This is a genomic window from Sorangium sp. So ce385 (genome assembly GCF_051474135.1).
Taxonomy (GTDB): domain Bacteria; phylum Myxococcota_A; class Polyangia; order Polyangiales; family Polyangiaceae; genus Sorangium; species Sorangium cellulosum_D.
Genome location: NZ_CP150337.1, coordinates 8,479,022 through 8,709,707 on the forward strand (window position 1 = coordinate 8,479,022; position 230,686 = coordinate 8,709,707).

At 72.8% G+C, this 230,686-nt stretch carries 166 protein-coding genes and 3 pseudogenes (2 of these 169 cut by a window edge); 69 read left to right on the forward strand and 100 right to left on the reverse strand.

The annotated features are described in order from the left end of the window. On the forward strand, nt 1-392 hold the 3' end of the coding sequence (locus WME83_RS30815; RefSeq protein ID WP_437313282.1) for a hypothetical protein. The gene continues 1,699 nt to the left of window position 1, outside the view; 392 of the gene's 2,091 nt are visible here — the last part of the coding sequence; its start codon lies off the left edge, out of view; it ends in the stop codon at nt 390-392. A 74-nt stretch (nt 393-466) separates the two neighbouring features. Then, the gene (locus tag WME83_RS30820; protein WP_437313283.1) at nt 467-1,279 is read left to right on the forward strand and encodes a hypothetical protein; all 813 of its coding nucleotides are present in this window, start codon (nt 467-469) and stop codon (nt 1,277-1,279) included. A gap of 75 nt (nt 1,280-1,354) precedes the next feature. On the opposite strand, the gene WME83_RS30825 is transcribed toward WME83_RS30820, so the two are convergent. The 9 genes from WME83_RS30825 to WME83_RS30865 form a co-directional block, all read right to left on the reverse strand. Further along, nucleotides 1,355-1,930, reverse strand: a complete 576-nt coding sequence (locus WME83_RS30825; protein ID WP_437313284.1) for a hypothetical protein — start codon at nt 1,928-1,930, stop codon at nt 1,355-1,357. Nucleotide 1,931: 1 nt separating this feature from the next. Then, nucleotides 1,932-2,813 (reverse strand): AHH domain-containing protein, encoded by an 882-nt coding sequence (locus tag WME83_RS30830; RefSeq protein WP_437313285.1) that lies wholly within the window; start codon nt 2,811-2,813, stop codon nt 1,932-1,934. Between the two features lie 3 nt (nt 2,814-2,816). Next, entirely contained in the window at nt 2,817-3,200 is a 384-nt protein-coding gene (locus tag WME83_RS30835) for a DUF4150 domain-containing protein (RefSeq protein WP_437313286.1), read from the reverse strand. 21 nt (nt 3,201-3,221) lie between these two features. Beyond that, entirely contained in the window at nt 3,222-4,283 is a 1,062-nt protein-coding gene (locus tag WME83_RS30840; RefSeq protein ID WP_437313287.1) for a beta-ketoacyl synthase N-terminal-like domain-containing protein, read from the reverse strand. Further along, a complete protein-coding gene (locus WME83_RS30845) occupies nt 4,280-5,314 on the reverse strand; it encodes a DUF2169 family type VI secretion system accessory protein (RefSeq protein WP_437313288.1) in 1,035 nt (344 codons plus the stop codon). Before WME83_RS30845 ends, WME83_RS30840 begins: the two co-directional genes overlap by 4 nt. Nucleotides 5,315-5,361: 47 nt before the next feature. Next, nucleotides 5,362-6,615 (reverse strand): TIGR02270 family protein, encoded by a 1,254-nt coding sequence (locus WME83_RS30850; protein WP_437313289.1) that lies wholly within the window; start codon nt 6,613-6,615, stop codon nt 5,362-5,364. Continuing rightward, nucleotides 6,612-7,088, reverse strand: coding sequence for a DUF6484 domain-containing protein (locus tag WME83_RS30855; protein WP_437322067.1), 477 nt, complete (start codon nt 7,086-7,088; stop codon nt 6,612-6,614). Before WME83_RS30855 ends, WME83_RS30850 begins: the two co-directional genes overlap by 4 nt. Before the next feature lie 214 nt (nt 7,089-7,302). Then, a complete protein-coding gene (locus WME83_RS30860) occupies nt 7,303-9,441 on the reverse strand; it encodes a type VI secretion system Vgr family protein (protein ID WP_437313290.1) in 2,139 nt (712 codons plus the stop codon). 219 nt (nt 9,442-9,660) lie between these two features. Next, on the reverse strand, nt 9,661-11,400 hold the full coding sequence (locus tag WME83_RS30865; protein WP_437313291.1) for a DUF2169 domain-containing protein: 1,740 nt from the start codon (nt 11,398-11,400) through the stop codon (nt 9,661-9,663). A 464-nt stretch (nt 11,401-11,864) separates the two neighbouring features. Here WME83_RS30865 and WME83_RS30870 point away from each other — a divergent pair, with 464 nt between their 5' ends. Next, on the forward strand, nt 11,865-13,712 hold the full coding sequence (locus tag WME83_RS30870; RefSeq protein ID WP_437313292.1) for a glycoside hydrolase family 43 protein: 1,848 nt from the start codon (nt 11,865-11,867) through the stop codon (nt 13,710-13,712). A gap of 97 nt (nt 13,713-13,809) precedes the next feature. Next, nucleotides 13,810-15,861 carry a B12-binding domain-containing radical SAM protein gene (locus tag WME83_RS30875; protein ID WP_437313293.1) on the forward strand — a complete coding sequence of 684 codons (2,052 nt, stop codon included), beginning with the start codon at nt 13,810-13,812 and terminating at the stop codon, nt 15,859-15,861. A 15-nt stretch (nt 15,862-15,876) separates the two neighbouring features. Here WME83_RS30875 and WME83_RS30880 read toward each other — a convergent pair whose 3' ends face one another. The 3 genes from WME83_RS30880 to WME83_RS30890 all read right to left on the reverse strand — a co-directional run bounded on the left by WME83_RS30880 (nt 15,877) and on the right by WME83_RS30890 (nt 18,345). Continuing rightward, nucleotides 15,877-16,239: a VOC family protein gene (locus WME83_RS30880; protein ID WP_437313294.1), complete on the reverse strand. Its 363-nt coding sequence runs from the start codon at nt 16,237-16,239 to the stop codon at nt 15,877-15,879. Nucleotides 16,240-16,607: 368 nt separating this feature from the next. Then, nucleotides 16,608-16,874 (reverse strand): hypothetical protein, encoded by a 267-nt coding sequence (locus tag WME83_RS30885; protein WP_437313295.1) that lies wholly within the window; start codon nt 16,872-16,874, stop codon nt 16,608-16,610. 163 nt (nt 16,875-17,037) lie between these two features. Beyond that, complete coding sequence (locus WME83_RS30890) at nt 17,038-18,345, reverse strand: DUF362 domain-containing protein (protein WP_437313296.1); 1,308 nt, start codon at nt 18,343-18,345, stop codon at nt 17,038-17,040. Nucleotides 18,346-18,718: 373 nt separating this feature from the next. On the opposite strand from WME83_RS30890, the gene WME83_RS30895 reads away from it, so the two are divergent. The 3 genes from WME83_RS30895 (at nt 18,719) to WME83_RS30905 (ending at nt 24,329) form a co-directional block, all read left to right on the forward strand. Further along, nucleotides 18,719-18,883: a DUF1328 family protein gene (locus tag WME83_RS30895; protein ID WP_044988936.1), complete on the forward strand. Its 165-nt coding sequence runs from the start codon at nt 18,719-18,721 to the stop codon at nt 18,881-18,883. Nucleotides 18,884-18,922: 39 nt separating this feature from the next. Further along, nucleotides 18,923-19,189, forward strand: coding sequence for a hypothetical protein (locus WME83_RS30900; protein WP_437313297.1), 267 nt, complete (start codon nt 18,923-18,925; stop codon nt 19,187-19,189). Between the two features lie 205 nt (nt 19,190-19,394). Beyond that, nucleotides 19,395-24,329: a translocation/assembly module TamB domain-containing protein gene (locus tag WME83_RS30905; RefSeq protein ID WP_437313298.1), complete on the forward strand. Its 4,935-nt coding sequence runs from the start codon at nt 19,395-19,397 to the stop codon at nt 24,327-24,329. 58 nt (nt 24,330-24,387) lie between these two features. Here WME83_RS30905 and WME83_RS30910 read toward each other — a convergent pair whose 3' ends face one another. Next, complete coding sequence (locus WME83_RS30910) at nt 24,388-25,152, reverse strand: hypothetical protein (protein WP_437313299.1); 765 nt, start codon at nt 25,150-25,152, stop codon at nt 24,388-24,390. A 449-nt stretch (nt 25,153-25,601) separates the two neighbouring features. Beyond that, entirely contained in the window at nt 25,602-27,380 is a 1,779-nt protein-coding gene (locus WME83_RS30915; protein ID WP_437313300.1) for a hypothetical protein, read from the reverse strand. Here WME83_RS30915 and WME83_RS30920 point away from each other — a divergent pair. Continuing rightward, nucleotides 27,355-27,528, forward strand: a complete 174-nt coding sequence (locus WME83_RS30920; RefSeq protein ID WP_437313301.1) for a hypothetical protein — start codon at nt 27,355-27,357, stop codon at nt 27,526-27,528. The two genes, WME83_RS30915 and WME83_RS30920, sit on opposite strands and share 26 nt — an antisense overlap. Before the next feature lie 504 nt (nt 27,529-28,032). Here WME83_RS30920 and WME83_RS30925 read toward each other — a convergent pair. From WME83_RS30925 to WME83_RS30935, 3 genes are read right to left on the reverse strand one after another with little or no spacing between them, the layout of a single operon-like run. After that, on the reverse strand, nt 28,033-29,244 hold the full coding sequence (locus WME83_RS30925) for a hypothetical protein (protein ID WP_437313302.1): 1,212 nt from the start codon (nt 29,242-29,244) through the stop codon (nt 28,033-28,035). Between the two features lie 8 nt (nt 29,245-29,252). Beyond that, nucleotides 29,253-29,936, reverse strand: coding sequence for an RNA polymerase sigma factor (locus tag WME83_RS30930; RefSeq protein WP_437313303.1), 684 nt, complete (start codon nt 29,934-29,936; stop codon nt 29,253-29,255). Nucleotides 29,937-29,995: 59 nt separating this feature from the next. After that, a complete protein-coding gene (locus WME83_RS30935; RefSeq protein ID WP_437313304.1) occupies nt 29,996-31,315 on the reverse strand; it encodes a hypothetical protein in 1,320 nt (439 codons plus the stop codon). Nucleotides 31,316-31,630: 315 nt separating this feature from the next. Between WME83_RS30935 and WME83_RS30940 the strand changes: the two genes are divergently transcribed. The 3 genes from WME83_RS30940 to WME83_RS30950 all read left to right on the forward strand — a co-directional run bounded on the left by WME83_RS30940 (nt 31,631) and on the right by WME83_RS30950 (nt 33,230). Next, nucleotides 31,631-32,008, forward strand: a complete 378-nt coding sequence (locus WME83_RS30940; protein ID WP_437313305.1) for a hypothetical protein — start codon at nt 31,631-31,633, stop codon at nt 32,006-32,008. Nucleotides 32,009-32,088: 80 nt separating this feature from the next. Continuing rightward, on the forward strand, nt 32,089-32,697 hold the full coding sequence (locus WME83_RS30945; RefSeq protein WP_437313306.1) for a DUF4166 domain-containing protein: 609 nt from the start codon (nt 32,089-32,091) through the stop codon (nt 32,695-32,697). Continuing rightward, nucleotides 32,694-33,230, forward strand: a complete 537-nt coding sequence (locus tag WME83_RS30950; RefSeq protein ID WP_437313307.1) for a hypothetical protein — start codon at nt 32,694-32,696, stop codon at nt 33,228-33,230. Before WME83_RS30945 ends, WME83_RS30950 begins: the two co-directional genes overlap by 4 nt. Nucleotides 33,231-33,263: 33 nt before the next feature. Here WME83_RS30950 and WME83_RS30955 read toward each other — a convergent pair whose 3' ends face one another. The 3 genes from WME83_RS30955 to WME83_RS30965 all read right to left on the reverse strand — a co-directional run bounded on the left by WME83_RS30955 (nt 33,264) and on the right by WME83_RS30965 (nt 36,608). Continuing rightward, a complete protein-coding gene (locus WME83_RS30955) occupies nt 33,264-34,151 on the reverse strand; it encodes a carbohydrate ABC transporter permease (protein WP_437313308.1) in 888 nt (295 codons plus the stop codon). A 1-nt stretch (nt 34,152) separates the two neighbouring features. Beyond that, entirely contained in the window at nt 34,153-35,085 is a 933-nt protein-coding gene (locus WME83_RS30960) for a carbohydrate ABC transporter permease (protein WP_437313309.1), read from the reverse strand. A gap of 110 nt (nt 35,086-35,195) precedes the next feature. Then, nucleotides 35,196-36,608: an ABC transporter substrate-binding protein gene (locus tag WME83_RS30965; protein ID WP_437313310.1), complete on the reverse strand. Its 1,413-nt coding sequence runs from the start codon at nt 36,606-36,608 to the stop codon at nt 35,196-35,198. Nucleotides 36,609-37,151: 543 nt separating this feature from the next. On the opposite strand from WME83_RS30965, the gene WME83_RS30970 reads away from it, so the two are divergent. From WME83_RS30970 to WME83_RS30980, 3 genes are all read left to right on the forward strand, one after another. Next, the gene (locus WME83_RS30970; RefSeq protein ID WP_437313311.1) at nt 37,152-38,432 is read left to right on the forward strand and encodes an isochorismate synthase; all 1,281 of its coding nucleotides are present in this window, start codon (nt 37,152-37,154) and stop codon (nt 38,430-38,432) included. Nucleotides 38,433-38,529: 97 nt separating this feature from the next. Continuing rightward, a complete protein-coding gene (gene pabB / locus WME83_RS30975) occupies nt 38,530-40,695 on the forward strand; it encodes an aminodeoxychorismate synthase component I (RefSeq protein ID WP_437313312.1) in 2,166 nt (721 codons plus the stop codon). 85 nt (nt 40,696-40,780) lie between these two features. After that, complete coding sequence (locus tag WME83_RS30980; RefSeq protein ID WP_437313313.1) at nt 40,781-42,955, forward strand: anthranilate synthase component I; 2,175 nt, start codon at nt 40,781-40,783, stop codon at nt 42,953-42,955. A gap of 327 nt (nt 42,956-43,282) precedes the next feature. Here WME83_RS30980 and WME83_RS30985 read toward each other — a convergent pair whose 3' ends face one another. Next, the gene (locus WME83_RS30985) at nt 43,283-44,110 is read right to left on the reverse strand and encodes a GNAT family N-acetyltransferase (protein WP_437313314.1); all 828 of its coding nucleotides are present in this window, start codon (nt 44,108-44,110) and stop codon (nt 43,283-43,285) included. Nucleotides 44,111-44,275: 165 nt separating this feature from the next. Between WME83_RS30985 and argG the strand changes: the two genes are divergently transcribed. Continuing rightward, nucleotides 44,276-45,628, forward strand: coding sequence for an argininosuccinate synthase (gene argG / locus WME83_RS30990; RefSeq protein ID WP_437313315.1), 1,353 nt, complete (start codon nt 44,276-44,278; stop codon nt 45,626-45,628). A gap of 133 nt (nt 45,629-45,761) precedes the next feature. Here argG and WME83_RS30995 read toward each other — a convergent pair whose 3' ends face one another. Continuing rightward, entirely contained in the window at nt 45,762-45,896 is a 135-nt protein-coding gene (locus tag WME83_RS30995) for a hypothetical protein (protein WP_437313316.1), read from the reverse strand. Between WME83_RS30995 and WME83_RS31000 the strand changes: the two genes are divergently transcribed. Beyond that, nucleotides 45,895-46,254 carry a phage holin family protein gene (locus WME83_RS31000; RefSeq protein WP_437313317.1) on the forward strand — a complete coding sequence of 120 codons (360 nt, stop codon included), beginning with the start codon at nt 45,895-45,897 and terminating at the stop codon, nt 46,252-46,254. The genes WME83_RS30995 and WME83_RS31000 overlap by 2 nt on opposite strands. Before the next feature lie 88 nt (nt 46,255-46,342). Here the strand turns inward: WME83_RS31000 and WME83_RS31005 are convergent, their stop codons facing one another. Further along, complete coding sequence (locus WME83_RS31005; RefSeq protein ID WP_437313318.1) at nt 46,343-47,326, reverse strand: aldo/keto reductase; 984 nt, start codon at nt 47,324-47,326, stop codon at nt 46,343-46,345. A 65-nt stretch (nt 47,327-47,391) separates the two neighbouring features. Then, complete coding sequence (locus tag WME83_RS31010; protein WP_437313319.1) at nt 47,392-49,176, reverse strand: MutS-related protein; 1,785 nt, start codon at nt 49,174-49,176, stop codon at nt 47,392-47,394. Between the two features lie 100 nt (nt 49,177-49,276). Between WME83_RS31010 and WME83_RS31015 the strand changes: the two genes are divergently transcribed. Beyond that, the gene (locus tag WME83_RS31015; protein WP_437313320.1) at nt 49,277-50,188 is read left to right on the forward strand and encodes a BON domain-containing protein; all 912 of its coding nucleotides are present in this window, start codon (nt 49,277-49,279) and stop codon (nt 50,186-50,188) included. A 223-nt stretch (nt 50,189-50,411) separates the two neighbouring features. On the opposite strand, the gene WME83_RS31020 is transcribed toward WME83_RS31015, so the two are convergent. From WME83_RS31020 to WME83_RS31045, 6 genes are all read right to left on the reverse strand, one after another. Next, the gene (locus WME83_RS31020) at nt 50,412-52,115 is read right to left on the reverse strand and encodes a protein kinase domain-containing protein (RefSeq protein ID WP_437313321.1); all 1,704 of its coding nucleotides are present in this window, start codon (nt 52,113-52,115) and stop codon (nt 50,412-50,414) included. A 542-nt stretch (nt 52,116-52,657) separates the two neighbouring features. Further along, complete coding sequence (locus WME83_RS31025) at nt 52,658-53,467, reverse strand: class I SAM-dependent methyltransferase (protein ID WP_437313322.1); 810 nt, start codon at nt 53,465-53,467, stop codon at nt 52,658-52,660. Between the two features lie 170 nt (nt 53,468-53,637). Continuing rightward, nucleotides 53,638-54,690 carry a 3-oxoacyl-ACP synthase III family protein gene (locus WME83_RS31030; protein WP_061626547.1) on the reverse strand — a complete coding sequence of 351 codons (1,053 nt, stop codon included), beginning with the start codon at nt 54,688-54,690 and terminating at the stop codon, nt 53,638-53,640. A 272-nt stretch (nt 54,691-54,962) separates the two neighbouring features. Next, the gene (locus WME83_RS31035; protein ID WP_437313323.1) at nt 54,963-55,589 is read right to left on the reverse strand and encodes an endonuclease III domain-containing protein; all 627 of its coding nucleotides are present in this window, start codon (nt 55,587-55,589) and stop codon (nt 54,963-54,965) included. Nucleotides 55,590-55,597: 8 nt separating this feature from the next. After that, nucleotides 55,598-56,344, reverse strand: a complete 747-nt coding sequence (locus tag WME83_RS31040) for a c-type cytochrome (protein ID WP_437313324.1) — start codon at nt 56,342-56,344, stop codon at nt 55,598-55,600. Further along, nucleotides 56,341-57,576: a YncE family protein gene (locus WME83_RS31045; protein ID WP_437313325.1), complete on the reverse strand. Its 1,236-nt coding sequence runs from the start codon at nt 57,574-57,576 to the stop codon at nt 56,341-56,343. Before WME83_RS31045 ends, WME83_RS31040 begins: the two co-directional genes overlap by 4 nt. 268 nt (nt 57,577-57,844) lie before the next feature. On the opposite strand from WME83_RS31045, the gene WME83_RS31050 reads away from it, so the two are divergent. Further along, on the forward strand, nt 57,845-59,440 hold the full coding sequence (locus WME83_RS31050) for a metallophosphoesterase (RefSeq protein ID WP_437313326.1): 1,596 nt from the start codon (nt 57,845-57,847) through the stop codon (nt 59,438-59,440). 30 nt (nt 59,441-59,470) lie between these two features. On the opposite strand, the gene WME83_RS31055 is transcribed toward WME83_RS31050, so the two are convergent. Beyond that, a complete protein-coding gene (locus tag WME83_RS31055; protein WP_437313327.1) occupies nt 59,471-60,208 on the reverse strand; it encodes a 4'-phosphopantetheinyl transferase family protein in 738 nt (245 codons plus the stop codon). Continuing rightward, complete coding sequence (locus WME83_RS31060; RefSeq protein WP_437313328.1) at nt 60,209-61,054, reverse strand: metallophosphoesterase family protein; 846 nt, start codon at nt 61,052-61,054, stop codon at nt 60,209-60,211. Between the two features lie 231 nt (nt 61,055-61,285). Here WME83_RS31060 and gltB point away from each other — a divergent pair, with 231 nt between their 5' ends. The 4 genes from gltB (at nt 61,286) to WME83_RS31080 (ending at nt 69,335) form a co-directional block, all read left to right on the forward strand. Next, entirely contained in the window at nt 61,286-65,893 is a 4,608-nt protein-coding gene (gene gltB / locus WME83_RS31065; protein WP_437313329.1) for a glutamate synthase large subunit, read from the forward strand. Next, the gene (locus WME83_RS31070) at nt 65,886-67,325 is read left to right on the forward strand and encodes a glutamate synthase subunit beta (protein ID WP_437313330.1); all 1,440 of its coding nucleotides are present in this window, start codon (nt 65,886-65,888) and stop codon (nt 67,323-67,325) included. The genes gltB and WME83_RS31070 overlap by 8 nt, the downstream gene beginning before the upstream one ends. Nucleotides 67,326-67,334: 9 nt before the next feature. Then, nucleotides 67,335-68,333, forward strand: coding sequence for an MDR/zinc-dependent alcohol dehydrogenase-like family protein (locus tag WME83_RS31075; protein WP_437313331.1), 999 nt, complete (start codon nt 67,335-67,337; stop codon nt 68,331-68,333). 585 nt (nt 68,334-68,918) lie between these two features. Continuing rightward, complete coding sequence (locus WME83_RS31080; RefSeq protein WP_437313332.1) at nt 68,919-69,335, forward strand: hypothetical protein; 417 nt, start codon at nt 68,919-68,921, stop codon at nt 69,333-69,335. A gap of 45 nt (nt 69,336-69,380) precedes the next feature. Here the strand turns inward: WME83_RS31080 and WME83_RS31085 are convergent, their stop codons facing one another. After that, nucleotides 69,381-70,697 (reverse strand): GRAS family protein, encoded by a 1,317-nt coding sequence (locus WME83_RS31085; protein ID WP_437313333.1) that lies wholly within the window; start codon nt 70,695-70,697, stop codon nt 69,381-69,383. A 1,004-nt stretch (nt 70,698-71,701) separates the two neighbouring features. Further along, nucleotides 71,702-73,096 (reverse strand): sigma 54-interacting transcriptional regulator, encoded by a 1,395-nt coding sequence (locus WME83_RS31090; protein WP_437313334.1) that lies wholly within the window; start codon nt 73,094-73,096, stop codon nt 71,702-71,704. Between the two features lie 206 nt (nt 73,097-73,302). On the opposite strand from WME83_RS31090, the gene WME83_RS31095 reads away from it, so the two are divergent. Further along, on the forward strand, nt 73,303-73,950 hold the full coding sequence (locus WME83_RS31095) for a hypothetical protein (RefSeq protein ID WP_437313335.1): 648 nt from the start codon (nt 73,303-73,305) through the stop codon (nt 73,948-73,950). Nucleotides 73,951-74,078: 128 nt separating this feature from the next. On the opposite strand, the gene WME83_RS31100 is transcribed toward WME83_RS31095, so the two are convergent. The 7 genes from WME83_RS31100 to WME83_RS31130 all read right to left on the reverse strand — a co-directional run bounded on the left by WME83_RS31100 (nt 74,079) and on the right by WME83_RS31130 (nt 82,015). Continuing rightward, complete coding sequence (locus tag WME83_RS31100; protein WP_437313336.1) at nt 74,079-75,506, reverse strand: hypothetical protein; 1,428 nt, start codon at nt 75,504-75,506, stop codon at nt 74,079-74,081. Nucleotides 75,507-75,588: 82 nt separating this feature from the next. After that, nucleotides 75,589-78,501 carry a TonB-dependent receptor domain-containing protein gene (locus WME83_RS31105; RefSeq protein ID WP_437313337.1) on the reverse strand — a complete coding sequence of 971 codons (2,913 nt, stop codon included), beginning with the start codon at nt 78,499-78,501 and terminating at the stop codon, nt 75,589-75,591. 235 nt (nt 78,502-78,736) lie between these two features. Then, nucleotides 78,737-79,168 carry an ExbD/TolR family protein gene (locus WME83_RS31110; protein WP_437313338.1) on the reverse strand — a complete coding sequence of 144 codons (432 nt, stop codon included), beginning with the start codon at nt 79,166-79,168 and terminating at the stop codon, nt 78,737-78,739. Between the two features lie 10 nt (nt 79,169-79,178). Continuing rightward, the gene (locus WME83_RS31115) at nt 79,179-79,637 is read right to left on the reverse strand and encodes an ExbD/TolR family protein (protein WP_437313339.1); all 459 of its coding nucleotides are present in this window, start codon (nt 79,635-79,637) and stop codon (nt 79,179-79,181) included. Next, entirely contained in the window at nt 79,591-80,298 is a 708-nt protein-coding gene (locus tag WME83_RS31120; protein ID WP_129577651.1) for a MotA/TolQ/ExbB proton channel family protein, read from the reverse strand. The genes WME83_RS31115 and WME83_RS31120 overlap by 47 nt, the downstream gene beginning before the upstream one ends. 57 nt (nt 80,299-80,355) lie before the next feature. Beyond that, nucleotides 80,356-81,132 (reverse strand): energy transducer TonB, encoded by a 777-nt coding sequence (locus WME83_RS31125; protein WP_437313340.1) that lies wholly within the window; start codon nt 81,130-81,132, stop codon nt 80,356-80,358. Between the two features lie 175 nt (nt 81,133-81,307). Continuing rightward, entirely contained in the window at nt 81,308-82,015 is a 708-nt protein-coding gene (locus WME83_RS31130; RefSeq protein WP_437313341.1) for a response regulator, read from the reverse strand. Between the two features lie 193 nt (nt 82,016-82,208). Here WME83_RS31130 and WME83_RS31135 point away from each other — a divergent pair, with 193 nt between their 5' ends. Further along, nucleotides 82,209-82,778, forward strand: a complete 570-nt coding sequence (locus WME83_RS31135) for a serine O-acetyltransferase (RefSeq protein ID WP_080682371.1) — start codon at nt 82,209-82,211, stop codon at nt 82,776-82,778. Nucleotides 82,779-82,997: 219 nt separating this feature from the next. Here WME83_RS31135 and WME83_RS31140 read toward each other — a convergent pair whose 3' ends face one another. From WME83_RS31140 to WME83_RS31180, 9 genes are all read right to left on the reverse strand, one after another. Beyond that, nucleotides 82,998-84,647: a PrsW family glutamic-type intramembrane protease gene (locus tag WME83_RS31140; protein WP_437313342.1), complete on the reverse strand. Its 1,650-nt coding sequence runs from the start codon at nt 84,645-84,647 to the stop codon at nt 82,998-83,000. A gap of 325 nt (nt 84,648-84,972) precedes the next feature. Further along, nucleotides 84,973-85,662, reverse strand: coding sequence for a LolA family protein (locus tag WME83_RS31145; RefSeq protein WP_437313343.1), 690 nt, complete (start codon nt 85,660-85,662; stop codon nt 84,973-84,975). A gap of 256 nt (nt 85,663-85,918) precedes the next feature. Further along, nucleotides 85,919-86,458: a crossover junction endodeoxyribonuclease RuvC gene (gene ruvC, locus WME83_RS31150; protein WP_020738074.1), complete on the reverse strand. Its 540-nt coding sequence runs from the start codon at nt 86,456-86,458 to the stop codon at nt 85,919-85,921. Between the two features lie 4 nt (nt 86,459-86,462). After that, complete coding sequence (locus tag WME83_RS31155; protein ID WP_437313344.1) at nt 86,463-87,971, reverse strand: FAD-binding oxidoreductase; 1,509 nt, start codon at nt 87,969-87,971, stop codon at nt 86,463-86,465. A gap of 155 nt (nt 87,972-88,126) precedes the next feature. Then, nucleotides 88,127-90,280 carry a hypothetical protein gene (locus tag WME83_RS31160; protein ID WP_437313345.1) on the reverse strand — a complete coding sequence of 718 codons (2,154 nt, stop codon included), beginning with the start codon at nt 90,278-90,280 and terminating at the stop codon, nt 88,127-88,129. Between the two features lie 41 nt (nt 90,281-90,321). After that, nucleotides 90,322-90,522 carry a hypothetical protein gene (locus WME83_RS31165; RefSeq protein ID WP_437313346.1) on the reverse strand — a complete coding sequence of 67 codons (201 nt, stop codon included), beginning with the start codon at nt 90,520-90,522 and terminating at the stop codon, nt 90,322-90,324. Nucleotides 90,523-90,773: 251 nt separating this feature from the next. Further along, a complete protein-coding gene (locus WME83_RS31170; RefSeq protein WP_437313347.1) occupies nt 90,774-92,240 on the reverse strand; it encodes a PQQ-dependent sugar dehydrogenase in 1,467 nt (488 codons plus the stop codon). Nucleotides 92,241-92,774: 534 nt separating this feature from the next. Continuing rightward, on the reverse strand, nt 92,775-93,932 hold the full coding sequence (locus tag WME83_RS31175) for a hypothetical protein (protein ID WP_437313348.1): 1,158 nt from the start codon (nt 93,930-93,932) through the stop codon (nt 92,775-92,777). A gap of 29 nt (nt 93,933-93,961) precedes the next feature. Then, the gene (locus WME83_RS31180; RefSeq protein WP_437313349.1) at nt 93,962-95,503 is read right to left on the reverse strand and encodes a serine/threonine-protein kinase; all 1,542 of its coding nucleotides are present in this window, start codon (nt 95,501-95,503) and stop codon (nt 93,962-93,964) included. 233 nt (nt 95,504-95,736) lie between these two features. On the opposite strand from WME83_RS31180, the gene pdxH reads away from it, so the two are divergent. Continuing rightward, on the forward strand, nt 95,737-96,354 hold the full coding sequence (gene pdxH, locus WME83_RS31185; protein ID WP_437322068.1) for a pyridoxamine 5'-phosphate oxidase: 618 nt from the start codon (nt 95,737-95,739) through the stop codon (nt 96,352-96,354). Nucleotides 96,355-96,400: 46 nt separating this feature from the next. Here pdxH and WME83_RS31190 read toward each other — a convergent pair whose 3' ends face one another. Continuing rightward, the gene (locus tag WME83_RS31190) at nt 96,401-96,754 is read right to left on the reverse strand and encodes an HNH endonuclease (RefSeq protein WP_437313350.1); all 354 of its coding nucleotides are present in this window, start codon (nt 96,752-96,754) and stop codon (nt 96,401-96,403) included. Between the two features lie 179 nt (nt 96,755-96,933). Between WME83_RS31190 and WME83_RS31195 the strand changes: the two genes are divergently transcribed. Next, nucleotides 96,934-97,347, forward strand: a complete 414-nt coding sequence (locus WME83_RS31195; protein ID WP_437313351.1) for a secondary thiamine-phosphate synthase enzyme YjbQ — start codon at nt 96,934-96,936, stop codon at nt 97,345-97,347. A gap of 13 nt (nt 97,348-97,360) precedes the next feature. Here WME83_RS31195 and WME83_RS31200 read toward each other — a convergent pair whose 3' ends face one another. Beyond that, complete coding sequence (locus tag WME83_RS31200) at nt 97,361-97,819, reverse strand: globin domain-containing protein (RefSeq protein ID WP_437313352.1); 459 nt, start codon at nt 97,817-97,819, stop codon at nt 97,361-97,363. A gap of 309 nt (nt 97,820-98,128) precedes the next feature. Here WME83_RS31200 and norR point away from each other — a divergent pair, with 309 nt between their 5' ends. Then, entirely contained in the window at nt 98,129-99,745 is a 1,617-nt protein-coding gene (norR, locus tag WME83_RS31205; RefSeq protein WP_437313353.1) for a nitric oxide reductase transcriptional regulator NorR, read from the forward strand. Nucleotides 99,746-99,779: 34 nt separating this feature from the next. Here norR and thpR read toward each other — a convergent pair whose 3' ends face one another. Beyond that, on the reverse strand, nt 99,780-100,367 hold the full coding sequence (gene thpR / locus WME83_RS31210) for an RNA 2',3'-cyclic phosphodiesterase (RefSeq protein ID WP_437313354.1): 588 nt from the start codon (nt 100,365-100,367) through the stop codon (nt 99,780-99,782). 17 nt (nt 100,368-100,384) lie between these two features. Further along, nucleotides 100,385-102,316, reverse strand: coding sequence for a M2 family metallopeptidase (locus WME83_RS31215; protein WP_437322069.1), 1,932 nt, complete (start codon nt 102,314-102,316; stop codon nt 100,385-100,387). Nucleotides 102,317-102,519: 203 nt separating this feature from the next. Here WME83_RS31215 and WME83_RS31220 point away from each other — a divergent pair, with 203 nt between their 5' ends. Together WME83_RS31220 and WME83_RS31225 are read left to right on the forward strand one after the other, a co-directional pair. Continuing rightward, nucleotides 102,520-102,768 (forward strand): hypothetical protein, encoded by a 249-nt coding sequence (locus WME83_RS31220; protein WP_437313355.1) that lies wholly within the window; start codon nt 102,520-102,522, stop codon nt 102,766-102,768. Further along, on the forward strand, nt 102,761-103,801 hold the full coding sequence (locus WME83_RS31225; protein ID WP_437313356.1) for a phosphatase domain-containing protein: 1,041 nt from the start codon (nt 102,761-102,763) through the stop codon (nt 103,799-103,801). Before WME83_RS31220 ends, WME83_RS31225 begins: the two co-directional genes overlap by 8 nt. A 31-nt stretch (nt 103,802-103,832) precedes the next feature. Here WME83_RS31225 and WME83_RS31230 read toward each other — a convergent pair whose 3' ends face one another. From WME83_RS31230 to WME83_RS31260, 7 genes are all read right to left on the reverse strand, one after another. Beyond that, the gene (locus WME83_RS31230) at nt 103,833-104,663 is read right to left on the reverse strand and encodes a glutathione S-transferase family protein (RefSeq protein WP_437313357.1); all 831 of its coding nucleotides are present in this window, start codon (nt 104,661-104,663) and stop codon (nt 103,833-103,835) included. Nucleotides 104,664-104,696: 33 nt separating this feature from the next. Continuing rightward, entirely contained in the window at nt 104,697-106,166 is a 1,470-nt protein-coding gene (locus WME83_RS31235) for an alpha-amylase family glycosyl hydrolase (protein ID WP_437313358.1), read from the reverse strand. A gap of 274 nt (nt 106,167-106,440) precedes the next feature. Next, the gene (locus WME83_RS31240; RefSeq protein ID WP_437313359.1) at nt 106,441-107,388 is read right to left on the reverse strand and encodes a hypothetical protein; all 948 of its coding nucleotides are present in this window, start codon (nt 107,386-107,388) and stop codon (nt 106,441-106,443) included. 143 nt (nt 107,389-107,531) lie between these two features. After that, entirely contained in the window at nt 107,532-108,137 is a 606-nt protein-coding gene (locus WME83_RS31245) for a hypothetical protein (protein ID WP_437313360.1), read from the reverse strand. 56 nt (nt 108,138-108,193) lie between these two features. Beyond that, nucleotides 108,194-111,415, reverse strand: a complete 3,222-nt coding sequence (locus tag WME83_RS31250; RefSeq protein ID WP_437313361.1) for a hypothetical protein — start codon at nt 111,413-111,415, stop codon at nt 108,194-108,196. A 153-nt stretch (nt 111,416-111,568) separates the two neighbouring features. Next, nucleotides 111,569-114,649, reverse strand: coding sequence for a hypothetical protein (locus WME83_RS31255; protein ID WP_437313362.1), 3,081 nt, complete (start codon nt 114,647-114,649; stop codon nt 111,569-111,571). Then, on the reverse strand, nt 114,646-117,897 hold the full coding sequence (locus WME83_RS31260) for a hypothetical protein (protein WP_437313363.1): 3,252 nt from the start codon (nt 117,895-117,897) through the stop codon (nt 114,646-114,648). Before WME83_RS31260 ends, WME83_RS31255 begins: the two co-directional genes overlap by 4 nt. A gap of 192 nt (nt 117,898-118,089) precedes the next feature. Between WME83_RS31260 and mug the strand changes: the two genes are divergently transcribed. Then, nucleotides 118,090-118,602 (forward strand): G/U mismatch-specific DNA glycosylase, encoded by a 513-nt coding sequence (mug, locus tag WME83_RS31265; protein ID WP_437322070.1) that lies wholly within the window; start codon nt 118,090-118,092, stop codon nt 118,600-118,602. A 172-nt stretch (nt 118,603-118,774) separates the two neighbouring features. Here mug and WME83_RS31270 read toward each other — a convergent pair whose 3' ends face one another. Next, on the reverse strand, nt 118,775-119,287 hold the full coding sequence (locus tag WME83_RS31270) for a hypothetical protein (RefSeq protein ID WP_437313364.1): 513 nt from the start codon (nt 119,285-119,287) through the stop codon (nt 118,775-118,777). 329 nt (nt 119,288-119,616) lie between these two features. Here WME83_RS31270 and WME83_RS31275 point away from each other — a divergent pair, with 329 nt between their 5' ends. The 4 genes from WME83_RS31275 (at nt 119,617) to WME83_RS31290 (ending at nt 124,524) form a co-directional block, all read left to right on the forward strand. Further along, nucleotides 119,617-122,127: a PAS domain S-box protein gene (locus tag WME83_RS31275; protein WP_437313365.1), complete on the forward strand. Its 2,511-nt coding sequence runs from the start codon at nt 119,617-119,619 to the stop codon at nt 122,125-122,127. 233 nt (nt 122,128-122,360) lie between these two features. Next, nucleotides 122,361-122,933 carry an OmpA family protein gene (locus WME83_RS31280; protein WP_437313366.1) on the forward strand — a complete coding sequence of 191 codons (573 nt, stop codon included), beginning with the start codon at nt 122,361-122,363 and terminating at the stop codon, nt 122,931-122,933. 540 nt (nt 122,934-123,473) lie between these two features. After that, on the forward strand, nt 123,474-123,965 hold the full coding sequence (locus tag WME83_RS31285; RefSeq protein WP_044986310.1) for a YtxH domain-containing protein: 492 nt from the start codon (nt 123,474-123,476) through the stop codon (nt 123,963-123,965). 10 nt (nt 123,966-123,975) lie between these two features. After that, nucleotides 123,976-124,524: a hypothetical protein gene (locus tag WME83_RS31290; protein WP_129577679.1), complete on the forward strand. Its 549-nt coding sequence runs from the start codon at nt 123,976-123,978 to the stop codon at nt 124,522-124,524. Nucleotides 124,525-124,889: 365 nt separating this feature from the next. Here the strand turns inward: WME83_RS31290 and WME83_RS31295 are convergent, their stop codons facing one another. Together WME83_RS31295 and WME83_RS31300 are read right to left on the reverse strand one after the other, a co-directional pair. Next, complete coding sequence (locus WME83_RS31295) at nt 124,890-126,011, reverse strand: CBS domain-containing protein (RefSeq protein ID WP_437313367.1); 1,122 nt, start codon at nt 126,009-126,011, stop codon at nt 124,890-124,892. Nucleotides 126,012-126,415: 404 nt separating this feature from the next. Then, entirely contained in the window at nt 126,416-127,597 is a 1,182-nt protein-coding gene (locus WME83_RS31300) for a mechanosensitive ion channel family protein (protein ID WP_437313368.1), read from the reverse strand. A 400-nt stretch (nt 127,598-127,997) separates the two neighbouring features. Between WME83_RS31300 and WME83_RS31305 the strand changes: the two genes are divergently transcribed. The 4 genes from WME83_RS31305 (at nt 127,998) to WME83_RS31320 (ending at nt 138,111) form a co-directional block, all read left to right on the forward strand. Continuing rightward, entirely contained in the window at nt 127,998-128,696 is a 699-nt protein-coding gene (locus tag WME83_RS31305; protein ID WP_437313369.1) for a hypothetical protein, read from the forward strand. A 714-nt stretch (nt 128,697-129,410) separates the two neighbouring features. Next, on the forward strand, nt 129,411-135,272 hold the full coding sequence (locus tag WME83_RS31310) for a HAMP domain-containing protein (protein WP_437313370.1): 5,862 nt from the start codon (nt 129,411-129,413) through the stop codon (nt 135,270-135,272). A gap of 326 nt (nt 135,273-135,598) precedes the next feature. Continuing rightward, on the forward strand, nt 135,599-136,039 hold the full coding sequence (locus tag WME83_RS31315; protein ID WP_437313371.1) for a hypothetical protein: 441 nt from the start codon (nt 135,599-135,601) through the stop codon (nt 136,037-136,039). A 212-nt stretch (nt 136,040-136,251) separates the two neighbouring features. Continuing rightward, nucleotides 136,252-138,111: a protein kinase domain-containing protein gene (locus tag WME83_RS31320; protein ID WP_437313372.1), complete on the forward strand. Its 1,860-nt coding sequence runs from the start codon at nt 136,252-136,254 to the stop codon at nt 138,109-138,111. A 427-nt stretch (nt 138,112-138,538) separates the two neighbouring features. Here the strand turns inward: WME83_RS31320 and WME83_RS31325 are convergent. Both WME83_RS31325 and WME83_RS31330 read right to left on the reverse strand, forming a co-directional pair. After that, a pseudogene (locus tag WME83_RS31325) lies at nt 138,539-138,616 on the reverse strand (hypothetical protein); the annotation flags it as partial. A 50-nt stretch (nt 138,617-138,666) separates the two neighbouring features. Further along, nucleotides 138,667-139,896, reverse strand: a complete 1,230-nt coding sequence (locus tag WME83_RS31330; RefSeq protein ID WP_437313373.1) for a phospholipase D-like domain-containing protein — start codon at nt 139,894-139,896, stop codon at nt 138,667-138,669. Between the two features lie 282 nt (nt 139,897-140,178). On the opposite strand from WME83_RS31330, the gene WME83_RS31335 reads away from it, so the two are divergent. Both WME83_RS31335 and WME83_RS31340 read left to right on the forward strand, forming a co-directional pair. After that, entirely contained in the window at nt 140,179-140,739 is a 561-nt protein-coding gene (locus WME83_RS31335; protein WP_437313374.1) for a hypothetical protein, read from the forward strand. A 5-nt stretch (nt 140,740-140,744) separates the two neighbouring features. After that, nucleotides 140,745-141,230 carry a DUF421 domain-containing protein gene (locus WME83_RS31340; protein ID WP_437313375.1) on the forward strand — a complete coding sequence of 162 codons (486 nt, stop codon included), beginning with the start codon at nt 140,745-140,747 and terminating at the stop codon, nt 141,228-141,230. Nucleotides 141,231-141,238: 8 nt separating this feature from the next. Here the strand turns inward: WME83_RS31340 and WME83_RS31345 are convergent, their stop codons facing one another. The 5 genes from WME83_RS31345 to WME83_RS31365 form a co-directional block, all read right to left on the reverse strand. Next, complete coding sequence (locus WME83_RS31345) at nt 141,239-142,723, reverse strand: DUF2330 domain-containing protein (protein WP_437313376.1); 1,485 nt, start codon at nt 142,721-142,723, stop codon at nt 141,239-141,241. Between the two features lie 271 nt (nt 142,724-142,994). Beyond that, nucleotides 142,995-144,431, reverse strand: a complete 1,437-nt coding sequence (gene trmFO, locus WME83_RS31350; RefSeq protein ID WP_437313377.1) for a methylenetetrahydrofolate--tRNA-(uracil(54)-C(5))-methyltransferase (FADH(2)-oxidizing) TrmFO — start codon at nt 144,429-144,431, stop codon at nt 142,995-142,997. Between the two features lie 36 nt (nt 144,432-144,467). Beyond that, nucleotides 144,468-147,062 (reverse strand): type I DNA topoisomerase, encoded by a 2,595-nt coding sequence (topA, locus tag WME83_RS31355; RefSeq protein WP_437313378.1) that lies wholly within the window; start codon nt 147,060-147,062, stop codon nt 144,468-144,470. Between the two features lie 131 nt (nt 147,063-147,193). Beyond that, a complete protein-coding gene (locus tag WME83_RS31360; RefSeq protein ID WP_437313379.1) occupies nt 147,194-148,165 on the reverse strand; it encodes a DNA-processing protein DprA in 972 nt (323 codons plus the stop codon). A 77-nt stretch (nt 148,166-148,242) separates the two neighbouring features. Next, nucleotides 148,243-149,055: a hypothetical protein gene (locus tag WME83_RS31365; protein WP_437313380.1), complete on the reverse strand. Its 813-nt coding sequence runs from the start codon at nt 149,053-149,055 to the stop codon at nt 148,243-148,245. A gap of 133 nt (nt 149,056-149,188) precedes the next feature. On the opposite strand from WME83_RS31365, the gene WME83_RS31370 reads away from it, so the two are divergent. Both WME83_RS31370 and WME83_RS31375 read left to right on the forward strand, forming a co-directional pair. Next, nucleotides 149,189-150,193 carry a hypothetical protein gene (locus WME83_RS31370; protein WP_437313381.1) on the forward strand — a complete coding sequence of 335 codons (1,005 nt, stop codon included), beginning with the start codon at nt 149,189-149,191 and terminating at the stop codon, nt 150,191-150,193. After that, on the forward strand, nt 150,190-150,993 hold the full coding sequence (locus WME83_RS31375; protein ID WP_437313382.1) for a glycerophosphodiester phosphodiesterase: 804 nt from the start codon (nt 150,190-150,192) through the stop codon (nt 150,991-150,993). Before WME83_RS31370 ends, WME83_RS31375 begins: the two co-directional genes overlap by 4 nt. Nucleotides 150,994-151,117: 124 nt before the next feature. On the opposite strand, the gene WME83_RS31380 is transcribed toward WME83_RS31375, so the two are convergent. From WME83_RS31380 to WME83_RS31390, 3 genes are all read right to left on the reverse strand, one after another. Further along, entirely contained in the window at nt 151,118-152,617 is a 1,500-nt protein-coding gene (locus WME83_RS31380; RefSeq protein ID WP_437313383.1) for a serine/threonine-protein kinase, read from the reverse strand. A 162-nt stretch (nt 152,618-152,779) separates the two neighbouring features. Next, nucleotides 152,780-153,667 (reverse strand): LolA family protein, encoded by an 888-nt coding sequence (locus WME83_RS31385; protein ID WP_437313384.1) that lies wholly within the window; start codon nt 153,665-153,667, stop codon nt 152,780-152,782. A gap of 142 nt (nt 153,668-153,809) precedes the next feature. Beyond that, complete coding sequence (locus tag WME83_RS31390; RefSeq protein WP_437313385.1) at nt 153,810-155,681, reverse strand: HTH domain-containing protein; 1,872 nt, start codon at nt 155,679-155,681, stop codon at nt 153,810-153,812. Between the two features lie 809 nt (nt 155,682-156,490). Between WME83_RS31390 and WME83_RS31395 the strand changes: the two genes are divergently transcribed. After that, nucleotides 156,491-156,883, forward strand: coding sequence for a hypothetical protein (locus tag WME83_RS31395; protein ID WP_437313386.1), 393 nt, complete (start codon nt 156,491-156,493; stop codon nt 156,881-156,883). Between the two features lie 93 nt (nt 156,884-156,976). On the opposite strand, the gene alaS is transcribed toward WME83_RS31395, so the two are convergent. The 3 genes from alaS to WME83_RS31410 all read right to left on the reverse strand — a co-directional run bounded on the left by alaS (nt 156,977) and on the right by WME83_RS31410 (nt 163,350). After that, complete coding sequence (gene alaS, locus WME83_RS31400) at nt 156,977-159,727, reverse strand: alanine--tRNA ligase (RefSeq protein WP_437322071.1); 2,751 nt, start codon at nt 159,725-159,727, stop codon at nt 156,977-156,979. 205 nt (nt 159,728-159,932) lie between these two features. Continuing rightward, on the reverse strand, nt 159,933-160,730 hold the full coding sequence (locus tag WME83_RS31405) for a HEAT repeat domain-containing protein (RefSeq protein WP_437313387.1): 798 nt from the start codon (nt 160,728-160,730) through the stop codon (nt 159,933-159,935). 328 nt (nt 160,731-161,058) lie between these two features. Beyond that, on the reverse strand, nt 161,059-163,350 hold the full coding sequence (locus WME83_RS31410; RefSeq protein WP_437313388.1) for a TIGR04551 family protein: 2,292 nt from the start codon (nt 163,348-163,350) through the stop codon (nt 161,059-161,061). 485 nt (nt 163,351-163,835) lie between these two features. On the opposite strand from WME83_RS31410, the gene WME83_RS31415 reads away from it, so the two are divergent. The 4 genes from WME83_RS31415 (at nt 163,836) to WME83_RS31430 (ending at nt 169,194) form a co-directional block, all read left to right on the forward strand. Further along, a complete protein-coding gene (locus WME83_RS31415; protein WP_437313389.1) occupies nt 163,836-165,932 on the forward strand; it encodes an OmpA family protein in 2,097 nt (698 codons plus the stop codon). A 168-nt stretch (nt 165,933-166,100) separates the two neighbouring features. Next, the gene (locus tag WME83_RS31420) at nt 166,101-166,862 is read left to right on the forward strand and encodes an OmpA family protein (RefSeq protein WP_437313390.1); all 762 of its coding nucleotides are present in this window, start codon (nt 166,101-166,103) and stop codon (nt 166,860-166,862) included. Nucleotides 166,863-166,942: 80 nt separating this feature from the next. Next, entirely contained in the window at nt 166,943-168,493 is a 1,551-nt protein-coding gene (locus WME83_RS31425) for an ATP-binding protein (protein WP_437313391.1), read from the forward strand. A gap of 89 nt (nt 168,494-168,582) precedes the next feature. Next, nucleotides 168,583-169,194, forward strand: a complete 612-nt coding sequence (locus WME83_RS31430; RefSeq protein WP_437313392.1) for a methyltransferase family protein — start codon at nt 168,583-168,585, stop codon at nt 169,192-169,194. A 99-nt stretch (nt 169,195-169,293) separates the two neighbouring features. On the opposite strand, the gene WME83_RS31435 is transcribed toward WME83_RS31430, so the two are convergent. Together WME83_RS31435 and WME83_RS31440 are read right to left on the reverse strand one after the other, a co-directional pair. Next, entirely contained in the window at nt 169,294-173,181 is a 3,888-nt protein-coding gene (locus WME83_RS31435) for a protein kinase domain-containing protein (protein WP_437313393.1), read from the reverse strand. A gap of 168 nt (nt 173,182-173,349) precedes the next feature. Further along, nucleotides 173,350-177,225, reverse strand: a complete 3,876-nt coding sequence (locus WME83_RS31440; protein WP_437313394.1) for a protein kinase domain-containing protein — start codon at nt 177,223-177,225, stop codon at nt 173,350-173,352. Between the two features lie 446 nt (nt 177,226-177,671). Between WME83_RS31440 and WME83_RS31445 the strand changes: the two are divergent. Continuing rightward, nucleotides 177,672-178,477: pseudogene (locus WME83_RS31445) on the forward strand (ATP-binding protein). 342 nt (nt 178,478-178,819) lie between these two features. Here WME83_RS31445 and valS read toward each other — a convergent pair. The 3 genes from valS to WME83_RS31460 all read right to left on the reverse strand — a co-directional run bounded on the left by valS (nt 178,820) and on the right by WME83_RS31460 (nt 182,845). Beyond that, nucleotides 178,820-181,519: a valine--tRNA ligase gene (valS, locus tag WME83_RS31450; protein ID WP_437313395.1), complete on the reverse strand. Its 2,700-nt coding sequence runs from the start codon at nt 181,517-181,519 to the stop codon at nt 178,820-178,822. A gap of 173 nt (nt 181,520-181,692) precedes the next feature. After that, a complete protein-coding gene (locus WME83_RS31455; RefSeq protein WP_437313396.1) occupies nt 181,693-182,430 on the reverse strand; it encodes a ferredoxin--NADP reductase in 738 nt (245 codons plus the stop codon). A 211-nt stretch (nt 182,431-182,641) separates the two neighbouring features. Next, the gene (locus WME83_RS31460) at nt 182,642-182,845 is read right to left on the reverse strand and encodes a hypothetical protein (protein ID WP_437313397.1); all 204 of its coding nucleotides are present in this window, start codon (nt 182,843-182,845) and stop codon (nt 182,642-182,644) included. Nucleotides 182,846-183,678: 833 nt separating this feature from the next. On the opposite strand from WME83_RS31460, the pseudogene WME83_RS31465 reads away from it, so the two are divergent. Beyond that, nucleotides 183,679-183,810, forward strand: a pseudogene (locus tag WME83_RS31465) (DSD1 family PLP-dependent enzyme); the annotation flags it as partial. Nucleotides 183,811-183,823: 13 nt separating this feature from the next. Here the strand turns inward: WME83_RS31465 and WME83_RS31470 are convergent. Then, complete coding sequence (locus WME83_RS31470; RefSeq protein WP_437313398.1) at nt 183,824-184,657, reverse strand: hypothetical protein; 834 nt, start codon at nt 184,655-184,657, stop codon at nt 183,824-183,826. Between the two features lie 113 nt (nt 184,658-184,770). Continuing rightward, entirely contained in the window at nt 184,771-186,090 is a 1,320-nt protein-coding gene (locus WME83_RS31475; protein WP_437313399.1) for a flavohemoglobin expression-modulating QEGLA motif protein, read from the reverse strand. A gap of 250 nt (nt 186,091-186,340) precedes the next feature. Between WME83_RS31475 and WME83_RS31480 the strand changes: the two genes are divergently transcribed. The 4 genes from WME83_RS31480 (at nt 186,341) to WME83_RS31495 (ending at nt 189,283) form a co-directional block, all read left to right on the forward strand. After that, on the forward strand, nt 186,341-187,291 hold the full coding sequence (locus tag WME83_RS31480; protein WP_437313400.1) for a sigma-70 family RNA polymerase sigma factor: 951 nt from the start codon (nt 186,341-186,343) through the stop codon (nt 187,289-187,291). A gap of 245 nt (nt 187,292-187,536) precedes the next feature. Further along, nucleotides 187,537-188,028 (forward strand): DoxX family protein, encoded by a 492-nt coding sequence (locus WME83_RS31485; protein WP_437313401.1) that lies wholly within the window; start codon nt 187,537-187,539, stop codon nt 188,026-188,028. A 46-nt stretch (nt 188,029-188,074) separates the two neighbouring features. Next, nucleotides 188,075-188,491 carry a VOC family protein gene (locus WME83_RS31490; RefSeq protein ID WP_437313402.1) on the forward strand — a complete coding sequence of 139 codons (417 nt, stop codon included), beginning with the start codon at nt 188,075-188,077 and terminating at the stop codon, nt 188,489-188,491. A 159-nt stretch (nt 188,492-188,650) separates the two neighbouring features. Then, nucleotides 188,651-189,283, forward strand: a complete 633-nt coding sequence (locus WME83_RS31495; protein ID WP_437313403.1) for a glutathione S-transferase family protein — start codon at nt 188,651-188,653, stop codon at nt 189,281-189,283. A gap of 191 nt (nt 189,284-189,474) precedes the next feature. On the opposite strand, the gene WME83_RS31500 is transcribed toward WME83_RS31495, so the two are convergent. Then, nucleotides 189,475-190,287: a serine protease gene (locus WME83_RS31500; protein ID WP_437313404.1), complete on the reverse strand. Its 813-nt coding sequence runs from the start codon at nt 190,285-190,287 to the stop codon at nt 189,475-189,477. 411 nt (nt 190,288-190,698) lie between these two features. Between WME83_RS31500 and WME83_RS31505 the strand changes: the two genes are divergently transcribed. Beyond that, nucleotides 190,699-192,981 (forward strand): erythromycin esterase family protein, encoded by a 2,283-nt coding sequence (locus tag WME83_RS31505; RefSeq protein WP_437313405.1) that lies wholly within the window; start codon nt 190,699-190,701, stop codon nt 192,979-192,981. A 639-nt stretch (nt 192,982-193,620) separates the two neighbouring features. On the opposite strand, the gene WME83_RS31510 is transcribed toward WME83_RS31505, so the two are convergent. Together WME83_RS31510 and WME83_RS31515 are read right to left on the reverse strand one after the other, a co-directional pair. Then, entirely contained in the window at nt 193,621-193,806 is a 186-nt protein-coding gene (locus WME83_RS31510; RefSeq protein WP_437313406.1) for a hypothetical protein, read from the reverse strand. A gap of 502 nt (nt 193,807-194,308) precedes the next feature. Next, on the reverse strand, nt 194,309-194,704 hold the full coding sequence (locus WME83_RS31515) for a RidA family protein (RefSeq protein ID WP_437313407.1): 396 nt from the start codon (nt 194,702-194,704) through the stop codon (nt 194,309-194,311). Between the two features lie 83 nt (nt 194,705-194,787). On the opposite strand from WME83_RS31515, the gene WME83_RS31520 reads away from it, so the two are divergent. After that, the gene (locus tag WME83_RS31520) at nt 194,788-195,711 is read left to right on the forward strand and encodes a LysR family transcriptional regulator (protein ID WP_437313408.1); all 924 of its coding nucleotides are present in this window, start codon (nt 194,788-194,790) and stop codon (nt 195,709-195,711) included. Nucleotides 195,712-195,905: 194 nt separating this feature from the next. Here WME83_RS31520 and WME83_RS31525 read toward each other — a convergent pair whose 3' ends face one another. From WME83_RS31525 to WME83_RS31545, 5 genes are all read right to left on the reverse strand, one after another. Next, nucleotides 195,906-196,343, reverse strand: a complete 438-nt coding sequence (locus WME83_RS31525; RefSeq protein ID WP_437313409.1) for a hypothetical protein — start codon at nt 196,341-196,343, stop codon at nt 195,906-195,908. A 301-nt stretch (nt 196,344-196,644) separates the two neighbouring features. Further along, nucleotides 196,645-197,262: a hypothetical protein gene (locus WME83_RS31530; RefSeq protein ID WP_437313410.1), complete on the reverse strand. Its 618-nt coding sequence runs from the start codon at nt 197,260-197,262 to the stop codon at nt 196,645-196,647. 505 nt (nt 197,263-197,767) lie between these two features. Continuing rightward, on the reverse strand, nt 197,768-198,124 hold the full coding sequence (locus WME83_RS31535; RefSeq protein ID WP_437313411.1) for an ArsR/SmtB family transcription factor: 357 nt from the start codon (nt 198,122-198,124) through the stop codon (nt 197,768-197,770). A gap of 124 nt (nt 198,125-198,248) precedes the next feature. Then, nucleotides 198,249-202,247: an ATP-binding protein gene (locus WME83_RS31540; protein ID WP_437313412.1), complete on the reverse strand. Its 3,999-nt coding sequence runs from the start codon at nt 202,245-202,247 to the stop codon at nt 198,249-198,251. Between the two features lie 223 nt (nt 202,248-202,470). Next, on the reverse strand, nt 202,471-203,448 hold the full coding sequence (locus WME83_RS31545) for a LysR family transcriptional regulator (RefSeq protein ID WP_437313413.1): 978 nt from the start codon (nt 203,446-203,448) through the stop codon (nt 202,471-202,473). 46 nt (nt 203,449-203,494) lie between these two features. On the opposite strand from WME83_RS31545, the gene WME83_RS31550 reads away from it, so the two are divergent. Beyond that, entirely contained in the window at nt 203,495-203,878 is a 384-nt protein-coding gene (locus tag WME83_RS31550; protein WP_437313414.1) for a YybH family protein, read from the forward strand. Between the two features lie 40 nt (nt 203,879-203,918). Here WME83_RS31550 and WME83_RS31555 read toward each other — a convergent pair whose 3' ends face one another. Then, on the reverse strand, nt 203,919-205,394 hold the full coding sequence (locus WME83_RS31555) for a sigma-54-dependent transcriptional regulator (protein ID WP_437313415.1): 1,476 nt from the start codon (nt 205,392-205,394) through the stop codon (nt 203,919-203,921). Further along, nucleotides 205,391-206,941, reverse strand: coding sequence for an ATP-binding protein (locus tag WME83_RS31560; RefSeq protein WP_437313416.1), 1,551 nt, complete (start codon nt 206,939-206,941; stop codon nt 205,391-205,393). Before WME83_RS31560 ends, WME83_RS31555 begins: the two co-directional genes overlap by 4 nt. A gap of 319 nt (nt 206,942-207,260) precedes the next feature. Here WME83_RS31560 and WME83_RS31565 point away from each other — a divergent pair, with 319 nt between their 5' ends. From WME83_RS31565 to WME83_RS31590, 6 genes are all read left to right on the forward strand, one after another. Beyond that, nucleotides 207,261-208,934, forward strand: coding sequence for a SulP family inorganic anion transporter (locus tag WME83_RS31565; RefSeq protein ID WP_437322072.1), 1,674 nt, complete (start codon nt 207,261-207,263; stop codon nt 208,932-208,934). A 115-nt stretch (nt 208,935-209,049) separates the two neighbouring features. After that, nucleotides 209,050-209,574, forward strand: a complete 525-nt coding sequence (locus tag WME83_RS31570; RefSeq protein WP_437313417.1) for a hypothetical protein — start codon at nt 209,050-209,052, stop codon at nt 209,572-209,574. 276 nt (nt 209,575-209,850) lie between these two features. Further along, on the forward strand, nt 209,851-210,354 hold the full coding sequence (locus tag WME83_RS31575; RefSeq protein ID WP_020738171.1) for an SRPBCC family protein: 504 nt from the start codon (nt 209,851-209,853) through the stop codon (nt 210,352-210,354). 118 nt (nt 210,355-210,472) lie between these two features. Further along, on the forward strand, nt 210,473-210,766 hold the full coding sequence (locus WME83_RS31580; protein WP_437313418.1) for a hypothetical protein: 294 nt from the start codon (nt 210,473-210,475) through the stop codon (nt 210,764-210,766). Continuing rightward, nucleotides 210,763-212,172 carry an AAA family ATPase gene (locus tag WME83_RS31585; protein ID WP_437313419.1) on the forward strand — a complete coding sequence of 470 codons (1,410 nt, stop codon included), beginning with the start codon at nt 210,763-210,765 and terminating at the stop codon, nt 212,170-212,172. The genes WME83_RS31580 and WME83_RS31585 overlap by 4 nt, the downstream gene beginning before the upstream one ends. A 121-nt stretch (nt 212,173-212,293) precedes the next feature. Beyond that, nucleotides 212,294-213,040 (forward strand): hypothetical protein, encoded by a 747-nt coding sequence (locus WME83_RS31590; protein ID WP_437313420.1) that lies wholly within the window; start codon nt 212,294-212,296, stop codon nt 213,038-213,040. 28 nt (nt 213,041-213,068) lie between these two features. Here the strand turns inward: WME83_RS31590 and WME83_RS31595 are convergent, their stop codons facing one another. Both WME83_RS31595 and WME83_RS31600 read right to left on the reverse strand, forming a co-directional pair. Continuing rightward, nucleotides 213,069-214,040 carry a hypothetical protein gene (locus tag WME83_RS31595; RefSeq protein WP_437313421.1) on the reverse strand — a complete coding sequence of 324 codons (972 nt, stop codon included), beginning with the start codon at nt 214,038-214,040 and terminating at the stop codon, nt 213,069-213,071. Nucleotides 214,041-214,324: 284 nt separating this feature from the next. Next, a complete protein-coding gene (locus WME83_RS31600) occupies nt 214,325-214,696 on the reverse strand; it encodes a DUF4180 domain-containing protein (RefSeq protein ID WP_437313422.1) in 372 nt (123 codons plus the stop codon). A gap of 466 nt (nt 214,697-215,162) precedes the next feature. Here WME83_RS31600 and WME83_RS31605 point away from each other — a divergent pair, with 466 nt between their 5' ends. Together WME83_RS31605 and WME83_RS31610 are read left to right on the forward strand one after the other, a co-directional pair. Beyond that, a complete protein-coding gene (locus WME83_RS31605) occupies nt 215,163-216,098 on the forward strand; it encodes an RNA polymerase sigma factor (RefSeq protein ID WP_437313423.1) in 936 nt (311 codons plus the stop codon). Further along, the gene (locus WME83_RS31610) at nt 216,095-216,970 is read left to right on the forward strand and encodes a haloalkane dehalogenase (RefSeq protein ID WP_437313424.1); all 876 of its coding nucleotides are present in this window, start codon (nt 216,095-216,097) and stop codon (nt 216,968-216,970) included. Before WME83_RS31605 ends, WME83_RS31610 begins: the two co-directional genes overlap by 4 nt. A 131-nt stretch (nt 216,971-217,101) precedes the next feature. Here the strand turns inward: WME83_RS31610 and WME83_RS31615 are convergent, their stop codons facing one another. Both WME83_RS31615 and WME83_RS31620 read right to left on the reverse strand, forming a co-directional pair. Continuing rightward, entirely contained in the window at nt 217,102-217,956 is an 855-nt protein-coding gene (locus tag WME83_RS31615) for a M55 family metallopeptidase (RefSeq protein ID WP_437313425.1), read from the reverse strand. Between the two features lie 231 nt (nt 217,957-218,187). Further along, nucleotides 218,188-219,120, reverse strand: a complete 933-nt coding sequence (locus tag WME83_RS31620) for a DUF2935 domain-containing protein (protein ID WP_437313426.1) — start codon at nt 219,118-219,120, stop codon at nt 218,188-218,190. A 622-nt stretch (nt 219,121-219,742) separates the two neighbouring features. Between WME83_RS31620 and WME83_RS31625 the strand changes: the two genes are divergently transcribed. From WME83_RS31625 to WME83_RS31635, 3 genes are all read left to right on the forward strand, one after another. Beyond that, nucleotides 219,743-220,141, forward strand: coding sequence for a YciI family protein (locus tag WME83_RS31625; protein ID WP_061625379.1), 399 nt, complete (start codon nt 219,743-219,745; stop codon nt 220,139-220,141). Further along, complete coding sequence (locus tag WME83_RS31630) at nt 220,138-221,415, forward strand: RNA polymerase sigma factor (protein WP_437313427.1); 1,278 nt, start codon at nt 220,138-220,140, stop codon at nt 221,413-221,415. The genes WME83_RS31625 and WME83_RS31630 overlap by 4 nt, the downstream gene beginning before the upstream one ends. A gap of 412 nt (nt 221,416-221,827) precedes the next feature. Next, nucleotides 221,828-223,336 carry a trypsin-like peptidase domain-containing protein gene (locus WME83_RS31635; protein ID WP_437313428.1) on the forward strand — a complete coding sequence of 503 codons (1,509 nt, stop codon included), beginning with the start codon at nt 221,828-221,830 and terminating at the stop codon, nt 223,334-223,336. Between the two features lie 309 nt (nt 223,337-223,645). Here the strand turns inward: WME83_RS31635 and WME83_RS31640 are convergent, their stop codons facing one another. Then, complete coding sequence (locus WME83_RS31640; protein WP_437313429.1) at nt 223,646-224,641, reverse strand: quinone oxidoreductase family protein; 996 nt, start codon at nt 224,639-224,641, stop codon at nt 223,646-223,648. Nucleotides 224,642-224,721: 80 nt separating this feature from the next. Between WME83_RS31640 and WME83_RS31645 the strand changes: the two genes are divergently transcribed. Together WME83_RS31645 and WME83_RS31650 are read left to right on the forward strand one after the other, a co-directional pair. After that, nucleotides 224,722-225,585, forward strand: coding sequence for a helix-turn-helix domain-containing protein (locus tag WME83_RS31645; RefSeq protein ID WP_437313430.1), 864 nt, complete (start codon nt 224,722-224,724; stop codon nt 225,583-225,585). Nucleotides 225,586-225,952: 367 nt separating this feature from the next. Next, nucleotides 225,953-226,672, forward strand: a complete 720-nt coding sequence (locus tag WME83_RS31650; RefSeq protein ID WP_437313431.1) for a YbhB/YbcL family Raf kinase inhibitor-like protein — start codon at nt 225,953-225,955, stop codon at nt 226,670-226,672. A 377-nt stretch (nt 226,673-227,049) separates the two neighbouring features. Here the strand turns inward: WME83_RS31650 and WME83_RS31655 are convergent, their stop codons facing one another. Further along, a protein-coding gene (locus WME83_RS31655) for an AAA family ATPase (RefSeq protein WP_437313432.1) crosses the window boundary here: on the reverse strand, nt 227,050-230,686 show its 3' portion. It continues 1,274 nt past the right edge of the window; 3,637 of the gene's 4,911 nt are visible here — the last part of the coding sequence; its start codon lies beyond the right edge, outside the window — the gene reads right to left on this strand; the stop codon is at nt 227,050-227,052.

The window sequence follows — 230,686 nt, forward strand, 5'->3', positions numbered from 1 at the left end:
GGCCCAGCCCGAAGGAGTACAAGCCGCCGTTCATGAGCCGCGACGCGATCAAGGCGGCGCTGGCGAAGGTGCTCTCGAACAGCTGGGATATCCGGGTCTTCACGCCGTCCGGGAGCGCGTTCGTCGCGGACAAGGCGTGGACCGTCGACGAGGTCGCCGGGGCGCTCGCGGCGCGCATCGAGCGCGACCGCGCGTTCCACCGCACGCCCGAGATGGTCGACGCGCTCGCGAACGCCGTCCGCCAGGATCTCGACGCGCTCGGCGACCGCTGGGGGCGCGACTGGATCGAGGCGGATCGGTTCAAGGCGTACGTCGATGGCACGATCGACGGCCGCGGCCTCCAGAAGCACCTGGACGACGGCGCGAGCCCGCTCCGGAAGCTCACCGGCTGAGCCCGCCGGGGCGCGGGGCGACAGGGCGCGACGCGGTGGAGGCCCGTTCGAACGATAAGTTATCCTAACTAACGATGAGCTTTCCCATCTACCACCTCGAGACGAAGGCGGAGCGGTGCCGGGTGCGCGTGCGGCTGAACGACGTGCCCGTCGTGGAGCTCTCGGCCGAAGGCGAGCAGCCCGAGTGGTTCGCTCCGCCGATCAACCTGGTCCTCGTCGCGGGCGCGAACCGGCTCGACGTGGAGGTCTCTCCGCTGCCGCGCGACGACGGCTCCCCCGGCGACCTCCGGGGCGTGGAGCTCGAGGGCGCGGTGCGCGTCTACGGCAAGGGCGACGCGGTGGCGCCGGGCGAGGGGCCAGTGGTGCTGGAGCTCGCCGTGATGCGCGAGCTCGCCCGGCGGATGCAGGTTGCGGACGAGCGCGGCGAGGAGCTTCCGATTCCGCAGGCGTTTCGCTTCGCGTTCGACGCCGCGGGGCCAGATTTCACGGCCGAGCTGGCCGGGGGCGAGCCGCTCCCGGGCGAGGAGGCGCTGCGCGACTACGCGATCCGGCTGCGCGACCTCGCGCGCGCGGCCGACGTGGAGGGGCTCGTGGCCGAGATGGAGCCGAAGGTGCAGGCGTACGCGGCGGCTTACGACGACGACGCGGGCGCCATCCGGGCGAGCCTGCGCGGCGTCCTGCAGGCCGAGTACGCGCCGCGGGGGTTCGTGACGGACTTCGAGCGCGAGGACGTGGAGCTCGCGCCGTGCGCGGGCGGGAGGCTCTGCGAGCTGCGGCGGCCCGGAGGAGAGCCGCTGCTAGAGACGCCGCCGGACGCGGACGAGAGCACGATGCAGATACCGATCGTTGTCGGCAGCCGCGGCGGGGCGCTGCGGGTGGTGCGGTGAGGCGAGCGGCGGGGGCCGCCCCTCGACGGAGCGACGGGCGCGGACCGGATGCCTTCGCGCCTGCTCTCGCGACCGTCACCCGATCCATTCCTGGGGCGGCACGAACGTCAGCCCGAAGCCGCCCCTCGCCTCCAGGGCCTCCTTGACTCGCCGGTGAACGACCACGCCGGACACGCACTCTGCGAGCCGGAACATCAGGAGCCCCGAGGCCCGCGCCGGGTCGATCACCAGGGAGTCAAAATCCGAGTCGACGAGCGGCGGGTCGCTGTGCGCCCGATAGACGGACTTGCCGAGATCGGCGGCGGCTACGAGGCCGACGACGTTGACCGCCAGGTAATCCCTGCAGATCTCCCCGCTTCGAGGGTCGACGATGGACGTGCGGTAGGTCTGCAGGTTGTCGACGCCGGCGTCGTTCAACGCCGCGCAAAGCGCGCGGTGGTAGAGCGGGATGCCCGCGTCGTAGAGGTACTTTCGCGAGCCCCGGGTGTCAGGGTCCCAGGACAGCTCGATGGGCTCGCGGACCTTGACGCCGAAGGGCCTCCCCGAAATCCAGCTCTCGACGCCCTCGATGCTGGGCGGGGGCCCGTCGACGCTGGTGTACTCCCACTGTTCGGGGGACGCGTAGCACTCCAGCATGTAGTAGTCCGACATGTTACTTTCGCCTCTGCAACCAGGCGCGCTCCAGCTCTGCCAGGCTCGCCGCGAAGCGCGACGTATAAAGAGGCGGCTTCCAGGTCTGCGGGGGACCTACCAGAAACTGATAGAGGCGGGCAGAGACGCTGTTCAGCCGCGCCACGAGCCCATGCGGAGGAGGGAGCTTGCCCCCCTGCCTCTTCGCCTCGTCGCATTGGCTGCACGCCGAGCTCTGATTGACGAGGTTCACCTGGATCTTGTCGAGGACCTTGATCACGAACGCGCTGTAGTCAGGGTGGGCGTCGTGGAACTGTCGCCTGGCTCGTTCCATGATGGCGGAGGTGAACCGCTCCTGAAAGGTCGCGACGACCTGGTTCTCCTCGTTCCGCTGCTTCACGCGCCGGGTGAGCTCCGAGTACTTGAGGGCACGGTCCTCTCCCGGCAGGACGAGCCCCTCCTTCATCTCCGCCGAGAGCGCATGGTGGGTGGGCAACCAGATGCCGTTCTCGCCGCCATTGACGTCGTAACCGATGTCTCCCCAGATCTTGCTCCCCTTGGAGATGAACTTGATCAGCGCGCTCTTCGGCAGCGACGCCTCGCCGGGGATCAGGTGGTGCGCCGAGGAGGAGTAGGGGTACTCTTGACCATCCACGATAGCCGGCGGCTCCGGGCAGTCGTCACGCCGCGCGGCGATCAGCTTCTGCTTCGTCTTCGGGACGATCCGGGCCCCGTCGTCGGCCCACAGCTGCGTGCTGTAGCCTTCGGCGAGGCGCGAGCCTAGGGCGGCGGAGTCACTCCCCAGGGAGTTGTCGACCTGCCCCGGCTTCGTGTGCTCGAAGGGGCACTTGAACTCATCCTGGTCGATCTCCCCCACGCTGACCGACTCACCGAGCTGGGTCATACGTCACCCCATGATGTTCTTCTTGTTGTGAAACAGCGGGTCCCCGAGCCGGCAAACGTTCTTTCCCTCGAACTTCACATCGAACGAGTACATCATGAACTCCGCCGCGCCCTTCGTGGAGTTGCTCACGACGCCCCCTCCCGCCGTCCCCGCCTCGTCGCCGCTGGTCATGCTGTACTGGGCGCCCTTCACCATCGGCATCTGCCCGTCACACGTCACCTTCTTGGGCCCCTTCGACGTGTCGGACGCCTTCCCGACGTTCGGGTACGGGATCGGCACCGGCCCGCCGGGGGACGGCGTCTTGCAGACGTCGGGAAAGACCGTGCTGAGCCCGCCGCTGCTCTGGTGGACCACGCCGCGCCCGTTCGCAAACACCGTCTGTGCCATCCCTCACCTCGCCTCTTTCCCCTAAGCGCCCGAGACCATCGCAGCGCCCCGCCCCGCGCAGTCCGACGAGCACCACACAAGGCACGGCGCTCGTCGATACCCTCTCTGGATCCCCACAGCCGCGAGCCCCACCAGCATCGGGCCGAGCGCCGCGCCCGTGTCCCCCAGGCAGTCCACCGGGTGCTCCATCATGAACCGCTCGGCGAACCGCTCCCGATGCCGGATGTACGCGACGCCCCACTCCTTGGCGTTGAAGCTCTCTCCGTTGAGCCCTGCAACCACCGTCTGGACGGTGCCGGTCGTCGAGGCGAAGAGGCGGCGGAACGCGAGGTCGAGCCCGTCGCCTCGATACACCTCCTCGCTGTACCGGTGTCCGGGCTCCTCGGCGGACGCCGCGCCGTCGATGCGAGCGGTCGGCGAACGCCCGACGCGCTCCCCCCTGCCGGCCGACGAGAGGAGCAGGAACGCAGCGCCCTCGCCCGGGATGAACCCGTCGAAGACGCGCTCGGCGCGGATGCGATCCTCGCTGTCGAGCGCGGCGAGCAGGTACAGGTCGAGATGGCTGTCGATCCCGCCCACGACGACGTACCCGTCGCTCCCGGAGGCGAGGCGCTCGATCGCCTCCTCCAGCGCGGCGAAGCCGGCGGCTCGCCCTTGCGGGAAGACCCGGCTCCGCTCGAGGTGGAACGGGACCTCGGCCTGCGCGGCGAGCTGCTGGAGGAAGCCGGGACCCACGACGGGCGGTCGCCCCGGGTGCGGCTCTGGGACCGCCAGGAGCACCGGGATGCGCGCGACGCGATCCACGCCGGCCACGCTCTCCCGCAGCGCCGCTCCGCCGAGGCGCAGCATGCGCAGCTGGCGCGCCGTCAGGCCGGGCGTCGCGTCGAGCGCGGGGGTGAGCGCCGGCAGATCGGCTTCCGGCACCGTGGCCATCACGATCGGCTTGAAGCGCCGATCGAGGACCGAGGTCTCCCTTCTGAGCGATACGCCCGCCCTGACCGCCGCGGCCGTCGTGGGCGCCGTCAGCCCCACGGCGGTGGTCATGCCGAGGCCGAGGATCTCGACTGCGCGCTGCGGCGTCATCCCGACCTCGCCCCGAGATCCAGCGCGTTCAGCCCGATACGGACCTTGTCGATCTTCAACGAGCGCTTGTCGCAGCGGACCGCGCCACGCCAGAGGAGCCCGATCGCGCCGTCGTTCGGCTCGAGGACGGCGGTCTCCAGGCGGAGCGCGGGGCGCTCGATCGCCGCGGCGATCCGCACCTCGGCGCCGAGATGACAGCGCGGCAGGCGAAAACGCAAGATGCCCGTCGGCGAGGCGTTGACGATCTCCACCGGCTCTCCGCCTTCGAGGTAACGCCGGCAGACCAGGTCCGGGTGCGCGACATTGAAAAAGCGAGGATTGAAGTCCGTCGGCAGATACGGCGCTCGCGTCTTCCGCCAGGCCTCGTCGTACGTGCCAGCGAACGAGCGGCGCGGCTCCCACGACGGCGCGATGTAACCGAACCCCGCTGGAGGCGGCGTGTCGGCGGGGTGCGCGATGAGGTGGGCCGGATCCTCAATGTTGGGGAGCTGACGGGCCGCGGGCTCCCCCTGCTTGCCCCGGCGCGCGAAGCCGACGCCCGCCGGATTCCGCGGATCGATCGTGGCCCGCTTCGTCTCGGGATCCAGCTCGAGGACGCCGCCGAACGCTCGCTCGTAGACGAGCGGCATCCGCGTGAACGGCGCCGGAGAGGAGACCTTTTCCCCCAGGGCGCCCTTCCACTCGCGATCACCGAAGACGCGGACGACCTTCCGCACCTCGCCGACCCGGAGCATCACGTCACACTCGGAGGCTGGCCGCGCCTGCGGTGCCCAGGCGTCGCCGAGGAGCACCACGTCTGTCGACGGCTTTTGCAGGTGCATCTCGCCGGCGTGCGCCAGGCTGGAGCGAGCCGGGTCGCCGCTGTACTCGTCCACCAGCCGAATGGGGCGTTGCTTCTCCGCGATCTTCAGCGCCGAGCCGACGAGCGCGAACGTCGCTCGGACCACGACGTAGAGCGTCTCGACGCCGTCCGTATCCGGGAAGAGCCCGATCGTCGCCGCGAATGGAGTCTCATTCTGGAGCTGCAGCATCCGTCTGAAGGGGCGCAGGATCGCCGAGTTTCACCGGTCGCGCAATGTCAGCTTCCCGTGCGCGCCCTCTCCTGCGCCCATGCCGGCCCCCGCACCTCCACCACCCCCCGCCGCGCCCCCCGCAGCGCCAGCTCCACCGCCGCCGCCGCCCTCGCCGGCTGGCTCCCCCGCTGCAGCGCCTCCTCGAGCCACGCCACCTCCATGGGCCTCCCCAGGAGGTACCGCGTCCCCCGCTTCAGCTCCTTCCCCCGGCTCCCCCACCACGCCGCGATCTTCTCCCGATCCGGCCACGGCAAGCTCTCGTCCGGATCCATCGCGACGTCCTCGTCCTCCGGATCGTCGCTCGGCCCGCTCTGGAACCCCGCCGGCCGCGCCCCCCGCAGCTTCGCCTCCTCGAGCCCCACCCCGGTGATCATCGTGAACGCCCCGCCCGCGATCCGCGCGAGCTCCGGCGTCCCCATGCACTCGAGGATCCACGGCATCAGCGCCGGATCCCCGAGCGCCGCCGCCCCCGCGAGCGCCGCGCGCGCCCCCCGCGGCGCCCCGGCGATCGCGCGCAGCCACGTCGATGCCAGCGCCGGCTCCATCCGCCGCATCGCCATCGCGCACGCCCGCTCCGCGAACGGCCCGCCATGATCCGCGATGGCCCCGAGCACCCGCAGCGCCGCCGCGTCGCCGAGCACCGCCGCAGACCACGCCGCCGCGAAGCGGCACGCCTCGTCCTCGCTGCCCAGCGCGCCCCGCACCTCGTCCAGGAGATCCGCCCGCCCGAGCTCGCCCACGGCGCGCAACGCCCTGGCCCTGAGGCGCAGATCGCTCGACGTCACCGCGTATCCCAGCGCCGCCCCCGGATCCTGCCGCTGCACCGCGCACGCCGCGATCCCGATCGCAACCAGCTCCGGCCCGACCCGGTGCGACAAAAGCCCCGGAAGGATCGACCGCGCCTTCGAGAACGACACCCAGCCCAGCGCCGACACCAGCGCCCGCGCGAGCGCCGGCACGGCCCCGCCCACGTCGAGCACCTCGGCGATGCCCTTGAGATCCCGCCGCTCGACCGCGAGCACCATGGGCGCAAACAGGCTCCCCGGCTCCTCGTCGTCGATGGCCGCCCTGCAGACCTCCCACCCCGCGTCGCCGGCGAGCCGGAGGCCGTCGACGTGCGCCTCCAGCCGCTCGTCGAGCTCACCCAGGCTCTCGAGATCATACACCGGGTCCAGCACCGCCGCGTCCCGGTACGACCACAGGAACGCCGCCTCGGAGGCGTGCTGCTCGAAGACTTCGGCTTCTATCGTCGAGATCAATTGATCTGCACCGAGCCGCCCTGGATCCGGTTCACCCCGGAGGACCGCGTGAGCAAATACGCGCCGCGAATCAGGATCTTGCCAGCCCGCGTCAGCGTGATGCTGGCCTTGCCGCACTGGAGCACGATCTCCTTCTCCGCGGTGAACACCAGCCGCTCGCCGTCCGCCGTCGCCGTCGCGCCGTCGCGCCTCGCCGCGCTCGCGCCATCCCCGGCCACGTGCATCCGCCCCATCACCACCGGCCTGTCGCGCCGCCCCCCCTCGAACAGCAGCGCGACCTCCCGCCCCTCGTCCTCCGGCCCGAGCGCCGTCATCGACCGCGCGGGGACGCCGCCGCCGCCTCCCAGGACAGCCGCCTCGACGAGCGGATCGCCGTTCTGCCCGAACCCCACGATCCGCCCCACCACGACGCCGTCGATCGGCCCGGCCTGCGCGGCCTCCGCCGCGACGCGCTCCTCGTGCGCCGCGACCACGAGCTCGAGCAGCCCCTCCGCGCCCTCGAGCGCGTCCGCCTCGCCCGCCGCCTCGTCCACCCCCGCCTCGCCAGAGGCCGCCGCCTCGCCGCCCTCCTCCTCCATCAGGATCACCTCGCCGCCCTGCTCCGCCGCCGGCGCCCGCCCATCGTCGCTCATCGCCCTGCTCCTCCGCTCCCGCTCGCCTCGGAGCGCCCGCGCTCCACCGCCCGCCTCAGTTCATCCCGACGTTGCTCCCCTTGATCTTCACGTTGCCCGAGGCCTCGACGTTCACCGCCCCCTCGCTCTTCACGTCGAGCTTCTTCCCCTCGACCCGGACCGGACCCTCGCCCTTCACCGTGATCTTCTTCCCCTGCACGGTGACGTTGCCGTTCTTCTCGATCGTGATCGTGGCGTCCCCGCACTGGATCGCGAGCTTCTCGCCGATGATCATCGTCTTCTTCTCCTTCACCTCCTCCTTCGCGCTCTTCCCGATGGTCACCGTCATGTCCTTGCCCACCGTCAAGGTGTAGCCCTCATCCACGTTCGTCGACTTGCCCTTGGAGACGCTCTCCGAGCTCGATCCCCCCACGGACTCGCTCTTGTTCTCGCCGATCGACGCGCTCTGGCTCTTGCCCACGTCGATCGACTGGCTCCCCGAGACCGACTCCGTGTGATCCCCGCCCACGCTGACGTCCCTGTCGCCCCCGACCGAGAGGCTCTCGTCCTCGCCGATCGTCTCGGTGTGGGTCTTCGCGACGTCGATGCGCTTGTGGCCGCCGATCTCCTCGCTCTGATCGTTCCCCACGACCTTGCTCCGGTCGTGGGCGACCTCGAGCATCTCGTCGTTCCCGATCCACTGCTTCTTGTCGTGCTCGATCGCGATGTTCCAGTCCTTCTGGCCGTGCAGGAAGATCTCCTCCGAGCCCTTCTTGTCCTCGAACCGGAGCTCGTTGAACCCGCCGCCCCCCGTCGAGCTGTTCGACTTGATGGTGCTCTTCGTCTTCTCCGCAGGGAGCGCGTACGGCGGCACGTTGGTGCCGTGATAGACGCTCCCCACCACGAGCGGCCGGTCCGGATCACCCTCGAGGAAATCGACCACCACCTCGTGGCCGATCCGCGGCAGAAACACCGCGCCCCACGCGGCGCCGGCCCAGATCTGGCTCACGCGGATCCAGCACGAGCTCTGGGCGTCCTTCTTGCCCTCCCGGTCCCAGTGGAACTGGACCTTGATGCGGCCGTGCTCGTCCGTATAGACCTCCTCGCCAGGAGGACCGACCACGATCGCCGTCTGGATCCCCTTGATCGTCGGCCACGGCGTCACCGACGGCGGGCGATAGGGGACGTCGGAGGGGATGACCTGAAACCGGTTCCCGTAAGCCGGGACGTCGCTGTCGGTGACGGCGTCCACCACCGGCTCGTGGCCGTGATGGTGCACGGAGACGAGCAGATACTCGCGGTTGAAGGCGTCGCGGCCGTGCTCCGCGAGCGTGAAGGTCTGGCCAGGGACGAAGCGCGGGCAGGCGCTCTCGCCGCTGCCCGTCCTGCGCGAGGTCTGGAGCTGCTCGAGCCGGATCTTGGCGAGGCCCGAGCCCGCGCCGGGCGCGTCGTAGTCGCCCGGATAATCGTAGACCTCGAGATCGTCGTCCGCGTCCGCCTGGGCGTTGCTCTCGAGCGACAGGCCGGGCTTCTTGAAGTTGTAGTCGCGCAGCGTCACCTTCCCCGACCGCACCCGCTCGACGTACCGGAAACGGGAGACGTGCTCGCCCTGAAACAGCGCGCCGAGCTGCGGCCGGAACACGACGGTACCCTCCCCCGCGATCGGCCCGTGCGCAGAGGGGCTGTCGGCGAACACGAGTACGTGGCCGCCCTCGCCGTGCTCGAAGTAGTAACAGATGCCCTCCTCCTCGAGCAGCCGCGACACGAAGGCGAAGTCGCTCTCCCGGTACTGCACGCAATACTCCCGCGCGCGGTAAACCCCGCTCAGCAAGAAGCGGTAGCCCTCGCTCGGGATCCCGGCGGCGCGCAGCACCTTCTCGATGATCTCCGGGGTGGTGAGCGCCTGGAAGATCCGGCTGTTCCGGCGGTGCTTGAGGCGCGCGACGTCGGGCACGATCGTGGCGTGATAGGCCGTGAGCCGCTTGCCCTCCTCCCCCTGCTCGAAGCTCGCGACCACGCCGTGGACGAGCCGGGGCTGCTCGCCGATCTGAACGGTGAGCAGCGCCGGCTTGCCGACGACGTCCGTGAACGCGATGTCCTTCTCCGGCGAGGCGACGAGGACATCGAAGTGAAAGAGCTCGGAGATGCCCTCGCGCCCCTCGAACCGCGTCACACGGAGCTCGTGCTCCAGTCCGTCGACCTGAAACAAGTGCATGGACTCTCCCTTGAACCGACGTGAGCCGAGCGGATGCGCGGACGGACCGCGGGCAGCATTCAGCCGGATGCCATCCTACGTGCGGCGCCCGCTCGACCGCAATGGATGACGGCCCTCGAATCCGGTACGACCCCGGGACGGTCGCGGGCGCGCCGGTCGAGCCGCGCGCCGGTCGAGCCGCGCGCCGGGACGACGCCGCCCGCCACGACCGGTCCCGCGCTAGATGGAAGCCAGATCGGCGTCGGCCATCGCCGCGAGGAACTGCGCGCCAAGCCCCTCCGGTCGACCGCGCGCATCGCCGAGGCCGGGTGGCTGCACGAAGGGCGGCGCCGCCTGGGCGTGCGCCACGGCGGGAGGCGCCGGCGCGAGAGGCGCGGGCGGGGCCGGCGGCGCGCTCGACGAGGCGGGGCGACGCGCGGTCTCGGCAGCGGCGGCGGCCGGCGCTCGCCGGGCGTCGAACGGGGTCGCCGCGAAGGCGACAACCCTGGCCGCATCCTCGGCGGTGAGGGCGCTCGTCTCCCCGAGCAGCTCGCGGGCGCCGTGCCGCGCGGGCGAGGGCGCCGCCGCGCGCGGGGCGGCGGCCGGCAGCGACGCCGCCGGCGCGGCGGGGCGAGGCGCAGCCGCGCGCGCGGGCTCGGAGGGCGCGCGGCGCGCCCCGAACGGCGTCGCCGCAGCGGCGGCCGCCCTGGCCGCATCCTCGAGGCTGAGCTGGCTGGTCCCCGCAAGCACGGCGGCCTCGCCGGGCGGCGCGGTCTCGCCATGCGGCGCAATCTCACCGCGCGGCGCGGCCTCCCCGCGCGGAGCCGCCTCCGCGGCCGGGCCGGTCTCCACGGGCGCATCGCTCTCGCGGGCGCGCGGCGCGGGCCCTTCGGAGCGATGTGCAGCGACAGCGGCAGCAGGCGCAGCCGGCGGCGGGGCGCTCGAGCGCGCCGCGCGGGCCGGAGCGCGCCACGGATCGAACGGCGTCACGGGCGCCGCGACCACCCTGGCCGCCTCCTCGAGGCTCAGGTGGCTCGTGCCCTCCAGCGCGCCGCCCCTGTCGCCTCGCTGCGACGCCGCCTCGGGCGGCGCGGCGCCTATGGCGGAAGCGCCGCCAGCGCCGAACGGATCGGCCCACGCCACCGGCTGCCCCGGGAGCTCCACGCCCGCGAGCACGCGCAGCGACGCGAGCTCCGCGGCCTCCACGGGCAGATGGCCACGCCACACCACGGAGCAGCAGCGCCGATCCACGTCGACGTGCACGGTGTCGGCGCGGAGCGCGATCGGCTCTCCAGCCCGCGGCGCCGCGCCCTGCCTCCGGTAGAGCCGCGCGGCGCCGCGGGCCTCGGGCAGCTGCGTCCGGAGCTTCGGCCGCTGCGCGATCATGCCGCCGAGCACGATCCACTCGTCGCCGCGCAGCGCGCCGAGGCGCTGATCTGCCGGCGCCGCCTGGAAGTAGCTCGCGTCGAGCCCCTCGGGGATGTCGAGCCCGAGGCCCGCGAGGCGGCGCGCGTCGACGCCGCCGAGCAGCCGGCTGCGCGGCGGCGACGAGCGGGAGAGCGGCCCCATGCCTTCGATGCGAACATGCGATCGACGCGCGCCGACGCGCGCGGAGCCGTCGAGCTGCGCCAGCTTGTCGATGCGGACCTGGCCGCCCTGCACCACCGTGAGCCGGACCATGACCTCCGGCGACGAGAACGCCGGCGGCAGCTCCGCGTGGCCGGTCACCACGACGTCGCACTGCGCGCGGTACGGCGCGAGGTCGCCCGCGGTGCGGAGCCCCCGGCCCGACGGATCCGGCTGCTCGTCCGGCGCGATGGGCTCCGGCTTCACGAGGGCCATGCGCCCCTCCGGGACGAGCGCGAACGTCGCCTTCACGACGACGGTGACATGGAGCTGGCCGCGCAGGAGCCAGGTGACCGTCGCAGCCTCGGCAGGACCGACGGGGGAGATCGCGACGTGCTGCGTGGATGGGCTCATCGAAGCTCGACGCAGCATGCCTCACGACGCCCCCGGGCATCCAGTGACGAGTCGCGCCCCGGCCCGGGTCGTTCACGAGGCCATCGGCCGGCTGCTCGAGCCGCCAGGTGACCCGACCCTGGCTCAAACGTATTCGTAAGTTTTCCTCATGCGGAGGCTTCAGTACTCTCCGGGCGACCTTTGGTCGTTGGTGGCGAGTCCCGAGGCTTGCCGAGGTTCTTGACGTGGTCGGGTCCAGCCTGACCAGCGAGGTGTTCTTCATGAAGAGCTTGTCCGCGATCGGTGCCCCTCCTGGAAGCGAATGGAGGCGCGGGGACGCGCTGGGGGGTCGTGAGAGCGAGCCGAGTCAGGCCCGGTCGTCCGGGGTTTCTGGCAAGCTCGTGTCTGTCGATGGAGGCCGACGGCTGGCGGGGCGCTCCCATCGGCGCGTTGCGCGCGTCGCCTTCGTTCTGCTGGCGCTCCTCGTGAGCGCGTGCACCAGCGAGGATGCACCCCCGGGTACGAGCGGCGATCAAGGCCCCGGCTCGGGCACCGGCGGCACCGGCGGCGACGGCGGCACCGGCCCCGCCTCCGGCACCGGCGGCGACGGCGGCACTGGCGGCGACGGCGGCGACGGCGGCGACGGCGGCGACGGCGGCACCGGCGGCGACGGCGGCAGCGACCCGGATACCTCGATGCCCCCCAGCAAGAACCCGCAGTTCAGCTGGTTCGAGTACGAGGGCAAGGACCCGGTCTATCAGGAGTTCACGGCCGGGGAAGGCGAGTACTCGAACCCGATCCTCGCAGGGTTCTACCCTGATCCCAGCCTCTGCCGGGTCGGGGAGGACTACTACCTCGTCAACTCGTCGTTCTCCTACTTCCCCGGCGTCCCGATCTTCCACAGCCGCGATCTCGTCCACTGGACGCAGCTCGGGCACGTGCTCGACCGCCCCTCGCAGCTCGACCTCGAGAGCCAGGCGATCTCCGAGGGCATCTTCGCGCCGTCGATCAGGCACCACGACGGCGTGTTCTACATGGTCACCACGCTCGTCGGCGGCGGCGGCAACTTCTTCGTGACCGCCACCGACCCGGCGGGGCCATGGTCGGACCCCACCTGGCTCAACAGCGTCGACGGGATCGACCCCTCCTTCTTCTTCGACGACGACGGCAAGGCCTATGTCGTCAACAACGGCCCGCCGGCTGGCGCGTCGCTCTACGACGGCCACCGAGCGCTCTGGATCCAGGAGTTCGACGTGGCGACGCAGAAGATGGTCGGCCCGCGCTCGGTGATCGTCGACGGCGGCGTCGACATCTCGAAGAAGCCGATCTGGATCGAGGGCCCCCACATCTTCAAGGTGGATGGAGCCTACTACCTGATCGCCGCCGAGGGCGGCACGGGCGATCAGCACTCCGAGGTGGTGTTCCGCAGCGCGTCGCCGACCGGCCCGTATGAGCCCTACGCGGGCAATCCGATCCTCACGCAGCGCCACCTCGATCGCAACCGGCCTTTCCCGGTGACCTCCACCGGCCACGCCGACTTCGTTCAGCTGCCGAACGGCGACTGGTGGTCCGTCTTTCTGGGCACCCGGCCCTACGAGGGCGACCTCTACAACACGGGCCGCGAGACGTTCCTGATGCCCGTCCGGTGGGTCGACGGCTGGCCGGTCATCACGGCAGGCACGGAGACGGTGCCTTACGTGCACGACGCCCCAGCCCTGCCGCCGCAGCCGGCGCCGGCCACCCCGACGAGCGGCAACTTCACGTACCGGGATGACTTCGACGGCGACGAGCTCGCCCCGGCCTGGAACTTCATCCGCACGCCCGTCGAGCGATGGCACGATCTCACCGCGTCGCCCGGGTGGCTGACCTTGAAGGCGCGCTCTGCTCACCTCGGGCGGCGCGAGCGACCGTCGTTCGTCGGCCGGCGGCAGCAGCACGGCTGGGCCACCGCCTCCACGGCCATGAAGTACCTGCCGTCAGCGCCCGGAGACGCGGCGGGGCTCGTCGCGTTCCAGAACGACGACTTCTATTACTTCCTGGGCGTCACGCTGGCGGACGGCAAGCCGGTCATCCAGCTGGAGAAGAAGGCCGGGAGCAGCGCGAACGGCGAACCCCAGGTGATCGCCTCGGCGCCGCTCGATCTCTCCGCAGGCGCGCCCATCCACCTCAAGATCGAGGCGCAGGGCCCCGCCTACAGCTTCTCCTACGCGCGTGAGCCCGGGGCGTGGGTCAGCCTCCTGGAAGAGGTCGACGGCAAGATCCTGAGCACGCAGCAGGCCGGCGGCTTCGTCGGGACCTACATCGGCCTGTATGCCTACACGGAGCAGCCGTGAGCAGCTCGGCGCGAGCTCTGTCCTCGAACCGATTGAACGGATGACGCGGTCGACCGGCCCGGACGCTCCTCCGGGCCTGTGCTAGACCGCCGCCCGCATGCGCATCGCGCTCGTCTATCCGCCGACCTGCGACCCCACGGCGCCGTACCTCGCGGTGCCGATGCTGACCGGCTTCCTCCGCGCGAACGGCGTGGAGGTGCTGCCCGTCGACGCGAACGTCGAGGCGTTCGACGCGCTCCTCACGCAGGACCGCATGGCGGGGCTCCTCGACCGGCTCGAGGGGCGCCTCGTCGAGCTCGACCGGCGCGCCGCGCTCCCGCACGCCGAGCAGCTCGAGTACCTGGCCCTCGCCCGCGCGCGCGGCGACGCGCACGCCGTCCCGGGCGCGGTCGAGGGCGCCAAGGCCACGCTCCGCTCCGAAGGCGCCTTTTACGACCCGGACGCCTACGCCCGCGCGGTCGCGACGATCGAGGCGGCGCTCGGCGTCGTGTCCGCCACGCACCACCCGCTCAAGCTCGACTTCACGGCGTACCGGACGCCGTTCGGCCTGATGTCGATGGACGAGATCGCCCGGTCGAGCCTCCCGGAGCACGATCCGTTCGACGCCTGGGTGCAGCAGGTCCTCGTGCCCCGGCTCCGCGACGCGCGCGCCGACATCGTCGGCCTCTCCGTGTGCTTCCCGGGCCAGCTCCAGCCCGCGTACGCGTTCGCGCGCAAGATCAAGGAGGCGCTGCCGGGCGCGCACGTCACGTGCGGCGGCCCCGGCGTCACGCAGCTGCTCCTCCGGCTCTCGGGCGAGCGGCTCGCGCGCGCCCTCGGCCCGTTCGACTCGGCGTGCCTCTTCGAGGGCGAGCACACCCTGCTCGCGCTCGCGCGCGCGCTCGACGAGGGCCGGCCGCTGCGCGACGTGCCGAACGTCGTGGCGCGCGACCGGCTGATGGGCGCGCGCTGGATGCCCGGCCACGGCATGGAGGACCTGAAGGCGCTCCCGGCGCCCGACTTCGACGGGCTCCCGGTCGGCGCGTACCTCGCGCCGACGCTGGTGCTCCCGTACGACCCGACGCGGGGCTGCTACTGGGGCAAGTGCACGTTCTGCCATTACGGGCTCGCGGAGGTCGGCACCGCGGCGTACCGCGAGCGCGCCGTCGAGACGATCGTGGCGCACCTCGGGGCGCTCGCCGCGCGGCACGGCACCCGCCACTTCTACCTGTCGCAGGACTCGGTCGCGCCGAAGACGCTCGTGAAGATGTCGCAGGCGATCCTCGACGCCGGCCTCGACGTGCGGTGGGCGACCGACCTCAAGCCGGAGAAGTACCTCACGCGGGAGCGCGCGGACGTGCTGCGCCGCGCGGGCGCCGTCGCCTGCGCGCTCGGCGTCGAGTCCGCGTCGCCGCGGGTCCTCGGCCTCATCGACAAGGGCGCGCCGGTCGAGGTCGTCTCCGACGTCATCGATCACCTCGCGTCCGCGGGCGTGGCCGCCGAGGCGATGTGCTTCACGGACTTCCCCACCGAGACGCACGCCGAGGCGGTCGCGACGCTCGATTTCCTGCGCGAGCGGCGGGAGGCGCTCGCGGTGTACATCGTCGGCGAGTTCGGGCTGACGCACGGCTCGCTGGTCGCGCAGGCGCCGGAGCGGTTCGGCATCGACGAGGTGTTCGAGCTGGAGGGCGACGAGCTCGGGCTCGGCCTGTTCTTCGTCCCGCGGGAGCCGTGGAAGACCGACGCCGAGCGCGCCGACGTCGACGAGCGGCTCGCCGACCTCTCGCGCGGCTGGACGCTGCGCAGCTATCCGTGGGCCGGCGCGGTGTCGACGGCGCACACGATCCTCCAGTACGACCGCTTCGGGCCGGGCGTCTTCCGGGAGCGCGCGGCGCGGCGCGCCGAGGGCGGCGTGCCCGGCGCGACGGCCATCGAGCGCGGGCTGCGCTTCGATCCGCGCGCGGCCGAGCAGGCGGAGGCGCGCGAGGCGGAGATCTGGGCGACGCTCGTCCACGAGGAGCGGCGCGTGGGGCGCGACGCCTACGAGCGGCTCGCGCGCTCGCTGCCGCCGCTCCGGCCGAGGCCGGTGCGCGTCAGGTTCGTCGCGGGCGCCGCGCCGGCCGTGACGTCGGGGCGGCGGCCGTCGCACGCGGCCAGCGCGGCGCGCTGAGCGCCGCGCGGGCCGTCAGCGGCGGTGGCTCACCTCGACGAGCACGCCGCCCGGCGCCCGCGTGTAGAACGCCGGCCCGCCGCGGACGTCCCGCAGCGGCGACACGTTCTCCGCGTTCGCCTCCCTCATCCGGTCATACGCCTCCTGGACCGCCGCCTCGCTCTCGAGCAGGAAGCCCACGTGGAACTGGGCCGGATAGCTGGTCGGGTCCCCGGCGCGCAGCCGGCTGATCACGAGCGTGAAGCCGGCCTCGTCCCGCAGGATGGCGAGGGCGTCGCGCCCCTTCTCCCGCTGGCATCGGAAGCCGAAGAACCGCTCGAAGAACTCGCTGGTCTCTCGGACGTCGGGTACGCACAGATCAAGGTGGTTGAGATGCATGTCGGGTCCTTTCAGGGGGTTGAAAGGTCGGGACCCACCATGCGCGGCCCGTCCGGCGCCGTCGCGTGCCGGCGCGCGTTCCCGCAGGATGCTGGTGATGGATGTGTTCGCCCATGGATGCCCCGACCAGGCGCAGCGCAGACTGCGTCCTGCTCGTCGTGGGTCCTGGCGCGCTGTGCGTCGGACAGAGCTCCCTTGCGGAAGCGACCGGGCTCACCGAACCGGTCCGCCTTTTTCGACACCCCTATGAAAGCGCAGGGTGGCAGATGCGTCAAGCAGGGTTAAACGGCCATGGAAGCCGATTTACGAGCGCGCGCGCCACGACAGCCGGGCTCTTGGCCGTGGTGATCTCGGACAGGATATCCGTGTCAAGGAGCGCCTTTCTCACCCGCTCCCTCCACGTCGCGCAACCTGGAGGAGCGACGATTCTCCCGGACGACCTCCATCATGGCGTCAACCGCCTCGGGGTCGTCGGCGAAGAGCCCGATCAGGAACGGCGCTGCCTCTGCCTCGCGTGTTAGCTCCTCGCTTGCAGAGCCGTCCGCGAGCTCATGGACCACGCGTTCGATGAGCCGGAGCCGCTCCTGGACCGGCAGACCTTGGAGTTCTTGAAAAATTCGCTCCACATCGGTCATCGGTCGGCCTCCTGCTCAAGCCCACCGAGGCCCAGCGTAGCGCGACCCCGGTACGCACAGGCCGGTCCAGTGGTGCGCAGAGAGGCCCGCCTGGTGGTCGGCGAGCGGGCGCCCGTCAGCGCCCGCTGCCACTCCCGGTGCGTGGAGGTGCCCCCCGCCTCCCCTACACCGCCGCCGCCCCGCCCCCGCCGGCCGCCTGCGCGCGCGCCCGCTTGCGGACCTGGATCTCCGGCGACTCCGCCACCGCCATCCCCACGAGGCGCATGCCCTCGAGGAAGTGCCGCACCCCGGTGCGGACCAGATCCGGGCTCGCCGACCCGACGTCGGGGTAGCCTCGCCCCTCCGCGTCGGGCTGCACCTTGCCCCAGTTCGCGAACAGCCGCCCCCACGGGCTCTCCAGCACGGGCGCCATCTTCTCCTTCGCGTACCGCGGGTACCAGAACATGTCGTGGTACGTGACCGACGCCACGTAGGCCCACGGCGCGAGCCAGGTCTTGAGCGACCACTCCACCGGCTTCTTCAGCGGCCCCCAGTAGATGCGGTGCTGGTTGCGCGAGGCGAACGTCATCTCCTTGAACGGCCCGTCGAAGTTCCAGTTCTCGTTCGCCGCGTCCAGGTCGCCCACGAGCTCGATGTCGCGCACGTCGCCCGTCCCGAGGCCGAGATCGTGCGCGAGGCGCACGAACTTGCAGTCGCGCATCGGGTCGAACCCCATCAGCTTCGCCGCCACCGCGTCGATCGCCACCTGGTCCGCCGACGCGAGCAGCACGTTCTTCACGTGCGGCACCATACAGCGCGGCCCGGGGCCGTCGCCCGCGAAGGTGCCGTCCATCACCGCGAAGACCCCGCGGTGGATCTTCTTCTGGATCATCAGGAGGTCCACGAGCGTCTCGTGGATCACCGGGTGCGTCCAGTGCCGGTGCTCGTTCAGCAGGCCGCCGAACGCGTTCTTCATCGCGCCCGTGGTCGTCGTGAAGATGTGCGTCTTCACCGTGGGCAGGTGGATGATGTTCTCCCCGATGAAGCGCTTCGGGATCGAGAACCCCTTCGGGTACACCTCGTTCAGACAGAGGAACTTCTTCCGGAGATCCCCGACCGCGTCCCCGATCGGGATCCACTCCTCCCCCTCGTAGAGGTGGACGTTGCGCAGGCCTTGCGCCTGCACCACGTCGATCTGCTTGTTCTCGCGCTCGCCGAGGTGGGCGTCGATCACGACCGTGCGGTTGTGGCACGCGTGGATCAGGTCCTTCGAGTACCCGTCCTTCGTCATCGCCCGGATGACGCCCTCCAGCTGCCAGGGCGTCGTGGATGAGCTCGGGTAGAAGAAGTGCCAGGAGATGTTCACCTTAAGCGCCGTGTCGGCGTCCTTGGCGATCACATCCTGGTAACCGGCCAGGTTCATCAGCCGGTGGTAGTCCGAGAGCACCGTCGCAGGGGACGTGCGGATCACAGCAACCTTCGATTTCGGCATGGCCGGGTCGTTATAGCTCGTCCCGAGTCGCCCGATCCGGGAAGTTGCGGGGGATCCCTGTGGAGGCTCCGTGCAGCGCGGCCGGCGCGGAGCAGCGCGGCGCGGCGCGCGCCCCGGATCTGCGCCCGCACAGGTGTCACGGTCGGGGCATCATGCCCCACGGCAGAGGCAGCCGCGCGGGCCCCAGGACGGAAGCGGCGGCGCCGAGCTCGGCGCCGCGCCGCCGCGTCCGCGTAGAACCCCGGGAAAGACGCCTCGGACCGGCCGCTGCCGCCCATCGGCACGGGGGCTGCAATCAGCTCCAAACAGAATCACGTTGAGGTCGTCCCCACGAACACAACGGGTCGACCCCTGAGACCCCTTGGAGGACATCATGCTCGGCTGGACTGTCACCTTCTTCATCATCGCGATCATCGCTGCCATCTTCGGGTTCGGCGGTATCGCCGCGAGCGCCGCGTCCATCGCGAAGATCCTGTTCGTCGCGTTCCTGGTGCTCGCCGTCATCTCGCTCGCGCTGGGGCGCCGCGTCCCGTCGTGATCCGCCGCGTCCCGGCGTGATCCAAGGAAAGGTGGAGCCATGAAGAACGCTTCGCAGCAATCTAGCGGTGAGCCCGTCCGGCCCGGCGCGCCGCAGGTGAGCCCTCCCGGCGAGAAGCCGGAGAACCCAGGATCGCCTGGCCGCACCTCGCCGGACCGCGAGATCCAGCTCCCCGGGACGGAGCGGCCCGGCGGGGATCCGGCGCCGAGGACGCACCAGCCCGAGGTGCCGGCGCCCACGCACACGCCCGAGGTCCCCGACCCGTCCCCCTACGAGGTCCCGCGCCACGACTTCCCGCGCGCGTAGGGCGGGCCTCAGCAAGCCGCGAGCGCCCGCCGTCCAGCCGACGGCGGGCGCGCGCGCATGGCGGATGACGCGCCTCGCGCGCCGCCGGCTGGACGGCCGTCGCCCCCTCGGGGAGATCTGCATGAGGCCGTCGGGTCTCCCCGGATTTGTCGGTTCGTCGGCCTCCCAGAGCTGCGGTCCCGCGGTCCATCCCTAGCAGATCCCTATGCCCGACCCGCCCACCCATCCTCCCGTGCCCAGCGCAGCCGTCCCGCACCGGCAGGGCCGCTTCCGCCGGGCGCTCGCCCGCGCGGCCTCCGTGACGGCCAGCGTGATCGGCCTGGGGGGCGTCTTCGTCGCTGCCGTCGGGGTCGGCGCGGTCGTCCACCTGAACACCGCCGCGACCCGCAACCTGACACGGCAGCTCGTCAACGACGTCCTGCGCTCGAGCCTGGAAGGGCAGATCGAGATCGCGCGGATCGACCACCTCAGCATCTTCGCGACCGATGTCGCCACGGTGACGGTGCGCCACCCCAGCGGCACGGAGCTCCTGCGCGTGAGCGGCGTCCACGCCGAGTTCAACGCGCTCTCGATCGTGAGAGAGCTCCTGCTCGGCGACGGCGACCTCGCCATCACGATCCCGCTCGTCCGGGTCGCCGACGCGGACGTCCTGCTCGAGCAGGACGAGCAGGGCGCGCTCACCCTCGCCGAGGCGTTCACGCCGAAGCCGTCCGAGGAGCCGCCCGCCGAGGAGGGGCGCCCGCTCCGCCTCGAGCTCTCGCGCGTCGTCCTCGATCGCGCCGCGGTCCACGGCACGGTCGCCCCCGAGAGCCCGATCGACGCGACGATCGAGGACCTCGCCGGCGGCATCGTCGTCGCGGACCGGAGCCGGTACGCGCTCGAGCGCGTGCGCATCGCCGAGCGGCGGCTCCTGCCGGTCCCCATCGAGGTGACCCGCGTCTCCGGGGACGTGGACGTCCCCACGGACGCGCCCATGGCGCTCACCGCGAAGCTCGAGGGGAGCGTCGGCGCGATCCCGCTCACGGCCGAGGGGGCGCTGAAGGACGAGCGCCTCTCGGCGCGGGTCGCGTCGCCGCGCGTGACCCCCGAGGCGGTCCTCGCGATCGACCCGAGCGCGCCGCTCGCGCGGCCGATCTCGGTCCTGGTCACGGCGGACGGACCGCTCTCGGACCTCGCCGTGACCGCGCGCGTCGCGGTCCTCGATCCGCTCGTCACCGACGACGCGGTGACCGGCGAGATCACCGCCCGCGCCCGGCTGGACGCGCTCGATCCGAAGCGCATCACGGCCGAGATCCGGATCGCCGAGCTCGACCCGCGCGCCTTCGCCGGGGCGGCCCCGGCCGCGCGGGTGAGCGCGGAGGCCCGCGGGGAGATCCACCTCGACGACGAGGGCGGCCCGCGCGTGGTCGCCGAGGCGAAGACGGAGCCGTTCCTCGTCGTGGGGCAGCGCGTGCCGGCGACCGAGGCGCGCGCCACCTTCGAGCGCGGCGCGCTGCGCGCCGCCGCGACGATCCACGAGCCCGGCGCGCCCATTGAGGCCAGCGTCGCCCTCTCCAAGGAAGGGGAGATCCAGTTCGAGGCGCAGAGCGAGATCCCGTCCCTCGGCGCCGTGCAGCACGTCCCGAGCGGCATCCACGGCAGCGCCGCGCTGCACGTCGAGGGCGCGCTCAAGAACGACGAGCTCGACGCCAAGGCGACCGTGCGCGTCGCCGGGCTCCGCGTCGGGTCGGATCTGCGGCTCGGGCGCGGCGAGGTCCGGGCCAAGGCCAGAGGTCCCCTCGACAAGCTCACGATCGAGGGCACGTTCCGCGGCGCGGATCTCCGCGCGCAGCAGTACGCGTTCAGCAGCGTCGCGGCGAGCGTCGCGGGGCCCGTCACGGCGCCGCGCGTGCGCGCGTCGCTGGCCAGCGCGGAGCGCCGGATCTCCGCCTCGGCCGATCTCGACATCGAGCGGAGCGAGGCGCGGCGGATCCGCGTGGAGGTGGCGCGCGGCGAGGACGAGATGACCGCGCAGGCGGCGCGCGTCGCGTGGGACCGCGGGATCGCCCTCCGCGGGCTCGAGCTGCGCGGCGACGGCGTGGGCGAGCTCGAGGGGAACCTGTCGCTCGTCGGCAACGAGATCGAGGGCGACCTCCGCGGCACCGCGATCCACCTCGAGCGCATCGCCGAGATCGCCGGGGTGCCGCTCGGGGTCGGGGGCCTCGCCAACATCGACGTGTCGATGCACGGCCGGGGCAAGCGCCGCGCGGGGCACGCGCTCATCGAGCTCGAGGACGGCTCCATCCAGGGCGTGGCGCCGCGGCTGTCGATGAACATGACCGCGCGCGTCGAGGGCGAGGCGCTGAAGGCCGACGGCCTGGTCCGGCTGATCGCGCCGCCCGAGCCCCCTCAGGCCCGCTCGCGGGAGGCCCTGCGCCAGGGCGCGACGCCGGGCGAGCCGTCGGCCACGGTCGGCGACCTGGCGCGGCGGCCGAAGACGCCGCCGCCCCCGGTGTGCCAGGGCGCGATCGCGCGGGTGCTGATCGACGGGGACGCGAAGGCGCTGCGCGGGCCGCTGCTCTCGGGGCGCACCTGGGAGACGGTCACCGGCTCGGCGCGCATGGACGCCGACGCGTGGCAGCTCGGGTGCCTGGCCCAGGCATCGCCGGTCCAGCTCGCCCTGAGCGAGCTCGCGGGCCGGCTCACCGCGCGCCTCGCGGTGGCGCGCGAGGCGGGAGAGCGGCTCCCGTCGGTGCGGAGCCTCTTGATCCGCACCGAGGGCCTGCGCGCGGCGGGCCCCATCGACGAGACGACGGGCGCGCCGGCGTGGGTGTCGAGGAAGCTCGACGCGCGGATCGCCGGCGATCTCGACGCGAAGACGGGCGACGCGCACGTCACGCTGTCGGTGTTCGATCGCCAGCTCGTGGCGGAGCTCTCGGCCGCGTTCGACGCCGATCTCCCGGCGCTCATGGCGGATCCCGTCGCGGCGCTCCCGCGGATGCCGGTCGCGGCGCACCTCAGCGTGCCGCGCCGCCGGCTCAACGATCTCGCCGAGCTGGCCGCCCTCGGGAAGAGGACCCCGGTGCTCTCCGGCTCCGCGGGCCTCGACGTGTACTTCGCGGGGACGATGGCCGATCCCCGGCTCGTGGCCCGCGCGACCGCGACGAACGTGGGCGGCAACGGGGGCCGCTCGCCGCTCGGCAAGCTCCGGCTCGACACCCTGCTCGTCTACGACGGGCGCGACGCCGCGCTCGACGCGTTCGCGTTCCGCGGCTCGCGCACGTACATGACGGCGAAGGCGAAGGTCGGCGCGAACGCCGCCGCCTTCCTGGGCGGCGCGGGGGGCGGTCCGCTCCTCAGCAAGGGCAGCCTCGAGGCGAAGATCGCGGACCTGCCGCTCTCAGAGATCCCCGTCCTCGCCGACATGCAGATCGGCGGTCAGGCGCGCGGCGAGGTCGCCGTGCGGGGCCTGTTCGAGGCCGCCCCCGAGGTCGAGGCGCGCCTCCAGTTCCCGGGTCTCGCGCTCGGCCCCGACGTGCGGTACGAGACCGCCGAGGTGTCGCTCGACATCGCGCCGCCGGGCGACGCCGGGCGCACCGCGGCGGTGGCGAACGTGCGCCTCGTGGGGCGCGACGGCGGCCGGCTCGAGGCCAAGGCAGAGGCGCCGATGAGGTGGGAGGCGAACGCGATCCCGACCCTCACGGACGACGAGAACGCCAAGGTGTCGCTCGCGGTCGATCGCTTCCGCCTCGCGGCGCTGGAGCCGTTCGTCCAGGGCTCGGTGAACCGGCTCGACGGCACGCTCGACGGCGAGGTGCGGCTCGGGCTCGGCGCGCAGGCGGGCTTCTCCGGCCAGATGCGGCTCACCGACGGCCTGGTCCACGTGGCCACGCTCGGCCAGCCGTTCGAGAACGCCTCGTTCCGCGTCACGGCGAGCCCCTCCGGCGAGCTGCGCATCGACGACATCCGCGCCGAGGCCGGCAGCGGCCAGGTCCGCGGCAAGGCGACGCTCCAGATGGAGGGGTTCGCGTTCCGGAGCGCCCGCGCCGAGCTCGAGATCCCGGAGGACCGAGATCTCCCGATCGCGCTGGAGGGCGTCCCCATGGGCGATGTGCGCGGCCGGGTGGTGCTCGCGGCGGAGAACCGGGACGAGCAGATCGCCGTCCGCGTCGACGTGCCCACGCTCAACCTGACGCTGCCGCCCACGATCGGGCGGAGCGTGCAGCCGCTCGACGAGAACGAGGACATCGTCACGTCGGCGCCGCTCAGCCGGGAAGAGTACGAGGCGCGGCGGGCGCCGGCCGAGCCGACCGAGGAGGCGAAGAAGCGCGAGGGTGGCACGCCGCTGCTCATGGATGTGCGCCTCGGCAGGATCGGCGTCGAGGGCGACATGGTGCAGGCCTCGCTGTCCGGGGATCCGGAGCACCCGATCCGGATCAAGGTCGCGGGGGAGACCCAGATCGAGGGCAACGTGAAGATCCTCTCGGGCAAGCTCGAGGTGATCGGCAAGGAGTTCGAGATCGAGCCGGGCGTCGTCGCGCTGCAGGGGGATCCCTCGAACCCGTACCTGAACGTGACGGCGTTCCACGACACGCCGGAGGGGACCCGCATCTACATCGACTACGAGGGGAAGCTCAACCCGATCACCGAGGAGAAGGTCACCTTCCGCTCGGAGCCCCCGCGCCCGGAGAACGAGGTGATCGCGGAGCTCCTGCTCGGCAAGGAGTACGCGGAAGGGACGCTGGCGGGCGGCACGTCCACCGAGGAGCCCGGCTCGGGCGGCGGCAGCAACGCGGCCGGCGGGGTCGCGGCCGGCGTGGGCACGGGGCTCGCGTCGGCGCAGATCAACATGGTCCTGCAGAGCATCGGCCCGCTCCGGAATTTCGAGACGCAGCTGGACACGACGGATGAGGGCGCGCTGAAGACCACGGTGGGCTACCAGCTCGGGCAGCGGGTGACCGCGAGCGCGAGCTACGAGGCGGGGCCCACGGGGGGAGAGGGTCAGGGGGCCGGTTCCCCGAGCAGCCCCGCCGCCGCCCAGGCCCGCACCGAGGTGAGCCTCGAGTGGCGGTTCCGCCGGGACTGGTCGTTGCGGGCCGGGATGGCGACGGGCGAGAGCCCGGCGACGACGCTCGACCTGCTCTGGAAGCACCGGTACTGAGCGCGATCCGGCGCGGGGCGCGCGCCTCGTGACGACGGCGCGCCCCGCGCGGGCCGGCTCACCGCTTCACGCAGATGCCGCCGCAATCCGCGCCGATCGCCGGATCGCAGTCGTCGCCCGGGTCGTCGATGCACACCAGCCCCTCGGGGCACGGGCGCGCCGCGATGCCGCCGCACGCCACCGGCGTGGGCTCGGGCGTCACGCAGATGCCGCCGCAGTCCGCCCCGCCGTGCTCCGGGTCGCAGCCGTCCGACGGGTCGTCGATGCACAGCTGCCCGTCGGGGCAGTCGAGCCCCGCGAAGCCCCCGCACGCCGGCCCGGGCTTCGGCTCCACGCAGATGCCGCCGCAGTCCGCCCCGCCGTGCTCCGGGTCGCAGTCGTCGCTCGGGTCGTCGATGCACACGAGCCCGTCGGGGCACTCCAGACCCGCGAAGCCCCCGCACGCCGGCGCCGGCTTCGGCTCCACGCAGATGCCGCCGCAGTCCGCCCCGCCGTGCTCCGGGTCGCAGTCGTCGCTCGGGTCGTCGATGCACACGAGCCCGTCGGGACACGGTAGCCCCGCGAAGCCGCCGCACGCCGGCGCCGGCGGCTTCGGCTCGACGCACACGCCAGGGCAGTCCGCCCCGCCGTGCTCCGGGTCGCAGTCGTCGGCCGGATCATCGACGCACTCGAGCCCATCGGGACAGCCCGTCCCGAGGAACCCGCCGCACGCCTGAGGGCCCGGCGGGTCCGTCGTTCCTCCGGTGTCGCCGCCGCCTCCCCCCGGGTCGCAGCCCACGAGCCCGATCACGATCAGCAAGAGCCCTAGTCCTTTGTGGCGCATCAGAACCTCCGCGTTGTGCTTGTCCGAAATCCGGCGCGGCCACCAGCGCATCGGCCGCGCCGCGAGCCTCTCGCGCGGGCGCTGCCGACGATGACGCCCCCGGTGTGATCGTCCGGGCCACCTGTAGCGCTGCTGCGGTCTGCGTTCTCGAGCAGCGCGTCGTTCGAGGGGCCGCGTCCCACCATGCGCCCGCCCTGAGGCAGCATCGGTGCCACTGGAAATCGCTGAATTCCGCGCGGAGCTCTCGGCGTCGAGCGCGCTCACCGCGACCGGGATGTCTTGCTGTGTCGCAGTTGTGCCAACGGCTTGACGGGAGGATCTCGGGGCCTCCAGGGCGGAGGCCCTTGCCTTGGGGGGCATGGGTGGCGCGCCCGGGCGGCGCGCGCAGGAGGCGCGGCGCCCGGGCGCGGGTCACGAGACGCGGTCGCGCGGCGCGGTCGCGGTCGCGATCAGAGCGACGCGTCGAGCCGCTCGAGCACCGCCCGGATGACCGGCGTGTAGCCGAAGTCGCCCAGCTCGCTGTCGGGATCGTTCGTCTGTGCCGGGCAGATCGAGCCCGCGATCGCCTGGTCCCCGAGGCTCTTGAGCACCCGCAGCTCGCGGATGCCGGGATAGGCCTTGGCCTTGACCTGCGTCGTCGTCCGCGGGCTGGGATCCGCCGGTGCGTTCCCCTCCTGCGGCTCGCACAGCGGGTTGTCGTTGGCCTGGCCTTGGATATTCCTGCAGTCGCAGCTCTGGGCGTTTCCTTCGCAGCTGCGCTCCTCGACGTCGAAGATGCAAGCGTACTGGAGGTCGCCGGTGCTCCCCGCCGGGATCGTGTACTCGCGGCCGTTGATCGCGTTCCACCCCGTGGCGTTCGGCGGGACGATCGCGTCGCCGGTGATCGGGTTCGCGCCCGAGCGCGGCGCCGTCGACTCGATCATGAACGGGTCCGCGGGCGCGACGTTGTTCGCCGGATCGCCGACGACGAGGTCCCAGACGTTGTAGGAGCTGCCGGGCAACGTGGAGCCGAGCTCGGCGGCGCTCTTGAGCCCGCCGACTGGATTGCCTTGCTCGTCGAGGCCCGCGTCGAGGTCGGGGACCCCGAGGGCGTTCTGGCGCGCGAGGTCCTGCCACGGCACCCCGACGATGCCGGTGAAGATGACGTGCTGCGGCCCGCGCGTCAGGGTGTTGCCGTCGTCGGGGTGGGTGAAGATCGGGTTCGGCACGAGGTCTCCGGCCCGCGTGGGCACGTACGGCGACGAGAGCGCGTTGGTGTACCGCTCGAGCGGGTAGAGGAAGTCGAACCCGAAGCGGCGCTTCTGGTCCCAGCACCGCGAGTTCACCGGGTCCTCGGCCGCGGAGAGCCTGGCGGGGAAGCCGTCGGCGCCCACGCACGTCGGGTCCGGGGGGCACCCATTCTGGTTCTGGCTGCAGGACCTGCAGCACGCGTCGTTCGGGTCGATGGCGCACTCGCTCCGCGGCCGCCAGAGCCTGAAGCCGTTTCTGGTCTCGGCGACGAGGTAGTTCCTGCCTTCGTCCCTGATCGAGCAGTCGTTCTCGTCGGAGAGCATCACGATGAGCAGGAGCGAGTCCGGCCGGAGGAAGTCCCGCCGTTGGGTCATGAGCGTCTCATCGACGCCTACCGGCGTGGCGATGTCGCCCTGGATCTCGATCCGCTCGTACGGCTCGGGATCGACGAGGAAGCGGTACATGCTCTCCAGCGGCGCCTCAAAGCCGCACCCCGCCTGCCCGACCCCGGCCACGATGGCGCTGAGCTTGCTGTGGAGCGTCGTGACATCGGAGTCCCCTGCCGGATCGTGGGCTCCGGCCGGATCCCACACGAGGAAGCCCTTGTCCTGGTAGGTCGGCAGATCGTTCGAGCTCGACTCGTTGGAGCGCGCGAGGAGGTGGGCCATATCGACGTTCGAGGGCGACGTCGTCGCGGGGCAGGCGCCCGACCCGTGGCCGCCGAGGCTGCTGCTGATGACGCCGATGTGCATGTCGTGCACCGGGTTGCGCACGCGCGCGGTGCCCGCCGGGCAAGCGTCGAACCCGGTCGCGGGCTGCTCGGCGTCGCTCACCGGCTCGCCGCTCGGGTCCACGCAGATCGGGTTGACGATGTTGGACACGAGGTCGGCGGTCGCCAGGCGCAAGATCTGCTGCTTGTCCGCCATCGAGCCGGAGTTGTCGATCACGAAGAGGACGTCGACCTTGTCCGGCGTGAACTCCGGCCAATCCACGTTCACCAACCCCGAGGCGCTGCTGGTGACGACGCTGCTGGAGCTGACGGTGACGTCGACCCCGCCTCCGCCTCCGCCGCCTCCGCCGCTGCCGCCGACTCCCGAGCTCGACGACGAGCTGGTGTTCGCCCCTCCGAGCGAGATCTCCACTTGACATGCGGCGAGCGACACGGCGCTCACGACGACAAAGGGCGATACGGTCCTCAAAAGCCTCGATGACATGGCTCCTCCATGAGCGGCCCCGAGAGCCGCCGCCGAAAGCCTGCTGTGACAGAGCGTGAAGGGGCGCTCCCCCCGCTCCCCATTTCAAAAAAGCATCTCCCGCACAACAAACATCCCACGCCCTCCCCCTCCCTCCACCTGCGCCCCAGACGTCGCCCCGCCCGCAAAAACCGAGCCCCATGATCCAAGGATTCAAATCGCGCAGACACTAAGCACGCAGCCCCCCGCGCTCTCCATGCCTCCGCGCATTGCTCCCGCCATCTCTCTGCCGCGCATCGCGCGCCCCTCCCCTCCTTCCAACCAGCGCATCCAGAGGGGGGCGATTCCGCACAGGAGACGGGCCCATATCGGCGTTTTCGGCGCGCAGGCGTACTCCAGTACGCCGAGCACCGAAAACGTCGAGATGGGCCCGTATCCGAAGCGGAATCGCCCCCCTCTAGTGGGTGAAGGAGTGGAGGCGGGAGACGTGGGGGCTGGACGGGTAGGCGCGGAGGAACGCCGAGGCGCGCTGCGCCGCGGCCGCGCGCTGGCCGCTGTGCCAGAGCGCTTCGATGGTGAGCGCCTCTCGCTCTTGGGCCAGCGCGCCGCCCGGGAAGCGGAGCCGCGCCTGCTCGGCGATCAGCAGCGCGCCGGCGGCGTCGCCGCGCCGGAGCGCCGCGCGCGCGTCGGCGAGCAGCGTCAGCTCCTCGCGCAGCCGGCTCTCTCGCGAGGCCGCCGGGCTGGCGGCGCCGTCCGCGAGGGCGGCGCCTGCGGCTTCCGGCGCGGGCGTCCCTTCCGCCTCCGCGGGTGCTGCCTCGGCGACCTCGGCCCCGTCCGCGGGCGGCGCGCTCGCGGCGCGCTCCCGCCGCGGTGCGTCCGGCCTCGCGGGGGCCGCGGCCGTGCGGGGCCTGGCCGGCGCGAGCGGCCGGTCCGCCATCGGCTGCGCCGCCTCGGCCGGCGTGGGCGCTTCGGCCGGCCGCGCCGCCTCGACCGGCGCGGGCGCTTCGGCCGGCTGCGCCGCCTCGGCCGGCTGCACCGCCTCGGCGTACGTCGCCGGCTCTTGCGCCAGCTGCGCCGCCGCGGGCGCGACGGCCGGCGCGACCTCCACGATCTGAGCCGGCGGCGCCGCGCTCGGCGGGGCCACGACGGCATAGCCGGCGAGGAACAGGCCCCCGCAGGCGGCGCCGAGGAGCATCGACTTCACGATGCCCGCAGCGCCCGCCGCGCCCGCGGCGGCGACCGCTGCCGCCGCGCCTGCGGTGCCGGCAGCGCCGACGCCGCCCGCAGCGCCCACCGCGCCGGCAGCGCCGACCCCTGCGGCCGACGCCACCTTGCCCGCGGATGCGGCCGCGATCTTGCCCGCGGACGCGGCGGCGACCTTGCCCGCCGACGTGGCGACGGCGACCTTGCCCGCGCCGCTCGCGGCAGCGCTCGCCGCGCCCCCCGCGTTCGCGGCAGCGCTCGCCGCGCCCCCCGCGTTCGCGGAGAGCGCCCCTCCTCCGGCGCCCTGGATCCCGCCGAGCGAGGCGGCTCCGGCGAGGCCGAGCTGCGCGGCCATCGCGGCCCACACCCGCTCCTGCGCGCCGTCGGGCGGGTCCACGGGTGGAGCTGCACGGAGGAGATCGCGCTCCGTGTCGAGCGCGCTCACCTCGGCATCGAGCCAGCGCACCGGATCGCTCATCGCTCCCCTCCCGCGCGCTTCCAGAGGGATCGCCGCTCGACCCCCGGCAGGGGCAGGACGATCGAGGAAGACCCCGGCGGCGCCGGGCCCCGCTCGAGGGCCGGGAGCCCGGCGTCGACGGCGGCCGCCTTCAGCACCGGCTGCGATTTCGTCGGCGTGGCCCCACCCACGCGGAACTGATCGCGCGCGTTCAGGCGCACGACCGCGCGGCGGAACGCGTCGCGCGCGAGGCGGAGGCGCGAGTAGACGGTCCCCAGCGGGACGTCGAGCAGCTCGGCGACCTCTTCGCCGCCCATACCGTCGAGCTCGAAGAGCGTGAACACGGCGCGTTGCTCGAGGGGCAGCTCGTCGAGGATGGCCTCCAGGAGCTCGATCGCCTGGCGCCGCTCCGCCTCCGCGCCCACGTCGGCCCGGTCGTCCGCGCAGTCGAGCAGCGGCTCGTCATCGTGAGCACGCCGCCTCATGTGCGCCAGCTTGCGCCGGTCGCGGGCGACGTGGAAGCAAATACTATAAAGCCAAGTTGTAATTTTTGAGCGGTTCTCGAATTCGGGCAACCGCCGATGGACGACGAGGAAGACGTCCTGAACCGCGTCGGCGGCGTCGCTCTCGGGCACGCCGAGGCGTCGCAGCGAGCGCCAGACGAACCGAAAATGCTGCGCATAGACCTCTCCGAAGGTCATTCTGTCCTGCCGCTCTTCGCCATGCTCACCCCGTCTGTGGAGGGTCTCCTGCCTCGCCATCAGAAAATCGACACGCGGGCGCTCAGGCCGACGAGCAGCCCCACCGGCGATGGGTCGAGCGCGGGGTCCTCGGTCACGGCGGCGCCCGCCTCGGCGCCGGCGCGGCGCTCGATCGTGACGCGCGCCCGCACGACCGGCGCGAGGAGCGTGGCGCGCGCGGCCCACCCGAACGCGCGCGTGCCGAAGAGGGGCCCTTCCGCGAGGGCCGAGGCGCCGAGGGCGAACCAGGGTGCGGCGGCCTCGCGGTCCGGGTCGAACCCCTTGCCTGCGCCGTGGACGGCGCCGAGCAGCGACACGGCGCAGGCGGAGAGCCGGAAGCCGTCGAGCTCGCCGAGGAGCGTCGCGCAGCCGCGCGCGGTCGCGGCGACGAGCCCGACGGAGACGGCGCCCGGGGCGATCTCGATGTCCTGACGCGGCAGCCACACCGCGCCGAGCCCGGCGGACCAGGCGCTGCGCCGCAGGGAGACGTCGGCGACCGCGGCCGGTCGGAACAGATCGAGCATGCCCATGGTCCCCGCGGCGCCGAGCTCCAGCGCGACGTCCCCGCGCGGCGCCTGGGGCGCAGGGCGCGGCGGCGGGACGGCGACGGGGGCCGGCGGGGGGGCGGGCGCGGCCGGGGGCGGTGCGGGAGGAGGTGCCGGCTGGCTGTCGAGCAGGATGGCGACGGTCAGCGCCACCGCCTCGACGAGCTCGTCGCAGGTCGCGCCCGCCTCGGACGAGAGCTGCCGGGCTCGGCCTCCCGCCTGGAGGACGGCGGTGTAGGTGGCATCGGTGCGGAGAAAGTGCACCTCGAACTCGGGTGCAACGCCGGCGATCGCCGGCGCGGCGGCGGCGCCGGCGCCGCTGGGCACGCCGGCGCCCGCGGGGGCGCTGCCGGCGGCTGCGGGCGCTTCACCCGGACCCGCCGGCGCGCCGCCAGGGCTTGCCGGGGCGCTGCCTGCGCCGGAGGGCGCGCTACCTGCGCCGGCCGGAACGCCGCCCGGGCCTGCCGGCGCTTCACCCGGGCCCACCGGCGCGCCGCCAGCGCCGGCCTGAACGCCGCCCGGACCTGCGGCGTCGTCGGCCCCCGCGGAGGCGCCGCCTGGGTCCACCGGGCCGCTCGCGCTCGCGGGCTCGACGGCGCGCCGGTTCATCACGCGCTCGACCGCGGCGGCGAGCGACGCCGCATCGGGGCAGTCGGCCGCCGAGGGCGCCCGGTGGACGGCGAGCCGAGGGAGCGGCGGGGCGCCCAGGGCGACGCGCGGCGAGCCGACGGAGACGGCGCACAGGGCCAGGACGGCGCACAGCGCACCCCGGCGCGAGGGATGAGGGCAGGTCACGGGGCCTCCCATTACCGCAAGGAACGGCGTAAGCGGAATTAGGACGCGCCGGCCGCGATCGCCTTGGGCCGACGCGTCGCGATCTCGAACGGCCAAGGCCGCCCGATCCGCCCCGGCCAGGCTGGCGTGACGAAGCAAGAATGCAGCGGCGCTCGCGGCGCCGCGCGCGTCCGAGGAGGGCGTCGTCGCCGCTCCCGCGCTCGACGACACGCTGCGCGATCGAGGGGACCGGCGACGCGGCCGCGAGCGCCGCGCGCGCAGGATCGGAGCGGGCCGCGAGCACCGCGCGCGCAGGATCGGATAGAGTGGCGCCCCATGAACTCCTACGATCTGGTTACGTGCACGAGCTGCTACGGCGAAGGCGAGATCAACACCGACGCCGGCCCCTTTCTGTGCAAGGACTGTCACGGGAACGGCCGCATCTTTCCGACCGGCGAGCAGATCGAGGAGCGCATCCGCGAGATCGAGGTCAACCTGGAGCGCCACCCGCTGGAGGCGCGGCCGGAGACACGGTGGCTCGTGTTCGAGCTGCGGCGCACGCGCAAGCTGCTCTGGCAGATCCGGTCGCTCTGCGAGGAGACGGAGGGCGACGCGGAGAGCGCGCTCCTCGTCAAGATCCGCGACCTGGCCGACGCGGTCGTCGCGCCGAGGAGCCCCTCGCTGCCGCGCGAGATGCTCCCCGAGGACGGCTGACGAGAGGCCCCCACCGTACAGGCGATGGCTCGCGCGAGGCGCCCTCGCGCTCCTGCTCGATCGCGACGCGCGGTGCCCCGATGCCTGCCCTCTACCCTGCCCTCCTCGGCGCCGCGTGGGCGGCGCTCGCGCCGCCGGTCCAGGCGCTCCACGCGGGCGGCGCGCGCGCCCGCGGCCGCTTCCGCGTGCGCCGCGGCCGCGGGCTCGCGGCGCGCCTGCTCGCCGCCCTGCTGCGCATGCCCGCGGCGGCGGAGGACGTCGTCGTGACGCTCGCGGTCGAGCCTTCGGGCGACGGCGAGCGGTGGATCCGCAGCTTCGGCGGCCGCCTGCTCTGCTCGTCGCAGTGGCGCTCGGGGGAGCTGCTGGTGGAGGCGCTCGGCCTGATCCAGTGCTGGTTCCGGCTCCGGGCCGAGGGCGGCGCGCTCGTGTTCGAGCAGGCGCGGTCGACGTTCGGGCTCCGCGGCTTCGGGCTGCCGCTGCCCCGGTGGCTCGCCCCGCGGGTCGAGGGGCGGGCCGAGCCCTCGCGCGACGAGGTCCGCGTCGACGTGCGGATCTTCGCGCCGATCGCCGGGCTGCTCGTCGCGTACGAGGGCCGCGTGACGGGCGAGGATCGAGGCGCGGCGCCCTCCGCGCGCGCCGTCGCGCCGCCGCCGGCGCCGGGCGCGCCGCCGCCGGAGGGCGCCGCGTGATCACGGCGCTCGTGCTCCTCGCCGTGCAGGGCGCGCTCGGCGCGTTCGACACGCTCTACTACCACGAGTGGCGCGCCCGCCTGCCCGGCGGCGTGCCCGGCACCGCGCCCGAGCTCGTGCTGCACGGCGCCCGCGATCTCGTGTACGCGGTGCTCTTCGCCTCGCTGCCCTTCGTGCGCTGGGAGGGGCTCGCCGCGTGGGCGCTCGCGGCGCTCCTCCTCGTGGAGATCGCGATCACGCTGCGCGACTTCATCGTCGAGGACGAGGTCCGGAGGCCGCTCGGCGGCGTCTACCCGGGCGAGCGGGCGATGCACGCCGTGATGGGCATCGTCTACGGCGCCGCCCTCGCGCACCTGCTCCCCGAGCTCCGGCGCTGGTCGCTCGCGCCCACCGGCTTTTCCCGCTGGGACGCGCCGCTCGCCCTCCGCGTGATCCTGCCGCTCATGGCCGCCGGCGTGCTGCTCTCGGGGCTGCGCGATCTCGGCGCCGTCTACGGGCCTCGCTGGCTCCGCTTCCCCTGGGGGCGCGCGTGACGTGCTCCGTCGCCCGCGCCGCGCGCCGCCCGGTCAGCCCTTCACCGCGCCCGCCGTGAGCCCCGCGAGGATCCGGCGCTGGAAGACCAGCGTCAGCACGACCAGCGGCACGGTCACGACGATCGACGCCGCCATGGTCTGCCCCCAGGGGATCTCGTAGAGCCCGCTGGTCGTCGTCGAGAACGCCTGGATGGCGTAGGTCACCGTGCGCTTGTCCGGCGTCTGGGTGAACGAGAGCGCGAACAGGAACTCGTTCCAGGCGGCGATGAAGGCGAGGATGCCGGTCGTCGCCATCCCGGGGACCGACAGCGGCAGCATGATCTTGGTGAACACCTGCCACGGCGTCGCGCCGTCGACGTACGCCGCCTCCTCGATCTCGCGCGGGATCGCCTTCAGGAAGCCGGTGAGCACCCAGACCGTGAAGGGGAGCGTGAAGATGAGGTACGTCAGGACCAGCGCCGGCAGCTGGTTGTAGAGCTTGAAGAAGTTGATCATCTCGAACAGGGCGCCGAGGACGGCGATCTGCGGGAAGATGGTCATCGCCAGGACGACGTAGAGCACGGCGCTGCGCCCGCGGAACTGGAACCTCCCGAGCGCGTAGGCGGCCAGCGAGCCGACGGCGAGCGAGAGGGCCGTGACCGAGACGGCGACGATCACGCTGTTCAGCAGCGCCGTCTGGAACTCGCCGTTGTCCAGCACGAGGCGGTAGTTCTCGAGCGTCGGGCGCCCGGGCCAGTAGCGGACCGGGGTCGTGAAGAGCTCGTCGTCGGGCTTGATGGAGGAGACGAACGCCCAGACGAACGGGAAGACGGTGAACACGACGACGGCGGCGACGAGCAGGTAGAACAGGGCCCGCAACGCGCGCTGCGCCGGCGAGCGCTGCACCCCCGAGCCCAGCGAAGGACCTGAAGGACCGTTCATCTCACGCCTCCTCGGTGCGGAACACCGCGAGATAGATCAGGATGAACACGGCGATGATCAGGAAGAGGGCGACCGAGATCGCCGACCCGTAGCCGATGTTCGAGACGCTGACCAGCGTCTGCTGGGCGTACGTCGCCATGGTCTGCATGTCCGGCCGGTTGCCGAACATGACGAAGAAGACGTCGAACACCCGGAGCGCGTCGAGCGTGCGGAAGATGAGCGCGACCAGCATCGAGGGCTTGAGGAGCGGCAGGGTGATCCGGGTGAACTGCTGGAGCGGCGTCGCGCCGTCGACCCGCGCGGCCTCGTAGAGATCGCTCGGGATGAGCTGCAGCCCGGCGAGCAGGAGGAGCGCCATGAACGGCGTCGTCTTCCAGATATCGATGATGGCGACCGCCCAGAAGGACACGTCGGGGTCGGCGACGAAGGCGACGTTGCGCGGGAGGACGCCGAGCCGGTTGACGAGGAGATCGTTGAAGACGCCGTAGACGTCGTTGTACATCCACTTCCACATCTGGGCGGAGATGACGGTCGGTATGGCCCAGGGGATGAGCATGGCCGCGCGCACCGCCGAGCGCCCCTTGAACTGGGAGTTGACGAGGAGCGCGATGCCGAGCCCGAGGGCGAGCTCGCTCAGCACGGTGACGACCGTGAAGAAGACCGTGAGCAGGACCGCGTCGTGGAAGTAGCTGTCCTGCACGAGGTCGACGTAGTTCTGCGCCCCGACGAGCGTGGCCGGCTCCCCCGTGCCGAGGCGCGCGTTCGTGAAGCTCAGGTAGAACGTCTGGGCCAGGGGATAGAGGGCGACGAAGGCGACGACCACGAGCGTCGGCAGCAGGAACAACCAGGCGCGCCGCTGGCGCCGCCTCTCGAACGACGCGTTGTCCGCGCGGGGCGCCGCGCTCGTGGCCTCTCTGTTCTCCGGCGTGCTCATGGGATGATCCGTTCTCGCGAGGTGGTGTGGCCGGGAGATCTCGGGTTTCGACGACGCACGCCGCGCGCCGCGGCGCGGCGTCGAAACCCGGGCGACGCGACGGAGCCGGGTCAGCGGAGCGCGCGCGTGAGGCGCTGCTCCACCTGCCCGAGCACCGCCCTCGGCTCCTTGCCCTGGAGGACCTGGCTCACCCCCTGGAAGAACGCGATCGACGCCTCGTTGTACCGGGCGCCGGTGCTGTTCGAGGGGCGCGGCACGAGCGCGATGTCCTTCGCGTTCGCCAGGAAGGGCAGCGACTTCACCACGTCCGGGTCCTGCTGCACCGACGGGATGGTCGGGATGAACGAGCCCGCGGTCGCGCGGAACTTCTGCGCCTCGGGGCTCGTCATGTAGCGGACGAACTCGATGGCCGCGTCCTTGTTCGGCGAGAACTTCGAGACGGCGAGCTGCCACCCGCCGACCGTGCCCGAGCTCTTCTGGCCGGGCTCGTGCGGCAGCGGGCCCGCCCCGAACTTGCCCTTGATCGGCGACTTGTCGGCGTTGCCGGCCGCGTAGGCATAAGGCCAGTTGCGCATGAAGGCGGCGTGGCCGCCCTGGAACGTGTTGCGGGCGTCCTCCTCCTCGTAGCTCGTCACGCCGGCGGAGGAGATCGAGCCCACCCAGCCCTTGGCCCGCGCGAGCGCCTTCTGGGCGCCCGGGTTGTTCACGGTGATCTTGCCGTCCTCGATGATCGCGCCGCCGCCGTGCGAGGCGATCCACTCCAGCGCGTTGCAGGTCAGCCCCTCGTAGGCCTTGCCCTGCCAGACGAAGCCGAGGAAGTTCGGATTGCTCGCGCGCTCGCCGTCCTGGATCTTCTTCGCCATCTGCTCGAGCTCGTCCCACGTCTCCGGCGGCTTCTTGTAGCCGTATTTCTCCAGCAGATCGGTGCGGTAGTAGAGCAGCCCGAAGTCGGTGAACCACGGCATCGCCACGAGCTTGCCGCCCACCGTGTTGTTCCGCACGATGCTCTCGATGTGCTGCTTGGCGGCCTCGCCGAGCTTCTCGTTCAGGTCGACGAGGTTCTGCGCGAAGGCGCCGGGCCAGATGACGTCGAGCATCATGACGTCGACGTCCCCGGACTGCGCCTGGAAGAGGCGCTGGTAGACAGCGTAGGTCTCCGTCGCGTCCTTGGGCCTCGGGATGATGGTCACCTCGATGCCGGTGTCCTGCTGGAACTGCTTGACCATCACCTTGTCGAGCTCGGCGCCCACCCCCAGCGGCTCGCTGTAATATTTGAGCTTGCTGCCGGCGTGCTTCTTCGCCTCGGCGGCGTTCGGCACCGCGGGGGGCTGCGCCTTGATCGCCGTGTCGCCCGGCGCCTCGGCGACCGCGGCCGCTGTCGCGGTCGTGGCGGCGGCGGCGGGAGGGCGGCTCTCGCCGGCAGGCGGGCTCTTGTCGCCGCGACAGGCGCACAGCCCGACGACGAAGAGGAGGAGCGCTGTGGCTCGCCACGCGCGGGGGTCATGTTGCCGAGTGGGGTCCATCGCAGGATCCTTTCTGAGCTCAGTCCTGAAGAAGTTCGACATGCCCGGGGCCTCGGAGCTATCGAGACACGCCGCTCCCGAGCGCCGCGAAGGTGAAGCCTGCGGAAGCATCGAACAATTGCGCGCTCCGGGGCAAGGGATCTCACCGCGTCGCTCCGGCGGCGCCGAGGGCGAGCGCCCTCGGATCACAGAAAGGACGGAGCACCGCTCTCTGTGCTGACGGCGGGTGGCGCGGCCGCGACAAGGCGTTTGGCGAGCGCGACAGTCGGAGATGAGACGCGGAGCGAGGTGCGCAGGGCTTCGCGACGCGAGCGCGCATCGTTTGCGCGAAGCAGAAAGCGCCATTTCAGCGGCCGAACGCCGCGCCCTCGCCCCCTCGGCGCGGGCTGCTTTGCGCTTGCGGAGCCTTTCCGGAGGCGGTAGAGCCGATGCTGCGCGGCCGGCGCTCGCGATCCGGCATGGAGCCGCGGGCTCTCGGCCTGCCGGTTCCAGGCTGGTCCTGCCGGGCAGGACGAGCCCGAACCGACCTGCGCACGGCTGTGCATGACCCCCCTCACGCTCTCCTCTCCGGCCGATGCCGCCCGCCTCGCGGCACGGCTCGTCGCCCGCACCGTCCGGCTCGACGCTGACACGCTCGCGCGGATGCCCGGCGGCATCTCGTCGCTCGCGGGAGACGGCGCGCGCGTCTGGATGCACCCCAGCACGCAGCTGATCGCCCACGGGGTCGCCGCCCGCCTGGAGCTGCCGAGCGGCATCGAGGGCGGCGTCGCGTGGATCCAGGAGGCGCTCTCGTCGATCGCCGCCTCCGACGCCGTGGGCCGCCCGGGCTGCGGCCCGGTGGCGCTCGGCGCCCTGCCGTTCGACCGGACCGAGCCGGCGGCGCTCGTCGTGCCGGCCCAGGTCGTCGGCGTGGCGCCCGACGGGACCGCGTGGGTCACCACCGTCGGCGAGGGCGCCGCCCCCGCGCCCCACCTGGAGCGGGCCGAGAGCCACCGGCGCTCGCCCGACAGCTTCACCCTCAAATCCGCGCTCCCGCACGAAGAGTGGTGCGGGCGCATCGCGCGCGCGGTGGCCGACATCCAGCACGGGGACCTCTCCAAGGTCGTGGTGGCGCGCGCGGTCGACGTCGAGGCGAACCGGCCCATCGTCGTCGAGGAGGTCCTGCGCCGCCTCACCGCGCTCTACCCCTCGTGCGCGATCTTCCACGTCGACGGCTTTCTCGGCGCGAGCCCGGAGCTCCTGCTCTCGCGGCGCGGCCGCGCCGTCTCCTCGCACCCGCTCGCCGGCACGTACGCGGTCTCGGCCGACGTCGACGCCGATCGCCGGTTCTCCGAGGTCCTCCGGAAGTCGGCCAAGGACCAGCGCGAGCACCGCTTCGTGGTGGAGGCCGTGGCCGCGGCGCTCGCCCCGGAGTGCGCGTCGCTCGACGTCCCGAGCGAGCCGTCGATCCTGAGCCTCCGCAACGTGATGCACCTCGGCACCCCGATCCACGGCCACCTCAAGGAGACGGCGCCGGACGCGCTCACGCTCGCCGCGCGGCTGCACCCGACGCCCGCCGTGTGCGGCACCCCGCGCGACGCGGCGGAGGCCTGGCTGAGCGTTCACGAGGGCATCCGCCGCGGGCTCTACGCGGGGCTCGTGGGCTGGGTCGACGCCCGCGGCGACGGCGACTGGTTCATCGGCATCCGGAGCGCGACCGTCGACGGCGCGCGCGCCCGCATGGTCGCGGGCGTCGGGGTCGTCGCCGGCTCCAGCCCGGAGGCCGAGCTGGTCGAGACGCAGCTCAAGCTCCAGGCCATGCTCGCCGCCATCATCCGCCCTTGACGCCAGGGCCGCCGCCCGGGCGCCTCACCCGCGCCGCGCGCCGCGCCGGCGGGGTCGCGCTTTCGGCCGCCGCGCGGGCCCGGAGGGGAGCTTCGCCGTGAAGACACTCCTCATCGACAACTACGACTCGTACACCCACATCCTCGGGCAGTACCTCTGGGAGGTGAACGGCGAGGAGCCGATCGTCGTCAGGAACGACAGCCTCTCGCTCGCGGAGATCAGGGACCTGGAGGTGGACGGCATCGTCCTCTCGCCCGGCCCCGGCCGCCCCGAGCGGCGGGCCGATTTCGGCGTCTGCACGGACGTGATCGAGGCGCTCGCCGACACGCCGATCCTCGGCGTCTGCCTCGGCCACCAGGGGCTCGCGGCGCGCTTCGGCGGGCGCGTCCAGCACGCGCCGCGGGTGATGCACGGCAAGGTCTCGGAGGTCGAGCACGACGGCACCGGGCTGTTCGAGGGCGTGCCCAGCCCGTTCCAGGTGGTGCGCTACCACTCGCTGATCGTCGGCGACGACGCGCTCCCGCCCGAGATCGAGGTGACCGCCCGGACGCGCGGCGACGGGCTCATCATGGCCCTCAAGATCAAGGACCGGCCGCTCTACGGCGTGCAGTTCCACCCCGAGTCGATCGGCACAGAGCACGGCAAGAAGATCCTCGGCAATTTCCGTGACATCGCCATGAAGGCAGCCCGCGGCCGGAGAGCTCCGCGCGCCGGCGGGCGCGCGCCTTCCGCGCCGGGGGACGCCCGGGCGCGCGGCCGCGTGCGGCACCTCCGGCTCCCCTGGGTCGACCCCGAGCGGGCCTTCGCCGGCCTCTTCGCCGCGGCGCCGTACGCGTTCTGGCTCGACTCGAGCGCGGCGGGCCGCGACGGGCGCTTCTCGTTCATGGGGAGCGCGACCGAGGCCATCGAGAGCCGCGGCGCGGCCGTGACGCGGTGGAGCGCTGGCGGCCCCGGGGGCCTCCTCACCCCGGCCATGTCCGAGGGGAGCCCGTTCGCCGTGCTCCGGCGGGAGCTCGCGTCCGTGTCGCTCGAGCCGAGCGGCCTGCCCTTCCACTTCACCGGCGGCCTCGTGGGATACCTCGGCTACGAGCTCAAGGAGCACCTCGGCTTCGGCGCGTCCGCCCACCCGCGCCGCGCGCTCCCGGACAGCGCGATGATGATCGCGCGGCGGCTCCTCGCCTTCGACCACGTCGAGCGCGCGGTGTACGCGTGCGCGCTCGTCACGGACGAGCCTCCGCCGCCGCCGTCGCCCTCGCCGCAAGAATGGCTCGACGAGATCGCGGCGCGCCTCCAGGGCCTCCCGGCCCTCCCGGAGCTCGCCCTCCCGCCCGTCCCGGAGGGCTTCGCCGATCGCGTCGCGCACGCGCCGCGCCTCTCGCGCCGGGAGCACCTCGACGCCGTCGAGGCGATCCTCGGCGAGATCCGCGAGGGCGAGACGTACGAGGTGTGCCTCACGAACGAGTTTCGCGTGCGGACCTCGGTGGACCCGTTCGCCCTCTACCGCGTCCTGCGCCGCACGAACCCCGCGCCGTTCTCGGCCTACCTCCGGCTGCCGGACGGCGCTGTGCTGTCGTCCTCGCCCGAGCGGTTCCTCTCGGTGGACCGGGAGCGGCGCGTGCGCAGCGAGCCCATCAAGGGGACGCGACCGAAGGGCGCCACCGAGGAGGAGACGCTGGCCCTGCGCCGCGATCTCGCGACCAGCGACAAGGACCGCTCCGAGCTCCTCATGATCATCGACCTGGTCCGCAACGACCTCGGTCGGGTCTGCGCCATGGGCTCGATCGAGGTCGAGGAGCTCCTGCGGATCACGGAGCACGCGACCCTGCTCCAGCTCTCCTCGGTGATCACGGGCGCGCTGCGCGAGGGCCGCTGCGCCCTCGACGCGCTCGAGGCGTGCTTCCCGGGCGGCTCGATCACCGGGGCGCCGAAGCACCGGACGATCGCGATCATCGACGCCCTGGAGCGACGCGCGCGCGGCGTGTACACGGGCTCGATCGGGTACCTCGCCTACGAGGGCCCGATGGACATGAACATCGCCATCCGCACCCTCGTCGCCGACGGCGAGGGGGTCAGCTTCGGCAGCGGCGGCGCGGTGGTCGCGGAGTCGAGCCCGGAGGCCGAGTACGAGGAGGTCCTCGTCAAGAGCTTCCCCCTGCTCCGCGCCGTCTACCTCGCGGAGCGCGTCGCGGACGCTGGCCGAGCGACCGCGCCGTGCGCGCGCGCGATGGGCGTGGCGCGCGCGGCGCGCGCGGCACGCGGATGACGTGCCCGACGGACCCGTGCGCGCGAAGAAGAAGCGGGTGCGGCGCGTATGCCGCACCGCGTATACTCGCCGCGCAGAAGGAGACGTGGTCGTGAAACGAGAGAGCAACATTACGCGGAGGGGCGTCGCGGTCCGGCGGGAGGTCGAGGACCTCGCCGTCGACGGCGCGATCCAGCCGATCGTCGAGGCGCTCGACAGCCACCTCGGCGTGGTCCTGGCGTCGAGCTACGAGGTTCCGGGCCGGTACACGCGCTGGGACATCGGCTTCGTCGATCCTCCGCTCGTGCTCGTCTCGCGCGGCCGAGACTTCCGGTTCACCGCGCTGAACGAGCGCGGGCGCGTGCTCCTGCCGGCCATCGAGGAGGCCCTCCGGGGCTACGAGCCGCTCGAGGCCGTCGAGCGCCGCGCGGACGAGGTGGCCGGCGCGGTCCGGCCGGCGGGCGAGCGGGTGCCGGAGGAGCTGCGCAGCCGGCAGCCGTCCATCTTCTCGGTGCTGCGGCGGATGATCGAGCTCTTCGGGGTCCCGGGCGATCCGCTCTTCGGGCTCTACGGCGCGTTCGCGTACGATCTCGCCTTCCAGTTCGAGCCCATCCGGCTCCGCCTCGAGCGCCCGGCGGACCAGCGGGATCTCGTCCTCTACCTCCCCGACGAGATCGTCGCCGTCGACCACCGCCGCGAGCGGGCGACGCGCACGCGCTACGAGCTCACGTTCGGTGATCGCTCGACCGACGGGCTGCCGCGCGACGGCGCGACGCGGCCCTACGTGGGCGCCCACAGCGCGCCGCCGAACGAGTACGCGCCGGGCGAGTACGCCGCGCTGGTGCGGGTCGCGCGGGAGTCGTTCAAGCGGGGCGATCTCTTCGAGGTGGTCCCGGGCCAGACGTTCTACGAGCCGTGCCCCGTCGCGCCCACCGAGCTGTTCCAGCGCCTGCGCGAGCGCAACCCGGCGCCCTACGGCTTCCTGATGAACCTCGGCGAGGCCGAGTACCTGGTCGGCGCCTCGCCGGAGATGTACGTCCGCGTCGAGGGCAACCGCGTCGAGACGTGCCCCATCTCGGGCACCATCCCGCGCGGCAGCGACCCGATCGCCGACGCGGCGCAGATCGCGCGCCTGCTCGCGTCCGCGAAGGACGAGTCGGAGCTGACGATGTGCACGGACGTCGATCGCAACGACAAGTCCCGCATCTGCGTGCCGGGGAGCGTGCGCGTGATCGGCCGCCGGCAGATCGAGATGTACTCGCGGCTGATCCACACGGTCGATCACGTCGAGGGGCGGCTGCGCGACGGGTTCGACGGGCTCGACGCGTTCCTGGCGCACACGTGGGCGGTCACGGTCACGGGGGCGCCGAAGGCCTGGGCCATGCAGTTCATCGAGGATCACGAGCGCTCCCCGCGCGCGTGGTACGGGGCCGCGGTCGGGCTCATCGGCTTCGACGGCAGCATGAACACGGGGCTGACGCTGCGCACGATCCGGATCAAGGACGGCGTGGCGCAGGTCCGGGCGGGCGCGACGCTGCTCTACGACTCGGATCCCGACGAGGAGGAGCGCGAGACCCACGTGAAGGCGTCGGCGCTCATCGACGCGATCCGGAGGCCGCGCGGGGTGCCCACGGCGGCGCCGGCGGCGATCAACCCGGTGCCGGGGGGCGGCCTCAAGGTGCTGCTCGTCGATCACCAGGACTCGTTCGTGCACACGCTGGCCAACTACCTCCGGCAGACGGGCGCCGAGGTGATGACGCTTCGCGCCGGCTTCCCGCACGAGGAGCTCGACGCCTACGCGCCCGATCTGGTGGTGCTCTCGCCGGGCCCTGGCACCCCGAGCGATTTCGATCTCTCGGGGACGCTCTCGGCGCTGCTCGAGCGGCGGCTGCCGGTGTTCGGCGTCTGCCTCGGCCTGCAGGGGATGGTCGAGCACTTCGGCGGCAAGCTCGGCGTGCTCGACTACCCGATGCACGGCAAGGCCTCGAAGGTGCGCGTGCTGGGCGGGCGCATCTTCGAGGGGCTGCCGCGCGAGTTCCACGCGGGGCGCTACCACTCGCTCTACGCGCTGCGCGACGCGCTCCCCTCGTCCCTGAAGATCACGGCGGAGACCGAGGACGGCGTCGTCATGGCGATCGAGCACGCGGAGCTGCCGATGGCCGCGGTGCAGTTCCACCCCGAGTCGATCCTCTCGCAGGACGACAACGTGGGGCTGCGGCTCGTGCGCAACGCGGTGGCCGAGCTGCGCCGGGGGGCGCGCGCTGAAGCGGTAAAGCGATAGGGCGACGCCGGGCCGGGCCCCTCGATCACCCGGCCCCGCGAGAGGGAGTGAGCCGCGCGGCGCACTCCCTCTCGCGGGTTGGCTGAACCGTTTTGAACCGTTTCAGACCACAAAATGAAAAAGCGCCGCCGGGGCCTCGGGGGGGGGAAAGGCCACGCCAGCGACGCTGGGCTCCCTTAGAGCACCGACCGTGCCATGGCGTGATTCCGTCGTCGTCGGGCATTTCGCAGGGTCGTCCGGGGCGATCGTTTCGCTTCTGCAATTGCAGCGCTGCACGCCTGCAAACACGGGGCGTCGCGAGGAGAGCCTTGCGGCGCCGGGGGAAGCTCAGGTCGGCAATCGCTGGCTCCCCTTTCGCTGTACAAAGACACCCTTGCTGTAGGCCATGAAGAACCCGAGCCGCAGGGCATTGCGCTCGGTGGGGATACCCGGGCTCGCGCTGATGCACGCCAGGCGGCGGCCCCGCTCGCGCACCCGCTCGAGGCGGCGGACGATGAGCAGCTGCTGAATGCCGCGCTCGCGGAACCGGGGGAGCACCGAGGCGCCGAAGAGCGCGGCGCCGTCGCCGGCGATCTCCACGCTGCCGCCGCCGGCGGGCTCGCCGTTCACGAGCGCCAGGTACGAGTCGCAGCCGGGCTGCGCGACCACGCGGCGGGTGATCTCGAAGAGCGCCGGCGTGATCGGCTCGTCCTCGGCCCGGAAGCCGCTCGTCGACACCTCGATGAACGCCCGGACCTGCGCCTCGTCGCCCGGATCGACGCGCACGATCTCGAGGCCCGCGGGGCCATTGTGCGGCACCAGCGCGCGGAGATCCTCGTCCGGCGCGAGCTCGCGCGCGAGCACGTTCTCGAACTCGCGCAGCACGAACCCGCGCTCGGCGAGGCCGCGCACCAGCGACTCGTGCGCGAAGGGACAGACCTGGATCTGCGGCTCCATGTCCCGCGCCGCGTAGAACGCCACGAGGCGATCGAGGTCCTCGTCGGAGACGGGCCCAGCGAGCCCGAGCCCCGCGGCGAAGTTGCCCCAGGAGCCGTCTCCATCGAAGGCCATCCACCCGCCCGCGATGGGCTCGGCGCAGGCGACCACGGAGGAGGTGCCGATCGCCAGCCGGCGCTCCTCGATCCGGGCGATCTCGACGTACGAAAGCTTCGGCATGGGCGTGTACCTCATCGGAATCGGAGAAGGATGAGAAGGGCTCGCGCGACACGGCGCCCGCCATCCTAGTACCTCGCCGCCCAGGCGGCCCGCCCCCTGCGGCGCGCCGCCGCCCCGCGATCTCCGCTCGCGCCTCCGCGGGCGTTGCGATTATGCTGCGCCGCCATGAGTAGGATCTTCCGTTCACTTCCCCCGGCCGGCACCCACCTCGGGATCGCGTTCTCGGGCGGGCTCGACACGCGGTGCGCGGTGGCGTGGCTCTCGCGCAACGGGCTCAAGGTGCACGCGTACACCGCCGATCTGGCGCAGCCGGACGAGGACTCTCCCGGCGACATCCCGCCGATCGCCCTGCAGCACGGCGCCGTCTCCGCCAAGCTGGTGGACTGTCGCGACGCCCTCGTCCGCGAGGGCATCCTGGCCATCCAGTGCGGCGCGTTCCACCTCTCGACGGGCGGCAAGAAATACTTCAACACCACGCCGCTCGGCCGCGCGGTGACCACGACCGCGATCGTGCGCGCCATGCGCGACGACGACGTCCACGTCTTCGGCGACGGCAGCACGCACAAGGGCAACGACATCCAGCGGTTCTATCGCTACGGCATCTTCGTCGACCCCTCGCTCAAGATCTACAAGCCCTGGCTGGACCCGAAGTTCGTGGGAGAGCTCGGCGGGCGCAAGGAGATGAGCGAGTACCTCGAGCGCCACGGCCTGCCCTACCGCATGGGGACGGAGAAGGCGTACAGCACCGACGCCAACGTGCTCGGCGCGACGCACGAGGCGAAGGATCTCGAGCACCTGAACACCGGGATCAAGATCGTCCAGCCCATCATGGGCGTCGCCTCCTTCCGGCCGGAGGTGGCCATCGAGGCCGAGACGGTCACCCTCGGGTTCGAGCGCGGCGTCCCGACGACGATCAACGGCAAGCGCTTCGGCTCGCTGTTCGAGCTGTTCGTCGAGTGCAACCGGATCGGCGGGCGCCACGGGCTCGGCATGAGCGATCAGATCGAGAACCGGGTGATCGACGCGAAGAGCCGCGGCATCTACGAGGCGCCGGGCATGGCCCTGCTCCACGCCGTCTACGAGCGGCTCCTGTCCGCCATCCACAACGAGAACACCCTCGACGTGTACTTCACCCAGGGCCGTCGCCTCGGGCGCCTGCTCTACGAGGGCAAGTGGTACGACCCCGAGGCCATGATGCTGAAGGACGCGCTCTCGCGCTGGATCGCGCCGGGCGTCACCGGCGAGGTGACGCTCGAGCTGCGCCGCGGCGACGACTACAGCATCGTGAGCACGCGCGCCGACTACATGGCCTATGCGCCGCACAAGCTCTCGATGGAGAAGGTCGAAGAGGCCTACTTCACCCCGGAGGACCGCATCGGCGCGCTCGAGCTCCAGAACCTGTCGGTGACGGACAACCGCCAGTTCCTGATCCACCTCATCGAGAGCACCCAGGCCCTCGGCCCCGGCGGCGCCCCCGCCATCGGCGAGCTGCTCGGCGGCGACAAGCCGAAGGAGTGATCGGGCGAGGCGGCGCGCCGCCTCTCTCGTCGCCGGGCGCGCGCGTGTTCACCAGCGCGCGCGACGCCTGGTCGCCGGAGCTGCCCGGCTGCTCCCCGGAGCAGCTCACCTGAAGCTGCTCACCTGAAGCTATTCACCCGAACCGGAAGAAGCGTCCGGGTGATCCCCTCCCGTGCGGGGCGGGGTTGCGCTCGGTCCGCACCTGGGTCACCAAGAACGGGCGAACGCCGGCCCGCCACGAGCGGTGCCGGCCCAGGGAGGTGGTCATGAAGACGCTCATCATCCAGGCGATCGCCGCGGGCATCGCGGTCCTCATCGGCGCGAAGCTCATGCCCGGCGTGCGGATTCGCAGGACCCAGACGGCGCTCGTCGTCGCCGCCGTGTTCACGGTGCTGAACCTCCTCCTCGGATGGCTCGTGAAGTTCCTGGTCGCCGTGGCGCTCCTGCCCGCCGCCATCCTCACGCTCGGCCTGGCCTATCTCTTCTTCGGCCTCGTCGTGAACTCCGTGCTGCTCTGGGCGACGGACAAGCTCATCGACGACTTCGAGATCCGCGGGCTCGGGTCGCTCTTCGGCACGGCCGCCCTGGTCTCCTTCGCCGGGTGGCTCCTGCCGCGCATCCTCTGAGCTGCCCCGACCTCCCGGTCGACACGGACCGCGAGGCCAGCGGGCCGCGCCGCGGCGCCGATCGGCCGCGGCGCTCCTCGTCGAGGGCCTACCAGCGCTGGTGAACCGCCGCCCGCAGCCGGCGATCGTAGATCTCGCGGATCTTCGCCATCGTCTCCGGCGGCAGGGCGGGCAGGTCCGCCGCGCTCGCGTTCTGGTCGACCTGATCGGGCCGCTTCGCCCCGGGGATCACGCACGTCACCGCGTCCTGCATGAGGATCCAGCGCATCGTCCACGCGCCCATGCTCACGCCGGCGGGCACGAGCGGGCGGAGCTCCTCGACCACCTCGAGGCCGAGCTTGAAGTCGACCCCGGAGAACGTCTCGCCCTTGTCGAACGCGGCGCCCTCGCGGTTGAAGTTGCGGTGATCGTCCGCCGCGAACGTCGTCGCGGCGCTCATCTTGCCGGTGAGCAGCCCCGAGGAGAGCGGCAGCCGCGCCAGGATCCCGACCTGACGGCGCTTCGCCTCGGGAAAGAAGAGATCCGCCGGGCGCTGCCGGAGCACGTTGTAGATGATCTGCACCGACTGGACGCCGGGATACTCGATCGCCTTGAGCGCCTCTTCCACCCGCTCGACGCTGACCCCGTAGAAGCGGACCTTGCCCGCCTTCACCAGCCGATCGAGAACGTCGAACACCTCGGGCCGATAATAGACGTCCGTCGGAGGGCAGTGCAGCTGGACGAGGTCGAGCACGTCCGTCTCGAGGTTCTTCAGGCTGCGCTCGATGAACGCCGTGAGGTTCCCCTCGCTGTAGCTGTCCGCCGTGTGCGGGCTCAGCCGCCGGCCCGCCTTCGTCGCGATGACGATCTCCTCGCGCCGCTCCCGCCGCAGGCGCGCGAGCAGCCGCTCGCTCCGGCCGTCGCCGTACACGTCCGCGGTGTCGAAGAAGTTCACGCCGCGATCGACGGCCCGGTGCAGCGCCGCGACCGACTCCTTGTCGTCGACGTCGCCCCAGGTGCCCCCGATCGCCCAGGCGCCGAAGCTCACCGAGGAGATGCGGAGACCCGTCCTGCCAAGAGGTCGATATTCCATGGCGGCGCATACAACCAGATTTTTCCGCCCCCGGCGAGCGCGCCTTTCCGCCGGCCCGCGCGCGCTCAGGCGGGCTCGACCCCGCGACGGCGGTGCGCGCGCTTGCTCCGCTCGACGAGCGCGACGAGCTCCTCGCGCGTGACGCCGAGCCGCGCCGCGGTCCGATGCGCGAGCGACGTCCGGGCGACCCCGTCCACGAACTGGTACGTCGGCCACTGCTGCGCGTCGAGCTCGACCTGCAGGAACACGAGCCGATCGACGGGCCGCTCCCGCTCGAGCCGCGCCGCGAGCTCCAGGAAGTGCGTCGTGATGAAGGCCTGGGGGCGGAGCTCCGCGAGCAGCGAGATCACGAGCTGGAAGATCTCCTCGCCCTCCGACGGGTTCGTGCCGGAGCAGAGCTCGTCGAGCACCACCATGTCGCCGACCTGCATCGCCTCGAAGAGCGACCGGATGCGCAGGAGCTCCATCCCGAGGCGGCCCTCGCTCTGGTCGGCCTGCGCCTGCTCGATCAGCGACACGAAGAGCCCGTGGCACGACGACAGGCGGGCCTCCGCGGCCGGCACGAAGAAGCCCGCCTGCCCGAGCATCTGGGCGAGCGAGAGCGCCTCGAGCAGCCGCGTCTTTCCCCCCGAGTTCGGCCCGGTCACGATGACGGTGGCGTCGTGGTGCTCGGTCGCGATGTCGCACGCGACGATGCTCGCCGAGGTCGCGAGCAGGAGCGGGTTGAAGAGCCCCTTGAGCGCGCGCCCTGGGGCCTCGTCGCGCGCGGCGCCGGGCCAGGCGAGATCGGGCAGGCAGACGGCGAGCCCGGCCGCGCGGGCGCGCTCGCGCAGCGCGAGGCCGGCGAGGTAGAACTCGAGATCTCCGACCAGCTGGACGAGCGCGACGAGATCGTCCTCGATGCCCTCGAACACGCCGTTGACGTAGCGGGCGAGCACCTCGTCGTCGCTGAACCTGTATCCGCGCCACAGCATCACGAGCTTCGTGATCACGCGCCCGATCGGCGACTGGTAGAAGCGGTTCTCGCTGTTCTCGCGGACCGACAGGGCGCGGAGATCGCGGACGTGACCGTCGGCGCCGACGCGGATCCGGACCTCGAGCGTCGCGAGCTCCTCGTCGTACGCGAGCAGGTCGGCGAGGCGGCGGTACGCCTCGGTCTCGCGCACGGCCGCGCCGAACGCGGGGAGGCGCGCGAGGCCGGAGCGGGCGCCCGCGAACCCGTCGGCGAGCGCGTCGAACGCCTCCTTCGCGGCGACGAGGATGTCCAGACGGCGGCGGCTGCCCTCCCGGCGAGAGATGGAGATCGTCTCCAGCTGGCTCACCCAGCGGCGCAGCGCCGCGTAGGCGCGCGCGAGGTCGCGGCGCAGCGCCTCCGAGCCGGTGAGCTCCCGGAAGATCTCGCGCCGGAGCTCGACCGTGTCGCGGTCGCTCGGAGGCTGGGAGAGGGCGCGGCCGAGCAGCGCTGGGCTCGGGATGCGCGTGCGCCCCTCGCTCGTGAAGTGCAGGCAGCCCACGATGAGCTCCTGGAGGAAGACGTGCTGCGCGAAGCGGGCCGGGTCCCAGGTCGACGCGGGCAGCGACGCCGACTCGACGTGCCGGTCGAGCGCCCCCGCGGGCGCGCCGCCCGCGAAGGCGAACGTCAGCGACTCCTTGACGGCCCGCGCGTCGACCCGGAGCGCCGGCCGGTGGCAGAGGAGGTCGGGCGCGGCGCGCTGACCGGGCGAGGCGTCTGGCAGGACGGGTTCCGGCGGCGCCGCGCTCACGATCTCGAGCCTACGATGGGTCGGGCCGGAGCGCTCGTCCGGCGTCCGGCGCCGCCGCTCTGCGGTGGCCAGGGAAGGTCTCGGCATGGCGGTCCCGACACGCGCGCCGCGCGGTTGTTCCCGAGCGGCCGGGATCGACCGCGCTCATGGCACGGCGCCTGCCTGGGTGTGCGGCCGGAGAGGCACCATGAGCTATCGCTGCACGATGAGCAGAATACGCTGGTTCTCCGGCTCAACCGTCCTTGCGATCGCCCTCGTCGGCACCGCCTGCAGGAGCGAGAGCGAGAGAGCGGAGGGAGCGGTCCGCGAGCCGGGGGATCGGACCACGAGCGACAAGAGCGCGCCGCCCGAAGGCCAGAGCCAGAAGCCCGGCCAGGAGCCGCGCGGTCAGGCCGAGCGCGTGGGTGACAAGGCCGAGCAGCTCGCGCGCGAGGGCCAGGAGCTCGGCCGGGAGGCGCGCGAGCAGGCCGCGCGCGTGGGCGAGAAGGCCGAGCAGCTGGCCGAGCGAGGGCGCGAGGTGGGCCGCGAGGCCAACGAGCAGATGAACCGGGTCGGCGAGCAGACCGGCGCGCTCAAGGGCGATCGGGGCTCGGGCGCGCGCGAGCAGGCGGCGCCGACGCCGGCTCCCAGGGACCAGGGCGCGCCGCAAGGCCGCGAGGCGCAGGGCCAGACGCAGGGCCGCGAGGCGCAGGGCCAGACGCAAGGCCGCGAGGCGCAGGGGCAGACCGGCGGCGCGAGGGACAAGGATCAGGCTGGAGGCGCCGTCGCGAGCACGCGCGATGCGTGGACGCAGGAGGCGAAGGACAACGATTACCAGGTCAGCTTCAACCGCGACGGCTCGGTCGTCGCCACCAAGGAGGCGAAGGGCTCGGGCGAGCGGCTGTCCGACGACGCGCTCCGCAACGAGGTGGGCGGTAAGCTCGCGGGCAGCGACCACGAAACGGTGAAGAAGCTGAGCGTGACGGTGCGCAACGGGGTGGTCACGCTGCAAGGCAACGTCGCCAACGTGAAGGAGGCGACCGAGGCGGTGAACGAGGCCATGGAAGCCAAGGGCGTCACCAAGGTGATCTCCCAGATCCGCTACGGATCATCGCCGTGACCTCGCCTCTCCAGCCGCCGTGAGCGCCGGGCACGCTGAGAGGGGAAGAATTTGAACCACAGAGGCACAGAGGGCACAGAGGAGAGAGAAAGGCTATCTCTCTCTCCTCTGTGCCCTCTGTGCCTCCGTGGTTCCTTCTCTCTTCTCCTTGGCTCGGCGACGCCCTACCCGCGTTCGCCCCAGGGGCGCGCTCGGCCGTAGAGCGCCGCCTGGGCGCGGCCGTTCAATTCGTGGGCCGCAGCTTGACGGCGCGCTCGACCGACTCGTCCGGGGTGAGGGTCAGCATGATCGTCTCATCGAAGCTGCCGGACCGGGACACGACCACGACCTGCGTGCCCACGGGCAGCTCGGTCTTGAGCGGCGTCTTGCCGAGCGTCGTCCCCTTCCAGCTCACCGTGGCGTCGGGCGGGTCGCTCGCGATCACCACGCTCACCTTGGGGGCCTCCTCCGGCTTCTTCTCGACGGCCTCCACGGCCTCCGCGCCGCGCGCAGCGGCGACGGCGGCCACCGGAGGCTCGACCGCGGGCGCGCGCTTGCTCGCGACGAGCAGCGCGCCCCCGGCCACCGCGGCCAGCACGGCGAGCCCGGAGGCGCCGAGCAGGTAGCCGCGCCTCGTGGGCGTCGAGGGCACCGACGTGGTCGCGCGCAGGCTGACCGAGTCGCTCACCGGGGTCCTGGGCCGCTCGACGCCCGAGCCCCGCTCGACGCCCGAGCCCCGCTCGACGCCCGAGCCCCGCTCGATGCCCGAGCCCCGCTCGATGCCCGAGCCCCGCTCGACGCCCGAATTGCTGGGCTCGCCGACGAAGGGGAGCCTGCTGCCCGAGCGAGAGCTCGTGGGACCCGCCGAGAGGCCGATTCCGCTCAGCGTCACCTGGCTCGAGCCATCGCTCATCACCATCGAGCTCGTCACCCGCTCGATCTGCGCCTTGATCTGCTGGCGGATGCTGGCCCTGCTCTCCGCGAAGATGCCCCGCATGCAGGCGCCGAGGAACTCCCCGCGCACGTCCTCGCCCGACCACTGCAGGTAGCTCTCGAGCACGTCGCACATCTCCTGCGCCGTCGCGAAGCGCTTCGATGGATCGCGCTCCAGCGCCTTCGCGGCGATCTGGTCGAGCGCGATCGGGATCCCCGGCACGACGGTCGAGAGGCGCGGAATCTTCCCCAAGAGGAGCTGATGCATCACGGTGATCTGATCGCCCTCGAACAGCCGCCGCCCGGCGAGGAGCTCCCAGAACACGACGCCCACCGCGAAGATGTCCGCCCGGCGATCCACCGTCTTGCCCGCCGTGACCTGCTCGGGCGCCATATAGGTGAGCTTGCCCTTGAAGGTCCCGCTCTCCGTGTTGGAGGAGTTGACGGCGGCCTTCGCCACGCCGAAATCGACGAGCTTCACCGCGCCGTCGTACGTGATGAAGATGTTGTGCGGGGAGACGTCGCGATGCACGATCCCGAGCGGCTTTCCATCGAAATCGCAGAGCTCGTGCGCGTAATGAAGGCCGCGCAGCACCTCGGCGACGATCCGGATCCACGTGCCGCGCACCAGCCCACCGGTGCCGGACGCCCGATCCATGGCCGCCTTCATCACGCGCTTCAGCGGCTGGCCCTCCAGGTACTCCATGACGATGAAGTACCCTTCCTGGTCGCTGCCGACCTCGTAGGTCTGGACCACGTTCGGGTGGTTCATGCGCGCCGAGAGCTTGGCCTCGTCCATGAACATGAGGACCTGACGATCCTCCTCGTCCGCGAAGCTGCGGAGGCGCTTGACGACGACCAGCTTGTTCACGGAGGCCGGCCCGTGAGCCATGGCGAGGAAGACGTCCGCCATCCCCCCGCGGCCGAGCTTCGCAATCGGACGATATCGGCCGAGCCCAAGCTGGGTCGGCGTGTCTCTGAGGATCGACGCTCCGTGTTCTCCGATCACACCCACCTCAGTATGCAAAATTCATTAATTGTGCGTCCGAGTCAATACGAAGAGTTTGCGTTGTCGTCATCGGGGCCAACAGGCGCGCCAGCGCCGGGTGAAGTGAAAAACCTGGAACCGTGTGGTCGAGAGAGATGCAAAACGACATCCGAGCACACGCACTCACGCGTGCGGCCCGCGAGCACCGCGAGCACCGCGAGCACCGCGAGCAGCGCGTGTCGCGCACCCGCGCTGCTCGACGGCCGCGCATTCCGCGCAGCCGCCGCGTTTTCCCCGTTGATCGCTGCTCGTGGGCCGCTTTCGTGCGACCCCTTCGCGCTTCTTTCGACGGACGCTCGCCGGAGGGGAGCCGGTGCAGCCGAGCCGTGATGTGGCTCCCCTGCCGGCGACGGCGCCAGGTGGACCGCGCTGCCGACGCGAGGATCGCCGCAGGCGGTGATTCAAACGTAACAAAGACAACGCCGCGTGCAACGCGCCACGGCGCGCTCGGTCGAAAATTTGACAGCGCTCCTTGCCGAGCGCGACAGCGCGCTGGCCGCGCTGCGGCGCTACCGCCGGGCTGCGATGACGCCGGCGAGCTCGAAGTCGAGCGGGATGCCGTCGGGCTCCCGGTAGGCCTCCAGCCGGGCCGCGAACTCGTCGCAGAGCGGCTGCAGCACCTCCGGAGGGAACTCCCGCAGGGCGGCGTGGGTCACGAACCCGCTCTCCTGCAGCCAGCTCGCCACCTGCGCCCCGGAGCCGAACCACAGCCGGAACCGGTGGGTCCACGCCTCGACGGTGCGGAGCCCGCCGCGCTGGAGCGCCTCGCTGACCTGCCCGGGGCCGTCCGGGACCGGCAGCTCCACCCGTCCCAGGTCGAGCTCGTCGACCATCCGGCAATAGACCGCGTAGGCCTGCGGCGTGCTGCTCGAGAGGTTCGTCAGGATCCCCGCGCGACCGCCGGGCCGGACCATCCGCCCGAGGCACGGCAGCGCTGACCGCCAGTCCAGATAGGCGAGGCAGAAGCGCAGCGTGACGACATCGAAGCTCGACGCCTCCGCGCGGCGGATGAAGAGCTCGGCCTCGGCGCGCCTCGTCGAGAGCGCGAGCCCAGCGGCCCGGGCGCGGGCCCGTGCGGCCCGGAGCATCTCCTCGGAGCAGTCGACGCCCACGACCTCGCCGGGCGCGACCCGCCGGAGCATCTCCACGGTCTCGATCCCCGTGCCGCACCCGAGATCGGCGCACCGCGCGCCGGGGACGAGCCCGAGCCCCGCCGTGAGCCGATCCTGAGGCTCCCTCATGTGGCGCCCCCATCGGTCGTCGTACCGCTCCGCGATCCGGTCGTACACCGACCGCACCAGCTGATTCGCGCTGTGCACCCCCGCCGCGCTCCTTCCCTGCTGAGGCGGCCGAGGCGCGCTGGATCCAGAGGACCCGGCGGGACCGACGGTTCAGACCGGCGCACCCCTCCGCCGGCCCGGAGGCGAAGCGAGAACGATGCCAGGCCCAGCAGGGCGCCGGGCCGGCGATTTATGTACAGCCGCTCAGCTCAGAGCTTCCAGAGCGCGCAGCCCCAGTGGACGCCGGTCCCGAGCGCGAGCACCATGGCGAGCTGCCCCTTCTTCACCCTGCCGGCGCGCATCTCCTCGTCGATGAGGATGGGCACGGTGGCCCCGCTCGTGTTGCCGAATCGGTCGATGTTGCTCGGGAGCTTCTCGACCGGCACGCCGAGGTCCTTGCGGATGTGCTCGTTGATGCGGCCGTTCGCCTGGTGCGCCAGGAACACGTCGATCTGCTCGAGCGTGACGCCCTGCGAGGCGCAGAGCTCCCGCGCCGTTGCCGGGAGCTTGGTCACCGCGAACTTGAAGAGCTCGCGGCCGTCCATGCGGGGGATGTGGGCGTCGTCCTCGAACGAGCTCTGCTTCCAGTACGGCCGCGAGCGGAAGCCGCCCCCGGGGACGTAGAGGAGCTCGGCGAAGCGTCCGTCGGAACAGATCTTGTTGCCGCGCAGGCCCGCGTCGCGGTCGGTCGCGCGAAGGACGAGCGCGCCCGATCCGTCCCCGAACAGGACCGCGAGGTTCCGGTGGCGGTCGGCGCGCGCCCGCGCCTCCGGCGTGGCGGACCGGCCGTTCTTCGGGTCGAGCGCTCCCCAGTCCTCCCAGGGCATGAAGCCGGCGTGCGCCTCGGCGCCCACGAACAGGATGGTCTTGGCGGCCCCGGTCTGGATGAGCCCGTCGATCGTCTGGAGGCCGAACAGCATCGCGGCGCACTGCTGCCGGATATCGAGCGCAGGAACGCCGGGGATGCCCAGCTTCGCGCCGAGCAGCGCCCCGGAGCCGGGAAAGATGTAGTCCGGCGTCATCGTGGCAAAGAGGATGTAATCGATCTCCGACGGTGAAATTCGCGCAGACTCGATAGCGCGCTTCGCCGCCTCGCACGCCAGATCGCTCACGCCGACTCCGTCCGGCGCGTAATGTCGCTGGTGGATGCCGGAGCGCTGGTAAACCCACTCGTCGGAGGTCGTGATCACCCGCGCGAGGTCGTCGTTGGTGACAGGTTCGCCGGGCACGTAGTGCCCGGTCCCGATGATCTCAAATCCCATCTTTGCCACAGGGCTGCCTTACTCGAACCGCACGCCCGCGGCGACCGGGAACCGCACGAGACCGCGCCCGAACCCCCCACGGCGCAACGCGGCGAGCCGCACGCCGCCGCCGCCGCATTCACGCCGCCGCCGGAGCGGTGCGCCCTGCTTGACGGCCGCCGGCGCTCCGGATAGCCTCCCGCCTTCCCGGGCGCGCTGGGTTTGTCGCCGAGCCGGTCCGGCCGGCAGCGGTGGCCGGGCGGCGCCGATCACCAAGCGGCGAGCGCGGCGCCTCAACGCCGGCGCGCGGCCCAGCTGCAGATCGGGCAGCCGGCCGTGTCGTGGCGCAGCGCCGGGCAGTGCTCGCGGCCGAAGTAGATGAGCTGCAGGTGGAGCTTGTTCCACTGCTCGGGCGGGAAGGTGCGCTTCAGGTCGCGCTCCGTCTCGACGACGTTCTTTCCGGACGACAGCCCCCAGCGAGCCGCGAGCCGGTGAATGTGGGTGTCGACCGGGAAGGCGGGGTGGCCGAAGGCCTGCGCCATGACCACCGAGGCGGTCTTGTGACCGACCCCCGGCAGGGCCTCCAGGGCCTCGAACGAGGCGGGGACGACGCCGCCGTGCTCGACCGCGATCCGCTCGCTCAGCGCCTTCAGGTGCCTCGCCTTCGTGGGCGCGAACCCGATCCTCCGGATGAGCTCGGCGATCTCCTCGGTCGGCACGGCCGCCATCTCGGCGGGCGTCCGGGCGCGCGCGAGGAGCGCCGGCATCACCGCGTTGACCATCTTGTCCGTGGTCTGCGCGCTGAGCATCACCGCGACGAGCAGCGAATACGCGTCCTCGTGGACCAGCGGAATGGCCGGCTGCGGGTACAATCGATCGAGGATCTCGGCGATCCTCGCGGCTTTCTCGGGGCGCTTCACGGGCGGTGTCAGGGCAGCTCGTAGAACGAGAGGAGGTCGCCGAACTGCTCGTCGGAGAGGACCTCGAGGGAGAAGGGCGGCATCTGCCCGCCGTAGCCGATGAAGCCGCCGTGGCGGACCTTCTCGACGAAGACGAGCCGCCGCTCGCGCTCGGTGTACTCGCCGAGCGGGTGCTCCTCGAGGGTCTGATCGGGCAGCGCCGGCGCCCGCTCGACGAGCCGCCCTTCCCCGGAACGAGCGCGCCCGTGGCACGAGGCGCAGGCGCGATCGTGGATGAGCGCGCCCTTCCCCGGATCGCCGGGCGGCGGCTCCTTGAGCCCGTAGACCGGCGTGAACGGGACGGCCTCGGCCGCGTCGCCGTCGCTGGGCAGCGATTCGAGGTAGGCGTACATGGCCTGGGCAGCGGGATCGTCCGCGGCCCAGGGCAGGTCCTTGGTCATGAAGTAATAGAGGCAATGGTTGATCGCGCCGAGGAGATCGACCTCCTGACCACCCCAGTAATGCGGGCGATCCACGGCGCCGGCGAGCGGGGCGCCGGGGAGCATGGCGTCCCCCGCCTCGCCGGCGATCGCCTCATGGCACGTCGAGCACGAATAACGATTGAAGCGCGTCTCCGCGATCGAGGGGTCCCGGAAGAGCGCCGCGCCGTGCTCCACGGCCGTCGCGTCGACGATCTTCGTCGCCGGGTCTCCCGTACAGCCGCCGGCGAGCGCCGCGCAGGCGAGCGCGGTGAGCGCGAGGGAGCGCGGCCTCATGGCGCCTCCGCAGCGACGCGCGCGAACGCGTCGGGGAAGAGGCCCACCTCGGCTTCGCTGCGCGTCTCCAGCGTCTCGGGATCGAGCCGGAGCACCTTGCCGGGGGTCTCGGTCTGATCGCCCTCGCAGACGAGGAAGAGCCCGTCTCCCCCGTCGTAATCCACGACGTGCGGCTTCTCGCAGACCCCGGAGAGATCGCGGTAGGCGAGCTCGGCGTTGCCGTTCGCCACATCGATGAGCGCGATCGCGTCGGGCACCTGGGTCGGCACGTAGAGGCGGCTCCCGTCGGGTGTCCACGCGACGAAGTATGGCGCGCCGATCAGCGTCAAGATCGATTGGGGCTCCCTGAACGACTCCGACGCGACGTCGAAGAAGCGCACGTCCCGGCTTTTGGTGTTGCTCACGGCGATGGTCTTCTGATCCGGGGACATGACCGCGGCATACGGGCCATAGGACGATTCCCACACGGCCGGGCTCGGCCCCACGGGCACGCGCTTCACCTCGGCGCCGGGGTCGGTCAGGTCGACGACCGCGAGGGCGTCCTCGCCCTCGCAGGCGACGTAGGCGCGGGCGCCGTCCGGGCGCGAGAGGGCGATCCCGTGCGCGGCGATGCAGGTCGGGATGAGCACCGGCTGGGCCGAGCCTGAGCGTGAGATCTCGTCGGGATCGATCACGGCCAGGGACGAGCGCGCCGCCTCGATGTCCTGGGGGTTGTCGATCGCGCGCTTGAGATCGTAATGAGAGGCGACCACGCGGCCGCCATCCTCGGAGATCACGATATCGCCCGGGTTGGGCTCGATGCGCACCTGCCCGAGGACGCGCATGTCGTCGAGCGCGAGCTTCTGGACATAGCCGGCCATCGCGCTCGATCCATGGCTCGCGTGGGGGCCGATCGTGCCGGCGAGGACAGGGTACGACAGCGCGACATAGACCGCGTTTCCCGGAGCGTCCACGGCGACATGGTGAGGCCCGTCGACCGTCACCGGATCGCGGCCCACCGGGTAAACGCCGATCCGCTCCCCCGTCGCGAGCGAGATCAGGGAGAGCGTGTCGGAGCGGCTATCGGTCACCACGCCCATGCCCCCCTCCGGAATCGTGATCTTCGGGCGCCGATCCGGATAGGCGTCCCCCTCGTAAGCACCGTAATGCGTCTCGATGATGGGATCGGGCTCACCGCAGCCCGCCAGCGCCACCGCCGCGAGCGCGAAGCCCACAAATCGCGAAAGGACCATGTGATGACCTCGAGAGGAGCGCCCGGAGCCCGGACGCGCCGCATCCTAGCAGCCGCCGACGCGCTGGCCGCGGCTCCGCCCTACCACGGTTCAGCCCGTCCGTGCGCATCAACGTGACGCCGCGCGGCGCCGCCGGCGTCACGTGCGTTGGTTAACCCGCATTCCGGAAAGTCTCTTTTCATTGCCTGATGATGACCGACGCACGAGCGCTACCGCTCGAATGAACATTTCTTGATCAGGCGCTGTTGTCTTGTCATGTAAGGAAGCGATGAGCCAGACACGAGCAGGGAGCACGGTAACGGCGGGGCTCGCCCGATCGCTCGGCACGCGCGCGCGCCGAGGTGGCCCAGCTGCGGTCCTCTCCCTCGTGGTCGCGGCCTGCGCGGCGGAGGAGCCCGTCGAGCCCGCGCCGACGCCGCTGCCGGCGCTCGCCGACGCGCCGCCGCTGACGACCGAGCGCACCCTGGTGCCGCGCGCCGCGGTGGTCGATCCGCCGGACAGGAACCCCGCGGTGCCGGCGGAGATCGAGCAGATGCTCGCGGAGGGCTACGGCGAGGTCGACATCGGGCCGGGGCTGCCGCTCGCGCCGGCGACGCTCGACGGCGCGCCCCCGCCGCCGCGCGGCCCGCGGCCGAGGCTGCTCACGCGGTTCGTGCACCTCGCCGACACCCAGCTCGCCGACGACGAGTCGCCCGCGCGGCTCGCGATCTTCGACTCGCCCGCGATCGGCTCGGCCTTCCGCCCGCAGGAAGGGCACGAGTGCCGGATCCTGAACGCCGCCGTCCGCACCATCAACGCGTTCCACCGGAGCACGCCGCTCGACTTCGTCCTGCTCGGCGGCGACAACGCCGACAGCGCGCAGACCAACGAGATCGCGTGGTTCACGGCCATCCTCGACGGCGCCGAGCGCGTCGAGTGCGACTCGGGCGACGACGACGATCCCGTCCAGGGACCGGACAACGATCCCAAGGATCCGTTCGTCGCCGAGGGGCTGCTCGTGCCGTGGCGCTGGGTGACCGGCAACCACGACGTCCTGCACCAGGGGAACTTCCCGGTGGACACCCGCGCCGCGATCGCGACGGGGAACATCGCGGACGGCGGGACGCGCAACTGGGCGCTCCCCGGCGGTCCGGTGGTCACCGGCGAGGTCGTCCCCGACCCGAGGAGGGCGCTCCTGAGCCGCCCCGCGCTGCTCGATCAGCTCGCGGCGTCGGGCGACGGGCACGGGATCGGGCCCGACGAGCAGGCGTACGGGAAGGCGTTCTACGAGTTCGACGTGAAGGACACGCCCGTGCGCGTCCTCGTGCTCGACACCGCCGCCGAGACCGGCGGCCCCGGCGGCGTGATCCTCCAGGACGACGTCGACCGGTTCATCCGCCCGGCCCTCGACCGCGCGCGGCGCGATCGCAGGTGGGTCGTCCTCGCGTCCCACCACGCGTCGCGCCTGCTCGGCGACGGCTCCTTCGCCGCGACGGGCACCGCCGCCGTGCCCGGCGCGCTCACCGTCGAGGCGTGGCAGTCGCTCGTCGGCGGCTACGACAACGTGCTCCTCCACCTCGCGGGCCACACGCACGTGCACCGGGTGACCCCGGTGACGCCGAGCGGCGGGCACGCCTACTGGGAGCTCGAGACCTCCGCGCTCGCCGACTACCCCCACCAGGTCCGCATCATCGAGATCTGGGACGAGGACAACGGCTCCGTCGCCATCCGCGGGGTCGCCCTCGACTACGCCGTCGACGGCGACCCGGTCGCCGCCGAGGGGCGCCGCCGCGCCGTCGTGGACGTCACCTCCGGCTTCGGCAGCGACGGCAGCGGCGAGCCCTCGTGGCGCAACGTCGAGCTCTCGATCGCGCGGCCGGACTGACGGCGCCGCGCGAGCGGCCTCGGCCGGCGCTCATCCGTCGCGGAGCGGCACCGTCTCCCGGAGCTCGATCGACAGCGGAGGCGCGCCCCCCGTGCGGATGGCCGCGGCCATCGTGTGCCGCGCCGAGGGCTGGTAGAGCGCGAACTGCCAGGCCGAACGATCGTCGCCGAGCCGCGGATCGAACGAGATGCCGATCGACGGCCCCTCGTCCAGGTGGAACGAGAACTGGTCGAGCGGGATCGCGAGCCCCATCCCGCGCGCCTTGATGTACGACTCCTTGAGCGTCCAGTACTCGAAGAAGCGCGCGCGCTGCCTCTCGGGCGGCAGCGCGCGCAGCGCGCGCACCTCGGCGGGCGAGAAGAAGCGGTCGGCGATGTCCACCGCGCTGCTCGAGCGCTCGGTGTCCTCGACGTCGACCCCCACGTCGCGGTCCAGCGCGACCAGGCACGCGATGAGCCCCCGCGTGTTCGACAGGTTGAACCGCAGCGGCGGCACCCCCGGCGGCCCCGCGATCTGCGGCCGACCAAATTCGTTCCGGACGAACGTCCACGCCTCGGGCGCGACGTCCGCGTACCTCGAGAGGGTCGTGCGCACGAGCGCGCGCGTGAGCAGGTACTCGTGCCGGTTCTCGGCGAACAGGAAGCGCGCCTGCTGCGCCGCCTCGTCCGGCGCCATGAGCCGGTGGTACGCCGCGAGCAGCGCCTCGTCGCGGACCGGCTCGCAGAAGACGTACCAGAGGTGCGCGGCGCCGGGGCCGATCTCGAGCATCTACGTCGTCCCCGGCAGCGGCGCCGCGGCCGCGGGCCCCGGCAGGATCTCCCGAAGGCAGCTGTCGGCGGTGAGGCCGATGGGCCGCTGGCGCGGGTAGCCGAACGAAACCTCCTCGAAACGAACTCCATCGATCCAGTCGGTGCGGGGGATGTGGAGGTGCCCTGAGACGACCACCCGCGCGCGGAAGCGCGTGTGCCAGTCGTGCGTGCGCCGCGTCCCGCACCAGATCGAGAAGCGCGGGATGTGCCGCAGGCGCACGAGCTCTTCTCGCAGCGGGAAGTGGTTGATGAGCACCGTGGGGTGCGCCTCGATCGCGGCGAGTCGGGCCTCGGTCTCGGCGAGGCGGGCGCGGCACCACTCAGGCCGGCTCGCGTACGGGGCCGGGTCGAGCAGCTCCTCGTCGCTGCAGAGGACGCCGCTCTCCATCGCCCACGCCACCGCGTCGAGCTCGGCCACGCCGGCCGGCCGGAAGCTGTAGTCGTAGAGCAGGAACATCGGCGCCAGCACGTGGGGCCCGCCCTCACCCTCCCAAAGCACGTACGGGTCCTCGGGCGTAATCACCCCGCGGCTCCGGCATAGCTCGACCAGCCGATGGTAGCGGGCCTGACCGCGCGGCCCGCCCCGCTCACTCGGCATCGTATAGAGCTCGTGGTTGCCCGGCGCCCACACGAGCTGCTTGAACCGGGGGCCCAGCGTGTCGAGCACGTAGAGCAGGTGCTGCTCGGTCTCCCCGAGGTCGCCAGCGAGGATCAGCCAGTCGTTCGGGCGCGGCGTCACGCGCTCGAGGGCCCAGCGGTTCTCCGCATAGCCGACGTGGAGATCACTGAGTGCGAAGAGCTTCATGCTAATGACACATCACCGGCGGCCGGGCCAGCAGGCCGGCCATCCCCACCTTCATCACGGGCGGCGACGGGCGTCCACTGCCGAGCGCCGCCCCCCGCGGCCCATCCGGCCCCGGGAGAGGGGGGCCGCTCCCCCCGGTTTTGCGCCCGGTTCCGGGGGAGCTGGCGCGCCGCATTAACTAGGGCTCCAATCCTTGTGCAACATGTGCTACGCGCGTGTGAAGTCAGCACCATGCCTCTGCCCCAACGACAAGGTCTTTACGATCCGGCTTTCGAACACGACGCATGCGGTCTCGGATTCGTCGCCACGCTCCGCCGTGAAGCGACGCACGAGGTCGTTTGCCAAGCGCTCGAGATCCTCGAAAATCTAACCCATCGCGGCGCCGCGGGCTGCGACCCCTGCACCGGCGACGGCGCGGGCATCCTCCTCCAGATCCCGCACGAGCTGTACGCCGCCTCCCTAGCTTCCCTGGGCATCGCGCTGCCTCCTCCCGGCGACTACGCGGTCGCGACGGCGTTCTTCTCGCAGAGCCCGTCCCGGCGCCGCCAGTGCGAGGCGATCCTCGAGGCGGCGGTCGTGCACCACGGCCAGCGCGTCCTCGGCTGGCGCGACGTCCCCATCGACGACGGCGCCATCGGCCCGGTCGCGCGCGACTCGCGCCCCGCGATCCGCCAGCTGTTCATCGGGAGGGTCGCGCCTCGCCAGTCCTTCGAGCAGGTCCTCTACGCGATCCGCAAGCGCGCCGGCCGCACCGCCCACTCGGATGACTTCTACCTCGCCTCCTGTTCGTCGCGGACGGTCGTCTACAAGGGCCTGATGCTCGCGGAGCAGGTCGCGGCGTTCTACCCCGACCTGTCCGACAAGCGCACCGTGTCGCGGCTCGCGATGGTGCACTCGCGCTTCTCGACGAACACCTTCCCCACGTGGGAGCGCGCGCACCCGTACCGGGTCATCGCGCACAACGGCGAGATCAACACGCTCCGCGGCAACACCGCGTGGATGTCGGCGCGCGAGGCGCTGCTCAAGAGCGATGTGTTCGCGAACGCGATCGAGGACTTCAAGCCGATCATCCGCCCGGGCGGGTCCGACTCGGCCGCGCTCGACAACGTGGTCGACTTCCTGCTCGCGAGCGGCCGGTCGCTGCCGCACGTGATGATGATGCTCGTGCCCGAGGCCTGGGCGCTCGACCCGGACATGTCGGCCGAGAAGAAGGCGTTCTACGAGTACCACGGCTGCCTCATCGAGCCCTGGGACGGCCCCGCGGCGCTGTGCTTCACGGACGGACGGCTGATCGGCGCGACGCTCGACCGCAACGGGCTGCGCCCGGCGAAGTACGTCGTGACGAGCGACGGCCTCGTCGTGCTCGCGAGCGAGTTCGGCGTGCTCGACATCGAGCCGGCGCGCGTGATCCAGAAGGGTCGCCTCCAGCCGGGCAAGATGTTCCTCGTCGACACGAGCGAGGGCCGCGTCGTCAGCGACGACGAGATCAAGCGCCGCGTCGCGACCCAGAAGCCGTACGCGGCGTGGGTCGCCGAGAACAAGATCGACCTGCGCGCCCTCGAGGACGTGCCGAGCCTCTACACCATCCCGCACTCGGATCTCCGGACCCTGCAGCAGGCGTTCGGCTACACCGACGAGGACCAGCGGATGATCCTCGCCTCGATGGCGACCCTCGGCGAGGAGCCGGTGGGCTCGATGGGCATCGACATCCCGCTCGCCGTCCTCTCCGAGAAGCCCCAGCTGCTCTTCCGCTACTTCAAGCAGCTGTTCGCGCAGGTCACGAACCCGCCGGTCGACCCGCTCCGCGAGGAGATCGTGATGTCGCTCGTGAGCTGCGTCGGCGGCGAGGGCAACCTCCTCGAGGAGACGCCCCGCCAGTGCCGGATGCTCGAGCTGCCGCACCCGATCCTCACGCAGGACGACCTGTCGAAGCTGCGCAAGAACGTCTTCCCCGACTTCCGCGCGGCCACGCTGCCCATGTACTTCTCGGTCGACGGCGACCCGGAGGACAACCTGCGCAGCGCGCTCGCGAAGCTCTGCAAGGACGCGAGCCGCGCGATCGCCGACGGGGCGAGCATCCTCATCCTCAGCGACCGCGGCATCGACGAGACGCTCGCCCCCATCCCGAGCCTGCTCGCCATGGGCGCCGTGCACCACCACCTCATCAACGAGGGGACGCGCACCCGCGCCGGCATCATCGTGGAGACCGGCGAGGCCCGCGAGGTCGGCCACATGGCGCTGCTCATCGGCTACGGCGCCGGCGCGGTGAACCCGTACCTCGCGTTCGAGTCGATCGCGGCGATGTGCCGCGACAAGACCCTCGGCCCCGACCTGTCGCCGTCCGCCGCGAGCTCGCGGTACGTGAAGGCGCTCAAGAAGGGCATCCTGAAGATCATGTCGAAGATGGGGATCAGCGCGCTGTCCAGCTACCAGGGCGCGCAGATCTTCGAGGCGATCGGCATCGACCAGATCGTCATCGACGCGTACTTCACCGGCACGGCGTCGCGCGTCCGCGGCGTCGGCCTGCGCGAGATCGCGGAGGAGGCGCTGGCGCGCCACCAGGCGGCGTACGGCGAGCGGGCGCGCGCGCACCTCGACGTCGGCGGCCACCACCACTTCCGCGTCTTCGGCGAGCGGCACCTCTGGACGCCGCAGTCGATCTCGTCGCTCCAGCGGGCGGTCCGCCTCGACGACGCGAAGAGCTACGCCGAGTACGCCGCGGTCATCAACGAGCAGCAGGAGCACCCGATGTCGCTCCGCGGGCTGTGGGACTTCAAGCCCGCGGGCCCGCCGGTGCCGATCGAGGAGGTCGAGCCCGCCGCCTCGCTGGTCAAGCGCTTCGCCACGGGCGCCATGTCCTTCGGGAGCATCTCGAAGGAGGCGCACGAGACCCTCGCCGTCGCGATGAACCGCATCGGCGCGCGGTCGAACACCGGCGAGGGCGGCGAGGACCCGGCGCGCTTCCTCCGGCTGCCGAACGGCGACTCGAAGCGGAGCTCGGTGAAGCAGGTCGCGTCGGGGCGGTTCGGCGTCACGGCCGAGTACCTCGTCAACGCCGACGAGCTGCAGATCAAGATGGCGCAGGGCGCCAAGCCCGGCGAGGGCGGCCAGCTCCCGGGCCACAAGGTCGACGCGGTGATCGCGAAGGTGCGCCACTCGACCCCCGGCGTGACGCTGATCTCGCCGCCGCCGCACCACGACATCTACTCGATCGAGGATCTCGCGCAGCTCATCTTCGACCTGAAGAACATCAACTCGAAGGCGCGCATCAGCGTGAAGCTCGTCGCCGAGGCGGGCGTCGGCACCATCGCCGCGGGCGTGGTGAAGGCGCACGCCGACGTGGTGCTGATCAGCGGCGACTCGGGCGGCACCGGCGCCTCCCCGCTCACGTCGATCCACCACGCGGGCGTGCCGTGGGAGCTCGGGCTCGCCGAGGCGCACCAGGTGCTCGTGATGAACGGGCTCCGCGGCCGCGCCATCGTGCAGACCGACGGCAAGCTGATGACCGGCCGGGACGTGGCGTTCGCCGCCTTGCTCGGCGCCGAGGAGTTCGGCTTCTCCACGGCGCCGCTCGTCGCGGCGGGCTGCATCATGATGCGCAAGTGCCACCTCAACACCTGTCCGGTGGGCATCGCCACGCAGGACCCGGAGCTCCGGAAGAAGTTCACGGGCGCGCCAGAGCACGTCATCAACTTCTTCTTCTACGTGGCGGAGGAGCTCCGGCAGATCATGGCGAGCCTGGGCTTCCGCACCCTGACCGAGATGGTCGGGCGCTCGGACTGCATCGTGCAGCGGCGCACCGGGCTCCACGCGAAGGCGAGGAAGATCGACTGCTCCGAGGTGCTCTACCGCCCGAAGGAGGCCCTCACGAGCCCGAACCACTGCGTCGAGCCGCAGGACCACAAGCTCGACCGGGTGCTCGACCTCAAGCTCATCGAGCAGGCGCGCGCCGCGATCGACGGCGGGCCGCCCGTCGTCATCGAGACGCGCGTGCGGAACTCGGACCGGACGATCGGCGCCATGCTGAGCGGCGAGATCGCGCGCCGCCACGGCAGCGCCGGGCTGCCCGAGGACAGCATCGTCGTGAAGTGCGCCGGCAGCGCCGGCCAGAGCTTCGGCGCCTTCGCCTCGCAGGGCATGACGCTCGAGCTCGAGGGCGACGCGAACGACTACGTCGGCAAGGGCCTGTCGGGCGGCGTCGTGGCGGTGCGCCCGCCGAGCGTGGCGCCGTTCAAGCCGGACGACCAGGTCATCGTCGGCAACGTCGTGCTCTACGGCGCCACGAGCGGCCGCGCGTTCTTCAACGGCCGCGCCGGCGAGCGCTTCGCGGTCAGGAACAGCGGGGCCACCACCGTCGTCGAGGGCGTGGGCGACCACGGCTGCGAGTACATGACGGGCGGCACCGTGATCATCCTCGGCACGACCGGCCGCAACTTCGGCGCCGGCATGAGCGGCGGGCTCGCCTACGTGTTCGACGAGGACGCCCTGTTCGAGGCGCGCTGCAACAAGGAGATGGTGCAGCTCGAGACGATGACCGCGGCCGACGCCGAGTCGGTGCGGGCGCTGCTCGAGGAGCACGTACGGCGCACGGGCAGCCGGAAGGCGACCGAGCTGCTCGACTCCTGGCAGGCCGTCCTGCCGAAGTTCGTGAAGGTCGTCCCGAGCGAGTACCGGCGGGCCCTCGAGGCCGCGGCGTCGCCCGCGACGAACGGGGCCGACGCGTCGAGCGGGATCGTGTCCCTCCTTTCACCCTCCACCCCCTACGTTTCCACTGGACGTTACATCCCCGCCAACGCGGGTCCCGCGAGCACGGGAGAGAGGTCGGCCGCCCATGGGTAAGGTACGAGGCTTCCTCGAGATCCAGCGGGTCGACATCAAGAAGCGGCCCGTCTCCGAGCGATTGAACGACTGGCAGGAGTTCGAGCTCCCGATCCCCGACGCCGAGCTGCGCGATCAGGCGGCGCGGTGCATGGACTGCGGCATCCCGTTCTGCCACGACGGATGTCCGCTCGGGAACCTGATCCCCGACTGGAACGATCACATGTTCCGCGAGCGCCTCCCCGAGGCGATCGCGGCGCTCGACGCGACGAACAACTTCCCCGAGTTCACCGGGCGCGTGTGCCCGGCGCCCTGCGAGGCGGCGTGCGTGCTGAACATCGAGGGCAAGCCGGTCACGATCAAGAACGTCGAGCGCGGCGTCGCCGATCGCGCCTTCGAGCGGAACCTGATCGCGCCGGTCATCGCGAAGCAGCGCACGGGCAAGAAGGTCGCGGTGATCGGGTCGGGGCCGGCCGGCCTCGCGGCCGCGCAGCAGCTCGCGCGCAAGGGGCACGACGTGACGGTCTTCGAGCGCGACGATCGCATCGGCGGCCTGCTCCGTTACGGCATCCCCGACTTCAAGATGGAGAAGCACCTCATCGACCGCCGCATGGAGCAGATGCAGGCCGAGGGGGTGACCTTCCGCACGAGCGTCCACTGCGGCGTCGACGTCACCGGCGACGCCCTGCGCGAGCAGTACGACGCCATCGTGCTCTGCGGCGGGGCGCGCCGGCCGCGCGACCTGCCGGTCCCGGGCCGGGAGCTCAAGGGCATCCACTTCGCCATGGATTTCCTGACGCAGCAGAACAAGCGGGTCGCCGGCGACGTGATCCCGGACAGCGAGGCGATCTTCGCGACGGGCAAGCGCGTGGTCGTCATCGGCGGCGGCGACACCGGCTCGGACTGCCTCGGCACGAGCCATCGCCACCGCGCGGCGCACGTCACGCAGCTCGAGCTCCTCCCCCGCCCGCCCGAGCAGCGCTCGCTCACGAACCCGTGGCCCGCGTGGCCGCTCATCCTCCGCACCTCGTCCTCGCACGAGGAGGGCGGCGAGCGCGACTGGTCGGTGTCGACCACCGGGTTCGTCGGGGACGAGCACGGGAACGTCCGCGCCCTCAAGGCGACGCGGGTGAGCCTGGAAGGCGGGAGGTTCGTGCCCGTCCCGGGGAGCGAGTTCGAGATCCCGTGCGAGCTCGTCCTGCTCGCGATGGGCTTCGTCGGCTCCGAGCGCGAGGGGTTGCTCGAGCAGCTCGGCGTCGCGATGGACCAGCGCGGCAACGTGAAGGCCCCGGGCGGGCGCACGAGCGTGGAGGGCGTCTTCGCCGCCGGCGACATGTCGCGCGGCCAGAGCCTCGTCGTGTGGGCGATCGCGGAGGGGCGCAAGGCCGCCGATGCGGTCGACGCGTACCTGATGCAGCCGGCGAAGCGCCGGCTGGCGCTCGCGGCGGGCTAGGGCCCGTCCGTGCGAGCGCTGGTCTGGGACGGCACGGCGGCGCGCGTCACCGAGCGCGCCCCGCCCTCGATCACGGCCGGCATGGCCGTGGTCGAGGTGCGGTGCGCGGGGATCTGCAACACGGATCTCGAAATCACCAAGGGTTACATGGACTTCCGCGGCACGCTCGGCCACGAGTTCGTCGGGGAGGTCGTGGAGGGCCCCGCCGCGTGGCGCGGCCGTCGCGTGGTCGGGGAGATCAACTTCGCGTGCGGCCGCTGCGACGCGTGCGCGCGCGGGCTGGGGCGGCACTGCCCGACGCGCACGGTGATGGGCATCGCCGGCGCCGACGGCGCGCTGGCGGAGCGCGTCGCGGTGCCCGTGGCGAACCTCCACGCCGTGGACGACCGGGTGGACGACGAGGAGGCGGTGTTCACCGAGCCGCTCGCGGCGGCGTTCGAGATCCTGGAGCAGGTGCGCGTGGCGCCGGGCACCTCGGCGCTCGTGTTCGGCGACGGGAAGCTCGGCCTGCTCATCGCCCAGGTGCTGCACCAGGCCGGCGCGCGCGTCCTCGCGGTCGGCAAGCACGAGGAGAAGCTCGCCCTGCTGCGCGCGCGGGGCATCGCGACCGAGCTCGTGCGCGCGGCCGCGCTGGCCTCCGCCGACGTCGGCGGAGGCGCGCCTCCTCAGGGCGCCTGGGCCGGCGAGCCGGCCGAGCTCGTGGTCGAGGCCACGGGCACCGCCGAGGGGTTCATGAGGGCGGTCCGCGCGACCCGGCCGCGCGGAACGCTCGTGCTGAAGAGCACCGTCGCCGGGCTCTCCAGCGTCCACTTGGCGGAGCTCGTCATCCACGAGATCACCGTGGTCGGCTCGCGCTGCGGGCTGTTCGAGCCCGCGTTGCGCGCCCTGGCGGCCCGGACCGTCGACGTGCGCTCGCTCGTGTCGGCTCGCCTCCCGCTGGAGCGCGCCGAGGAGGCGCTGCGGGCCGCGGCCGCGCCAGGCGCCCTTAAGGTGCTCGTGACCCGCTGAGCTCGGTCCCGAGCTCGGCGACGCTTACATTACACGACATCGACACACCTCGCAGGAACCTCTCCCCGGCCCACCTCCACCCGGTAGGGCGCCGACCCCAACCCGGTACGCGTCCGCCTGCATCCCCTGCCCGTGAAGCCGCGGCCCGGCTGCCCCAGGGGCCGCCCGCGCCGCCGGTCGTGCTCCTCCGCGACGGCGGGGGACTCGGGATCCGCCCGATCGGCCGCAATGCCTCCGGCGCGGGCCCGACCGCGCCGCGCGCCGCGCGCGTCCAGGCGGGCGCTGCTGCGATTCGACGGCTTCCCCGACTCCCGAGGTGCGCGCCTGCGGCCACAGATCGCGCTGCAACGACGCGCCCCAGGACACCCCAGGATCACGCTCGGAGATCCTCGATATTTCGAAACGAAATTCTCAGAGCATCCGTAAAGAGGAGATCGCGAGCGCCCCTCTCGTGAACGGCGCCAGCTCGGCGCTGTCGACCGGGCTGCGGCTGCTCCCCCGAGCACGACGCCTGAGAAATCCCCCCGGCTGACTGGAATAGATCCTCGTAGGAGTCGCAGGTTGCGGCAGGGATCAGGAGCATCGATGAGCGCCAAGGACAGCCCACACCATCACCACCGCCCGACGGACGATTCGGACGAGGCCCGTCAAGCCAGGGAGAGCTGGGAGCAGCAGAAGCTGCGGGAGCTCGGCCTCGACGGCATCGAGGAGGATGCGTCGGCGTTCTGCCCTCATTGCCGTCGCGAGATGCTGGAGCGCCTCGCGCGCGCCCAGGAGCGCGGCTCCGTGCTGTTCGATATGGTCCGACGTCATGGGCTGAGCCCACTGCCCCCTCGCGGCGTACGGCCCAGGGCGTGGCGCTGCCTCGGCTTCTTCGCGGAGCTCGCGAGCGAGCTCCGGGCCCTCGCGCCGCGCGGCCGCCGCGCGCTGTGGCTCGTCCTCGCGAGCCTCGCGATCGGCGCGCTGACGCTCTGGGCGGCGCTCGCCGGCCTGAGGCGTTGAGGCGAGGGGCCGCCCGCGTCGCAGGCGTCCCCGGCGAGGCGGCGATCAGCCGGTCCGGCGGAACAGCCCGGAGATGAACCGCGACGGCGGCGGCACCTGCCGCGGCCGCCACGCCGACGCTGCCACGATCGACACCCCGTTGCGCATGAGCAGGAGCGCCGGCTCGTCGGCCCGCACGTCGAACCCCGTGTTCAGGCGGAGCGCTCCGCGGACCATCGACTCGTGCGGCGAGACGCGCAGCGGCTCGAAGCCGTTCATGCGGAGTCGGCGCTGCCAGGCGCCGCGGCGCTCGTGTCGCTCGACCCGCGCGGCCCCCTCCCCCACCACCACGTTCATCACCTCCTGCCCGAAGAAGACCTGTTCGATCGTCTCGCGGGCGGCGATGTGCGGCGGGAGCAGCGCCTCGAGCGCCTGGAAGACCGCATAATAATGGCCGATCGCCTCGGACAGGCGCGGGAGGAACGGGAGCGCGTTGTGCTCCACGTCCGGCTCGACGAGCGTCAGCACGCGCGGCGACAGCGCGCGGATCCTCGTGAGAATGGTGTCGCGGTTCGCGGTCGGGTGCACCGAGGCGTCGGGCACGTGGTGCAATGCGAACGCCGCATTGACGGCGATGGGCGCCGTCGAGCGGGACGCAATACGGCTCCAGTCGACGCGCTCCACCGAGGACGCGACCCCGTGGAACTCGAAGGGGACCTTCAGCCGCTCCGCCCATCCGCCGATGAACGCGCCCGCCCAGCGCAGCCGCTGCTCGGGATCCGGGCCCCGACAAGGCAGGTCGATGCCGGTCAGCCGGACGCGCGGCGGGCCGCCGGGCCGCGTCGCGAGCCGGTGTAGCAGGAACGGCCACTGCGTACCGCCCCCGACGCCGATGTCGATGACGTGGATCTCCTCCTCGTGCTGGAACGCCTCGACGATCGCCGCGTTCGCGCTGAGGTACCCGAAACGGATGAGCGGCGTCGCGTGCACGAGCAGCTGAAACGCCGCGAGCATGTCCCGCGGCCCAGCGCTGCGCAGGTAGAGGTTGCCATCGCCGGAGCGATCTCCGTCCAGGCGGGCGAGCAACGCCCGGCCGAACACGCCTGAAATGCGCTCCGAGGCGTCACCGGTATCGGGCTCCGCCCGCAGGATGCCCTCCACGAGGGCCCGCGCGCGCTCGAAGTCCCCTGCGTCGATCGCCTCGCCCGCCGAGAGGAGGCGGCTCAGGAACGGGCGGCGGCGCGAGTGGGTCTGCCGGGTGCCCGAGCTCGGCTGCTGTGCGAGCCCCGGGCCGGACGCGGCCGAGCTGGTGGGCCCTTCGATGTGCGCTCGTAGGCTGACAGACGCCTCTTCGGCCGATGCGTGTCTACGGATCGCGTTCATGGTGTCCAGGGCTGTTCAACCAGGCAGCCCGCCGTCCTGGCTGGGCTCTCCACGAGGGGGCGATTTCAAGCGCGAACGCATGACGTCGACTACCTCGCAGGAGCCGGGGGGTTCAATGTTTGCTGATGTCGCTGCGGGAGAGCCCGATGGCGAGCCGGGGACAGGCGCCAGGCAGCCGCGCGCCCGCGGCAACGCCGCGAAGCCGAGCGCCCGCCCATGACGCGACGGGACCTGAGCTCGCACGAGGGCCCGACAGACAACTCTCTGTACATCGATGAAGCCGCTCGTCCGGTCAAGTCCAAGATCATGATTGTGCATCGCGCCCCCTCCCCCGCGCGCCCCGGGACGTCCGAACCCACCTTCCAGCGGCAGACGTAGGCTTTCGTAGGCACCGTACGAGGCGACCGCCGCCGCCCCGCAGGGGGCGTCCCCCACCCGCCGCGGGCCGCGAGCGGACCGCGCGCCGCACGGCGCCGTCGGCGCAGGACGCGCGGCGCGCGCCGCGGCGTCGCCGCCGGACGCGGACGCAGCGCTCGGCACACCTCACCGCTGCTCTCTTTAGAGCGCATCGCGCCCTCCGACCCGGCGCGCGCGCGCCGGACTCGTTGACTTGACCGTGGTCGTGACAGCACCTCGCTGGGAGACGGGGCTTACACACTACATTACAACCTGCATATCCAGGTCTGTAAAGTCCCTATACATGGGTCTTCGGTCGATCGAGCCCGCGATCCGTCGCCGGATGGAGGCAACCCTGCGACGACCGTGCTCCTCGACCGGCCGGGCCTGCTTCCGGCGGAGAGCGGCGCTTCGGCCCGCAATCGCCCTGAAGGTCAGAGCGCTTGGTGGAGGCAATGTATGGAACGACCGCCCTATCGGCCTCAGCCGCCTACGCCCGGAGCGAGGCCGGCAGCGACGCGGGAGCGCGGCGGGCAGGCGCTTCCCTGCGATGAAATGCCGCCATTGACGTACTCCTGTACTTGTGCATACAGCGCTCGGCGTGCGGATCAGTCGTTATCGGACAGCTCGCTCCCCTCGGCGAAATGGGAGCGATCCACGCCATTCTTCTCGAGCCAGCGTCGAATTCGATTCCTGTGCACGCCGAGCCTGTTGGCGGCGCGAGACACATTGCCTCGCTCGAGGCGAAGCGCCTCGGCGATCTCATCTTCGGGCGGCGCCTGGCTCGAGCGCGAGGGGCCCGGCCGGACGTCGCTCCCTGTCTGACGGGCGTGCGAGTCCGTCGCCTCCGGGCCCAGGCCGACGCCCGCGAGCGGATCGAGATCCTTGGCCTCGACCGTGCGCCGCCCCTCGTCGAGCGCGCGCGTCACGGCGCGCCGCGCCTCCCCGACGAACTCGCGCAGGTTCCCTGGCCAGCGGCGCATCGCGCACGCGATGATCATCGAATGGTGAATCGCCGGCGGCGCCTTGCCGAAAGCCGCGCCGACCGCCTTCGCGCATTGCGTGAGCAGCCAGGGAATCTCCTCGAGGCGCTCCCGGAGCGGCGGGAGCCGGACCTCGGGCCGACCGATGCGGTAGTAGAGATCGTCCCGGAAGCGGCCCTGGGCGACGCGCGCGCGCAGGTCGTGCGTCGCGGCGCAGATGCGGATCTGCACCGGGCGAGGCGCGACCGCGCCGAGCTCGAGCACCTGCCGGGTGTCGATCGTCCGGAGCAGCTTCGCCTGGACCGCCGCGTCGAGCTCGGCGACCTCATCGAGGAAGAGCGTGCCCCCGTGAGCGGCCTGCACGTAGCCCTCGGTGTCGTGCGTCGCGCCGGAGTAGGCGCCGCGCCGGGCGCCGAAGAGGAGCCGCTCGGCCAGGCCCTCCGGGATGGCCGCGCAGTTGACGGCCACGAACGGGCCGCGCGCCTGCGGCCCCGCCTCGTGGTAGGCGCGCGCCGCGAGCTCCTTGCCCGTGCCGCTCTCGCCCGTCACGAGCAGGCTGTCGCCCGCGGCCGCGGCGCGGATGATGGTGTCGTAGACCAGCTGCAGCCTGGGCCCGAGGACGCTCTCCTTCTCGATGCGCACCGCGCCGCGCGCGAAGGTCCGGATGTCCGCGAGCGCGAGGAACACCGACGTCCCCGCGCCAACGACCTGGATCGCGTCCCTCCGCACCTCACCGCGGATGGGCTCACCGTTCACCGACGTCCCGTTGGTGCTGCCGAGGTCCTCCACCGTCCACGCGGCCCCGTCGTACGCGATGCGCGCGTGTCGCCGCGACATGAGCGAATCGTCCACGAGGGGCACGCCCGCCACGCCCCCGCGACCCAGCACCACGGCGCCGCGATCGAGGGGGATCGGCGCGCATCGCGGCTGATCCCCCGAGAAAATCAGGACGATCCCGGGAACGGGCTCGGCGACCGAGGGTTCAGGCGGGACCGAGACGCGGACGGTGGAGTGGTCCATCAGGATCTATCTTACCTGTTCAAGAACCTGGCCGGCCAGTGGCCGGCCATGCCACCGGTCGCTTCGAGCTAGCTGGGCAGAACTCCTGGGAAATCAACGTCGTCCCGTTCGCCAGGCTCGGCACGAGTTGTGCTTGTCTGGTCGGTATGGTGGCCTCTGCAAGAGCTCGCATCCATCGGGACCGGGGGACCGCCCTCGAGGTGAACATGGGTTCCGGCCGCACCATCGACGAAGCGGGCCGCCGCTCACCCCGGCGTCTGCACACTGCCCGCACCCTGCCGAGCTTCCCGACCCATCCCGGCCTCCAGAGCATCAGCGGCCTCCGCGGCGCGCTCGAGTTCCTGGAGTGGCCGGCCTCCGAGTGGACGCTCAAGGACCTCCAGGACTGGTTCGTGGATCACCTCGTGACCCCGGGCCTGATGAAGCGCCCCCAGATCGTGCGCGAGCCCGGCGCGACGCCCGTCATGCTCGACCCGCGCGCCGACGGCGGCAGCAACCTGGAGGAGCTGATCCACAAGGCCCGCGGGCGCGTCATCACGGCGCTGCGGGGCCTCATCGCGCCCGTCGCCGACGATCGGTTCCTGAACGCGGCGATCTACGGGGGCAGGGTCCGCCGGGCCGCGGTGGGCGGCCGTCCCGTCTGGGTCGCCTCGCCGCGAGAGATCGACTTCCTCGGCGACATTGTGCTCAGTTTGCTCGCTGCCGACATCCTGCTCGATCGCGAGTTCTATCGCGCACACCTCTGCATCTGTGAGGTGTGCGGGAGGGTGTCATTCAAGGACACCCCGGACGCGCGAGGCGTATGCAGCGAGCACCGGAGCCATGTGTCCGGGTTCACGCCGCGCGTGCGCTGAGCGCCTGCGGCGGAGCCGCGACGCTGGAGACGATAAAGGCCGGCGGATGCGCCGGCCTTCGTCATTTCTCTCGCCACGGATCCGGTCCGCCCCTCACGCGACGAGGGGCCGACGCGGACGGCGCGGCGTCAGTTCGCGTCGAACGAGACCCAGGCGCCCGTCGCCCAGGTGTCATCCGCCTTGAAGGCGCCGATGTATTTCGCCTCGGCGTCGAAGAAGCCGTCGTCGGGCGGCGTGGCCGCGCCCTCGGCGAGCGTGGCCTCCGGCCGGAAGTCGGGCTTCGCGGCGAAGCAGCCGGCGAGCCCCGGATCCTCGGCGCTGTTGGACGCCTCGCCCTCGAACCACGCGATCTCGTCCGCGCCGTCGTCGTCGTCGTCGTCCAGCTTCGACTCGGTGGTCTCGTTCGCGTCGGTCTCGTCGTAGGCGATGTTCGCCTCGACGTTGCCGAAGAAGATCGAGCTCGCGAGCTCGACCTCGGTGAGCTCGTCGCGGAGGTCCACCCCCGCCTCGAAGCCGGTCACGATCGTGTTGAAGATATGGGCCTTCGTCGAGCGGCGGAGCAGCATGCCGTACTGCTGCTTGTCGACGTCCTTGTTCTTGCCGCACAGGGTCGCGTTGTAGATCGTCGGCTCGCTGACCGGCGTGCTCGCCGACGCGTCGGCGTCGTTGTCGCCCTCGAAGCCGTTCGTGTCGTCGGCCACCGAGGGGTCCTGCTGGACGGCGATGAACTGGAGCTTGCCGACGTAGCCGAGGTCCCAGTCGATGCCGTCGTCGCCGTTCTGCGCGCAGATGAGGTGCTTCGCGTTGACGGTGCCGCCGAAGAACTCGAAGCAGTCGTCGAGCGTGTGGTGCACCATCACGTGATCGATCGTCGTCTTGGAGCCCACGCCGGCGAGGGTGAGGCCGTTCACCTCGTTGTCCTGAGAGAGCAGGATCCCGCTGAACTCGATGCGCACGTACTCGAGGACGCCGCTGTCGTCCTCCGGCTCGTCGCCGCCGTACTCGGTGCCTTCGCCGGTGATGCCCTCGACCGTGGCCTTGCCGCCCTCGACGTTGATCGGCGCCTCGCCGAGCAGGATGACGCCGCCCCAGTCGCCCGCGGCGCGGTCGCCCTTCTCGCCCTGGCTCGTGAACACGATGGGCTCGTCGGCGGTGCCCTTGGCGTTGATCTTCGCGCCGGGCTTCACGACGAGGGTCGCGAGGCTGACCTTCTCGCCCATGATCGTCGTGCCGGGCTCGATGGTCAGGGTGGCGCCCGGCTCGACGAAGACGATGCCCTTCATCAGGTAGCACTTGTCGGCGGTCCACGTCGCGTCGGCGTCGATCGCGTCGGAGACCTCCACCGGAGCGGAGCAATCGGCGGTGCCGCCGCCGTTGCCGCCGCCGCCGTTGCCGCCGCCGCCGTTGCCGCCGCCGCCGCCATCGCCGCCGCCGGAGCCGCTCGTGGCCGAGGTGCCGGTCGTGGTCGGGGAGATCGAGTCGTCGTCGCCGCAGGCGGCGAGCACCGCGACGGAGAGCGCCGAGACGCAAGCCAAGGCAATTCCGAATGTACGCATGTTATTTACCTCCTGACGAGCCACCATGAATCATGCGCGCGAAATCGCAACGATCGACGCGTGACGATTCAATGGCACGCGCTCAATAGGTATATGAGGCGCTCAACGTCACAGTCGTCCCATTGCTGTATTGATTGACGATGTTGTCCTCGTCGTTCTCCCTCCCCTGCGTGATGCGCACGGGAGCGTCGATGAGGTTCTCGCCGGCCAGCTTCAGCTCGACGTGCTCGCCGAGGCGCTGGGCGACGGTCAGGTCGATCTGGTGCCGCGGCTGCTCGTACTCGTCCGGCAGCCTGCTCCCAACCCTCCTGAGCCGCGCGCCGAACACGTTGTAGAGGAGCCGAGCGCTCGTGCCGGTCGACTCTCCGGTGTAGTCGAGCCCCAGGTTCACGACGAAGGGGGATTGCCCCTGGAGCGGGTGCGTCGGGCTGCTCGTGATGGTGATCCCTCCCGCGCTGACCTCGGGATCGATCGTCACCTCCGACGTCACGAAGGTGAGGTTGCCGAGCGCGGTGACCTCCCGCAGGAGCGGGGAGATGAAGCCGAGGCCCTTCCTGAGCTCGAGCTCGACGCCGGCGAGATAGCCGGCCTCTCCGTTGACGTAGGTGAGCCTGCCCCTGCCGCCGTTCGGGAGGATGACCTCCTCGATCGGCTCCTGGAAGTGCTTGTAAAAGACGCTGACCGCGGCCACCTCTCCGGCCGTCGGGAAGATCTCGAAGCGGAGATCGCCGCTCACGACGCTCGTCCGCCGGAGCTCGGGATTGCCCTGCACCTCTCTGCCGCTATAGCCTTCCTGATACAGGGTCGGGCTGAGCTCGCGGAGCTGGGGCCGCGCCAGCGTCTTGGCCACGCCGAGCCTGACATTCGAGCTCGCCGTCGTCTTGACGATGACGTTGAGCGCCGGCAGGAGATCGACCTTGTCGCTCTCGACGTTGATCTCGGGGTTCGCCGCGGAGTACCGGTCGAACGCCCTCAGCGACAGCGAGGAGGCCTCGACCCGGGCGCCGAGCACGACGCGGAGCCATCGCGTCACGGAGGCGTCGGTCATCACGTAACCCGCGTAGAGATCGTCGTTCGCCGTATAGGAGTCGGTCTCGCGCGTGATCTCCTCGAGCTCGAGCACCGAGCCGATGTTCTCGTCCGAGAACAGCTGCCCCGGCCCCTGGCGCAGGAGCGCCGGGTCCGCGCCCGGGCGCTGCTTGAACCGGAACCGGCGCGCGTTGAATTCGCGCGCTCGGAAGTTGAGCAGACCGCCCGCCTTCAGCCGGGTCGGGGTGTCGCCGCGGACGAGGGGCTGGGTGTAGGAGAGCTGCCCGCCGTAGCTCACGTCGCTCATGTCGCTGAAGAAGTGCGCGCCGCTCAGCGTGCCCTCGTCCCATGAGAAGGCGCCGCTCGCGTCGTCGCGGACGTAGACGGTCTCCCTGGTGTCGGGCTCGTCCGAGGTCGCGAGGGAGAGCGACGCTTTCCAGTCGACGGTCCCGCCGTCGAGCGCCTCGAAGCGGTGCTCGCCCTGGAGCTGGCCCAGGGTGAGCGATCGCGAGATGAACCGCAGCATCGTGTCGCGAATCGCGCTGTCCCCGTTGCTCGGGTCCACGTCGGCCACGCTGACCTGGTCGTCCGATGAACGGCTGTGGAGCCCGGTGAGCGTCACCTTGTGGTCCTGATCCGGGTTGTAGGTGACGCTGCCGAAGCTGCCCCAGGACACCTGATCACGGATGTTCCCCGTCGCGATGTCGCCGATGCGCTCGGGATCGCCGGTTCGAGGGTCGGGATCGAAGATGCCGGCGATCTCGCTCGCGCGCGGCGAGAACTTCCGGCCGTAGCTCAGGGTGGCGATGTAGCCGAGGCGCCGCTCCCCGCCGAGCTTCAGGGTGTCGCCGACGACCACGCTGCCGCTGCCGTTCGGCGGGGTGAACGACCGCGTCGTCGCCATGGACGAGTTGATCGCCCTGCCGTAGGCCGTCATCTCGTCCCTGGAGATGGTGCCGCCGCCCGGCTTGGGGCCGAGGCGCACCACCTTGTAGTCGGGGATCTCGTCCGGCAGCGCGCGGGCGCCGCCGTCGATCCCGAGCCAGTCGGTCCCGGATCCGTCGTAGCTCACGCGATCCCGGAACGTCGCCTGGGTGTTCAGCCCCAGCGACAGCGAGGCCTGGAAGAGGAACTTGGTCGGGAGCTCCCGCGTGTTGATCTGGACCGAGCCACCCGCGAAATCGCCGGGGATGTCGGGGGTGAACGTCTTGACGACGGTGATGTCGCTGAGGACCAGCGACGGGAAGAGATCCAGCGGGACGGCCTGCCGGTCGGGCTCGGGGCTCGGCAGCGGGGCGCCGTTCAGGAGCGCGTTGGTGTAGCGCTCGCCCAGGCCGCGCACGTACACGTACCTGCCGTCCACCACGGTCGCGCCGACGATGCGCTTCGCGGCCTCCGCGGCGTTGCGATCGGGCGTCTTCGCGATCTCCTTCGCGCCGACGGCGTCGCCCACGTGGGCCGCGTTCTTCCGGAGGAGCAGCTGCGCCGCGACGCTCGCCCGCTCCGGCTCGAACTCGACCTCGACGACGTCCTCGACCTGCTGATCCGGCTCCAGGCCGACGTCGACCTGGCTCACCTGCCCGGCGGTCACGCGCACGTCCTGCACGCGCTGGGGCTCGTACGCCTCGTACCAGACCCGCAGCTGGTAGCTCCCCGGCGGGAGCTCCAGGCGGTAGCGGCCGTCGAGATCCGCGATGACCTTGAGCTTCGTCCCGACGATCGACACCTGGGCGTCGAAGACCGGCTCCTTCGTGGCGGCGTCCGTGACGACGCCCCACACGACGCCCTTCCCTGCCGGCGGCGGGCGCGACGGGCTCGGCTCGTCGAGTCCTGCGGCGTCCTCGGCCGGCGCGGCGCCGGCCGGGGTCTCCGCGCCTGCCGGCGGCGGCGCGGCGTCCGGCGGCGGCGCGGCGGCGCCGGGGTCGCCCTGGGCGAGCGCCGTTGCCCCCCAGCAAAGCGGTGCCACGAGCGCTGCGACTACCCCCGAGATCCTCCTGCGAATCATGCACCTGTCCCTTCACGCCCCGAGCTCGGGCGCGCCTTCCGATCCGATGTCTGGGCGCACCTGCGCCCGCCGATGAGGACGGCGGAGAGCCAGCTCCCCGCCACCCTCTCCTGTGCACCGCGCCGCGAGCGCGCCGCGGGGCGTCTGCCCCCGCGCGCCCGCTCGGCGCTTCATCCGGGCCGCGCGCCGCGCCGGCTCAGCGCCCGGTCTTCTCTGTCAGGACGGCGATCGTCTTCGCCCCGCCCATGCGCGCGGCGTCCATGGCCTCCACCGCGACCGCGTAGGCGGCCTCGTCCTCTGCGTCGAAGTACAGCACGTCGTCCGAGCGCGCCGCGAAGATGCGGGCGAGCCGCTCCTTCAGCTCGCCGCGCTGCACCTCGGTCTGGTTGATGCGGATGACGCCGCGCTCATCCACCGTGAGCACCACGGGCCTCGCGGCGTCGTCGGGCGGCGGCGAGAGCCTCGCTGTGTCGTCCTTCCTGGGCAGGTTCAGCCAGAGCTGCTTCGCGAGCAGCGGCGTGACGACCATGAAGATGATGAGGAGCACGAGCACCACGTCGACGAGCGGCGTCACGTTCATGCTCGGCGCGACGCCGCCCTTCCTGGCGCCGCCCTGCGGAGCGCTCATCCCCACGGCGCTATCCCTCCTCCGGCGCCGGGGAGGCCCCGCCGCCGCGCTGGCTCACCTGCAGCGAGATGCCGGCGAAGCCGACCTCCTGGCACAGCGCGAAGGTCTCCCGCACGCGGCCGTACTTCGCGGAGGAGTCGCCCTTGATGACCACCCGGCGCTCCGGCTCCGCGGCGCGGATGGCCCGCAGCCGCTCGCCGAGCGCCGGCAGATCGGCGACCGCCTCCTTCTCCAGGAACACGGTGCCGGCGCCGGTGATCGTCACGTAGATGGGGTCGAGCTTCGATTTCGACTTCGGATCCGGCTGGAAGACCGCCGGGAGCTCGACCCGCTCGCCGTGCTCCATCTGGGGGGCGATGACCATGAAGATGATGAGGAGCACGAGCACCACGTCGACGAGCGGCGTGACGTTGATCTCCGGCTCAGGCTGCTGCCGACTCGAACGCTTGCTCTCCACTTGAACGCCCATGCTCGTTCTCCATCTCGTCGATGAGCTCACCCGCGCTGCGCTCGAGCGCGAGCTCCACCGCTGCGATGCGGGTGGTGAGGTAGTTGAAGCAAAGCACCGCCGGGATGGCGACCCCGAGCCCGAGGGCGGTGACGATGAGCGCCTCGGCGATGCCGGCGCTCACGGCGCCGAGGCCGCCCGAGCCGGTCGACGCGATGGTCTGGAAGGCGGTGATGATGCCGATGACCGTGCCGAGCAGCCCGACGAAGGGGGCCACGGAGCCGACCGTGGCGAGCACCGAGAGGCCGCGGCGCAGATCGGCCGAGATCGCCTCGCGGCGCCGCGACACCTCGCGGCGCGCGAGCTCCACCGGGGGCACGCCGCCCTCGCCGGCGTCGAGGGCGCGCTGGAACCGGCGCACCGCCGCCGCGACGATCCGCGCGAGCGCCGATCGCTCGTACTGGCCGGCGATCTGCACGAGCCGCGCGGTGTCCCACGCCTCCATCACCGGCCGCGCCTCGGTCGCGAAGCGTCGGGTCTCGGACGCCTGACGGGCGAGGGCGATGAGCCGCTCGACCACGACGGCGACGCTCGCCAGCGCCATGAGCACGAGGGCGAACGCGACGAGCTTGCTCAGGAGGCCCATGCTCGCCCAGATGTGCCCGAGATCGAACTGCATCATGACTCTACTCCTTCGTTCCTCTCGCGAGAGGCCGCCTCCGCGGCCGTGCGCTGGAAATCACCGCTTCGCCTTGAAGCGGAATGGAATCGTCCTCCAGACGGACACCGGCTTCCCCTCGGAGATCGCCGGCTTGTAGCGACACGTCTTCATCGCCGCGAGGACCGCGTCGTTGAAGAGGGGGTGGCCGCGGACGATGGAGACATTCGTGACCTCGCCCGTCTCGGTGACCACGAACCGGACGGCCACGGTCGCTTCCACCCCCGCGCTCAGCGCGGCTTCCGGGGGGACGGACGGCGGGCAGGAGAGCGCGACCGGCGGCGTCGCGTTCTCGGGCAGGTGAATGGGCCCCCTCTGCGGCGGCGGCGGTGGAGGCGGCGGTGGAGGCGGCGGCGGCGCTGCCGTCACGGCGGCCGTCCCCGTACCGCCGGGGACCCCGCCGGGCACGCCGCCCGGCGCGCCGCCCGGCTCTCCGTAGGTGTCATCGTCGCTCGCCTTGGCCTCGCTCGGGTCGGCCTCGGGCGGCGCCTCCTTCGGCACGGCGGTCGGCGCGACCAGCGCCGGGCGCCGGGGCGTCGCGGGGCGAGGCGCCGGGGCCTCGGCCGCCGGCGGCGGGGGCGCCGGCGCCGGCGCGGGGGGCGGCGCCTCGGGGACCCGGGCAGCGAGCTTGACGTCGACGACCTCCTCCTCGGGCGGAGGAGGTTGAATGGCGCCGCTCAGGCGGGCGGCGAGGAGCGCAATGCCCGCGAAGAGCAGGAGCCCAGCCGCATACCCGATCGCGAGCCGCCTCGCTCGGTCAGGGTCGACCTCCCCCGCATTCCACGTCTCCAGGTGCATCGAGGCTCCGGACGCCGGCTGGCGAAAAAGCCAGAGCTCCACCTGAGCTCAGGCAAGCGCAGCCGGCTTCAATGGGTTGGCCCATGCTGTGAACCAACACGCACACGGTACGCAGTTTTCGTTACGTCAGAATGACGTGGTGGCAACGATTGCCGGGAATTTCCCGATATGGCGATCAGGCGCTGCGGCTCTCGGGCACGTCGGGCGAGGAAGCGAATCGATAGCCGATGCCGCGGACGGTCTGGATGTAATCGCCGGCGCGGCGCAGCTTGTCGCGCAGCCGCTTGACGTGGGTGTCCACGGTCCTCGTCGTGATGCTCACGTCGATGCCCCAGACGCCGTCGAGGAGCGCGGTGCGGGTCTGCACGCGCTCGCGCGCCTCGTACAGCGCGACGAGGAGCTTGAACTCGAGGAGCGTCAGCTCGACCTCCTCGCGATCGACCCACACGCGATGGGCGCCCTCGTCGATGCGGAGGCAGCCGAACTCGATGCTCCGCTCCCCGTCCCCGGAGGACTTCGCGCGGCGGAGCACGGCCTGCACGCGCAGCACGAGCTCTCGCACGCTGAACGGCTTGACGACGTAATCGACGGCGCCGAGCTCGAAGCCGACGATGCGGTCGACCTCGTCCCCGCGCGCCGAGACGATCATCACGGGGATCCGCTGGGTGCCCTCGCTCTGCTGGAGAGCGCGGCACACCTCGGTGCCCGAGATGTCGGGCAACATGAGATCGAGCAAGACGAGGTCGGGCCGCTGGTCCACGGCCAGCCGGACCCCCTGACCGCCCTGCCCCGCGAGGAGCACCTCATGCCCGGCTTGCCTGAGGTTGTAATCGAGCACCTTCTGGAGCGCCGGCTCGTCCTCGATGACCAAAATCCGCGCCATGCTGAATAGCGCGTGTACCCGAGCGATGTGACGGGCAGATGACCGGATGGCAACAGCGCGGTGCGTCGCTTTCTCCGGAGAGAATGCGCCGCAGTTCGTCGTGAAGGGGCCAGCCGGCCACGCGCGCGGGCGCGCGGCGAAAGGTCGCACCGGCGGGGCGAGATGCGCTAGTCTCGCGGGGATGCTGCGGACTTTGCGACTCATCGCTGCCGACGTGCGCAAGAAGGCGACATGGTGCTACGGCAGCGATCCATGGCCGACGATCCTGAAGACGCTGGCGACGGACGGCACGGCGGCGATGGTCCTCTACCGGTTCACGCAGGCCGCGCGGACCCACCGGATGCCCGTGGTCGAGATGCTGCTGAACAAGGCGACGAACCTCGCCGGCGGCTGCGTCATCGGGCGCGGCGCGGACTTCGGGCCTGGGTTCGTGCTGATCCACTCGAACGGCGTCGTCATCAACGGCAACGTCCGCGGCGGCTCGAACGTGCTCATCGAGCACCAGGTGACGATCGGCGCCGATCGGCGGCAGACGCCGGTGCTCGGGAGCGATCTCTTCATCGGCGCCGGCGCGAAGATCGTCGGCGGCGTCACGGTGGGCGACGGCGCCCGGATCGGCGCCAACGCCGTGGTCGTGCACGACGTCGCGCCGAACACGACGGTCGTCGGCATCCCCGCGAAGCCCGTGCAGCGGCGCGAGGACCGCGCCGCCCAGGCCGCCGCGCGGCCGAGCGCAGACGAGACGAACGGCTCGCAGAGCTGACCGCAAGCCGCGCTCCCGAGCGGCGGTCCTCCGCACAGGAGACGGGCCCAGATCGGCGTTTTCGGCGCGGAGGCGCACTCCGGAGCCGGCGATCCAGAGCGGCGGTCCTCCGCACAGGAGACGGGCCCAGATCGGCGTTTTCGGCGCGGAGGCGCACTCCAGTGCGCTGAGCACCGAAAACGTCGAGGTGGGCCCGTATCCGAAGCGGAGGACCGCCGCTCAGCGGGGGGCGCGGGCTAGGAGCTCTTGCCGGAGCTGCGCGATCTCGTGCCGGAGCGGGCCGATGAAGTCGGCGCTGAGCGTCCGGTTGCGGCCCTCCAGCGCGCGCGCCGTGTGCCACTTGCTGAGCGCGAGCCGCGCGCCGGCGCGGATGAAGCTCCGCCCGGTAGCCCCGCGCCAGCCGAGGGTGCACCGGAGCCGCCCGATCGGCGAGCAGACGAGCTCGAGCTCGTCCTGGGTGAGCATGCCGAGCGCGACCTCGTCGCGCAGATGATCCCGGATCACCCAGCCCTTGCGGATGACGAGCGCCACGATGATCCCGAAGAACGACGCGACGAAGCACAGCCAGAGCAGCAGCCACGGCATGAAGAGATCCCCCATCGCGCGGCCCAGCGCGGTCGGGAGGAAGTTCCACACCGCGTGCAGCGCGACGCCGAGCAGGTAGCCGCCGATCGGGGCCGCGACGCGCACCCAGGTCTTCGACGACTCCCGGGCGAGGCCGAAGCCGATCCCGGTCATCGACGTGAACAGCGGGTGGAGCCAGGGCGTGAACACGCCGCGCAGGACGAAGGTGCCGGCGAGCACGTCGCTGCCCTGCATCGAGGCGCGCGCGTAGTACAGCACGTTCTCCACCGCGGCGAAGCCGAGCGCGCAGAACGTGGCGTAGATGATGCCGTCGACGATGCCGTCGAACTCGCGGCGCAAGAAGTAGAAGAAGCCGAACACGCCGAGCCCCTTGAAGAGCTCCTCCGCGAACGGGGCGCTGACCGACGCGCTGACGAGCTCGCCCATCGGCTCGCCGAAGCTGCTGGAGACGCCGACGTGCACGCCGGTGTTGATCAGGATCGAGAAGCCGGTCGCCGCGAGCGCGCCCCACAGGAACGCCATCAGCAGGCACCACCACGGCTCCGGATCGTACCGATCGATGACCATCGGGACGAAGAGGTAGAGGACGAGCGGCGGGAACGCGAAGAGCGCTCCGACGACCATGGCGCCGAGCATGCTCCCCCCGGACTCGATCACGCCGAAGAGCGTGAAGATCACGTTGAGGACCGCGCCCGCGATGATGCCGTTGGCCCACAGCCACAGCCCGGCGATGCGCCGCCGCCGGTCCGGGTCGGGCCTTCGCGCCGCCCGCATGACCGCAGGGTAGCCAGCAGCGTGGGGATGCGCGGGCGCAGGCTGCGCGTGGCCGTGCGGAGAGGGAACGCCGTGCTGCGGGCCAGGGCCGTGCGCTGGCATCGGCGCACGGGCCGGGGGCCAGTAGCCCTGCGGCGCCGGCCCGTAGCCCTGCGGCGCCTGCCCGTAGCCCTGCGGCGCCTGCCCGTAGCCCTGCGGCGCCTGCCCGTAGCCCTGCGGCGCCTGCCCGTAGCCCTGCGGCGCCTGCCCGTAGCCCTGCGGCGCCTGCCCGTAGCCCTGCGGCGCCGGCCCGTAGCCCTGCGGCGCCGACCCATGCCCCTGCGGCGCCGACCCATGCCCCTGCGGCCAGTGCGGCGGCTGTCCCGGGGAGTGCTGCCCCGCGCCGTGCGCCGGATACCCCGGGCGAACCTGCCCGCCGCCGGGCTGGGCGTGCTCGTTCGGGCGCTCCGCCGGCCGGGGTTGCTGCGGCGGGCCGCGGAAATCGGGACGGTGTCCGTGGGCGTTGTCCATGGCTTGAGCGCTCTCGCGAAATCCTCGTGACAGCGGGTGACCGCTCAGCCGAGACGGACCCCCACCGCACGCATGGAGCCGCCAGGAGCGGCGACGATCCGCGGCGGGCAACGGCAGTCTCGGAGCTGTCGTTCACGCCCGCCGGATCGAAGCATCACACGATATTTCTACCACGCCGGGACGCGCCGGGCATACCTCCCTGGGGCATCCGGCGCGGCACGCTCGGCGAGGAGCGCTCGGCGAGGAGCGCGGGCGCCGTGACGCTCCGCTTCCTCGAGCTGTCGGCGGCGGCACGCGGCGGCGACCGCCGCGCGCCGGGATGGCGTCAGGGGCGGACGACGCGCGTGCCGGGAGGGGGCGAGAAATCGAACTCGTTCTTGGCGACAGGCTGGTTGACGACCGGCGATGCGAAGTCGAACCGGTTCCGGTTGCCCTGCGCGTCGAGGATCAGCACGCGGCGCACCTGGTTGGTCTGCCCGTCGACGTAGAGGAGCATCTTCTGATAGGCGGGGGTCGCCTCCTTCGGCGTCCCCTCGAGGACATAGCCGCCCTCGAACTTCATCTGCGCCGGGTCGAGCAGGCGGAGCGAGAAATCCTTCGTGAGCTGGCCCTTGCCCATCAGGAACGCGAGCGCCGCCGGGTACTGCGAGCCCTTCACCGGCGTCTCGAACATCTGCTCGTTGTCCTTCTCGTAGACCTTGATCGTCTCGCCGTCGGACACGACGCGGTTGCCGTTCGGCGCGTCGTAGACCCAGCTCATCTTGCCGGGCTTCTCGAAGATCACCTTGCCGGTGGAGACCTTCTTCACGTCCTGGACCTTGATCGTGTAGGTCTGCGTGAAGCTCGCCTTGAAGGTCTTCGTGGAGTCGTAGAACTGCTGGACGCGCCTGCCGAGCTCTTCGGCGGTGGGGCCCGCGGCCTGGGACTCGCCGGGCGTCGCGAGCACGGCCGTGACAGGCGCCGCCAGCCCGATGAGGCACGCGGCGACCAGGCGGTAAAGTGAGGTTCGCGTCATCCTTCCCGATCTCCTTTGATGTCCAGAGGCGTGTCGCCTCCGCGCTTCGTGAGACAGGGGCACCGGTGATCACCGCCGGTCCCCCCGGCGACCGCCGCCCTCGCTGAAGCCGGGGCGCGCCGCAACTTTTCACTTTGGACGCGGCGCGGGCGCGTCCGATGCAGGCTCCATAGCACACGGTGTGTGCGCCCGGACCGCCTCGGTCGCGCCCGCGGGGCCGCGTCGAGCCGGGCCGCCGCGCGCGGCCGGGCCGCGCTCAGCCGAGGCGCGCCCGCCGCGGCCGGGCCCGGGACGGGGCGGGCGCGCCGGACGCCGCCAGCGCCGCCGCGAAGCCCGCGGCGCTGAGGTGGGTCATCGCGATGGCGAGCGCGTCCGCCGCGTCCGGCCGCGGGGGCGCGGCGAGCCGCAGGACCGCGGTCATCACCTGCGCCACCTGCGCCTTCTCGGCCGCGCCGCGGCCGACGATGGTCCGCTTCACCAGCGCCGGCGGGTACTCCGAGATCGGCACGCCGGCGCGCGCCAGCCGGAGCAGCACGACGCCGCGCGCGTGGCCGAGCTTCGCCGCGCTCTGCGCGTCCTTCGCGAAGAACAGGCTCTCCACCGCCGCCGCGTCGGGCGCGTGCGCGGCGATCACCTTCCCGAGCTCGTCGTCGATCTCCACCAGCCGGCCGGCGAACGTCCCGCTCGTGTCGATGTCGATGACGCCGTGCGCGACGTGCTCGACGCGCGTGCCCTGCCGGACGAGCAGGCCCCAGCCGAGGTGGCGCGACCCGGGATCGATGCCGAGGACCCGCATCGGCTCAGCACGCCCCGTGCGACGGCGCCGCGACGTGGGTCGGGAAGCCCGGCGCGCGCTCGGCCGCGCCGTCGCGCTCGCCCCGCTCGGCCGCGGTGAGCGCGCGCCGCGGGAAGATCTTGTGCGGGTTGAGCAGGCCCTTCGGGTCGAACACCGCCTTGATCCTGCGCTCGATGGCGATGAGCTCCGGCGACTGCTCGAGCGCGAGGAACTCGGCCTTCGACGTCCCGATGCCGTGCTCGCCGCTCAGCGTGCCGCGCATGCCGATCACCGCGCGGAACAGGCGCGAAAGCGCCGTCTCCACCTGGGGGACGAGCTCCGGATCGTTCCAGAGCAGGTTGACGTGGAGGTTGCCGTCGCCGGCGTGGCCGTACGTCAGCATGCGGACGCCGGTCGCCGCCGAGATCTCCGCGACCTCGTCGAGCAGCGCCGGGATCTTGTCGCGCGGGACCACGACGTCCTCCGAGATCTTGTGGCGCGCCATGGCGCGCGTCGTGGGCGAGAGCTGGCGGCGCGCCTCCCAGAGCCGGTCGCGCTGCGCCTTGTCCTGCGCGACGAGCACGTCGAGCGCCCCGGCGTCCATGCAGACCTGCCCCACCCGCTCGGTCTGGACCTCGCAGTCCGCGGGCTCGCCGTCGACCTCGATGATCAGCATCGCGCCCGCGCGCTCGTCGACGCCGACGCCGCGCGCCCGGACCGCGTCGAGCGTCGAGCGGTCGAGCAGCTCGAGGCAGCGCGGCACGACGCCGGCGGCGACGAGGGCGCTCACGGCGCGCCCGCTCGCGCGCACGTCCGGGAACAGGCAGAGCAGCGTCATGACCGACGGGGGCTTCGCGATGAGCCGGAGCGTCGCCTCCGTCGTGATCGCCAGCGTCCCCTCGCTGCCGACGAGCAGCGCCGTGACGTCGTAGCCCGTCACGCCCTTCACCGTGCGCCGGCCGGTGCGGAGGCGCGTGCCGTCGACGAGGATCGCGTCGAGCCCGAGCACGTACTCGCGCGTGACGCCGTACTTGAAGGCGCGCGGGCCGCCGGCGTTCTCGGCGATGTTGCCGCCGAGGGCGCACATCTTGAGCGAGTTCGGGTCGGGCGGGTAGAAGAGCCCCTCGGCCTCGACGGCCGCGTGCAGGTCGGCGAGGATGACGCCCGGCTCGACGACCGCGACCTGCTCCTCCCGGCTGATCTCCTTGATGGAGTTCATGCCGATCGTGGCGATGACGATGCCGCCCGCCACGGGGACCGCGCCGCCCGACTTGCCGCTGCCGGCGGCGCGCGGCACGACCGGCACCTCGGCCTCGCTCGCCGCCCGCACCGCCTTCTCGATGTCGGCCGGCGAGGAGGCGAGCACGACCGCGTCCGGGCTGACCGGCGGCTGATCCGACTCGTCCCCCGCGTACGCGGCGCATCCCTCGGCCGACGTGATGACCTTGGAGGGGCCGAGCGCGCGCTCGAGGAGCCGGCGCGCCTTGTCGATGGCCGCCGCCGACGGGCGGGGGAACGTGGGGTGAAGTCGCATCTCGCCTATTTACCGCGGATCGCGCGGCGATGCTGCGGGATCCGCGCGGGCGGGCCCGGGGCTCGGCCGGCCGCGAAAAAGGCGGACAGGCGCGCCTGCGTGCCGCGCGCTCCGGGCCGGCGCGCGCGGCATGGTCAGCGCAGCGCGCGCCGCGGTCAGAGCAGGTCGAGGAAGGCGAGCAGCGCCTCGATCGCCGCGGCGTCCAGCGCGGTGAGGCCCTCGCCCGCGGGCGCGCCGTCGTGGAAGAAGGCGCCCGGCGCGGCGCCGACCGGCGCGTCGGCGCGGCCGCCCCCGTCGTGGAAGCGCGCCCGCTCGAGCACCTGCCGCAGGCTCTTCGCGGAGCCGTTCGTGAAGTACGGCCGCTTCTTGTAGAGCCGCCGCAGCGACGGCACCCGCGCGCCGTCCTCGTGCACGTACGGCACAACGCCGGTCTTCTCGTACCCGGCGCGGCCCCACACGATCGCCCCCTCGGGCGCGAGCACGAGCTCCTCCCAGCGCTCGAACGGCACCGCGGAGCCGGGATCGTCGCTGCGGAGCACGGGCGCGTGGCAGCGCGCGCAGCGGTCCCGGAACACCCGGGCGCCCTCGCGCTCGAGCGGGGTGAAGCTCGAGCGGCCGAGGACCGCGGGGTTCGCGCGGTGCGAGAACGCCATGAGGAAGCTCATGAGCGCGCGGCGGAGGGCCTCGGGGGGCAGCCCGGCGCGCGCGGCGTCGGACAGCCCGAGATCGGCGAGCCACGGGGCGTCGGCGGCGGAGAGGGAGAACCACGGGTCGTGGCCGCTCAGCGCGCCGGCGACGCGGAACTCGTTGTCCGCCATCGTGGTGAGGTCCGGATCGAGGGCCCGGGAGAAGTGGGGGCGGTTGTTGAACAGGCCGAGCAGCGGCTTGGTCGTGGCGCGCACGTCGCCGCGGCCCGTGTGGTGTGTGCGGCCGTCGACGTAGCCCTCGAAGTGGCACGTCTCGCAGGTGAACCGGCTGAGCGGGCCGTCGGTCCGGTTCCACGGCGCCATCAGCGACGTGAAGAAGAGCGCCTCCCCGAGGCGGAGCTCCTCGGCGCGGGCGTCCTCGCCGCCGTCCTGGACCGGCCGCTTCGCGACCGCGGCGCCCTCGCCGCCGGCGTCGAGCAGCCACGCGTCGAGCAGGGGGTTCGCGTAGGCGAAGGCGCCGCCGCCCAGCGCGGCCATGGCGGCGACGCCGGGGGCGAGCGGGCGCGTGGAGACCTCCGGCGCGGCCGAGAGGCCGGCGTCCGTGGCGCGGAAGAGGAGCTCGGCCCGGCGGTCGCCGCCGTAGCCGGTCGCCACCACGCGCACGCCGGACGGGAGCGCCGAGAGCGCGATCGCCTTCGGGGTGAGGACGCCGTGCTCCGAGACGTTCACGGCCGAGAGCAGCGCCGCCTCGGGCCGGGCGCCGGTGGCGACGCGGTAGAGGAAGACGAACGAGTCGATGTAGCCGAACGAGCCGCCGGTCCGGTCGAGCGGTCGATCCTCGACCCCGCCTGCGGCGAGCAGGAGCCCGCCTCCGGCGTCGTCCGTCTCGACCGCGTCGAAGCTCCAGATGGGGCCGTCGTGGCGGATGCGCGCCGCGCCGCCCGGGAGCGGGCGCCCGTCCGCGCCGACCGGGAGCACGACAAGCGTGTGGTCGAGGAGGCAGTCGACGATGAGGTGGCGCGCGAGCCGGACGACGCGGAACGGGCCGGCGCCGATCGGCTCGTCCCAGCGCTCGACCTCGAGGCGCCCGTCCGCGCGGACAGGGCCGGGGCGCAGCGTGAGGAGCGCGCCGGCGCGCTCGTCGAGCGCGTAGAGGACCCCCTCGGGGCCGGCGGCGACGTCGCGGACGCCGCGGACGCCCGCGAGCTCGATGCGCCCCGCGGGCTCGAGCGAGGCGCCGCGCACGACGTAGCGGAAGAGCGCGGGCGACGCCTCGCCGCTCGCGAAGAACTCGCCGGAGGGCATGACCGCGACCCCCGTCGGCGAGGTCGGCGCGGGGGCGCGGGAGAGCTCGCGCAGCGAGGCGTCGAGCAAGACGAGCGCGTCGCGGCCGCGGAGCGGCGAGAGCAGCGCGGGCGCGCCCGGCGCGGCCGGGCGGCCCAGCGGATCCACGGGGCGGAGCGCGATCGGATCGGGCCCGAGCAGCCGGTCGGAGCTGGGCAGGCGGGAGAAGTCGGCCGCGGCGCGACGGGCCGCCTCGAAGCGCCGCAGCGGCTCGAGCGGATCGGGGCCGCCGCCGGGGGCCGGCGCCGCGGGGCGGCTGTCGCAGGCCGCGGCGGCGAGGCCGAGCGAGAGCGCGAGCGCGAGGGGGCGCGCGGCCATGGGTCGATGCCACGGGGCAGCGGGCCGAGCCCCCGCGCCGATCACCAGCCGCCGGTGCTCGCCGGCTTGGCGCTCTCGACCGGCGCCGCCTTCGCGGGCTCGGCCGCCTTGGGCGCGGCCTTCGCCGCCTCGGTCGTGGTCGCGCCCTTCGGCGGCTCGGGCGTCACCTGCTGGGGCTTGTCCTCGCAGCCGACGAGACACAGGGCGCCGAGCGCCGCAAGCACGGTCAAGACATTCTTCATGGGGAGCCTCCTGAATGAGCGGCGCAAGCGAAGCACATCCGCTGGGCGCTCGGTAGGGGGCGCTCCGCCGGCAGCGATCGGACGCGGCACGACGGCTGCAACGATGGCGGATTGCCGTGAGGGTGGCGCAGCGGGCGCGCATGGGCGGGCGCGCGGAAGCGGGGACGCGCGCCCGGAGGCGGGCGCGCGCTAGAGGCAGGGCACGACGCGAGGCGCCGGAGATCCGGCGCCCGCGGTGTGATCGGGATCGCTCACGTCCCGGGGACGATCTTCACCAGGCTGTTGCGGTTCGCCACGAAGTAGAGCTCGCCGGCGTTGTCCTCGACGATCGCGGTGAGCCCCTCGAAGGTCGGCAGCCCGCCCTGACGCGCGAACGCAGGAGCGTTGGGCGTGTTCGGATCGGGGTTCTTGAGGATGATCGTGAGGGGCGACGTCTTGTCCCCGCACTGGACGAGCGCGCCCATGCGCCCTCCGGTGTAATCGCCGAACAGGTACACGCCCTTGAGCTGAGGCACCTCGGTGCCCCGGTACACGAAGCCGCCGATGACCGACTTGTAATCGCGGAACGGCCCCGTCGCGCTCGCCCTCCGGTCCATGTCGACGATGGGCCGGGTGTGCGTCGAGCCCTCGCGCAGGGTGCGCCCGCGGCAGGTATCCTCGTGGTCGCCCTCGAACTTCGCCCAGCCGAAGTTCAGCCCCGACACGCCCGCGGGGACGTAGTCGACCTCCTCGTACGAGTCCTGGCCGACGTCGCCGATGTAGAGGTCGCCCGTCGCGCGATCGAAGCCGAAGCGATACGGGTTGCGCAGGCCATAATGCCATGTCCGCGCGCCGTCGCCCGGGAAGGGATTGCCGGCCGCGGCGTACGGCTCGGGAGCGTTCGGATCGAGGCGCAGAATCTTGCCGAACGGCGAGTTCGGATCCTGCGGTGCCCCCTGCTTGTCGCTGTTGCAGGAGCCGCCGCCGTCGCCCGTGCCGACGTAGAGCATGCCGTCAGGCCCGAACACGACATGGCCGCCGTTGTGGTTCACCTGCGAGCTGTCGAGCCGCAGGATCGTCTTCGTGGGCGTCGGATCGGCCACGTAGGGATCGCCGGCGGAGCGCTTGAACTCGAGCACCGTATCGCGGTTCATGTTCGTGCCCGTGGTCGGCGTCAGCATGATGTAGAATTTGCCGCTCCTCTCGTAGTCGGGCGGGAACGCGATGCTGATGAGCCCGCGCTCGTCGTCGAAGGCGCCGCTCTGGAGCCGGATCTCGCTGCTCACGTCGAGGAAGACCCCCGGGCGCAGCGCGCCGCCCGAGAACACGCGGATCTGACCGGTCTGCTGCACGAGGTACCAGTCGTCCGAGCCCTTCGGCTGCGCGGCATAAACCAGCTTGTCCAAGTTGGTGACGATGGGAGCGAGCGCCAGCTTCCCGACATCGGGAGCCGCGGTGGCGTCGCACGCCGGCGGCTCGTCGCCGCCCGAGCCGCCCTGTCCCGTCGTGGTGGTCCCGGTCGCCGTCGTCGCGCCGCCGCCCGCGCCGCCGGAGCCGCTCGTCGTCGTCGCAGGCCCAGCGCCCGTCCCGCTCCCAGCCCCCGTTCCCGTCGTGCCGGTGGAGCCCTGGCTCCCCCCCGGGCCGGAGGTCGCGTTGCTGGAGCCCGTGTCCCCCCCGTCATCGCCGCATGCGCCGGTGCCCAGCGCGAGACACGCGCCGCCACCGAGCGTCAAAGCCATCCATAAAGCCAAGGTCGTACGCTGTTTTTTCATGAGGCGCATTCTACATGAGAGGCGCCGTGGCGCACTCATGATCTACTGCCCGGGCGAAAGAGCGTGGCCCGTAGTCCCAGCGGTCATCACCCGCAGGACCGAAGACCGCCGATAAGCCCGCTCGACGGGTCGCCGCCGGGATGAAGTGAAGGGGCGTCGCGCCGATCGATCGGTATCGAACGGCATCGCGCTGCTCATGGGGTCAATCCGCCGTTCAGGCGGAACGCGCCTGACAGGCCGAGGCACTCCGGCAGTGCGACGGCCATCTCTCCAAGGCAGACATTTGAAGCAGAGCGGTACGCGTGAATCCGTTTCTGGTCGAAGCCAGGGCTATATTCCCGCCCACCGCTCTTCTGATCACCGCACGCACGGATCCCGCCGGCGAGGGCCGCCGCCCGGGCTCACCGGCCGTCGTGGGCCACTACGGCTCTCCGTACGTCGGAGCTCAGCGCGGAGACAGACAATTACGAATCTGCCATCTTCGCTCGTCCCGCGCGCCGCTCAGAACGATCCCGCGATCCACGCGCTGCCAGGGCCGAGGCCGACGCGCGCGCGAAAGGGCACGCCGTCCGTCCGCCCGCGCCCGCCCCCGGACGCCGTCGCCGCGTCGGGCGCAGAGGGCGCGGTGATCCAGAGGACCGCCCCGCCGGCCGCGAGCACCGCCCCCGCGATGAACACCACCGTGCCGATGTTGCCCATCCGGACCGCGTCGTCGCGGAGATCGAGCCCCGTCTGGTCGATGCAGCGGCCCTCCTCGTCGCAGTGGCCGCCCTCGATGGACTCGTCGAAGGTCGACTTGGCCACGAAGCCGAGCGCCGTGCCGACGCCGAGCCCGACCACGCCGAGCCCGACCCCCACCATGCCGATCGGCTTGCGGAGGCTCCCGCCCTGCGGCGGAGGCGGCGTGTCCGCCGGCGGACGGGCCGGCGGCGGCGCGACGGTCGCGCCCGGCGCGGCGCTCGAGCGCGCGGCGGGCTCCGGCTCGGGCGCGCGTTCGAGCGCGGGCACGGCGACGCTCACCACGCCCGGCTTGTCGATCGCGACCGTCGTCTCCCACGGCGTGTGCCCGGGCGCCGCGGCGGCGATCCGATGCTCGCCTGGGTCGAGCGGCACCGCCGTCCCCCAGAGCGCCCGCCCCACGGCGACGCCGTCCCGCGTGAGCGAGAGCCCGGAGATCGCCGCCTCCTTCGGGACCACGATCTGCAGCCGCGAGAGGCGCGGCTCGAGCGCGGCGGCCCGGCCGCGCGCCACCCGCTCGCGCTCCGTCTGGCCGGCCGACAGCGCGGCGGCCGCGACGTCGCGGAAGCCGATCCACGCCGTCGCGATCCGGCCGATGCGCTCGTAGCAGTCGGAGAGGTTGAACAGGGTGCCGATGCCCGGATCGATCTGGTGGCTCTCGGCGAGCTTCGGGCAGGCCTCGGCGTGCTTGCCCGCCGCCATCAGCGCGCGCCCCTCGTCGAACAGCGCGACCGCGGCGGCGCGCTCCTCCCGGGTGGGCTCCGCGGCGCGCGCGGCCGGCGCGAGCGCCGTGAGCGCAGAGAGCGCCGACAGGAGCGCGAGCGCGCGGAGGCGCGCGCCCCCGGTCCGCGGCGCGCTGGAGGCCGCCGCACGGCAGCCGGCCTCGGGACAGGTGCTCGGGGGACGACGATGGCAGAGCAAGACGGGACCTCTCCTGGGCGCACGCGATCTCATCGCGGATCGGAAAACAGATCGTCCGGGCGGGACGGCGCGGGCCGAGGCGACGGCGAAGGCCGCCCGGGCGGCCGCGTCGCCTTCGCCGATGCGCTCGGCTTCGGCGCAACGGCCGCGCTCGCCGCCGGCCGCGCCGTCCCGAGGGCGCTGACGGTCACGGTCGCGCTTGCCCCGGGCAGCAGCGCGGCGCCGCCGTCGGGGAACTCGGCGAGCCCGGCGGCCGCGGGCTCCGTCGCGGGCTCCGCCGGGGCGCCCGGCGACGATGCCTCCGGCGCCGACGAGGCCGTCGGCGCGCCGGGCGCGGCGTCCGGCGGAGCGCGGAGTGCGAACACCCATGCGAGCCCGGCGCCGCCCAGGAGCGCCGCGGCGATGGCCGCCGCGATCCCGAGGGCGCGCGCCCCGGCGCGGCCGCTGCCCGGCGAGGCGCGCGTACCGCCCCAGGAGCGATCCGTGGCCGCGCCGTCCGTCAGGAGCGCCGTGGGCGCGCCCCACGCCGAGCCGGCCGGCACGCCCCGGCCGCCGGAGCTGCCGCCGGGCGGCGGCGGCGCGCTGGCGGGCCCGGGCGCCGTGGAGAGGGGGCGCCGCCCGAGCTCGCGGCCCCCCTCCCCGATCGCGTCGAGGCGGACCCGCAGCACGCGGGCCGCGCGCTCGGCGAGGTGCTGCGCGTGGGGCGGCGCGAACGGGGCCAGCTCGGCGGCGAGCTCGGCGATGTTGCCGAACCGATCGGCGGGGTTCCGCTGGAGGCAGCGCTGCACCGCGCGCTCGAGGCGCTCGGGCACGTCGGCGCGCAGCCCGCGGAGCCGCGGCGGCCCCTCCAGGATGCGGTCGTAGATCTGCATCACGGAGTCGCCCCCGAAGGGTATGGCGCCCGTGAGCAGCTGGTAGAGGATCGCGCCCATCGACCAGACGTCGGCGCGCGCGTCGACGCTCTTCGAGGAGACCATCTGCTCGGGCGCCATGTAGAGCGGCGAGCCCAGCATCGCCGAGCTCTCGGTCATGTCGTGCGCCTTGGGCGCGGCGCTCTCCGCGGCGAGCGCCATCTTGGAGATGCCGAAGTCGATGACCTTGATGAGCGGGCTGCCGTCGGCCCGCTGGCTGAGGAACAGATTGCCCGGCTTCAGATCCCGATGGATGATGCCGAGCGCGTGCGCCTCCGCCAGCGCCTCGCACGCCTGCAGCAGGTAGTCGCACGCGAGCTCGACCGAGAGCGGACCGCGATCGCGCAGGAGGGCCTTGAGGTCGGTCCCCTCGAGGTACTCCATCACGAGGTAGGGCTCGCCCCGCGCGAGCGTGCCGACGTCGAACACGCGCGTCACGTGCTCGCTCCGGATGCGCGCCGCGGCCTGCCCCTCGCGCAGGAAGCGGGCCACGAGATCGGCGCGCTCGCGGGCCTGGGGCAGCAGGAACTTGATGGCCACCCGCTCGCCGAGCAGGCGGTGGCGGGCGGCGACCACCACGCCCATCCCGCCCTCGCCGAGGACGCGCTCGACCTCGTATTTGTCCGCGAGGACGTCCCCCACGTTGACCGGTGCGACCATGCACGCCCTCGCTCTGGATCTCCGCTAGTATCAAAACGCCGAGTGCGCGACAACGCGGGCCTTCCCGGAAAGGATGGCCGCCGCGCCCTCACGCCGCGCGTCCTCATCCCCCCCGCGCGCGCCTCGTCGCCTCGACGCGCTGGCAGCGGCGTCGCCGGCGCGCGCGGCGATCACCCCGAAGCGGCGCGGCCGCGCGGCCGAAACTGGCCGTTCGAGTTCGCCACGCGCGCTCGCTGCTTGTATATCAATGCCGCAATTTCACCATGACGAACGAGCCGACCGATCCCTTCGTCCTCGCGCGCGAGCTCCTCGAGCAGCGGCAAACCACCGAACCGACCGACGCGACGGCCATGACGCTGGCCACCGCGGACGCGTCCGGGCGCCCTTCGGCGCGGATGGTGCTGCTGAAGGGCATCGACGATCGCGGGTTCGTGTTCTTCACCAACTACGAGAGCCGCAAGTCGATGGAGATCGCGGCAAACCCGTTCGCCGCGCTGTGCATCCACTGGGCCAAGGCGGCCGAGCAGGTCCGCGTCGAGGGCCGCATCGAGCGGGTCAGCGACGCGGAGTCGGACGCCTACTTCGAGACCCGCCCGCGGGGCAGCCAGATCGGCGCCTGGGCGTCGCGGCAGAGCGCGCCGCTGCCCTCCCGGGAGGCGCTCCTCGAGCGGGTGCGCGAGATCGAGGCCCGCTTCGAGGGAGGGCCCGTGCCCCGGCCGCCGTTCTGGGGGGGCTACCGCGTGGTGCCGGAGCGGATCGAGTTCTGGCGCGGCCAGGAGAGCCGCCTGCACGACCGCGTGGTCTACCTCCGCGACGGCGACGGCTGGCGCGTCGAGCGCCTCTACCCCTGAGCTCCGCGCGGCGAGCGCCCTGCCCCCCGCGCCCGGGGTCGCCGCGCTACGTCCCGGCGCCGCGGAGGCGGCTCGCCTTGCGCTCCCGGAGCCGCTCGATGACCGCGAGGAGCTTCGGGTCGTCGCGGCGCCGCACGTCGAGCCGCATTCCCTTCAGCGCATTGCACCGGCCGCACGCGAGCGCCAGGTTGTCGAGCGCGTCCGTCCCGCCGTGCGTGCGCGGGACGATGTGCTCGATCGTCGCGCGCTGGATCGGCTCGCCGTCGAGGCCGACGACGACGTGCGACAGGCAATGGATGCACTTGCCAACCCACGCCGGTTGGCCGCGGATCTCCGTGCGCTCGAACGTGGCGTCGGTCGCCACGATGTCGAGGATCAACCGTCGCCGCGCGGCCTTCACGGCGCTCGAGCGTAGCCCCTCGGCGCGGGGCCCGCACGCGGTTCGCGCCGCGCCGGAAGGTGGGCTATGCAGCCCCGGAGCCGGCGCGCGCCCGCGGCGACAGGCGGCGCGGTCGCGTGGCCGCGCGGTCGTTGATTGCGCGCTCCGTCACGCCCCGTGACGCGCGCGCGGGAGGAGCCATGAAGTCGAAGACCGAGTATTTCTACTTCGAGACGAAGGCCAAGCGCGAGCTCATCAACGTCACCGATCGCGTCGCGGCCGTCGTCGCCGCGAGCGGCATCCGGGAGGGCATGGTCCTCGTGAGCGCCATGCACATCACCGCCGGCGTGTTCGTGAACGACCACGAGCCGGGCCTCTGGGAGGACATCTGGGCCTGGCTCCAGCAGCTCGCCCCCGAGGGGCCCGACTACCACCACCACCGGACCGGCGAGGACAACGGCGACGCCCACCTCAAATCGATCCTCGTGCACCACCAGGTGATCGTGCCCATCACCGCGGGGAAGCTCGATCTCGGGCCCTGGCAGCAGATCTTCTACGCCGAGTTCGACGGCAAGCGGCGCAAGCGCGTCGTGGTCAAGGCGATGGGCGAGTGACGCGCCCGGCGCTCTAGCCGCCGGCCTGCGCCGCGGGCGCCTGCGCCTCGGGCCGGCCGGCGCAGTACGCCCGCGCTCCGCGCTGCATGAGCGAGGCGATGGCGCCGAGCGCGTCCGACCAGGCCTCCCGGTGCGCGGGGGTCCAGTCGTCGGCGGCGACCTCGGCCATCGCGGAGATCAGGGCGTCGGCGACCCAGGGATACATCGCGTCCGTGACGCCGTAGTCGACGTGCTTGGCCCCCATCGCCATGAGCTTCTCCTCGAGCCACGACGCGTCCTCCAGCCGGTCGATGACCGCGACGAGCGCCTCGGCGAGCATCTTCTCCTGGTGCTCCCCGCTGTTGCGGCCGAAGAGCGGCTTCACCTGCGGATATCGCGAGAACAGGATGCCGTAGAAGCGGTGTGTGAGGTTGGGCTCCCTCTCGATCACCAGCTCGAAGCTCTCCCGCAGCAGACCCACGTTCAATCCCATGACAAACCTCCGAGCCCGGGCGCCGTGCCCGCGCGCCAGTCGCCTTCGCCGTCGAGCTCCCCCGCCGGCGCCCAGGGAATCGCACGGGCCATGCCAGCCGCGTTTCTCCGGCCGATCGCGCCGATCCCGCCGGCTCGGCGCGCGCCGCGGGCCGCGGCGGTTTCCTCCAGGAAACCGGGCGCCCGATCGCGCGCAGCGGCGCTGGCGGCGAGAGGCCCTGCGCCGCTTGCCCCGCCGGTCCCCTCGGTGTTTCCTGCGGTGGTTTCCGGAAGGAAACCGCCGCCGCACCTGTCTCCTCGAGGAACCCGCGTGACGCTGCTCGACGCCGTGCTCAGCCTGTCCGAAGCGCCCGAAAGCGGCGAGGCGCTGCAGCGGATCCTGCGCGCCCTGGCGCAGGTGACGGCGGCGGACGCGCTCTCGGTGCTCGCGGCCGCCGAGGACGGCTCGGTCGGCGTCGCCGCGCAGATCGGGCTGTCGCCGGCCGCCCTGGGGCTCAGCTTCCGCCCCGCGGAGCACCCGCGGCTCCGCAGGGCGACGCTCGCGGCCGGGCCGATCCGGTTCCTCGACCCGAGCGAGCCCGACCCCTACAGCGGCTGGCTGCTCGGCAACGCCGGCGAGATCCACCCGATCCACGCCTGCATGGCCGTCCCGCTCCGCGTGCAGGGCCGCCTCGCCGGGCTGCTCACGCTCGACGCCTGCGATCCCCAGGGCCTCCGCGATCTGCGCGACGAGGACGCGCGCGTGTTCGCGGCGCTCTGCGCCGGCGCGCTGCGGCTCGACGCCGGCCCCGCGCGGGTCCTCGACCCCGAGGCGCGCAGGGCGCCCGGCGGCCCGGCGCTGCCCGGCCGGTCGGCCGCGATGCAGCGGATCGAGCGCGAGATCGCGATGCTCGCCCCGCTGTCCGTGCCGGTGCTCGTCACGGGCGAGACGGGCGTCGGCAAGGAGCGCGTCGCGCGCGCGCTGCACGAGCGGTCGCCCCGGGCGAGCCGGCCGCTCGTGATCGTCAACTGCGCGGCGATCCCGGCGCAGCTCGTCGAGTCGGAGCTCTTCGGCCACAGGAAGGGCGCGTTCACCGGCGCCACCGCGGCGCGCGCCGGCAGGTTCGAGGCGGCGCGCGGCGGGACGATCTTCCTCGACGAGATCGGCGAGCTCCCGCTCTCGGCCCAGGCGCAGCTGCTGCGCGCGCTGCAGGAGGGGGAGATCCAGCCCGTCGGCGAGGATCGGCCGCGCCGCGTCGAGGCGCGGGTCGTCGCCGCCACGAACCGCGACCTCCGGCGGGAGGTCGCGGAGGGGCGCTTCCGCGCCGACCTGTTCCACCGGCTCTGGGTCTACCCGATCTGCGTGCCGCCCCTGCGCGAGCGGCGCGAGGACATCCCGGCGCTCTGCGAGCGCTTCGCCGCCGAGGTCGCGGCCGAGCTCGGCGCCGAGCGCGTGGACTTCACCGAGGCGGCGCTGCGCGCGCTCGCGCAGGGCGCCTTCCCGGGCAACGTCCGCGAGCTGAAGAACACCGTGGAGCGCGCCGCGCTGCGCCGGACGCTCGCGGAGGGCAACGGCGCCGCGGGCCGGCGGCTCGTGGTGCGGCGCGAGGACGTCGATCCCGCCGAGACGACCGCCTCCGGCGCGCCGGAGCGGTCCGGCGCGCCGCGGGTCGAGGCCGCCGGGGAGCGGCTGCTGCTCGGGGGCGCGCCGCGGGTCGAGGCCGCCGGGGAGCGGCTGCTGCTCGGGGGCGCGCCGGCCGAGGAGCCCGTCGAGACGCTGGCCGAGACGCTGGAGCGCACGCGCCGCGAGGCGTTCGCGCGCGCCTTCCGCGCCGCCGGCGGGAACGCGGCGACGGCGGGCCGGCTGCTCGGGCTGAGCCGATCGTTCGCCTACAAGGAGGCGGTGCGCCTCGGGCTCATCCCCGCGCCCGGGCCGCGCAAGCGCTGAAGCGCTCCCGCCCTCGCGCCCGGGCGGGCGGCGCTCAGCGCCCCTGCTCCGGGGCGCCGATCCCCTCGAGCGGGACGCGGGCGAGCGCGGTGTAGCGCGCGCCCTTCGGGGTCATCTCGCTCTGGTAGACGACGATCTCCTCGACGCGCGTCTCGCCGAAGTCGACGTTGCCGATCGCCTGAGCGCACGCGTCGAGCGCCGGATCGCCGCGCGGGTCGCGCGAGCGGGCGAGGGTGAGGTGCGGCTCGAACGGCCGGTCCTCCGGCACGTAGCCCGTCGAGAGCGAGAGCGTCTGCTCGAGATCGCGGTGGATCGCGGTGAGGGCGCCGACCGCGCCGCCCACGCCGAGCCAGAGCACGCGCGGGCGGCGCCGCGTGCCGAACGCGCCGCCCTTCTCGATGCGCAGCGTGAGCGGCCTGTGGAAGGCGGCGACGCTCCCGGCCGCCGCGATGACGAGCGGCAGGCGCTCCTCTCCGATCTCGCCCATGAAGGCGAGCGTGATATGCAGCCCGGCAGGCTCCACCCACTTGGCGGACGGAGCCCGGGGCGAGATCTCCCTGAGGAGCTCTCCGACCTTGGCGAGGAGCTCGGCTCCCGGATCAACGGCGACGAAGACGCGCACAGCTCACCTACGCTCGATTACCACCCACAGACTTCACCCTTGTTCTGCTCCTTGAGCCACCTCCGGAGCGGCTCGAAGTACTCCAGCATCGCGCTCGGATCGGCCTCGGTCTCCCCCGTCATCGCCTTCATCGCCTCCTGCCACGACCGGCTCGCGCCGAGCGACAGCATGGCGCGCAGCTTCTCGCCCGCGGCCGCGCTGCCGTAGATCGAGCACGCGTGAAGCGGCCCCGTGTGCCCGGCCGCCTTGCAGAGCGCGCGGTGGAACTGGAACTGGTAGATGTGCGCGAGGAAATACCGCGTATACGGGACGTTCGCCGGGACGTGGAACTTCGCCCCCGGGTCGAAGTCGGCCTCGCTGCGCGGCACGGGCGGCGCGACGCCCTGGTACTTGAGCCGGAGCGCCCACCACGCCTTGTTGTAGTCGGCCGGCTTCGTCTTGCCCGAGAAGACGTCCCACCGCCACTGATCGATGAGCTTGCCGAACGGGAGGAACGCGACCTTGTCGAGCGCCGTCTTCAACAGGAAGTTGATGAGCCCCTTCTCGTCCTCAGGCACCCTGTCGACGAGCCCCAGCGTCTTCAGATAGCTCGGCGTCACGGAGAGGGCCAGCGTGTCCCCGATCCCCTCGTGGAAGCCGTCGTTGGCGCCCTCCTGGAACAGAATCGGCAGCTTGTAGTACTGGTTATAGTAATAGATGTGTCCGAGCTCGTGGTGGATCGTGATGAGATCCTCCTCGTTCGGCCGGATGCACATCTTGATGCGGAGGTCGTTCCTGTAGCCGACGTCCCAGGCGCTCGCGTGGCAGACGACCTCGCGGTCGGTGGGCTTCTTGAAGAGCGACCGCTCCCAGAACGTGGCCGGCAGCGGGTCGAGCCCGAGCGAGGTGAAGAACCGCTCGCCGAGCGCGACCATCTGCTTCTCGTCGAGCTTCTTCGCCTTGATCTTGCGCGTCACGTCGAGCGACGGCTGGCCCTTGTACGGCTCCATGAGGCCGTAGACATTCGACCACGCCTGGGCCCACATGTTGCCGAGCAGGTGCGCAGGGATCGGGGCCTTGTCGCCGATCCTGTCCTTGCCGTACGTCGCGCGCAGCCGCGCGCGCACGTAGCAGTGCAGCTCGTCGTAGAGCGGCTTCAGCTGACCCCAGAGCCGCTCGGTGTCGGCCTCGAACGCCTCCGGCGGCATGTCGTACCCGGCCCGCCAGAGCGCGCCGAGATCCGTGAAGCCGACCTCCGCGGCCCCCTTGTTGCCGAGGGTGACGAACCGCTCGAACTTCGGCCGGAGCGGCGGCGCGATCGCGTGCCAGCCCGTCCACGCGTCGAGCAGCTCATCCCATTTTCGGCTGGTCATCATGATCTCGGAGAGATCGTCCAGCGCGAGACATTTCTGCGCCGGCGGAGCCCCCGCCGCCGCGGCGGCACTGGCCGGGGCCGGGCGCGCCGCCTTGCCCTTCGGGCAGTACTTGCCCTTGCCGTAAAGGCTCGTCATCTCGACCGCGAGCGCGGCGAGCTCCGCGCGCTCCGCCGGGTCGCTCGGGGCCGGCAGGGTGGTCGAGATCTTGAGGAGCTTCAGCTGGCGGGCGAGATCCGCGGGCAGCGCGAGGCCGTCGAAGCGCCTCGCCGCCTTCATCGTGCGGTTGAGGTACTCCATGCTCGCCTCGTCGGCGGAGGCGGCGAGCGCGTCGGTGTCGTCCGTGAGGAAGGTCTGGTTCACCCACCCCGCGCGCGCGGACTGGAGCCGCAGCCGGCGCAGGTCCCGGTCGACGCCGGCCAGGAAGGCCTGCGCCTCGGCCACGCTGGGCGGCGCCTCCGCCGGGAGGGCGGCCTGGGGCCGGGGGGCCGCGGGCGCCGCCGGGGGCGCGGGCGCCTCCCCGCCGGGGGCCGGCGGCGCGGGCGCCGGCGAGGCGGCGCCGCTGCACGCCGACCCGAGCCCGAGCGCGACGAGCATCAGGGGGCGCAGGATCGGTGTCCGGGCAAGGGCGTAGCGGACCACGCGCCCTTCATACACGCCGGACCGTGCCGAGGGAACCAGGAGCGACGTGCGATCGTCTCGGCTCGGCCCCGCGGCTCGGCCCCCGCGACCAGGACGAACCCCGCCCGCCGTGACGGCTGCCAAGCGGCCGTGAACTGCCGTTACAATGCGGACCCACCATGAGGAATGCGCTCGCGCCCAGGCCCCCGCTCCCGGCAGTCCTCGGCCTCGCCGCCCCCGCCGCCCCGCCCGCCCGCGGGCCCGGCGCGCAACCGAGGGGCGACGGCCCGGCGCAGCGCCCCGCCGCGCCGATCCGCGACGAGGCGGGGGGCGCGGCGCGCTGCGACCTCCCGGGCCGGTGCGGGCGGGTGCCCCACCGCGCGACGCAGGTCACGACCGTGTGCGCACCGGGCGGCGGCCATGAGTGAGCTCGAGAATTTCTCGTTCGTCCTGCCCGGCGAGCTCGCCGGCATGGCGTACCCCCACGCGCCGCGGGCGGTGCAGGAGCTCGTGGAGCTCGGCTTCCGCAGCATGGTGTCGCTCTCGCGGCGGGCCCCTTCGCCGCACGCGCTCGGCTCGCTCGTCCACCTGCACTGCCCGCTCGCGGACTTCACGCGCATCCCGAGCGTCGACCTCCTGCGCGCCGTGGCGTTCCTCGAACGGGCGCCGCGGCCCGCCGTCGTGCACGGCGAGGGCGGCATCGGGCGCACCGGCGTGGTGCTCGCCTGCCGCCTCGTGGCGCTGGGCCGGTCGTCGACCGAGGCCATCCACGAGGTGCGGCGGGCGCGGCCCGGCTCGATCGACGACCCCGAGCTCGAGGCGTCCGTCGAGGAGTTCGAGCTCTTCTACCGGAGCGGGCGCGAGACGTCGACGTCGGCCCCCTTCAACTTCGCGCCCGCGTCGTCGCTCGACCGGGTCGTGCACGGCGCGGAGCGCCCCGGCTTCGGGATGGCGCTCTGGTCGGCCTCCGGGATCCGCTCGTCCGTGGTCGCGCCGCCGGGCGCCGCGCAGCACCCCGATCCGAGCGACGCCCCCGTCGAGGCGTGGCTCGGCTTCATGGCGCGGCAGGGCATGCGCGAGGTGCTCTGCCTGCTCGACGAGGGGGAGCTGGCGCTCCATCGGGTCCCGCTCCTCGGCCGCTACCAGCGCGAGTTCCTCCGGGTGACGCACGTGCCGCTCGAGGGCGGGGCGATCCCCTCGCCCGACGCCCTGGAGCGCGCGCTCGCCGCGCTGCGGCGCGCGGAGGCCGGCGGCGCGCCCATCGTCGTGCACTGCGCGTCCGGCGCGGGCCGCGCGGCCGTCGTGCTGGCGGCGTGGCTGCGCGCCCGGCACGGCCTCGCCCCGGACGCGGCGATCGGGGTGATCCGGGATCACGCGCGGCACTTCGGCGCGCGCCGCGAGCCGCTGAAGGCGGGGCCGGCGGTGCGGGATCTGCTCGCGAGCGTGCCGGCGCGCGGCTGAGCGCGCGGCGACCGTCAGCGCGCGCCGAGCGTCACCCGCCGGCGGGGGGACCGGCCTTCCGGTGCCGCTGCTCGCGGTAGAGGCGCTGGACGAAGGCGCCGGCCGGCTCGGCGCGGAGCGCCTCGATGAGCTCGCGGAGGACGGCCGGCAGCCCGGCGAACGGGAAGGGCACCGGGTGGCGCTCGGGCACGATCAGCGGCGCGGCGAGCGCGGCGAACGTGAGATCGGCGGCCGAGAACCGATCGCCGACGAGGAACGGGCGCCCGTCGCGCAGGCGCTCGTTCACCGCGTCGAAGACCGCGCGGAGCTTGCCCCGCGAGCGCTCGGCGCCGGCGGCGTCGATGCGCATGGCGCGCTTCATGACCGCCCGCGCGATCGGGTAGTAAGCGCGGAAGACGCCGCGCCCGAACCACCAGGGCGGCGCCGCGCCGGCGCCCTCGAGCGAGCGGAACGACCCGCCCATCAGGTCGAACGCGCCCTCCTCGTCGGGTAGGAGGTGAAAGTACGCGACGCGGCGGCTCGCGGGGCCGAGCTCGCGATCGAAGCGCGCCTCGAGCGCCTCGATGTCGTCGCGGCGCGCGCCGGGCTCGCCGGAGAAGAGCGCGTGCTCCGACGGGACGAACGCGTCGGCGTAGCGCAGGATGTCGGTGGAGTCGGAGACCGCGCCCGCCCGCGTGACGAGCACCGGCACGGAGCGGCGCCCGCCGGCGCGCAGCGACGGGAGCGCGTGGGCGAGCGGGAGGTAGGCGTCCTCCCGGTACGGCACGCCGGCGCGATCGAGCGCCCACCGCGCCTTCTCGCAGTAGTGGCTCCAGGGAATGGTGATGAGGCGAAGGGGCACGCCCACGCCGGGATCAGACATGGGGACCTCCCAGGGCTCGGGCCCGCGCTCGCCTCAGCGCCGGATCTCGAAGAGGTGGATGCCGTACGCGGGGAGCTCGACGCCGAGGCCGCGCGACAGATCGACGAGCTCGTCGCCGTCGCGCGGGTGCTCGTTGCCGGTCATGAGGTCGGCGAGCAGCACCTTGCGGCCGGCGACGCCGGCGACGTCGAGCGGGATGCGGCAGCCGCCGCGCGACGGGGCGAAGTTGACCACCGCCACGAGCGGCGCCGCGCTGCGGGGCGCGCCGCAGGCCGGGAGCGGCTCCCACCGGTAGGCGACGAACGCGTCGGCGCCCGGGCCGCGCGGGGTGAGCGTGGCGAAGCTGCCGGTGCGCAGGATGGGGCGGCGCACCGCGCCGAGCAGCCGCTCGTGGAACGCGAGGCACGCCTGGTCGACCGGCTCCTCGGGGGCGCGGGCGAGGTGCAGCGAGGCGCGCACCGTCCGCCCCTCGAGCTGGCCGTGGTGGATGAACCGCATGCCGGGCACCGTCGCCGCGATGAACTCCGCGGCCCGGCGCCGGTCCGGCGGGAGCACGGCCGCGATGCGCGGCTCGTCGTGGTGCTCGATGAAGCGGACGCTCCGGCGCTGGTAGTCGGGCGTGGCCGCGAGGTGGCCGCGGACCGAGGACGCCGAGGCGTGGCTCAGCCGATCGTAAAGGCTCTTGTCGAAGGTGTAGTCGAACCCGAGCATCTGCAGGCGCCACTCGAGATCCCAGAACGCCTCGCCGATGAAGACGAAGCTCGGGTGGTCGCGGCGCACGGCGTCGATGGCCTCGGCCCAGAACTCGCCGGTGGCCTCGGCCTTTCGCGCCGCGGGCGGCCGCTTGGACCACGTGTGCCGGAAGACGTCGTCGAGCACGAGCATGGCCATGTCGCAGCGGACGCCGTCGCAGCGCGACGCGACGCTGCGGAGCGCCTCGGTGGACGCGGCGCGCGTCGCCGCGAGGCGGTAGTCGAGCTGGGCCGTGTCGGGCCACGGCGGGATGTAGGGGTCGCGCCCGCTGAGCGGGGCGCCGTCGTCGCCGACGATGAAGCACTCGGGCTTCTCCTTCACCCAGTGGTGGTCGCGCGCGACGTGGTTGGGGACGTAGTCGAGGATGAGCCCGATGCCGCGCGCCGCGAGGCGCCGGCGCAGATCCGCGAGCCCGGCGTCGCCGCCGAACGCGGGGTTCACCTCGTACCGCGCGACGGCGAACGGGGAGCCGACCACGTCGGCCTCGGTCCAGTCCGGCAGCACCCGGTCGTACTCGGCGCGCAGGTCGGGGTGCGCGAGCGAGAGGCGCTGGCCCTCCTGGCCGAGCGTCCAGACGCCCATCAGGTACACGTAGTCGACGCCGAGCGCGGCGAGCCGGTCGAGCGCCGCGTCGGGCACGCTGGCGAGCGTCACCCTGGCCTTGGCGGCGCGCGAGAGCTCATGGAGCCAGACGCGCACGAAGATCGCGTACAGCAGAGGGTGCTGGTGGGCAGGGACTAGGGAGCTCATCGATTGGATTGGGGACGGCGGGCCCGCGAGGGAGTCGCGGGCAGTCGGCGTCGGCGGGGGATTGTCTGCGCGCTCGGGTGGTCCCTGCAAGCGCGATCACGCGGGGCGGGCGCCGCGCCGAGGCTGCGCGCGCCGTCCAGCACAGAGGTCGCCTCGAAGAGGACCCGTCCGCCCTGGCTGCGGGCGCGGGCGGGAGCGACCGGCGCACATGCCGCGCCCGACCGGACGCGCGCGCCACGCCCGATTGCGGCGTGCGCCGGCGCGGCGGGCGGCGCTAGCCGCGGCGCGGGCGCCGCGCGCGGCTCCGTCGAGCGACGGCGGCCGCCGCGCCGAGGGCGACGAGCGGCAAGGCGAGGGGCGTCGCGGCCTCCTCGGGGGACAGCCGGCAGCCGCAGCCGCCCTGCTTCGGCTCCACCGGCGGCGGCGCCTCGTCGGGCGGGAGCTCGGCGTCGGACGGCGCCTCGGCCTCCGCGGGCTCGGACGCGGGCTCGCCCTCGGACCCCTGCGCCTTCTCGGTCTCGCCGCTCTTCTCGGCGTCGGCCTTGTCCGCCGCCTTGTCGTCCTTCTTTTTCTTCTCGCCGGTGAAGACGATCGCGCGGCGATCGATGATCTCGTTCTCGCCCTGCAGGGTGATCTTCTGCTTCTGCCCCATCTGCACGCCGTCGCTCGCGCGCTTGATCACGAGCTCGTACTCGCCGGCCTCGAAGCCGCGATCGCGCCGGAGGACGAAATCGAACTTGGTGATCGAGAAGACCTTGCCGCTGCCGTCGGAGAAGCCGACGTCCATGCTCTCGTTGATCGACTGCTGGTTCTGGAGCGGGATGCGGTTCAGGATCGGCTTCTCGGGCGACTGGTCGGTGAGCGCGCGCTCGTAGTGCACCGTCGGCGTGAACGAGAACAGCATCGGGATGTGCGAGAGGTGCGGGGTCCCTCCGTAGTTGATCGTCATCTTGAGCTTCCAGCGGCCGTCGTCCTCCTTGGGCGAGCGATCGGCGATGGTGACGGTGCCCGCCGCGTGCGCCGCGGTCGCGGGCAGCCACGCGCCGATCAGGGCGAGCGCGGCGGCGACGACGCGCGCGAGCAGGAGCCGGCGGCCGCCTCCGGCGAGGCGGGACGCCGCTCCGGGGCGCGCGTGGGCAGGGCGAGCGTGAGGACGCTCGGCGCGCTGACGTCGCGCGCCGAGCTGAGACAGAGGACCGGTTCGAGGTCGGGCGGTTCGCATGCGCAGCACGCTACCAGGGATTTCATGGAGACGAGGCGCGGACGAGGGGGCAGGCGGCGCGGGCGCGGGGCCTCACGGCGGGCGAGGCGCCGCGCCGACGCGCGGCGTCCGAGGGGGCGCGGCGCCCGCCGGGGAGCGCGGGCTCAGTCCGGGAACCAGAGCAGCGCGTCGGAGGTGGGCTTGTAACAGGCCTGGCGGCCCGCCTCCTCGTTGTCCGTGCAGCTCGCGTTCTCGAGGCAGTCGATGATCTCGTAGCGGCCGGAGGCGTTGTAGATCGTGGTGAACATCGCGCGCTGGGCCGCCTCGAGCTTGGTGAACGCGGCCTGGCAGTCGGGGACCGGGATCTTCTCGCACCGCGACATGCGCGCGCACCGGGCGTCGATGACGGGCTTCGCCGTCGGCTCGTCCGGGTTGATCTTGACGGCGATCTCGTCGTTGCACTCGAGGATGATCTGGCTCCGGTCGGGCGAGCTCTCGGTGGCGGCCTCCATGCGCCGCGAGAAGCAGCTCGTCATCGCGCGGAGGTAGGTGGGCGAGGAGGTCGGGTAGGCGGCCTTGCACGCGTTGAGGTGCTCCCAGGACGCGCCGGCGCGCTGGAGCTTGGCGAGCGCGGCGCACCACTCGGCCTGGGCGGCGATGACGCCGTCGCGGTCCGGGAAGTTGGTGGGCCGCTCGGAGCAAGAGGCCAGCTGGCCGAGCATCGACGCAGCCACCGCGATCGGCAGGGCCAAGGATCGAAGGGCGGGCATGGGCCGACCCTAGCACGTAGGCACGGCGGGGCGCAGTTTCCGGGACGCGCCGATCGTCAGGTCCGGTTCGACAGGAGCTCGCAGCGGAGCCGCGCGCCCCCGCGGAGGGCCGCGGCCCCGCCGGGGCCGAAGACCGCGCCGAGATCCTGCGCGCCCCGGGCCGCGGCGCGGATCTCGATCGCCTCGACGCACAGCGCGCCGCGGCCGCCGGCGAGCAGCGCGGCCGCGGGCGCGTCCTCCTCGAGGAGCGGCGCGCCGCTCCTCGACGAAAGCCGCAGGGTGACCGGCAGCTCGGCGATGAACCGGTGCGACGGCCGAGCGCCGCCGCAGCCGCCAGCGCCGATCTCGGCGAGGGACGCGAGGGACCCGAGCGGCTCGGCGGGGCCGGCCTCACCCCGGGCGACGTCGAGCGGCGCGGCGACGACCTCCCCCGAGGCGACGGCGTAGCCGACGAGCGCGAAGCCGGGGGCGTCGAGCCGCCGGCCGAGGGTGAGCCGGGCGCCGGCGACGTCGGGGACGGGCGGGAGCCCGGCGACGGCGAGGGTGGCCTGCCGCGTGACCAGGAGGAGGCTCCGCTTGCCGGCGTCGAAGGCGAGCAGGTCGCCGCCCGGCAGCTCGGCCGCGGCGGCGATCGCGCCGGCGTGATCGAACGGCAGCAGCGCGAGCGGCGCGGCGCCCGCGGGCACGCGGAGGGCGCGCCGCCCGTGCGGCTCGTCCGCGTCGAGGAGCAGCAAGAGATCCGCGGGCGCCTTGGCGCCCGGCGCGAGCAGCACGGGGACCGCCTCGCCGGTCGCCACGGCGAGCGAGCGGTCGCGGAGGGAGACGCGGCGGGGCGCGGCCGCGCCCGCGAACGGCGGGAGCACGCTGGCCGTGAAGACGCCGTCGCGGAGCGCGCCCAGGGGGGAGGACGCGGCGGTCCACAGCGAGACGGCCGGGGGCGCGCCGCCGAGGAGCCGGGCCGCCGCGGGGGCGCCCGGCGCAGCGAGCGCGGTCCGGCCGGCGCGGCCCGCCGGGGGGCGCGGCGCCGGGAGCGCGGCGGGGGGCGGGGGCGCGGGGGGGTCGCCGTCGAGGCGGCAGGAGACGAGCGGCGGAGGCGCGGTCCGGGGCGCGGGGCTCGCCGCGGGGGCGTACGGCAGCGGCGCGCTGCGCGGGGGCGGCGGGGGGCCGCCCCAGCCGAGGCGGACGAGGCCGTGCTCGCCCATGGCGCAGCCGATCGGCGAGCAGGCGAAGGGGGCGCCCTCGTCGAGCGGGGGCTCGATCTGGCGAGCGGGCGGGCCCTCGACGGGGCGCCACGAGCGGCCGCCGTCGGTCGACTCGAAGTAGGCCGGCGGGTCGTCGCCCGTGGCGGCGAGCGCGAACCGGCCGCCGGCGACGACGTGCGCGACGGCGGCCGGGAGGGGATGGACGGTGACGCCGCCGCGCGCGTCGATGCGCAGGCCGGCGAGGCGGCCGCCGCGGCGGGTCGAGAGCAGGCGCGCGGCGGGCGCGTCCACGTCCGGCGGCGCGGCGGGGGCCGGCGAGGCGCCGTCGACCGCGTCGGGCAGGTGGAGCCAGCCGCGCACGGCGCCGTCGTCGTCCTCCCAGAAATCGGTGTCGACGAGGCGCGGCGAGGCGGGGTCGGCGAGCGCCGGGAAGACGCCGCCGGCGAGCGCCGGGTCGCGCTCGCGCACGCGGATCACGCGGACGCCCTCGGGCGGGCTCGCGGGGCGGCGCTCCCGATCGCGCGCGACGGCGGGAGGCGCCTCCAGCACGAGCGCGGTCACGGTCCCGCGCTCGCCGGCGATCCAGCGGTAGAGGCGCGCGGCGTCCTCCCCCTCGAGCCGGCGCTCGACCCAGCGGCCGCCGCCGGTGCGCACGCAGACGCGCGCGGTGCGGTCCTCGGCGGGCTCGCCGCGCGGGGGGCGCGCCGTCTCGGAGCGCGGCTCGTCCAGCGGCGGCAGCGCGGGAGGCCAGGGCGACCGCTCGCCGTCCGGCGAGGCGGCGCCGTCCGGGCTCTCCTGGAAGTCGTGGAGCCCCGGAGGCGCGCTGCCGCACCGGCCGGCGAAGGCGAGGCGGCCGCGATCGTCGCCGAGGAACGCCCCCCGCGAGGCCGCGATCGGATCGCGGTCGCGGCCGCGGGGCGGAAACGTGGCCTCCAGGCGCGGCGCGGAGAGCGTCGTCTCGAGACGGAGCACGTGGGCGGCGTCGTGCGCGCACGCGAGCAGGACGTCCGCGCCCGCCCGGAACGGCTGGCAGCGCGCATAGCGCGGGTCGAGGCCCGCGATCTCCGCGTCGGCGATGGGCTGGGCCGTCGCCGCGGCGAGCACGGCGAGGCCGCCGTCGCGGGCGACGAGCAGCCTGCCGCCGGGGAGGAGGGCGCCGGTCGCCGCGGCCAGCGCGAGGGCCTCCGGGGCGAGCCCGCGGGTGGAGGACGCGCCGGGCAGCGGGTCCCGCGCCGGCGGGAGGTGGAGCGAGGGGCTCGGGCCGTCGCGCGGCGGCGCGGGCGCGGCGGGCACGAGGCCGGCGTCGGTCACGCGGAGCGCGGGGCTGCCCGAGGGGCCGAGCAGCGCGACCTCCCCGCCGCCCTCCTGGAGGAGCGTCGTGGCGAGCCCGTGGGCCTCGAGGACGTCGACCCAGGTGGCGCCCGCGTCGAGCGTGACCGAGGCGCGGCCGAACAGGTCGAGGCGCGCCGCGCGCCGCGCGTCGACGGCCACCGCGTCGATGACGCCCGCGGCGCCGAAGCGCCGGAGGGCGAGCGAGGACGGGTCGATCTCGAGGAGGCCGCGGTCGCTGCGCAGGAGGATCGCGTCGAGGTACGGCCGCGCGCCGCCGGGGGCGCCGACGTCGGCGATGGGCGCGAGCGCGCCGAGGAAGTCGCTGGCGCGGTAGACGCGGCCCTCGGACCACAGGACGAACCCGCCCCCGAGGCGCGCCGGGATCGACCGGAACCCGCGGAGCAGCTCGGACGCGGGCGCGGCGGCGAGCACGACGCCGCCGTCGAGGCGCACGCGGACCCCTTCGTGGAGCGCCGGCTGCGGGCCGGGCGCGGGCGCGCCATCGTCGCCGGGCGCGGCGGCGTCGAAGAGGACGCCGACGCCCTCGGTGAGCGCGTAGCGCGCCGGAGAGAGCGGCGGCACGTCCGAGGGGGCGGCGGCCTGGGGCTTGGCGGGCGGCGGAGGGCGATCCGGGGCGGCGCTGCAGGCAGCCGCGAGGGCGAGCCCGAGGAGGACGCCTGCGCGGGAGGGCATCGCGGCGGCGGCGGTCGCGCGGTGCATCGGGTGGGCGGTCGAAACGTACACGGCAGTGGGGTCCTGGTCGAACGGTTCGAGCGCCGTCGGATGCCGCCCTGCGGTCTCGCGAAGGTCCACCGTCCTGCCGGGACCACCGCCCTGCGCTCTCGCCAAGGCGCTGCTCCGCCGGGCGCCGCGCGCCCGCCTCAGCGCACGATCGCCTCAGCGCCCCCGCACGACCGCCGTGCACTGCACCGGCTGCCGCACCTCCTGGCCGGGCTGGACGAGCACGAGCGTGCCGCCGCCAGCTTCCCGCGCCGGCTCGCCGCGCGCGGCGAGGGCGGCGGGCGGCGGCCCCGCGAAGCGCGCGACGAGCTTCTTCACGACGCCGGGCGGCTCGTAGAAGCCGAGGTCGGCCTCGTAGCGCTCGTCCCGCACGTTGAGCTCCACGGCGTCGAGGCACGCGCGATCGCGCGACCACCGGATCACCGCGACGCCCGCCGTCCCGGCCTCGGCGATCCCCGGCAGCGCGCCGGGCGCGAGGCCGATCTCCGTGTCGAACGGCAGGACCACGCGCGCCTCCCCGCGGCGCGGGGCGCACGACGCCGCGCTGCCCGCGGCGAGCTCGCCGAGCGGCGCGAGCGCCTCCTCGGGCCCCAGCTCGCCGAGCTCGGGATCGACCGGCGAGAGCACCGCGCCGCCGTCGCCGGCGACCGCCACCACGACCGGCGCGCCCCCGCGCGCGCCTGCGCCGAAGGCGAAGCGCGCCTGCGGCCCCGCCATCGGCGCGGCGCGCTGCACGGAGAGCTCCCGCAGCGCCCCGCTGACGGACGACGGCCGCGCGCTCGCCGGCGCGCCGCGCGTCGCCCCGGCCTTTCCGCGCAGATCGACCGCGCTCACCGCGAGGCCGTCGTACCGAGGGCTCAGGAACACCGCGCGATCGCCGAGATCAACGCCGACCGAGGGCTGGGGGGCGCAGCCGCCGATCGGCCGCGTCACGCGCGCGGCGTCCAGCAGGCCGGCGAGGCACGCCTCCTTCGGGCCGACCGCGACCGGCGCCACGCGGCCGTCGCGATCGATCGCGAGCCCGACCTGCGCCTCGTAGGGCCGGTACGCGAGCTGCGAGAGCTCGGCGCCCGCGACCTGCACGCTCGCGCGGCGGATCTCGGCGCGCAGATCGAGCGGGGCGATCCAGGCGAGCTCCGCGTCGGCGAGGGCCGCCGGCAGCGCGCCGCCAGCGGGCGGCAGCGTCAGCACCCCGAGGGTGCCGAGCCGCAGCGGGCTCGCCGCGCGCAGGGGCGGCGCGGCCACCGCGCCGAACCCTTGCGACTCCGGCACGCGCGCGGCGGCGATCGGCCCCGCGAAGCGGCACGCGAGCCGCGCGACGGGCGGCGGCCGCGGCGGCCGCGGCGGCGCGTCGCGCCCGCGCCGCGGGGGCGGCTCCTCCGCGGCCGCGTCGGGCGTCGACGCCGCGCGCGCCCCGCCGCCGCTCGCGGCCGACGCCCACCCGATCCGGAGGAACGGGCCGAGGCGGCACCCCACCGCGGAGCAGCCCGAGAGCCGCGCCGCCGCGCCGCCCGGCGGCGGCGCGACCGGCGTCCACCGCCTCCCCCGATCGATCGTCTCGAAGAGCTTGCCGTCCTCCGTCTCGACGAGCGCGAACGGGCCCGACGCCTCGAGCGAGCTCGCGCGCGCCGGCAGCGGGAGGCGGCGCAGCCGGCCGGCCGCGTCGATCGCGATCGGCGCGAGGCCGACCGCGCCCTGCGCGGGGAGCCAGCCCTCGACGGCGCCGTCCGCGTGCGCGGCGAGCGCGCGCGAGAGCAGCCCGGGCCGCCCTTCGCCGTACGAGGGCAGGTGGAGCGGCGGCTCGCTGCGCGCGAACCGCACGACGCGCAGCGCGCCGCGCACCTCGACGCGCTCGCGGTCCGGCAGGAACGCGCCAGGGCGCGCGACCAGGGCGACCGCGCCCCCGCCGGCGCGCGGGATCCAGGCGATCACGTCGGTCGCGTCCTCTGGATCGAGGCGGTGCTCGACCCAGACGCCCGGCCCGCGCCTCACGCAGAGCACCGGGCTCTCGGGCGCCGCGCCGCCGGCGAACGCCGCGCGCGCGATCGCGCCGAGGTCGAGCCGCGGCCTCGGCAGCCCCTCGCACGGCCCGAGGTAACCGAGCGCCTCGCCGTCGACGCCGACGAAGCGGCCGCCCTCCCGCTCCGGCTCGGGCCGGAGCTCGAACGCGCGCTCCAGCCGGAGCGCGCGCGGCCCCCGCGCGTCGCTCGCGAGGTCCACAACGCTCGCGCGATCGGGGCCGGCGCAGACGGCGAGCAGCGCGTCGCTCGCGCGGAACGGCGCGCAGGCGCCGCTGCCGGGCGGGAGCGGCGCGACGGACGAGGTGCGGCCGGTCGCGAGATCGACGCGGCCGGCGCCGCCGTCCGCGGCGAGCACGGCGCCGCCGTCGTCGAGCGGCAGGCCCGAGGCGACGGCGTCCGCGAGCTTTTCGAAGGGGGCGCCGGGGAGCCACGCGGCGTAGGCGTCGGCCGGCGGCCGCGCGCGCGGGGCGCGGGGCGCGCCGAGGCGCCCGCCCGCGTCGACGGCGCGCTCGAGGCCGCCGCGGAGCGAGACGACGATCTCCTCGCCGCGGACCTCGAGCGCGATCGCGCCGCCGACCTCCGCGGTGACGTCGCGGTAGGAGGCGCCCGCGTCCAGCGTGAGGAGCGCGCGCCCGAAGACGGTCAGGCCGAGCGCGCGGCGGTCGCTGGCCGCCACGGCCGTGACGAGGGACGGCAGGCCGAGCGGCCGCAGCGCGCCGGTCGCGCCCTGGACGGCGAAGCTCCCGGCCGACGTGATCAGGCCGACGCCGTCGAGCCACGGGAACACGGCGGCGACGCTGCCCGGCAAGGTCGCGCGCGCCTGGAGCTCCCCGGCGAAGGTGGTCGCCGTGTAGATGTCGCCGCCGCTCCAGAACACGTAGCGCGGCCCGGCCTGCGCCCAGGCCGGGAACGCCGCGCCTCCGGCGAGCTCCGGGCCGCCGGCGCCGAGCGGCGCGATCCGCGCGAGGCCGTGCAGCTCGACGCGCCGTCCGCTCACCACGGCCCTGTCGATCTCCTCGCCGTCGACGACCACGCGCTCGACGAGCCCCTGCGCCGCCTGCGCGACGTACCGGGCAGGGCCGAGCGCGACGACGGCGGGGGCGCGGCGCGGCGGCTCCGGCGCGCCGGGCGGCGCGGGCGCCGGCTCGGCCGCGCCGCAGGCCGCGAGCGCCGGCGCGGCGAGGAGCGAGAGCCGGCCGAGGGCGCGCGGCGTCACTCGTCGCTCGACTGGGCGCTCGCGGCGCTCGCGGCGCTCGCGGCGCCCGCGGCGCTCGCGGCGCACGAGAGCCGCTGCATCATCGACGCGGTCCGCAGCACCCCTTCGCCGCCGCCCGCCCCGCCCCCCTGCCCCCGCGGCGCCGTCCACCGCGCGATCAGCGCCGCGTCCGCCGCCGCCTCGCCCCGCCGCCTCGAGTCGGCGACCGCGAGGTGCAGCGCCTCCAGGCACACGCGCTCGCGCCCCCAGCGCACCGCCGCGATGCCCTGGTTGCCGAGCGCGATCGCGGGCAGCGCCCCCCGATCGAGGCGCAGCGCGCGCTCCGGATCGAGCGCCACGAGCGCGCGCCACGCGCCCCGCATGGCGCGGCAGCGCGCGTCGCTCGCGGCGGTCAGCGTCGACCAGGGCGCCAGCGCGGCCACCTCGCCCGCCGTCCCGGCCAGGCGATCGAGCGCCGCGGCCCCCGCGGTCTCGGGCGCGGGGCCGTCGAGCACCAGCACGCCGGCCTCACCGTCGTCGCGCCGGGCGAGCGCCATCCGGCCCCGCAGCTCCTCGCGATCGAGCCCCACGACGCGCGCGGGCTGCCGGGGCTCCGGCCCGTGCTCCTCGATGGCCGCGCGGCGCCGGTGCTCGCCGAGCACGAGGGCGCGGCCCGGGCCGAGCAGGAGACCAGGGGCCCGCCCCGCGGACCCGTCCACGGGGCTCCGGCGCGGATCGAGCGCGGGGAGCGCCCGCGCGCCCTCGGGGCCGAGCAGCAGCTCGCCCGCCTCGGCGACGACGAGCAGCGCGGCCTCGCCGCCCGGCGCGAGCAGCGGCACCGCGGCGGCCCGCTGCGCGCCGCGCCTGCCGCCGGGCGCGAGCTCGGTCGCGTTCAGCCGCAGCGCCTCGCCGCGCAGATCGAACGGCAGGCGAACCACCGCGCTGTGCGTCCGGAGCGCCGCGGCCCTCGGGCCGCCTCGCCCCCGCGTGCCGCCGCCCTTCCCCGGCGCCGCGCCCTCCGGCGGCGCCTCGTCGGACGGCGGCGGCGGCGCGCCGTCGTCCGGCCCCGCAGCGCGCTCGGGCTCCGGCGCGTCGGCGACGATCTCCAGCGTATCGCCGTACGGCGTCGCCACGGTCCACCGCTCCGATCCCGCCGCGGGCGCCGCGTCCGGCAGCGGCGCCGGCAGGCCGACCGGCGCGCACGACAGCACCGGCAGCCCCGCCGCCTCCTGCGGCCGGCCGCCGCCCGGGCGCGCCGCCGCGCCCGCCCCGCCCGCCTCCGCTCCCGCGCATCCGGGCGCCGGCGCGGCGGCGACGGCCGGCGACGGCTCGCCCGCGCCCCAGCCGAGCCGCACCACGCCGACCAGCGCGCAGCCGAGCGCCGAGCAGGCGCCCTGGAACGACGACGGCGTCAGCGGCGAGCGCCCCGCGGCGCGCCACGTCCGGCCGTGATCGAGCGTCTCGTGGAGCTCCGCGCCGCGCGTGACGAGCACGCCGTGATCGCCGGTCACCACCATCCCCGCCGGCTCCGGCGGCAAGGCGTGCGGCGAGATCGCCCCGTCCGCCGCGATCGTGACGCCGAGGCTCGCCTGCCCCACGGGATCGGGCCACTCGATCGACGACAGCCACCCGTCGACCCCGCCGTCCTCGCGCGCGCGGAAGCGCCGGTCGACGAGCACCCGCGCCCCGTCGCGCGGAGGCGGCGTCCAGTACCAGCCAGCCGGGCGCGCCCCGAGCTGCACGACCCGCGCGCCCCCCTCGTCGCGCCAGAGCCGCGCGCCGACCGGCGCCGGCAGCGCGCCGCCCTCGCCCTGCAGCAGCGCGACCGCGCTCCCGTCCCGGCGCGGCGCCCAGCCGACCAGCGACTCCGCCTCGCCGAGCTCGATCGCGCGCTCCACCCACGCGCCCGGGCCGCGCCGCACGCAGATCCGCGGGTGGACCACGACCTCGCCGTAGCGGCGATCGCGCTCCTCGTCGCCCACGAGCCGCGGCGACGCCGCGCAGCCGCCGACGTAGCCGACCGCGCCGCCGTCGTCGGCCGCGAAGAACCCCTCGTCGCTGAAGGCGCGCTCCACCCGCGGCGCCTCGCCGCGCTCCGAGCGCAGCACGTAGCTGCCGTAGCCCTCGTAGTCGTCCCACGCGCACAGGAAGAGCAGCCCGTCCTCCGCGCGCATCGGCGCGCAGTCCAGCCCGTCCGGGAGCCAGCCGGCGAGCCGCTCGCGCGTCGCGCCCGTGCGCGCGTCGATCCGCGCGACCCCGCCCTCGAACACCCCGAGCGCGGTCCCGTCGGGCAGGAGCGCGCCGGCCGAGACGGCCGCCTCGAGCGGCGCGAGCTGCGCGCGCTCCTCGAGGGCCAGCGCCTCGCGCTCGCCGGCCCGGCCGCCCGCGAAGAGCAGCTGGAACGCGCCGGCCGCCGGCGTCGCGCGGAGATCGCCGTCGGGGCGGCCGAGCGAGCCGTCCGGCAGCACGGCCACGCGCCCGAGCGCCGTGGCGAGCCAGAGCCCGTCCGGCGCGGCGCCGAGGCCGCGCGCGCCGAGCCCGATCCTCCGGCCCGCGTCGGTCCACGTCCTGCCGCCGTCCGCGGTCGTCGCCGCGCGGCCGAAGACGTCGAGGCGCACCGCCCGCTCCGCGTCGAGCGCGGCGAGATCGTGGATCGCCGGCGCCTCGGGCGCCCGGCCGCGGTCCTCGCCCGGCGGGAGCACGCGCGGCCCCTGCTCCGTGAAGATCACGACGCCGCCCAGGCCGTTCCTGGCGCCCCGCACCGCGCGGGCGCCGCCGCCGAGCGCCACCTCCGCGAGCGGCCCCGTGAAGCCGCGCGACCGGAACGCCCGGCGCCGGGTCCAGTGGAGGAAGCCCCCGCCGAGGTGGGGCGCGATCGCGAGCGACCCGACGACGGGATCGCCCGACGCCCACAGATCGGGCTCCCACGCCGCCGCGACGACGCGCCCGCCCCCGCCGAGCTCGAGCCGCGCGCCCGCCGCGACGACGCGATCCACCACGGCCGCGTCCGGCCCGCCGTGCGTCACGCGGAACACGTCCGCGAGCCCGTGGACGTAGCGGGGCCCGGCGCCGGCCGCGACCAGGGCGCCCCACGCGCCCGGCGCGCCCGGCACGCGCGACACACCTTCGCCCGCAGCGCGCGCCACGCGCGCCGGCCGGGCGGGCCCCGCAGCGCCCCGCGCGGGGGCCGGCTCGGGCGCGCGCGCGCAGGCGGCCGCGAGCAGCGCCGTGAGCAGACCGAGCGAGCGCGCCAGCATCGGGGAAAGCACGACGGTATCCGCTGTACCGTCCCCGTCCAGCGCCGATTCACCTCCTCCCGCCGACAGCCGCGCTCTCCCCTCGCGCCGCCGTCGTAAGCTGCGCCCCGCCGCGCCCCGCGCTCGCCCCGAAAGCCCGTGCCCACCCCTCACCGACCTCGAAGGCCCACCCGCGAAGAGATCCTCGCCGCCGCCGGCAAGACGGTGCCGGACGTCATCGCCCCCGACCTCCGCGTCCTCTTCTGCGGCATCAACCCGGGCCTCTACACGGCCGCCGTCGGGCACAACTTCGCCCGCCCGGGCAACCGGTTCTGGCCGGCGCTGCACGCCGGCGGGTTCACCGATCGCGTGCTCTCTCCGTTCGAGGAGCGCGAGCTGCTGAAGCTCGGTTACGGGATCACCAACGTGGTCGAGCGGGCGACCGCGTCGGCCGACGAGCTCTCGGCCGACGAGCTCGCCGCCGGCGGAGCGCGGCTCGCGGCCAAGGTGCGGCGCTACCGCCCCCGCTTCCTCGCCGTGCTCGGGATCGGCGCCTACCGGAGCGCGTTCGGCAGGCCCCACGCCGCGCCCGGCCCGCAGCCGGAGACGCTCGACGCGACGAGGCTCTGGGTGCTGCCGAACCCGAGCGGGCTCAACGCCAGCTACCAGCCGGAGAAGCTCGCGGCGATGTTCCGCGCCCTGCACGACGCGGTCACGTCCGCCGCCGTCTCGCCGTGAGCCGCCGCGCGCGCCGACTCCGTTCTCCCGAAAGGTGGTGCCCCGTCTGCCGCCGTCGCGCGACATCCGTGCTCCGCCGACTCGGCCCCTCGCCCTCAGGCCAGCTCGGCGGTCGCGGGCGACAGGCGGGCTTCCCGCCGGCGCGCGCTCGCCGCCTCGCGCGCATTCGCGCCTACTCGGGCAGCGCGCTCTCCTCTTCCTGAGGCACCTTCGCGCGGGCGCTGCGGGCCTCTTCCCGCAGGGCCGCGAGGCCGGGCGGCCCCTCGGGCGAGCGCGCGCTGCCGTTGCTCACCGCGGCGAGCCAGGCCATCGGCGAGTCGGGCGTCCTCGGGGTGACGAGGAGGACCCCGCGGGTCGCGTAGCGCGAACAGCCATCCTCGCACACGGGAAGCACCAGGCGGAGCCCGCCGCCGCCGCCCTGGCTCACGAGCGGCGCGACGCGCACCTCCGCCGGCGGCGGCGCGAAGGCGGCCAGCATCGTTCGCTCGAGCAGCGCCACGAACGTCCCTCGAGACGTCGCGGGCGGCTCCGGCGCCGGCATCGCGGCGCGCACCGAAGCGTCGGGCCGGCCCGGCGGGAGCGCGAAGAGCCCCGCCCCGTCGCCCGCGTTCGCCGGCGACGGCGCGCTCGCGAGCGCGCCCGCGAGCGCGAAGGCGAACGAAGCCAGCTTGAGTCCGAATCGCATAGGTGCTCCCTCGGCGAGGCATCCAGCAGGCGCCATGCCAGCCACGCGCGGCCCGCCGCCGCGGCGCGGCGCCCCTCGGCGCTGTCCGCTCCGCTCGCCGCGCGTGACGGATCGCCACAACGTGGTGCAAGTCGTACAAGGCATGCGGCGCGAGACCCCCGAGGCGCCCGGTCTGTGCAGCGCCGCGGCCAGCGACCGCGCGGCCGGTGAACCAACGTTCGACCCTCCGGCGCGGCCGTGCGAGCGCCGCTTTCGCTTGCCAGACGGTCCGCGCGCCGTTAACCGTCATCGTTATGCCCGACCGAAGGCCAGGGCAGAGCCCTTACGAGATGAAGGCCCCTCTCCAGCCTGGCGCCCCCCTTCCCACGACGCCGTCCGAGCCCGTCGCGAGCATTCTGCTCGTCGACGATCACCGCCCCAACCTCCTCGCCCTCGAGGCCGTGCTCGATCCGCTGCGGCAGCGGCTCGTCACCGCGCAATCGGGCGAGGAGGCGCTCGAGCACCTGAGCCGCGAGGAGTTCGCGCTGATCCTCATGGACGTGAAGATGCGCGGTATCGACGGCTTCGAGACGGCCGCGCGCGTGAGGGGGCTCGATCGCGCGAGGCACACGCCGATTATCTTCATCTCGGGGCTGCCGGAGGACGAGGATCGACTGTATCGCGGCTACCGCGAGGGCGCGGTCGATTATGTCGTCAAGCCGTTCAATCCCGACATCCTCCGCGCCAAGGTGGCCGTCTTCGTCGAGCTGCACCGCAGGGCCGAGCAGATCAAGCGGCAGGAGGCGGCGCTCCGCGAGCTCGAGCGGCAGGCGAGCGACGAGGTGTTCCGGCGCATCATGGACACCAGCATGATGGGCCTGCTCTTCAGCGACTACGAAGGGCGCGTGCTCGAGGCGAACGACTGCTTCCTCTCGATGGTCGGCTACACCCGCGAGGACATCAAGGCGGGCTTGCTCACCTGGCAGCAGCTCTCCCCGCCGGAGTACGAGCACGTGCACCACGACGCGGTGAACGAGCTGAGCCTCCGCGGGGCCACGAAGCAGTTCGAGAAGGAGTACATCCGCAAGGACGGCAAGCGCGTGGCGGTCCTCGTCGGCTCCGCCCGCATCGAGACGCAGAAGCGCAACCTCACCTACGTGCTCGACATCAGCGAGCGCAAGCGCGCCGAGGCCAACGTCAGCCTCCTCGCGGGCGCGGGGGAGATCCTCTCGTCCTCGCTCGATTTCCGCGAGACGCTCGGGCAGCTCGCCCGGCTCGTCGTCCCGCTCCTCGCCGACTGGTGCGCGGTGGACATCCAGGCGCAGGACGGCGCCATCCAGCGCGTCGCCGTCCAGCACACCGACCCCGAGAAGGTGACGCTCGTCCGGCAGATCGAGGAGAAGTACCCCGTGGACCCCGCCGCGAGCCGCGGGGTGCCGAAGGTGCTCCGGACCGGCGAGACCGAGTGGTCCTCCGACATCCCGGACTCGCTGCTCGTCGAGAACGCGCGGGACGAGGAGCACCTCCGGATGGCGCGCGATCTCGGCCTGCGGTCGTACCTGGTCGTGCCGCTGGCGGCGCGCGGGCGCGTCCTCGGCGCGATCACGCTCGCGCACGCGGAGTCGGGCCGGCGCTACACGAAGGCCGACGTGCAGTTCGCCGAGGAGCTCGCCCGGCGCGCCGCCCTCAGCGTCGACAACGCGCTGCTCTTCGAGCGCGAGGTCACGGTCCGCAAGGAGGTCGAGACCCTCGCGGAGGAGCTGAAGCACAGCGAGGCGCAGTTCCGGCTGCTCGCCGAGACGATGCCGCAGCTCGTGTGGACCAACCGCCCGGACGGCCACCACGAGTACTTCAACCAGCGCTGGTACGACTACACCGGGCTCACCGCCGAGGACACGGGGGGCGAGGGCTGGAGCCGGATCATCCACCCCGAGGAGCACGAGCGGGCGATCGAGACGTGGCGGCAGGCGCTGCGCACGGGCGAGCCGTACGAGAGCCAGTGCCGGCTCCGGCGCGCCGACGGGGTCTACCGCTGGTTCATCGGCCGGGCGGTCGCGGCGCGCGACGGGTCGGGCCGCATCGTCCGGTGGTTCGGCACGTACACGGACATCGACGATCAGAAGCGCGCCGAGGAGGAGCGGCAGCGGCTCGTGCAGGCGCTGGAGCGCAGCAACAAGGAGCTCGATCAGTTCGCGTACGTCACGAGCCACGACCTCAAGGCGCCGCTCCGCGGTATCGCCAACCTCTCGCAGTGGATCGAGGAGGACCTGAACGACAAGATGACGGCGGAGAGCCGGAAGCAGCTCGATCTGCTCCGCGGGCGCGTCCACCGGCTCGAGAACCTCATCGACGGCATCCTGAGCTACTCGCGGGCGGGCCGTGTCCGGGAGAAGCCCGAGGCGATCGACGTCGGCAAGCTCCTCCGGGAGATCGTCGAGCTGCTCGCGCCCCCGCCCGAGACGCGGGTGGAGATCGCCCCCGACATGCCCGTCCTGGTCACCGAGCGCGCGCCGCTCCAGCAGACGTTCCTGAACCTCATCAGCAACGCGCTGAAGCACGCGGGGCGCGCCGATCCGGAGGTCCGGATCAGCGCGCGGGACGCCGGCCCGTTCTGGGAGTTCTCGGTCTCGGACAACGGGTCGGGCATCGCGCCCGAGTACCACGACCGGATCTGGGGCATCTTCCAGACGCTGAAGGCGCGCGACAAGGTCGAGGGCACGGGCATCGGCCTGTCGGTCGTGCAGAAGATCGTCCAGAGCAAGGGCGCGCGCGCGTGGGTCGAGTCCGCCGTCGGCGCCGGCGCCACCTTCCGGTTCACCTGGCCGAAGCTCGAGGCCAGGGAGCCCTCCTCGCCCAGCTGATCCGGCCGGGTCCCGCGGCCCGCGCGTGACGCAGCGCCGCGCGCGGCCCGAGGGCGCCCCTCTCGGCCGCGCGCCGCGGCTCCCGGCTCGGCACGGAGTTTGAAGACCCCACCGCGGTACAACAGGCGGCTCGAGACGATGCGCGCCGGGGATGGCGGGACGAGGAAGGCACCGCTCCTTCTTCGGCGCCGTGTCGTTACCTCTCGGGCCGCGACCTCGAAAGGAGGGTTCTCATGCCGTCGGTAGTCCATCTGCCCAGGCTGTGCCTGGGCGCGCTTGCGATTTCACTGCTCTCCGCGTGCGCAGCGGCCCCGCCCGTGGAGCAGGCGCGGGCCGAGCCGAGGTTGCCCAACCCGGGCCCCGATGGGGTCTACAAGGTCGATTGGCCCGATCTGCGGGAAGGTGAAGATCGGTTCATCCGGCTCACCCTCGGCGACGACATCGCCGATGTCTGCCGGCTGCCCAAGACGAACTTCGCCTTCGACTCGTCCGAGCCGCTGCCCCAGGACCACCTGGAGCTCCGCGCGATCGTCGACTGTCTGGTCACCTCCAACCTCAAGGACGCGAGGATAGAGCTCATCGGCCGGGCCGATCCGCGAGGTGCGCAGGCCTACAATCAGGATCTCTCGCTTCGCCGCGCCACGCGGGTGAAGGAGATCCTCGTGAAGGAGGGCATCCCTGCGGACCGCGTCACGGTGCGCGCGACGGGCGCGTCCGAGGCGGTCGGCAATCAGCCGATGTACTCCTACGGCTACGACCGCCGGGTCGACGTCGTGCTCATCGGCATCACCCACGCCCCCCGTTGAGCGGAGCACGCCCGTTGAGCGGGGCGCGCCCGCTGCGGATACGGGCCCATCTCGACGTTTTCGGTGCTCGGCGTACTGGAGTACGCCTGCGCGCCGAAAACGCCGATCTGGGCCCGTCTCCTGTGCGGGCGTGCCCCGCTCGGCGGGCGTGGATCAAGGGCGTGCCCCGCTCGGCGGGCGTGGATCAAGGGCGTGCCCCGCTTGGCGGACATGGATCAAGGGCGGCGGGGGCTCTACCTTCCTGGTCACGTTTCCCGATAGACCATCTTCCGTTTGCGACGGGCGCGGCGGGCTGGCGCGGCAGCGCGGCGGACGGCGTGCGGGCCTCGGGGGGCTCGCGGGGCGCGCGGCCTGGGCGTGCGGGCGCGCGAGGCGCGGCACGACAGATGTGGCATTTCGTCACGGAGGCGTCACGGTGAGGGGGTGCGGCTGCCGGGGACAAGCGGGCCGTACAGCGCGGTCTGCTGGTTGGTCCGGGGCCTGCAATGCATCCCCTCACGAACCGGCGGACGTCATGTCCGTCACAAGGAGACAAGAGCCATGACGAGACTGAATGACGCGGTGGGGACTGCGAAGGGTGTGTACGAGTCGGCGGCTGCCGGGGCGGGCGTCGCCGCGACCACGGCCAAGACGACGGCGTTCGACGTCGCGAAGGCGGTCGCCGGGATCGCGGCGACCATCGGGGCGCTCGGCTTCGACGACGTGCTCGGCTGGGTCGGCCTCGCGCGCAAGCGGAGCCCGCTCACGACGCTCGCGTTCTTCGGCGCCGGCGTCGCGGTCGGCGCGGGCGTGGCCATGCTGCTCTCGCCGACGTCCGGCGAGGCGCTGCGCCGTGACATCCTGAACCGCCTCGACGGCCTGAAGCGCCAGGCGACGCGCGGGGTCGAGCAGGCCGAGCGCACGGTCCACGACAAGGTCGGCGGCGCGGTGGACGCGGTGAAGGGCGCGGTCTCCTCCGAGACCGGGAACTCGCATTACGGCATGGAGGGCGGGCGAGCCCAGGGCGGCGAGAGCGGTCACCACCTGAGCTGAGGCGGCAGCCGTGTGGCTCGAAGCCATCATCACGCGGGAGGATCTCGCCCAGGTCTTGGGCGAGTTCCTCCCTGTGAAGATCCACCTGGACGACGATGAGAAGACCGACCGCTGGCTCTACCTCGGCAAGGCGACCGAGATCACCTTGGTCGAGGACATGGGCCTGCGCGTCACCTGTCCCGCGGAGCTGAAGTGGTCCATCGTTGGCGTGAACCCCACCATCAAGCTCGACGAGCTCAGGGTGATGATCACCCCGGAGATCATCGAGAGGAACAAGGGGAACGTCCTCGCGTTCAACGTCGAGCTCGAGGAGGCCGACATCCGCGGCATCCCCTCGATCATCGACCATACCATCATGAGGGCCGTCAACTCAGCGCTTGCGAACAAGAAGCCTGAGTGGAATTTCACGAAGACGCTCACGCACACCGTAGGTCTCCCCTCCAACCTCGAGCCGATCGAGGGGCTGCACATCGGGGTCGCCTGGGGCAAGCGGCGTATCAGTCAGGACGCGCTGGTGCTCGTGGTCTCCTTCAAGCTCAATTTCGTGCGAAACGATTGAGGCTCCGCCTCTCAGGGACAATCCCCGACGCCCCGCCCCCCGTCTCCGGTGGGCGGGGCGTTTTCGTTCGCCGCGACGCGAGGCGCGGCTCGCAGCTCAACCGCAATCCCCGACAAAAAGTGCTGGTGGGCAGCTCCTGGAGCTCGGCCCGCGAGCGACTCCGCCGATCACCCCAGGCCCCCTGAGGGGGTGTTGGTGGGGCGGCCCGGCGCGGGGGATGGGCCGATGTCTGAGCCCTGGATGTTACCTCTCCGGCGCTTGCGCCGGAGGGGTAACATCCAGGGCGAGTTCGGCGGGGCCCCCGCGCCGGGCCGCCCCACCAACACCCCCTCAGGGGGCCGTTCAGCCCGGCAAAGCCCTCTGGCCTACCCCGCCTGCGCCGCCGCCAGCCGGATCCTCCCGAGCCTCCCCCCGCGCCCCCGGGTGAGCGCCCCCGCGATATCCGAGTGCTTCACGAGCCCCAGGTAGCTCTCCCCGTCGAACACCGCGACCACCGGCGTGTTCTTCTCGACCATCTTCCGCCCCACCTCGTCGAGCGACACGTCCGCCGCCACCCGCGGCACGTCGCAGCGCATGATCCACGCGATGAACGCCCCCTCCTCGCCGGCGGCCAGCGCGCGCATCACGTCCGTGCGCGTCACGATCCCAATCACGCGATCCTCGTAGACCACCGGGAAATCGGGCTCGTGGCTCGCCAGGATGCGCCGCGCCGCATCGCCCACGAGCTCGCCGGGCCACAGCTGGACCGCCCGGCCCTCGAGCCGACGCGCCTCGCACGACGCCACGGGCGCCCTCACCGCCTGCGCCGCGCTCCACTCCCGCCGTGCCCCGACGAACAGCAGGGCCGACAGCAGCGCGATGAAGAGCTGACCGCCGATCAGGGCGATGAAGAACAGCACGGCCGCCATCGCCTGCCCGAGCGTCGCCGCCAGCGACGTCGCGAGCCAGGTGCCGGTGAGCGGCGAGAGCGCCTCGCGCAGCACCCGCCCCCCCTCGAGCGGCAGCGCGGGCAACAGGCCGAGCATCGCGATCCCCAGGTTCGCGCTGGCGATCCACACGACCGCCGTATCGCGCGACGGCGCGTCGACGGCCTGAAGCACGGACGCCCACCGGAGCTCCCCCGCCCCGTGCTGGGCCCCCACGGCCAGGAAGACGATCACCGCCAGCGCGAAGTTCGCCGCCAGGCCGAGCACCCCGCCCTGCGCCCACCCCGCGTCCGGCCGCGAGCGCCTCGCGATCGCCCCGATCGGCGAGAGCAGCACCTCGCTCACCCGCAGGCCGAGCTGCCGCGCCACGAGCCCGTGGACGAGCGCCTGCAGCGCCACGCACCCGAGCAACGCCGCCCCCAGCGCGCACCCGAAGAGCGCGCCGCCCCCGCCGTGCCGCGCCCCCCACTGGAGCGCCCCGATCGGGATGAGCAGGCCGAACGCCGCGTGCGCAACAACATCGATTCCGCCAACCCGCGTGATCCTGATGACCCAATTCATGGCGCGTTGCTCCTGGACTCCGCGCAGGCAGCTGCACAGAGCGGTCGGGGCAGTTACGACCTGCCACGCCCCCTCTCCCCCAGGGGCGTGGCGAAACCTCGTCGCGCGGTCGACGGCTGACGGGCCAAGTGCCGGATCTTTCTGTTTTCGCTGCAAATCACATGCCGCTTTCCTGCGCTTGCCGGCGAGCGGCACGACCCCGCCGCAGCGGGCGGGCGCCTGCGCGCGACGGCGCGCGCGGACAGGCGTGGAGGCCTGTTCCGCGCTTCGAAGGTGTCATCGCGTCGACAGGAGCGAGGCGGGACGCGCACGCGACGGTGACGCGCCGGAAGAGCGCGCCGACGTCCATCGCCCCAGCCTCGGCGTCGCGGTGTGGCGTTCCGCTACGTAGCGGGCGCGCACCGTCACGACTTCACATCGGCCACCCCGTCGACCGCTCCAGCCCGCCGCGCCCGACCCGATGCTGGACCACGCCGCTCGACCGCCTCGGCGACCGGAGCCGCCCGCGAGAAGCGCTCCTGCGGCAGGAACATCCCCTCGTCGAGCTCCTGGACCCACCGGAGCATCTCCTCGCGAACCCAGCACCTCAGATCGAACAGCTGCCCAGAATCGCGGGCAGAGACGAGAAAACGCACCTCGATCGTGCGCTCTGTCACGTTCGTGACCTGGACGGCCTTTACCCGCCTGTCCCAGAGCTCGCTGTTCGGGAGGATGGACTCGAAGTGCCGCCGCACGGCGTCGACCGGCGTGCGGTAATCCACGTAGATCTCGACGGTGCCGAGCTTCTCCGATCCGTGTTTCGTCCAGTTCTGGAACGACTGATCGAGGAGCCGCGCGGTGGGGACGATGAGCCGCCGCTCGTCCCAGATCTTCATGACCACGTGGGTCAGCCGGATCTCCTCGATCGTCCCGAACTCACCGTCCACCACGACCTTGTCGCCGAGATCGATCGGCCGGGTGAACAGGATGTGGAGGCCCGACAGGATCGCGCCCACCGGCTTCTGCGCCGCCAGGCCGAGCACGACGCCCGCGATGCCGGCGGAGGCCAGGAGCGACACGCCGACGTTCCTCACCGTCTCGAAGTTGAGGAGCACGAGCGCGCCCGCCACGATCACGATGACCACCCGCGCGACCCGCTCGAGCACGCGGGCCTGCGTGCGCAGCCCGCGGGACGACTCGCTCCCCTCCTCGAGGTGCCGCAGGGCGCGCGCGTCCAGCACCTCGGTGAGGATCCCGACGAGGCGCATGAGCAGCCACGCCACGCCGCCGATGAACAGCGCCGAGAGCAGCGATCGCAGATCCGCCACGAGCTCCTGCCCGAGCCGCGTCATCTTGGCGAGGCCGGCGGTCAGGATGATCCCGAGACAAAGCGTCACGGGGCCAATTGCCGCGTCGAGTGTTTTTTCGTCCCATGGCGTCGCCGTCCGTCGCACGACGAGCGAGCCGGCGCGCCGGAACAGGCCCACGGCCAGCCGGGCGAGCGCGAAGCCGACCGGAACGCTCGCCGCGACGATCACCCACTGCCATACGCCATCCGTCGGGAGCCCCAGCCGGGCGCCGAGCGATTCAAAGTTCGAGTTCTGCATGGGTCTGCTCCTTCGACCAGCGCCGCGCGCCGTCAGGCCAAGCCCCCTGGGGCACCGAACACCCCGCCGCGCCCGGCGAGCGCGGCGGGATCAGGCCGTGACGCAGCGAGGCGCGACGGGCTCATCCATCTTGTGCGCGGCGTCGCACGGCACAGGGCATGCCGCCGAGTCCGCTCCCCCCATTTTCCGCGGGATGTCCGGCACGCTCCGCCTCGAACCGCCGCGATCGCGATTGCACGGTGGAGGCAGCGTTGCCACGCTGCGACAAATCGCTACACCGCAGCTCTACGTCGCCCTTCACGGTCCGTTCAAGCGGCCCGCGCTCGCTCGGCATGCGGTGTGCAGCTGAACGGGCCAGAGAATCGAGATCGGCTGAAGAATCGCGGCAAAGGACTCGTTTATGTCAGAGCGCAGAAGCCAGGTCGATGATTTCGCGCGGCTCACCGAGGAGACGGAGCGGCTCGCGAGGCACGTCGAGGATCTCCGGCTCCGGATCGCGGCGACGACCGCGAAGCGGCGCGCATCGTCCGGCATGCTGCCCGCGCAGAGCGCTGCCGCCATCGAGGGGCCTCACGGCTCGCCCGCGGAGCGGCCGCTCCACGGGCCGACCTCGGAGCGGCCGCCCCACGGGTCGCCCTCGGAGCGGCCGCCGCACGGCTCTCTCTCGGAGCGGGTGTACCGATCGATCTCGGAGCGGCCGTACGACGCCGCCGAGCGGGCCCACGACCTCGCTGCCGAGCGGGCCCACGACCTCGCTGCCGAGCGGGCCCACGACGCCGCCCCGGAGCGCGCCTATGACGCCGCCCCGGAGCGCGCCTATGACGCGACGGAGCGACCGCACGACGCCGCGACGGAGCGGCCGCACGGGGCCGCGACGGAGCGGCCGCGGCCCCGTCACTCCCCGTTCCCCGAGCGCACCTCGTGCCTCGCGAACGTGTCGCGATGGCTGCCGCCGCTGAGGCCGGCGCGAGAGATCACGGAATCGGGCATCCACGAGCGCGTGGGAGAGGCAGGGCGCTACTGCATCGTCACGCCGCGGAAGCAGCCCGCCGGCGCTCTCCTGCCGAGACGCCGGCCCCCCAAGGCCGACGTCGCCTGAGGCAGCCCCTCGACCAACCCCGCACCAGCGCGCGACACCCGCGACCCGCACCACCGCGACCCGCACCAGCGCGCAACACCCGCGACCCGCACCAGCCCACGATGTCCGCGCGAGCGCGCAACGGCCGCGCCCGCGCGCAACGGCCGCGCCCGCGCGCAACACCCGCGCCCGCGCGCAACACCCGCGCCGGCACGGAGCGCACATCCCCGCCTCGCTCCTCGCCCTGGCCGCACCGCCCCTCGCCACATCGCCGCGGCCCGACCGCGCTGCCTGCCACGGAATCCCACGAGAAGCGACCCGAGGAGCGCGCGGCGAGCGCGGCGCGATGCTTGCCCGGCTGCGCGCCTGCGTAGTATACGAACCCATGCTGCTGCGCGGTGGGCGCAGTCGCGCATGGCCACCGTGCTCGAAGCCTGAACCCGATGGGACCCGACGGAATCTTCGCGGTCGGGCAGCGACAGCCCCGCCTCCGGGCGGCGCGCGGCGTCCAGCGGAAGCCCGAGGCGGCCGACGATCCCGCCCCCCGGACGAGAGGGCCAGTCCTCCTCTCGCCCTCTCGCCGCCTCGCGACGGTACCCCGGCGCCCGAGGGGCGCGCCGGGGCGCCCGATCCCACCGCTCTCGGCGCCCCAAGTTCCCTCCGCGCCCGGGGCGCGCTCTCGTTTCCCTTCACCGATCGACCCTGATTGCAATGCAGGGCCAGGAGAACAGCGGCATGGAGCAGCGTAGCGACCTCGACAAGGCCCGCAGAGCGAAGGCCGGCAATGGCAAGAGCAAGAAGGGCGCGCCCGGCGAGGGGTCGCAGGGCGCCCCGCGCGCGAGGAAGGCCCCCGCGGCGGAGCGCCCCCGCGCCGCGGCGCCCCTCGAGCGCGACGGGCGCGACGGGCTCGACCGGCGGACGCTGCTGACGTCGCTGATGAGCCTCAAGAAGGGCGAGTTCTCGGTGCGGCTGCCCGTCGACTGGCTGGGTCTCGACGGGAAGATCGCGGACACCTTCAACGAGGTCGTCGAGCTCAACGAGCGGATGGCGAAGGAGCTCCACCGCCTGAGCCGCGTGGTGGGCAAGGAAGGCAAGCTCTCGCAGCGCGCCTTCATCGGCGAGGTGAACGGCGCGTGGGCCGAGGAGGTCGCGTGCATCAACGCGCTGATCGGCGATCTCGTCCACCCCACCGCCGAGACGGCGCGCGTCATCGGGGCCGTCGCCAAGGGCGATCTCTCGCAGACGATGGCCCTCGAGGTCGACGGCAGGCCGCTCGACGGCGAGTTCCTCCGGACGGCCAAGACCGTCAACACGATGGTCGAGCAGCTGGGCTCCTTCGCCTCCGAGGTGACGCGCGTCGCCCGCGAGGTCGGCACCGAGGGCAAGCTCGGCGGGCAGGCCGACGTCCGCGGCGTCGCCGGCACCTGGAAGGACCTCACCGACTCCGTCAACTCGATGGCGTCGAACCTCACGGCCCAGGTGCGCAACATCGCGACCGTCACCACCGCCGTCGCCAACGGCGACCTGTCCAAGAAGATCACCGTCGACGTCAAGGGCGAGATCCTCGAGCTCAAGGACACCATCAACACGATGGTCGATCAGCTCCGCTCGTTCGCGTCCGAGGTCACCCGCGTCGCGCGCGAGGTCGGCACCGAGGGAAAGCTCGGCGGACAGGCCGACGTCCGCGGCGTCGCCGGCACCTGGAAGGACCTCACCGACTCCGTCAACTCGATGGCCGGCAACCTCACCTCCCAGGTGCGCAACATCGCCGCCGTCACCACCGCCGTCGCCAACGGCGACCTCTCGAAGAAGATCACCGTCGACGTCAAGGGCGAGATCCTCGAGCTCAAGAACACCATCAACACGATGGTCGACCAGCTCAACTCCTTCGCCTCCGAGGTGACGCGCGTCGCCCGCGAGGTCGGCACCGAGGGCAAGCTCGGCGGGCAGGCCGACGTCCGCGGCGTCGCCGGCACCTGGAAGGACCTCACCGACTCCGTCAACTCGATGGCCGGCAACCTCACCGCCCAGGTGCGCAACATCGCCGCCGTCACCACCGCCGTCGCGAAGGGGGATCTCTCGAAGAAGATCACCGTCGACGTCAAGGGCGAGATCCTCGAGCTCAAGGACACCATCAACACGATGGTCGATCAGCTGAGCTCCCTCGCGGCCGAGGTGACGCGCGTCGCCCGCGAGGTCGGCACCGAGGGCAAGCTCGGCGGCCAGGCCGACGTCCGCGGCGTCGCCGGCACCTGGAAGGACCTCACCGACTCCGTCAACTCGATGGCCGGCAACCTCACCGCCCAGGTGCGCAACATCGCGACCGTCACCACCGCCGTCGCCAACGGCGATCTCTCGAAGAAGATCACCGTCGACGTCAAGGGCGAGATCCTCGAGCTCAAGAACACCATCAACACGATGGTCGATCAGCTCAACTCCTTCGCCTCCGAGGTGACGCGCGTCGCCCGCGAGGTCGGCACCGAGGGCAAGCTCGGCGGCCAGGCCGACGTCCGCGGCGTCGCCGGCACCTGGAAGGACCTCACCGACTCCGTCAACTCGATGGCCGGCAACCTCACCGCCCAGGTGCGCAACATCGCCGCCGTCACCACCGCCGTCGCCACGGGCGATCTCTCGAAGAAGATCACCGTCGACGTCAAGGGCGAGATCCTCGAGCTCAAGAACACCATCAACACGATGGTCGACCAGCTGAGCGCCTTCGCGGCGCAGGTGACGCGCGTCGCCCGCGAGGTCGGCACCGAGGGCAAGCTCGGCGGGCAGGCCGAGGTGACCGGCGTCGCCGGCACCTGGAAGGACCTCACCGACTCCGTCAACTCGATGGCCGGCAACCTCACCGCCCAGGTGCGCAACATCGCCGCCGTCACCACCGCCGTCGCCAACGGCGATCTCTCGAAGAAGATCACCGTCGACGTCCGCGGCGAGATCCTCGAGCTCAAGGACACCATCAACACGATGGTCGATCAGCTCCGCTCGTTCGCGTCCGAGGTCACCCGCGTCGCGCGCGAGGTCGGCACCGAAGGCAAGCTCGGCGGGCAGGCCGACGTCCGCGGCGTCGCAGGCACCTGGAAGGACCTCACCGACTCCGTCAACTCGATGGCCGGCAACCTCACCGCCCAGGTGCGCAACATCGCCGCCGTCACCACCGCCGTCGCCAACGGCGATCTCTCGAAGAAGATCACCGTCGACGTCAAGGGCGAGATCCTCGAGCTCAAGAACACCATCAACACGATGGTCGACCAGCTCAACTCCTTCGCCTCCGAGGTGACGCGCGTCGCCCGCGAGGTCGGCACCGAGGGGAAGCTCGGCGGACAGGCCGACGTCCGCGGCGTCGCCGGCACCTGGAAGGACCTCACCGACAACGTGAACTCGATGGCCGGCAACCTGACGAACCAGGTGCGCGGCATCGCGAAGGTCGTGACCGCGGTCGCCAACGGCGATCTCAAGCGCAAGCTGATCGTCGACGCGAAGGGCGAGATCGCCGCGCTCGCGGACACGATCAACGGCATGATCGAGACGCTCGCGACGTTCGCGGATCAGGTGACCACGGTGGCGCGCGAGGTCGGGGTCGAGGGCAAGCTCGGCGGCCAGGCGAGCGTGCCCGGCGCGGCCGGCACCTGGAAGGACCTCACCGACAACGTGAACCAGCTCGCGGCGAACCTCACGACGCAGGTCCGCGCGATCGCCGAGGTGGCCACCGCCGTCACCAAGGGCGACCTCACCCGGTCGATCAAGGTCGAGGCGCAGGGCGAGGTCGCGGCGCTGAAGGACAACATCAATGAGATGATCCGGAACCTCAAGGACACGACGCTGAAGAACAGCGAGCAGGACTGGCTCAAGACCAACCTCGCCAAGTTCTCGCGCATGCTCCAGGGGCAGAAGGATCTCCTCACCGTCGGCCGCCTCATCCTGTCCGAGCTCGCCCCGGTGGTCACGGCGCAGCAGGGCGTCTTCTACATCATGGACGCCGCCCGGGAGGAGCCCGTCCTCAAGCTGCTCGCGAGCTACGCGTTCAAGGAGCGCAAGCACGTCGACAACCAGTTCAAGCTCGGCGAGGGGCTCGTCGGGCAGTGCGCGCTCGAGAAGGAGAAGATCCTCCTCGTCAACGCGCCGCCCGACTACATCACGATCACGAGCGGCCTCGGCGAGGCGCCCCCGGTCAACATCATCGTGATGCCCGTGCTCTTCGAGGGGCAGGTGAAGGCCGTCATCGAGCTCGCGTCGCTCGAGCGCTTCAGCCCGACCCACCAGGCGTTCCTCGATCAGCTCACCGAGTCGATCGGCATCGTGCTCAACACGATCGAGGCGAACATGCGCACCGAGGACCTGCTCAAGCAGTCCCAGTCGCTGGCGCGCGAGCTCCAGAGCCAGCAGGAGGAGCTCCAGGAGACGAACGCCGCGCTCGGCGAGAAGGCGCGCCTCCTGGCCGAGCAGAACCACGAGGTCGAGCGGAAGAACCACGAGGTCGAGCAGGCCCGCCAGGCCCTCGAAGAGAAGGCGCGGCAGCTCGCCCTCACGTCGAAATACAAGTCGGAGTTCATGGCCAACATGTCCCATGAGCTCAGGACCCCGCTGAACAGCCTGCTCATCCTCTCGGACCAGCTCTCCAGGAACAACGACCAGAACCTCACCCCGCGGCAGGTCGAGTTCGCGAAGACGATCCACGCGTCGGGGACCGATCTCCTGGCGCTCATCAACGACATCCTCGACCTCTCGAAGATCGAGTCCGGCACCGTCGTCGTCGACGTGGGCGAGATCAACTTCAAGGACCTCGCGGACTACGTACAACGTACGTTCCGGCACGTGGCCGAGTCGAAGAAGCTCGACTTCGAGCTCTCGTTCTCGTCGGCGCTGCCGTCCTCGATGCTCACCGACGCGAAGCGGCTCCAGCAGGTGCTCAAGAACCTGCTCTCGAACGCCTTCAAGTTCACCGAGCGCGGCAAGGTGGTCCTGGAGGTGACAGTGGCCCGCGACGGCTGGAGCCGTGAGAACGATGTGCTCAGCCGGGCCGACTCGGTGATCGCCCTCTCCGTCCGCGACACGGGCATCGGGATCGCGCCGGACAAACAGCAGATCATCTTCGAGGCGTTCCAGCAGGCCGACGGGAGCACGAGCCGCAAGTACGGGGGCACCGGGCTCGGGCTCGCGATCAGCCGGGAGATCGCGCGGATGCTCGGCGGCGACCTCGCGCTGGTGAGCGCGCCGGGCCGCGGCAGCACGTTCACGCTCTACCTGCCGCGCACCTACCGGCCCGTACGGGCGGCGCGGCGGCCGCCGACGCACGTCCTCGACACGCCGACCGCCATCGAGGAGACCGTCCACAGCAGCCGGCCGTCCGACCGCATGGCCGTGGGCCCGGACACGCAGGTCATCGACGACAGCGAGAGCGTCCGCCCCGGCGACCGCGCGATCGTGATCGTGGAGAACGACACCGTGTTCGCCCGCTTCCTCGTGGACGTCGCGCGGGAGCACCGCTTCAAGGCGGTCGTCGCCGTCCGCGGCGCGACGGGGCTCGCGCTGGTGCGCGAGCTCAAGCCCGCGGCGATCACGCTGGACATCAACCTGCCCGACATGGACGGCTGGCGCGTGCTCGACTGCCTCAAGCGCGATCTGTCGGCGCGGCACGTGCCGGTCCAGGTGATCACGACGGAGACGGAGGAGGAGCGGTGCCGCGCGCGGCGGATGGGCGCGGTGGGGCTCCTCAACAAGCCGCTCAGCAGCAGGACGGCGCTCGACGAGGCCTTCGCGCGGCTCGACGGGCTGGTCAGCTCGCCGCGGCGCCGGCTGCTCGTCGTCGAGCCGGACGAGGCGTCGGGCGATCCCGTGGTCGAGCTGCTCCGGGACGAGGGGGTCACGATCGCCAGCGTGGCGACCGGCGAGGCCGCGCTCGTCGCGCTCGAGCGCGAGCCGTACGAGGCGATCGTGCTCGGGCTGCGCCTGCCCGACATGCCCGGCCTCGAGCTCATCGAGCACCTCGACCGGGCCGGGCGCTTCGCCGATCTGGCGGCGATCGTGTACACGCCGGCCGACGTCGCCGGGGACGACGAGGTGCAGCTCGGCCGCCTCGCGCAGCGGCTCCCCGTGAAGCACGTCCAGTCGAGGGAGCGCCTGCTCGACGAGGTCACGCTCGCGCTGCACCTCCGGCTCTCGGATCTGCCGGAGCCGAAGCGGCTCGTGATCGAGCAGCTCCACGAGTCGACCGCCGCGCTCTCCGGCAAATGCGCGCTGATCGTCGACGACGATTTCCGCAACATCTACGCGCTGAAGACCGTCCTCGAGAGCCAGGGGATGACCACGCTGGCCGCCGATACGGGCAAGGCCGCCATCGACCGTCTGGAGAGGACGAGCGGCATCGATGTCGTGCTCATGGACATCATGATGCCGGAGATGGACGGATACGACACGATGCGCGCGATCCGGCAGCGGCCCGCCTTCCAGACGCTCCCGATCATCGCCGTCACGGCCAGGGCGATGAAGGGCGATCGCGAGAAATGCCTCGAGGCCGGCGCGACAGACTACATCTCCAAGCCGGTCGATACGGAGCAGCTGCTCGCGCTGCTCCGCATCTGGCTGCACCGCTGAGCTCGCTCCACCCCGCTCGCCGCCGCCCCGCGCGGATGTGCCCGCGTGCACGCGGCGGTTCGTCTTCGCTGCAATGACGCCTCAGTGTGGCGTCTCTCCGCAGGCTCAGGCGTCGACCGTCCACAGCCGACAGCGCAGGAGAGCGCGCATTTGGGGCATCTTTCGTTGGCACGGCGCCTGCTGTGCCGGTGTGGGATTCCAGAATACAGAGAGGGGACGCGCCCGGTCGAGGACGTTCTTCGGGAAAGGAGCTGTCGGTGAGGGCAAAGCTGGTGACCGGTCTTGTGAGGACACGGCTCGACGCCGAGAGAGCGGTTGAGCGCGTCATGAGCTGTGGATACAAGCGCGACGCCATCAGCCTTGTCATGAGCGGCGCCGCGCGCGGAGAGCGTGTCGAGAGCGGAACCGGCGCGCGGGCGATCGCGGACGTCGGCGTCGGCGGGGCGGTAGGGGCGGCCTTCGCGGCGGCCGGCGCGAGCGTGGCGTTGCCCGGCCTCGGGCTCGTGGTGACGGGCCCCCTGGAGTCCGCGCTCGTGGGCGCGGGCAGCGCGGCCGGCGGGCTCGTCGGCGCGCTCGTCGGCGCCGGTGTCCCAGAGCACCGCGCCCGCGTGTACGAGAGCGGCTTGCGGCAAGGCGAGGTCCTCGTGGGCGTCCACGCGACCTCGGAGCGAGACGCGGAGATCCTGGAGCTGATCCTCGAGGTTTCGGGCGCCGAGAACGTCCGGAGCGAGTGCGTGCAGCGACGTCCTTACGACAGCTTCATCTAGGCAGCTCGCGGGGGTGAGCGCGCTGGGGATGCCGGGGCGCCCGGCGCGTGGCAACTTGCCTCGCTGAGGCGCGCTGCCGCCGACGCGCTCGTCCGGGATTTCAGGCGTTCCCCGAGCGGAGCGCCTGGCACGAGCGATGCTCCAGAATTGGATTCGTGGCGAAGCGTGGCGTCGTGGGCGGCGGATGGCCGGAGCAGGCGGCAGGAGAGCGCATGTCGAGCAACTTGACCCAGGGTTTCGAGCACACCTTAGGGGAGCGCTTCGAGGTCGGCACGGTGGTGGGCGACAAGTACCAGCTCCTCCGCAAGGCGGGAGAGGGGGCGATGGGCTCTGTCTGGGTCGCTGCGAACACGGCGCTCGAGGCCAACGTGGCCATCAAGGTGCTGCGCCCGGAGATGCGCTCTCCCGCGATCGCGGAGCGCCTGCTGCGCGAGGCGCGGGCGGCGGCGAAGCTCAGCCATCCGGGCATCGTGCGCGTCTTCGATCTCGGCAAGACCGCGGGCGGCACGCCGTACATCGTGATGGAGCTCCTGGAGGGCGAGGCCCTCCGGGACCTGCTCTGCCGCGAGCAGCGGCTCTTGCCCGAGGCGGCGATCGCGGTCTTGCTGCCGGTCGCGAGCGCGATGCACGCCGCCCACGAGCGCGGCGTCGTCCACCGGGATCTCAAGCCGGACAACGTGATGCTCGCGGAGCAGGGCGACGGGAGGATCCAGCCGAAGGTCGTCGATTTCGGGATCGCGAAGGTGACGTGGACCGAACCGCAGTCCGGCTCGACGGGCGCGGCGGTGATCGGGACGCCGCAGTACATGCCGCCCGAGCAGGCGCTCGGGCAGGGTCAGCTCGATCATCGCGCGGACATCTGGGCGTTCTGCACGATGCTGTACGAGTCGATCGCGGGCGAGACGCCCTATGCCGGCGAGCAGGGGTTCGGGACGCTGCGGGCGGTCATCCAGGATCCGGTGCAGTCGCTCGTCGAGCGGTGCGGCACGGATCCGGCGCTGTGGTCGATCATCGAGCGCGGGTTGCGCAAGGATCCGGCGGATCGCTGGGGGAGCATGCGCGAGCTCGGCGTCGCGCTCGCGACGTGGCTCCTCTCGCGGGGCGTCTCGGAGGACGTGTGCGGCGCGTCGCTCCGCGCGCAGTGGCTGGACGAGCGGACGAGCCAGGTCCCCGCGCCGTCGCCGCGGCCGATGGTGGTGAGCGCTGCGCCGACGCTGCACTCGCGGCGCTCCGACGACGCGCTGGAGCTGCAGCTTCCCATGGCGTCCGCGCGGCGGGCGCCTGGCGAGCCGAGCCGCCGCGCCGCGGTGGTGGTGCGGCGCGGATCGCTGGAGGAGAGCGGCGAGCGGGCGTGGTCCGAGGCGACGGCGATGGTGAATCCGCCGGTGGGGGTGTCCCCGTCGCAGCGTCCCTCGTTGCGGGATCGCTTTCCGTTCCGCCGCGTCGCGGCGGCGGGCTTCGTCCTCATGGCGGGCGCGGCGGCGTGGAGCGTGGCGCCGGTCGCGACGGGCCCTGCGGTCGAGATGACGCCGACGGCGCCGGCGTCTCTGGCCACGCCTCCGGCGCCGGTCGCCGAGCCGCCGTCGCCGGTGCGCCCTGCGGCCGAGGCGAGCTCCCTCACGGCCAGCATCGCGCGCGGCGTCGTGGCGCCCCCGGCGCCCCCGGCCGAGCCTGTGGCCCCGCGCCCGACGCGGGCTCCGAAGCCGGCTCCCCCTGCGCCGGCGCCCGCCGCTGCGGCCGCCACGTCGCCGGCGGCCACGGCGAGCGCGCCGCTCCCGGAGCTGCCCGCGTCGGACGCGGGTGTGGAGGCGCCGGTGCTCCTTGCGCAGGCGTCCCCGTCCGGCGCGTCGCCGGAGCCGGGGGCTACGGCCTGCGCTGGTGGGCAGGAGGGCGGGGGGTCGGCTTGCCCGCCGCCGGTGGCCGACGCCTCGGCGCCTGCCGTCGAGGGCCACGCGGATGCGGGGGCGGCCAGTCAGGAGCCCGCCCCTCCCCCGCCAGCGGCCGAGCCGGCCCCGCCGGCCGCGGACGCGGGTGCGGCCGAGGAGCCCCCGAGGCCGCCAGCGGCGCCGTAGCGGCTCGGGCTCACGGGGCGGCCGGGGCGATCAGGAGCAATTTGATTCTTTCTCTTGGTTGCCTGGCGGCTTCGTGAGCTGGATGGCTGTACTGGCCATTCGCCCTGGCGCTCGGAGAGTGCTCACTCCCGTCAAGTAGCGGTAAACCCGCCGGGAGGGAGCTCGTCGCGGGCGGGCGGCTCGGCTCCACCTCGCCGCGCCGCCGCCCGTGGGGCCCCCGTCCCCCGCAAGAGGCCCCCGTCCCCCGCAACAGAGAGCGGTTTCGCTCGGTTCAGTGCAGGGGTCTTCCGGCCTTCGTCTCTCGTCCCCGTCTTTCGTCTTTCGTCTCTCGTCTCCGTGCAACGTCTTCGTGCGCGTGCGCGTGCCCCTGCGCGTCCACGTGCGCGCCGACTCCGGGGAATCGCGCACGCGCACGCGCACGCGCACGAAGGACGAGCACGGAAGACGGAAGACGGAAGACGGAAGACGGAAGACGGAAGACGGAAGACGGAAGACGGAAGACGGAGACGAGAGACGAGAGACGACGAACGGTGTCAGTCGCAGCTGAAAACCGCTCTAGACCCCGATAGCGGGCAGGAAGCCGCCCTCCCGCTCCGGCTCGGGGAGCGCACCGCGCCCTCTCCCGGACGCGTACCGTGGCTCCAGCAGATCGAGCCCCAGGCTCCACAGCGCGTTTCGCATCCGCGCGAGCGCCCCCAGCTTTGGCAGGTTGTTGAGGCACACCTCCTCGCTCCGACCGAGGTCCCGCTCGAACAGGTTCGCCGCGTCCCTCACGAAGCCGGGCTGCTTGACGATGAGGTTCGCCTCGCTCACCCACCGCAGGCTCGTCGGGTTCACGTTGAAGGTCCCCACGGTCGCCCAGTCGTCGTCGATCACCGCGAACTTCGAGTGCAGCATCGACGGCAGGAACTCGTAGATCTGGAGCCCGTTCTCCAGCCACCACCTGTACCGCGCGAGGCTCGCGTTGCGGATGGTCGGTAGATCGGAGTTGCGCGGAACGATGATCTTCACGTCGATCCCGCGGCGCGCGGCGTCGATGAGCTCGCGCTCCAGCCCGCGGGGAGGGCAGAAATACGCGTTCTCGATCCACACGCGCCGCCGCGCCGAGCGCACCCGCTCCACGTGGCGCTCGTAGATGATCGCCGGCGGCCTGGGCGCGTCGGTGATGAACTCCACGTCGTCGTAGACGCCGCCGGTCCAGTAGTCGAACGAGCGCCCGTCGGCCTCGTTGGCGAGCATCCAGCGGCACTCGAACGCCCGCTGCATGTCGCCCACGCAGGGCCCCACCACCCGGCTACAGACCTCGTGCCAGCCGTCGCCGCCCTGATCGCGCGGCAGCCACTCGTCGGCCCACGCCGCGCCGCCGACGTACCCGGCGCCGTCGATCACCACGATGCGCGAGTGCTCCCGCGGGAACAGGACGCCCCGGCGCAGCACCGTGCCGAGCGGCCGGTACGCGCGCGCGCGGATGCCGCGAGCCCGCATGTCCTCGAAGAACTGCGCCGGCGTCGTGTGGCTGCCGAGCGCGTCGTAGAGGAGCCGCACGTCGACGCCGCGCCGCACGGCGGCCGCGAACGCATCGGCGAAGCGATGACCCATCAGATCGTTGCGGTAGATGTACGTCGAGATCCAGATCCGCTCCCGGGCGCGCGCGATGTCGTCGAGGAGCGACTCGAGCACCACCGTCATCCCCGGCAGGAGGCGCGTCGCGTGGAGCGCGCTCCCCCTGTCCGACACCGCGTGGCTGGTCCTGGAGTTCGCCCTGGAGCCTGGAAAAGTCAGCACCGAGCAGGTCATGTCGAGTCCCGACGCGGGGCGGCTGCAGCTCGATTGCCGCAGTGGCCCGCACGCCCTCACCACAACGGCTCAAGCAGCCCGTGTGCCACCTCGCGAAGTCGCGATCACGCAGGATCGCGCAGGGATGCCCGCGGAGGAAGAGGCGCGACGTGGCAGCTTGCCACGCAACGCCACGGCGCCACAGCGCCGCCGGGGCAAGCGGTCTCTCCGGCGCAGCCCAGCTCTCGGGCGCGCTGCCCGCGGCATCAGATTTGAACGGCGTCGTGCGCGATGGTCCCGTCCCGTCATGAGATCTCCGCTCCTCGGCCCGGCCAGGCGAACGGGCGCGCCCCCGCGGCGCCGCTCGAGACCGCCTCCGAGCCGCCGCCGGCGCCGGACATGCGGCGCCGGCTCGAGCTCAGCCCGAAGCACGCGCTCGGCGCGCTCGCGCTCGCCTGCGTCGCCGCGAGCGCCCTGCTCATGCACGCCCGCGAGACGGGCGAGGCGGCCGCGCCCGGGCTCGCGCTGCGCGTGGCGTACCCCGAGCGGATGCGCTTCCGCGACACGGAGCAGCTCACCTTCGACGTGACGCGCACGGCGGACGCCCCCTGCCGGGCCGCCGCGCTCACGATCGACCAGGCCTACCTGGACAGCTTCCAGGAGCGCCGCGCCACGCCCGAGGAGACGGCCATCGGGCGCTTCGAGCTGGGCGGCCTCGCGCCCGGCGAGCAACGCCGGATCGTCCTCGAGCTCCGGGGCGAGCGTTCCTGGCTCGCCTCGGGCAACGCAACCCTCTCGTGCGATGGGGAGCGCGGCGCCGTGGTGCCGCTCCGCACGTTCATCTTCCCCTGACCGCCATGGAGACCGTCGCCCGCGTCGCCTTCGTCTATGTGTTCCTCGCCATCGCGTTCCGCGTGCTCGGCAAGCGCGAGCTCAACGCGCTGTCCCCCTTCGAGCTCGTCACGCTCATGCTGATCCCGGAGATCGTCTCTCAGGCCCTCGTCCGCGAGGCGTCCCTCGCGAACGCGCTCGCGGGCGTGTCCACCCTCCTCGTGCTCGTGTTCCTGACGTCGGTCCTGACGCACCTCTCCCCGCGGGCGGCCAAGGTCATCGACGGCACGCCGACGGTCCTGGTCGCGAACGGCCGTATCCTGGAAGAGGCGTGCAATCGCCAGCGCATCCAGCCGGAGGAGATCGTGTCCGAGATGCACAAGAGCGGGCTCGCGCACCTCTCCCAGGTGCGCTGGGCCATCCTGGAGGCGGACGGCGATCTCACCATCATCCCGGAGCACGGCCAGCCCCTGCCCGTCGCGCGAAAGAAGACGCCGGACGTGGACGCCTGAGCGTCCGGTCAGGCCGGGCGGGAGGCGAAGCGGCGCGCGCCGCGGCGGGCGATCGCCGCCGCGAGGGCGAGGGCGCCGAGCGTCATGCCCACGAGCGTGCCCTGCCCCCGCGTCCGCGAGGCGCGGTCGCCGTCGACGAGCGGGAGCGCCGCGCCGCAGAGCACCTCGGCGTGGACGCTCAGGCGGGCGCGCATCCAGTTGTCGACCCGCTCCTGCTTCGCGGGGCTCAGGACGAGGTCCGTGTCGAGCGCCGCGCGCGGCAGGTTCGCCTCAAGGCGCGTGAGCCAGACGTCCTTCGGGTGCAGGCCGATCATGGCGACGGCGAGGTCGTCGAGCGGCCCGCACGCGAGCTCGCGCGCGTCGATCTGGCCCGAGGCGACCTCGCCGCAGCTCGGGTCGGAGAGCAGGACGCCGGCGGGACACGGGCTCGCCACGGCGCGGCTCTCCGTCGCGATCTCGGCGAAGCGCACGGCGCACTCCGTGTCCTGGGTCTCGCCGTTCGCGAGCCCCTGCTGGGCGAACGCCGCGGCGATCGTGTCGACCGGGGTGGTCGAGCCGCTCGTCGTGTACTGCACGCCGAACGGCGCCGCGGAGCTCGACACGGGCGAGAACAGCGAGCCCTGCTGCGCGTAGGGCGTGAGGAACGCGCGGCCGCCGTCGTGCGCCGCGAGCGCCTTCTCGCGGAGCTCGCCGTAGTTCGAGTCCTGCGAGGCGAAATCCCACGCGAGCAGGTCGACGGGGACCGCCGCGGCCGCGAACCCCTCCGGAGCGAGCCGCGCCTCGCTGATGGTGAAGAGGGTGATCGCGACGTTCGCGCCCGTGCCGGCGGCCACCATCCGGAGCGGCAGCGTGGCGCTCCCCCCCGGCATGACGACCCGCACCGGCTTCATCTCCTTCACGTCCTTGCCGGGCTGGAGCTTGAGGGCGATGAAGTCGAATTGCTCCTCGACGTAGGCGTCGATGACCGGCTGCGTCGATTCGTCGACGCCGAAGCCGTTCCTCTCCAGCCACGTGTTCAGCGCGCCGGGCGTGTCGGTCGTGAGCGTCACGGTCTCGTACGGACCGACGGTGCCGCGGTGAAGGACGGTGACCTGGTCGTTGCCGAACCCCCCTGCCACGCCGCCCGCCGAGTCGGCTGAGGCCAGGGTGCCGCAGCCGCCACCGCTCGAGGCGCAAAAGGAGTTCGGCGCCGTGATGCGGACCGACGTGGCCGCGTCGAGCGTCTCGAACCAGGCGTCCGAGCCGACCTCGATCGTCGCGCCGGGCTTCACCGGGAGCACCCAGGCGAACTCGCGCGGATCGCCGGAGTACTGGATCTGATCCCAGAGCACCGACTGGACGGGGGATACGGAGAGGACCATCCGGTGCGCGTTGACGACCGTGGTCTCGGTCGGCGGGGCGAAGCACCCGCCGCAGGCGAGCGCCTCGCGCGGCGAGAGGAGCGTCGCGGCAGGAACGGCGAGCGTGAGGAGCGCGAGCAAGCGAAGTTTCATCGGGTACCTCCATGGGCGCGGGTCCGCGCGGGCGGGCTCCCGGAGCGCGCGGTCGGCGCGCGGCGCACCACCGCCAGGCTACCCAAGCCCGCGCGCGGCAGGCAGACCGCGCACGATTGGCGCGCCGCCGGCGACCTCCGCGCCGCGCGCCGCGCGTCAGCGCTCGCAGGGAGCCGGGCAGATTGGAAGAAACTTCAATGTTCTTCCAGACTTACAGCTTCCCGAGGGCTCGCCTGGACGCGCGCGAGCGCGCGCCCGCCGAGGCCGCCCGTCAGCCCGCGGCCCACCACGCGTCGAGGTCGCGGAGGGCGCGCTCGGCCATCGCCTCGTAGCGGGCGCGCTTGCGCAGCTTGCCGTGCGCGGGATCGAGCGGCGCGATGTGCGCCCAGGTGATGTTCGACGGCTGATACGTCGGCTGCTTCCGCCCGAGGTGCGTGAGGATGCCGCCGAGCGCCGTCGTGGGCGGCGGCGGCCGGAGCGGCTCGTTCCGCAGCCGCTGCGCGAGGAGGATCGCGCACACGAACCCGGCCGCGGCGCTCTCCACGTAGCCCTCCACGCCCGAGATCTGGCCGGCGAGGTGCACGCCCGGCAGCGCGCGCAGCTCCATCGCCGGGCCGAGGAGCGCCGGCGCGTCGACGAAGGTGTTCCGGTGCACGGAGCCCATGCGGAGGAACTCGGCCTCCTCGAGGCCGGGCACCATCCGGAACACCCGGAGCTGCTCGGCGTACTTCATGCGCGTCTGGAAGCCGACCAGGTTGTACGCCGTCGCCGCCTCGTCCTCGGGGCGCAGCTGGAGCACCGCGTACGGCCGCCTGCCGGTGCGCGGATCGGTGAGGCCGACCGGCTTCATCGGCCCGAACGCGAGCGTCTGCTCCCCGCGCGCGGCCATCACCTCGCACGGCAGGCACCCCTCGAAGTAGCGCACCTCCTCGAAGTCGCGGGCCTCCACCTTCTCCGACGTGACGAGGGCCCGGACGAACGCCTTGTACTGCGCCTCGTCGAAGGGGCAGTTCACGTACGCCTCGTCGCCGGCCTCGGCGTCGTCGCGGCGCTCGGCCGCGTCCTCCGGCGGCGCGGTCTGCTCGGGTCGCGCGGCGCCCTCCGGCGGCGCGGCGCGCTCGCCCCGGACCGCGCCGCCCTTGCCGTAGCGCGACTGCTTCCACACGCGCGACCAGTCGATCGAGTCGGCGCTGACGATCGGCGCGATCGCGTCGTAGTAGGCGAGGTGCTCGGCGCCCACGGCCGCGGCGAGGCTCGCCGCGAGGGCGTCGGACGTGAGCGGGCCGGTCGCGAGGATCACCGGGCGCTCGGCCGGGATCTCCGTCACCTCCCGCCGCTCCACGGCGATGCGGGGGTGGGCCTCGATCGCCCGCGTCATCGCCTCGGCGAACCGCTCGCGGTCGACCGCCAGCGCGCCGCCGGCGGGCACCGAGGTCTCGTCGGCGCACCGCAGGGCGAGCGAGCCCACGCGACGGAGCTCTTCCTTGAGCAGCCCGACCGCGTTGCTCAGCGCCGCGCCGCGCAGCGAGTTGGAGCACACGAGCTCGGCCAGCCGATCGCTCGTCTGCGCGGGCGTGCGCTTGTGCGGCTTCATCTCGACGAGGCGCACGCGCAGCCCGCGCTGGGCGAGCTGGTACGCCGCCTCGCAACCGGCCAGGCCGCCTCCGACGACGACGACCTCGTCGCGCGGGCTCTCCGCTCCGTTCATGTGCAGCTCACCAGGGTGGGAGGTCTCGCGGCCTTCTTAGCTCGCCGTGCGCCGGGCGCGCACGGGCCGCGCGGGCTTTTCGGCTTCCCCCTTCGGCGCGCCGGCCCCCTTGGACGGGGCCTCGGGCCGGTCGGCCGGCGCGGGCTTCGGCGGCTCGGGCCGGTCGGCCGGCGCCGCCGCGCTCGCGACGATCGCCGCGGCGTCGAGGGAGGCGGACCCGTCCGCGGCGCCGTCCTCCCCCTCGCCCTCGACGATCTCCTGCTTGAAGCCGCAGTCCTTGGTCGCGCAGACGAGCATCGCCTTCTTGCCAGCGGTGCGGGTGACGAACTTCGCGCCGCACTGGGGGCACGGGACCGGCACCGGCTTCTGCCAGAGCTTGAAGTCGCACTTCTGCTCGGCGTTCCAGTTCGAGCAGCCGTAGAAGGTGCGCCCGCCCTTCTTGCGGGGCCGGATCTCGATGAGATCGCCGCCGCAGCTCGGGCACGCGACGCCGAGCGGCACCGGGCGCGTGTTCTTGCAGGCCGGGTACCCGGTGCACGACAGGAAGTCGCCGAAGCGCCCCGTCTTGATGATCATCGGCTTCCCGCACTTGTCGCACGAGATGTCGGTCTCGCGGACGGCGGCGGTCCCGCGCGCGTCGGACAGGTCGCGGGTGGCCTTGCACTTCGGGTAGCGCTCGCAGCTCAAGAACCAGCCGTTCTTGCCCCACTTCTTGAGCATCATCGACCCACACTCGTCGCAGACGATGTCGGTCTTCTCCGCCTCGGGCTTCCACGGCGCGAGCTTCTTCGACTTGTCGAGCTGCTCCCGGAACTTCTTGTAGAAGCGCTTGAGCAGCTGCTCGCGCTTCAGGTTGCCGGCGCCGACCGCGTCGAGCTCCTCCTCCATCTGCGCGGTGAAGTTCGGGTCCATGATGTCGAGGTTCGACCGGACGAGGCCGTCGACCACGAACTTCCCGAGCAGCGTCGGCTGGAACGCGCCGCCCTCCCGCTTCTCCACGTACGCGCGCTGCTGCACCTTGCTGATGATCTCGGCGTACGTCGACGGGCGGCCGATGCCGCGCTTCTCCAGCTCGCGCACCAGCGAGCCCTCGTTGTAGCGGGGCGGCGGCTGCGTGAACTTCTGGTCGGTGACGACGCCCGGCGGCGACACGGCGAGCGCCTCGCCCTCCTTCATGTCGGGCAGGAGCGCCTCCGAGTCCTCCTCGGCCGACGGCCCCGGCGCCGCCCGCTCCGCCTCCGCGGCGCTCGCCTCGGCGGGCGCCGCCGCGCCGCCGCCGCCGTCCGCCGCCGCGCCGGCGCTCTCCTCCTCGCCGGCGAACTCCTGCTGGCCCTCCGTGACCTGCAGCCAGCCGGCGAACTTCAGGATCCGCCCGCTCGCCCGCGCGAGGTAGCTCCGGTGCGCGGGCTCGGCCACCGTCGGCGCGACGTCGATCTCGACCGTCGTGCGGTCGTACACCGCCGGGTTCATCTGCGAGGCGACGAAGCGGTTCCAGATCAGCTTGTAGAGCTTGTACTGCTCGTCCTTGAGGTGCTTCTTGATCGAGTCCGGGTGGATCTCGACGCTCGTCGGCCGGATCGCCTCGTGCGCGTCCTGCGCGTTCTTCTTCGACTTGAAGACGTTCGGGCGCTCGGGGACGAACTCCTTGCCGTACCGCTTCGCGACCACGCCGCGCACCTCAGCGATCGCGTCGTCGCTCACGCGCGTCGAGTCGGTACGCATGTACGTGATGAGGCCGACCGGGCCGCCGTCGCGCTTGAGGTCGATGCCCTCGTAGAGCGCCTGGGCGATCTGCATCGTCCGCTTGGCGCCGAAGTGCAGGTAGTTCGTCGCGTCCTGCTGGAGCTTCGAGGTCGTGTACGGCGCGGGCGGGTTGCGCTTCTGCTCGCGCCGCGTGACCTTCGCCACCCGGTAGCGGGCGGTCTCGAGATCGGCGCGCACCTTCGCGGCGACCTCGCCGTTCGTCACCTCGAGCTTCTTGCCGTCGGCCGAGGCGAGCTTCGCGACGAACGGCGCGCGCTGCGGTGGGCTCGCCGCGGTGAGGCCGACCGCGATGTTCCAGTACTCCTCCGGGACGAACGCCTCCACCTCGCGCTCGCGGTCGACGATGAGCCGCAGCGCGACCGACTGCACCCGCCCGGCCGACAGGCCGAACGCGAGCTTCGACCACACGAGCGCCGAGACGTCGTAGCCGACGATGCGATCGAGCACGCGCCGCGCCCGCTGGGCGTCGTAGAGGTTCTCGTCGAGCTTGCGGGGGTTGTGGACGCCGTGGTCGACCCCCTTCTTCGTGATCTCGTGGAACTCCACCCGCGCCACCTTGAGCTTCGGGTTCTTGATCTCCTCCGAGATGTGGAACGCGATCGCCTCTCCCTCGCGATCGGGGTCGGTCGCCAGGAGGACCTCGTCCGCCTTCTTCGCGGCGGACTTGAGCTCCTCCAGGACCTTCTCCTTGCCCTCGATGACCTCGTAGGTCTCGGCGAAGTCGTTCTGCACGTCGACGGCGTTCTGCTTCTTGGGCAGATCCTTGACGTGCCCCTTCGAGGCGAACACCTCGTACCCGTTGCCGAGATACTTCTTGATGGTCTTCGCCTTCGCCGGCGACTCCACGATGACGAGCGTCTTGGCCATCACCACCTTCTGAGCAACGCGATCGGGGCTTGTGAGAGGATTGAAGGGCGACCTTCGGTGCGAGGGAGGCCCCCCTCGCGAGGAGGCGGCCACCCGGAACCGCACTGGGCAGGGTGAGCCGGCGCGCCCCTTCAACGAAGAGCCCGCCGAAACAACCCGGCGGGCCCCTCTACTACTACGGCCTGGAGCGTCAACGTCAAGAGTGCCTCCACGGCGCGCCTGGGCGGAAGCCCCGTCCTCTCGCAGACCTCATCCACGTGCGCCGGGCAGGCGTCCAGGGCGTCGAAAACCGCGCGCTCGACCGCGCTCATCGCCGGGATCTGCGCGGTTTCCGCGGCCGGAGCGCTCGCCGGCGCGGCGACGGCCGGGTCCGGCAGCGGCAGGGTGCCGGCGGCGGGCGGGCTGTTGCGCGGCGACCGCCGCGCCCGCCGGCGGGGCGGCGGCGCCGGCCCGCCGAGGACGTCGATCACGTCGGCCGCGCGGGTGACGGGGCGCGCGCCGGAGACGAGCTCCAGCGCGCAGCCGAGGCCGCGCGGGCTCCACGGGGCGTGGGGGACGACGCAGAGGTGGCGCCCGAGGCGGCGAGCCGCGGCGGCGGCGGAGCGGGCGCCGCTCTCGATGCCCGCCTCGACCACGACGGTCGCGAGGGTGAGCGCGGCGAGCACGGCGTTGCGCTGGAGGAACAGCCCCGGCAGCGGCGGCGTGTCGTCGGGGACGCGCGCGAGCAGCGCGCCGCCCGCGGCGAGGATGCGATCGAAGAGCGGCGCGTGCTCCCGCGGGTAGGGGCGCGCGTGGCCGCCGCCGCTGACGACCACGGTCGGCGCGCGCGCCGCGAGCGCGCCCTCGTGCGCGGCCGCGTCGACGCCGCGCGCGCCGCCCGACCAGATCGAGTAGCCCGCCTCGCCGAGCGACGCGGCGAGCGCGCGGGTGAACCGGAGCGCGTCGTCGCTCGCGGCGCGCGTGCCGACGATCGCCACGCCGGGGCGCGACGGGAGCGCGCCGCGCAGGTAGAGCGTCGGCGGCGCGGCCTCGGTCTCGGTCACGAGGGCCCAGAGCGGCGCGGGGTAGGAGGGATCTGCGGGCTGGATCTCGATCGACGCCATACGCGGCGTGTCGACCGGCGCCCGGACCGAGTTGCGCAAAATGCGGAGCGCGCGCGGCGCGCCCGGGCGACGCGGCGCTACCGGGGCGGGTCGCGGAGCGACGCTGCGCCTGGCGGCGCGGCGCTGGAGGACGGCGCGGCGCTGGAAGGCGGCGCGCTCGGCGGCGCGGCGCTCGGCGGCGCGGCGCTCGGCGGCGCGGCGCTCGGCGGCGCGGCGCTCGGCGGCGCCGTGTCGGGCGGGGTCGCGCCGGGCGGCCCGGCGCCGGGAGGGGCGGCCGGGCGCGGGCCGCGGTAGCCCTGCACGAGCACCACGCCCGCGCCGCGCCGCACCTGCGCGTGCAGGCTCCCGGCGAACGGCGCGCCCCCGGGCGAGGTGAAGCACGCGCCCCGGCCGCCGATCACCGCGATCGGCCCGCTGTCCGCGTCCTGTCCGACGATCTCGTGCGACGGCGGAGCGCCCTTCGTGACGAAGAGATCGACCTCGATGACGCCGAGCCCGCCCTGCGCGATGAACACCGCGCACTCCCCCGGCGCCACGCGCACCGGGATCGCGCTGCTCTCCCCCTCCCCGATCGCGAGCGACACGACGTCGCCGAGCGGCGTCATCCCCCTCGCCTCGCCGCGCGCGGTGTTGGCGAGCGCGAGCGCGGTCACGCGCGGCGCCGGCGCGCTCGCCGCGGGCCGCTGCTGCCCCACGCGGCTCAAGAACAGCCGCGCCGCCTCCGGGTCCGGCTCGGGCGCATCGCTCGGCGGCGGCGGGTTCCGCACCTCGCGCGTGGGCGCGGGCGCCGGCGCGGGCGGAGGGCTCGGCTGCAGGACCTCGGCGCGGGGCGCGGAGGCGCCGCCGCAGCCCGACGCGGCGAGCAGCGCGGCGAGCGGCGCGGCGGCCAAGCGGCGCGCCGGCCTGAACGGATGCAGTGCGAGGGGAACGAGGGCACGCCGCACGGCGCGGAGCCTATCAGAACCGCCGCGCGATGCTCGGTCCGCGAGCGGCCGGCCGTGAGGCGTGCTACCCCCTCGCCCGATGAAGCCCAGGGACATCGTCGTCGCGACGCACGGCCACTGCTTCGACGGCATGGCGAGCGCGGCGCTGTTCACCCGCTTGATGCAGGCGCTCCGCCCCGGCGAGCCGCTCGCGCTCCGCTACCGCTCCTGCGGGTACGGCCCGGGCATGACGATGATCCCGCCCTCGTGGCTCGACGGCGACGAGAACGCGATCCTCGACTTCCGGTACACGCCGACGAAGAAGCTGACGTGGTACTTCGACCACCACATCACCGGGTTCGGCTCGGACGACGAGCGCGACGCGGCGCTCTCCGGCGCGTCGCGCGGGACGGTCGCGGGCGACGCGCCGCACGTCTTCTACGACGCCGCCTACGGCTCGTGCACCAAGCTCATCGCGGACGTCAGCCGCGATCACTTCGGCGTCGAGATGTCCGGCGTCGATGAGCTCATCCGCTGGGCCGACCTCATCGACACCGCGCGCTTCCCCTCGGCCGAGGCCGCCGTGAGCCGCGAGGAGCCGATCATGCAGCTCGCGTCGGTCGTCGAGCACCACGGCGACGGGCCCTTCCTCGCCTCCGTCGTGCCCCGGCTCGTCGAGCGGCCCGTGAGCGAGGTGGCGCGCGCGCCCGACATCCAGGAGCTCTGGCGGCCGCTCTCCCTCTCGCGGCAGACCTTCGTCGCGCGCATCGAGCGCGGCGCGCGGAAGCTCGGCCGCGTCGTGCTCGTCGATCTCTCCGACGCGCCGCTCGAGGCGGTCGGCAAGTTCATGACGTACGCGATGTACCCGGACTGCGTGTACTCGGTCACGCTCTCCCGGCAGAAGCAGCACTACAAGCTCTCGGTCGGCTACAACCCCTGGTGCGGCGTCGCGCGCGACCGCGACATCGCCCCGATCTGCCGCCGCTACGACGGGGGCGGGCACCCGGCCGTCGGCGCGGCGTCCTTCCCGCTCTCCGCGCTCGAGCGCGCGCGCGAGGCGGCCCGCACCATCGCGGAGGAGCTCAACGAGGAGCCCGCGCGGTGACCTGGGCCGAGCAGCGCTTCCGCCGGAGCGCGCGCGCGGCGGGGCGGGCGGCGCCGCGGGGCGAGGCCGGCGCGCTCGGGCCTTGCGCGCCGCTCCTCTTCGGGCACCGGGGCGTGCGCGGCGAGGGCGCCCCCGCCGAGAACACCCTCGCCGCCTTCGAGGAGGCGGCCGCGCAGGGCGCCGACGGGATCGAGCTCGACGTGCGGGTGTGCGGGTCGGGCGAGCTCGTGGCGCTGCACGACCCGGACCTCGAGCGGGTGACCCAGGGCGCGGACCCGCGCGCCGCCGCGGCGCTCCGCTGGGACGAGCTCCGGCAGGTCGACCTCGGCGGCGAGCGGGTGCCGCTCGTCTCCGAGGTGCTCGCGTTCGCGCGCGGGCGGCGGCTCGCGGTCAACGTCGAGATGAAGCGGGACGTGCCCGACCGCGCCGCCGTCGTGCTCGCGACCGCGCGCCTCTTGCGCGCCTGGGATCCCCGCCACGCGGTGCTCGTCTCGTCGTTCGATCCCGTCATGCTGGCCTCCTTCGCGGTCATGGCGCCGGCCGTCCCGCGCGCGCTCCTCGTGCACCGGAGCCGCTACCACGACACGGCCGTGCGCCTCGCGCCGGCGCTCGGGGCGCTCGCCGCGCACATCGAGCGGACGATCGCGTCGCCCGAGCGCATCGCGCTGCTGAAGCGGCAGGGGCGCGTGATCAACGTGTGGACCGTGAACGACCCGCGGGAAGCGCGGGACCTCGCGGCGCTCGGCGTCGACGGGCTGATCACCGACGTGCCGCGCCGCATCCGCGACGCGCTCGCGTGATCACCGACGTGCCGCGCCGCATCCGCGACGCGCTCGCGTGACCGGCGCCGCCGCCGAGCGTCCGCGACCTTCGCCCTCGGGCGCAGCCGGCCGCGGGCGCTCGGCGCCTCGGCGCAGGCGGCGGCTACCGTCGCTGCCAGGGATCGACGATCTCGCGCGCCCGGTGCGGGGCCCGGCGCGGCGCCGAGCGCGCCGGCGGGTCCTTCCTCGCCGCGGACGCCGCTGGCTCCGCCGTGCCCGAGGGCGCCGGCGAGGGCGGCGCCGGGTCAACGGCCGGCGCGCTCTCGGGGACGAGCAGGCGATCCGCCACGGGCGTCGACGCGCGGGCGACCTCCACCGGCGGCGGGGCCGTGATCGCCGGCGCGGGCTCGACCAGCGCGGGCTCGACCGGCGCGATCACGGGGCCAGCGCCCTCCTGGCCGACGGGGCGCAGCGCCGTGACCGCGGCCGTCCCGCTGAGCACGAAGAGCGCGCCGCACGCCAGCAGCCAGCGCCGCGTCGCGCTCCCGCGCGGCCTGCGGGCGTCGCGGACCTCCCCGGCCGCGGCGGCCGTGAGCGTGCCGGGCTGCGACGGATCGGGCAGCGGCGTGAGCGCGTCCTTCCGCGGGGCCGCGCCCTGATCCTCGGACGCGTCGGACCACGAGAGCGCGCCGCCGTCGCCCGGCCCCGAGCGCTCGGCGGCGCCGGCCGGCGACAGCCCGAGCAGCGTGCCCGTGCGCGACGCGGCCGGCGAGGGCTGCGGCGCAGACGGCGCGGGCAGCGGGACGCCGAGGTCGCCCGCCGCGGCGACGAAGGCGTGCACCATCTCCTGCGCCGACTGGAACCGCAGGGACCTCTCGCGCGAGAGCGCGCGCAGGAAGAACCCGTCGAGCTCGGCGGGCAGATCGCTCGCGAGCTGCGTCGCCAGCGGGATCGGCTCGACGAGGATCCGCGACAGGACCGCGCCGAGCACGTCGCCCTCGAACGGGAGCTTGCCCGTGACGGCGCGGAAGAGGATGACCCCGAGCGACCAGAGATCGCTGCGCGCGTCGAGGTCCTTGTCGCCGCGCGCCTGCTCGGGGCTCATGTAGAACGGCGAGCCCAGGAGCTCGCCGGTCTTCGTGGTCTCGCCGCTGAGGAGCTTGCCCGCGAGCTGCTTGGCGATGCCGAAGTCGAGGACCTTGACGATCTCCTCGTCGTCATCGACGCGCGCGAGGAACAGATTGCCAGGCTTGAGGTCGCGGTGGACGAGCCCGGACTCGTGCGCGCGGCGCAGCGCCTTGCCGGTCTGGACGGCGATGCGCGCCGCGTCCGCGAGGGAGATGCGGCGGACCCGCCTCAGGCGGCGGCTGAGGTCCTCGCCCCGGAGCAGCTCCATGACGAGGTACGGGACGCTCCCCTGGATCCCGTAGTCCTGCACGCTCACCACGTGCGGGCTCTCGAGGTTCGCCGCGGTGCGCGCCTCGCGGTAGAAGCGCGCGCGGAACTCGGGCGAGGCCGCGTGCTCCGGGTCCATGAACTTGATCGCCACCGGCGCGCCCAGCTGGACGTGCCGCGCCGCCCACACGGAGCCCATCCCCCCGCGCGAGAGCGGCTTCTCCAGGCGGTACTTTTCGCCGACGATCGTTCCGGGCTCGACGTCCATCGCCGACTCCTCCCGCCGAGGCGAGGTGGATTGGGCAGATCTAGACGTTCGAGCGAGCGGCGTCCATGCCGTCCGGCGAGCACAGCAGATCGGCGGCCGGCGCCCCCGCGAGCTGCGCAGTTCGCGCTCAAGCTCCCTCAGGGATCGCCTGAGCGCGCGGACTCAGTCCCGGCAGTCGACATAACGGCGGACGACGCCGCCGGGGATCGGCTGGGTGAACGCCCCAGAGAGGAGGGGCGGATTCCACTTCGCCTCCTTGTATTGAAAGATGACGTCGTCCTCCGTGTTGGGCACCCGCATGCGGATCGAGCGGGGGATCTCGGCCTCGCAGGCGCCGCCGCTCGGCGGGATCGGATCGTCGATCCCCTCCGGGTCGACGCGCGGCGGCGCGGTGCGGACGACCCCATGATTGCTGAGCTCGGCGTGATAGAGGTCCATCCCCCGCTGCGCGACCCGGACCTGCCGGACGCGCAAGCGCTGCTGGCTCCACGGCAGGCGCCAGTCGTCCGGGCGCGGCTCGAGGTGGATCTCCTCCACCGCGTCGCGGGTGCTCTGGATCAGCACACGGTAGAAGCCGTCGCCGTCCCAGGCGATCGAGGCGCCGTGCGGCTCGTGCGCGAGCACCGGCGCCTCGCCGCGGAGGAGCGAGACGAGCGCGTGCCCGGGGATGGGCACCTGGGTGAGCCGCGCCAGGTTGCACGCGCTCGCGGGCCCATGCAAAAGCTGCTTCTCCCCGACATCGAGCATCTGGAACAGGGTGCCATTCGACGTGAGCGTGTAGAGCGTCGCGCCGAAGGGGCTCACCACATCGAAGCGGACCCGATCGGGATTGACCGCCAGGATGTACACGTCACCGCGGATCCTCCCCTGGCGCGAGAAGTGGTCGATCTTGGCGGTGCCCTGGACGCCGTTCACGCAGGCATACGTGTCCTTCATCCGGTCGAGCGCCGCGTCGGCGGTCGGGAACCGGGATGGCGGCGGATCCACGGCGGCACAGCCGCTCACGAGCACGGCGAGGGTCGCGGCCCAGGCGATCGCGCGATGGCGCATGGGCGCGGACGCTGACAAGGATCGCGGAGCCCGTCAACCGCGGAAGCGGCGAGGGAGGCGAAGAGGGGCGCGACGAGGGAGGCGAAGAGGGGCGCGGCGCGCCCGGCCGGAGCGAGCCCCGGCCGGACGCGCGCGGCCGAGATCAGGACGCCCGGAGCGCCTCGAGCAGATCGACGTCGGGGATCGCGACCGGCAGGCGGGCGCGGAGGACGGCGACGTCGTTGTCCTCGCAGAGGCGAGCCACCGCCAGCCCGTCGAAGAGGGAGATGGGCGCGGTCCCCGGGATCGCGGCCTCCTCGCGCGCGCCGGAGAGCATCTGACCGGCGGTCAGGATCCAGCCGGCGGTCGCGGGGCCGTAGTGGTGGAGCGAGCCGCGCAGCTCGGTGACCCGCTCGCGGCCGACCTCGCGGCCGTCCCGCCGGATGACCAGCGCCAGCTTGATCTCGTCGCCCGCCGTGCGGAGCGCCCCGGAGAAGTGGCTCTCGCCGCCCGGCGCCCCGGCGCGGCGCACCGCGCGCAGCTGGCCGAGGCCGATGCGCTCGAGGGCGAGGACACAGATCTCGACGAAGGCGTGGCCCGGGAGCTCCGAGAGCTTGCGCGCGAAGGCGCGCCGCGCGGCGTCGCGGTAGCGCTCCACGGCGGCGAGCGCCTCCTGCTCCAGCCGCGCCAGGTCGCCCGGGAGCAGCCAGTCGGTCAGCGCGATCCGGCCGCCGGCGAAGCGGAAGCGGGGCCGCTGCCCCGCGGCGGTGCGGCGCGCGTTGTCGGCGCGCACGGCGGCCGCGACCTGGGACTGCACGAGCTGCACGTCCCCGGCGAGCCGGCCGCGGCGCTGCGCCGTCTCCGCGATCTGCCGGAGCGACACCGCGCCCGCGTTCCGATCGAAGGTCGAGAGGATGCCCGCGACGGCATCGGCCAGATCGCGGCCGGCCAGGTCGTCGAGCGCGTGCCCCTCACCGCCCGTGAGCTCGATCACCTGCGGGCCGCGGTAGACCGGCTCGGCGCCGAAGCCCTCGGGGCGCTCGACGCGCTCGACGCGATCGACGCGCTCGACGCGCTCGACGCGGTCGAAGCGCTCGCTCCGGTCGGAGCGCTCGCTCCGGTCGGAGCGCGGCGGCTCGCGGCCGTTCTCGCGGCGCGCCTCGAACACCGGCGTCGCGACATACGAAGGCAGCCCGCCGGAGCTCGCGGTGGCCTCCGCGGTCCCGCGGCCGCGCCGGCGGCGGCGGCGGCGGCGGCGGCCCTCGCCCTGCTCGCCCGACGAGCCGGGGGTGGCGCGGTCCTCACCGCCGAGGATCGGCTGATCGTCGTCGTCCTCCTCGTCGAAGAGCTCCGCGGCGCCGGCGACGGCCTCCGCCCGCATCGCCTCGTCCGGGCCCGGCGGCTCGGCGTCCTCCAGATCGCCCTCCTCCTCGTCGAGGTACGCGCCGGCGGCCCGCGGGGACGAGGGCGCCGGCGGCGGCACGGGCTCGCGCACGGCCGGGATCTCCACCCCGTTCAGCGCGGCCGCGGCGGGCGCGGCGACGAGCTCCTCGTCGTCGTCCTCCTCGTCGTCGAGCGCGGGCGCGGCCTGCGCCGCCTCGCCCGCGGCCTCGGTCTCGACGTCGGCCGCCTCGGTCTCCACCTCGGGCTCGGCCGCGAGGACCCCCGAATCGCTCTCTTCCACCGCCTCGTCGTCCGCGGCCGTCTCGAACAGGGTCGGCTGCTCCTCGTCCTTGCGCGCCTTGGCCGCCTCGGGCTTCCCGCCGCGCTTCCCCTTCTTCCCGTCGAGCCCGGACTTGATCGTCTTCTCGTCCCACTCGCGCAGCGCGAAGACGCCCGGCTTCACCCGCACCAGGGGGTTGTCCGCCGTGTCCTTCTTCAGCGTCGCCGCCAGGCGGGCGCCCATCGTGACCTCTGGGCTCTTGCCAACATGGCTAAGGAGGTTCTTCTCGATCGCGATATCGGTGATCTCTTTATAGTGAAGCGGTCTACCGATGAGGCGAAGCACCTCGGCGGCTGCATCCGTGAACGTCATTTTGTTCGCCCTTCGGGCGCGCCGCCCGGCGGGCGCCCTCGTCGTCCCCATCGCGGCCGCCCCGTCCACAGTGGCTGACGAAGCGCGCGGGATACCCCACCGCAGCCGGGAAACGCACATTCGCTCCCACTCGGCCACGACGCGCGGAACGGCCTGCTCGTAGCATGCTCGAGCACCGCGGTCAACGGGCCGCGCGATCTGGCTCAAGATAAGCCGCTGGCCGACCTCTGGGGCTGGAACGAGGGCGCGGCCGGCGCGAAGCCCGCGCCTACCGCGCGAAAGCCGGGAAAGCGGGCGTGCGGCGCGGACGAGAGCGCGGCGCGGGACGCGGCGGCGGCGCGCGAGCATCGATGTCGTCCGTGAGCGGCTGTCGGCCAGTCCGGAGCACGGGATACGCGAGCGGTAGATGCGCTTAGCGCTTGTCGCGGGGCGCGGCGGTCCCGCGCGGCCGCGGCGCGAACTGCGATGATGGAGAACGCGATTGGACGTGGCGCGCCACGCCGGCCAGCGCGAGAGCAGGAGCGCGCCGAGGACGGGAATGAGGCGCGCCGAGAGCGGGAGAGCCCTCCCGGCCAGGGCGCCGCCGCCGCGCCTCGCCGGGGCGCGCCGCGGCGCGGCGCGGCCACGACACCGCGCCGCGCCGCTGGCGGCGCGGCCACGACACCGCGCCGCTGGCGGCGCGGCCACGACACCGCGCCGCTGGCGGCGCGGCCACGACACCGCGCCGCTGGCGGCGCGGCCAGACAGAGCGGCGACAACATCGCTTTTGCGCTTTGCCATCTCCCGGATAAGGGGGTTACGCTGCGTGGGTGGAGCTTTCGCGGCTTCTCGATGAGCTCACCCTGGCGGCCAACCGGGTCGGCATCGCCGTCCGGATGGAAGCGTTCGATCCGCACCTGTCGGACGCGCGCAATCCGCGGGGCGGGCTCTGCACCGTGCTCGGCCGCCGGGTCATCCTGGTCGACGCCAATGCGTCGCTGCCCGATCGCATCGCCACGGTCGCGGCCGCGCTCGCGCGCGTGGACCTGGAGTCCGTGTTCCTGCCGCCGATCGTGCGCGCGACCATCGGCGCGCACGCCCGCGGCGCGCGGCCGCGGGCGGCCCCGCCGGGCGAGCCCGTGCGCCTGCCGACGCGCCACGGCAAGCGCGGGAAAGCCTCGACGCTGCTCCCGCTCGCCCGCACCAAATGGCGTGACTCCTGATCGCTGCGGCGCGCCCCCTCCCCCGGGCGCGCCGCCCTCCCCTCGCGGGCCCGGCGAGGGCGCCGGCGGGGGCTCCTCGCGCGGCGCCGCGCGCTACGAGGCGAGCGCCCGCTCGACCTCGACGTAGGTCGCCGCGATCGCCGCGTCGAGCTGCGCGACGTCGGTCCCGCCGGCCTGCGCCATGTCGGGGCGGCCGCCGCCGGAGCCGCCCACGATGCGGGCGATCGGCTTGATCAGCTCCCCGGCCTTGAGCCGCTCGGTCGCCGACTTGGAGAGCATCACGGCGAGCTGCGCCTTGTCGCCCACCGCCGCGCCGAGCAGCACCGCCGCGCGATCGCCGAGCTTGTCGCGCAGCTTCTCCGCCAGGTCGCGCAGCGCGCCCGGGTTGGTGCCGTCCGGCACCCGGCGCGCGAGCACCTTGATCCCGCCGATCTCCCGCGCGTCCTCCAGCATCGCGTCGATGCCGCCGCCGCCGCCGCCCTGCGCAGGGCCGGCGCCGCCCTCGAGGATCCGCCGCTCGAGGTCCGCGACCTTCTTCTCGAGCTCCCGCTCGTGCGCCACGATCTTCCCGATCTTCTCGGCCAGATCGCCGCCCTGCGCCTTCGCGACCTGCCGCGCCCGCGCGAGCTCGGCCTCGACGCCCCGCGCGTACGCGAGCGCGTTCAGCCCCGTCGACGCGAGGATCCGGCGCACCCCCGCGGCCACGCCGCCCTCGCTCGTGATCTTGAACAGCCCGATGTCGCCGAGCGCGCGCGCGTGCGTGCCGCCGCAGAGCTCCACCACCTCGGGCGTCATCGTGAGCATGCGCACGGTGTCGCCGTATTTCTCCTCGAAGATCGCCATCGCGCCCCGCCGCCGCGCCTCGTCCATCGGCAGGATCTCGGTCGTCACCTTCGCGTTCGTGAGGACCTTCTCGTTCACGAGGTCCTCGATCCGCGCGATCTCCTCGCGGGTGAGGGGCCGGTTGTGCGTGAAGTCGAAGCGGAGGATGTCCGGGCCGACCCGCGAGCCCTTCTGCTGCGCGTGCTCCCCGAGCACCTTGCGCAGCGCCCAGTGCAGCACGTGCGTGGCCGAGTGGTTGCGGCGCGTCGCCGACCGCGCCGCGTGGTCCACCTCGAGGTGGACGCGCTGGCCCACCGCGATCGCCCCCTCGCGGACCACGCCCTCGTGCACGACGAGCCCCGCGACCGGCTTCTGCGCGTCCTTCACCTCCACGCGCGCCCCGTCGGCCGTCACCTCGCCGCTGTCGCCGACCTGGCCGCCCGACTCGGCGTAGAACGGCGTCTCGCGGACGACGATCTCGACCGCTTCCCCCGCCTCCGCGCGCTCCACCAGCGTCCGCACCTTGCGCGCCCGGTCGCCCTCGCCCTGCACCTCCACCCGGATGATCGCGGCGATCTCGCTGTCGCCCTCCTCGCGCTCGTAGCCCGTGAAGACGACCGGCTGCGCGAGCTTCGCGCGCGCCTCGCGGTGCGCGGCGTCCACGGCGGCGGTCGGATCGATCGGGCCGTCCGCCTCGGCGGCGCCCTGGATGACCGCCTTGGCCCCCTGGACGTCGACGTCGAAGTTCGACTCGGCGCAGATGACCTGCGTCAGATCCAGCGGGAATCCGTAGGTGGTGTAGAGATCGGCGGCCGCGGCGGCCGGGAGCGTCCTCTCGCCCGACGAGCGCATCTCGTCGAAGCGCTCGTCCAGGATCTTCATCCCGCGCTTCAGCGTGGAGCGGAAGCGGACCTCCTCGTCCTCGGTGACGCGGGCGATGAGCTCGCGCCGGTCGCGCAGCTCCGGGTACGTCTCGCCCATCCGGCGGACCACCTCGAGCGCGACCTCGTGCAGGAACGGCCGGTCGATCCCGAGCCGGTGCCCGTGGCGGATCGCCCGGCGCATCACCCGGCGGAGCACGTACTCGCGCAGCTGCCGATCGGGCATCACGCCCTCGGCGATCAGGAACGCGGTCGTCCGCGCGTGATCGGCGATGACCCGCATCGACACGTCGTCATCGGCGCTCCCGCCCGTGTACGGCTTGCCGCTGAGCTCCGCGGCCTTGTCGACGAGCCCCCGGAGCAGGTCGGTGTCGTAGTTCGCCGTCACGCCCTGGAGCACGCTCGCGATGCGCTCCAGGCCCATGCCGGTGTCGATGCTCGGCGCCGGCAGCGGCACGAGCGGGCCGTCCTTCTCGGCGCGCTCGTACTGCATGAACACGTTGTTCCAGATCTCGGTCCAGCCCGTGCCGTCGATGCGCGGCTCCTCGCCGAAGCGCGAGACGTCGGGCTCGTTCCCGTGGAAGAAGTGGATCTCCGAGCAGGGGCCGCACGGGCCGACGTCGCCCATCGTCCAGAAGTTGTCGGCGAGGCCCAGCCGCAGGATCCGGTCGTCGCCGAAGCCGGTGACCTTGCGCCAGATCGCCGCGGCCTCGTCGTCGGCCGGGAAGCCCCCCTCGCCGTTGTAGATGGTGACCACGAGCCGCGACGGGGAGACGTCGTAAACCTTGGTCAGGAGCTCCCACGCGAAGGCGATCGCATCTTCCTTGAAGTAGTCGCCAAAGCTGAAGTTGCCGAGCATCTCGAAGAACGTCTGATGGCGCGCGGTCACGCCGACGTTCTCAAGGTCGTTGTGCTTGCCGCTGATCCGGATGCACTTCTGGCTCGAGGCGGCGCGCTGGTAGGGGCGCTTGTCCTTGCCTGTGAAGACGTCCTTGAACGGCACCATACCCGCGTTCACGAACATCAGCGTCGGATCGTTCTGCGGCAGGAGCGGCGCGCTCGGGACGACCTCGTGCCCGCGCTGGGCGAAGAACTCGAGGAACGTGCGTCGGATCAGATCGGAGCTGGCAGGCGTTGCGATGGGCATAGGAGGAGGCGCGGTCTAGCACGACCGGAGAGCGGCATCCGCCCGCTCGAGGGGGCGAGCCCGGCCGCCGCCGCGGCGCCCGCGCGCGGACTGGGGAGGCCCGGGTCGACCCGCGCCGGGCGCGGGCGCCGGCCGGTCGAGCGCCGCGGCGCTGGTCGAGCGCCGCGGCGCGCCCGTCGAGGACCGCGGCGCCGCCGGGTCAGCGGCCGGCGGGGACGACGCTGCTGCCCGAGGCGGCCTCGAGGGCGAGGGGCGCCCGCTGCAGCGCGCTCTCGATCGCGCCCGCGACGGCGTCGGTCTGCAGCTGGGCGAGCTCCTGCCGGCCGCGGGCGCGCCGCGCCTCGGCGACCGCCTGGGCCGAGCCGGTCATCGAGCCCTTCAGCGTCTGGCTCGGCATCTCGCGGATCACGAACTCGACCTTGGCCGAATACCCGATGCCGTCGGCCCCGTGGCGCTTGCTCAGGTGCGTGACCGAGCCGTCCAGCGTGAACGCCGGCAGCTTGCGGCTCTTGCCCTCCGCCGCCACGTCCGTGCCGTCGGCCACGATCTCGATGTCGGCGAACTGCATCACCCGGTTGCGCGTCTGCTGCTTGAGGAGCGACCCGAGCATCGCGTCCTTCACGCCCGAGCGGTTCTCGAACTTGCCCAGGCTGACCAGGAACCGCGCCTTCGCGGACGCCTTGGAGAGCCGCTCGATGGCGGCCTGGATCGGGCGCTTCTGGCTGGGGGTGGACTCGACGGTGAGCGCCGCCTTGAGCGCCGGGACCGCCGCGGGGTTGCCGAGCGCGCCGAGCGCGGCCGCGGCCGAGGCGCGCACCGCCGGGTGCGGATCCTTCAGCGCCTTCTCGAGGGCGGGCCGCGCGCCCGGGCTCTTCGAGCGGCCGAGCGCCAGCGCCGCCGCGACCCTCAGCCGGTAGTCCTTGCCGACGGCGATGTCGCGGAAAGCGGAGGTGTCGGCGTCCTGCGCGCTCGACAGGGACGTCGAGCCGAAAACCATCGAAGTCGCCAAGAACATCGCAATGAAGAGACGACGAACCATCACGTCCCTCCGGAGATCGGCGGCTCTCGCCCCTCGCTCTCCTCGGTAAACCACGGAAATCTCGCGACGCGCCTGGCGTCCAGACGGTCTTATCCTTGGCCAGGACGGTCGCGAGATCAAGGCCCCTTTGGCCCGCGATGCCTCATGCAGGACGCGTGACGAGCCCGGTTGACGTCGTCGTCACGCTCCGGAGCGCCCCGGTTTACCGCCCGGAGCGCTTATTTCCAGACACACTGCTACGGTTGAGCCTGGATCGGCTGACCAGCTCAGAAATCGGCTGACCAGCTCAGAAGAGGATACCGAGATACCAGCGCACCGTCTGTGCGGTCTCGAGGTCGATCGGCTGGATGGCCTTCTCCCCCGCGAGCTGGCCGAGCCCACCGAGCGGGAACAGCACGCCGTACTGCACCGCCGTGTAGAAGCCGCCCATTTTGTCGGGATCGTCGTTGAGCGTCCCGTCCTTCGACTGGAAGTACAGCTGCCCGTTCAGCTCGATGCCGAGATCCCTGGCGTTCCCGGGCGCCTGCACGAACTCCGAGGCGCGGCTCCAGATGACCGCGGCGCCGAGGCCGGCGCGCTGGCCGTTCTTGTCACGAGCGAAGTCCCAGTCCACGCCGGGGCGGAAGTAATAGGCCCCCTGGACCCGAGACAGGATGTTCCTGAACAGGATCTGGTCGACGCGGTAATCCGGGTGGAAACGGAAGGTCGAGTAGGTGCGATCGGTCGAGTTCTGGGGGTCCATGAACCCGTCGCCGGCGGGCTTCAGGGAGGGCACGTCGTCGTCGCCGGTCGCGTAGCCGAAGCCGAAATGGATCCGCAGGCGGCCTTCCATCTCGGTGAGCTCGGCCTGGGTCGCGATCCCGAACTGCCGGACGCCCCAGCCCGTGTCCTCCGACGAGAGGTAGTTCGCGTAATCGGCCTCGTTCTGCCCGCGCAGGTCGAGGGATCCGTAGATCATCGCCGCCTCGAGCTCGAAGCGGAACTTCTTGTAGAGGAGCTGGAACCACACGTCGGGGATGACCATCTCCGCTCCCCGGTGCACGTACCCGCTCGCGACGTTGTCCGCCGTCTGACCGAGCGAGGCGGACAGGTCGGGGTTCCCGGTATCGACGGTCTCGTCGTTCGCCAGGGTCTGCTTCCGGTAAGCGAAGTAGACGCCGCCGTTCATGACCGCGTTGCCGCGGGCGAGCTCGAGCTTCTGGAGCTCCGGGTTCTTGCGCCGGACGGCGACGAACACGTACTGATCGACGTCATCGGACTGGGCGAGGTCGTAGGGCTGGCCCTCGAGCTCCTGGAGGGAGGCGCTCGTCGCGCCCTCGTTGGCCCAGTCCCACGCGCCGGCGAAGTAGATGTCGTATTTCTTGATCCCCGTGACGAACATCAGCCGATCGACGGTCGACTGGTAGTCGGAGTCGTGCCCATCGCCGCTGTTCGCCACCATGCCGAGGCCCCAGTGGTTCGGCATCCGGCCGAAGCGCAGGAGGCCTACGGGGGTCATGTACTCGCCCCAGATCCGCTTGACGGAGATCGAGTCCTTCGGCGCGTTGACGCCGGCGCTCGGCGCCCACTGGGTGCTGGAGAAGACCCCGAGCGGCGAGTACCCGCCCCGGCGGGCGACCTCGTAGCCGCCGCGGGCGCTCGGCCGGTTCGTGTAGCCCTCCGGGGTCGAGCCGAGCACGACGTTGTCGAGGAGATCGACCTGCGAGAGGATCCGCAGGTTGTCGCTGATGTGCAGCTCGGGGTTGAGCCGGAAGCGCATGTTCGCGCCGGCCTGGGTGTCGCTCTTGCACCAGTGGAAATCGCGCGAGCCGCCGCTCGTGCTCTCGCTCGGGTCGCAGAGGTTGACCGCGTGGGCCGAGTCGTAGGAGTTGTCGGCCGGCTGCGGCCAGAGCGCCGCGTTGCGCGGGTCGACGCGGCCGAGGGCGAAGCTGTTGAAGAGCTCCCACCGGAGCCGGTAGTAGCCGTGGAACTCGAACGTCGGCCGCGCGTGGGACCACCAGTCCTCGGCGTACACCTCGCTGGGGCGGGCGCCGATCTCCCCCTGGGTCGCCTTCCGCTCCGTCCCCTCGGCGGCCGCCGAGGGCCCCTCCGACGCGGCCGGCCTGGCCGGCTGGGGCGCGGCCGGCGCGGCCGTGTCGGCCGGCGGCATGAGCGGCTCGCGCGCCGGCGCCGGGGGCTCGAGCGCCTCCACGTCGCTGCCGCCGACCGGCGCCGCGCCGGGTTGCACCGGGGTCGCCCCGGGCTGCGCCGCGCCGGGCTGCGCCGCGCCGGGCTGCGCCGGCAGCGCGGTGGCCGCCCCGGGCTGCGCCGCCCCAGGCTGCGCCGCCCCGGGCTGCGCCGGGGCCGCGGTGGCCGCGCCGGGCTGGGCGGGTGCGGCGCCGGGCTGCGGAGCAGGAGCGCCGGCCTGCCCGGCGGGCGGCTGCGCTGGAGCCGCCGGCGGCTGGGCCGGCCGGCGCGCCGGCTGGGCGGACGCGGAGGACGCGCCCAGCACGAGCGCGAGCGCGAGGCCCGACCGGAGGCGACGGCGAGGGGTGCCAGGGCTGCACGACGTTCCCGGAGACCGCGACGAGATGGGCATCTGCTTGGTTTCGTTCGCGCGTTTGGCCCCGCGCGCAGGATGAGGTTGATGTTCCGAGCTCTCGGTGGCCCGGAGGCCGGGCGCCGATGTCTCATGCCCGGCTTGTGTGGTCAAGGCGCCGCTCGGCCCCGACCTCGGGAACCCGCCCCCCGGAACGCCCCCGGGCGCCCCCGAGCCGGCGCCCCGCTGCGCGCGCGCCCGGCGCCGTCCCGCCGCCCCCGACCGCGCGCCCCCGACCGCGCGCCCCCGACCGCGCCCGTCCCGCCGTCCCCGACCGCATGCAGCGGCTTCTTTGAAGCCCTCTTGGAATTCTGCGCATGATCCGGGAAGATCCACCGCGTTGCGTTGGATGCCGCCGCGCGCGCCGGCTGCCGTACTCGCCTCACCGTCCGCGCGGAGCGCCTCCGTCCCAGCGAACGTCCATCCTGGAACGGCCGTGCGCTGCCGGAGGCTCACCGACCGGGAAGATGTGTGAAAGGGGATCGATGAGAACGCTGCGAGCGCTGTGTCTGCTGTCGATCGTGGGCGCTGGGGTGGGGCTCGCCTCGGGCGCGGCGCGCGCGCAGGAGGCGGTCCGCGAGGGGGAGTTCTCGGTGCAGCGGTTCGAGCCGGCGCCGGGCTCGAGGAACTACCTGAGCGTCGAGGGCGCCCGGATGGAGGCGTCGCTCGGGATCACGGCCGGCCTGATGTTCGACTACGCGCGGGAGCCGTTCGTCCTGGAGAGCTGCGTCTCGACGACCGACTGCTCCTCCCCGGACGCCCGGGACCACCGGGAGCTGCCGGTCATCTCGGACATGCTGACCTGGAACCTGCTGGCCTCGATCACGCCGACGTCGTGGCTCCAGGCCGGCCTGCGCTTCCCGGTCGCCTACGTGAGCGGCCAGGGGGTCGACGCCGCCACCGGCGCGGCGGCCGCGGAGGGGCTGAAGGCGTTCGGCGCGGGCGACCCGACGCTCGAGGCCAAGGTGCGGTTCCTCGGCGGGCCGCGCGATCCGCTGGTGCTGGGCGCCGCGGCCGACGTGAGCTTCCCGCTCGGGCACGCGACCAGCGAGGGGAGCTACCTCGGCAGCTCGTCGCCGGTGACCGCGGGGCTGCGCCTCATCGTGGACGGCAGCGCGGGGCCGCTGTCGTTCGGGCTCAACCTGCGCGGCAAGCTGCTCCCCGAGGCGGCGCGGATCGCCTCGACCGAGGTCGGCCCGGTCGAGTTCCGGTACGGCGGGGGGCTCGGCTACCAGATCACCCCGGTGCTCCGCGTGCTCGCCGAGGGGTACGGCGCGACGCAGTTCAGCGCGCAGGGCGGGACGAACTCGCTCGAGGTGGACGGCGCGCTCCAGATCGCCCCGCGCGACCTCGGCCTCGTGTTCACGGTCGGCGGCGGCGCGGGCGTGGTCGAGGGCATCGGCGTGCCCGTGGCGCGCGGCATCGCGGGGATCCTCTTCGTGCACGAGCCGGGCGACGGGGACGCCGACGGGGTCGGCGACGCGGCGGACCAGTGCCCCGCGCTGCCCGAGGACCGGGACGGCATCGCCGACGCGGACGGCTGCCCCGAGGACGACGGCGACGGGGATGGCATCCCGGACGAGAGCGACCGCTGCCCGGCGAAGGCGGAGGTCATCAACGGGCTCGACGACAAGGACGGCTGCCCCGACGAGGTGGCGGATCGCGACAAGGATCGGGTCCCCGACGCGCAGGACAAGTGCCCGGATCAGGCGGGCCGGGTGCTCCTGCCCGAGCATTACGGCTGCCCCGACAAGGACGAAGACGGCGTGGCGGACCCGGTGGACAAGTGCGTCGACGCGCCCGAGGACACCGACGGGTTCGAGGACGAGGACGGCTGCCCCGACCCGGACAACGACCGCGACGGCGTGCTCGACCAGCAGGACGAGTGCATCGACCAGCCCGAGGTGAAGAACGGCTTCAAGGACGAGGACGGCTGCCCCGACGAGCTCCCCGACAGCGACGGGGACGGGATCCCCGACGAGAAGGACCGGTGCCCGAAGCAGCCGGAGAACCTGAACGGCGTCGAGGACCTGGACGGCTGCCCGGACCGCGGCGCGAGCCTGGTGCAGGTCGGCGAGGAGGACATCAAGATCCTCCAGCGGGTCGAGTTCGCGCTCAACAACGACAAGATCCAGGGCGCGCAGAGCTTCGCGGTGCTCGACGCCGTGGTGTCGGCGCTGAGCCTCCACCCGGAAATTTTCAAGGTGGAGGTCGCTGGCCACACGGACGACGCCGGGCCGGCGGACATGAACCGCGCGCTGTCGCAGCGTCGCGCCGAGGCGGTGGTCGCTTACCTCACGAGCAAGGGCGTCGCCCCGGCGCGGCTCGCGGCGCGGGGCTACGGGCCGGACAAGCCGATCGACGACAACAAGACCGCCAAGGGCCGCCAGAAGAACCGGCGCGTCGAGTTCGTCATCGTGCACTCGGTGAAGAAGCCGCAGCAGGCGCCCGGGGATCCGGGGGCGACGGCGCCGTCGCCGGCCGCGCCGGCAGCGCCGCCCGCCGCGCCGGCAGCGCCGCCTCGGGCTGCGCCGTCGCCGGCGGCACCGCTGCCGCTCGCCCCTCCGCCGCCGAAGCCCTGATCCGGCCTGTCCTGCGGCAGAGGGCCGCGTGGACGGGCGGATCTCGCCGTCCTCTCCTCTGGATCTCTCGGCGGAGCTGAGCGAGGCTCCTGCCCGCAGCATCCCGCTCCGCGGGACGGAGCCATGGAGAAAGCGCTCATGAACCGGACACTCATTGCACTACCCCTCGTGCTGTCGTCGCTGTTCGCCGCGGGCTGCGGCCACTCCGAGCAGGAGTGGAAGGCGCAGCTCGCCAAGTACAACGACCTCCAGAACCGGAGCCAGAAGAGGGAGGCGGAGCTCGAGAAGGAGCTCGCCGACGCGAAGCAGCGCGTCGAGGAGCTCGAGAAGAAGCTCGCGGACCAGGGCGCCGACATCTCGAAGATGAGCTCGACGCTGGAGGATCGCGAGAAGGCGCTGGCGGAGTACCAGGCGCGCGCGAAGCAGCTGGAGGCGATCCAGGCGCGGTTCGACCTGCTCCGGAGGAAGCTCGAGGAGCTGACCAAGCTCGGCCTGGAGGTCCGGGTCCGCAGGAACCGGATGGTCATCTCGCTGCCCGGGGACGTGCTGTTCGACTCTGGCAAGGACACCCTGAGCAAGGAGGGCCAGGAGATCCTGAAGAAGATCGCGGACGTCATCCGGGGCGACAAGTCGCTGGTCGATCGCGACTACCAGGTCGCCGGGCACACGGACAGCCAGCCGTACAAGAACGGCCCGTTCTTCGACAACTGGGGGCTTTCGCTGATGCGGGCGCGGTCCGTGCTGCTGTTCCTCATCGGCAAGGAGGGCCGGCTGCCGACGCGGCACTGGAGCGCGGCCGGGTTCGGGGAGACGGACCCCGTGGCGGACAACACCACGCCGGCCGGCAAGCAGAAGAACCGCCGGTGCGACCTGGTGGTGCTGCCGGACGTGGACGAAATGCTCGACCTGACGAAGCTCGCCACGAAGTGACGGCGGCGCGAACGACGAGCGGACGCCGCCGCCGGGGCACGCTGGCCACCTCGCGCTCCGCTCTCTAGACTCGCGTTGCGATGCCCCGCTGGTTCAACACGGCAGGCCCCTGCGATCCGGCCGATCACTACATGCTCCCGCCCGAGGAGCGCCTGCCGGGGATACGCGACCTCATCGACCGCAAAGCCTACTTCGTTCTGCACGCACCGCGGCAGATCGGGAAGACGACCTCGCTGCTGACGCTCGCCCAGGCGCTCACACGCGAAGGGCGTTACGTGGCGATCCTTGTCACGATGGAGGTCGGAGCCCCTTTTCCGGACGACCTCGGTGCGGCAGAGCTCGCCGTGCTCGCGGCGTGGCGCCGCATCGCAGGTTGGCAGCTTCCGTCCGAGCTGCAGCCGCCCCCCTTCCCGGACGCGCCCCCTGGCGAGCGTATCGGCGCCGCGCTCGGGGTCTGGGCTCAGGCGGCGCCGCGGCCGCTCGTCGTCTTCCTCGACGAGATCGACGCCCTGCGGGACATCACGCTCATCTCCGTCCTGCGCCAGCTCCGGAGCGGCTATCCAGGTCGCCCGCACGGCTTCCCGCACGCGCTCGCGCTCGTCGGCCTGCGCGACGTGCGCGACTACAAGGTCGCCTCCGGCGGCGGCGACCGACTCGGCACATCGAGCCCGTTCAACATCAAGGTCGAGTCGCTCACGCTGCGCAACTTCACCCGCGACGAGGTCGCCGCCCTTTATGCCCAGCACACGGCCGAGACGGGCCAGAGCTTCGACTCGAGCGCGGTGGATCGCGCCTTCGAGCTCACCCAGGGCCAGCCGTGGCTCGTCAACGCGCTCGCCCGCCAGCTCGTCGATGTCCTGGTCAAGGATCGCGCGCAGCCCATCACCGCCGCGGACGTCGATCGCGCCAAGGAGATCCTCATCGAGCGGCAGGACACGCACCTCGACAGCCTTGTCGAGCGGCTGCGCGAGCCGCGCATCCGCGCCGTGATCGAGCCCATGCTCGCCGGCGGCACCCTCGGCGACGTGCCCGAAGACGACCGGCGATTCGCCGTCGATCTGGGCCTCTTGCGCCGCGCGGCGGAGGGCGGCCTCGTCATCGCCAACCCCATCTACCGCGAGATCATCGTACGCCAGCTCGCGAGCGGCGTGCGCGACTCGCTACCTCGTATCCCGGCGACCTGGCTCACCCCCGATGGCCGCCTCGACGCCGATCGCCTCCTCGACGCCTTTCTCTCCTTCTGGCGCCAGCACGGCGAGCCGCTCCTCGGCGCCGCGCCTTATCACGAGATCGCGCCGCACCTCGTCGTCATGGCCTTCCTCCACCGCGTCGTGAACGGCGGCGGCACGATCGAGCGCGAGTACGCCATCGGTCGGGGCCGGATGGACCTCTGCGTCCGTTACGCCGGCGAGACGCTCGCGATCGAGCTCAAGGTCTGGCGCGATGGCCGCCCCGATCCCCTCGCCGAGGGGCTCGTCCAGCTCGACGAGTACCTCGCCGGGCTGGGGCTTCAGCGCGGCTGGCTCATCCTCTTCGATCAGCGCTCCGGACAGCCCCCCATCGCCGAGCGGACGCGCCGCGAGCACGCGTCGACCCCCGCCGGTCGCGAGGTCGTCGTCATCAGGGCCTGATCTCAGCTAAGCCACCTCCACGCGGGCCTTGTCCGCCCTCGGTGGCCATCCCTCTGCAACCCGGTTGAATGGCAAGATGGGAGTTTGAGATGAGTCGTCCCTGGTTCGCCCTCGCTCTGTACGGCGTCTACATGGCGCTCGCGTTCGGATGGCGGTCGCTCCGGCAGCGCCGCGCGACTGGATCGACGGGGTTCCGCGGCATCTCGGGGCCGCCGGGATCGCTGCCCTGGATCGGCGGCGTGCTCTTCGCGGTCGCGATGCTCCTCGGCCTGGCCGCCCCGGTCGCGGAGCTCGCCGGCTGGATCGGGCCGCTCGCCGCGCCTGGCCTCGTCGTCGTCGGGCTCGGGGCCGTCGCGACCCTCGCGGGGATCCTCGGCACGTTGTGGTCCCAGGGGGCGATGGGGGCGTCGTGGCGCATCGGCGTGAGCGAGGCGGAGCGCACGAGCCTCGTGACCCGAGGGCCGTTTGCCCTGGTGCGGAACCCCATCTTCAGCTTCATGATGCTGGCGGCGCTCGGGATGGCGCTCATCCTCCCGAACGCCGCTGCGCTCGCCTCGTTCGTGGCGCTGGTCGCCGCGATCGAGCTGCAGGTCCGCGTGGTCGAGGAGCCCTATCTGCTCCGCACCCACGGCGAGGCCTACGCCGCCTACTGCGCGAAGGTGGGGCGCTTTCTGCCCGGCCTCGGCCTCGCCCGCCGATAACAGCGGTCTCGTGACGACACGGGCAGGAGCTCGACATCACCAGCGCCGGCGAGCGTACGGAGAGACGGAGAGGTCGACCTGTGAGCCCTCATGTGCAGCTCAGCCGCCGAGCCACTGCCGCGCGAGATCGAGCGTGCGGGCGTTGTCCGGAACGTCGCGGAGGAAGCGCTCCCGCCAGGTCGGGTCGCTGAGCTTGTCGGCGCGCGCGAGCAGCGCGGCCCTGGCGGACGCGATCGCCGCCATCGCCTCGGCGCGCCTGCCGCTCGCGGCGAGCGCCTCGGCGTACGCCAGCCGGACCAGCGACTCGCCCTCTTCCAGGGTGCCGAACGACTCCAGCATGGAGCTCGCCTCGGCGGCCGTCGTGACCGCCTCGTCGACGCGACCGAGGCCCAGCAGCGCGCGCGCCAGGACCGCGTACGCCGTGACGCCGAGCGTCGGGGCGCTCTGCGACGACGCCGCCGCGGCGCGCGCTTCGCGCTCGGCGGCCTCGAGGTCGCCGGCGGCGAGGGAGATCTTCGCAAGGTAGCAGCGCGCAGAGAGCTCCATGCGCACCAGCCCCGCTTGCCGGCTCGACGCCGCGGCCGACTCGGCCAGCGACCGCGCCTCGGCCAGCTGACCGCGCGACGCGAGGACCTGCGCGAGGCACGCCTCCGCGAAGAGCTTCAGCTCCTGCAGGTGCATCCGGTCAGCCTCCGCCAGCGCTGCGCGCAGCATCGACTCCGCCCTCGTGAGATCGCCGAGCTCGGCGTAGATGCTGCCCGAGTTGACGCGTGTGCTGCATGCGTTGCGGTGATCGCCGGCCTGCTCGTAGGCACGGCTCGCGGCTTCCATGCCGTCCGCGCCGGCGACGAGATCGCCCGTGCAGACGGCATGAGCAGCGCGCGCCTCGTGAAGGTGCGCGGCCGCCTCGACGTCGAGCGCGTCGGTGCTCGCATAGGCGCGCTCGACGATATCGAGCAGCGCGCGCCCTTCTGCGTAGCGACCCACCATCGACAGCACCGCTGCGCCGTCCGCAAGACAGATGAGCTTGACGCTCTCCGCGTCGGCCATGGCGGCAGTGCTCGCGACCACGCTCATCCAGCGCTCGGCGTCGTCGAACCTGCCCAGTTTGTACGACGCAAAGACCACCTGCGTGACGGCAGAAAACCACTCCGTCGAGCCGCGCTCGAGCCGCTCGGCCGCCTCGAGGCCCCGGTCCAGGGCCCTGGAGATATCAGCGCGCCAGAGGTGCGCCTCGGCCTGAGCCCGGCGGAGCCTGCCGGCGACCTCCGGCGCCGCCCCGCAGCCGATGCCGCGGTCGGCCCGCGCGATCACCGCGGCGAGGTCGCCGCCCCGGAGCGCCTCGTCGGCCGCGCGCAGGTACGCCTCCGCCGCCCGCGCCGGCGCGCCGCCGATCTCGAAGTGCTCCGCCAGCGCCATGGCGTCGGCGCCTCCGGCCCGGTCCAGCCAGTCGCCCGCGAGGCCGTGACCGACGCGCCGGTCGCGCTCGGTGAGCATCTCGTACGCGGCCTCCCGCACCAGCGCGTGCCGGAACTCGTACTCCACCTCGCCCGCGATGCGCGGCTGGGGCCGCCGCCGGATGAGCTCGCGGCGCGCGAGCTCGGCGAGGAGCCACGCCACAGGCACCCCGCCCACCAGGGCCCTGGCCCCGCCCTCCCAGAACGTCTCGCCAAAGACGCTCGCGGCCCGCAGTACGCGCCGCTCCTCGACGTCCAGCGCCTCCAGCCGCGCCTGCACCATCGCCAGCGCCGTCTCGGGCAGGCCCGCGCTCCGGCCCTCGGCGACCGCGCGGATCTGCTCCTCCAGCACGAACGCGTTGCCCTCGGCGCGCGCGAGGAGCTTGTCGACCTGGTCGGCGTCGACGGCGTCGCCGAGCACCTCCCGGACGAGCCGCTCGCCCGCGCGCCGGGGCAGCGGCGCAAGGCGGAGCCGGAGACCGTGACGCTCGCTCCAGAGCGTGGGGAAGAGCTCGTGAACCTCGGGACGGGCGAGCGCCAGCACGAAGAACGGCAGGCGCCCGGCGCGCCGGAGCGCAGCGTCGACGAGGGTCACCGTGGGCAGGTCGCCCCAATGCAGATCCTCCAGCACGAGGATCACCGGCTTCCGCTGGCATTCGGCCCAGACGAAGTCCTCGAACGCCTCGCGGAGGCGGTCGCTCATCAGCATCGGGCTCTGCCGGGCCGTATGCAGCTGCACATCGCCCGCGTCGGGGAACTTCGCCCCCACGAGCTCGCCGAGGAACGCCGCGACGTGCGGGGCCTTGGCCCCGAGCGCGCCGAGCCGCTCGACGCGGGCGAGCACCTTGCGACGGCGCACCTCGAGCGGCTCGTCGTCGAGGATGCCCATGGCGCGGCGGAGCGCCTGGGCGAGCAGGCCGAACGCGGAGCCGGCCGCCATCGGATCGGCCCTGCCGACCCAGACCTCGGCGGGCTCGCTCCGCTCGCGGAGGAACTCCCAGGCGAGGCGCGACTTGCCGATCCCCGGAGCGCCCACGACGACGACGGCGCTCGCGGAGGGCTCATCCACGGCGTGGCGCCACTCGGCCTCGAGCAGCGCGAGCTCGCGCTCTCGCCCCACGCACGGCGTCGGCTTGCCGAGGAGCCGCGGGACGGTGTCCGGCTCCTCCTTCGGGCCACGGAGCCACGCGCCTTCGTCCACCTGCGCCATGTCGAAGGACCTGGCGAGCAGGCCCGCCGTCGCGCTGTCGAGCCGGACGCCGGACTCCGGCGCTGGGGGGCGCTTCGGGAAGAGCTGCACGACGCGGTCGATCAGCGCGCCGACCGGCAGGCGCCCGGCGACCTCGGCCATCCCTGTGGCGACGGACACCGGAACGCCCCCGAGCTCTGCGCGCAGGGCGAGCGCGCACTGGGCCGCGCGCGCGGCGAGATCCGTCGGGGCCTCGGCGCCGGACAGCGCGACGAGCAGCCACTGCGACTGCAGGAGCTCGAGGCGCCCGCCGTGGCGCGCCGCGACCTGGCGCAGCGCCTCGGTTCGCGCGGCGCCCTCGGCCTCGGAGAGCGTGGCGTCCGCCTCCGCGCTGCCTTCGGCGGCCAGGATGACGCACATGACCCGGCGCTCCGCGGTGGTGATCTCCGCGCGCGGCGCGGGCGACGCTGCGGCCTCGTGCGGGCCCGCTGCGGCGTCGTGCGCGCCGGCGGGGAGCCCTACCTGCGCCAGGGCGGCGAGCTCCTCGGCGACAGCGGCGCCGTCGCGCGGACGGTGCCCCGGCGGTTTCGAGAGCATCCGGGCCACGAGGCGCTCGAGCGGCTCCGGGATACCGTCGCGGAGCTCACCGAGCCGCGGCGGATCCTCGAGGACGACCTTCATCATCAGCGAGAGGGCGTTGTCGCCCAGGAACGGCGGGCGCCCCGCGAGGCACTCGAACAGCATGCAGCCGAGCGCGAACACGTCGGCGCGGGCATCGACCGGCGACTCGCCGCGCGCCTGCTCGGGGGCCATGTAGCCGGGCGTGCCGAGGATCGCCCCGGGCGCCGTCAGGCTCCGCGCGAGCCGGAGGTCGCGCGCGATGCCGAAGTCGAGCAGGGTGGCGCGCTCGATGGCGCCGCCCACGAGCATCAGGTTGCTCGGCTTCAGGTCGCGGTGAACGACGCCGAGCCGGTGGACCGCGCCGAGCGTCGTCGCCACGTGCGCCGCCAGGGTCGCGCTCTCGGCGATCGAGAGCGGCCCTCCGGCGAGCCGCTCCTCCAGCGTCACGCCGTCGAGCCACTCCATCGCCAGGTACGGACGTCCGGCGCCGGTTACCCCGTGCGCCACGTACTGCACGACCCCCGGCAGCCGGAGCGCGGCGAGCGCCTCTGCCTCCCGCAACAGCCGGCTCAGGTCGCGCACGTTCGCGCTCTGCAGCACCTTGAGCGCCACCGCCTGCCCGGAAACCCGGTCGCGCGCGCGGTACACGTCGCCCATGCCGCCCGAGCCGGCGAGCCGCTCGATCTCGAACCGATCCTCGACCACGTCCGCTGCGCGCATCGCCGTGCTTATGTACTGCGTGTGAGCCCCCGCGTGTGTTCTCTCGGGGCGGCACCGAACGTCCTACGCGCAGGCACGACGTAACCCCGTGAACACGACATAGGAGCTGGCAATCACCACCGCCGGCGAGCGCACGGAGAGGTCGACCCGTGAGCCCTTGCGCGCCGCTCAGCCGCCGAGCCACTGCCGCGCGAGCTTCAGCGTGCGGGCGTTGTCCGGAACGTCGCGGAGGAAGCGCTCGCGCCAGGTCGGGTCGCTGAGCTTGTCGGCGCGCGCGAGCAGCGCGGCCCTGGCCGACGCGATGGCGGCGCTCGCCTCGGCCTGCCGGCCGCTCGCTGCGAGCGCCTCGGCATAGGTCAGGCGGACGAGGGACTCGCCCTCTTCGAGGGTGCCGAACTCCGAAAGCTGCGAGCTCGCCTCGGCGGCAGCCCGCATCGCCTCGTCGGTTCGCCCGAGCCCGAGCAGCGCGCGGGCCAGGACGGCAGAGGCCTGCACTGCGAACGTCGGTGCGCCCGGCGCGAGCGCCACCGCGGCGCGCGCCTCGCGCTCGGCGACGTCGAGATCGCCGCTGACGAGGGCGATCTTCGCCAGGTAGCAACGGGCAATCAGCTCGGTGCGCACCACCCCCGCTCGCCGGCTCGACGTCGCGGCGGACTCGGCGAGCCCCCGCGCCTCGACCAGCTGACCGCGACACGCGAGGACCTGCGCGAGGTTCATCTCCGCCGCGAACCTCATGTCGTGCAGGTGCATCCGATCGGCCTCCGCCAGCGCGGCGCGCAGCATCGACTCCGCCCGCTCGAAGTCGCCGAGCTCCGCATAGACGGCCCCGAGATTCGCGCGCGTGTTGCAAGCGTTGCGATGATCGCCGGCTCGCTCGAACGCCGGCGCCGCAGCCTCCAGGCCGCTCACGCCGGCGCCCAGATCACCAGCACATATGGCGAGGTAGGACCGCGTCTGATGGAGGTGCGCATCCACCTCGACATCTCGTATCTCCGCGCGTGCCAGAGCGCGCTCGACGGTCTCGATCAGAGCACCCCCTTCGGCATAACGCCCCCCCAGGATCAGGACGGCCCCGCCGTCGGCAAGGCAGATGAGCCTGACGCGCTGCGCGTCGCCTGCAGCCGGAGTCTCCGCCGCCGCGCTCATCCAGCGCTCGATCTCGTCGAGCCATCCCAGCTTGGACGCGGCGATGACCACCTGGCTGATGATCGAGAACCATGCCGTCGTGCCGCGCTCGATGCGCTGGCTCGCCTCGAGGGCTCGCTCGACGGCGAGGTCGAGGTCGCCGCGCCACAGATGGGCTTCGGCCTGGACGCCGCGGAGCCGGCCCGCGGTGTCCCCGGCCGCGCCGCAGTCGATGCCGCGGTCGGCCCGCGCGATCGCCGTGGCGAGATCGCTGCCGCGCAGCGACTCCTCGGCCGCGCGCAGGTACGCCTCCGCCGCCCGCGCCGGCGCGCCGCCGATCTCGAAGTGCTCCGCCAGCGCCATGGCGTCCGCGACCCCGGCGCGCTCCAGCCAGTCGCCCGCGAGCGCGTGCCCGACCCGGCGATCGCGCTCGGTGAGCATGCCGTAGGCCGCCTCCCGCACGAGGGCGTGGCGGAACCCGTACTCCACCTCGCCGGCGACGCGCCCTTCATGGCGCCGCACCACGAGCTCCCGCCGCGCGAGCTCGCCGAGCCGCGGCGCCACCGGCGCGCCGCCCACGAGGGCCCTGGCCCCGCCCTCCCAGAACGTCTCGCCGAAGACGCTCGCCGCCCGCAGCACGCGCCGCTCCTCGACGTCCAGCGCCTCCAGCCGCGCCTGCACCATCGCCAGCGCCGTCTCGGGAATGCCGGCGCTCCGGCCCTCGGCGACCGCCCGGATCTGCTCCTCCAGCACGAACGCGTTGCCCTCGGCGCGCGCGAGCAGCTCCTCCACCTGCTCGGCGCCCACGCCGTCGCCGAGCACCTCGCGCACCAGCCGCTCGCTCGCGCGCAGAGGCAGCGGCGCGAGGCGGATCCGCAACCCGTTGCGCTCGCTCCACAGCGCAGGAAAGAGCTCGTCGACCTCCGGGCGCGCGAGCGCCAGCACGAAGAACGGCAGGTCCCTCGCGTGCCGGAGCGCGGCGTCGACCAGGGTCACCGTGGGCAGGTCGCCCCAGTGCAGGTCCTCCAGCACCAGCAGCACCGGCTTCCGCTGGCACTCGGCCCGCACGAAGTCCTCGAACGCCTCGCGCAGCCGGTCGCTCATCAGCATCGGGCTCTGCCGCGCCGCCCGGAGCTGCGCATCGCCGTCGCCGGGGAACGCCGCCCCCACGAGCTCGCCGAGGAACGCCGCCACGCGCGCGCCCTCGTCCCCGAGCCGGTCGAGCCGCTCGACGCGGGCGAGCACCTTGCGCCGCCGCACCTCCAGCGGCTCGCCGTCGCGGATGCCCATGGCGCGGCGGAGCGCCCGCGCGAGCAGGCCGAACGCCGACCCGGCGGCCACCGGGTCGGCCCGGCCGATCCAGACCTCGGCGGCTTCGCCCCGCTCCTCGAGGGCGCGGAGGAACTCCCAGGCGAGGCGCGACTTGCCGAGGCCGGGAGCGCCCACGACGACCACCGCGTTCGCGGAGGGCTCGTCGACGCAGTGGCGCCACTCGGTCGCGAGCTGCGAGAGCTCGCGCTCGCGCCCCACGCAGGGCGTCGGCTTGCCGAGCAGCCGCGGGATGGTGTCCGGCTCCTCCTTCGGGCCGCGAAGCCATCGCGCTCCTGGCCCTTGCGCCGTCTCGAAGCGGCTCGCGAGCAGGCTGGCCGTCGCGTCGTCGAGCAGGATCTCCCCGGGCGGAGAGCCACCTCGCTCGGCGATGAGCTGCGCCACCCGATCGATCAGCTCGCCGACCGGCAGCTTGCCCTCGACCTCGGTCAACCCGGTCGCGACGGACATGGGCACGGCGCCGAGCACCTTCCGGAGCGCGAGCGCGCAGTGGCCCGCCCGCGCGGCGAGATCCGTCGGGGGCTCGGCGCCGGAGAGCGCGACGAGCAGCCAGCGCGATTGCAGGCGATCGAGGCGCCCGCCGTGGCGCGCCGCGATGCCCCGCAGCGCCTCGGCCCGCGCGGCGCCGTCGTGCTCCGAGAGCGTGGCGCCCGCCTCGGCGCCGCCGTCTTCGGCCAGGATGACGCACATCACCTTGCGCTCGGCCGTGGTGATGGCCTCGCCCGGCGCGGCCTGCGCCGCGACCGCGCTCGCTCCGATCGACAGCCCCTCGCCGGCCACGGCCGCGAGCTCCGCCGCGACGGCGGCGCCGTCGCGCGGCCGCTCCCCCGCCGCCTTCGCCAGCATCCGCGTCACCAGGCCCTCGAGCGGCTCCGGGATGTCGCCGCGCAGCTCCTGGAGCCGCGGCGGCTCTTCCAGGACGACCTTCATCAGGAGCGCGAGCGCGCCATTGCCGAGGAACGGCGGGCGCCCCGCGAGGCACTGGAACAGCACGCACCCGAGCGCGAACACGTCCGCGCGGGCATCGACCGGCGACTCGCCGCGCGCCTGCTCGGGGGCCATGTACCCGGGCGTGCCGAGCACCGCGCCGGGCGACGTGACGGTCTGCGCGAGCCGGAGGTCGCGCGCGATGCCGAAGTCGAGCAGCGTGACGCGCTCGACCGCGCCGCCCACGAGCATCAGGTTGCTCGGCTTGAGATCGCGATGAACGACGCCGAGCCGGTGCACGGCGCCGAGCGTCGTCGCCACGCATGCGGCCAGCGCCACGCTCTCGGCGAGCGTGAGCGGCGCGGCGGCGAGCCGCTCCTCCAGCGTCACGCCGTCGAGCCACTCCATGGCCAGGTAGGGCTGCCCTGCGCCCGTCACCCCGTGCGCCACGTACTGCACCACGCCGGGCAGCCGGAGCGTCACGAGCGCCTCCGCCTCCCGCGCGAACCGTCGCAGATCGGTCGCGCTCGCGCCCTGCAAGACCTTGAGCGCGACCGCCTGCCCGGAGACCAGGTCGCGCGCGCGGTACACGTCGCCCATGCCGCCGGAGCCGGCGAGCCGCTCGATCTCGAAACGATCCTCGACCACGTCGCCAGCGTGCATGGCCGTTCCAATGTACTCCGCGCGAGCCTCGGGCCCCTACGTCTGTCACTCGCGGCACCGCAGCGCCTCACCCGCGGCGCCGCAGCGCCATGCCAGGGGATCCAACCGGATCCCTCTCACGTCGATCCCCCAGAGCCATCTGATCGCAGGCACCTGGATCACGCGCCAAGCTCAACGCGTGGAGGTGGACGAGCGGCCAGGCACATCGATGGTCACGCGCAATCCATCACGGCCGCGAACATCGATCGCGCGGAGGCCATCCCACCGAGCGGCAGGACACGCACCTCGACAGCCTGGGAGAGCGGCTGCGCGAGCCGCGCATCCGCGCCGTGATCGAGCCCATGCTCCCCAGATGGGCGCCGGGCATATCTGCCGCCACCGGGCGCACGCAGCCGGCATCGCCGCGCTGGCCCCCCGGCGCTGCCGCCCTTAGGCTCACCTCCGCGATGCCGCGCTGGTTCAACACGGCAGGTCCCTGCAACCCGGCCGATCACTACATGCTCCCGGCCGAGGAGCGCTTGCCCGCGGTGCGCGACCTGGTCGATCGCAAGGCCTACTTCGTCCTGCACGCCCCGCGGCAGATCGGCAAGACGACCTCGCTGCGTACGCTCGCCCAGGATCTCACGGCCGAAGGGCGCTACGTGGCCGTCCTCGTCTCGGCGGAGGTCGGCGCGCCCTTCCCTGACGATCCCGGCGCGGCCGAGCTCGCGATGCTCGCGGAATGGCGCGGCACCGCCGGCTCGCAGCTCCCCGCCGACCTGCGGCCGCCACCGTTCCCCGATGCGCCCGCCGGTCAGCGCATCGGGGCCGCCCTGCGCGCCTGGGCCCAGGCCGCGCCGCGCCCGCTCGTCGTCTTCCTCGACGAGGCCGACGCCCTGCGCGACGCGACGCTCGTCTCCCTAGTGCGCCAGATCCGCAGCGGCTATCCCGACCGCCCGCGTGCCACCGCGTGGTGAACGGCGGCGGCACCGTCGAGCGCGAGTACGCCATCGGCCGGGGCAGGATGGATCTCTGCGTTCGTTATGCGGGCGAGACGCTCGCGCTCGAGCTCAAGGTCTGGCGAGACGGCCGCCCCGATCCCCTCGCCGAGGGGCTCGCCCTGCTCGACGAGTACCTGGCCGGCCTGGGCCTCGATCGCGGCTGGCTCCTCCTCTTCGACCAGCGCTCCGGACAGCCCCCCATCGCCGAGCGCACGCGCCGCGAGCGCGCGCTCTCCCCCGCCGGCCGCGAGGTCGCCGTCATTCGCGCCTGAGCGCGCTCGTCGTTCAGGAGCTGTCCCGGCACGCCCTCGACGTGCCTTCCGGCCCCGACCGCGCAGGGCCAGAGGACGCGCGCGACACGAGCTGTGTTGCACTGAATGACGCGCAGAGGAACGCGCGAGGTGTCCAGATGGCCGCCGGGGATGTCCAGATGGCCGCCGGGGATGTCCAGATGGCCGCCGGGGATGTCCAGATGGCCACCCCCATGTCCAGATGGCCGCCGGGGATGTCCAGATGGCCACCCCCATGTCCAGATGGCTGCCGGGGATGTCCAGATGGCCCGCCCCGCGCGGCGAGCTCCCTCCACGAGGGCCGGGCCACCTCGGACAGGGTCTCTACGCCTCCGAGGCCGCCGCCTCCCCCGCCCCGGCCGCCGCCGCCGCCGCCTCCACCTCGCAGCGCACCACCAGGACCTCGCCGTCCGCGAGCTCCGGCCGCTCCACGAGCTCGTGCGCGCTCGCGCGCACCGCCGTGAGCACGTCCCCCAGCGCCGGCTTCAGCCGCGCCAGCGTCGCGGCGTTCGCCCCGAGCGCGAGGTCCGCCACGACGCGCCCCACGCTCGCGCCGAGCTCGCTCTTGCGCTTGTTGACCGCCGCCATCGCCGCCGCCGCCAGATCCAGGAGCCCCGGATCCGAAGGCGCCGCGACCTCCGCGAAATCCGCCGCCGAAGGCCACTTCGCCCGGTGGATCGAGGCCTCGCCCGTCTCCTCCGCGTACACCCAGCGCCAGACCTCCTCGGTGATGTACGGCAGCACCGGCGCGAACAGCCGCAGCAGCACCGACAGCCCGAGCCGCAGCGCCGCCACCGCCGAGCCGCGCGCCGCCTCCCCGGCGCCGCCCTCCCCGCGCGCCCGCGCCTTCGCGAGCTCCAGGTACGCGTCGGTGAACCAGCGCCAGAAGAAATCCTCGGTCCGCTCGAGCGCCGCCGCGAACTCGTGCTCCTCGAACGAGCGCGTCGCGTCCTCCACCACCGCCGACAGCTTGTGCAAGAGCGCCCGGTCGAGCTCCTCGGAGATCGGGTGGACCTCCGCCGACTGGCTGAGCACGTACTTGCTCGCATTCCAGATCTTCGTGACGAGCCGCTTGCCGATCTTCAACACCTTCTCGTCGAACGCCGTGTCCGTGCCGAGCCGCGCGCTCGCCGACCAGTAGCGGATCGCGTCCGAAGAATACGTGTCGAGCAGGTGCATCGGCGTGACGACGTTGCCCTTGCTCTTCGACATCTTCTTGCGATCCGGATCGAGGATCCACCCGGAGATCGCGATGTGGTGCCACGGGACCGACGACTCGTGCAGCATCGCCTTCGCGATCGTGTAGAACGCCCACGTCCGGATGATGTCGTGGGCCTGCGGCCGCAGATCGGCCGGGAAGAGCCGCGCGTGGCGCGCCGGATCGTCCCCCCAGTGGGAGCTGATCTGCGGCGTGAGCGAGCTCGTGAACCACGTGTCGAAGACGTCGGACTCGGCGGTGAAGCCGCCCGGCTGGTCCCGCTGCGACGCCTCGTACCCGGGCGGCACGTCGACCGTCGGGTCGACCGGGAGCATCTCGCGCGTCGCGAGCAACGGCCGGCTGTGGTCCGGGTTGCCCTCGGCGTCGAGCGGATACCAGACCGGGAACTGCACGCCGAAATAGCGCTGGCGGCTGATGCACCAGTCGCCCTGGAGCCCCTCGGTCCAGTTGCGGAACCGGAGGCGCATGTAGTCCGGGTGCCACTTGATCTTCTCGCCGTAGTCGAGGAGCTCGGCCTTCTTGTCGGCGAGGCGGACGAACCACTGCCGCGTGGGCACGAACTCGAGCGGCTGGTCGCCCCGCTCGTAGAACTTCACCGCGCGCTCGATCGGCCTCGGCTCGCCCCGCAGCGCCGGCCCCTTGCCGGGCGCCGCCGCGTGCTCCTCGCGGCGGAGCAGCTCGACCACCGCCGCGCGCGCCTGCTTCACCCCCTTGCCCTGGAGCGGCGCATAGGCGGCGTTGGCCGCGGCCGGGTCGCGGCTCTCCCACGCGCCCTCGCCGAACGTCACCGGCAGGACACGGCCGTTCTTGCCGAGCATCTGCCGGAGCGGGAGCTTCTGCTCCCGCCACCAGATCACGTCGGTCGCGTCGCCGAAGGTACAGACCATCAGGATACCCGTGCCCTTCTCGCGATCCACGAGCGGGCTCGGGAAGATGGGCACCGGCGCGCGGAAGATCGGGGTGAGCGCCGTCTTGCCGAAGAGGTGCTGATACCGCGGGTCCTCCGGGTGCGCCGTGACGCCGACGCAGGCCGCGAGCAGCTCCGGGCGCGTCGTGGCGATGACGAGCTCCTCGCCCGTCCCCTCCACCGCGAACGCGATGTCGTGGAACGCGCCCGACTGCGGTCGATCCTCGACCTCCGCCTGGGCGACCGCGGTCTGGAAATCGACGTCCCACATCGTCGGCGCGAACACCGAGTAGAGGTGGCCCTTTCCGTGGAGATCCAGGAACGACAGCTGCGCCGTCCTGCGGCAGTGATCATCGATGGTGGCGTACTCGTGCCGCCAGTCGACCGAGAGGCCCACCCGGCGGAAGAGCGCCTTGAAGACCTGCTCGTCCTCGCGCGTGACCTTGTGGCAGAGCTCGATGAAGTTGGGGCGCGACACGATGCGCGGCGGCTCCTTCTTGATCGTCTCCGGCGAAGCCTGCGGCAAGGTCAGGCCGCGCTCGTACGGCGTGCGCACGTCCGTGCGGACGTGGAAGTAGTTCTGCACGCGCCGCTCGGTGGGCAGGCCGTTGTCGTCCCAGCCCATCGGGTAGAAGATGTTGAAGCCGCGCATCCGGCGCTGGCGGACGACGACGTCCGTGTGCGTGTAGCTGAAGACGTGGCCGATGTGCAGCGAGCCCGAGGCGGTCGGCGGCGGGGTGTCGACGACGAACGTCTCCTCGCGGGGGCGCGACGGGTCGTATCGGTACGTCCCGTCGGCCTCCCACACGTCGGCCAGGCGCAGCTCGGCGACGGGCGAGTCGAAATGCTTCGGGAGCGTCGCGGGATCGATGGAGCGGAACGTCTTCTTGGTCGTCACGTGGTCACCTGCAGAACAGACCCCGCAGGAACCGCCCGCGGGGGTGGCATCCTACGTCGTACCCAGGGTACCGCTCAAGGCGCGCCGCGCCCGCGCGGCGGCGATCCGCGATGCCGGCGGCGCCGCCGCGGAGATCGCGGAGAGGCGGGCGCCTCGCGCGGCGGGGCCTGGGCTCAGTCGTAGCGCTCGACGTGGACGTGCTTGCGGGGGACGCCGAGCTCGCCGCGGGCCAGCTCGCGAACGGACGAGACCATCCGATCGAGGCCGCAGATGAAGACGTGCGGCGCCGGATCGCCGCTCTTCTCCGCGAGCTCCCGGTAGAGCTCGGGCACGTGCGCCTGCACGTAGCCGCGGCGGCCGGCCCACGACGGGCCGCCGCGCGAGAGCGTGATCTCGTAGCGGATCCGGTCGGAGCCGCGCGCGAGCGCCTCGAGCTCGTCGCGGTAGATGACGTCCTCCTCGAAGCGCGCGCCGAACAGGATCCACAGGTGGGGCGCGGCCAGCCCCGCGCGCAGGGAGGCCCGCAGCATGCTCCGGAGCGGCGTGATGCCGGTGCCGGTCGCGACGAACAAGGAGGGCGCGGAATCCGCGGGATCGCGGGTGAAGAGCCCGTGCGGGCCGATGGCGCGGAGCGTGGCGCCGGGCTCGAGCCGGTGCAGGTGCTCCGAGCCCGCCCCGCCCTGCACGAGCGTGACCGCGAGATCGAAGCGCGGGGAGCCGTCGGGGGCGGATGCGATGGAGTAGGCGCGCTTCACCTCGCCGCCCGGGAGCGGGAGGACGAGGTTGACCCACTGGCCCGCCTCGAAGAGAAACGACCGCCCGTCGGCGCGCTCGAACGAGAGCTCGCGCACGAAAGGGCTGAGAGGCCGGGCGGCGACGAGGCGGGCTTCGAACGGTTCGGCGTGGATCATGGTCGGGGCCCGGCGGGGCTCGGCTGCGAGACCGCGCGGGTGGCGAGGTCTTACCGCAGCCTGCGCCCCGGCCCAATCGCGATCGCCGCCGGGAGGGCGCCGCCGGAGGGCGCGCAATCGCCGGAATCGCGGGCTTCCGCCCCGCGCCGCCGGAGCGCGCGGCCGGGCCGCCGCCCGGGCCCGCGCTCCGGCGGGGGAGCCGTCGCGGGCTCTACCGCACGCCCATGCGGCGGCGCTGCGGGATGTTCACCGCCGGCCGGGAGCGATCCAGGTTGGGGAGCCCGCGCGGCGGGCGGGGATCCCGGTGCGCGGGCTTCGGCGCGGGGAGCTGCCCTCGCTGCGCAGGCGTCCGGTCGGGCGATTTGGCCGAGCCCGACACGAGATCGGAGACGGGGAGATGCGCGCGTCGCTGCATAGAATCCTCCATGGAATCGGTCATCAACACATCGGGAAGAGCACTCACGCCGAACGAAACCTTCGAAGAACCGACTCTCATACACCCTCCATTCATCGTACGTCCCCGGACTCTGGACGGATCGAACCCGAGGGACGCTGTCTGTCTGGGCCTCTCCCTGCTCGCTCGACCGGCGCTCTCTCGACGCAACTCCGCCGCTGGTCGGGGCGGGACGGTCCGCCTCGCCGCACGCTCCCCGTCGAGACGACTCAGCGTCTCGACATCAGGAGAGAGGACGATTCGGCCCGTCGCGCCACGAACCCTCCGGCTCGGTGCCTCGAGCGCGCGGCCAGCGAGCGAGGGACGATCGCCAGGAGATCACGAATCTCCCGGACGTCGGCCTCCAGCGCCTCCGGCTCGTCCGCTCGTCACCCCGCTCCGTCCCAGCGCGCGCACGACGCGAGCTCGCGCGGGGATCCGCGGGTCGCCGTCGTGGCAGCTCATGCGCGACAAGACAGGGGGCGCCGTGCCTACCTGGGCAACAGGCGCTCATCTTCTACCACGGCGAGCACTGCCATGAGTGCTACCGTGAGTAGGCCCCTGAGGGTTCGCGCGACGGAGCGTGGTGTCAGCGAGAGATGCGCATGGTGGACGCGGGCTACGCGTCGAGAGGGACACTAGCACTCGACGTCGGTCTTGCCCAGGAATTTTTGTGGAGGAGGCCTGTCTTCCTGCTGGCTTGCTGGCTTGCCGGCTTCGCGCTTGGCCGCCTGCCGCTGGCTCGCGGCCCTCCCCCAGGCCGCGCACATCGAACATGGATATCGCTGAGCTGGAGACACCGGCGCTCGTGCTCGATCGGCACGCGCACGCCGCTGCGGGTCCTGCCCGACCACGCCTGCGCGACCGCCGCGCAGCACGCGCGGCACCATGTCGTGGCCGGGGGGACGGCGATCGAGGCGGTGCGGGAGCGCTTCGGCGGGTGGTGATCGCGCCCGGCGCTCAGAACGCGACGCGCAGCCCCGCGCTCAGGGGGCCTGCGCCGGGCGACGCAGCCACGGCGCCCGGACCGACGAGGAGCCGCGCGACAGGCGCGCTCGGCGCGTCGTCTCGCCGCACCCGCCGCTTGCCGAACACGTAGAGCGGCAGGCCGACGGCGACCCCGGCCACGCCGCCGAGCGCGGTGGCGATCGCCACCTCGGACGCCTCGGTGCGCGCGGCGCTGCTGTCGTCGTGGCTCGCGAAGACCAGCGCCGCGCCGCCGAGGATGGCGGCGCCGCCCAGGGTCGTGAGGACGAGCCCCGAGATCATCATCACCGGGCTGTTCCACTCCGTCGTCCGCTCCTCGAAGTCGCGGAACGCCGCCCTCGCCGCCGCGAGCTCCAGCTCGATCCGGCGCTGCTCGGCGCGCCGCTCGTCCGCGGAGCCGAGCTCGTGGACGCGGCGGGCCTGGCGCTCCAGCGCCGCGATGCGCGCCTCGTGCGCGGCGGCGGTCGCCTCCCACGTGGCCCCGGGCGGGACCCCCGCCACGGCCGGCGCGACAGGGGGCGCCAGCGCCGGGGTCGAGGCGGGAGGCGCGGGCGGCGCCGCGGCCACGGAGGGCGCGGCCGCCGCAGGAGGCGCCGGCGGCTCCGCGGCCACGGCGGGCGCGGCCGCCGCAGGAGGCGCGGGCGGCTCCACGGCCACGGAGGGCGCGGCCGCCGCAGGAGGCGCGGGCGGCTCCGCGGCCACGGAAAGCGCGGCCGCCGAGGCAGCCAGGCCCAGCGCCCACGCGACGACACGACGGCGCGCCGCAGCCGCGCGCGGACGCGCGAAGCGGAGGTGGGCCTGCTTCATGCGCGCAGCCTCACCCCTCGACAGGGCCGGGTCAAGGCGCGGGAGCCCGAGAGCACGAGACCTCCGCTCCGCAGGAAACAGGCGCGCCGGCGGTCCACGCGGCGGCTCGCCGCTCACCCCTCGCGCGGCCGGCCGCGACGCCGCTTCCCCTCCCCGGCCGGCCGCGCGTCGGCGGCCACGCGGAGCAGCGCCTGGAAGTGCCGCTCCACCGGGCCGAGATCGATGCCGTCCATGAACGACGTGAACGCGAAGTACGGCAGCAGCGTCTGCCAGGCGCGCAGCCAGCCCGGGAGATAGCGAGGCCGCTCCAGCACGCCGGCGGCGCGCAGCTCCGCCAGCACCGCGATGTCGTCGAGCGCGATCCGGCCGCACACGAGCAGCTCCACCTCGTCGCGCAGCCCGCCGCGAAGGACCGCGGCCAGGAAGGCGTAGACCTCGAGCAGCCCGGCCAGGTAGCAGGCGTCCTTGGTGAACGGCGCGCCGCCCTCGACGAGCCCGCCGCGGCACACGCGCTGGGCGTCGAAGTAGGCGTCGCGGCGCTCGGCCCCGCGCTCGCGCAGGTGGCGGTAGAGATCGAGGAAGCTCGCGCCCTGCTCGGCCATGTCCACGAGCCGCACCCGCTCGGCGAGCCGGGTGAGGCGGCCGATGGAGAGCGAGCGGCTGTAGAGCTCGGCGAAGATGGCGAGCCCCTCCTGCGTGCGCGTGGTGCGGGGGCCGCCCGAGCGCAGGAACGCGCACCGCGGCTGCGCCGCGCCGTTGTGCGCGGTGAGCGCGTGCGTCTCGACCTCGTGGTGCCACAGCCCCTCGGCCTCCCAGGCCGCGAAGGTCGCCTCCGGCCGGATGCGGACCCGGCTCATGCCGGCGACCACCTTGGCCGTGACGCGCGGGTCGAGGGTGACCTCGATGTCGAGCCGCGGCGCCCGGCCGGCCACGCGGGCGGCGAGCATGTCCCGGAGCGCGCCGGCGTCGATGGGCTCCTCCTCGGGATCGCTGGCCTCGTCCCAGCCGTGGACGCGCAGGCGCTCGGTGAGGTGCTCGGCGAGATCGATGTTCCTGAGCGGGCCGCCGAAGAACCGCGAGCGCGCGCCGCCGTAGAGCTCCCGCGACCGCGCCGAGAACGCGCGGGTGCCCGCGGCCTCGAGCAGCTCCGCGGCCTGGATCTGCGCGCGGACGTTGTCCCGCAGCCAGTCGAGCGCCGGCGCGTCCCCGTCGATGGACCCGAGGAGCTCGCGCAGCTCGGCGACGCGCCGCGCGAGCCCGTCGCGATCGACGCGGTGCTCGACCTCGGGGAGGCGGTCCTCGCCGGCGGCGAAGAAGCGCTCCTCCACCTCGCGCGGCCAGGCGATGTCCTCGAGCAGCTTGAGGGCCTTGCCCGCCGCCAGGCGGCCGCCGACCCGATCGAGCTGCTCCAGCACGGCGCGGTCGATGGTCATCGATCGCAGGATCGCCGAAGTCGCGAGGCGCGGGAACCGTCATTCCCTCGACGAGGCGACGATTGCCACCCTCTGTCGCTTTTCAGAGCGCTCGTCTGCGGGCTCCGGCGCTCAGGCGCTGTTGCAGGCAGCGAGGGTGTTCCGGGGCTGGCCCGAGAGCGTCCTTTGGCCCACACCCGAGACACGAATGCTCCGCGCCGAGCGCGGTTGGCCGTGGACCCGCCGGAGAGCCGATGATACGGTCCGGCCGATGTCGGAGAGTGTAGCCCAACTCGAAGAGCACCGCGCGGCGCTCACCGGACACTGCTATCGGATGCTGGGTTCGGTGGTCGACGCCGACGACGCCGTCCAGGAGACGATGGTGCGCGCCTGGCGGAGCCTCGATAAGTTCGACGGGCGCTCGTCGCTGCGCACCTGGCTGTACCGCATCGCGACGAACGTCTGCATCGACCTGCGGGCCGACCGCGCGCGCCGGGCGCGCCCCATCGAGGAAGGCCCGGTCGGCACCGTGGACGACGCGCTCGAGACGCGCCCGCGCACCCACTGGCTGGAGCCCGTCCCCGACGCGCACGCCCTGCCGGCGGACATCGACGCCGCGGAGCGGGCGATGCTCCGCCAGAGCATCCGCCTCGCGTTCGTCGCGGCGCTCCAGCACCTGCCGCCGAAGCAGCGCGCCGCGCTGCTGCTCACGGAGGTGCTCGGCTGGTCCGCCGCGGAGGTCGCCGACAGCCTCAACACCTCGGTCGCCGCGATCAACAGCGCGCTCCAGCGCGCGCGGGCGACGCTCGCGAGCCGCGATCTCGGCGACGCGCGCCCCTCGCTGCCGGAGCCGCAGTCCGCGCTGCTCGACCGCTACGTCAACGCCTTCGAGCGGTACGACGTCGACGCGCTCACGGCGCTGCTGCACCAGGACGCGACCCTGTCGATGCCGCCGTTCACCCTGTGGCTCCGCGGCCACGAGTCGATCCGCGCCTGGCTCGTGGGCCCGGGAGCGGGCTGCCGCGGGTCGCGGCTCATCCCGACGGCGGCCAGCGGCTCACCCGCGTTCGCGCAGTACCGCCCGGCGCCGGAGGGCGGCCACCGGGCCTGGGCGCTCATCGTCCTCGACGTCGCGGGGGACCGCATCGTCAGCATGACGTCCTTCCTCGACACCGAGACGCTCTTCCCGCGGTTCGGCCTGCCGCTCGATCTGCCCGCCTAGCCGCGGGCGCCCTGCCCGCCTAGCCGCGGGCGCCCTGCCGGCCTGGCCGCGGGCGCCCTGCCGGCCTGGCCGCGGGCGCCCTGCCGGCCGTAGCCGCGGGCGCCCTGCCGGCCTGGCCGCGGGCGCCCTGCCGGCCGTAGCCGCGGGCGCCCGGCCAGCGACGGAGCGACGATTTTTTTCTGAGCGACCGATGAGTCCTGACGGGGCCGGGGGTCTACGGGGGTGAATCCAACACGGAGGCACCCATGACCGTTACCACCGCCAGCATCGCTCATCGTGACCAGGATCTCGTGACCGGGCCCCAGGCCAAGGCGACGGCCCGCGCCGCGGCGCCCGACGCGGCGCCGTCCAGGCGAGCCGTGTGGGCGGGCCGCGTCCTGAGCGGGCTGGCCACGCTGTTCCTGACGTTCGATGCCGCGGTGAAGGTGCTGAAGCTGTTCCCCGCCGAGGCGTCGACCAGCGAGCTCGGGTTCCCGGCGCACCTCGTCCCCACCCTCGGCTACCTCCAGATCGCCTGCCTCGTGGCCTACCTGATCCCGCGCACCGCGGTGCTCGGCGCGATCCTGTGGACCGGCTACCTGGGCGGCGCGATCGCGATCCACGTGCGGGTCGAGAACCCGCTCTTCAGCCACACGCTCTTCCCCATCTACGTGGCCGCGTTCCTCTGGGCGGGCCTCTGGCTGCGCGACAGCCGCGTGCGCGCGCTGACCGCGAGCCCGTCGTCGCAGGGCCGATGAGCTTCACGTTTCACGAAGGTCCATCCCGGTAAAGGAGAAGCGAGCCATGACCACAAAGAACCCCCGCAAGATCTTCGTCAACCTCTCCGTCCGCGACCTGAAGCGATCGATGGAGTTCTTCAGCAAGCTCGGGTTCGAGTTCAACCCGCAGTTCACGGACGAGAACGCCGCCTGCATGGTCGTCAGCGAGGAGGCCTATGTCATGCTCCTCGCGGAGCCGTTCTTCAAGACGTTCACGAAGAAGGAGATCTGCAGCACGAGCACGCACACCGAAGGGCTCTTCGCGCTCTCGTGCAGCAGCCGGGCCGAGGTCGACGACATGGTGAAGAAGGCGATCGCGGCGGGCGGGTCGCACGCGCTGGATCCGCAGGATCACGGCTTCATGTACGGATGGAGCTTCTACGATGTGGATGGCCACCACTGGGAGGTCGTGTGGATGGATCCCAAGGCGACGCAGCCGTAGCCGGCGGGCCGCGGGCGCGCCGCCTGGAAGAGCCCCCATGAAGGCGGGGAGGTGGGGAGAGCATCGATCGTGCTCCCTGCCTCCCCGCCTCCATGCCCCAGGCCGACCCAGGGCCAGCCCGCCTCTCGAAGCCATGGGTCGCGATCCAGGAGGCCACCGATGATCAAGGTCTACAACTTCGCGCGCGGGGCCAGGGGCCTGCGGGTGATGTGGCAGTGCGAGGAGATGGGTTTGCCCTACGAGGTCGAGATGGTCTCGTATCCGCCGAGCGAGGCCTATCGCGCGCTGCATCCGCTCGGCAACGTGCCGTTCCTCGAGGACGAGGGCGGCGCGGCGATCCACGAGTCCGTCGCGATGATGCTTTACCTGGCGCAGAAGTACGGGCCCACGCCCCTCTTGCCCGACAAGGACGATCCGGCGCTCGCGCGCGTGCTGCAGATGACCGTGTTCGGCGAAGCCGCGATCGGGGCGGGCGTCAACGCCCTGCTGACGGCGCATTTCGGCGCGCCGGAGGCGGACAAGCGCAACTGGTCGGTCGTCACGCACGAGGCGAACGTCGAGCGGGCCCTGCGCTTCACGGCCGGTCTGCTCGGCGACAGGCCGTTTCTCGCCGGGGAGCGCCTCACGCTCGCCGACATCTCGGTGAGCACCGCGATCGGGATCTACCGCGGCGCGCTCGGCAAGGCGCTGCCCGACGAGCTCGCCGCCTACCAGGAGCGGATGGCCGCGCGGCCGGCGCTCGCGCGCGCGCGCGCGAGGTGCCGCGGCCAGGAGAGCCCGCCGCGCGCCTGAGCGCGACGCCATGCGGCGCGCCGCCGGGCGCCGCCGCGCTGGCCGGTCCGACGCGAGATCCCGCGCGACCCGGCGAGGCGCGATGTCCAGGGCAAGATTTCGAACCGCCGAGCGCGCCGAGAAGATGAGGGGATCTTGGCGCGCGCGGCGGTTCATTCGACACGTTGTCTCTCGCGGCCTCGGCCGGAGGGCTAGACGCCGCCGCCCACGATCGAGTTCACCCACGCGTCGAAATAGGGCGCGTTCGTGAACACGGTGTACGAGTCGCAGCTCGGCGAGCCCCAGCTCACGATGCCGATCAGCTTGTGGGGCATCCTGCCTCCCCACTTCATCAGCGGACCGCCGCCATCACCCTTGCAAGCTGAATCCCCTGGACCCCCGGCGCAGATCATCGTCTCGTCGAGCGGCCGCCCGAGCGCCCGAGCGCAGACGTCATTGCTGAGCATTGGCCGGCCGACCGTGTGCCCCCGCGCGTACCTGAGCACGGCGGATGGTCCGCTCGCCGCTGACGTGCTGCCCCAGCCGTAGAAATCCCATGTCATGCTGAGGTTCGGGGGCTCTATCGCGTTTCCTGTCAGCGCGCCGCCGAGGACGACCGGCGAGCTGAGTTGGATCAGCGCGATGTCACTGCTCTTTGTGCTCGGGTTCCAGTTCGGGTGCACCACGATCCGGCCGGCTCGCCGTACCACCTCGGTTCCCTCATTCTTCGTTCGATCATGGTCGCCGAGGGTCACCGTCACGGAGGAGGGCGTCGCGACGAACGCGTCGACGCAGTGGGCGGCCGTGACCACCCACTCCGGTTTCAACAGGGTACCGCCGCACCACACGTCGTTGCCTGACACGCTGAGCCTGGCCATCCACTTGTGTACACTGGCTGGCCACTCGGTGCCATCGACGATCGGGAGCGCCACGTCCCCCGCCTCGTCCACCTCGTCGACGGGCAACGCGCACGAGGCCTGCATCATCGCGATGGGTAACGCCATCAGGAAAACTCGATATTTCATTTCTTCACCTCCACTGGCCGAGAGCGACGCTCGTGGCGCACGATGGTAGAGCGCGGACAGGAGACCAGCCGCAAGAAGAAAATAACTTCGTACGGTGTGGATCGGGTATGTTCCCGTCCCACACGACGAGGCGGCGCGGCCCCACGATGGGACGCCGCAGGCGCGGGCGGGGCCGCGGGCTCCTCTCTCGCCAGCGCCTCCGGAGGATTTTCGAACATGAGCGCTCCACACCTGCGTGCGTCTGGCCATCTGCGTGCGTTGCCCCCGGTCACGGTCGCGGCCGCCCTGACGGCCATCGCCGCGCTCGCCTCTTCGTGCAGCGCGGCGCCATCCGCGCCGCCCGCTCCAGTCGCGCCATCGCCCTCGGCCCTGGCCTCCGCGGCGCCCACCCCGGCCCCCGCCGCTCGCTGCATGATCGACGGCCTCGTGAAGGGCCCGACGGGCGCGCCGGTCGCGGGCGCGCTCGTGGCCGCCGTGCGCGAGGGGGCTCCCACGGAGGCCGCGATCGTACGCTCGGCCGCGGACGGCGCGTTCTGCTTCGAAGGGCTGGCGCCCGGCGACTACGGCCTCACCATCACCTCGGCGGACGCGACCTCGGCGTACGTCGACGTGTTCGCCGCGGACGGCGCGAGCAAGGGCCACGCGATCGACGTGCGCCTCGGCGGCGGCGGCTTCACGCTGCGCGGGCGGCTCACCGATCAACGCGGGAACGCCGCCGGCAAGCGCGTCGTGCGGCTCGCGCGGCTCAGCAACTTCGCCGCCGACCTGTTCGTCACCGAGAGCGCGGCCGACGGCAGCTACGCCGTCAAGCTCCCGCCCGCGACGTACCATCTCGAGGTCGCCGCCGACGCGTTGGTCGCCCGGACGGGCAGCGTGCAGCTCGATCGCGACAGGACCGCCGACCTGGTCCTCACCCCCCAGAACCCCCGCGACCGCCCGCCGCCCGAGGAGGTCGTCGCGTGGCTCCAGCAGAAGGCGATCCCGATCGCGACGCCCGAGGCGGGCCACGGCTTCGCCGACCTCGAGCCGCTCCGCGCGATCGTCGGGGACGCGCGCGTCGTGGCGCTCGGCGAGGCGACGCACGGCACGCGCGAGTTCTTCCAGGTGAAGCACCGCATGCTCGAATTTCTGGTCGAGCAGATGGGCTTCCGCGCGTTCGCGATCGAGGCCAACTTCCCCGAGGCGCTCGTCGTCGACGAGTACGTGCGCACCGGCAAGGGCGATCCGTACGCGGCCGTCTCCGCGATGCGCTTCTGGACGTGGGAAACCGAGGAGGTGGTCGAGATGGTGCGGTGGATGCGCCGCTACAACGAGGACAAGGCGCACAAGGAGAAGCTGCGCTTCTTCGGCTTCGACATGCAGTTCCCCGCCGCGAGCGCCCAGGCCGTGGCGGACGCCCTCGGCGCGATCGACAAGGAGCTGTGGAGCGAGGTCGCGGCGGCGCTGGAGCCGATCGACGACGACTTCAGCGCCGCGCGGTTCGACGAGATCCCCGCCGCGGAGCAGGAGGCCGCCGCGGCCGCGGCCGCGAAGGTCGCGCAGCGCTTCGACGAGCCGCGCGACGCCGACGTGAAGAAGCTCGGCGAGGAGCGGTTCTCGCTCGCGCGCATCCACGCGCACGTGCTGGCCGACTTCGGCGAGATGTCGCGAAAGCGCGCCTCCGCTTCCTCCGTGCGCGATCGGGCGATGGGGGCGAACGCGCTGCGCCTGATGGATATGCTCGGGCCGAAGAGCAAGATGGTGGTCTGGGCGCACAACGGCCACGTCCAGAGGCGCCCGGGCCCGATGCCGATGTCGATGGGCCGCGTCCTCGCGGACAGGCTCGGCAAGGATCTCGTCGTCTTCGGCTTCGCCTTCGATCGCGGCTCGTTCCAGGCGCTGCAGCTGGACAAGGAGCCGCGGGGCCTGCGCGATTTCACGGTCGGCGCGGCGCCGCCGGGCAGCCTCGACGGAGCGCTCGCCCGCGCCGGCGTGCCGGCGTTCGCGCTCGATCTTCGCGCCGCGACCGGCCCCGCGGCCACATGGCTGCACACCCCGACGACCTCGCGCACGATCGGCTCCGTCTTCAGCACCGACGACCAGGAGCCCTTCAAGGTCGAGCCGCCGGCCGAGATGTTCGACGCACTCTTCTTCTTCTCGCAGACCACCGCGGCTCGCTCGACCCCGAACGGCAAGCGCCCTCGCAAGGATCGATCGTCGAGGCCCGCGCTCGCCAACGGCGGCTTCGAGGAGGGGACCGCGGGCGCGGCGCCGCTCGAGTGGCAGGTCGACGCTTCCCCTCGCAACCTCGTCTACCGCGCGAAGCTCGTCACGGACCGGCCCGCGGGCGGCAAGCTCGCGGTGCAGATCGATCGCGCGCCCACGCCCGTGCCGGCGCCGTTCGGCGCGGGCTCGTTCATGGAGCGCATCGACGCCCGGCCGCTGCGAGGCAAGCGGGTGCGCTTCTCCGCGAAAACGAGGCTCGAGGGCAAGGGCGTCGGCGACGAGGCGTTCGTGGCCATCATCGCGGACGGCGGCGCGAAGCGGCGCACGTCCTCGAAGCAGGTGAGCGCCTCGAAGGCGTGGCGCGAGACGGCGGTCGAGGTCGACGTCGCGCCGGACGTCGAGTCCCTCGCGGTCGGTATGGTCGTGACCGGCACGGCGAAGGCGACGGTCGACGACGCCGCGTTCTCGGTGGTCACTCCCTCGCAATGAAGAGCGGCGGATCGGCAGCCTGACGGGCGCGTTTCAATGGACCTCGAGCGTCGCGCCCGCGTCGTCGACGAGCGAGCCCCGGCGATGCGTCGAGAGGGCCATGCTTCAATGAGCCCTCAACGGCTCGCGCGCGTCCGGGCCGGCGCGGCGCCGGGTGCGCGGCGCCGCCGGGTGCGCGGCGCCGCCGGGAGGCGCGGCGCCGCCGGGAGGCGCGGCCGGCCTGGCCGGATCCCCACCTCGAGGTTGACCACTCGTATGCTTTTCTTGAATACCGCGTAAGGGGTCTCTGGATGGGCGAGCACCGTCGGCTCCACCAGACGAGACGCGGCGGCGCAGGGCGTCCCGTTGAGCCACACCGGAGCCACCCTCGGCGCCGAAACAGGCGGAAGCCATCGAAATCTCTACTGTTTTCGGCGACCGCTCGTCATCGACCGGTTTCTCTGGCGGGACTGTTCGGTGGTGGCGAACCGTCGCGAGCCGTCGCTTCCGCGAGGATTTCGGGAGAGCGTGGCGACGGATCGCACCCGTTCGGAGGGCGTGGATCCAACCCGGGCCCAGCGGCCAAGCCGCGGGCTTGGGGAGCTCACCGTGACCGATCCGTCGCGTCGGGCTGCGGTATTCGCCTCGCTCGCCAGCACCCTATGCCGCGCCGTCGCCCTCGAGGATGAGGTGGCGGCCCGGATCGTTCACGAGGCGCTCGGTCGGCTGCTCGGGCTGCCGGTGGCACCGGAGGGGTGAGCAAGCTTGGGCGATCGATGTCCTCGAGTCCCCAATTTGCAAGGGGCGGATGAAGCTCGTCGCCATGATGACCGAGCCAAGGAACATCGCCCGCTTCCTCTCCGCGCTCGGCGAGCCGACCGATGTTTGAGCACGCTCTCCCAGCGTCCACGTGGCGGCCACCGTACTCGAAAAGCACCGTTCTGCGCCGCAAGGCGCTCGGTGACGCCGCATAGCGTCTCGCGACACGCCTCCCGGGCCAGACCAACGCCCGGACGGACACGTGTGCCCACGGCACGCCGATGCGCCCCGTAGCGCGCTCGGCGCCACCCGGACCACGCTCTTTCGACCCAGGACCGAGCCATCACGACGCTCGCGGTCTCACCCTTTCGGTTTGCTGCGATACACTTCCTCGCGCTGCGCTCCGGCTTGATTTGCCTACGCGCCCTCGCGCTGCGCTCCGGCTTGGCGAGCGCTGAAGGCCAGACGGATTCTATCTCAGGCGGCGACGTGCGAGACACGATTCTATCGCGAGCGTCGCGCAGCCGCGTAGCGAGCGCGCTCCTCGTCGCCGATGTTCGCTTCGTCGGGCGCGGCCGGAGCGGACGGCCTACGGCAAGAGCGCCGTGCACTTGATCTCGGCGATCAATCCTGGCATCGCGAGCGCGGCGACACCGAGCGCCGTCCACGCCGGGTAGCGGTCGGAGTTCGTGACGTAGCGATCACGCACTTGGATGAACAGCGGCAAGTCGCGCATGTCCGTGTGGTAGCTCACCATGTCGACCACGTCGTCCATCGTGGCGCCGGCAGCGGCCAGCACCTTCTTCACGTTCTCGAAGGCTTGCGTGAACTGGGCCTCCTTGCCCTCGATGACGTTCAGGTCTTGGTCGCGACCGACCTGGCCTGCGATGAAGAGAAGATTTCCGGCTCTCACGCCGGGGGAGTAGCGGAACTTTTCATGGAGATTCTGCATCTCTCGCGGGACGACGGACGATCGATTCTGCATGGCTTGCTCCTCGTTGGCTCGTCGACTTCTTCGCGCGTGCTTGTCGATTCGTCCAATCGATTGCTAGAATCGGGATCATTCGTATGGTCAATCTCGCGTTGGTCGACCTCAATCTCCTCGTGGCCCTCGACGCGTTGCTCGCCGAAGCTCACGTCGGCCGCGCGGCTCGCCGGATCGGACGCTCGCAGCCCGCGGTCAGCCATTCGCTCGGGCGGCTGCGCGAGCTGTTCGGCGACGCGCTGCTCGTCCGCATCGGATCGAGGATGGAGCTGACGCCTCGCGCCCTTCGCCTTCGCGAGTCGTTGCCCGATGCGCTCGAGCGCGTTCGGAGCCTCCTCGCGGTCGAGTCGTTCGTGCCGGCGACGAGCTCGCGGCGATTCCAGGTCGTGATCCACGACCACCTCGCGGATCTGGTCGTGCCCGCCATCGTGCGGCGGATGAGCAGCGAGGCGCCGCGTGCTCGGCTCGAAGTGTTGCCGTGGGAGAGTCCGTTCGCGATGACGCCCGAACGCCTACGCTCGCTCGATCTGTTCACCTCGTGCGAGGCGGTCGATCTCCAGGGCTTCGATCGCCGTCCGCTCTTCACCGATCGCGACGTGGTGGTCGTCCGCGGCGATCACCCGCTCGTCACGCGGATCGGGAAACGGCGCACGTTCGCCGAGGCACGCCACATCGCCGTGACGCGAGATCCGCTCGATGCCTGGCTGATGAAGGAAGGCGTCGAGCGCCGGATTGGATTGACCGTACCGAGCTATTTGCAAGCCCTTCACGCGGCGGCGGCCAGCGATCTCGTCGCGTTCGTCCCGCGACGTCTCGCGGAGGCCTTGGCTGCGCCGTTGTCGCTCGCGATCGTGAAGCCGCCGCTCGATCCGGGGCCGTATCAGGAATTCTTGTTCTATCCGCGGCATCGCGACGGTGATGGGGCCGCCCGATGGTTGCGCGATATCGTCCACGCGATCGGACGCGACGTCGACAAGCGCGGCACGCGAGCGGCGGGGCCTCGTTGATCGAACGGCGGTCTCTCGCCGGTCCCTTCGTCCGCGAGACTCACAACTCGTCGGATTGGCGAAGGTCGAGGACCACGCCGGGTGCTGCTCCAGAAAGCCGGCGATGAATGAGGCTCGGTGCATCTGTCCGAAGAGGAGGAAGATGCGCCGACACGCAGCCGCGCGCGGCTGCCTCCTCGAGGCTGGCGATGGCCTCACGGATCGACGAGGCTTCGCATCCGCGGGGTCGCGGTGTGCGTCGGATAGCGCTCGACGAACAGCGCCGCGTGCGCCCGCGCCTCGTCGGGGCGACCGCTCCGCCGGAGCGCGTCGTTCAGGATCGCTTCGCGCTCCGGATACAGCATGCCGCGCGGAAACTCGGCGTGGCCCGCGCGCGCGAGCTCGACGGCGGCCGCGGCGTCGGTAACGGCGACGCGACGGAGCTCGACGAGGTGCGTGACCTCGCGCTCGCTCACGCCGCGGGTCGGGCCCGGCGACGGCGTCGTGGCGTGCGCCACGGGGCGGGGCGGGGCGGTGGCGCCGGGGCGCGCCACCGGCAACGCGTCGACGGACACCGCCGACGCGCCGTCGCTACGCGGCGCTTCGGGAGGTGGGATCGTCGGGTCGACCGGCGCGTCCACGTGGAAAAGCACCGTTCTGCGCCGCAAGGCGCTCGGTGACGCCGCATAGCGTCTCGCGACGCGCCTCCCGTGCCAGACCAACGCCCGGAGGGACACCTGTGCCCACGGCACGCCGATGCGCCCCGTAGCGCGCTCGGCGCCGCCCGGACCACGCTCTTTCGACCCAGGACCGAGCCATCACGACGCTCGCGGTCCCACCCTTTCTGTTTGCTGCGATACACTTCCTCGCGCTGCGCTCCGGCTTGATTTGCCTACGCGCTCGGCGCCCTCGTCGAGGCGGAGCGCGCCTCGATCTGGATCGACGGCGTTGACATCAGTACATGATGCCTCCAGCGTCGCGCGATCTGATCCTCCAGGTCCGCTCGACGATCTTCACAGAGCCGCCGAACTTGGCCACGTCCGCTCGGACTTCTGCCTTGAACTTCTCGTCGTCGCGCTCACCCCGGATGTCTTTCGTGGCGTGGAGCTCGCGCCCATCGACCCAGAAGCAGCACGGCCCAAAGTATCCGGGGCCATTCAGGTCGATGGTGAGGCGCCTCTGGGAGGGCAACTCGTCGACGCTGACCGTGCACCCGCTGTTCGCTGCCTGAGGAGTCCCCTCGTTTTTCGGCGGGCTCTCCGGGTTGTTTTGAAGGATCTGGTCCCCGGACCCGGCAGGACCGGGGCTCAACGGCGGGAGTGCGCGGCGAGGATCCAGGGGATGCCACAGGTTCGCTGCCGGCGCGCGCACGCAACCGATCCGGAGCAGCCGATCGAGCATCACATCCAGCGCGACGGGCTCTATGGCCACCTCGCCGTCGTAGATATACCGCTCCTCGAGCCCTCCGGGCGGTTCATTCGCCTCCGCGCCGTTCACCCCCGCACCGGGGGACGCGGCGCCGCATCCGGTGAGCAAGGCGGCAAGAATGATGCAGATCGTCCGTTCAAGCATCTCCCTCTCCTTGGTGAGGCCAGGCAGGAACGCGGATGCCTCGTTGCACCTTACACGTCGGCGCCCGGGACCCCAGTCGCCGAGCCCGACCTGCACCAGCGCCCCGGCGCACCCTCCTCCGTCCTGGAACCAGGGAAGCGTCTGCCCCAGGCGCCGCCCCTGGCTGCGCTCGGGACCACGCAGCTTGACGCCAGTCGTTGGACCGGCAGAGCGCGGGGACGCAGGCACGAGCCCGAAACAGGCGGCAGCGCATCGAAGCGCCCGGAAACGGGGCGGCGAGCGAAGGAGAATCCCTCGGCGCGGCGCCGCCGGGCCAGGCGCCGACCCCGATCGATGACGCCGCGGGCCCTTCACCGTCGGCGGCGCAATGGCGGAGGGTGCCCCGTTGGGCCACACCGGAGTCGCCCTCGGCGGCGAAACAGGCGGAAGCTATCAAAATTGCTACTGTTTTCGGCGACTACTCGTCATCGACCGGTTTCTCTGGCGGGGTTTCTGACGCCCGGAGCTAACGCTTCGGGCGCTCCCCCTTGCTCTCTCGTTCCTTCAGCTCCTCCAGCAGGTCGTCGAGGCGCTCGTAGCTGCCCTCCCAGAAGCGCTTGTAGTTGTCGAGCCAGCCGCTGGCGTCCGCGAGCGGCTTGGCCTCGATCCGGCAAGGCCTCCGCTGCGCGTCGCGGCCGCGCGAGATCAGGCCCGCGCGCTCCAGCACCTTGAGGTGCTTGGAGATCGCGGGCTGGCTCATCGCGAACGGCTTCGCCAGCTCGTTCACCGACGCCTCGCCGGACGCGAGGCGCGCGAGGATCGCTCGCCGTGTCGGATCGGCGAGCGCAGCGAACGTTGCGTCGAGGCGCTCGGACGGGGTCATTTCATAACTCCTTGGTATAGAAACCAATTAGTTATACAACCCAGGGCCCGGACGGTCAAGCCCCAGGCGATGGCGGCTCGGCCGGGAGGCTCCGCTCGCGTCTCACGTCACGTACGCCGCGCGGCTACGTGCGCGGCGCGGTGAGCACGCCCTGCAGCGTGGCGCCGCCCACGGGCTTGATCAGGTGAAGATCGAAGCCGGCCCGCCTGGACCTGGCCTGATCGTCGGGCCCGCCGTAGCCCGAGAGCGCCACCAGGTAGAGCGCTTCGCCGCCCGGCGCGGCCCGCGCCCGCCGGGCGACCTCGTAACCGTCGATGCCGGGCAGGCCGATGTCCACGAAGGCCACCTCGGGGCGCAGCTCCAGCAGCTTCGTCACGCCCTCCAGCCCATCCACCGCCACCGTCACCTCGTGCCCCAGCGCCTCGATGTACGCCCGCATCACCCGGCGCACGTCCTCCGCGTCCTCCACGACGAGCACCCGGCGCCGGTCGGCCGCCGCGTCCGGCGCCTCGGCGCGCTGCCCCGGATGCGGCGGCGGCCCCTCGCGCGGCGCTGGCGGCGGCCCCTCGCGCGGCGCTGGCGGCGGCCCCTCGCGCGGCGCTGGCGGCGGCCCCTCGCGCGGCGCCGGCGGCGGCCCCTCGCGCGGCGCTGGCGGCGGCCCCTCGCGCGGCGCGAGCGGCCCGGCGCTCGGCGCAGGCTGCGGCGCCGCGCCCGGACCGAGCGGCAGGCGCACGGTGAACTCGCTGCCCTCGCCCGGCCCGGCGCTCGCCGCGACGACGCTGCCGCCGTGCAGCTCCAAGAGCCGCCGCACCAGCGTGAGCCCGAGCCCCAGCCCGCCCGTGCGCCGGTCGATGGTCTGGTCGACCTGCGTGAACAGATCGAACACCTTCTCGAGCATCGCCGCCGGGATGCCGCGGCCCGTGTCGCGCACCCGCAGCACGGCGGCCTCGGGCGCGCCGCCCGCCGCCTCGCGCGTGAGGCGCACCGAGATCGAGCCCCCCGGCGGGGTGTACTTCGCCGCGTTGGTCAGGAGGTTCGTCACCACCTGCTCCAGCCGCGTCGCGTCGGCCCGCATGACGAAGCCCCCGGGCCCCACCGACACCGAGAGCGCGTGGTGCCGGGCCTCGAGGGCCGGCCTCACCGCGGCGGCGGCGTCCTGCACCACGGCCGCGAGATCGACGTCCCCGAGGCGCAGCTCCACCGTGCCCCGCGTGATGCGCGACACGTCGAGCAGATCGTCGACCAGCCGCACCAGGTGGCCCATCTGCCGCCGCGCGATCTCCCGGAAGCGCGCCGACGTGGGCCCGTCGCCGTCCACGTCGTCGAGCAGCGTCAGCGACAGGCTGATCGAGGCCATCGGGTTCCGGAGCTCGTGCGCGAGCATCGCGAGGAACTCGTCCTTGCGCTGATCGGCGAGCTTGAGCGCCTCGACGAGCGCCTCCACGCCCCGCCGGGCGCGCACCTGGTCGGTCACGTCGAACGCGAAGACGAAGACGCCCTCGACCGCGCCGTCGCGATCGCGCATCGGCTGGTAGACGAAGTTGAAGAAGACCTCCTCCGTCGTGCCGTCGCCCCGGCGGTCGAGCCGCACGGGGAGCTCCTTGCCGACGATGGGCTCGCCGGTGCGGACCACGGCGTCGAGGAGCTCCCAGATGCCCTGTCCGTCGAGCTCGGGCAGGGCGGCCCGGATGGGCTCGCCCACGAGCGCGCGACCGCCGACGAGCCGCTGGTAGAGCGGGTTGACCACCTCGAAGACGTGCTCCGGCCCGCGGAGGATGGCGATGGGCCCCGGAGCTTGCATGAAGAGGTCGTTCAGGTACTGGCGTTGCCCCTCGGCCTCGCGCCGGCGGCGCGCGAGCTCCACGTGGACGCGCACCCGCGCGAGGAGCTCCTTCGCGGAGAACGGCTTCACGAGGAAGTCGTCGGCGCCGGCCTCGAGGCTGTCGACGCGCGCCTCCTCGCCCGCGCGCGCGGAGAGCATCACCACGGCCACGCCGCGGGTGCGCTCGTCGGCGCGCAGCGCCCTGAGCAGGCCGAAGCCGTCGAGCCGCGGCATCATCACGTCGGTGAGCACGAGGTCCGGGGGGTGGGCGCGGGCGCGCTCCAGGGCGGCTTGGCCGTCGGCCACGGCCTCCACCGTCCACCCCTGCGCCGCGAGCAGCCGCAGCGCGTACTCGCGCATGTCCGCGTTGTCGTCGGCCACGAGGATGCGCCCCGGCAGCCTCGGGGCCGGCCCCTCGCCCGCCGGCCGGGACGCCGGCGCCTGCTCGCCGCGGAGCCACTGCGCGGCCTCGTCGAGGAAGGGCGCGGCGTCCCGCCCCCCCGCGGCCGGCGACGGGGCCCGAGCGACGCGGTCCTCGGGCAGGTGCGCCTTGCCGAGCGGGATGGACACCGTGAAGCGGCTGCCCTCACCCACGCGGCTCTCCACGGCCGCGGCGCCGCCGTGGAGCTTCGCCAGCTCCTGCACCAGGGCGAGGCCGATGCCGCTGCCCTCGTAGCTGCGGCCCCTGGCCCCCTCGACGCGGTGGAACCGCTCGAAGACGTGCGGCAGCTCGGCCTCCGGGATGCCGGTGCCGGTGTCCGCGACCGACAGGACGGCCCGCCCGCCGGCCGCCTCCAGCGAGACCCGGACGCCCCCCGTGAAGGTGAACTTGAAGGCGTTCGAGACGAGGTTGAGGACGATCTTCTCCCAGAGCTCCCGGTCGACGTAGGCCGGCTCGGCGAGCGGCGGGCAGTCCACCGTGAGCGAGAGGCCCGCCCGCTCCAGGAGCGAGCGGAACGAGCTCGCCAGGTCCGCGGTGAGGGAGCCGAGATCGGTCGGCTGGTAGCTCGCCTGGATGCGGCCCGCCTCGATGCGCGAGAAGTCGAGCAGCGTGTTGACGAGCCGGAGGAGCCGGAGGCTGTTGCGGTGGACGATCGCGAGGCGCTCGCGCTGGCGGGGAGGCAAAGGCTGCTCGGCGTCCGAGAGGCCGTCCTCCACGGGCCCGAGGATCAGCGTCAGCGGCGTCCGGAACTCGTGGCTGACGTTGCTGAAGAAGACCGTCTTCGCGCGGTCGAGCTCGGCGAGCGCCTCCAGCCGGCGCTGCTCCTCCTCGCTGGCCCGGGCGCTCTGGATCGCCGTCGCGCAGTGGCCGGCCACGAGCCGCAGGAAGGCGCGGTAGTCGTCGTCCAGCACGAGCCGCGGGCTGACGCCGGCGACGAGGAACCCGGCCGCGCGCCCGCCGGCGCCGGCGCGGGGGAGCGGCAGCACCACCGTCCGGCGCGCGGCGTCCGGCCACGGCCCGCCCGGGAGGGGGCCGACACCCGCGGGCAGCTCGGCGAGGTCCACCTCCGCTTCCTCGCGCAGCGCGCGATGCAGCGGCCACACCGCGCCGCCGGCGGCGGCGTCGAGGCTCACCGTCGCCGGCGCGGCGGCGTGGCCCGGGTCGAGCCCGGCGGTCGCCGCGAGGCGGGCGTGCGCGCCGCCCTCGTCGGCGAGGTAGAGGAGCGCGAACGGCAGGTCGCGCCCGGCCTCCGCCACGCTGCCCATCATGACGCGACAGGCATCCTCGACGTTCTTGGCGTCGGCCACCCTCGCCCCGAGCGCCGCGAGGAGCTTCAGCCGGCGCTGCCCGAGGATGTGCCCAGTGCTCTCGGAGCACGCCACGAAGACGCCCGCGACAGCGCCCCTCTCATCCCGGATGGGGCTGTAGCCGTAGTTGAAATAGCACTCTTCCAGGAAGCCGTTCCGATCGAGGATGAGCAGGCCGTCCCGGAGGTACGTGGCCCCTCCGGCGAAGACCTTCTCGATCATCGGCTCGATGACGTCCCAGATCTCCTTCCAGCACGCGCGCCCCGCTTGGCCCATGGCGGCCGGGTGCTTCTTGGAGCCGAGGATGGGGCGGTAGCCGTCGTTGTAGAACTGGATGAGCTCTCGGCCCCACCAGAGGAACATCGGGTGCTCGGACGAGAGCAGGATGGAGAGCGCGGTGCGCAGCGACTGGGGCCAAGCCTCGACGGGGCCGAGCGCCGTCCGCGACCAGTCGATCGAGCGAATCAGCGCCCCCATCTCCCCGCCGCCCGAGAGCGCGGCGCCGGCCGGGTTTAGCCCGATTCCGGCGCTCGCCGCCTCGACCCGGCTCATGCCGGCCTCCGCTCCCCGCTGCGATCGAGGTGGCTCGCGCGCTGTCCCGTCATGGCGACCGTTTGCTTGTACCACACCCCCCACGGCCCGGCCTCCGGCGCCGCTGCGTCGCGCGGTTCCCGCGGGCTTCAGCGGATGAGTCCGTTCAAGGCTCTGTACACTGCTCGACACGATCCCTGCATGTCCATCGCCGCCGCGGAGCGGTGATGATGGGCTCGGCGCATCACGCGGCGGCGTCGAGCAGCCGCGGGTGCAGGCTCACGTGCTCGTAGAGCAGGTCCAGGAAGACGCGGACGTGCGCCGGGACGGCGCGCGCGCTCGGCGTGACGGCGAACAGGCGGAGCGCCGGGCCGGTCCAGCGAGGCAGGACGCGCGCGAGGCGCCCGGCGCGGAGATCGCCGTCGACGACGAACGGCGGGAGGAGCGCGATGCCCGCGGCGCCGAGGCACGCCGCGCGCAGGTGGGCGTCGCTCGTGGTCAAGAGGCGCGGCACGGCGCGGACCCGGACGGCGCGGCCGGCGCGATCGACGAGGCGAAGGGAGAACGCGCTCCGATCCCGGCCGAACGCGCACAGGTCGTGCGACGACAGGCCCTCGGGCGCCCGCGGGGCGCCGCGCGCCGCGAGGTAGGCCGGGGACGCGCACAGGACAGGGCTCGTCTCGCCGAGGCGGCGCGCCCCCTGCGCGGAGCGGTCCCGCGGCGACAGGACCCGGAGGGCGACGTCGATGCGCTCGCCGACGAGATCGACATAGCGATCGTCGGTGAGGCACTCGACGCGGACATCGGGGTAGGTCGCGAGGAGCCGAGTCACCGCCGGCGCGAGCAGCCGCTCGACGAACACCTCCGGGACGGAGACGCGCACCGTGCCCTGCGCCCGCGAGGCGCGCGCCTCCATGAGGCGATCGGCCTCCTCGGCCTCGGCGACGATGCGCCGGCAGCGCTCGTGGTACTGCGCGCCGGCGTCGGTCAGCCGGAGCTTGCGCGTGGTGCGCTCGAGCAGGCGAGCGCCGAGGCGCCGCTCCAGCGCGGCGATCGTCCGGCTCATCGTGGACGGCGGGATCCGGAGCCGGCGCGCGGCCGCGGCGAAGCTGCCCTGATCCACGACGTGCGCGAAACAGACCATCTCGTTGAGATCGATCACCGGTCGACGGTACCACCCGATCGTTCCACCGGTGCACGAGTGAATTGAGGATTCGTGCATGGACGCCACGGCCTCCGGGGGCCACGGTCAGCGCTGGAGGTGACGCATGGACGTCAGAGAACCCCAGCAGATGAACGCGATCTTCGCCGAGGCCTTCAACGCCGGCGATCTCGACCGGATCATGGCGCTCTACGAGCCCGGGGCCGTGCTGGCGCCGGCGCCGGGCCAGCGCGCCGCCGGCGCGCCCGCCATCCGGGAGGCGATAGGCGCCCTCCTCGCGCTGCGAGGCCGCATGGCGTCGAAGAACAACTACTGCATGCAGGCCGGGGACATCGCCCTGCTGCAGGGCGAATGGCGCCTGTCGTTCGTCGGCCCCGACGGAGAGGAGGTCACCGAGACGGCGCGCTCGGCGGAGGTGGTGCGAAGGCAGCCGGACGGGACCTGGCGTTACCTCATCGATCACCCGGCCGGCGACGACACGCCCCGGTAGCAGCGCCGCCCGTCGCCGCGCGCCACGTCCGCGAAGGGCGTCACTCCTTGAAGCTGGCGGAGGAGAGGCCGTGCTTGCGGAGGAGGTCGTAGAAGTCCGTCCGGTTCCTGCCGGAGAGCTTCGCGGCGGCGCTGACGTTGCCGTTGGCGCGGCGGAGCACCTCGACCAGGTAGGCGCGCTCGAACGTGTCGCGCGCCTCCTTGAGCGACGGGAGCGCCGAGCCGGGGTCGCCGAAGGCCACCGACAGGATCTCGCCCGCGGCGTCCGGGATGGCCGGGGTCTCGGCGTCCTCGGGCTCCGAGCCGCTCGACCAGCCGTCGAGCTTGCGGGCGGGAGGGACGAGGAGGGTGCTGAGGTCCTGCGGCTGCAGGCGCTCGCCGCGGCAGAGCAGGACGGCGCCTTCCATGACGTTGGCGAGCTCGCGGACGTTGCCGGGCCAGGGGTGCGCGAGGAGCACGCGCAGGGCCTCGGGGGTGAGCTTGGGCTCGGAGAGGCCGTGGCGGGCCGCGGCGCGGGAGAGGAACACCTCGCAGAGCAGGGGGAGGTCCTCCACCCGCTCGCGGAGCGGGGGCATGACGATGGGGACGACGTGCAGGCGATAGAAGAGATCCTCGCGGAAGCGGCCGTCGCGGACCTCGGTGAGGAGATCGCGGTTGGTCGCGGCGACGACGCGGACGTCGACCTCTTCCTCGTTGAGCGAGCCGACGCGGGTGATGCGGCGCTCCTGCAGCACGCGGAGGAGCTTCACCTGGACCGCGGGAGGGGCGTCGCCGATCTCGTCGAGCAGGAGGGTGCCGCCGTTGGCGGAGGCGAAGAGGCCCTCCTTGTCGCGCGTGGCGCCGGTGAACGCGCCGCGCACGTAGCCGAACAGCTCGCTCTCCAGGAGCTCGGCCGGCAGGGCGCTGCAGTTGACCGCGACGAACGGCTTGCCGCGGCGCTGCGAGAGGGCGTGGAGCGAGCGCGCCGCGAGCTCCTTGCCGGTGCCGGACTCGCCGAGCAGGAGGACGGTGGCGTCGGTGGGGGCGACGCGGGAGATGATCTCGCGGACGGCGGCGATGCGGTCGCTCGTCCCGAGCAGGCGCAGCTCGTCGCTCTGGGCGCCGATGATGCGGCGCAGGCCGGCGACCTCGCGGCGGAGCGAGCTGCTCTCGACCGCGTGCGCGAGCTTCTGGAGCAGATCGAGGTCGTGGAACGGCTTCGTGAGGAAGCCGTACGCGCCCCGCCTCATCGCCTCGACGGCGATCTCGATGGTGCCGTGGGCCGTGAGGATGACGACGGGCACGTCGGGGGAGCGCTTCTGCACCTCGCTGAGCACGTCGAGCCCGTCGCAGTCGTCGAGGCGGAGGTCGACGATCATCGCGTCGACGGGCTCGCGGGAGAGGGCGGCGATGCCCCCGGCGCCGGTCAGCTCCGTGGTGACCCGGTAGCCGTGGTGCTCGAGGCGGAAGGCGAGCAGCTCGCAGAGGTGCGGCTCGTCGTCGACGATGACCACGTGGGGCTTTCGGGCAGGGCTCATGGAACCGCGGGGAGGGGGTGTAGCGCAGCGGGGGCCTGCTCGGAAGATCGCTCGGTCGAGAGCGGCAGCCACAGGCGGAAGGTGGCCCCCGCGGCGCGGTCGCCCTGGGCCGCGCCGGCGGCGGCGCTCGCGGCGTGATCGTCGAGCTCCAGGTCGCCGCCGTGGGCGCGGGCGATCTTGCGGGAGAGGGCCAGGCCGAGGCCGATGCCGACGCGCTTCGGGGAGTTCGCGACCGGCTGCGTCTTGAACTCCTCGAAGAGCGACTGCCGGATCTCCCCGGGGACGCCGGGGCCCTGATCGGTGACGCTGATCATCACCCGGCGGCCGCCCCGGCCGCCCCGCGTGTCCTCGACGAGCTCGCGCCGCACGAGCACCTGCTGGCCGGGCTTGGAGACGGAGGTCGCGTTGCGCACCAGGTTCGCGACGGCGCGCTCGACCAGGGCCACATCCAGGCTGCACGGGGGGACGTCGCCCGGCGTCTCGACCTCGATGGTGACGCCGCGCTCGCGCGCCTCCGCCTCCTCGTCGCGCACGGCGCTGCGGATCAGATCGTCGATGGAGGAGCCGTCCTGGAGGCGGATGGGGGAGCCGGCGCTGAGGCGGGAGAGGTCGAGCAGGGTGGTCACCATGCGGATCTCGCGCTCGCAGGCGACGCGGGCGATGTGGAGGATGCGGGCCTGACGCTCGCTCAGCGCGCCCCCGCCGACGCCGTCCTCGAGCAGGGCGATCGCCTCGCGGATCTTCGTGAGCGGGGTGCGCAGCTCGTGGGAGACGGAGGCGAGGAAGCCCTGCTTGAGCGTCTCGATCTCGGCGAGGCGCCTGCGCATGGTCTCGATCTCCAGGGCGAGGTCGCGCACCTCGGCGGGGCCGCGCACCTCGGCGGCCGCGTCGAACTGGCCCTTGCCGAGGCGCTGCGCCTGCGTGGCGATGGCCGCGAGCGGCTCGGTGACGGTGCGCGCGATCCGGTGCGCGAGCAGCGCGGCGATGACGCAGGCGGCGATGGAGATGGCGAGGCCGTTCGAGAGCGCCGAGGCGCTGGCGCCGCGGGCGTCCTCCTCCTTGGAGCGGACGCGGGCCTGGAGCTCGCCGATGCGCAGGACCCACGCGTCCGTGAGCTGCTCGTCGAGGCGCACGCGCTCGTGCTGGACGTCGGGGTCGGTGAGGTGGCCGCACGTGCCCCCGTCGAGCGCGCCCTGCGCGAGCTGGAGGTGGCCGTCGATCGACGGGAGCATCGGGTCCGAGGGGAGCAAGGCGGGGTCGCCGACCTCCGCCTTCAGCGCGGCGATCCGCGTGCGGAGGATCGGGGCGACCTCGTCCCAGGGCGCGCCGCGCGAGCACGCCTCCTGGCCGCGCCGCATCGCGAGCCCCATCGCCCAGGCGGCGTGGTGGAGCGCCGCCTCGCGCCGGAGCTCCTCGGTCTCGTCGCTCAAGAGGTTCTGCAGCGACGAGGTGATCTGGGCGAGCGACCCGAGGACCACGCCGAGGGCGACCAGCATCACGAGCACCGGGGCGGTGTGAGACAGCACGAGTCGGGTCAAGAGGCGCATGCGAGACCCCGACTATGGTCTCGCGCGTCATCGAACGCACGAGCCGCCGACATTCCACACTTTTTCGAGGACACGGGACGTCAGGAGCGCCCCTGTGGGAGACCGCCGACAGCGTCGGCCGGGCCCCCCAAGCGAGTGTCGGCGAATCCAGACGCCTGACGGCGGCGGCGCGCGGAGACGCGGGATTCGAGCGAGGCGGGCGCCTGGCACATCGCGTGAATTGCGGCGCCCCATGAACCCCTCGCCTACCCTGACAACGACGGCTCAACCGAACTTCTGGCGTTCGATGTGGGCAGACACGGTGACCTCCTGGAAGGAGATGGTCGCTCCCAGGAGCCTCGCGGACAACCTGCTGAGCGGGCTGACCGTGGCCTTCGTGGCGCTGCCGCTGAACCTCGCGCTCGCGCTGGCGTGCGGATTACCCGCGAGCGCCGGGCTCATCACGGGCGCGGTGACCGGCGTGATCGCGGCGCTCTTCGGCGGATCGCGGCTGCAGGTCACGGGGCCCGAGGTGGCGCTGGTGCCGCTGACCTTCGAGATCTTGCAGCGGCACGGGCCGCACGGGCTGTTATGCGCGACGTTCCTGTGCGGCGTCCTCCAGGTGCTCATGGGGGTCGCCCGGGTGGGGCGGCTCATCCACATGATCCCCGTCTCGGTGATCGGCGGCTTCATGGCCGCGGTCGGTCTCCTGGTCTTCAACTCGCAGCTCCCGCGGCTCCTCGGCTTGCCGGCGGAGATGCGGCTCGTGTCCTCGCTGCCGGGGACGAGCTGGCTCGCGCACGTCGATCCGTTCGCCGTCGGCATCGGCGCGCTGGTCGTCGCGGCGACGGTGCTCTTGCCGAAGCTGCACCGGCGGCTCCCTGGCGGGCTCATCGGCCTCGGGGCGGCGATCCTCGCCGTGAGCGCGCTCGGCGCCGGCACGGCGTCGGTGGGGCCCATCTCGGCGTCGTTCCCCGCGCCCTCGCTGCCGGCGTTCGACCGCCTCGAGCTCATCGCGATCTTGCCGGAGGCGATCGCGCTGGCGCTGCTCGCGTCGATCGACTCGCTGCTGTCGGCGGTGGCGATCGACGCGCAGAGCAACGCGAAGCGCCACTCGAGCGAGCAGGAGCTGATGGCGCAGGGGGTGGCCAACATGGCGAGTTCGATGATCGGCGGGATGCCGGTCGCGGGCGCGATCGTGCGGTCGTCGGCGGCGCTCCAGTGCGGGGCGACGACGCGGCTCGCGGCGCTCACGCAGTCGGTGACGCTGCTCGGGCTCCTGTACCTGGCGCGGCCGTTCGTGGAGCGGCTGCCGCTCGCGGGGCTCGCCGGCATCCTGCTCGTGGTCGGCTACCGGTTGATCAACTGGCAGCAGGTGCGGCTCATGTGGCGGGTCTCTCGGTTCGAGGCGTTCGTGTTCGTGGCGACGGCCGCGTCGATCGTCGCGACCGATTTCGTGGGCGGGGTGCTGATGGGCCTGGTGCTGTCGCTCGTGCACTTCGCCCACATGCAGCGGCGGGTGGACGTGTCGCTGGTGACGGCGACCGACGAGCCGGAGGAGATGCCGCGGCTGCTCGAGCTGCCGGCGCGCCGGTCGCTCGGGCCGACGCCGCCCGTCGCGGTGGTGCGGGTGGAGGGTCCGATCTTCTTCGCGTCGCACACGGAGATCCGGTCGCTGGCCGAGGGGGGGCCGCTGCCGCGGCACCTCGTGTTCGATCTCGCCGGGGTGCCGCTCATCGACTGCACGGGCATCGAGGCGTTCCGGGCGTTGCTCGGGAAGCTGCGCGAGCAGGGGACGCGGGCGCTCCTGTCGCGGGCGTCGGATGGCGTGGCGGAGCGGCTGCAGGAGGCGGGGCTCCTCCAGGCGTTCATCGGCGGCCGGGTGTTCTCGACCGTGGCCGAGGCGCTGGCGTCGCTGGACGAGCCCGCGGCCAGGGCGAGCGTGTTCGAGGCGCGGAGGCAGCAGCCGCCGTCGCCGCTGCTCCGGCCGGAGGCGCCGGCGGGCGCGTCGTGACCGCGGGGCGGCGGGGCGCGCGGGCGGCTCGGCGCCGCGCGCCCGGCACGGACCGGTGGACCGAGCCACGGACGAAGGTCAGAGGCGCTCCGCGCGCCGGAGCAAGGAGCAGAGCATGTCGACGTGGGGCCCGAGCACGATGATGAACGCGGGAGCGGAGGGCGGCCCCGGCGCGGGGGGTCTGGTCGCCGGGGCGGCTGCGTTGCCGCCGGCGGGGAGCGGGTCGACGTCGAGCGAGCCGGACGCGGGCGCGGCCCTGGAGGGCGGCCGCGAGGGCGGCGAGGAGGTCCCGCCGGGGGCGGCGCGGGCGCTGGCGCAGGCCATGGAGGACGGGTCGCGCGCGCTGGGCGAGTCGATGGTGCTGTGCAGCGTGCTGTTGACGGTGGCGATCGGGTGCCTGGCGTGGTCGGTGCCGAGCCCGGGCGCGAGCGCCGGGCTCGCGATCCTGAGCTTCGTGCTCATCAGCGTGGAGCACACGAAAGCGCGGGCGAGGTTCCGGCGGGCGGTGGCGGGGGCCGGCGCGGCGCACGGTCTGACGGCGCCGGAGACGGAGCGCGCGGCGCGGGCGCTCCTCGGGGCGGGGGAGAGCGCGGCCGCGGACGAGGAGCGAGAGTCGCCGTCCCCGCGCGCATCGCGGTAGGCGGCGGCTTCCTCGACAGGTGATGGGCGCCGTCCCGACCCCGGGCCAGCGCGCCCGCCCTCCGGAACGGCGAGCTCCATCCCTCTCGCGCTGCACGATCTCCCACGATCGAGACCGATTCCCGGGCGCGCCGCGCTCGGCGTTCCTCCGCCTTGACAAGCACGGTGCGGCGATGTACTTAACCCAAAGGTTAATTAACCTTTCGGTTAGATACGGGTGCCGCCCCATCTGCGGCGCACCACGTTCAGGGACGGTCAGCGCAGGAGGAGAAGAGTCATGGTCGCAACCAGCGCAGCAAACAAGGACAGCTTCCAGGTCACGACGCCGTCGGAACAGGAGATCCACATGACACGCCTGTTCAACGCGCCGAGGCACCTCGTGTTCGAGGCGATGACGAGGCCCGAGCACGTGAAGCGGTGGTGGGGCTGCCTGGGCGAGGGCTACGGGGTGTCCGTCTGCGAGATCGACCTTCGCCCGGGCGGCGCGTGGCGCTTCGTGAACCGCCACCCCCACGGCGAGGCCGCCTTCCACGGCGAGTACAAGGAGATCACGCCGCCGAGCCGGCTCGTGTACACCGAGATCTTCGAGATGTACCCGGACACCGTCTCGCTCGTGACATCGGTCCTCACCGAGGAGGGCGGCAAGACGCGCGTCACGACCACGACGCGCTATCCGTCGAAGGAAGTGCGCGACGCTGTCATCGCGTCCGGCATGGAGCACGGCGCGGCCCTCAGCTACGATCGCCTCGAGGACCTGGTCGCCCAGCTGCAGCAGCGATGAGCCTGCCGGCGGGCCGGCGCGGGCCTCGGCTGGCCCTCGCGGCGGCTCGCGTGGTGCGCAGGCTGGCGAACACCGGGGCGTCGGCGCTATCTTCGGCGAGCCGCTCCGGCGCCGACCCATGCTCGACTTCCTGCCCGAGGCCCCTCACCTGCCCGCCGCCCGCGAGCTCTCCGCCGCGTACGGACGCATGGCCGGCCTGTCGAGCTCCGAGGATTGCGGACACCGCGATGTGTCCGCTATGGAGCTCGGCGAGCGGAGAGACTTCATGCCGCGCTTCGCCGCCCGGAAGTGGTCCAAGCCCGAGCACCTGGAGAGCATGGGGCCGCCCTTCCGGCGTCCTCGGCCCGTCGCGTGCCGGAAGCCCCGGTGCCTGACCGAGGAGCAGCCGGCGACGGCGGCGAGCGCGCGATGAAGATCACGTTCTCGAACCTGGGGACGATCAAGAAGACCGAGCTGGATCTCCGCCCGCTCACCGTCATCATCGGGCCCAACAACTCGAACAAGACGTATGTGGCTTACTCCCTCTACGGGCTCTGGCAGGCGCAGATCGAGGGTATTGGCGACATCGACTATGACGAGCTTGCATCACTAAAGAAATCAGGAGCCGGATCGTCCTTCATGATCGACGCTGGCTTGTTTCAGCGAATGAATGGGCACCTGCAGAAGGTGACTGCGTCGTTCCGCGACGATCTGAGCGGTTTCTTCCAGGACTCAAGCGGCAAGCTGTTCTCCAAGAGCAGAATCGAGGCCGAGATCACACCAATCGAACTCGATGCCGCTATCGAGAAAGCGATTGCGCTGAACCATCGCGACGGCTCTGTGTCGAAGCGTGGAGAGCAGATCCTCATCAGCGCATCGCCGCAAAAGGGGCGAAAAGAGAAGCCCGATCGCGGCATCGACATGGCCACAGCGGAATTGTACGCCGACGCCATTCTAGCCAATGCAGTAGCGTTCCTGTTTCGGCAGCCGCTCCTGCTTCCCGCGGAGCGCAACGCCTTCATCATGACCTACAGGATGCTCCAGAATCGACGCTACACCGTCCTCCGGGACGCGCAGCGCTCGCTCATCGGCAAGCGCCGCGTCTCGAAGCGTCAGCTCGACCTGCTGCGCGAGCAGGGAGACATCCGCTACCCGAAGCCAGTCGAGGACTTCCTGGAATTCTTGACGGATATCGAGCTCTCCGAAGGGGAAGACCACGGCGATCCGGCGGCCAGAGCGCCCTTCCGGGCGCTCGCCACGGACATCGAGGAGAGCATCCAGAACAAGAACAAGACCAGGTTCCGCAGGACGGCGCTCGGAGGGCGCGAGATCCAGATCGACGTAAAGAAGGGCCTCAGCATCGATCTCTACAACGCTTCCTCGTCCATCAAGCAGCTCACGCCGCTTCTGCTCTACCTGCGCTACCGGGCCAAGCCGAACGATTTCCTCATCATCGACGAGCCCGAGATGAACCTGCACCCGGAGTCGCAGGCCAAGCTGCTCGAGATCCTCGGCATCCTCGTGAACCTCGGGGTGCACGTGCTGCTCACGACCCACAGCCCGTATTTCATGTCGCACCTGAACAATCTGGCCGCGGGCGACACCTCCGACCCGGAGGTCCTGAAGCGTCAGGCGGCGTCGCTCTACCTGGGCGACCCGCGCGCCTTCGTCCCGATGGACAAGGTGAGCGCCTACGAGATGCGGGACAACGAGCTGCGCTCGCTCAAGGACGAGGACTACGGGATCCGATGGGACACGCTGAGCGATGTCTCCTCGGCGCTCCAGCAGAAGTACTTCGAGATCAGCGAGACGGGGCGCGCCGGCCGTGGCGAGAGGTAAGACACCCCGCGCTCTCCTCGCTCAGAAGCAGGATAGGCTGGACTGGAAGCGGTTCGGGTTCCTGGAGAACCTGCTCATTTTCTGCGCGAAGGAGCGACGCAGCGTCCCTCCCGAGAGCAGGGTGAAATTCGGCATCAGCTCCAAGATCAAGGACGAAGGCGTATGCGTCCTCTTTGGCATCGATCGCGAGCGCGATCCGCTGATGCGCGGACGCGGCGTCGCGAGGCCGGACTACCTGGTCCTGTACGCCTCACGCGAGCGCTGCCTCGTCACGATCATCGAGATGAAAGGCACGGACCGGCACAAGCTGGAGCACGGAATCGACCAGATCAAGGCGCTCCGCGATCGGCTCCGCGAGGAGATCGAGGCCCATCTCCCTGGCGCATGCAGGGGCATGATCAAGTTCCAGGGGATCCTGCTCACGCCCTTCAACGCGGATATCCCGCGCGCGAAGATCCAGAGGGAGGCGGCCAGCGGATTCACGATCTTGCCGCTTCAGTATGGCCAGAAAGCAGAGCTTTATCGCTACGTGCGCACGGAGCTCCGGTCGACCGACCGCTACGTTCACGAGAAGCTCCCGCGCGATGCCGACGAGCTCAATTTCATCGAGAAGATCCTCGTCCATGCCGCCCTTCCGGAGCGGATCGAGGGCGCGCTTCCGGCGGCGAAGCTCGGGAGCGGCATCGACGTGCACTACGCGCGCCCGGACGACGGGCACGACGAGGACCACGCCGCGCTGATCGCCGACCGGACCGGCGCGCAGATCGCGACCCCGGCGCGGTGCGCGGGTTTTCGGAGGAAGATCGAGGACGAGCTGCGCCACCTCGGGCTGCGGTATGCGCGGCTCCAGTTCACCTCCGTCCCGTAGCGCCGACGGCCGCGTCCTCGGCTCGGGCTCACGCGCCCCCGGCGCCGTCCAGGGCAACCACGACGCCGCCGGGCGGCCCCGCGAGCCGGAGCCACGCCTCGCCGCCCACGCACAGCGCGGCGAGCACGCCGTCCGCGCGGCCGCGGAACGCGCCCAGCGAGCGCGCGGGGGCGCCGGCGTCGACCGCGAGCACGGCCACCTCGCCCCCGTCGCGCGCCACCACGACGAGCACGCCCGTGCCGGTCGCGCCCAGCCATACAGGGCGGCCGCCGAGCGCGATCTGCCGGGGGGCGCCGCGCGCCGGCACCTCGTGCAGGAGCCCGCGCGCGACGTCGCAACCCCAGAACGAGCGCAGCCGCAGCGCGGCCGGCAACGCGCCGCCGAACGCCTCGTACGCGTCGCAGGCGTCGTAGCCGGGGTCGAGCGGCAAGAGATCGGCGTCGTCCGGGACGAGGCGAGCGAGCGCGGCGTCGCGCGCCGCCACGAAGCGCGGCAGCGCGCGGCGCAGGCGCAGCGCCGGAAGGCCGAAGAGCGGGCGCCGGTCAGGCCGAGCCTCGCCGTCCTCCGTCACGAGCCGGCGCCTGCCGCTCGGCTCGAGCAGGAGCACCCCGCCGGCCCGGATCGCGATGGGCGTGTCCGGCCTGAAGACCGGGCAGATCTCGTGCGCGTGCTGGCCCTTCTGGAGGCGCACCAGCGTCCAGCCCTGGAGGGCGAAGACACGCGCGCCATCCGTGCAAAGGCGGCGGTAGGTCGATGACGCTGCGGCGACGAGGGTCGTCCCCGGAGGAGCGATCTCCCCTGCGTCGGCCGAGGCCGCGGGCGCATGGCCGCGCTCGGGCGAGGGCGGCCGCAGGGCCGCGCCGCGGCCGGCGAGCCAGGCGCGGAGCGCGGCGGGCGCCTCGACGGGCGCGGGTCGATCCCACGCAAGCTGGATCGACAGGTCGGCCGCCACGCGGACCGTGGCCGACGGCCGCCCATGCCGCTCCAGTTCCAGCGTCACCGGCGCGAGCGCGGGCTCTTCGGAACCGGCGCCCTCGCTGCGCGGGGCCCCCTCCCCTCGCAGGCGAAGCAGCGGGCGGAGGGCCTCGATCCCCGAACGAGGGATGCGAGCGCGACGACCACTGTCCGCGACGAGCCACGCCGCCGTCGCACCGTCGAGCGCGCGGTCCACGTCCGCCTGCTGCGGAGGCGGTGAAGGGACGATGGGCCACACCGGCATGGATCTCGGATCGGCGCGATGATCCGGGCGCGCGCGCGGCGCCCGCCCGGATTCATCGCCGCGCGTCAGACCTGCTCTTCATCCGACGTCCGGCGAATCCATTCGACGGCGGCGTCGCGCGTCTCGAACACCCCGAAATGCGGGCCGCGGCGCTCTTCGGCCAGCATCTCACCGAAACGGCTGCTGAAGCCCGGTCCCCCCGGCGGACACACCACCGCGAGCCGGACCCAGTAATTCCTTAGCTTCTGCAGGATCTCCCCGGCCTCCCGCGAGCTCAGGTCGAAGAAGGCGGCCGGCAGGTTCGCCGCGTAGAGGAGGGCGCACCGCACGCCGTCCGAGAAACAGGCCTCGAGCAGGCGATTGACGTCGCGGTCGCTCGACAGGAAGGCCTCGTCCGGCGCGCCTTCCACGAACGTCACACCGCCCTCGTTCGTCAACGTCAGTTCCATCGCTGCCTCGCCTGCGGCCTCGACGCCGCGCGCCCGGCGGCTTCGACGACCGCCGGGCCCGCGCAGGGTAACCCCGGGAGGCGCTCGCTGTACAGACGCCGCGCGCTGGGCCGGAGGACGGGCCGTTCAACGTCGATGCGGCCCAGAGCCCCGCCATGCCGTGGGCGTGGGCCTCGCCGGCGCCGCCGGCCGTCATCGTCGACCCCCACGGGATGACGAGCTCCTCTGCATGTGGCAAAAGACATCGATGCAGCGGGCAAGCCCGCGCTGACACGCGCGGCGTTCCCTCCGAAGCCGCGCCCGGGTGATGGGCGTTCGCGTGCCGGAGCGATCGTCCGTGCAGTAGCCTCAGCGCCGCGAACCGGTTCACCGCAGGGAAACACCTCGGAGCTCAGGTCGGGAAGAGAAGAAAGCGCCGCCGGCGCGCCCGCAGATCTACTCGCCAGCATCGAACATGCGACCCCTCGACACGCGCACCGACTCCCTGGATGCCCTCGCGCAGCGCGCGCGCGAGGGCGACCCCGACGCCCTCGATCAGCTCGTGCGCGCGCTCCAGGACCCGATGTACCGCCTCGCGCTGCGGTTCCTCGGCCGCCCGGAGCCGGCCCGGGACGCGACGCAGGAGATCCTCCTGCTGATCGCGACGCAGCTGTCGACGTTCCGCGGCGAGAGCTCGGTCGGGACGTGGGCCTATCGCGTGGCGACGCGCCTCTTGCTCCGGCACAGGAAGCGCGGGCGACGCTGGACGTTCGAGGCGCTCGCCGACGAGGACCTCGGACAGCCGCCCAACGCGATCGAGGCCGGCACGCTCGCGGCCGCCGACGAGCGGCTCCTCGAGGAGGAGGTCTTCATCGGGTGCACGCAAGCCATGCTGCAGGCGCTCGACCGGCCGCACCGGATCGCCCTCGTGCTCGGGGCCATCTGCGAGCTCGAGGCCGCCGAGGCCTCGTACGTGCTCGGCATCTCCGAGGCGGCGTTCCGCAAGCGCCTCTCGCGCGCGCGGGCGACGCTCGACGCGTTCCTGGCCAGGCACTGCGGCGTGGCGGATCCGGCGAACCCTTGCCGCTGCGCATACCAGGTCAACCTGAACGTCGCGCGGCGCTGCGTGAATCCGGCGCAGCTCAACTACGCCGTGGCATCGACGAGGACGAGCCTCGAGGTGCTCCGCGCCGAGGGCGAGATCCGCGAGATCCGGCGTTCGCTGGAGCTGTTCCGCGCGCAGCCGAAGTTTCCACTTACAGAAGATTTTGCGGCGCGCGTGCGCTCGATGATCGCCTCGGCGAGCTCGCTGTCGGACGCGCCGGCGGGCGGTCGATTTTCGGTCACACGCGGGAGCGACGCGGTCCCTAACGGCTCCGAGCGCTCGGTTCGAGCGCCGGAGGACGCATGATCACCCAGAGCGAAAAGAAGCGCGCCCGCGTGAGCGGGCACATGCTCGCGTACGTCGACCGCGGCGCGGGCGAGCCGATGGTGTTTCTTCACGGCAATCCGACCTCGTCGTTCCTGTGGCGCAACATCGTCGCGCCGCTCTCGGCGGGCTTCCGCTGCTTCGCGCCCGACCTCATCGGCATGGGCGACTCGGACAAGCTCGTGCCGAGCACCCCCGATTCGTACACGTTCTTCCAGCACCGAGCGCTCCTCGACGGGCTCCTGGACGAGCTCGCGCCAGACCGCCGCGTGATCCTCGTGGTGCACGACTGGGGCTCCGCGCTCGGCTTCGACTGGGCGCGCCGGCACCCCGAGCGCGTGCGCGGCGTCGCGTACATGGAGGCGATCGTCGGCGTCATGACGTGGGACGCCTGGCCGCCGATGTCGAGGGCGCTGTTCGAGCGGCTCCGGTCCGCGGAGGGTGACCGCCTGATCCTCGAGGAGAACGCGTTCATCGAGCGGATCCTCCCGTCGGGCGTCCTGCGCGGGCTCACCGAGGCCGAGCTCGACGAGTATCGCCGGCCGTTCAGGGCGCCCGGCGAATCGCGCCGTCCGACCCTGTCGTGGCCGCGGCAGCTGCCCATCGAGGGCCACCCCGCGCAGGTCTGCGTCGAGGTACAGAAATACGCCGATTGGCTCGCGACATCGGCGGTCCCCAAGCTGTTCATCAACGCCGATCCGGGGCGCATCCTGATCGGCGCGCTGCGCGATGCGTGCCGGCGGTGGCCGAACCAGCGCGAGGTCACGGTGCGCGGCGCGCACTACGTCCAGGAGGACTCGCCCGCGGAGATCGCCGCGGCGATCGGCGACTGGGCGAGCACATTGCCACCGTGAGGAGATGAACCGGCAGGACGCCAGGAGAACCGAGAGATCCTCATCTTGGCGTCCTCGGGTGCTTGGCGGGTTTCCTCCGGATCGCTGCGCCAGACGCGACCGAGCACCGCCCTTCTGTGGACACCGCTCCTTCAGACCACCACCGTCCCGGCGATCTTCGTGATCGCGAGGACGGCGCGGAGCACCTCGCGCGCGCTCGGGGCGACGTAGCGCACGCGGCGCGCGTCCAGGCGGACGACCCCGGGCACGAGCTCCGCCGCGTCCGCGTACGCGGTGTTGAGCAGCGAGAACGTCACGCCGATCGGCGGCGGGAGCGTGTACGGCTTGACGCGCGCGAGCCCCCGCAGGGCCTCGCTCGCCGCGGCCCGGATGCGCCGGCACGCCTCGTCGGGGTGGATCGACCGCGCGCTGTAGCGGGTGATCGACGACTTCACGGCCACGGTCGTCACCCCCGGGAACCGCTCGCTCGCGTGCGCGGTCACCGCCTCGTCCCCCGTGACCAGCGCCACCGGCACCCCCGCCTCCCCCAGGACGAGCGCGTTGATGGCGGCCTCGTCGACCCACAGCCCGGCATCGTCCGCCGCGCCGCTCGCGGGGTGCAGCCGGATCTCGCCCACCACCGCGCCGTAATAGGTGTGGTCGAGCACGCTCGCGCGCAGCCCCGCGCCCCCGTGATAGCCGACGAAGAACGCGGCGGCGGGCTGCTCGGCGTCCATCCCCTGCACCATCGACAGCGGCTTCAGCGCGCCCGAGATCACCTCGACGCGGGGATCCAGCTCCTCGAAGAGGAGGTTGCGCATGTCCGCATGGCTGTCGTTGACCACGACCCGCGTGGCCCCCGCCTCGAACGCGCCGAGCGCGGCGGCGTTCGCCTCGCGGCTCATCCACGCGCGGGCGCGCTCGTAGTCGCCGCCGCCCCGGCGCGTCTGGTCGACATGCACCACCCCCGCGCATCCCTCCAGGTCGATCGAGATCAGCACGAACATCGGTGTCCCCTCCTCGCGCCGCCGCGGCGGTCGCGCGAGGGGCCTAGCTCCGCGCGACCGCAGAGGCCACGCCGGGCTGCTCGAGAGGCCCGAGGCCGCGCTCGGCCGCCCCGCGGCAGGCCGAGCGCGACCGGACCTGATCGCGCGGCGACGTCATCCCCCGGAGAGCGGAGGTGACCTGACAGGACGGCGCGCCGGGCCCCGCGCGGCTCCGCCCGCGGACGCCTCCGCTCACGGGGCGCGCCTCACCTCGTCGGAGAACCGCACCGCCTCGCGGAGGACGTGATCGGCGAGCGATGGATCGATGATGCTCTTGATCTGCCCCGCCTCGATGCCGTGCTCCGCGGCCGTCTTGAAGTCGATGATCTCGTCGGCCATCGTCGCGAGCTGCCCGCTGCCGACGCGGTGCGCGTGCGTCTGATACAGCTGCTCCGCGCGCGCCTTCGCGTCCGCGACGAGCGCGCGCTCCTGCGGGTCGAGCAGGTGCGCGACGAACTCGAGGTGATCCGCCATGATCGTCGTCCAGAACGACGCCACCTCGTCGCTCTGGAGCGCGGCGCTGCCTTGCGCGAGCAGATCGAGCCGGGCGGCGAAGCGCTCGGCCTCGCGCGCGATGTGGTCGAAGAAGAGCGGCCAGACGAGGCTCTTGAGCGTGCCGGCCTCCTGCGCGCGCTGCATGCGGCGCTTGTACTCGATGAACTGGAGCACGTCCGCCCGCGTCGAGAGGAGGAGCGCGGCGAGCCCGTCATCGCGATAGCCGCTGTCGCGGGCCGAGAGGAAATGCCCGGCGAAGGTCATCTGGAACTGCCGCGCCTCGCTCCGCGGCCCGCGGAGGCGGTCGCCGGGCATCAGCAGCGCGATGAACATCGCGTGTTCCATCAGCTGGTCCGTCCAGAAGAGGACCTCCGACACGGCGTGCGCGGCGTAGCCGGCGTTCGCGCCCGGCAGGTAGATCGGCTTCCTCGCGCGATGATCGACGGCGACGCCGGGCGTGAAGGCGGCCCCTTCCGGCAGGGGGATCGGCCCGACCGACTCGCTGTCTGCGCCCTTGCCCGCCCCGAGCGCGAGGCCCGGTGTGGCGAGCAGCGATAGGCCGGCGGTGGCCGCGGCCCTGCCCGCGAATTGCCTGCGTCCAAGTTTCCCTTGCAAAGCACGCTTCTCCATCGATACTCCTCCAGGTCCGATCAGCGGTGAGAACCGAGCGCGAGGGTGCATGTCCCGCGCCCGAACCGAGGAGCGGGCCCGGCGAGCGCGGCGCCACGCGAGCGCCTCGCCGGGCGCGGCCCCCCGCGGCGACGGGATTCACCACGAGGAGGCGCCTCACCTCGAGGGGAGCCGCCGGGGACCGCGAGGGGGCGCAGGGCCGCGGAATCCGCCCGCGATGGGAGGCCGGCGGGCTATAACCTGCGAAGCCCGAGCACACACCCCCTCATCCGCCGGGTACCTGCGACTGCCGAGCACACGGCGTCACCCATCCTGCCGTCCGCGGGAGAGCCCGGACGCGCTTCGAGGACGTACCGTCGCTCGCCCCTCGCCGTCGCACGACGCGGGCGGAGCCGATCACGTCGTCCACGCAAGCGCGAGGCCCCATCGCGGGCGCGGCGAGCGCCGCCGATGAACGCCCGCCGCCGCGCACGATGCCCACATTCACCCACCTTGGACCCTGTGTCGGTCCCACAATTTCTTCGCTATCGTCGCCCGGGATGTCGAGACCCCGCCCTCGGCTCCGACCTCCCCAGGAACGCGCCCCGATGCCCGGGGCGCCCGCGATGAGAAGGAGTCGGCCATGAAATACATCATGATGATGCACACCCCGCACGGCGGTCCCTACCAGGTCGCCAGCTGGCCTCAGAAGGACTTCCAGGCGCATATCGCCTTCATGAAGCGCTTCCACCAGCAGCTCAGCGCGTCGGGGGAGCTCGTGGCGGCCGAGGGCCTGGCGGGGCCCGAGCAGGCCAAGCTCGTGCGCGCCGGCAAGGACGGCAAGCCCATCACCGACGGTGTGTTCCCGGAGACCAAGGAGTTCCTCGCCGGGTACTGGATCGTGGACGTCGACAGCCCCGAGCGCGCCTACGAGCTCGCCGCCCAGGCGTCCGCCGCGCCCGGCCCCGGGGGCGCGCCGCTCAACCTGGCGATCGAGGTGCGAGAGGTGATGAGCGCGCCGCCCCCCCAAGAGCTGCCTTGACCTCACGGCCGCGGGACACCGGGGCCGAGCGCCTGCTGCGCGACCTCGCGCCGCAGGTGCTCGGCGCCATCCTCCGTCGATTCCGCGACTTCGGCGCCGCCGAGGACGCGGTCCAGGAGGCGCTCGTCGCGGCGGCCACCCAGTGGCCGCGCGACGGCGTGCCCGACGAGCCGCGCGCCTGGCTGATCCAGGTGGCGGCGCGGCGCATCACCGATCACGTCCGCAGCGAGGCCGCCCGCCGGCGCCGCGAGGCGTTCGTGGTCAGCCTCGTGCCGCCGGAGCAGCAGATCGCCCTCGCCGCCGACAGCGACGAGGCGGTGGAGCAGGACGACACGCTCGCCCTGCTCTTCATGTGCTGCCACCCCGCGCTGTCGACGCCCTCCGCGATCGCGCTGACCCTGCGCGCCGTCGGCGGCCTGACGACGGCCGAGATCGCCAGGGCGTTCCTGGTCCCCGAGGCGACCATGGCGCAGCGGATCAGCCGCGCCAAGCAGACCATCAAGGCGTCCGGCGTGCCGTTCCAGATGCCGACGGCGCCCACGTCGGAGGAGCGCTCGGCGCGGCTCGGCGCCGTGCTGCACGTGCTCTATCTGATCTTCAACGAGGGCTACACGACGAGCTCCGGCCCCGCGCTGCACCGCGACGATCTGTCGAGCGAGGCGATCCGCCTGACGCGCGCCGTGCACGCGCTCCTGCCGGACGACGGCGAGGTCGCGGGCCTGCTCGCGCTGATGCTCCTGACCGACGCGCGGCGCGCGGCGCGGACCGGGCCCGAGGGCCAGCTGATCCCGCTCGCCGACCAGGATCGGAGCCTGTGGGATCAGGGGGCCATCGCCGAGGGCGTCGCGCTCGTGACCGCGGCGCTGTCCAGGGGCTCGATCGGCGCTTACCAGGTGCAGGCCGCGATCGCGGCGGTGCACGACGAGGCGGCGCGCGCCGAGGACACGGACTGGCCGCAGATCCTGGCGCTGTACGACGTGCTCCTCGGGATGTCCGACAACCCCATGGTGGCGCTCAGCCACGCGATCGCGACGGCCATGGTGCGCGGCCCCGAGGCGGGGCTCGAGCTGCTGAGATCGCTCGACGCCGACCCGCGCCTCCAGGGACATCACCGCCTCGACGCCGCCCGCGCGCACCTCCTGGAGCGGGCCGGGGATCGCGAGGCCGCGATAGCCCATTACCGGAGGGCGGCCGGCCGCACGACGAACACCCCCGAGCAGAACTACCTCCTGTCGCAGGCGGCTCGGCTCTGCGACGCCCGGAGCCGTACGTAGCGAGTCGCGAGGCCTCCGCGGGGTCCGGCGCGGGCTCCGGCCGGCGTGAGGGCAAACCCGATGCACGGTGTGCATGAGGCTCATGCCGACTATCCATTGGGACCCCGTCGACCGGGAAACTAGAGTCCGACGCTGACCAGCTCTCGTGTTTCACGAAGCTTGAGCGCGTCAGTATCCATCAGATGTCAGATTCGTGCTCGAGGCCGGATCGAGCGTTGAACCACCCGTTCGAGATCGCTAGCTGATCCCGCGCCGCATCGCCCCTGGCGCGGGCGCACAGGGCGGCTCGACTCGCTTCCTTGCGCCTCGGGTCGACGCGCGCTGCCGAGGAGCGCCCCCCCCCCGCGGCACGGCCGCGCAGGGCGCCTCGCAGCGCATTCGATGTCCTTGCATTACAACTCGGGAGTTTGCCATGAAGATATTCCGATTGATCGCTTGCACGGGTCTCGTGTTCGCCGGGGCCGGCGTGGCTTGCGGGACGCCGGCCGACGACGAGGCCACAGGGGAGATCCGCTCCGAGGTCATCTATGGTGACGACGACCGGGAGGAGCCGTTCACGTACTCGGATCCGGTGTGGGCGCAGCGCGTGCTGGATTTCACCGTGGCCCTGGTCCCCACCTCGGCGGTCGACGCCTCGGACCCGAACGACATCCAGATCGCCGGACCCAACTGGATCGGGCGCGACAACGTGTGCCCCGACGAGCGCTTCGCCACCCAGCCGGCGCTCGCCGACTGCAGCGGCACGCTGATCGACGACGACCTGGTGCTGACGGCCGGGCATTGCATCAACAACTGCAACGACAGCCGCTTCGTCTTCGATTACGCGATCAACTCCTCCACCGGCCAGCTCAACCAGATCACCAGCGACGACCTCTACCGCTGCGTGGACTTCCTCACCTGGTACCGGGACCCGAGCGGCGCGGACTACACGGTCGTGCGCCTCGACCGGCCGGTCGTGGGGCGGCAGCCCGCGGACGTGCGCGCGTCGAGCGCGCCGCTGGACGAGGACATCGACCTCATCGTGCACGGCTTCCCCCGCGGATTGCCGCTCAAGCTGGCCGACGGCGCCAACATCCGCGACGCGAGCGACCCCGAGTTCTTCGTCGCGAACCTGGACACGTTCGTGGGCAACTCGGGCTCGGGCGTGTTCGATCTCGCCACGCACGAGCTCGTGGGCATCCTGGTGCGCGGCGCGGCGGATTTCGAGCCCGACCCGAACGGCGCCGCCTGCGTGCGCCCGAAGCAGTGCGCGGACGACGGATGCCGCGGCGAGGACGTGACCTACGCCCACCTCGCGGTCCAGGCCATGTGCGAAATGACGGTGTCCGACGTGTGCTCCTGCGGCGACGGCGCCTGCGGCCCGCTCGAGAGCCCGGCCTCGTGCGCGACCGATTGCTCCTGCGGCGACGGCGTCTGCAGCACCGGCGAGAGCACCTCGTCCTGCCCGGCGGACTGCCGGCTGGAGGTGCTGTACGACGAGCACACGCCGCAGCCGAACTGGGTGACGCCGGGGATCCAGGTGCGCAATACCGGGACCGACAGCCTCCTCCTCTGGAACACGACGGTGCGGTATTACTTCACCAAGGAGCCGCCTGGCACGCTCGCGGCCGAGTGCTGGGGCTGCTCGACCACGCCGGCGATGACCTTCCACGAGGTGCCCGGCGGCGGGTGCGCGAACGCGACCCACTACGTCGACGTGGTGATCCCGGAGGTGACGCTGGCGCCCTCGGGCACCACCGAGCAGTTCCGCGTCGCGTTCCACGCGTCCAGCTGGCAGGACTTCAATGAGTCGAACGACTACTCGTACGCCGGAGCCAGCTGGAACTGGGCGCCCAACCCGAAGATCACGATGTATCGGCTCGGCATGAGGGTCTTCGGCGACGAGCCCTGTCCGGGCGTCTTCATTCCGCCCCCGAACTGAGCCGGCGTCGCTCGCGCCCGCCGGGCCAGCTCCGCGAGGGGGCGCCGGCGGGCGCCCCCGGCGAAGCCGCCGTGGAGCTCAGGGTGAACCGCAGCCGAACGGCGGAAGACCTGTCCACGCGCCGTTGCCCCCGGCGCCGAGATCCATAAGTGTGCCTAACGAATCGGCCGATCGCGGAGCCGGGAGCGCTGCCTCGCGCTGGCCCGGCGCTCGGGACCGCGAGCGTCCAGCGCCGACCGCGTCGATGTCACGAATCCGCTCATGGCTCGACGTCCGGCGACGCGGGGCAAAGGCCAAAGGCCCCGCGGCTCAGAAGCCGTCTTCCACGCGGATCGCGATCTTTCCCACGGTGCGCGCCGACTCGATGGCGCGGTGGGCCTGCGCGAGGTCGCGCACCGGGTAGGTCGCGCTGACGACGGGCCGCACGTGGCCTTGCGCCGCCAGCGCCGCGACCGCGGCCAGCGCGCGGCCCTGCGCGTGCGGGTCGAGCCGCCACATCGAGGCGGCCCCCATCACGTGATAGACGAGCGACGCCGCCTTGAGGAAGAGCCGATCCGCGACGGGCGCCGGCGTCGGCACGATGCTCACCACGGTGCCCATCGGGGCCACCGCGTCGAGCGCCTGATCCAGCGCGCTGCCGCCGGCGTTGTCGAACGCCGCCGCGACGCCCGCCCCGCCGGTCAGCTCCCGGCAGGCCTGCCCGACGTCCTGCGTGGCGTGATCGAGCACGACCGCGGCGCCGAGCTCGCGGCACAACGCCGTCGACGCGGGCCGGCTGGCGGTCGCCACGGCGCGCAGCCCGAGGTGCCGCGCGAGCTGGAGCATCAGGTGCCCTACCCCGCCGGCGCCCGCGGTGATCAGCACCGTGGCGCCGGCCGCGGGCCGCGCGCGGGCGAGGCATTCCCAGGCCGTGACGCCGGCCAGCGACAGGCACGCGGCCTCCTCGTGCGACAGGGTCGGCGGCTTGCGGGCGAGGGTGCGGCCGTCGACCACGGCCAGCTCGGCGTTCGCGCCCTGCCCGAACAGGCTGGGCGAGCCGAACACCTCGTCGCCGACCGCGAACCCCTCGACGCCGGGGCCGACCGCGTCGACGACGCCGGAGATGTCGTAGCCGAGCACCAGCGGGAACTGCCGCTCGATGCGGCGCGGCCCGGGCGACGGCGAGCGCGCCCGCACGTCCGCCGGGTTGATCGACGACGCGATCACCCGCACCCGCACCTGATGCCGCCCCGGCGCCGGGTCGGGCAGCTCCAGCGGCACGAGCTGCGAGGCGTCGCCGTGGCGATGGATTCCGATTGCCTTCATGCGCTTCGCTCCTCACGATCGGCGCCGACGTCCGCGGCGCCGGCGCAAGGTGACCACCGGCGGCCCGCGCGTATTGAACGATGTCGACATCGAGGCTCGCCCCCGCCGCCCGCGAACGCCGCGCGTCGCCGCTCCTCGCGCACGCCGCGCCCGGCGCCGGCCAGCCCGGGATCACCGGGCTCGTCGACGTGGCGGGGAGCGTCGCGTCGTGGGGGCCACCGGCGCCGCGCGCGCTGCCGTCGCTGCACGCGGTCCTGAGCATCGGCCTGGTCGGCGAGATCCAGAGCGAGCGCGACGACCGGGCGGGCGGCGCGGTCTGGCTGTCCGGGGTCGCGACGCGGCCGTTCGGCTACCGGTTGCCCGCCGAGCTGCACGCCGTGATCGTCCTGCTCGAGCCGTGGGTGCTCCCGGCGTGGTTCGGCCTCGACGCCGGGTGCCTCGTCGACCGCCGCATCGATCTGCGCGACGCGATCGGCGCGGCGCCCGTGGCGGCGCTGCTCTCGGCCGTGCGGCGCGAGGGCACGCCGCACGGCCGCTTGCTCTCGGTGCGGCGCTGGGCGGCCGCGCTGCCGCCGCGCGCGGCGGCGCCGGCCCCCGCGCTGCGCGACGCGCGGCTCGCCGACCGGGACGCGGCTGCCCTCGCCCGTGCGCTCGGCGTCTCGCTGCGCCAGTCCGAGCGGCTGCTGCTGCGCCACCACGGGGTGACGCTGCGCGAGATGAAGGGCATCCGGCGCTTCCAGCGCGCGCTGGAGCATTTCGACGAGGGCCTGCCCTGGGCCGCGCTGAGCGCCGACGCCGGGTTCGCCGATCAGAGCCACCTGTGCCGCACCGTGCGCCGCTACGCCGGAATGACGCCCGCGGCGCTGCAGGGCGCGGCCGGGGCCAGCCTGATCGCGCCGCTGTACCGGCCGCTGATCTGCCGCGACCGGTTCGTCGCCATCTGACGCCGCGAGGAACGGGCGGCGCTCGGCGACGACGGCCCTCTCTGCAAATCTCCTCCGACGCAAGACCTGTGCGCCGGAGCTGTAGAGATGAAGCGTGTCGACACAAAGACGTGTGCGCCGGCGCTGTAGAGATGAAGCATGTTAACGCTCAACGTGTGCGCCGGAGCTGTAGAGATGAAGCGTGTCGACACCGGACGAAGTCCCGGGAAATGTGCCACTGAATTGAGATTCTTTTTTTCGTGGAGCGAAGCGACTGCCATCGCGAGAGAAACCTGGACGTGACATCATCCCGCGCATGCGAACCATCACGGATAGGCTCACTCGCAGCATAGGAATTCTCATCCTCACAAGCGTTCCGCTCGCAACATTGAACTGCTCCGACGATGACACCGGGCCCTCGGGCGACGGCGGGGGCTCCGCGACGAGCACCGGGACCACGGGCGGCCCCGGCAGCACCAGCAGCACGACCTCGGCGAGCTCCACGACCACGGCGGCGACGACGGGGACCGGCGGCGCGGGCGGCGCGGGCGACGGCGGCGGCGGCGGCGACGCGGGCGGCGCGAACGAAGGCGGCGGCGGCGGCGAGTCCTCCGCCGAATTCAAGCTCACGAGCCCCAATCACGAGGAAGGCGCCGAGTTCGCCGACAAGTACACCTGCGCGGCGGCCGGCTTCAACGGCAGCCTCCTGCCGGAGCTCAACTGGACCGCGGGGCCTCCGGGCACGAAGAGCTACGCCATCACCTTCATCGACGTCACCCTGGCGCATAAGACGCCGCCCAACATGAACGGCTATCACTGGGTCATCTACAACATTCCGGCCAACGTCACCTCGCTGCCCGAGGAGTTCAAGGACGCGGCGTCGATCGGCGCCAAGCAGAACAGCAACTACCTCGGACCCTGCCCGAATTTCGGCGGCGGGAGCGCCAACACCGACACCTACGAGTTCACGATCTACGCGCTCGGGGAGGAGTCGGTCACGATCGCGGGCTCGGGCACCGCCGCGGTCAAGGACGCCGAGACCAAGCTCGAGGCGAACAACCTGGCGAAGGCGAAGCTCACCGGCACGTCCAACGCCTCCCCGCCCTGACGAGCGACAGCGGGCCTCGACGGAGGCCCGGGTCCTCGCGGTCACGGGACCGCTGTTTCGAATCCTTCGAGTCGACGGACGGCGGCGCGCGCTTCCACGGCGCGCCGCCGCGCTCGGCGGGGAGAAGCGCCACCGCTCGCGCCGGCTCTCCGGCGAGCGCCGGAGACCCCTGCGCAGGCACAGCACATCACTTAGTTTGGCTAACTATCGAAGGACACGCCGCACGCCAAGCACCCGTCGAGGGATGTTCGAGCGCCGGCGCCGGACCTTCATCGCAATGCCGCGACCCAGGTCGAAGTGCCATGCTCCGGTCGCCTCGCTGCGCTGCGCTGCCTCGCGGGTCGACGCGCGAGTCAACGCGCGAGTCAACGCGCGGGTCAACGCGTCGCGCGCGGCGCCGAGGTGAGGCTCCTCATGCAGAACTTGAGGGCCTCGCGCAAGGTGGCATGCGTGCCGAGGGCGCGCATGTCGAGCTCGAGCGAGGTCATGGTCCGCGCCACCGCCGGCCGGATGCCGGTGACGATCGCGCGGACGCCGAGCAGCGCCAGGGCGCGCACGATGCGCACGAGATGATCGGCCACCGCCTCGTCGATCGCCTCGACGCCGGTGGTGTCGAGGATGGCGAACCGGATGCTGCCGCGCACGACCGCGTTCAGCAGGCTGTTCATGATCTCGTCCGCGCGCTCGCGGTCCAGGATGCCGATGAGCGGCACCGCCAGGACACCGTCCCACACCTGGAGGATGGGCGCGGAGAGGGCGTGGATCACCTGGCGTTGCTGCTCGATCAGGGCGCGCTGCTCCAGCATGCGCTCCTCCTGCTCGCGCTCCCGCGCGGCGTAGAGCTCGCCGAGCTGGGCGTGCGCCGCGCTGAGCTCGGCGTGCGCCGCGGTGAGCTCGGCCGTGCGGGCAGCCACCTTGTCCTCGAGCTGGGCGAAGAGGCGCGCGTTCTCCAGCGAGACGGCGATCTGCGACGAGAGCAGGCCGATGAGCTCGACGCGATCGCGCGTGAAGGCGGCGCTGGCGAGCGCGTTCTCGAGGTAGACGATGCCGATGACGCGCCCCTGGTGCACGATCGGCGAGACGAACAGCGACTTTGCCTGAGAGACCCGGATATGAGGGTCGTACGAGAACGATGGATGGGCCGGCCCGTCATCGATGACGACGCTCTCCTCGGTCCGCTCGACATATTTGATCACGCCGGCGGCCAGGTCGGAGCGGGAGTCCAGCGGGGCCGAGGCGACCCGCTCGAAGCGATCGCCCACGACGTCGCCGGCGGCCTCGATGGTGAGGCCCCCCTCGCCCTTCAGGATCAAGAAGCCGCGGCGCGCGCCGGCGTTCTCGATCATGATGCGCATCAGCGCCTCGAGCAGCCGGGGCAGGACGATCTCCCCGGAGAGGGCCTGAGAGGCCTTGAGCACGCTGCGCAGATCGAGGTCCTCCCGGACGCGCACCGGGGCGCTGGGGATGGCGGGCAGATCGCGCTTCAGGAGATCGGGATGGTCGCGCTCGAGGCGGGCCATGGCGCTCGCGGCGCCCCAGCGCGCATACTGGGCGTGCGCCTCGATCATGTAGGCGCGCGCGAGCGTGGTCCTCCCGAGCTTGAGATAGCAGCGCGCGCAGAGCTCGTTGCCGAGGGCGAGGTCGTGCAGGTAGCCGCCCTCGGCGGCCGCCTGGATGCCCTCGTCGTAGAGGTCGAGCGCGAGGCGCCTGTCGCCGCCCACGCGCGCGAGCTCGGCCGCGAGCAGGAGGTGGCGGTGCCGCATGTTGTCGGGGGCGTGGCTGGCCCAGAAAGCCACCTTCTCGCCGAAGGCGCGGGCCTTCTCGAGGTACTTCTCCCGGGTCTCCGGATCCGCGCCCTCGGCGGCCAGGACCAGGGCGACGCCTCCGTAGAAGTGGAACGGAGGGTTGCCTTGCCAGCCGGCGATCCCGATGATGCTGGCGTTGGCGTCGAACGCGAGCGACGCCGCGCCCGCGTGGTCGCCCTGGAAGAGGCGCAGGACGAGCCGATAAAAGAGGGCGAAGAAGAGGGAGGCCTGGTTGTTGATCGCGGCCGCGGCCGCGATGATCTCGTCGATCTGGATCCACTCGCCGGCGAGGTCGCTCGGGCCCGGATCCGGGCTCATGAGGTTCTCGCAGAGCTGGCCGATGGCGCTGACCATCCAGGTGATGAAATTCCACCTGTCGAACTTCCGCAGGGGCAGCAGCGAGCGCGACTCCGCCTTGATCTCGGCGAGGGGCAGGCCGAGGAGCAGGGTGCTCGTGTTCGCGTTCACCATGCAGTAGAACGCCCAGACGTACTGCCCTGTCTCCAGGCCGGCGTGGATGCCGGTGTGGAGGATCTCTCGCCCCTTCGCGTAGCTCGTCCGCCAGTGCATGACGAACGCGCCCCACATGCAGGCGAGGATCGGCTCGTTCCGCTTGTCCGGATAGCGCCGGAGGAGCTCGACCGCGGCCTCGCCGAAGGCGTAGCCGAGCGGGATGCGGCCGCTGACGCACAGGATCTGGCCGAAGACGACGTAGGAGAAGACCGAGCTCTGCGAGACGCCGTATTGCGCGGTGTCCCGCAGGATCCGCATCACGCAGAACCCGAAGTTGTTGCTGGCGAGGAAGTAGCAGGCCGAGATCATCTCCTCCAGCACGTTGTGGAGGGCGGCGATCTCGGGGTCGGCGAGCCGCGGCAGATCGAGGAGCGACTCCATCGATCGGCCGTCGAGGAGCTTCAGCGTCGCCTCCACGTCGCCGGCGACCGCCTCGTCCGACGGGAAGGGCGGGAGATCGATCCCGAAGAGCCGCAGGGCCACGAGCCCCTCGGTCAGGGCGGCGTGCAGATCGCCCTTGAGGACATGCACCTTGACCTTGAGCCCGTACGCCCGGGTCTTGTCGAGCCGGCTCGCCCCGTGGGCCACGGCCCGCTCCAGCGTGACGAGGGCGTCGTCGGGGCGGCCGGCGAGCACCTGCATGAGGCCCATCTTCGTGGTGAGCGCGAAGATGAGCTCGTACTCCGCCGCCCACGGGTCGTCGGGGAGCCGCGCGAGCCCCTCGGCCACGTACTTGAGCGCCGCCTCGAAGGCCGAGCTCTCCTCGGCCCGCTCGGCCGCGGCGAGGTTCATCCGCGCGAGGTCGAGCCGCGCCGCGGGGTCGCCGATCAGGTCGCCCGCGCGGTTCAGGTGGTTCACGACGTCGAAGAGCCCGCGCGCGTCGGCCCCGAGCGCCGCTCTCAAGAGCAGCCCGACGCGGAGGTGAAGCCCCGGCCGCTCCGGGGCCGGGATCATCGAATAGGACGCCTCCTGGATCTTGTCGTGGACGAAGCGGTGGCTCGCGCCGTCGCTCGTGATGAGCTCCTCCTTGAGCGCCGGCTCGACGCGCGCGTAAAACTCGTCGATCGAGCACCCGCTGATCGTGGAGAGCGTGCCCAGATCGAAGCGGTTGCCGATGGCCGCCGCGAGCCGGAGCGCCTCCTGCGTGGGCGCGGGCAGGCGGCGGATGTTGCTCGCCATGAGGTCGACGACGTTGTCGGTGTACTCGAGGGCGCCGATCGCCGCGAGGTCCCACGACCAGCGGCCGGCCTGGTCGAACGAGAGCGCGCCGCTGTCGTGGATCGATTTGAGGAAGCGCTTGATGAAGAACGGGTTTCCGCCGGTCTTCTTGAGCACGAGCGCGGCGAGCTGCTCGCCGTCCGAGCGCCCGAGGCTGTCGTTGACGAGCGCCGTGACGTGCGGGAGCTCGAGCGGGGTGAGCACGATCGGCTCGGTCTCGAGGCCGCCTTTCCGGAGGTCCTCCATGGCGCGGATGAACGGGTGCGCGGAGCTCACCTCGTTGTCGCGGTAAGCGCCGCAGAAGAAGAAGGCCCCGAGCCCGTCGCCCTCGAGCAGCGCGTTGACGAGGCTGAGGCTCGCCGCGTCGATCCACTGGAGATCGTCGAGGAAGAGGACGACGGGGCGCCCCTGCCCCGTGAAGACCGAGACGAAGCGCTGGAAGGTGAGGTTGAGGCGGTTCTGCGCCTCGACGGGGCCC

Coding starts and splice junctions, on each gene's coding strand:
- WME83_RS30820 (WP_437313283.1), top strand. CDS start 467: ATGAGCTTTCCCATCTACCACCTCGAGACGAAGGCGGAGCGGTGCCGG.
- WME83_RS30825 (WP_437313284.1), bottom strand. CDS start 1,930: ATGTCGGACTACTACATGCTGGAGTGCTACGCGTCCCCCGAACAGTGG.
- WME83_RS30830 (WP_437313285.1), bottom strand. CDS start 2,813: ATGACCCAGCTCGGTGAGTCGGTCAGCGTGGGGGAGATCGACCAGGAT.
- WME83_RS30835 (WP_437313286.1), bottom strand. CDS start 3,200: ATGGCACAGACGGTGTTTGCGAACGGGCGCGGCGTGGTCCACCAGAGC.
- WME83_RS30840 (WP_437313287.1), bottom strand. CDS start 4,283: ATGACGCCGCAGCGCGCAGTCGAGATCCTCGGCCTCGGCATGACCACC.
- WME83_RS30845 (WP_437313288.1), bottom strand. CDS start 5,314: ATGCTGCAGCTCCAGAATGAGACTCCATTCGCGGCGACGATCGGGCTC.
- WME83_RS30860 (WP_437313290.1), bottom strand. CDS start 9,441: ATGCACTTGTTTCAGGTCGACGGACTGGAGCACGAGCTCCGTGTGACG.
- WME83_RS30865 (WP_437313291.1), bottom strand. CDS start 11,400: ATGAGCCCATCCACGCAGCACGTCGCGATCTCCCCCGTCGGTCCTGCC.
- WME83_RS30875 (WP_437313293.1), top strand. CDS start 13,810: ATGCGCATCGCGCTCGTCTATCCGCCGACCTGCGACCCCACGGCGCCG.
- WME83_RS30880 (WP_437313294.1), bottom strand. CDS start 16,239: ATGCATCTCAACCACCTTGATCTGTGCGTACCCGACGTCCGAGAGACC.
- WME83_RS30885 (WP_437313295.1), bottom strand. CDS start 16,874: ATGACCGATGTGGAGCGAATTTTTCAAGAACTCCAAGGTCTGCCGGTC.
- WME83_RS30890 (WP_437313296.1), bottom strand. CDS start 18,345: ATGCCGAAATCGAAGGTTGCTGTGATCCGCACGTCCCCTGCGACGGTG.
- WME83_RS30895 (WP_044988936.1), top strand. CDS start 18,719: ATGCTCGGCTGGACTGTCACCTTCTTCATCATCGCGATCATCGCTGCC.
- WME83_RS30900 (WP_437313297.1), top strand. CDS start 18,923: ATGAAGAACGCTTCGCAGCAATCTAGCGGTGAGCCCGTCCGGCCCGGC.
- WME83_RS30905 (WP_437313298.1), top strand. CDS start 19,395: ATGCCCGACCCGCCCACCCATCCTCCCGTGCCCAGCGCAGCCGTCCCG.
- WME83_RS30910 (WP_437313299.1), bottom strand. CDS start 25,152: ATGCGCCACAAAGGACTAGGGCTCTTGCTGATCGTGATCGGGCTCGTG.
- WME83_RS30930 (WP_437313303.1), bottom strand. CDS start 29,936: ATGACCTTCGGAGAGGTCTATGCGCAGCATTTTCGGTTCGTCTGGCGC.
- WME83_RS30940 (WP_437313305.1), top strand. CDS start 31,631: ATGAACTCCTACGATCTGGTTACGTGCACGAGCTGCTACGGCGAAGGC.
- WME83_RS30945 (WP_437313306.1), top strand. CDS start 32,089: ATGCCTGCCCTCTACCCTGCCCTCCTCGGCGCCGCGTGGGCGGCGCTC.
- WME83_RS30955 (WP_437313308.1), bottom strand. CDS start 34,151: ATGAACGGTCCTTCAGGTCCTTCGCTGGGCTCGGGGGTGCAGCGCTCG.
- WME83_RS30960 (WP_437313309.1), bottom strand. CDS start 35,085: ATGAGCACGCCGGAGAACAGAGAGGCCACGAGCGCGGCGCCCCGCGCG.
- WME83_RS30965 (WP_437313310.1), bottom strand. CDS start 36,608: ATGGACCCCACTCGGCAACATGACCCCCGCGCGTGGCGAGCCACAGCG.
- WME83_RS30970 (WP_437313311.1), top strand. CDS start 37,152: ATGACCCCCCTCACGCTCTCCTCTCCGGCCGATGCCGCCCGCCTCGCG.
- WME83_RS30985 (WP_437313314.1), bottom strand. CDS start 44,110: ATGCCGAAGCTTTCGTACGTCGAGATCGCCCGGATCGAGGAGCGCCGG.
- argG (WP_437313315.1), top strand. CDS start 44,276: ATGAGTAGGATCTTCCGTTCACTTCCCCCGGCCGGCACCCACCTCGGG.
- WME83_RS31000 (WP_437313317.1), top strand. CDS start 45,895: ATGAAGACGCTCATCATCCAGGCGATCGCCGCGGGCATCGCGGTCCTC.
- WME83_RS30995 (WP_437313316.1), bottom strand. CDS start 45,896: ATGACCACCTCCCTGGGCCGGCACCGCTCGTGGCGGGCCGGCGTTCGC.
- WME83_RS31005 (WP_437313318.1), bottom strand. CDS start 47,326: ATGGAATATCGACCTCTTGGCAGGACGGGTCTCCGCATCTCCTCGGTG.
- WME83_RS31010 (WP_437313319.1), bottom strand. CDS start 49,176: ATGCCGAGACCTTCCCTGGCCACCGCAGAGCGGCGGCGCCGGACGCCG.
- WME83_RS31015 (WP_437313320.1), top strand. CDS start 49,277: ATGAGCTATCGCTGCACGATGAGCAGAATACGCTGGTTCTCCGGCTCA.
- WME83_RS31030 (WP_061626547.1), bottom strand. CDS start 54,690: ATGGGATTTGAGATCATCGGGACCGGGCACTACGTGCCCGGCGAACCT.
- WME83_RS31040 (WP_437313324.1), bottom strand. CDS start 56,344: ATGAGGCCGCGCTCCCTCGCGCTCACCGCGCTCGCCTGCGCGGCGCTC.
- WME83_RS31045 (WP_437313325.1), bottom strand. CDS start 57,576: ATGGTCCTTTCGCGATTTGTGGGCTTCGCGCTCGCGGCGGTGGCGCTG.
- WME83_RS31050 (WP_437313326.1), top strand. CDS start 57,845: ATGAGCCAGACACGAGCAGGGAGCACGGTAACGGCGGGGCTCGCCCGA.
- WME83_RS31055 (WP_437313327.1), bottom strand. CDS start 60,208: ATGCTCGAGATCGGCCCCGGCGCCGCGCACCTCTGGTACGTCTTCTGC.
- WME83_RS31060 (WP_437313328.1), bottom strand. CDS start 61,054: ATGAAGCTCTTCGCACTCAGTGATCTCCACGTCGGCTATGCGGAGAAC.
- gltB (WP_437313329.1), top strand. CDS start 61,286: ATGCCTCTGCCCCAACGACAAGGTCTTTACGATCCGGCTTTCGAACAC.
- WME83_RS31070 (WP_437313330.1), top strand. CDS start 65,886: ATGGGTAAGGTACGAGGCTTCCTCGAGATCCAGCGGGTCGACATCAAG.
- WME83_RS31080 (WP_437313332.1), top strand. CDS start 68,919: ATGAGCGCCAAGGACAGCCCACACCATCACCACCGCCCGACGGACGAT.
- WME83_RS31085 (WP_437313333.1), bottom strand. CDS start 70,697: ATGAACGCGATCCGTAGACACGCATCGGCCGAAGAGGCGTCTGTCAGC.
- WME83_RS31090 (WP_437313334.1), bottom strand. CDS start 73,096: ATGGACCACTCCACCGTCCGCGTCTCGGTCCCGCCTGAACCCTCGGTC.
- WME83_RS31095 (WP_437313335.1), top strand. CDS start 73,303: ATGGGTTCCGGCCGCACCATCGACGAAGCGGGCCGCCGCTCACCCCGG.
- WME83_RS31100 (WP_437313336.1), bottom strand. CDS start 75,506: ATGCGTACATTCGGAATTGCCTTGGCTTGCGTCTCGGCGCTCTCCGTC.
- WME83_RS31110 (WP_437313338.1), bottom strand. CDS start 79,168: ATGAGCGCTCCGCAGGGCGGCGCCAGGAAGGGCGGCGTCGCGCCGAGC.
- WME83_RS31115 (WP_437313339.1), bottom strand. CDS start 79,637: ATGGGCGTTCAAGTGGAGAGCAAGCGTTCGAGTCGGCAGCAGCCTGAG.
- WME83_RS31120 (WP_129577651.1), bottom strand. CDS start 80,298: ATGATGCAGTTCGATCTCGGGCACATCTGGGCGAGCATGGGCCTCCTG.
- WME83_RS31125 (WP_437313340.1), bottom strand. CDS start 81,132: ATGCACCTGGAGACGTGGAATGCGGGGGAGGTCGACCCTGACCGAGCG.
- WME83_RS31130 (WP_437313341.1), bottom strand. CDS start 82,015: ATGGCGCGGATTTTGGTCATCGAGGACGAGCCGGCGCTCCAGAAGGTG.
- WME83_RS31140 (WP_437313342.1), bottom strand. CDS start 84,647: ATGGACAACGCCCACGGACACCGTCCCGATTTCCGCGGCCCGCCGCAG.
- WME83_RS31145 (WP_437313343.1), bottom strand. CDS start 85,662: ATGACGCGAACCTCACTTTACCGCCTGGTCGCCGCGTGCCTCATCGGG.
- ruvC (WP_020738074.1), bottom strand. CDS start 86,458: ATGCGGGTCCTCGGCATCGATCCCGGGTCGCGCCACCTCGGCTGGGGC.
- WME83_RS31155 (WP_437313344.1), bottom strand. CDS start 87,971: ATGCGACTTCACCCCACGTTCCCCCGCCCGTCGGCGGCGGCCATCGAC.
- WME83_RS31160 (WP_437313345.1), bottom strand. CDS start 90,280: ATGGCCGCGCGCCCCCTCGCGCTCGCGCTCTCGCTCGGCCTCGCCGCC.
- WME83_RS31165 (WP_437313346.1), bottom strand. CDS start 90,522: ATGAAGAATGTCTTGACCGTGCTTGCGGCGCTCGGCGCCCTGTGTCTC.
- WME83_RS31170 (WP_437313347.1), bottom strand. CDS start 92,240: ATGGCTTTGACGCTCGGTGGCGGCGCGTGTCTCGCGCTGGGCACCGGC.
- WME83_RS31180 (WP_437313349.1), bottom strand. CDS start 95,503: ATGGTCGCACCGGTCAACGTGGGGGACGTCCTCGCGGACAAATACGAG.
- WME83_RS31195 (WP_437313351.1), top strand. CDS start 96,934: ATGAAGTCGAAGACCGAGTATTTCTACTTCGAGACGAAGGCCAAGCGC.
- WME83_RS31200 (WP_437313352.1), bottom strand. CDS start 97,819: ATGGGATTGAACGTGGGTCTGCTGCGGGAGAGCTTCGAGCTGGTGATC.
- WME83_RS31215 (WP_437322069.1), bottom strand. CDS start 102,316: ATGCTCGTCGCGCTCGGGCTCGGGTCGGCGTGCAGCGGCGCCGCCTCG.
- WME83_RS31220 (WP_437313355.1), top strand. CDS start 102,520: ATGAGGAATGCGCTCGCGCCCAGGCCCCCGCTCCCGGCAGTCCTCGGC.
- WME83_RS31225 (WP_437313356.1), top strand. CDS start 102,761: ATGAGTGAGCTCGAGAATTTCTCGTTCGTCCTGCCCGGCGAGCTCGCC.
- WME83_RS31230 (WP_437313357.1), bottom strand. CDS start 104,663: ATGTCTGATCCCGGCGTGGGCGTGCCCCTTCGCCTCATCACCATTCCC.
- WME83_RS31235 (WP_437313358.1), bottom strand. CDS start 106,166: ATGAGCTCCCTAGTCCCTGCCCACCAGCACCCTCTGCTGTACGCGATC.
- WME83_RS31240 (WP_437313359.1), bottom strand. CDS start 107,388: ATGCGAACCGCCCGACCTCGAACCGGTCCTCTGTCTCAGCTCGGCGCG.
- WME83_RS31245 (WP_437313360.1), bottom strand. CDS start 108,137: ATGCCCGCCCTTCGATCCTTGGCCCTGCCGATCGCGGTGGCTGCGTCG.
- WME83_RS31270 (WP_437313364.1), bottom strand. CDS start 119,287: ATGCGATTCGGACTCAAGCTGGCTTCGTTCGCCTTCGCGCTCGCGGGC.
- WME83_RS31275 (WP_437313365.1), top strand. CDS start 119,617: ATGAAGGCCCCTCTCCAGCCTGGCGCCCCCCTTCCCACGACGCCGTCC.
- WME83_RS31280 (WP_437313366.1), top strand. CDS start 122,361: ATGCCGTCGGTAGTCCATCTGCCCAGGCTGTGCCTGGGCGCGCTTGCG.
- WME83_RS31285 (WP_044986310.1), top strand. CDS start 123,474: ATGACGAGACTGAATGACGCGGTGGGGACTGCGAAGGGTGTGTACGAG.
- WME83_RS31295 (WP_437313367.1), bottom strand. CDS start 126,011: ATGAATTGGGTCATCAGGATCACGCGGGTTGGCGGAATCGATGTTGTT.
- WME83_RS31300 (WP_437313368.1), bottom strand. CDS start 127,597: ATGCAGAACTCGAACTTTGAATCGCTCGGCGCCCGGCTGGGGCTCCCG.
- WME83_RS31305 (WP_437313369.1), top strand. CDS start 127,998: ATGTCAGAGCGCAGAAGCCAGGTCGATGATTTCGCGCGGCTCACCGAG.
- WME83_RS31310 (WP_437313370.1), top strand. CDS start 129,411: ATGGAGCAGCGTAGCGACCTCGACAAGGCCCGCAGAGCGAAGGCCGGC.
- WME83_RS31315 (WP_437313371.1), top strand. CDS start 135,599: ATGAGCTGTGGATACAAGCGCGACGCCATCAGCCTTGTCATGAGCGGC.
- WME83_RS31320 (WP_437313372.1), top strand. CDS start 136,252: ATGTCGAGCAACTTGACCCAGGGTTTCGAGCACACCTTAGGGGAGCGC.
- WME83_RS31335 (WP_437313374.1), top strand. CDS start 140,179: ATGGTCCCGTCCCGTCATGAGATCTCCGCTCCTCGGCCCGGCCAGGCG.
- WME83_RS31340 (WP_437313375.1), top strand. CDS start 140,745: ATGGAGACCGTCGCCCGCGTCGCCTTCGTCTATGTGTTCCTCGCCATC.
- WME83_RS31345 (WP_437313376.1), bottom strand. CDS start 142,723: ATGAAACTTCGCTTGCTCGCGCTCCTCACGCTCGCCGTTCCTGCCGCG.
- trmFO (WP_437313377.1), bottom strand. CDS start 144,431: ATGAACGGAGCGGAGAGCCCGCGCGACGAGGTCGTCGTCGTCGGAGGC.
- topA (WP_437313378.1), bottom strand. CDS start 147,062: ATGGCCAAGACGCTCGTCATCGTGGAGTCGCCGGCGAAGGCGAAGACC.
- WME83_RS31360 (WP_437313379.1), bottom strand. CDS start 148,165: ATGGCGTCGATCGAGATCCAGCCCGCAGATCCCTCCTACCCCGCGCCG.
- WME83_RS31370 (WP_437313381.1), top strand. CDS start 149,189: ATGAAGCCCAGGGACATCGTCGTCGCGACGCACGGCCACTGCTTCGAC.
- WME83_RS31380 (WP_437313383.1), bottom strand. CDS start 152,617: ATGGACGTCGAGCCCGGAACGATCGTCGGCGAAAAGTACCGCCTGGAG.
- WME83_RS31385 (WP_437313384.1), bottom strand. CDS start 153,667: ATGCGCCATCGCGCGATCGCCTGGGCCGCGACCCTCGCCGTGCTCGTG.
- WME83_RS31390 (WP_437313385.1), bottom strand. CDS start 155,681: ATGACGTTCACGGATGCAGCCGCCGAGGTGCTTCGCCTCATCGGTAGA.
- WME83_RS31405 (WP_437313387.1), bottom strand. CDS start 160,730: ATGGTTTTCGGCTCGACGTCCCTGTCGAGCGCGCAGGACGCCGACACC.
- WME83_RS31410 (WP_437313388.1), bottom strand. CDS start 163,350: ATGCCCATCTCGTCGCGGTCTCCGGGAACGTCGTGCAGCCCTGGCACC.
- WME83_RS31415 (WP_437313389.1), top strand. CDS start 163,836: ATGAGAACGCTGCGAGCGCTGTGTCTGCTGTCGATCGTGGGCGCTGGG.
- WME83_RS31425 (WP_437313391.1), top strand. CDS start 166,943: ATGCCCCGCTGGTTCAACACGGCAGGCCCCTGCGATCCGGCCGATCAC.
- WME83_RS31430 (WP_437313392.1), top strand. CDS start 168,583: ATGAGTCGTCCCTGGTTCGCCCTCGCTCTGTACGGCGTCTACATGGCG.
- WME83_RS31435 (WP_437313393.1), bottom strand. CDS start 173,181: ATGCGCGCAGCGGACGTGGTCGAGGATCGGTTCGAGATCGAGCGGCTC.
- WME83_RS31440 (WP_437313394.1), bottom strand. CDS start 177,225: ATGCACGCTGGCGACGTGGTCGAGGATCGTTTCGAGATCGAGCGGCTC.
- WME83_RS31455 (WP_437313396.1), bottom strand. CDS start 182,430: ATGATCCACGCCGAACCGTTCGAAGCCCGCCTCGTCGCCGCCCGGCCT.
- WME83_RS31460 (WP_437313397.1), bottom strand. CDS start 182,845: ATGCAGCGACGCGCGCATCTCCCCGTCTCCGATCTCGTGTCGGGCTCG.
- WME83_RS31470 (WP_437313398.1), bottom strand. CDS start 184,657: ATGAAGCAGGCCCACCTCCGCTTCGCGCGTCCGCGCGCGGCTGCGGCG.
- WME83_RS31475 (WP_437313399.1), bottom strand. CDS start 186,090: ATGACCATCGACCGCGCCGTGCTGGAGCAGCTCGATCGGGTCGGCGGC.
- WME83_RS31480 (WP_437313400.1), top strand. CDS start 186,341: ATGTCGGAGAGTGTAGCCCAACTCGAAGAGCACCGCGCGGCGCTCACC.
- WME83_RS31485 (WP_437313401.1), top strand. CDS start 187,537: ATGACCGTTACCACCGCCAGCATCGCTCATCGTGACCAGGATCTCGTG.
- WME83_RS31490 (WP_437313402.1), top strand. CDS start 188,075: ATGACCACAAAGAACCCCCGCAAGATCTTCGTCAACCTCTCCGTCCGC.
- WME83_RS31495 (WP_437313403.1), top strand. CDS start 188,651: ATGATCAAGGTCTACAACTTCGCGCGCGGGGCCAGGGGCCTGCGGGTG.
- WME83_RS31500 (WP_437313404.1), bottom strand. CDS start 190,287: ATGAAATATCGAGTTTTCCTGATGGCGTTACCCATCGCGATGATGCAG.
- WME83_RS31505 (WP_437313405.1), top strand. CDS start 190,699: ATGATCGACGGCCTCGTGAAGGGCCCGACGGGCGCGCCGGTCGCGGGC.
- WME83_RS31510 (WP_437313406.1), bottom strand. CDS start 193,806: ATGTTCCTTGGCTCGGTCATCATGGCGACGAGCTTCATCCGCCCCTTG.
- WME83_RS31515 (WP_437313407.1), bottom strand. CDS start 194,704: ATGCAGAATCGATCGTCCGTCGTCCCGCGAGAGATGCAGAATCTCCAT.
- WME83_RS31520 (WP_437313408.1), top strand. CDS start 194,788: ATGGTCAATCTCGCGTTGGTCGACCTCAATCTCCTCGTGGCCCTCGAC.
- WME83_RS31530 (WP_437313410.1), bottom strand. CDS start 197,262: ATGCTTGAACGGACGATCTGCATCATTCTTGCCGCCTTGCTCACCGGA.
- WME83_RS31535 (WP_437313411.1), bottom strand. CDS start 198,124: ATGACCCCGTCCGAGCGCCTCGACGCAACGTTCGCTGCGCTCGCCGAT.
- WME83_RS31540 (WP_437313412.1), bottom strand. CDS start 202,247: ATGAGCCGGGTCGAGGCGGCGAGCGCCGGAATCGGGCTAAACCCGGCC.
- WME83_RS31545 (WP_437313413.1), bottom strand. CDS start 203,448: ATGCACGAATCCTCAATTCACTCGTGCACCGGTGGAACGATCGGGTGG.
- WME83_RS31550 (WP_437313414.1), top strand. CDS start 203,495: ATGGACGTCAGAGAACCCCAGCAGATGAACGCGATCTTCGCCGAGGCC.
- WME83_RS31555 (WP_437313415.1), bottom strand. CDS start 205,394: ATGAGCCCTGCCCGAAAGCCCCACGTGGTCATCGTCGACGACGAGCCG.
- WME83_RS31560 (WP_437313416.1), bottom strand. CDS start 206,941: ATGCGCCTCTTGACCCGACTCGTGCTGTCTCACACCGCCCCGGTGCTC.
- WME83_RS31565 (WP_437322072.1), top strand. CDS start 207,261: ATGGTCGCTCCCAGGAGCCTCGCGGACAACCTGCTGAGCGGGCTGACC.
- WME83_RS31570 (WP_437313417.1), top strand. CDS start 209,050: ATGTCGACGTGGGGCCCGAGCACGATGATGAACGCGGGAGCGGAGGGC.
- WME83_RS31575 (WP_020738171.1), top strand. CDS start 209,851: ATGGTCGCAACCAGCGCAGCAAACAAGGACAGCTTCCAGGTCACGACG.
- WME83_RS31580 (WP_437313418.1), top strand. CDS start 210,473: ATGCTCGACTTCCTGCCCGAGGCCCCTCACCTGCCCGCCGCCCGCGAG.
- WME83_RS31585 (WP_437313419.1), top strand. CDS start 210,763: ATGAAGATCACGTTCTCGAACCTGGGGACGATCAAGAAGACCGAGCTG.
- WME83_RS31605 (WP_437313423.1), top strand. CDS start 215,163: ATGCGACCCCTCGACACGCGCACCGACTCCCTGGATGCCCTCGCGCAG.
- WME83_RS31610 (WP_437313424.1), top strand. CDS start 216,095: ATGATCACCCAGAGCGAAAAGAAGCGCGCCCGCGTGAGCGGGCACATG.
- WME83_RS31615 (WP_437313425.1), bottom strand. CDS start 217,956: ATGTTCGTGCTGATCTCGATCGACCTGGAGGGATGCGCGGGGGTGGTG.
- WME83_RS31620 (WP_437313426.1), bottom strand. CDS start 219,120: ATGGAGAAGCGTGCTTTGCAAGGGAAACTTGGACGCAGGCAATTCGCG.
- WME83_RS31625 (WP_061625379.1), top strand. CDS start 219,743: ATGAAATACATCATGATGATGCACACCCCGCACGGCGGTCCCTACCAG.
- WME83_RS31635 (WP_437313428.1), top strand. CDS start 221,828: ATGAAGATATTCCGATTGATCGCTTGCACGGGTCTCGTGTTCGCCGGG.
- WME83_RS31640 (WP_437313429.1), bottom strand. CDS start 224,641: ATGAAGGCAATCGGAATCCATCGCCACGGCGACGCCTCGCAGCTCGTG.
- WME83_RS31645 (WP_437313430.1), top strand. CDS start 224,722: ATGTCGACATCGAGGCTCGCCCCCGCCGCCCGCGAACGCCGCGCGTCG.